General features: G+C 71.0%; 202 protein-coding genes, 5 tRNA genes, 3 pseudogenes and 2 riboswitches (1 of these 212 only partly in view). Of the genes and pseudogenes, 121 read left to right on the top strand and 89 right to left on the bottom strand.

The features are described 5' to 3' along the window. Positions 1-223 carry the 5' end (the start) of a S1C family serine protease gene (locus ACF1GV_RS14680; protein WP_391680305.1) on the bottom strand. The gene continues 1268 nt to the left of window position 1, outside the view, so the window shows 223 of its 1491 coding nt (coding positions 1-223); the start codon lies at positions 221-223; the stop codon falls past the left edge of the window. Between the two features lie 293 nt (positions 224-516). Between ACF1GV_RS14680 and ACF1GV_RS14675 the strand changes: the two genes are divergently transcribed. The 3 genes from ACF1GV_RS14675 (at position 517) to ACF1GV_RS14665 (ending at position 3355) form a co-directional block, all read left to right on the top strand. Further along, positions 517-1344 carry a glycerophosphodiester phosphodiesterase gene (locus ACF1GV_RS14675; protein ID WP_391680304.1) on the top strand — a complete coding sequence of 276 codons (828 nt, stop codon included), beginning with the start codon at positions 517-519 and terminating at the stop codon, positions 1342-1344. A gap of 189 nt (positions 1345-1533) precedes the next feature. Further along, the gene (locus tag ACF1GV_RS14670; protein ID WP_391680303.1) at positions 1534-2172 is read left to right on the top strand and encodes an ATP-binding protein; all 639 of its coding nucleotides are present in this window, start codon (positions 1534-1536) and stop codon (positions 2170-2172) included. Between the two features lie 217 nt (positions 2173-2389). Then, positions 2390-3355, top strand: a complete 966-nt coding sequence (locus tag ACF1GV_RS14665) for a DUF5926 family protein (protein ID WP_391680302.1) — start codon at positions 2390-2392, stop codon at positions 3353-3355. A gap of 245 nt (positions 3356-3600) precedes the next feature. Here ACF1GV_RS14665 and ACF1GV_RS14660 read toward each other — a convergent pair whose 3' ends face one another. Together ACF1GV_RS14660 and ACF1GV_RS14655 are read right to left on the bottom strand one after the other, a co-directional pair. Further along, entirely contained in the window at positions 3601-4239 is a 639-nt protein-coding gene (locus tag ACF1GV_RS14660) for a hypothetical protein (RefSeq protein ID WP_391680300.1), read from the bottom strand. A gap of 56 nt (positions 4240-4295) precedes the next feature. Continuing rightward, on the bottom strand, positions 4296-4961 hold the full coding sequence (locus ACF1GV_RS14655; RefSeq protein ID WP_391680299.1) for a bifunctional DNA primase/polymerase: 666 nt from the start codon (positions 4959-4961) through the stop codon (positions 4296-4298). Positions 4962-5597: 636 nt separating this feature from the next. Between ACF1GV_RS14655 and ACF1GV_RS14650 the strand changes: the two genes are divergently transcribed. Continuing rightward, positions 5598-6992: a PP2C family protein-serine/threonine phosphatase gene (locus ACF1GV_RS14650; protein ID WP_391680297.1), complete on the top strand. Its 1395-nt coding sequence runs from the start codon at positions 5598-5600 to the stop codon at positions 6990-6992. An 87-nt stretch (positions 6993-7079) separates the two neighbouring features. Beyond that, the gene (locus ACF1GV_RS14645; protein WP_391680296.1) at positions 7080-8537 is read left to right on the top strand and encodes an aminopeptidase P family protein; all 1458 of its coding nucleotides are present in this window, start codon (positions 7080-7082) and stop codon (positions 8535-8537) included. 331 nt (positions 8538-8868) lie between these two features. Here ACF1GV_RS14645 and ACF1GV_RS14640 read toward each other — a convergent pair whose 3' ends face one another. Then, a complete protein-coding gene (locus ACF1GV_RS14640; protein ID WP_391680294.1) occupies positions 8869-9315 on the bottom strand; it encodes an ATP-binding protein in 447 nt (148 codons plus the stop codon). A gap of 204 nt (positions 9316-9519) precedes the next feature. On the opposite strand from ACF1GV_RS14640, the gene ACF1GV_RS14635 reads away from it, so the two are divergent. From ACF1GV_RS14635 to ACF1GV_RS14595, 9 genes are all read left to right on the top strand, one after another. Further along, positions 9520-10320 carry a hypothetical protein gene (locus ACF1GV_RS14635; RefSeq protein ID WP_391680293.1) on the top strand — a complete coding sequence of 267 codons (801 nt, stop codon included), beginning with the start codon at positions 9520-9522 and terminating at the stop codon, positions 10318-10320. A 145-nt stretch (positions 10321-10465) separates the two neighbouring features. Further along, positions 10466-11206: a YcnI family protein gene (locus tag ACF1GV_RS14630; protein ID WP_391680292.1), complete on the top strand. Its 741-nt coding sequence runs from the start codon at positions 10466-10468 to the stop codon at positions 11204-11206. An 83-nt stretch (positions 11207-11289) separates the two neighbouring features. Next, positions 11290-11943, top strand: coding sequence for an SCO family protein (locus ACF1GV_RS14625; protein ID WP_391680290.1), 654 nt, complete (start codon positions 11290-11292; stop codon positions 11941-11943). Then, complete coding sequence (locus ACF1GV_RS14620) at positions 11940-12425, top strand: copper chaperone PCu(A)C (protein ID WP_391680289.1); 486 nt, start codon at positions 11940-11942, stop codon at positions 12423-12425. Before ACF1GV_RS14625 ends, ACF1GV_RS14620 begins: the two co-directional genes overlap by 4 nt. Positions 12426-12435: 10 nt before the next feature. Next, a complete protein-coding gene (locus ACF1GV_RS14615; RefSeq protein ID WP_391680288.1) occupies positions 12436-14301 on the top strand; it encodes a copper resistance CopC/CopD family protein in 1866 nt (621 codons plus the stop codon). A gap of 73 nt (positions 14302-14374) precedes the next feature. After that, entirely contained in the window at positions 14375-15637 is a 1263-nt protein-coding gene (gene efeB, locus ACF1GV_RS14610; protein WP_391680286.1) for an iron uptake transporter deferrochelatase/peroxidase subunit, read from the top strand. Positions 15638-15752: 115 nt separating this feature from the next. Beyond that, positions 15753-16688, top strand: a complete 936-nt coding sequence (gene pheA, locus ACF1GV_RS14605) for a prephenate dehydratase (RefSeq protein ID WP_391680285.1) — start codon at positions 15753-15755, stop codon at positions 16686-16688. A gap of 518 nt (positions 16689-17206) precedes the next feature. Continuing rightward, positions 17207-18484 carry a serine--tRNA ligase gene (gene serS / locus ACF1GV_RS14600; protein ID WP_391680284.1) on the top strand — a complete coding sequence of 426 codons (1278 nt, stop codon included), beginning with the start codon at positions 17207-17209 and terminating at the stop codon, positions 18482-18484. Next, positions 18481-19278, top strand: coding sequence for an HAD family hydrolase (locus ACF1GV_RS14595; RefSeq protein ID WP_391680283.1), 798 nt, complete (start codon positions 18481-18483; stop codon positions 19276-19278). The genes serS and ACF1GV_RS14595 overlap by 4 nt, the downstream gene beginning before the upstream one ends. A 252-nt stretch (positions 19279-19530) precedes the next feature. On the opposite strand, the gene ACF1GV_RS14590 is transcribed toward ACF1GV_RS14595, so the two are convergent. The 5 genes from ACF1GV_RS14590 to ACF1GV_RS14570 all read right to left on the bottom strand — a co-directional run bounded on the left by ACF1GV_RS14590 (position 19531) and on the right by ACF1GV_RS14570 (position 23416). Next, positions 19531-19617, bottom strand: a tRNA-Ser gene (locus ACF1GV_RS14590). A 282-nt stretch (positions 19618-19899) separates the two neighbouring features. Next, positions 19900-20619: an ABC transporter permease gene (locus ACF1GV_RS14585; RefSeq protein WP_363265380.1), complete on the bottom strand. Its 720-nt coding sequence runs from the start codon at positions 20617-20619 to the stop codon at positions 19900-19902. A gap of 10 nt (positions 20620-20629) precedes the next feature. Next, on the bottom strand, positions 20630-21541 hold the full coding sequence (locus tag ACF1GV_RS14580; protein WP_391680282.1) for an ABC transporter ATP-binding protein: 912 nt from the start codon (positions 21539-21541) through the stop codon (positions 20630-20632). After that, positions 21538-22446, bottom strand: coding sequence for an ABC transporter permease subunit (locus tag ACF1GV_RS14575; protein ID WP_391680281.1), 909 nt, complete (start codon positions 22444-22446; stop codon positions 21538-21540). Before ACF1GV_RS14575 ends, ACF1GV_RS14580 begins: the two co-directional genes overlap by 4 nt. Then, complete coding sequence (locus ACF1GV_RS14570; RefSeq protein WP_391680442.1) at positions 22436-23416, bottom strand: ABC transporter ATP-binding protein; 981 nt, start codon at positions 23414-23416, stop codon at positions 22436-22438. The genes ACF1GV_RS14575 and ACF1GV_RS14570 overlap by 11 nt, the downstream gene beginning before the upstream one ends. 273 nt (positions 23417-23689) lie before the next feature. Between ACF1GV_RS14570 and ACF1GV_RS14565 the strand changes: the two genes are divergently transcribed. The 5 genes and pseudogenes from ACF1GV_RS14565 (at position 23690) to ACF1GV_RS14545 (ending at position 29047) form a co-directional block, all read left to right on the top strand. Next, positions 23690-24532: a M24 family metallopeptidase gene (locus tag ACF1GV_RS14565; protein ID WP_391680280.1), complete on the top strand. Its 843-nt coding sequence runs from the start codon at positions 23690-23692 to the stop codon at positions 24530-24532. A gap of 5 nt (positions 24533-24537) precedes the next feature. Next, positions 24538-26285 (top strand): annotated as a pseudogene (locus tag ACF1GV_RS14560) (SDR family oxidoreductase). Positions 26286-26449: 164 nt separating this feature from the next. Beyond that, positions 26450-27013 (top strand): RNA 2'-phosphotransferase, encoded by a 564-nt coding sequence (locus ACF1GV_RS14555; RefSeq protein WP_391680278.1) that lies wholly within the window; start codon positions 26450-26452, stop codon positions 27011-27013. A 66-nt stretch (positions 27014-27079) separates the two neighbouring features. After that, the gene (locus ACF1GV_RS14550; protein ID WP_391680277.1) at positions 27080-27991 is read left to right on the top strand and encodes an LLM class flavin-dependent oxidoreductase; all 912 of its coding nucleotides are present in this window, start codon (positions 27080-27082) and stop codon (positions 27989-27991) included. A 168-nt stretch (positions 27992-28159) separates the two neighbouring features. Continuing rightward, positions 28160-29047, top strand: coding sequence for a Cof-type HAD-IIB family hydrolase (locus ACF1GV_RS14545; RefSeq protein WP_391680276.1), 888 nt, complete (start codon positions 28160-28162; stop codon positions 29045-29047). 26 nt (positions 29048-29073) lie between these two features. On the opposite strand, the gene ACF1GV_RS14540 is transcribed toward ACF1GV_RS14545, so the two are convergent. From ACF1GV_RS14540 to ACF1GV_RS14525, 4 genes are all read right to left on the bottom strand, one after another. After that, on the bottom strand, positions 29074-30129 hold the full coding sequence (locus ACF1GV_RS14540; protein WP_391680275.1) for a peptidoglycan DD-metalloendopeptidase family protein: 1056 nt from the start codon (positions 30127-30129) through the stop codon (positions 29074-29076). A gap of 150 nt (positions 30130-30279) precedes the next feature. Then, positions 30280-33834 (bottom strand): thiol reductant ABC exporter subunit CydD, encoded by a 3555-nt coding sequence (gene cydD / locus ACF1GV_RS14535; RefSeq protein WP_391680274.1) that lies wholly within the window; start codon positions 33832-33834, stop codon positions 30280-30282. A gap of 12 nt (positions 33835-33846) precedes the next feature. After that, on the bottom strand, positions 33847-34851 hold the full coding sequence (gene cydB, locus ACF1GV_RS14530) for a cytochrome d ubiquinol oxidase subunit II (RefSeq protein ID WP_391680272.1): 1005 nt from the start codon (positions 34849-34851) through the stop codon (positions 33847-33849). Positions 34852-34871: 20 nt separating this feature from the next. Beyond that, complete coding sequence (locus ACF1GV_RS14525) at positions 34872-36380, bottom strand: cytochrome ubiquinol oxidase subunit I (protein WP_391680270.1); 1509 nt, start codon at positions 36378-36380, stop codon at positions 34872-34874. Positions 36381-36590: 210 nt separating this feature from the next. On the opposite strand from ACF1GV_RS14525, the gene ACF1GV_RS14520 reads away from it, so the two are divergent. Continuing rightward, entirely contained in the window at positions 36591-36986 is a 396-nt protein-coding gene (locus tag ACF1GV_RS14520; RefSeq protein WP_391680268.1) for a cyclophilin-like fold protein, read from the top strand. Between the two features lie 204 nt (positions 36987-37190). On the opposite strand, the gene hisC is transcribed toward ACF1GV_RS14520, so the two are convergent. Then, positions 37191-38270: a histidinol-phosphate transaminase gene (gene hisC, locus ACF1GV_RS14515; protein WP_391680266.1), complete on the bottom strand. Its 1080-nt coding sequence runs from the start codon at positions 38268-38270 to the stop codon at positions 37191-37193. A gap of 469 nt (positions 38271-38739) precedes the next feature. Between hisC and ACF1GV_RS14510 the strand changes: the two genes are divergently transcribed. The 3 genes from ACF1GV_RS14510 to ACF1GV_RS14500 all read left to right on the top strand — a co-directional run bounded on the left by ACF1GV_RS14510 (position 38740) and on the right by ACF1GV_RS14500 (position 42399). After that, on the top strand, positions 38740-39855 hold the full coding sequence (locus ACF1GV_RS14510; protein WP_391680264.1) for a LacI family DNA-binding transcriptional regulator: 1116 nt from the start codon (positions 38740-38742) through the stop codon (positions 39853-39855). A 356-nt stretch (positions 39856-40211) separates the two neighbouring features. Next, on the top strand, positions 40212-41312 hold the full coding sequence (locus tag ACF1GV_RS14505) for a metallophosphoesterase (RefSeq protein WP_391680262.1): 1101 nt from the start codon (positions 40212-40214) through the stop codon (positions 41310-41312). Positions 41313-41529: 217 nt separating this feature from the next. After that, positions 41530-42399 carry a hypothetical protein gene (locus tag ACF1GV_RS14500; RefSeq protein ID WP_391680260.1) on the top strand — a complete coding sequence of 290 codons (870 nt, stop codon included), beginning with the start codon at positions 41530-41532 and terminating at the stop codon, positions 42397-42399. Between the two features lie 257 nt (positions 42400-42656). Here ACF1GV_RS14500 and thiC read toward each other — a convergent pair whose 3' ends face one another. Next, a complete protein-coding gene (gene thiC, locus ACF1GV_RS14495; protein WP_363265363.1) occupies positions 42657-44441 on the bottom strand; it encodes a phosphomethylpyrimidine synthase ThiC in 1785 nt (594 codons plus the stop codon). After that, positions 44434-44611, bottom strand: a riboswitch (TPP riboswitch). Its footprint overlaps the gene before it by 8 nt. A gap of 71 nt (positions 44612-44682) precedes the next feature. Between thiC and ACF1GV_RS14490 the strand changes: the two genes are divergently transcribed. Beyond that, entirely contained in the window at positions 44683-46221 is a 1539-nt protein-coding gene (locus tag ACF1GV_RS14490; RefSeq protein ID WP_391680258.1) for a YibE/F family protein, read from the top strand. A gap of 108 nt (positions 46222-46329) precedes the next feature. Here the strand turns inward: ACF1GV_RS14490 and ACF1GV_RS14485 are convergent, their stop codons facing one another. The 4 genes from ACF1GV_RS14485 to ACF1GV_RS14470 all read right to left on the bottom strand — a co-directional run bounded on the left by ACF1GV_RS14485 (position 46330) and on the right by ACF1GV_RS14470 (position 48625). Continuing rightward, entirely contained in the window at positions 46330-46776 is a 447-nt protein-coding gene (locus tag ACF1GV_RS14485) for an SsgA family sporulation/cell division regulator (protein WP_391680256.1), read from the bottom strand. 100 nt (positions 46777-46876) lie between these two features. Continuing rightward, positions 46877-47602: an IclR family transcriptional regulator gene (locus ACF1GV_RS14480; protein WP_391680441.1), complete on the bottom strand. Its 726-nt coding sequence runs from the start codon at positions 47600-47602 to the stop codon at positions 46877-46879. 332 nt (positions 47603-47934) lie between these two features. Further along, on the bottom strand, positions 47935-48147 hold the full coding sequence (locus tag ACF1GV_RS14475; RefSeq protein WP_391680255.1) for a DUF5326 family protein: 213 nt from the start codon (positions 48145-48147) through the stop codon (positions 47935-47937). A 160-nt stretch (positions 48148-48307) separates the two neighbouring features. Further along, positions 48308-48625: a cupin domain-containing protein gene (locus tag ACF1GV_RS14470; RefSeq protein ID WP_391680253.1), complete on the bottom strand. Its 318-nt coding sequence runs from the start codon at positions 48623-48625 to the stop codon at positions 48308-48310. Positions 48626-48682: 57 nt separating this feature from the next. On the opposite strand from ACF1GV_RS14470, the gene ACF1GV_RS14465 reads away from it, so the two are divergent. The 6 genes from ACF1GV_RS14465 to ACF1GV_RS14440 all read left to right on the top strand — a co-directional run bounded on the left by ACF1GV_RS14465 (position 48683) and on the right by ACF1GV_RS14440 (position 53429). Further along, positions 48683-49060: a phage holin family protein gene (locus tag ACF1GV_RS14465; RefSeq protein ID WP_363265359.1), complete on the top strand. Its 378-nt coding sequence runs from the start codon at positions 48683-48685 to the stop codon at positions 49058-49060. 6 nt (positions 49061-49066) lie between these two features. Then, on the top strand, positions 49067-49558 hold the full coding sequence (locus ACF1GV_RS14460) for a low molecular weight protein-tyrosine-phosphatase (RefSeq protein WP_391680251.1): 492 nt from the start codon (positions 49067-49069) through the stop codon (positions 49556-49558). After that, complete coding sequence (locus ACF1GV_RS14455) at positions 49555-50694, top strand: cystathionine gamma-lyase (protein ID WP_391680249.1); 1140 nt, start codon at positions 49555-49557, stop codon at positions 50692-50694. Before ACF1GV_RS14460 ends, ACF1GV_RS14455 begins: the two co-directional genes overlap by 4 nt. 233 nt (positions 50695-50927) lie before the next feature. After that, positions 50928-51833 carry a LysR family transcriptional regulator gene (locus tag ACF1GV_RS14450; protein WP_391680247.1) on the top strand — a complete coding sequence of 302 codons (906 nt, stop codon included), beginning with the start codon at positions 50928-50930 and terminating at the stop codon, positions 51831-51833. 106 nt (positions 51834-51939) lie between these two features. Beyond that, positions 51940-52422, top strand: coding sequence for an NUDIX domain-containing protein (locus tag ACF1GV_RS14445; RefSeq protein WP_391680245.1), 483 nt, complete (start codon positions 51940-51942; stop codon positions 52420-52422). Positions 52423-52562: 140 nt separating this feature from the next. Next, entirely contained in the window at positions 52563-53429 is an 867-nt protein-coding gene (locus ACF1GV_RS14440) for a GNAT family N-acetyltransferase (RefSeq protein WP_391680244.1), read from the top strand. Positions 53430-53523: 94 nt separating this feature from the next. Here the strand turns inward: ACF1GV_RS14440 and ACF1GV_RS14435 are convergent, their stop codons facing one another. Together ACF1GV_RS14435 and ACF1GV_RS14430 are read right to left on the bottom strand one after the other, a co-directional pair. Further along, the gene (locus ACF1GV_RS14435; RefSeq protein WP_391680243.1) at positions 53524-53946 is read right to left on the bottom strand and encodes a heme-binding protein; all 423 of its coding nucleotides are present in this window, start codon (positions 53944-53946) and stop codon (positions 53524-53526) included. 178 nt (positions 53947-54124) lie between these two features. Beyond that, positions 54125-55333: an MFS transporter gene (locus ACF1GV_RS14430; protein ID WP_391680241.1), complete on the bottom strand. Its 1209-nt coding sequence runs from the start codon at positions 55331-55333 to the stop codon at positions 54125-54127. Positions 55334-55477: 144 nt separating this feature from the next. Here ACF1GV_RS14430 and ACF1GV_RS14425 point away from each other — a divergent pair, with 144 nt between their 5' ends. Further along, positions 55478-55942, top strand: coding sequence for a MarR family winged helix-turn-helix transcriptional regulator (locus ACF1GV_RS14425; protein WP_391680239.1), 465 nt, complete (start codon positions 55478-55480; stop codon positions 55940-55942). Between the two features lie 9 nt (positions 55943-55951). After that, positions 55952-56404, top strand: coding sequence for a GNAT family N-acetyltransferase (locus ACF1GV_RS14420; RefSeq protein WP_391680238.1), 453 nt, complete (start codon positions 55952-55954; stop codon positions 56402-56404). 87 nt (positions 56405-56491) lie between these two features. Here the strand turns inward: ACF1GV_RS14420 and ACF1GV_RS14415 are convergent, their stop codons facing one another. After that, complete coding sequence (locus ACF1GV_RS14415) at positions 56492-57877, bottom strand: serine hydrolase domain-containing protein (protein WP_391680236.1); 1386 nt, start codon at positions 57875-57877, stop codon at positions 56492-56494. A 73-nt stretch (positions 57878-57950) separates the two neighbouring features. Then, complete coding sequence (gene dnaB / locus ACF1GV_RS14410; RefSeq protein WP_391680235.1) at positions 57951-59429, bottom strand: replicative DNA helicase; 1479 nt, start codon at positions 59427-59429, stop codon at positions 57951-57953. Positions 59430-59889: 460 nt separating this feature from the next. Between dnaB and ACF1GV_RS14405 the strand changes: the two genes are divergently transcribed. Continuing rightward, positions 59890-61227: an MATE family efflux transporter gene (locus ACF1GV_RS14405; RefSeq protein WP_391680233.1), complete on the top strand. Its 1338-nt coding sequence runs from the start codon at positions 59890-59892 to the stop codon at positions 61225-61227. Positions 61228-61419: 192 nt separating this feature from the next. Here ACF1GV_RS14405 and rplI read toward each other — a convergent pair whose 3' ends face one another. The 4 genes from rplI to rpsF form a co-directional block, all read right to left on the bottom strand. Further along, the gene (gene rplI, locus ACF1GV_RS14400) at positions 61420-61866 is read right to left on the bottom strand and encodes a 50S ribosomal protein L9 (protein ID WP_363265346.1); all 447 of its coding nucleotides are present in this window, start codon (positions 61864-61866) and stop codon (positions 61420-61422) included. A 17-nt stretch (positions 61867-61883) separates the two neighbouring features. Continuing rightward, positions 61884-62120 carry a 30S ribosomal protein S18 gene (gene rpsR / locus ACF1GV_RS14395; protein WP_003949403.1) on the bottom strand — a complete coding sequence of 79 codons (237 nt, stop codon included), beginning with the start codon at positions 62118-62120 and terminating at the stop codon, positions 61884-61886. Positions 62121-62201: 81 nt separating this feature from the next. Continuing rightward, a complete protein-coding gene (locus tag ACF1GV_RS14390) occupies positions 62202-62789 on the bottom strand; it encodes a single-stranded DNA-binding protein (RefSeq protein WP_391680231.1) in 588 nt (195 codons plus the stop codon). A 77-nt stretch (positions 62790-62866) separates the two neighbouring features. Continuing rightward, a complete protein-coding gene (gene rpsF, locus ACF1GV_RS14385; RefSeq protein ID WP_014673750.1) occupies positions 62867-63157 on the bottom strand; it encodes a 30S ribosomal protein S6 in 291 nt (96 codons plus the stop codon). Between the two features lie 271 nt (positions 63158-63428). On the opposite strand from rpsF, the gene ACF1GV_RS14380 reads away from it, so the two are divergent. The 3 genes from ACF1GV_RS14380 to ACF1GV_RS14370 all read left to right on the top strand — a co-directional run bounded on the left by ACF1GV_RS14380 (position 63429) and on the right by ACF1GV_RS14370 (position 66131). Next, entirely contained in the window at positions 63429-63743 is a 315-nt protein-coding gene (locus ACF1GV_RS14380; protein ID WP_391680230.1) for a hypothetical protein, read from the top strand. A gap of 169 nt (positions 63744-63912) precedes the next feature. After that, positions 63913-65034, top strand: a complete 1122-nt coding sequence (femX, locus tag ACF1GV_RS14375; protein WP_363265343.1) for a peptidoglycan bridge formation glycyltransferase FemX — start codon at positions 63913-63915, stop codon at positions 65032-65034. A 65-nt stretch (positions 65035-65099) separates the two neighbouring features. Further along, entirely contained in the window at positions 65100-66131 is a 1032-nt protein-coding gene (locus tag ACF1GV_RS14370; protein ID WP_391680228.1) for an alanine racemase, read from the top strand. Positions 66132-66212: 81 nt separating this feature from the next. Here ACF1GV_RS14370 and ACF1GV_RS14365 read toward each other — a convergent pair whose 3' ends face one another. Continuing rightward, entirely contained in the window at positions 66213-67715 is a 1503-nt protein-coding gene (locus tag ACF1GV_RS14365) for a glycosyltransferase family 87 protein (protein WP_391680226.1), read from the bottom strand. Positions 67716-67845: 130 nt separating this feature from the next. Further along, on the bottom strand, positions 67846-70545 hold the full coding sequence (locus ACF1GV_RS14360) for a transglycosylase domain-containing protein (RefSeq protein WP_391680224.1): 2700 nt from the start codon (positions 70543-70545) through the stop codon (positions 67846-67848). A gap of 384 nt (positions 70546-70929) precedes the next feature. Between ACF1GV_RS14360 and ACF1GV_RS14355 the strand changes: the two genes are divergently transcribed. The 4 genes from ACF1GV_RS14355 (at position 70930) to ACF1GV_RS14340 (ending at position 74726) form a co-directional block, all read left to right on the top strand. Further along, positions 70930-71607, top strand: coding sequence for a helix-turn-helix transcriptional regulator (locus tag ACF1GV_RS14355; RefSeq protein WP_391680223.1), 678 nt, complete (start codon positions 70930-70932; stop codon positions 71605-71607). Between the two features lie 44 nt (positions 71608-71651). After that, the gene (locus ACF1GV_RS14350; RefSeq protein WP_391680222.1) at positions 71652-72734 is read left to right on the top strand and encodes an inositol-3-phosphate synthase; all 1083 of its coding nucleotides are present in this window, start codon (positions 71652-71654) and stop codon (positions 72732-72734) included. 87 nt (positions 72735-72821) lie between these two features. Next, positions 72822-74084, top strand: a complete 1263-nt coding sequence (locus ACF1GV_RS14345; RefSeq protein WP_391680220.1) for an MFS transporter — start codon at positions 72822-72824, stop codon at positions 74082-74084. 117 nt (positions 74085-74201) lie between these two features. Further along, complete coding sequence (locus tag ACF1GV_RS14340) at positions 74202-74726, top strand: hypothetical protein (RefSeq protein WP_391680218.1); 525 nt, start codon at positions 74202-74204, stop codon at positions 74724-74726. Positions 74727-74836: 110 nt separating this feature from the next. Here the strand turns inward: ACF1GV_RS14340 and ACF1GV_RS14335 are convergent, their stop codons facing one another. Continuing rightward, on the bottom strand, positions 74837-76303 hold the full coding sequence (locus ACF1GV_RS14335) for a CCA tRNA nucleotidyltransferase (protein ID WP_391680216.1): 1467 nt from the start codon (positions 76301-76303) through the stop codon (positions 74837-74839). A 288-nt stretch (positions 76304-76591) separates the two neighbouring features. Between ACF1GV_RS14335 and ACF1GV_RS14330 the strand changes: the two genes are divergently transcribed. The 7 genes from ACF1GV_RS14330 (at position 76592) to trxA (ending at position 86353) form a co-directional block, all read left to right on the top strand. After that, positions 76592-78997 (top strand): DUF6049 family protein, encoded by a 2406-nt coding sequence (locus ACF1GV_RS14330; RefSeq protein WP_391680214.1) that lies wholly within the window; start codon positions 76592-76594, stop codon positions 78995-78997. A gap of 43 nt (positions 78998-79040) precedes the next feature. After that, on the top strand, positions 79041-81365 hold the full coding sequence (gene murJ, locus ACF1GV_RS14325) for a murein biosynthesis integral membrane protein MurJ (protein WP_391680212.1): 2325 nt from the start codon (positions 79041-79043) through the stop codon (positions 81363-81365). Between the two features lie 136 nt (positions 81366-81501). Then, on the top strand, positions 81502-83223 hold the full coding sequence (locus ACF1GV_RS14320) for a protein kinase family protein (protein ID WP_391680210.1): 1722 nt from the start codon (positions 81502-81504) through the stop codon (positions 83221-83223). A gap of 26 nt (positions 83224-83249) precedes the next feature. After that, positions 83250-83975 (top strand): RNA polymerase sigma factor SigM, encoded by a 726-nt coding sequence (sigM, locus tag ACF1GV_RS14315; RefSeq protein WP_363265332.1) that lies wholly within the window; start codon positions 83250-83252, stop codon positions 83973-83975. Further along, on the top strand, positions 83972-84883 hold the full coding sequence (locus ACF1GV_RS14310; protein ID WP_391680208.1) for an anti-sigma factor family protein: 912 nt from the start codon (positions 83972-83974) through the stop codon (positions 84881-84883). The genes sigM and ACF1GV_RS14310 overlap by 4 nt, the downstream gene beginning before the upstream one ends. 127 nt (positions 84884-85010) lie before the next feature. After that, the gene (gene trxB, locus ACF1GV_RS14305) at positions 85011-85982 is read left to right on the top strand and encodes a thioredoxin-disulfide reductase (RefSeq protein WP_391680207.1); all 972 of its coding nucleotides are present in this window, start codon (positions 85011-85013) and stop codon (positions 85980-85982) included. Positions 85983-86026: 44 nt separating this feature from the next. Continuing rightward, entirely contained in the window at positions 86027-86353 is a 327-nt protein-coding gene (gene trxA / locus ACF1GV_RS14300; protein WP_391680206.1) for a thioredoxin, read from the top strand. 63 nt (positions 86354-86416) lie between these two features. Here the strand turns inward: trxA and ACF1GV_RS14295 are convergent, their stop codons facing one another. From ACF1GV_RS14295 to rpmH, 9 genes are all read right to left on the bottom strand, one after another. Then, positions 86417-87034, bottom strand: coding sequence for a GNAT family N-acetyltransferase (locus tag ACF1GV_RS14295; RefSeq protein WP_391680204.1), 618 nt, complete (start codon positions 87032-87034; stop codon positions 86417-86419). 299 nt (positions 87035-87333) lie between these two features. Beyond that, positions 87334-88431: a ParB/RepB/Spo0J family partition protein gene (locus ACF1GV_RS14290; RefSeq protein ID WP_391680202.1), complete on the bottom strand. Its 1098-nt coding sequence runs from the start codon at positions 88429-88431 to the stop codon at positions 87334-87336. Further along, positions 88428-89501, bottom strand: a complete 1074-nt coding sequence (locus ACF1GV_RS14285) for a ParA family protein (protein WP_391680439.1) — start codon at positions 89499-89501, stop codon at positions 88428-88430. Before ACF1GV_RS14285 ends, ACF1GV_RS14290 begins: the two co-directional genes overlap by 4 nt. 297 nt (positions 89502-89798) lie before the next feature. Continuing rightward, positions 89799-90515: a 16S rRNA (guanine(527)-N(7))-methyltransferase RsmG gene (gene rsmG / locus ACF1GV_RS14280; RefSeq protein ID WP_363265326.1), complete on the bottom strand. Its 717-nt coding sequence runs from the start codon at positions 90513-90515 to the stop codon at positions 89799-89801. A 118-nt stretch (positions 90516-90633) separates the two neighbouring features. Next, positions 90634-91146, bottom strand: a complete 513-nt coding sequence (locus tag ACF1GV_RS14275; RefSeq protein WP_391680200.1) for a protein jag — start codon at positions 91144-91146, stop codon at positions 90634-90636. A 15-nt stretch (positions 91147-91161) separates the two neighbouring features. Then, the gene (gene yidC / locus ACF1GV_RS14270) at positions 91162-92442 is read right to left on the bottom strand and encodes a membrane protein insertase YidC (RefSeq protein ID WP_391680199.1); all 1281 of its coding nucleotides are present in this window, start codon (positions 92440-92442) and stop codon (positions 91162-91164) included. Between the two features lie 3 nt (positions 92443-92445). Beyond that, the gene (gene yidD / locus ACF1GV_RS14265) at positions 92446-92799 is read right to left on the bottom strand and encodes a membrane protein insertion efficiency factor YidD (RefSeq protein ID WP_391680198.1); all 354 of its coding nucleotides are present in this window, start codon (positions 92797-92799) and stop codon (positions 92446-92448) included. Continuing rightward, on the bottom strand, positions 92796-93167 hold the full coding sequence (gene rnpA / locus ACF1GV_RS14260; protein WP_363265322.1) for a ribonuclease P protein component: 372 nt from the start codon (positions 93165-93167) through the stop codon (positions 92796-92798). Before rnpA ends, yidD begins: the two co-directional genes overlap by 4 nt. Positions 93168-93188: 21 nt before the next feature. Beyond that, positions 93189-93326: a 50S ribosomal protein L34 gene (gene rpmH, locus ACF1GV_RS14255; RefSeq protein WP_003975051.1), complete on the bottom strand. Its 138-nt coding sequence runs from the start codon at positions 93324-93326 to the stop codon at positions 93189-93191. Positions 93327-93703: 377 nt separating this feature from the next. Between rpmH and dnaA the strand changes: the two genes are divergently transcribed. The 10 genes from dnaA to ACF1GV_RS14205 all read left to right on the top strand — a co-directional run bounded on the left by dnaA (position 93704) and on the right by ACF1GV_RS14205 (position 107060). After that, on the top strand, positions 93704-95689 hold the full coding sequence (gene dnaA, locus ACF1GV_RS14250; RefSeq protein WP_391680197.1) for a chromosomal replication initiator protein DnaA: 1986 nt from the start codon (positions 93704-93706) through the stop codon (positions 95687-95689). 966 nt (positions 95690-96655) lie between these two features. Next, entirely contained in the window at positions 96656-97786 is a 1131-nt protein-coding gene (dnaN, locus tag ACF1GV_RS14245; protein WP_363265319.1) for a DNA polymerase III subunit beta, read from the top strand. Positions 97787-97997: 211 nt separating this feature from the next. Then, complete coding sequence (gene gnd / locus ACF1GV_RS14240) at positions 97998-98873, top strand: phosphogluconate dehydrogenase (NAD(+)-dependent, decarboxylating) (RefSeq protein WP_391680196.1); 876 nt, start codon at positions 97998-98000, stop codon at positions 98871-98873. 95 nt (positions 98874-98968) lie between these two features. Further along, positions 98969-100090 carry a DNA replication/repair protein RecF gene (recF, locus tag ACF1GV_RS14235; RefSeq protein ID WP_391680195.1) on the top strand — a complete coding sequence of 374 codons (1122 nt, stop codon included), beginning with the start codon at positions 98969-98971 and terminating at the stop codon, positions 100088-100090. Positions 100091-100109: 19 nt separating this feature from the next. Then, positions 100110-100688, top strand: coding sequence for a DUF721 domain-containing protein (locus ACF1GV_RS14230; protein WP_391680193.1), 579 nt, complete (start codon positions 100110-100112; stop codon positions 100686-100688). A 476-nt stretch (positions 100689-101164) separates the two neighbouring features. After that, positions 101165-103249 carry a DNA topoisomerase (ATP-hydrolyzing) subunit B gene (gene gyrB, locus ACF1GV_RS14225; protein ID WP_391680191.1) on the top strand — a complete coding sequence of 695 codons (2085 nt, stop codon included), beginning with the start codon at positions 101165-101167 and terminating at the stop codon, positions 103247-103249. A 42-nt stretch (positions 103250-103291) separates the two neighbouring features. Beyond that, positions 103292-105886: a DNA gyrase subunit A gene (gene gyrA / locus ACF1GV_RS14220; RefSeq protein WP_391680190.1), complete on the top strand. Its 2595-nt coding sequence runs from the start codon at positions 103292-103294 to the stop codon at positions 105884-105886. A gap of 17 nt (positions 105887-105903) precedes the next feature. Beyond that, complete coding sequence (locus tag ACF1GV_RS14215; protein WP_391680188.1) at positions 105904-106599, top strand: DUF3566 domain-containing protein; 696 nt, start codon at positions 105904-105906, stop codon at positions 106597-106599. 90 nt (positions 106600-106689) lie between these two features. After that, a tRNA-Ile gene (locus ACF1GV_RS14210) sits at positions 106690-106766 on the top strand. Positions 106767-106844: 78 nt separating this feature from the next. Next, positions 106845-107060 (top strand): hypothetical protein, encoded by a 216-nt coding sequence (locus tag ACF1GV_RS14205; protein WP_391680187.1) that lies wholly within the window; start codon positions 106845-106847, stop codon positions 107058-107060. A 225-nt stretch (positions 107061-107285) separates the two neighbouring features. On the opposite strand, the gene ACF1GV_RS14200 is transcribed toward ACF1GV_RS14205, so the two are convergent. After that, a complete protein-coding gene (locus ACF1GV_RS14200; RefSeq protein ID WP_391680186.1) occupies positions 107286-107669 on the bottom strand; it encodes a DUF6344 domain-containing protein in 384 nt (127 codons plus the stop codon). Positions 107670-108028: 359 nt separating this feature from the next. Here ACF1GV_RS14200 and ACF1GV_RS14195 point away from each other — a divergent pair, with 359 nt between their 5' ends. Together ACF1GV_RS14195 and ACF1GV_RS14190 are read left to right on the top strand one after the other, a co-directional pair. Beyond that, complete coding sequence (locus ACF1GV_RS14195; RefSeq protein WP_003999697.1) at positions 108029-108157, top strand: DLW-39 family protein; 129 nt, start codon at positions 108029-108031, stop codon at positions 108155-108157. A gap of 157 nt (positions 108158-108314) precedes the next feature. After that, positions 108315-109610, top strand: a complete 1296-nt coding sequence (locus ACF1GV_RS14190; protein WP_391680185.1) for a hypothetical protein — start codon at positions 108315-108317, stop codon at positions 109608-109610. On the opposite strand, the gene ACF1GV_RS14185 is transcribed toward ACF1GV_RS14190, so the two are convergent. Further along, positions 109574-110950 (bottom strand): protein kinase, encoded by a 1377-nt coding sequence (locus ACF1GV_RS14185; RefSeq protein WP_391680183.1) that lies wholly within the window; start codon positions 110948-110950, stop codon positions 109574-109576. The genes ACF1GV_RS14190 and ACF1GV_RS14185 overlap by 37 nt on opposite strands. Positions 110951-111038: 88 nt before the next feature. Beyond that, entirely contained in the window at positions 111039-111587 is a 549-nt protein-coding gene (locus ACF1GV_RS14180) for a helix-turn-helix domain-containing protein (protein ID WP_391680181.1), read from the bottom strand. Between the two features lie 181 nt (positions 111588-111768). Between ACF1GV_RS14180 and ACF1GV_RS14175 the strand changes: the two genes are divergently transcribed. Then, positions 111769-111841, top strand: a tRNA-Ala gene (locus ACF1GV_RS14175). Between the two features lie 125 nt (positions 111842-111966). Here the strand turns inward: ACF1GV_RS14175 and ACF1GV_RS14170 are convergent. Beyond that, the gene (locus ACF1GV_RS14170) at positions 111967-112677 is read right to left on the bottom strand and encodes a DUF5324 family protein (RefSeq protein ID WP_391680180.1); all 711 of its coding nucleotides are present in this window, start codon (positions 112675-112677) and stop codon (positions 111967-111969) included. A gap of 326 nt (positions 112678-113003) precedes the next feature. On the opposite strand from ACF1GV_RS14170, the gene ACF1GV_RS14165 reads away from it, so the two are divergent. Beyond that, on the top strand, positions 113004-113537 hold the full coding sequence (locus ACF1GV_RS14165) for a peptidylprolyl isomerase (protein ID WP_363265306.1): 534 nt from the start codon (positions 113004-113006) through the stop codon (positions 113535-113537). Positions 113538-113680: 143 nt separating this feature from the next. After that, complete coding sequence (locus ACF1GV_RS14160) at positions 113681-114577, top strand: rhomboid family intramembrane serine protease (protein WP_391680178.1); 897 nt, start codon at positions 113681-113683, stop codon at positions 114575-114577. A 281-nt stretch (positions 114578-114858) separates the two neighbouring features. On the opposite strand, the gene crgA is transcribed toward ACF1GV_RS14160, so the two are convergent. Continuing rightward, a complete protein-coding gene (crgA, locus tag ACF1GV_RS14155; RefSeq protein ID WP_363265304.1) occupies positions 114859-115113 on the bottom strand; it encodes a cell division protein CrgA in 255 nt (84 codons plus the stop codon). A gap of 140 nt (positions 115114-115253) precedes the next feature. Between crgA and ACF1GV_RS14150 the strand changes: the two genes are divergently transcribed. The 5 genes from ACF1GV_RS14150 to ACF1GV_RS14130 all read left to right on the top strand — a co-directional run bounded on the left by ACF1GV_RS14150 (position 115254) and on the right by ACF1GV_RS14130 (position 118871). After that, positions 115254-116036: a DUF881 domain-containing protein gene (locus ACF1GV_RS14150; protein WP_391680177.1), complete on the top strand. Its 783-nt coding sequence runs from the start codon at positions 115254-115256 to the stop codon at positions 116034-116036. A 162-nt stretch (positions 116037-116198) separates the two neighbouring features. Next, complete coding sequence (locus ACF1GV_RS14145) at positions 116199-116360, top strand: hypothetical protein (RefSeq protein WP_363265302.1); 162 nt, start codon at positions 116199-116201, stop codon at positions 116358-116360. After that, positions 116357-116995 carry an aminodeoxychorismate/anthranilate synthase component II gene (locus ACF1GV_RS14140; RefSeq protein WP_391680175.1) on the top strand — a complete coding sequence of 213 codons (639 nt, stop codon included), beginning with the start codon at positions 116357-116359 and terminating at the stop codon, positions 116993-116995. Before ACF1GV_RS14145 ends, ACF1GV_RS14140 begins: the two co-directional genes overlap by 4 nt. Then, positions 116992-118119 carry a class E sortase gene (locus ACF1GV_RS14135; RefSeq protein ID WP_391680173.1) on the top strand — a complete coding sequence of 376 codons (1128 nt, stop codon included), beginning with the start codon at positions 116992-116994 and terminating at the stop codon, positions 118117-118119. Before ACF1GV_RS14140 ends, ACF1GV_RS14135 begins: the two co-directional genes overlap by 4 nt. A gap of 11 nt (positions 118120-118130) precedes the next feature. Then, on the top strand, positions 118131-118871 hold the full coding sequence (locus ACF1GV_RS14130) for a class E sortase (RefSeq protein ID WP_391680172.1): 741 nt from the start codon (positions 118131-118133) through the stop codon (positions 118869-118871). Between the two features lie 86 nt (positions 118872-118957). On the opposite strand, the gene pknB is transcribed toward ACF1GV_RS14130, so the two are convergent. The 6 genes from pknB to ACF1GV_RS14100 all read right to left on the bottom strand — a co-directional run bounded on the left by pknB (position 118958) and on the right by ACF1GV_RS14100 (position 127159). Beyond that, on the bottom strand, positions 118958-120946 hold the full coding sequence (gene pknB / locus ACF1GV_RS14125; RefSeq protein ID WP_391680170.1) for a Stk1 family PASTA domain-containing Ser/Thr kinase: 1989 nt from the start codon (positions 120944-120946) through the stop codon (positions 118958-118960). Between the two features lie 169 nt (positions 120947-121115). After that, positions 121116-122600, bottom strand: coding sequence for a peptidoglycan D,D-transpeptidase FtsI family protein (locus ACF1GV_RS14120; RefSeq protein WP_391680169.1), 1485 nt, complete (start codon positions 122598-122600; stop codon positions 121116-121118). Next, a complete protein-coding gene (locus ACF1GV_RS14115; protein ID WP_391680167.1) occupies positions 122597-124033 on the bottom strand; it encodes an FtsW/RodA/SpoVE family cell cycle protein in 1437 nt (478 codons plus the stop codon). The genes ACF1GV_RS14120 and ACF1GV_RS14115 overlap by 4 nt, the downstream gene beginning before the upstream one ends. A gap of 27 nt (positions 124034-124060) precedes the next feature. Further along, entirely contained in the window at positions 124061-125653 is a 1593-nt protein-coding gene (locus tag ACF1GV_RS14110) for a Stp1/IreP family PP2C-type Ser/Thr phosphatase (RefSeq protein ID WP_391680166.1), read from the bottom strand. Between the two features lie 92 nt (positions 125654-125745). Next, a complete protein-coding gene (locus ACF1GV_RS14105) occupies positions 125746-126255 on the bottom strand; it encodes an FHA domain-containing protein (RefSeq protein ID WP_363265294.1) in 510 nt (169 codons plus the stop codon). Positions 126256-126265: 10 nt separating this feature from the next. Beyond that, the gene (locus ACF1GV_RS14100) at positions 126266-127159 is read right to left on the bottom strand and encodes an FhaA domain-containing protein (protein WP_391680164.1); all 894 of its coding nucleotides are present in this window, start codon (positions 127157-127159) and stop codon (positions 126266-126268) included. A gap of 509 nt (positions 127160-127668) precedes the next feature. Between ACF1GV_RS14100 and ACF1GV_RS14095 the strand changes: the two genes are divergently transcribed. From ACF1GV_RS14095 to ACF1GV_RS14085, 3 genes are all read left to right on the top strand, one after another. Next, positions 127669-127752, top strand: a tRNA-Leu gene (locus tag ACF1GV_RS14095). Between the two features lie 184 nt (positions 127753-127936). After that, the gene (locus ACF1GV_RS14090) at positions 127937-128917 is read left to right on the top strand and encodes a DsbA family protein (protein ID WP_391680163.1); all 981 of its coding nucleotides are present in this window, start codon (positions 127937-127939) and stop codon (positions 128915-128917) included. 157 nt (positions 128918-129074) lie between these two features. Beyond that, entirely contained in the window at positions 129075-129710 is a 636-nt protein-coding gene (locus tag ACF1GV_RS14085; protein WP_391680162.1) for a TetR/AcrR family transcriptional regulator, read from the top strand. Positions 129711-129792: 82 nt separating this feature from the next. On the opposite strand, the gene ACF1GV_RS14080 is transcribed toward ACF1GV_RS14085, so the two are convergent. Beyond that, the gene (locus tag ACF1GV_RS14080; RefSeq protein ID WP_391680160.1) at positions 129793-130710 is read right to left on the bottom strand and encodes an aminoglycoside phosphotransferase family protein; all 918 of its coding nucleotides are present in this window, start codon (positions 130708-130710) and stop codon (positions 129793-129795) included. A gap of 229 nt (positions 130711-130939) precedes the next feature. On the opposite strand from ACF1GV_RS14080, the gene ACF1GV_RS14075 reads away from it, so the two are divergent. Beyond that, complete coding sequence (locus tag ACF1GV_RS14075; RefSeq protein ID WP_391680158.1) at positions 130940-131683, top strand: 2OG-Fe dioxygenase family protein; 744 nt, start codon at positions 130940-130942, stop codon at positions 131681-131683. 173 nt (positions 131684-131856) lie between these two features. Further along, on the top strand, positions 131857-132474 hold the full coding sequence (locus tag ACF1GV_RS14070; RefSeq protein WP_391680157.1) for a LysE family translocator: 618 nt from the start codon (positions 131857-131859) through the stop codon (positions 132472-132474). Positions 132475-132541: 67 nt separating this feature from the next. Here ACF1GV_RS14070 and ACF1GV_RS14065 read toward each other — a convergent pair whose 3' ends face one another. After that, entirely contained in the window at positions 132542-133039 is a 498-nt protein-coding gene (locus ACF1GV_RS14065) for a YbaK/EbsC family protein (protein ID WP_391680155.1), read from the bottom strand. Positions 133040-133294: 255 nt separating this feature from the next. Here ACF1GV_RS14065 and ACF1GV_RS14060 point away from each other — a divergent pair, with 255 nt between their 5' ends. The 3 genes from ACF1GV_RS14060 (at position 133295) to ACF1GV_RS14050 (ending at position 136080) form a co-directional block, all read left to right on the top strand. After that, a complete protein-coding gene (locus ACF1GV_RS14060) occupies positions 133295-134737 on the top strand; it encodes a DUF2252 domain-containing protein (protein ID WP_391680437.1) in 1443 nt (480 codons plus the stop codon). 156 nt (positions 134738-134893) lie between these two features. After that, the gene (locus ACF1GV_RS14055) at positions 134894-135700 is read left to right on the top strand and encodes a hypothetical protein (protein ID WP_391680154.1); all 807 of its coding nucleotides are present in this window, start codon (positions 134894-134896) and stop codon (positions 135698-135700) included. 32 nt (positions 135701-135732) lie between these two features. Beyond that, positions 135733-136080, top strand: a complete 348-nt coding sequence (locus ACF1GV_RS14050) for a rhodanese-like domain-containing protein (RefSeq protein WP_363265284.1) — start codon at positions 135733-135735, stop codon at positions 136078-136080. A gap of 75 nt (positions 136081-136155) precedes the next feature. Here ACF1GV_RS14050 and ACF1GV_RS14045 read toward each other — a convergent pair whose 3' ends face one another. From ACF1GV_RS14045 to paaA, 5 genes are read right to left on the bottom strand one after another with little or no spacing between them, the layout of a single operon-like run. After that, positions 136156-137217 carry a 2Fe-2S iron-sulfur cluster-binding protein gene (locus ACF1GV_RS14045; protein WP_391680152.1) on the bottom strand — a complete coding sequence of 354 codons (1062 nt, stop codon included), beginning with the start codon at positions 137215-137217 and terminating at the stop codon, positions 136156-136158. Further along, positions 137217-137747, bottom strand: a complete 531-nt coding sequence (gene paaD, locus ACF1GV_RS14040; protein WP_391680151.1) for a 1,2-phenylacetyl-CoA epoxidase subunit PaaD — start codon at positions 137745-137747, stop codon at positions 137217-137219. Before paaD ends, ACF1GV_RS14045 begins: the two co-directional genes overlap by 1 nt. Next, positions 137741-138463, bottom strand: a complete 723-nt coding sequence (paaC, locus tag ACF1GV_RS14035) for a 1,2-phenylacetyl-CoA epoxidase subunit PaaC (protein WP_391680149.1) — start codon at positions 138461-138463, stop codon at positions 137741-137743. Before paaC ends, paaD begins: the two co-directional genes overlap by 7 nt. Next, entirely contained in the window at positions 138460-138747 is a 288-nt protein-coding gene (gene paaB, locus ACF1GV_RS14030) for a 1,2-phenylacetyl-CoA epoxidase subunit PaaB (RefSeq protein ID WP_363265280.1), read from the bottom strand. Before paaB ends, paaC begins: the two co-directional genes overlap by 4 nt. Further along, on the bottom strand, positions 138744-139772 hold the full coding sequence (paaA, locus tag ACF1GV_RS14025) for a 1,2-phenylacetyl-CoA epoxidase subunit PaaA (protein WP_391680147.1): 1029 nt from the start codon (positions 139770-139772) through the stop codon (positions 138744-138746). Before paaA ends, paaB begins: the two co-directional genes overlap by 4 nt. 411 nt (positions 139773-140183) lie before the next feature. On the opposite strand from paaA, the gene ACF1GV_RS14020 reads away from it, so the two are divergent. The 3 genes from ACF1GV_RS14020 to ACF1GV_RS14010 are packed head-to-tail and all read left to right on the top strand — an operon-like array spanning position 140184 to position 143031. Then, entirely contained in the window at positions 140184-141074 is an 891-nt protein-coding gene (locus tag ACF1GV_RS14020) for a DUF5819 family protein (RefSeq protein ID WP_391680145.1), read from the top strand. After that, positions 141071-142285: an HTTM domain-containing protein gene (locus tag ACF1GV_RS14015; protein ID WP_391680144.1), complete on the top strand. Its 1215-nt coding sequence runs from the start codon at positions 141071-141073 to the stop codon at positions 142283-142285. Before ACF1GV_RS14020 ends, ACF1GV_RS14015 begins: the two co-directional genes overlap by 4 nt. Next, positions 142282-143031: a TrmH family RNA methyltransferase gene (locus ACF1GV_RS14010; protein WP_391680142.1), complete on the top strand. Its 750-nt coding sequence runs from the start codon at positions 142282-142284 to the stop codon at positions 143029-143031. Before ACF1GV_RS14015 ends, ACF1GV_RS14010 begins: the two co-directional genes overlap by 4 nt. 140 nt (positions 143032-143171) lie before the next feature. Here ACF1GV_RS14010 and paaN read toward each other — a convergent pair whose 3' ends face one another. Beyond that, positions 143172-144866 (bottom strand): phenylacetic acid degradation protein PaaN, encoded by a 1695-nt coding sequence (gene paaN / locus ACF1GV_RS14005; protein ID WP_391680141.1) that lies wholly within the window; start codon positions 144864-144866, stop codon positions 143172-143174. Between the two features lie 159 nt (positions 144867-145025). On the opposite strand from paaN, the gene ACF1GV_RS14000 reads away from it, so the two are divergent. The 3 genes from ACF1GV_RS14000 to ACF1GV_RS13990 all read left to right on the top strand — a co-directional run bounded on the left by ACF1GV_RS14000 (position 145026) and on the right by ACF1GV_RS13990 (position 147603). Then, positions 145026-146543, top strand: coding sequence for a 3-hydroxyacyl-CoA dehydrogenase (locus tag ACF1GV_RS14000; protein WP_391680140.1), 1518 nt, complete (start codon positions 145026-145028; stop codon positions 146541-146543). A 28-nt stretch (positions 146544-146571) separates the two neighbouring features. Then, positions 146572-147162, top strand: a complete 591-nt coding sequence (locus tag ACF1GV_RS13995; protein ID WP_391680139.1) for a TetR/AcrR family transcriptional regulator — start codon at positions 146572-146574, stop codon at positions 147160-147162. Between the two features lie 90 nt (positions 147163-147252). Then, complete coding sequence (locus ACF1GV_RS13990; RefSeq protein ID WP_391680137.1) at positions 147253-147603, top strand: hypothetical protein; 351 nt, start codon at positions 147253-147255, stop codon at positions 147601-147603. Between the two features lie 35 nt (positions 147604-147638). Here the strand turns inward: ACF1GV_RS13990 and ACF1GV_RS13985 are convergent, their stop codons facing one another. After that, complete coding sequence (locus ACF1GV_RS13985; protein WP_391680136.1) at positions 147639-148175, bottom strand: Lrp/AsnC family transcriptional regulator; 537 nt, start codon at positions 148173-148175, stop codon at positions 147639-147641. A 171-nt stretch (positions 148176-148346) separates the two neighbouring features. Here ACF1GV_RS13985 and pdhA (ACF1GV_RS13980) point away from each other — a divergent pair, with 171 nt between their 5' ends. From pdhA (ACF1GV_RS13980) to ACF1GV_RS13960, 5 genes are all read left to right on the top strand, one after another. Beyond that, positions 148347-149495: a pyruvate dehydrogenase (acetyl-transferring) E1 component subunit alpha gene (gene pdhA, locus ACF1GV_RS13980; RefSeq protein WP_391680134.1), complete on the top strand. Its 1149-nt coding sequence runs from the start codon at positions 148347-148349 to the stop codon at positions 149493-149495. Then, on the top strand, positions 149492-150499 hold the full coding sequence (locus ACF1GV_RS13975; protein WP_391680132.1) for an alpha-ketoacid dehydrogenase subunit beta: 1008 nt from the start codon (positions 149492-149494) through the stop codon (positions 150497-150499). Before pdhA (ACF1GV_RS13980) ends, ACF1GV_RS13975 begins: the two co-directional genes overlap by 4 nt. Continuing rightward, complete coding sequence (locus ACF1GV_RS13970) at positions 150499-152052, top strand: dihydrolipoamide acetyltransferase family protein (RefSeq protein WP_391680130.1); 1554 nt, start codon at positions 150499-150501, stop codon at positions 152050-152052. Before ACF1GV_RS13975 ends, ACF1GV_RS13970 begins: the two co-directional genes overlap by 1 nt. Positions 152053-152181: 129 nt before the next feature. Next, entirely contained in the window at positions 152182-153108 is a 927-nt protein-coding gene (locus ACF1GV_RS13965) for an NTP transferase domain-containing protein (RefSeq protein WP_391680129.1), read from the top strand. Continuing rightward, positions 153105-154517 (top strand): molybdopterin molybdotransferase MoeA, encoded by a 1413-nt coding sequence (locus ACF1GV_RS13960; protein ID WP_391680128.1) that lies wholly within the window; start codon positions 153105-153107, stop codon positions 154515-154517. Before ACF1GV_RS13965 ends, ACF1GV_RS13960 begins: the two co-directional genes overlap by 4 nt. A gap of 79 nt (positions 154518-154596) precedes the next feature. Here ACF1GV_RS13960 and ACF1GV_RS13955 read toward each other — a convergent pair whose 3' ends face one another. Next, the gene (locus ACF1GV_RS13955) at positions 154597-155706 is read right to left on the bottom strand and encodes a potassium channel family protein (RefSeq protein WP_391680126.1); all 1110 of its coding nucleotides are present in this window, start codon (positions 155704-155706) and stop codon (positions 154597-154599) included. A 114-nt stretch (positions 155707-155820) separates the two neighbouring features. Between ACF1GV_RS13955 and ACF1GV_RS13950 the strand changes: the two are divergent. Continuing rightward, a pseudogene (locus ACF1GV_RS13950) lies at positions 155821-156486 on the top strand (potassium channel family protein); the annotation flags it as partial. A gap of 86 nt (positions 156487-156572) precedes the next feature. Next, positions 156573-157553 (top strand): NAD(P)H-quinone oxidoreductase, encoded by a 981-nt coding sequence (locus tag ACF1GV_RS13945; protein WP_391680125.1) that lies wholly within the window; start codon positions 156573-156575, stop codon positions 157551-157553. Positions 157554-157581: 28 nt separating this feature from the next. On the opposite strand, the gene ACF1GV_RS13940 is transcribed toward ACF1GV_RS13945, so the two are convergent. Further along, entirely contained in the window at positions 157582-158139 is a 558-nt protein-coding gene (locus tag ACF1GV_RS13940; protein WP_391680123.1) for a hypothetical protein, read from the bottom strand. 76 nt (positions 158140-158215) lie between these two features. After that, positions 158216-158935, bottom strand: a complete 720-nt coding sequence (locus ACF1GV_RS13935; protein ID WP_391680122.1) for a hypothetical protein — start codon at positions 158933-158935, stop codon at positions 158216-158218. 309 nt (positions 158936-159244) lie between these two features. Between ACF1GV_RS13935 and ACF1GV_RS13930 the strand changes: the two genes are divergently transcribed. Continuing rightward, positions 159245-159790, top strand: coding sequence for a bacterial proteasome activator family protein (locus tag ACF1GV_RS13930; RefSeq protein WP_391680121.1), 546 nt, complete (start codon positions 159245-159247; stop codon positions 159788-159790). 133 nt (positions 159791-159923) lie between these two features. On the opposite strand, the gene ACF1GV_RS13925 is transcribed toward ACF1GV_RS13930, so the two are convergent. After that, on the bottom strand, positions 159924-161567 hold the full coding sequence (locus tag ACF1GV_RS13925) for a protein kinase (RefSeq protein WP_391680120.1): 1644 nt from the start codon (positions 161565-161567) through the stop codon (positions 159924-159926). 339 nt (positions 161568-161906) lie between these two features. Here ACF1GV_RS13925 and ACF1GV_RS13920 point away from each other — a divergent pair, with 339 nt between their 5' ends. After that, a complete protein-coding gene (locus ACF1GV_RS13920) occupies positions 161907-163583 on the top strand; it encodes a protein kinase (protein WP_391680118.1) in 1677 nt (558 codons plus the stop codon). A 121-nt stretch (positions 163584-163704) separates the two neighbouring features. Here the strand turns inward: ACF1GV_RS13920 and ACF1GV_RS13915 are convergent, their stop codons facing one another. Then, positions 163705-164748 (bottom strand): phosphotransferase, encoded by a 1044-nt coding sequence (locus ACF1GV_RS13915; protein WP_391680116.1) that lies wholly within the window; start codon positions 164746-164748, stop codon positions 163705-163707. A gap of 621 nt (positions 164749-165369) precedes the next feature. Here ACF1GV_RS13915 and pdhA (ACF1GV_RS13910) point away from each other — a divergent pair. Genes pdhA (ACF1GV_RS13910) through ACF1GV_RS13900 form a run of 3 tightly spaced genes read left to right on the top strand, consistent with a single transcriptional unit; the run spans position 165370 to position 169034 of the window. Continuing rightward, entirely contained in the window at positions 165370-166608 is a 1239-nt protein-coding gene (pdhA, locus tag ACF1GV_RS13910; RefSeq protein WP_391680115.1) for a pyruvate dehydrogenase (acetyl-transferring) E1 component subunit alpha, read from the top strand. A gap of 1 nt (position 166609) precedes the next feature. Further along, complete coding sequence (locus ACF1GV_RS13905; RefSeq protein WP_363265257.1) at positions 166610-167590, top strand: alpha-ketoacid dehydrogenase subunit beta; 981 nt, start codon at positions 166610-166612, stop codon at positions 167588-167590. A 10-nt stretch (positions 167591-167600) separates the two neighbouring features. Next, positions 167601-169034: a dihydrolipoamide acetyltransferase family protein gene (locus ACF1GV_RS13900; RefSeq protein WP_391680113.1), complete on the top strand. Its 1434-nt coding sequence runs from the start codon at positions 167601-167603 to the stop codon at positions 169032-169034. A gap of 96 nt (positions 169035-169130) precedes the next feature. Here ACF1GV_RS13900 and ACF1GV_RS13895 read toward each other — a convergent pair whose 3' ends face one another. From ACF1GV_RS13895 to ACF1GV_RS13875, 5 genes are all read right to left on the bottom strand, one after another. Then, positions 169131-171479: a hypothetical protein gene (locus ACF1GV_RS13895; RefSeq protein WP_391680112.1), complete on the bottom strand. Its 2349-nt coding sequence runs from the start codon at positions 171477-171479 to the stop codon at positions 169131-169133. A gap of 2 nt (positions 171480-171481) precedes the next feature. Then, positions 171482-171553 (bottom strand) — tRNA-Pro (locus ACF1GV_RS13890). A gap of 86 nt (positions 171554-171639) precedes the next feature. Continuing rightward, positions 171640-172632 carry a DUF1648 domain-containing protein gene (locus ACF1GV_RS13885; protein WP_391680111.1) on the bottom strand — a complete coding sequence of 331 codons (993 nt, stop codon included), beginning with the start codon at positions 172630-172632 and terminating at the stop codon, positions 171640-171642. Next, entirely contained in the window at positions 172629-172976 is a 348-nt protein-coding gene (locus tag ACF1GV_RS13880; protein ID WP_363265254.1) for a GntR family transcriptional regulator, read from the bottom strand. Before ACF1GV_RS13880 ends, ACF1GV_RS13885 begins: the two co-directional genes overlap by 4 nt. Positions 172977-173076: 100 nt before the next feature. Further along, positions 173077-173985 (bottom strand): D-alanyl-D-alanine carboxypeptidase family protein, encoded by a 909-nt coding sequence (locus ACF1GV_RS13875; protein ID WP_391680110.1) that lies wholly within the window; start codon positions 173983-173985, stop codon positions 173077-173079. A 224-nt stretch (positions 173986-174209) separates the two neighbouring features. Between ACF1GV_RS13875 and ACF1GV_RS13870 the strand changes: the two genes are divergently transcribed. Beyond that, positions 174210-174872, top strand: a complete 663-nt coding sequence (locus ACF1GV_RS13870) for a GntR family transcriptional regulator (protein WP_391680109.1) — start codon at positions 174210-174212, stop codon at positions 174870-174872. After that, positions 174869-176176, top strand: coding sequence for a nitrate/nitrite transporter (locus ACF1GV_RS13865; RefSeq protein ID WP_391680108.1), 1308 nt, complete (start codon positions 174869-174871; stop codon positions 176174-176176). The genes ACF1GV_RS13870 and ACF1GV_RS13865 overlap by 4 nt, the downstream gene beginning before the upstream one ends. A 101-nt stretch (positions 176177-176277) precedes the next feature. On the opposite strand, the gene ACF1GV_RS13860 is transcribed toward ACF1GV_RS13865, so the two are convergent. Beyond that, entirely contained in the window at positions 176278-177102 is an 825-nt protein-coding gene (locus ACF1GV_RS13860) for a maleylpyruvate isomerase family mycothiol-dependent enzyme (RefSeq protein ID WP_391680107.1), read from the bottom strand. Positions 177103-177296: 194 nt separating this feature from the next. Between ACF1GV_RS13860 and ACF1GV_RS13855 the strand changes: the two genes are divergently transcribed. After that, positions 177297-178094, top strand: coding sequence for a carbon-nitrogen family hydrolase (locus ACF1GV_RS13855; RefSeq protein ID WP_391680105.1), 798 nt, complete (start codon positions 177297-177299; stop codon positions 178092-178094). Between the two features lie 13 nt (positions 178095-178107). Here the strand turns inward: ACF1GV_RS13855 and ACF1GV_RS13850 are convergent, their stop codons facing one another. Both ACF1GV_RS13850 and ACF1GV_RS13845 read right to left on the bottom strand, forming a co-directional pair. After that, the gene (locus tag ACF1GV_RS13850; protein ID WP_391680104.1) at positions 178108-178602 is read right to left on the bottom strand and encodes an LURP-one-related/scramblase family protein; all 495 of its coding nucleotides are present in this window, start codon (positions 178600-178602) and stop codon (positions 178108-178110) included. Continuing rightward, positions 178599-179582 carry a GlxA family transcriptional regulator gene (locus tag ACF1GV_RS13845; RefSeq protein ID WP_391680103.1) on the bottom strand — a complete coding sequence of 328 codons (984 nt, stop codon included), beginning with the start codon at positions 179580-179582 and terminating at the stop codon, positions 178599-178601. The genes ACF1GV_RS13850 and ACF1GV_RS13845 overlap by 4 nt, the downstream gene beginning before the upstream one ends. Before the next feature lie 52 nt (positions 179583-179634). Between ACF1GV_RS13845 and ACF1GV_RS13840 the strand changes: the two genes are divergently transcribed. Both ACF1GV_RS13840 and ACF1GV_RS13835 read left to right on the top strand, forming a co-directional pair. Continuing rightward, complete coding sequence (locus ACF1GV_RS13840; RefSeq protein WP_391680101.1) at positions 179635-180039, top strand: cupin domain-containing protein; 405 nt, start codon at positions 179635-179637, stop codon at positions 180037-180039. Between the two features lie 171 nt (positions 180040-180210). Beyond that, positions 180211-180714, top strand: a pseudogene (locus ACF1GV_RS13835) (alkyl hydroperoxide reductase); the annotation flags it as partial. Between the two features lie 19 nt (positions 180715-180733). Here the strand turns inward: ACF1GV_RS13835 and ACF1GV_RS13830 are convergent. The 3 genes from ACF1GV_RS13830 to ACF1GV_RS13820 all read right to left on the bottom strand — a co-directional run bounded on the left by ACF1GV_RS13830 (position 180734) and on the right by ACF1GV_RS13820 (position 184349). After that, positions 180734-180988: a DUF6458 family protein gene (locus tag ACF1GV_RS13830; protein ID WP_363265244.1), complete on the bottom strand. Its 255-nt coding sequence runs from the start codon at positions 180986-180988 to the stop codon at positions 180734-180736. 100 nt (positions 180989-181088) lie between these two features. Further along, positions 181089-182402, bottom strand: coding sequence for a M18 family aminopeptidase (locus ACF1GV_RS13825; RefSeq protein ID WP_391680099.1), 1314 nt, complete (start codon positions 182400-182402; stop codon positions 181089-181091). Positions 182403-182522: 120 nt separating this feature from the next. Next, the gene (locus ACF1GV_RS13820; RefSeq protein ID WP_391680435.1) at positions 182523-184349 is read right to left on the bottom strand and encodes an acyl-CoA dehydrogenase; all 1827 of its coding nucleotides are present in this window, start codon (positions 184347-184349) and stop codon (positions 182523-182525) included. A 161-nt stretch (positions 184350-184510) separates the two neighbouring features. On the opposite strand from ACF1GV_RS13820, the gene ACF1GV_RS13815 reads away from it, so the two are divergent. The 4 genes from ACF1GV_RS13815 to ACF1GV_RS13800 all read left to right on the top strand — a co-directional run bounded on the left by ACF1GV_RS13815 (position 184511) and on the right by ACF1GV_RS13800 (position 189092). Continuing rightward, entirely contained in the window at positions 184511-184972 is a 462-nt protein-coding gene (locus tag ACF1GV_RS13815) for an SseB family protein (RefSeq protein WP_363265242.1), read from the top strand. A 231-nt stretch (positions 184973-185203) separates the two neighbouring features. Then, entirely contained in the window at positions 185204-186181 is a 978-nt protein-coding gene (locus ACF1GV_RS13810) for a pirin family protein (protein ID WP_363265241.1), read from the top strand. 96 nt (positions 186182-186277) lie between these two features. Next, complete coding sequence (locus ACF1GV_RS13805; RefSeq protein WP_391680097.1) at positions 186278-187321, top strand: AI-2E family transporter; 1044 nt, start codon at positions 186278-186280, stop codon at positions 187319-187321. Positions 187322-187526: 205 nt separating this feature from the next. After that, entirely contained in the window at positions 187527-189092 is a 1566-nt protein-coding gene (locus ACF1GV_RS13800; RefSeq protein WP_391680433.1) for an MFS transporter, read from the top strand. 79 nt (positions 189093-189171) lie between these two features. On the opposite strand, the gene ACF1GV_RS13795 is transcribed toward ACF1GV_RS13800, so the two are convergent. Next, entirely contained in the window at positions 189172-191382 is a 2211-nt protein-coding gene (locus ACF1GV_RS13795; protein ID WP_391680095.1) for a SpoIIE family protein phosphatase, read from the bottom strand. Between the two features lie 184 nt (positions 191383-191566). Here ACF1GV_RS13795 and aspS point away from each other — a divergent pair, with 184 nt between their 5' ends. Continuing rightward, entirely contained in the window at positions 191567-193330 is a 1764-nt protein-coding gene (gene aspS / locus ACF1GV_RS13790; RefSeq protein ID WP_391680093.1) for an aspartate--tRNA ligase, read from the top strand. Between the two features lie 57 nt (positions 193331-193387). Here aspS and ACF1GV_RS13785 read toward each other — a convergent pair whose 3' ends face one another. Then, entirely contained in the window at positions 193388-193753 is a 366-nt protein-coding gene (locus tag ACF1GV_RS13785) for a PH domain-containing protein (RefSeq protein ID WP_363265237.1), read from the bottom strand. Positions 193754-193800: 47 nt separating this feature from the next. Beyond that, positions 193801-194493 (bottom strand): hypothetical protein, encoded by a 693-nt coding sequence (locus ACF1GV_RS13780; protein WP_391680092.1) that lies wholly within the window; start codon positions 194491-194493, stop codon positions 193801-193803. A gap of 95 nt (positions 194494-194588) precedes the next feature. Here ACF1GV_RS13780 and ACF1GV_RS13775 point away from each other — a divergent pair, with 95 nt between their 5' ends. Then, complete coding sequence (locus ACF1GV_RS13775) at positions 194589-195128, top strand: HIT family protein (RefSeq protein ID WP_391680090.1); 540 nt, start codon at positions 194589-194591, stop codon at positions 195126-195128. Here ACF1GV_RS13775 and metG read toward each other — a convergent pair. Continuing rightward, entirely contained in the window at positions 195076-196692 is a 1617-nt protein-coding gene (gene metG / locus ACF1GV_RS13770) for a methionine--tRNA ligase (protein WP_391680088.1), read from the bottom strand. The genes ACF1GV_RS13775 and metG overlap by 53 nt on opposite strands. 86 nt (positions 196693-196778) lie before the next feature. After that, positions 196779-198575, bottom strand: a complete 1797-nt coding sequence (locus ACF1GV_RS13765) for a VWA domain-containing protein (RefSeq protein WP_391680087.1) — start codon at positions 198573-198575, stop codon at positions 196779-196781. 232 nt (positions 198576-198807) lie between these two features. On the opposite strand from ACF1GV_RS13765, the gene ACF1GV_RS13760 reads away from it, so the two are divergent. Further along, on the top strand, positions 198808-200874 hold the full coding sequence (locus ACF1GV_RS13760) for a PhoX family protein (RefSeq protein ID WP_391680085.1): 2067 nt from the start codon (positions 198808-198810) through the stop codon (positions 200872-200874). A gap of 76 nt (positions 200875-200950) precedes the next feature. On the opposite strand, the gene ACF1GV_RS13755 is transcribed toward ACF1GV_RS13760, so the two are convergent. Continuing rightward, positions 200951-201889 (bottom strand): LysR substrate-binding domain-containing protein, encoded by a 939-nt coding sequence (locus ACF1GV_RS13755; protein ID WP_391680083.1) that lies wholly within the window; start codon positions 201887-201889, stop codon positions 200951-200953. A 183-nt stretch (positions 201890-202072) separates the two neighbouring features. On the opposite strand from ACF1GV_RS13755, the gene snpA reads away from it, so the two are divergent. After that, positions 202073-202723: a snapalysin gene (snpA, locus tag ACF1GV_RS13750; protein WP_391680432.1), complete on the top strand. Its 651-nt coding sequence runs from the start codon at positions 202073-202075 to the stop codon at positions 202721-202723. Positions 202724-202807: 84 nt separating this feature from the next. On the opposite strand, the gene ACF1GV_RS13745 is transcribed toward snpA, so the two are convergent. Further along, positions 202808-203740, bottom strand: a complete 933-nt coding sequence (locus ACF1GV_RS13745) for an endonuclease/exonuclease/phosphatase family protein (RefSeq protein ID WP_391680082.1) — start codon at positions 203738-203740, stop codon at positions 202808-202810. Between the two features lie 244 nt (positions 203741-203984). Then, positions 203985-204776, bottom strand: coding sequence for an alpha/beta fold hydrolase (locus tag ACF1GV_RS13740; protein ID WP_391680081.1), 792 nt, complete (start codon positions 204774-204776; stop codon positions 203985-203987). A gap of 76 nt (positions 204777-204852) precedes the next feature. Here ACF1GV_RS13740 and ACF1GV_RS13735 point away from each other — a divergent pair, with 76 nt between their 5' ends. Then, positions 204853-206187, top strand: a complete 1335-nt coding sequence (locus ACF1GV_RS13735) for a PLP-dependent aminotransferase family protein (RefSeq protein ID WP_391680079.1) — start codon at positions 204853-204855, stop codon at positions 206185-206187. An 87-nt stretch (positions 206188-206274) separates the two neighbouring features. Here the strand turns inward: ACF1GV_RS13735 and ACF1GV_RS13730 are convergent, their stop codons facing one another. Next, on the bottom strand, positions 206275-207159 hold the full coding sequence (locus ACF1GV_RS13730; RefSeq protein ID WP_391680077.1) for a hypothetical protein: 885 nt from the start codon (positions 207157-207159) through the stop codon (positions 206275-206277). Between the two features lie 320 nt (positions 207160-207479). After that, on the bottom strand, positions 207480-207968 hold the full coding sequence (locus tag ACF1GV_RS13725; protein WP_391680075.1) for a hypothetical protein: 489 nt from the start codon (positions 207966-207968) through the stop codon (positions 207480-207482). A 210-nt stretch (positions 207969-208178) separates the two neighbouring features. Here ACF1GV_RS13725 and ACF1GV_RS13720 point away from each other — a divergent pair, with 210 nt between their 5' ends. The 5 genes from ACF1GV_RS13720 to ACF1GV_RS13700 all read left to right on the top strand — a co-directional run bounded on the left by ACF1GV_RS13720 (position 208179) and on the right by ACF1GV_RS13700 (position 215064). Then, complete coding sequence (locus ACF1GV_RS13720) at positions 208179-209360, top strand: PP2C family protein-serine/threonine phosphatase (protein ID WP_391680431.1); 1182 nt, start codon at positions 208179-208181, stop codon at positions 209358-209360. A 236-nt stretch (positions 209361-209596) separates the two neighbouring features. Then, a complete protein-coding gene (locus tag ACF1GV_RS13715; RefSeq protein WP_391680073.1) occupies positions 209597-210676 on the top strand; it encodes a hypothetical protein in 1080 nt (359 codons plus the stop codon). 77 nt (positions 210677-210753) lie between these two features. Next, the gene (locus ACF1GV_RS13710; RefSeq protein WP_391680071.1) at positions 210754-211110 is read left to right on the top strand and encodes a hypothetical protein; all 357 of its coding nucleotides are present in this window, start codon (positions 210754-210756) and stop codon (positions 211108-211110) included. 4 nt (positions 211111-211114) lie between these two features. Further along, positions 211115-213667 carry a substrate-binding domain-containing protein gene (locus ACF1GV_RS13705; RefSeq protein WP_391680070.1) on the top strand — a complete coding sequence of 851 codons (2553 nt, stop codon included), beginning with the start codon at positions 211115-211117 and terminating at the stop codon, positions 213665-213667. Then, the gene (locus ACF1GV_RS13700; RefSeq protein ID WP_391680068.1) at positions 213664-215064 is read left to right on the top strand and encodes an extracellular solute-binding protein; all 1401 of its coding nucleotides are present in this window, start codon (positions 213664-213666) and stop codon (positions 215062-215064) included. The genes ACF1GV_RS13705 and ACF1GV_RS13700 overlap by 4 nt, the downstream gene beginning before the upstream one ends. 22 nt (positions 215065-215086) lie before the next feature. Here ACF1GV_RS13700 and ACF1GV_RS13695 read toward each other — a convergent pair whose 3' ends face one another. Beyond that, positions 215087-215359 carry a hypothetical protein gene (locus ACF1GV_RS13695; protein WP_391680067.1) on the bottom strand — a complete coding sequence of 91 codons (273 nt, stop codon included), beginning with the start codon at positions 215357-215359 and terminating at the stop codon, positions 215087-215089. Between the two features lie 82 nt (positions 215360-215441). Between ACF1GV_RS13695 and ACF1GV_RS13690 the strand changes: the two genes are divergently transcribed. Then, positions 215442-216812: a helix-turn-helix domain-containing protein gene (locus tag ACF1GV_RS13690; protein WP_391680065.1), complete on the top strand. Its 1371-nt coding sequence runs from the start codon at positions 215442-215444 to the stop codon at positions 216810-216812. A gap of 67 nt (positions 216813-216879) precedes the next feature. On the opposite strand, the gene ACF1GV_RS13685 is transcribed toward ACF1GV_RS13690, so the two are convergent. Then, positions 216880-217659, bottom strand: a complete 780-nt coding sequence (locus ACF1GV_RS13685) for a hypothetical protein (RefSeq protein WP_391680063.1) — start codon at positions 217657-217659, stop codon at positions 216880-216882. A 236-nt stretch (positions 217660-217895) separates the two neighbouring features. Here ACF1GV_RS13685 and thrS point away from each other — a divergent pair, with 236 nt between their 5' ends. Next, entirely contained in the window at positions 217896-219137 is a 1242-nt protein-coding gene (gene thrS, locus ACF1GV_RS13680) for a threonine--tRNA ligase (protein WP_391680062.1), read from the top strand. Positions 219138-219182: 45 nt separating this feature from the next. Then, on the top strand, positions 219183-220148 hold the full coding sequence (locus tag ACF1GV_RS13675) for a nucleoside hydrolase (protein ID WP_391680060.1): 966 nt from the start codon (positions 219183-219185) through the stop codon (positions 220146-220148). On the opposite strand, the gene ACF1GV_RS13670 is transcribed toward ACF1GV_RS13675, so the two are convergent. After that, on the bottom strand, positions 220145-221248 hold the full coding sequence (locus ACF1GV_RS13670; protein ID WP_391680058.1) for a HoxN/HupN/NixA family nickel/cobalt transporter: 1104 nt from the start codon (positions 221246-221248) through the stop codon (positions 220145-220147). The two genes, ACF1GV_RS13675 and ACF1GV_RS13670, sit on opposite strands and share 4 nt — an antisense overlap. Positions 221249-221275: 27 nt before the next feature. Beyond that, positions 221276-221460: riboswitch (cobalamin riboswitch) on the bottom strand. Between the two features lie 77 nt (positions 221461-221537). Here ACF1GV_RS13670 and ACF1GV_RS13665 point away from each other — a divergent pair. Next, positions 221538-221897, top strand: a complete 360-nt coding sequence (locus ACF1GV_RS13665) for an ArsR/SmtB family transcription factor (RefSeq protein ID WP_391680056.1) — start codon at positions 221538-221540, stop codon at positions 221895-221897. 37 nt (positions 221898-221934) lie between these two features. Continuing rightward, positions 221935-223626: a glycoside hydrolase family 13 protein gene (locus tag ACF1GV_RS13660; RefSeq protein ID WP_391680055.1), complete on the top strand. Its 1692-nt coding sequence runs from the start codon at positions 221935-221937 to the stop codon at positions 223624-223626. Here ACF1GV_RS13660 and ACF1GV_RS13655 read toward each other — a convergent pair. Further along, positions 223623-224333 carry a DUF4142 domain-containing protein gene (locus ACF1GV_RS13655; RefSeq protein ID WP_391680429.1) on the bottom strand — a complete coding sequence of 237 codons (711 nt, stop codon included), beginning with the start codon at positions 224331-224333 and terminating at the stop codon, positions 223623-223625. The genes ACF1GV_RS13660 and ACF1GV_RS13655 overlap by 4 nt on opposite strands. 210 nt (positions 224334-224543) lie before the next feature. On the opposite strand from ACF1GV_RS13655, the gene dnaK reads away from it, so the two are divergent. The 4 genes from dnaK (at position 224544) to ACF1GV_RS13635 (ending at position 230357) form a co-directional block, all read left to right on the top strand. Next, the gene (dnaK, locus tag ACF1GV_RS13650; RefSeq protein ID WP_391680053.1) at positions 224544-226430 is read left to right on the top strand and encodes a molecular chaperone DnaK; all 1887 of its coding nucleotides are present in this window, start codon (positions 224544-224546) and stop codon (positions 226428-226430) included. Positions 226431-226513: 83 nt separating this feature from the next. Beyond that, complete coding sequence (locus ACF1GV_RS13645) at positions 226514-227089, top strand: carboxypeptidase regulatory-like domain-containing protein (protein ID WP_391680052.1); 576 nt, start codon at positions 226514-226516, stop codon at positions 227087-227089. 115 nt (positions 227090-227204) lie between these two features. Continuing rightward, positions 227205-227867 (top strand): DUF6445 family protein, encoded by a 663-nt coding sequence (locus ACF1GV_RS13640; protein WP_391680051.1) that lies wholly within the window; start codon positions 227205-227207, stop codon positions 227865-227867. A gap of 180 nt (positions 227868-228047) precedes the next feature. Then, the gene (locus tag ACF1GV_RS13635; protein ID WP_391680049.1) at positions 228048-230357 is read left to right on the top strand and encodes an ATP-binding protein; all 2310 of its coding nucleotides are present in this window, start codon (positions 228048-228050) and stop codon (positions 230355-230357) included. The last annotated feature ends 329 nt before the right edge of the window (positions 230358-230686 follow it).

The following is a 230686-nucleotide window of genomic DNA, read 5'->3' as shown; positions in this document are numbered from 1 at the left end:
GGTGCGGCGCGGCATCGGCGGGGGCCGCCACCTGTGCCGCCTGGGGGGCGTGCGCCGCGGGCTGGTCGGGCGACGCGACGGTGCCCGCCGGCGGCTGCTCCGGGCGCGCCGGGACCGGGTTCGCCGGGGCGGGCGGCTGGGCGGAGGCTGCGGGAGATTCCACCGGCACGGGAGGTGCAGACGGGGCCGGGGGTACCTCAGTGCCCTCGTTCTCGGTGCTCACAGCTCTTCTCCTCGATCCACGGCTGTCGTTGTCGGTCACGGGTCACAGGTCACGCGTCACAGGCTTCGGGCACACGCGGAGGGCTGTGCGTGTGCATGTGCATTTGTATGCCGTCAGCTTTTCCCACGAGCCGTCAGGGGGCCGTAAGCGGTGGCTGTGGGTTCCCGGTAACCCTTTGACCACCCTTTATATAGGACGTGTCGGACTAATGGCGTGTATCACCGATACGCTTACCGTGCTTTCATCGCGCCCGCGGTCCCCCGCCTACCCCGTCCCGGTGGCACCATGACGCGGTGACCCACGCACGACCGCACCCCATCCAAGTCGTCGCCCACCGCGGGGCTTCCGAGGACGCGCCGGAACACACGCTCGCCGCCTACCGCAAGGCCATCGAGGACGGCGCGGACGCCCTCGAGTGCGACGTCCGCCTGACCGCCGACGGGCACCTCGTCTGTGTGCACGACCGCCGCGTCAACCGTACGTCCAACGGCCGCGGCGCGGTCTCCGCCCTGGAGCTCGCCGACCTTGCCGCGCTGGACTTCGGCTCCTGGAAGACGCGCGACGCCTGGCGCGGGCGGGACGAGGAGCCGGACTGGGAGTTCCGGCCGGAAGACCGCGAGGCGACGTCCGTACTGACCCTCGAGCGGCTGCTGGAACTCGTCGCCGACGCCGGGCGGCGTGTGGAACTGGCCATCGAGACCAAGCACCCCACCCGCTGGGCCGGACAGGTCGAGGAGCGGCTGTTGCACCTGCTCAAGCGGTTCGGCCTGGACGGACCGGCCTCGCCCGAGGAGTCGCGGGTACGGGTGATGAGCTTCTCGGCGCGTTCGCTGCACCGCGTGCGTGCCGCGTCGCCGACGCTGCCGACGGTGTACCTGATGCAGTTCGTCTCACCGCGGTTGCGCGACGGGCGGCTGCCGGCGGGCGTGGGGATCGCCGGCCCCTCGATCCGGATCCTGCGTGCTCATCCCGGGTACGTGGAGCGGTGGAAGCAGGCCGGCCGGCAGGTGCACGTGTGGACGGTCAACGAGCCGGAGGATGTGGAGCTGTGCACCCGCCTCGGTGTGGACGCCATCATCACCAACCGCCCACGCGCGGTGCTGGACCAACTGGGACGTTGATCCCTCGCCCTGTTGGACGGCCTTATTCGACGGCGCTCCCCTATTTGACGGCTGTCACAGCGGCACACCTGCCTCTTGACCCTCATGCGTTTCCTGGCCCATCCTCACCTCTCGGCCACACCGAAGTAATCCAGCCACTTGACTACGGGGAGTGCTCCGGCGCGTTCGGTTCGTGTTCGACGGTGGTGAATGCGTCCATGGACGATGATTGGCCGGTTTCCGGTACAGGCCAATGGGGCAAACACACCGTGGCGTGGGGCGAAGGAGGTCTCGGGGGTGGCGTTGGTGGTGGCACAGGAGGTGCCCACGTCGTCGAGCATGGCCGTACCCCATGGCCCTGCGGGCGTGGGCAAGGCGCGGCACCGGATGCGTGACCAGTTGCGGAGCAGCGGTGTGGCGGAATCGGTCATCGACGATGCCGTACTGATCCTTTCGGAACTTTTGAGCAATGCGTGCAAACACGGCCGCCCCCTGGGTGACGCGCTCGCCGGCGACGGTGATGTGCGGGCCGCGTGGCGGGTGGACCCGAGCGGGCGGCTCCTGGTCGAGGTGACCGACGGCGGCGGGCCGACCCGTCCGGCCCCGGCCACGCCCTCGGTGACCGCGCACGGCGGCCGCGGCCTGAACATCATCACCGCGCTCGCCGACGACTGGGGCGTGCGTGACGGCGTACGCGGCGAGGTCACGGTGTGGGTCGTCGTCCACGACGACGTGTACGACCCGGACGCCGGGCGCCGCCGCGAGGACTTCGCCACGCGCGTGGCCGCCCCGCCGGTGGCGGCGATGGCCGATCTCAACTTCGCGGACGCCTTTGACGACCTCGGCTGAGAGCGGACGCCTTCGACGACCTCGGCTGAGATACGACGACTTTGGGTGCCTGCGTCGCCCGCGGAGTCGGAGTCATCCCCGACCGCGCGTCCCCGACCGCGCATCGCGTTGTCCACAGGTCCGCGCGCGCCGCGTTGTCCACAGGTCGGCGCCGGTCATGGTGTGAACGGCTAGGCTCGCGCCGTACCAGACGAGCCGTATCCGGGAGACACCCATCATGGCCAAGAAGCGACCCCAGACGAAGGCCGCGAGCCCTCAGCTGAGCGACGGAGAGATCCCGGTTGTCGGCGCCCGCGAGCCCTGCCCCTGCGGCAGCGGCCGGCGCTACAAGGCCTGCCACGGCCGGGCCGCCGCGCATGCGGTGACCGAGCTGGTGCAGCGCCCGTTCGAAGGGCTGCCCGGCGAGTGCGACTGGGTGGCGCTGCGTGAACTGGTCCCGGCGGCCACCGTCCGGCTGCCGCTGAAGGACGCCCTGCCCGAGGGTGTCCCGTCGGTCACGCTGGCCACCGTGCTGCCGATGGCCTGGCCCGCGCTGCGCCGCGACGACGGGTCGGTCCTGCTCGGCCTGCAGAACGAGACGGCGTCCGGTGACATCAGCCGCGATCTGGCCGACACGCTGCTGCGCGCCCTTCAGGCGGAGCCGGGCACGCCGGTGCAGGGCCGCCGCGCCCCGGCCGACGGACCGCGGCTGCAGGACGTGCTCGACGCGAACGGCACGTTCGAGCCGGTGGTGCACAGCGGCTTCGAGTTCTGGGTGCCGGACGCGGAGAACGCCACGCCGGAGGTCGCCGCCTCGCTGGAGCGGGCGAACGCCGCGGCGATCCCGACCGTGCGGCTGACCGGTGTGGACGCGGCGTACTGGTGCGAGACCCCGGACAAGAACCACCTGCGCTGGGTCATGCCGCACCCCGAGGAGCGGCTTCTGGACGCGCTGGCGCGGCTGCACGCGGAGGGCGGTTCCAGCCTCGGTGAGGGCACGCGTCTGGTCGGTTCCTTCCGCGCCCACGGTCTGACCGTGCCGGTGTGGGACCTGCCGTCGTCGGTCACCGCGGCGGACGTGGAGAAGCCGGCCGCCGAGTTCGCCGAGCGCCTGGCCGAGGCGCTGGCGGTGCAGGAGCCGCTGACCGCGCAGGAGCGCCGGGCCCGCGGCGGGCTCACCAACCGGCAGGTCACACTCAGTTGACGCCTTCACCCCGGCAGGGGTGACAGCCGTCACAGCGTGCGGGGGCGGCGGGGTCTTACGGATGTCCGATTGGCCCGGTCGCAGCCCATCGGCGCGTGTCCGAATACGCCAGGGAAACGCGAGATCGAATTTGCTTGGAGCCGATCTCTTGTTACGGTCTGAGTAGCCCGGTTGCTGGTGCATCCCCCGTCGCCAGCAACCGGGTCTTTTCATACGCGACGCCGTGCACCGTCCGGCGTCGGTCCTCAACTCCCCGTTTCCTGGGGTGAGTTGCTCCCGGTCCGCAGCAGCAGCGACCCGCCTCCCCCCGCGCGAGCGAATTCCGCGATCGCCGTGTAGGCGTCCGGGGCGGCGCGGGTCGGCTCCCGGGGCGTCTCGCAGGTTCCCGGCTCGTCCTCGGCGCCCACCGGGCAGCGCAGTTGCAGCGTGCGGCCGCCGGGCCCCATCAGGCTCAGCACCGACTCCAGCGCCCGGCCGGTGGTGTTGCGGTAGTAGGTGCGCGCCCAGGTCTGCGCACCCTGTGTCAGCACACAGGTCTGGGCCTCGATGCCGTCGGGAGAGGTGACCTCGGGGCCGCAGCGGGCGGCAGTCGCCAGCCCGAGGCCCAGCAGGAGCGGGGACCGGGCGGGCGTGGCGGGAGGCGACTGCCGCTCGGCGGCGCCGACGCCGCCGTGAGCGGAGGAGCCGGCCCGAGCGGAGGAGCCGGCACCGCCGACGGCACGGGCACCGGTCGCTTTCTCGTCGTCGTAGGTGGCACCGGCGTACGACGGAGACCGTACGACCGAGTGGTCCGCGTCGCCCACGCCGCCCGCGGACGCCACGGCCAGCGGCAGGGCGACCGCACACACCACGACGCCCGCGAGGGCTGCAAGGCGGAGGTTCATGAAAGGGACGATAACGACACCGGGCGGGCGCACGGATCCGGTCGCGTCCGACACCCCTACAACTCGGGCGCGCTCACACCCGTACGAGTGAGGGCGTCGACCACCGCGTCCACCACGGCCTCGACGTCCGGCACCCAGGGGGAAGCCGAGCCGGGCAGCGGGGCGCGCTCCCAGCGGACGGGGCCGCGGCCGGTCTCGGAGGGCGGCAGGGTGATGTAGCCGCCCTCACCGTGGAAGCGCAGCGAGCCGGGCACGAAGTCCTTGGCGTACAGCAGGTCGCCCAACTGTTCCATGGAGTAAGGGCGGACGAGGATCGACCAGCGGGTGTCGGAGGCGACCACCGGGCCCAGGCGCATGCCGTCGCGGTCGAGCGCGGCGAGCGCGCGGGCGGCCGGCAGGGCGGGCAGGCTCACCGCGCAGGGCGCGCTGCCGCCGGTGGCGAGGACGATCGGCGCGGTCGGCCGGTTGGTCCACCACCAGCGCACCATGCGCTCGTCGGTGGTGGCCGCGAGCAGGCCGGGGTCGAAGGGGTGGGCGCCGGGCACCGTGCACTCCGGGTCGGGGCAGGCGCAGCGGGAGCGCCCCTCGGGGTCGGCCGCCACACCGGGCAGCACGGGCCACCCCCACTGGGTGGCGAACGTCAGGGCCGCGCCGATCAACTCAGACCTCCCGCCCTTTTGCCGGGACAGGAGCCTGCGTCGCCTTCCGGGGATCTCGCGCATGAGCGCTCGTTCCTTTCCGTTGCACGCCTGGCAACACCGAGGACCTTGTCACACCATGTGTCGATCTCTGCACTGTGCGTATCGCGTATCTGCTGGCGCATCACACCCCGGCCTGACGCGCGGGGAACCCCTCTGGGCCGAGCTTCGGCGGCTTTCGTGCGGCCGCTGACGTCCATACCGCGTTCAGCACAAGCATGGGCGTGGCGTGGGGTGGCGAAGTATGGCGTTTGCCGTCTCGCGTCTTTCGCTTCGCCTCCGCCACGGGAGGATGGGGCTGGGTCGTCGGTGGCTAAGACGCCCGGTCCGGACACCAGGTTCCGGGTGGCCCCCACCACCCCGGCCCATACCGAGTACGTACCCATCGCGACCGCTGTGACGCTCCGTGGAGCAGGCCCAGTCGACCGCAATCAACCGATACCTAAGGCAGTTTTCAGCCAACTTCTCTATTACGCAAGGGGTTACCGACAGGAGCCCCGCAAAGCCCCTGAACACCAAGGACACCAGGAATCCCGGCAGGACAATGCTGGACATCCCCTCACGAGTGCGTGTACATGTGGAGACACTGCTAGCGGCGCAGAAGACATGGGGGTTTGCGATGCTTTTCAGCAGTACGCACCGGTCGGAAAGCCGGCTGCCATGAACGCCCCTCATCCTCAGAAAGTGGCTGGAATCGATGCAGCGGTTCCCGCCCCCGCGCACACTTCCGCATGCGCGCCCGCCGCCGCGGGCACCGCACCGGTGCCTGTGCCGCACCCCCCCGGCGCCCTGCTGCAGGACCGGCTCGCCGGCTGGGTCTCGGATCTCACGACCCTGCACGAACTCACCGAGCGCCTGGCCCGCACGGACAACCTGAACGACGCCCTGCAGGAACTGCTGCGCGCCGGAGCCGCTCTGGTCGGCGCCCGGCGCGGACTCGTCGTCCTCGAACCGGCCGACGAGCGGGGCCCCGACACCACCATCGGCCTGGGTCTCGGACGCGCCGATCTCGGCCACATCGAGACCGTGCCGCGCAGCGCCACCTCCTTCGGCCGCATCCTCGACGGACTGCCCGGCGGCGACCGCGAGATCACCGAGCCCGACCTGTTCGCCGGGGACGGTCTCGACCCCCGCCACCGCGAGGTCGCCGCCCGCCTCGGATACGCCGCCAGCTACGCCCTCCCCCTGTCCGCCGACACCGGCGGCCGCCTCGGTGCCGCCGTCTGGCTGTACGACGAGCCGACCGAGCCGGTCGAGCGCCAGCGCCATCTGATCGGTCTGTACGCCCGCTACGCCGCCGAACACCTCGCCCGGCTGCTGGAGGTGGAGCGCACGCGCGCGTGCATGGCGACCATCGCCGAGGAACTGCTGCCCTCCCGGCTCCCCCGCGTCGCCGGTGTCCAGCTCGCCGCCCGGCACCGCACCGGTCCGCGCGGCGGCGGCGACTGGTACGACGCGCTGCCGCTGCCGGACGCCGCCCTGGGTCTCGCGGTCGGCACGGTCACCGGCTCCGGACCGAGCGCCGTCGCCGCGATGGGCCGGCTGCGGGCGTCCCTGCGGGCGTACGCCGTGATGGAGGGCGAGGACCCGGTCGCCGTCCTGTCCGACCTTGAGCTGCTGCTGCGGCTCACCGAGCCCGCCCGCTCGGCCACCGCGCTGTTCGCGTACTGCGAGCCCGCCCTGCGCAAGATCACCCTCGCCGGGGCCGGGCACTGCCCGCCGCTGCTGGTCGGCCAGCGGCGCACCGAGTTCGCCGAGACGTCCGTCTCCGCGCCGCTCGGCATGCTCGCCTGCTGGGAGGCGCCCAGCGTGGAGCTGCAGACCGAGCCCGGAGAGACGGTGCTGCTCTACACCGACGGTCTGCTGCACCGTACCGGCGACCCGGTCGACCGTGCCTTCGCCCGGCTGCACGCGGCGGCCGCCGGGGTCCCGCGCTCGCTGCGGCACGATCCGGACGCGCTCGTGGACCACGTGCTGCGGACCGTCCTGCCGGACGGGCTGGACGCGGTCGATTCGGAGGAGGACGTGGTCCTGCTGGCGGCTCGTTTCGAGTAGGTCATCTCGTGTAATGGGTCATAGCACCCTGGGCCCCCTTCTTCTCGACCGTACGATGGTGGGGGTCCAGTGCCGTACCCAAGGAGGATGACCGTGGCGGAGGAGCTTCCGGAGACCCCGGAGACCGACGAGCCGATCAAGCAGCGGAAGAACGGCCTCTACCCGGGCGTCTCCGACGAGCTGGCCGAGAACATGAAGACCGGCTGGGCCGACACCGAGCTGCACGACCTGCGGCCGATCGCCCAGGCCGCCGAGACCGCCGCGCGCCGCGCGAAGCTGTCCGCCCGTTTCCCCGGCGAGCGCCTCGTCGTCCCCGCGGGCAACCTGAAGGTCCGCTCCAACGACACGGACTACCCCTTCCGCGCGTCCGTCGAGTACGCCTACCTCACCGGCAACCAGACCGAGGACGGCGTCCTGGTCCTGGAGCCCCGCGGTGAGGGCCACGAGGCGACGCTCTACCTGCTGCCCCGCTCCGACCGCGAGAACGGCGAGTTCTGGCTCTCCGGCCAGGGCGAGCTGTGGGTCGGCCGCCGCCACTCCCTGACCGAGTCCGAGAAGCTGTACGGCATCCCGGTCGCCGACGTCCGCGAGCTGGCCGACGCGCTGCGCGAGGCCACCGGCCCGGTCCGCGTCGTCCGCGGCCACGACGCCGGCATCGAGGAGGCGCTGACCGACAAGGTCACCGCCGAGCGCGACGAAGAACTGCGCGTCTTCCTCTCCGAGGCCCGCCTGATCAAGGACGACTTCGAGATCGGCGAGCTGCAGAAGGCCGTCGACTCGACGGTCCGCGGCTTCGAGGACGTCGTCAAGGTCCTCGACAAGGCGGAGGCCACCAGCGAGCGCTACATCGAGGGCACGTTCTTCCTGCGCGCCCGCGTCGAGGGCAACGACGTCGGCTACGGCACCATCGCCGCGGCCGGCCCGCACGCCTGCACCCTGCACTGGGTGCGCAACGACGGCCCGGTCCGCTCCGGTGACCTGCTCCTGCTGGACGCCGGTGTGGAGACGCACACGTACTACACCGCCGACGTCACCCGCACGCTGCCGGTCGACGGCCGCTTCTCGGAGCTTCAGAAGAAGATCTACGACGCCGTGTACGAGGCCCAGGAGGCCGGCATCGCGGCGGTCAAGCCGGGCGCCAAGTTCCGCGACTTCCATGACGCCGCGCAGCGCGTGCTCACCGAGAAGCTCGTCGAGTGGGGTCTGGTGGAAGGCCCGGTGGAGCGCGTGCTGGAGCTCGGCCTGCAGCGCCGCTGGACCCTGCACGGCACAGGTCACATGCTCGGCATGGACGTCCACGACTGCGCCGCCGCCCGCACCGAGGCCTATGTCGACGGCACGCTGGAGCCCGGCATGGTCCTCACCGTCGAGCCGGGTCTGTACTTCCAGGCCGACGACCTGACGGTGCCTCAGGAGTACCGCGGCATCGGCGTCCGTATCGAGGACGACATCCTGGTCACCGAGGACGGCAACCGGAACCTCTCCGCCGCGCTGCCGCGCCGCTCGGACGAGGTGGAGTCCTGGATGGCGCAGCTCAAGGGCTAGGGCCTCTCGTTTGGATCATGCCGGGGCCCGTGGTCGGTGCGGTACCGCCATGGGCCCCGGCGCGTGTTCGCGTCGGCGGGGCATCGCAATGGCTGGTTGGCGCGGGTCGCCAGCCGCTGGCCTGGGTGTCCGCACTGCCGCGGGGGCACGGGGGGCACCTCTCTGCCAAGGGCCTCTTTCGGCAGGTCCCCGCATCCATGAGGTGAGACATGCTTCGTCGCGAGGCGTCGCCCCGGCGGGCTCGTTCCGGCCGGGGCGGTCCTGGCGGCGCGGTCCCAGCCGGGGGGGCCTGGTCGGTGTCGTCTTGGCCGGGCTGTTCGGTCCGGGGCCGTCACACGGTGAGCAGTGCCGGGTCCCGGCGCCATTTCAGGATCTTGTCGAAGCTCACCACCGCGCCGCCGCGGCCGGGCTTGTTGCCGACGTGGACGTGGTCGGCGAGTTCGCGGATGAGGAACAGGCCGCGGCCGCTCTCGGCGTCGTCGTGCGCGGGGCGGGGCCGGTCGGCGGCGGTGAAGCCCGGCCCGGCGTCGGCGACCTCGATGCGGCACATCTCTCCGTCGAGGTAGGCGGTGACGCGGTAGGCCTCCGAGGAGGCGCCACGGCCTCGGTGCCCGCCGTGCTCGACGGCGTTGGCGCAGGCCTCGCTCAGGGCCACGGACAGGTCGTAGGAGATGTCGGGGTCGACGCCCGCCGTCTCCATCGCGCCGAGCAGCAGGCGCCGGGCCAGGGGGACGCTGGCAGCTTCGCGCCGCAGATGGAGTGACCACCAGATGCTCATGCTCCAGCCTCCTGGCCGCGGCTCGACATACCGTTACGTATTGCCGCCCCGGCCGGGAAGTACGCCAGGAATTGACGTGATGCCGCCCATATGGGCGATGCGCAGACGACGGCAATCGGTGTATGTGGGACCCGAGTGCGCATTCGGCATCTTGCGGACCTGCCGTATGGCGGCGGTAAGGGCAGTGCGATGATGGGGCCCGCCATGACTGCCCTCCACCCGCGCTCAGTGCGCGCCGGACGTGACGTCCGGCTTCTGCGGGCCGCGGTGTTCGCCGCGGTCTGCGTCGTGCTGGCCGCCGGTGGGCACGCGCTCGCGTCCTGCGCCACGGTCCCGCTGTGGACGCTGGGCGCGGGGTTCCTCGGGGTGTTCCTCGTCGCGGCGGCACTGGCCGGCCGGGAGCGTTCCCTGTGGGGCATCGCCGCGCTGCTCGCAGCCGGGCAGACCGTGCTGCACACGCTGTTCGGGCTGGGCCAGCACACGGCCACGACCACCCCGACGGCCTCGGACGCCTCCGTGGTGGCGCAGGCCGCGCGGCTGGTGTGCGGCGCCGGGGCGGCCCCGCTCAGCCCCCTCCAGGCCCAGCGGATCCTCGCGACCGCGCGCGTCCAGGGCACTCCGGCGCATCATCCGGCCGACGCCCTGTCCACCGCCGCGGACTCCCCCGCCGCCCTGCTGCCGTCGCTGCCGATGCTGCTCGGGCACGTCCTCGCGGCGCTCGCCGCGGGCTGGCTGCTGCGCCGCGGCGACACCGCCCTGCTGCGGATCATGGAACTGGCCGCGCTGTCGGCGCACGAGGTCGCGGAAGGGGCGCTCGTCCGGTCGCTGCGCGCGGCGCTCGCGCTGGTGCGCGCCCTGCTCGCCGGGCTGCCGACGGCGCCCGCCACAGGTCCGCGTCCGGCGCGCACCGCGCTGTTCGCGCCGCCGGCCCCGCACACCACGGCACTCCAGCACTCGGTGATCCGGCGTGGCCCGCCGGCCACCGGGTTCGCCCTCGCCGCCTAACGCGACGCGACCGCCACTCCACGAGACCACGAGAGGCCGGCGCCGTCGTGCGGCGCAACACGCACGCGTGCGCGTGCGTATCCCTCTTCATCACCGGTCGGTCCTTCGATCCACCGGACTCACTCGAAGTGGAGTGCATCCTTCCATGAAGGTTTCCCGTGCAGCCGTCCCCGTCGTTCTCGCCGTGGCCGGTCTGACCGCCCTGTCGACGCCGGCCTTCGCGCATGTCTCCGTGCAGCCCGAGGGCGCCGCCGCCAAGGGCGGCTACGCCGTCGTCGACTTCAAGGTGCCCAACGAGCGGGACAACGCCTCGACCACCAAGGTCGAGGTCAACCTGCCCGCCGACCACCCGCTGGCCTCGGTGGCGCCGCAGGCGATCCCGGGCTGGAAGATCGACGTCACCAAGGCGAAGCTGGCCAAGCCGCTCACGATGCACGGCGAGAAGATCAACGAGGCGGTCTCCAAGGTCACCTGGACCGCCGAGGGCGAGGGCATCAAGCCGGGCTACTTCCAGAAGTTCCCCCTCTCCGTCGGCCAACTGCCCGAGGACACCGACAAGCTCGTCTTCAAGGCGATCCAGACGTACTCCAACAAGGAGGTCGTGCGCTGGATCGAGGTACCGCAGGACGGCGGGGCCGAGCCCGAGAACCCCGCCCCGGTCCTCACGCTGTCCGCCGCTTCGGACGACCACCACGGCACGTCCGGTGCCTCCAACGCCTCTGACGACAGCGCCTCGAGCGCCGAGAAGACCGCCGCCGGGACACAGGCGTCCGACGGCCACGACACCGACACCACCGCCCGCGTGCTGGGCATCGTGGGCATCGTCGTCGGCGCGGCGGGTGTGGCGTACGGCGTGTTCGCCGGCCGCCGCCGCACCACCGCCTGACCTCCGCCCGTCCGTGGCGTGCGCGGGAGCCGTACCGCGGCTCCCGCGCGCGCCCGGTGATCGACCTTTTGGGATCCCTCTCCATGCGCACCAAGACCTTCGCGGCGGCCGCCCTCCTCGCCGCCGCCGCACTGACCCTGACCGCCTGCGGCGGCGGTGACGACAGCTCCGGTCCCGTCTCCGTCGTCTCCGAGGAGTCCGGCTCGGGCAAGGCAGGCACCGTCCTCGACCAGCCGTTCGAGAAGCCGGACCTGGTCCTGACCGACACCCACGGCAAGACGTACGACCTCCGCAAGGAGACCGCGGGCCGGCCGACGCTGATCTACTTCGGCTACACGCACTGCCCGGACGTGTGCCCGCTGACGATGAACAACATCGCCGTCGCCAAGAAGCAGCTGCCCAGGGCCGAGCAGGACAAGCTGCGGGTCGTGTTCGTCACCACGGACCCCGGCCGTGACACCCCGTCCGAGCTGGGCAAATGGCTGAACGGCATCGACAGCCAGTTCGTCGGCCTGAGCGGGAACTTCGCCACCGTCCAGGCGGGCGCCCGCACCCTCGGCATCTCCATCGAGCCGACGAAGAAGGACAAGAACGGCAAGCTCGTCTCGGTGCACGGCACCCAGGTCTTCGCCTTCTCCCCGAAGACCGACCGCGGCTATCTGTACTACGGCGAGGACACCACCGTCGACGACTACACCAAGGACCTGCCCAAGATCATCAAGGGAGAGAACCCGTGAGGGCCTGCGCCGCGGGTGCCGCCGCGCTGACCGGCGCCCTGCTCCTGACCGGCTGCGGCTCCTCCGGACCGGACTCCGCGTCAGCGGCGGAAGCCGGGTCCGGGTCCGGGAAGGCCGTGCTGTCCGTCAGCTCCGCCTACATGCCCCAGCCCGTCTCGGACATGGCGGCCGGCTTTCTGACCATCGCCAACGACGGCGGTACGAAGGACGAGCTGACCTCCGTCACCAGCGATATAGCCGGCAGCGTCACCGTCCACGAGACCGCGGGCGGGTCGATGCGTGAGGTGGCCGCCCTCCCGGTCCCGGCGCACGGCCGGGTGGTCTTCGCCAGCGGCGGCAACCACCTGATGTTCGACCGGCTGAAGCGCAAGCCGAAGCAGGGCGAGAACGTGACCGTCGCGCTGCACTTCGCCCGCTCCGGCACCGTCGAGGTGCGGATGCCGGTCAAGGCCGCGACGTACAACCCCGCGACCGGACACTGAGGGAGCCACCGTGACCCCGACCATCGCCCCCCGCGTCCGGACCCTGGTGCTGCTGTTCGTGGCCGCGCTCGGCGCGCTGCTCGCCGGTGCCGCGCCGGCCTCCGCGCATGCCGCGCTCACCGGCAGCGACCCCCAGCAGGGGGCGGTGGTCAAGCAGGCGCCCGCCCGGGTCTCCCTGACCTTCTCCGAGAAGGTCGCCCTGAACGACGACGCGCTGCGCGTCCTCGACCCCAAGGGCAAGCGCGTCGACGACGGCAAGCCGTCCGAGGTCAGCGGCACCACGTATGCCGTGGCCCTGCACAGCGGGCTGCCCGACGGCACCTACACCGTCACCTACCAGGTCGTCTCGGCGGACAGCCACCCCGTCTCCGGCGCCTACACCTTCTCCATCGGCGCCCCCTCCCAGACCTCCGTCTCCGTCGGCGGGCAGACGGCCGGGGGCGGTGTCGTCGGCGGGCTGTACGGGTTCGGCCGGTACGTGTCGTACGCCGGCTTCATCGTCATGACCGGCGGTGCCGCGTTCGTCCTGGCCTGCTGGCGGCGCGGCACGGGGGTACGGGCCGTGCAGCGGCTCGTGGTCTCCGGCTGGGTCGCCCTGACCGCGGCCACCCTCGCGCTGCTGCTCCTGCGCGGCGCCTACACCACCTCCGGCAAGGCGGCGGACATCGTCGACCTGGACCTGCTCGGCCAGGTCCTGCAGACCAAGTCCGGCGCGGCGCTGGTCTCCCGGCTGCTGCTGCTCGCGGCGGCGGCACTGTTCATCGCGGTCCTCTTCGGCGCCTATGACAAGCGGGACGAGGAGGAGGAGAAGCGGGACCTGACGTTCGGGCTGGCGATCGGCGGCACCGTCGTCGCCGCCGGTCTCGCGGCGAGCTGGGCGATGGCCGAACACGCCTCCGTCGGGCTCCAGGCGGGTCTCGCCATGCCGGTCGACGTGGTGCACCTGCTCGCCGTCGCCGCCTGGCTCGGCGGGCTGACCGCACTGCTCGTCGCCCTGTACTTCGCGCCCGCCGACACCCCGGTCGACGCCGCCGCCGTGCGGCGCTTCTCCGCCGTCGCCTTCGGCAGCGTCCTGGCCCTGGTCGCCACCGGCGTCTACCAGTCCTGGCGGCAGCTCGGCTCCTGGTCGGCCTTCACCGACACCCGCTACGGGCAGCTGCTGCTGATCAAGATCGGGCTTGTGGCGCTGCTCGTCGGCCTCGCGTCGATCTCCCGGCGGTGGACGGGCCGGCTGAGCGACCCGGTCGTCCAGCGGACGGCGAAGAAGGAACGCGTCACCGCCCCCGCCGCCGACTCCGCACGCGCCGCGCAGCTCGCCCGGCAGCAGGCCGCCATGGAGGCCGCCCGCCGCAAGCAGCAGCGTGACGCCGACCCGGACCGGTTCGGGCTGCGCCGCTCCGTCCTCGCCGAGGCCGCCGTCGCCGTGGTCCTGCTCGCGGTGACCACCGTGCTCACCTCCACCGAGCCGGGCCGTACCGAGGAGGCCGCGAAGGCCGCCACCGCCTCGTCCTCCTCCGCGTCCGTCGCAGGGTCGGGGGCCGTCACGCTGGACGTTCCGTTCGACACCGGCGGCAAGGACGGCAAGGGCGTGGTCAGCATCGACCTCGACCCCGCCCGCGTCGGTGCCAACGAGATGCACGTCTACGTCACGCGCCCCGACGGCCGCGCCTACGACGTGCCGGAGCTGAAGATCGCCTTCACGCTCACCACCAAGGACATCGGGCCGCTGCCCGTGGTCCCGGACCACATCACCACCGGACACTGGTCGGCGGACGGGGTGCAGATCCCCATGGCCGGCGACTGGAAGGTCGCCGTGACCGTGCGGACCTCCGACATCGACCAGGTGACCGTCTCCAAGAACGCGCAGATCGGCTGAGTGCACCATGCCCGACCAGTCCCCTTCGTCCGCCCGGTCCGCACACGGCGCCATGGGTTCCGCACGAGGTGCCATGGGCTCCGCGGAACGTGCCACGGGTTCCGCGGAGCGTTCCCCGGAACCACGGGGTGTCTCGCGCCGCCGGCTGCTCGGTACCGCCGGTGCCACCGGACTCGTGCTCGGCGCTGCCGGTGCGGCGGCGGGTTACGCGGCCGCCCCTGCGCAGGCCGCCCCGCTCACCTCGCTCGGGGCCGGGCGCGCGATGTTTCACGGGAAACATCAGCCCGGTATCACCGACGGTCTCCAGGCCCGCGGTCATCTCGCCGCCTTCGATCTCGCCCCGGGCGCGGGCCGCAAGGAAGCGGCCGCCCTGCTGCGCCGCTGGTCGGCGACCGCGGAGCAGCTCATGGCGGGCGAGCCGGCGGCCCATGACGACACCGGCGTGGCCCGGGACGCCGGACCGTCCTCGCTGACGATCACCTTCGGCTTCGGGCACAGCTTCTTCGGGCGGACCGGACTGGTCGGGCAGCGGCCGGTCGCGCTGGACCCGCTGCCCGCCTTCTCCTCCGACCAGCTCGACAAGGCCCGCAGCGACGGCGACCTGTGGGTGCAGATCGGCGCCGACGACGCCCTGGTCGCCTTCCACGCACTGCGCGCGATCCAGAAGGACGCGGGCTCGGCCGCCCGGCTGCGCTGGCAGATGAACGGCTTCAACCGCACCCCGGGCGCAACCGCCCACCCCATGACGGCCCGCAACCTCATGGGCCAGGTCGACGGCACCCGCAATCCGAAGCCGGCCGACCCCGACTTCGAGAAGCGCATCTTCGTACCGGCCGACGGCGAGCCCGCCTGGATGGCGAACGGCTCCTATGTCGTCGTACGCCGTATCCGCATGCTCCTCGACGACTGGGAGAAGCTAACGGTGCGCGACCAGGAGGCGGTGATCGGGCGGCGCAAGTCCGACGGGGCGCCGCTGTCGGGCGGCACCGAGACCACCGAGATGGACCTGGAGAAGACCGACGCGAACGGCGAGTATGTCGTCGCGGTCAACGCGCACGCCCGCATCACCCGGCCCGACCGCAACGGCGGCGCGGCGATGCTGCGGCGCCCGTTCTCGTACCACGACGGCTTCGACGCCGACGGGATGCCAGACGCGGGGCTGCTGTTCATCTGCTGGCAGGCCGATCCGCTGCGCGGCTTCGTACCGGTGCAGCGCAAGCTGGACCGCGGGGACGCACTGTCGCGGTTCATCCGGCACGAGACCAGCGGGCTCTTCGCGGTGCCGGGCGGGGCGGCGAAGGGGGAGTACGTGGGGCAGCGGTTGCTGGAGGGCTGAGCGGATACAACACGGGGTCACTCGGCACGCGCGTTTTGTGGGTTCAAACCACTCGGTCGAGTGGCGTGCCTGAGACGCCGGAGCCGGGGCCTCCTGCGGCCATTAGGGTGAGACCATGCCAGCGAGTTACGCGTACCTCGGCCCGGAGGGGACCTTCACCGAAGTCGCCCTGCGCACCCTCCCGGAGGCCGCCACCCGGGAGCTGATCCCGTACGTGTCGGTGCAGTCCGCGCTGGACGCGGTGCGGGCCGGTGAGGCCGAGGCGGCGTTCGTGCCGATCGAGAACTCGGTCGAGGGCGGCATCACGACCACCCTGGACGAGCTGGTCGCGGGCGCCCCGCTGATGATCTACCGCGAGGTGCTGCTGTCGATCACCTTCGCACTGCTGGTCCGGCCGGGCACCAAGCTCTCGGACATCAAGACGGTCTCCGCCCATCCGGCGGCCCAGTCGCAGGTGCGCAACTGGCTGCGGTCGCACCTCCCCGACGCCGACTGGGAGTCCGCCGCCTCGAACGCGGATGCCGCCCGCCTGGTCCAGGAGGGCCGCTACGACGCCGCCTTCGCCGGGGAGTTCGCCGCCGCACGCTACGGTCTCGAAGTACTGGAGACCGGTATCCACGATTTCCCGGAGACGGCCCAGACGCGGTTCGTGCTGGTCGGGCGCCCTGCCCGCCCGGCCGCTCCGAGCGGTGCCGACAAGACCTCCGTCGTGCTGTGGCAGCGCGACGACCACCCCGGGGGGCTGCGCGACCTGCTCGGCGAGTTCGCCACCCGGGGCATCAACCTGATGCTGCTCCAGTCCCGGCCGACCGGCGCCGGCATCGGCAACTACTGCTTCTGCGTCGACGCCGAGGGTCATATCTCCGACCGGCGGATGGCCGAGGCCCTGATGGGGCTGAAGCGGATCTGCCTGCAGGTGCGCTTCCTCGGCTCGTACCCGCGGGCGGAGGCCGGGCCCGAGGACGTACGGCCGCCGCTGCTCGGGACCTCGGACGAGGAGTTCGTCGCGGCGGCGGACTGGGTGGCGCGCTGCCAGGACGGGCGTTTCTGAAGCGTTCCAGCCAGTCCCGTTCCAGCCAGTCCTACCTGCATATCTTCGTTATCCACAGAAGTTATCCACAGGCGGGCTTCTCGACCTGGGGACAAGTCGACAGGGAAGCCCTAGTCGGTCGACAAATCGCCCTGCAGGACCCAAGTGCGCCCACAGGCGCATCGGTCACACTTCGTCCACCTGTTTCCTTTGAACAATCCTTTGGAGCGAACACTTTCCACTCGAAAGTGCGGCTGAATGGGCGTTACGCCGAGAATCCTGAGGTCCGGTTACGGCCGCGGGTGATCAATTCCGAAGTCCACAGATCTTTCTCACACCCTGTGGATAACTTTCCGGAGGCTGTGGATCGCCGTGGCTGGCACAGGCCCCAAGTCCCGCCGCCCACAAGCGATTCGAGCCAGGCGGCCTCCGAACAGACACACTGCGCAATTGACCCATAACGCACCGTAAGGGACCATTGCGGCGCGTCCCGAATAGTGAGTCGTGAGCCCTCACCCGGCACCGGTAGCCTTGACCGCGTGATTGACCTTCGCCTGCTTCGTGAGGACCCCGACCGTGTGCGCGCCTCTCAGCGCGCCCGTGGAGAGGACGTCGCGCTCGTCGACGCTCTCCTGTCTGCCGACGAGCGGCGCAGGTCCTCCGGCGTCCGCTTCGACGAACTGCGCAACGAGCAGAAGTCGCTCGGCAAGCTGATCCCCAAGGCCTCCGCCGAGGAGAAGGCCGACCTGCTCAAGCGGGCCGAGCAGCTGAAGTCCGACGTCAAGGCCGCCGAGGCCGAGCGCGACGCCGCCGACACCGAGACCCAGGAGCTGCTGCTCAGGCTCGGCAACCTCGTCCACCCCGACGTCCCCGTGGGTGGCGAGGAGGACTTCGTCACCCTCGAGACGCACGGTGTGATCCGCGACTTCGGCGCCGAGGGCTTCGAGCCCAAGGACCACCTGGAACTCGGCCAGCTGCTCGGCGCCATCGACACCGAGCGCGGCGCCAAGGTCTCCGGCTCCCGCTTCTACTTCCTCACCGGCGTCGGCGCCCTGCTGGAGCTGGCCCTGGTGAACGCCGCGCTGGCCCAGGCCACCGCCGCCGGATTCACGCCGATGCTCACCCCGGCGCTGGTGCGCCCGCAGTCCATGGCCGGCACCGGCTTCCTCGGCCAGGCCGCGCAGGACGTCTACCACCTCGACAAGGACGACCTGTACCTGGTCGGCACCTCCGAGGTGCCGCTGGCGGCGTACCACATGGACGAGATCATCGACGCCGACCAGCTGCCGCTGCGCTACGCCGGCTTCTCGCCGTGCTTCCGCCGCGAGGCCGGCTCGCACGGCAAGGACACCCGCGGCATCTTCCGCGTGCACCAGTTCGACAAGGTCGAGATGTTCTCCTACGTCACCCCCGAGGAGTCGCAGGAGGAGCACAAGCGGCTGCTGGAGTGGGAGAAGCAGTGGCTGACCTCGCTCGAGCTGCCCTTCCGTGTCATCGACGTCGCCTCCGCCGACCTCGGCGCCTCGGCCTCCCGCAAGTTCGACTGCGAGGCGTGGATCCCGACGCAGGGCAAGTACCGCGAGCTGACGTCCACTTCGGACTGCACCGAGTTCCAGTCCCGCCGGCTGTCCATCCGCGTCCGCGAGGACAAGAAGGTCCGCCCGCTGGCCACGCTCAACGGGACGCTGTGCGCCGTACCGCGCACGATCGTGGCGATCCTGGAGAACCACCAGCAGGCAGACGGCTCCGTCCGTGTGCCCGAGGTGCTGCGCCCCTACCTGGGCGGCCGGGAGGTCCTGGAGCCGGTGGCCAAGTGAGTTTCCCGTACGGGCTCGTCGCCACCGATCTCGACGGAACGCTGCTGCGCTCCGACGAGTCGATCTCGCAGCGCACCCGTGACGCGCTCGCCGCGGCCACCGCGGCGGGCGCGGCCCACATCGTCGTCACCGGCCGCGCGGTCCCCTGGACCCGGCACATCCTCGACGACCTCGGCTACCGGGGCCTCGCGGTGTGCGGTCAGGGCGCGCAGGTGTACGACGCCGGGGCGCACCGTCTGCTGACCACGGTCACCCTGGACCGGCAGCTGGCCGGGGTGGCGCTGGCGAAGATCGAGGCGGAGGTCGGCCCGCTGTACCTGGCGGCCAGCCGTGACGGCCTGGACGGCGAGGTGCTCGTCGGCCCCGGCTACGCGCTCACCGGCTCGCTGCCCGCGACGCCGTTCGCGGACGCGTCCGATCTGTGGAGCGCCCCGCTGAACAAGATCTACATTCAGCATCCCGAGCTGTCCGACGACGAGCTGGCCGAGGCGGCCCGGCGTGCCGCGGGTGGCTTCGTCAGCGTCGCCATGGCCGGCGCGGGCATCGTCGAACTGCTGCCGCTCGGCCTGTCGAAGGCCACGGGGCTGTCGCTGGCGGCGCGCCGGCTGAAGCTGAAGGCGGCCGACACGATTGCCTTCGGCGACATGCCCAACGATGTGCCGATGTTCGCGTGGGCGGCGCGGGGTGTGGCCATGGCCAACGCCCATGAGGAGCTCAAGGCGGTCGCCGACGAGGTGACGTCCTCCAACGAGGAGGACGGCATCGCGGTGGTACTGGAACGCTTGCTGGCGTAGCCGGATTCGCGCCGTCGGGGGAACGGTGCGTTGCCGAGTGCCTGGTAGTGGTGGGCTGGTCGCGCAGTTCCCCGCGCCCCTCAGGGGAACTGCAGCCCCCTCGGCAGCAACCGCTGCAACTCTCACCGGGCGGTGACTGCAACCCCCTGGGGGCGCGGGGAACTGCGCGACCAGCCACCGACCACCCGACACCCGAACAACGCACCGGACCCCAACGGACCGACCCACCCCAGCCCCAGTGGCAACGTCTCGCGGAGGATGCACGAATCGAACGTGCGCGGGCCTTTCGACCCGACCACGGTTCAGCAAACCGGTGCCTTACCACTCGGCCAATCCTCCGGGTGGGCGGCCCACGCGAGAGCGACATCGCGTGCTCGAAGCGGCCGCCCCGGGCAGCTCCCCGTGCGGCGGGGACTCGACGGTGGGTAACTACACCGTGGTCCGCCGCGGGCTGCCCTGTCGGGAGCTGGACGTACTGCCGTGCATGGACATCGTCCCGCTCCTCTCCCAGCCGGTGGCGCCGGACGAAGTGTCCGGCGATGTGGACACCGACCACTGTGCCGGTACGGCGACTTGGGCGCCACCGATTAACGGTGAGGCCCCCGTCGCGGCCGGCTGTGGCTACTCCTCCCCCGCCAGTGTCAGCGCCCGCAGCTTCTGACCGGCGTACCAGGTCGCCAGCACGGTGACCGCGATCAGCAGGACCGTCGCCGTCGTCAGCCCGACGTCGGACGTGACCAGGTCACCGCCGGCGACCTTGTGGGCGACGGCCAGGGACCACTGCTGAATGCTGAGCGTGCGGGCGCCGGGCACCAGGGAGCCGAACAGCGCCTCCCAGACCAGGGCGTAGACCAGGCCGAAGACCACCGCGTGCCGGGACACCGTGCCCAGCAGCAGGAACACGGCCGCATAGGCGATGGAGGAGACCAGCGCGGCCACCGTGTAGGCGACGGCGATCTGCTGGCCGTTGCCGTTGAGGATCAGGCCGGCGACGAGCGTCGGCACGGCGGAGAACACCATGGTCACCGCGATCGCCACGATCAGCTTGGTGATGATGATCGTGGGCCGCTTGACCGGCTTGGACAGCAGGTACACCACCGAGCCGTCGTCGATCTCCGGACCGATCGCGCCGGTGCCGGCGATGACGCCGATGATCGGCACCATGGTGGCGAGCGCGAAGCCGCCGAGGACGTCGGAGGCGGTCTGGTCGTCGGCGCCGGTGAGCGCGCGCACGGCGACGGAGATGACGATCAGCAGCAGCGGCAGCGCGCCGAGGATGAGGGCCCGGCGGCGGCCGAGCAGGGCCCGATAGGTGAGCCGGGCGACAGTGGGGTCGTACATCTTGGGCCTCCTACGCCGCGACCAGATACGAGAACACGGACTCGAGGGACTCGTCGGACGGCGAGACCGTGAGCAGCCGGATGCCGTTCGCCTTGGCGACGCGCGGCAGCAGGGCCGTGAAGCGGGCGAAGTCGACGGCCTGGATACGCAGCGCGCCCTCGGCGTGGTCGACCTCGATGCCGGAGGTGGACGGATCGGAGATCAGCGCCGCCGCGAGGGCGCGGTCGTCGCTGGAACGCACGAGGTAGCGGTGCGGCCGGTCGGTCATCAGGCGGCGGATCTTGCGGAAGTCACCGCTGGCCGCGTGGCGTCCGGCGACGATCACCTCGATGTGCCGGGCGAGCTGCTCGACCTCCTCGAGGATGTGCGAGGAGAACAGCACGGTGCGGCCCTCGTCGCCCATGCGCCTGAGCAACTCCATCAGCTGCATGCGCTGGCGCGGGTCCATGCCGTTGAACGGCTCGTCGAGCAGCAGCAGCGAGGGGTCGTGGACGAGCGCGCTGGCCATCTTCACCCGCTGCCGCATGCCCTTGGAGTACGTGTCGATCCTGCGGTCCTGGGCGTACTCCATCTCGACCGTCGCAAGGGCCCGCTGGGCCTCCTTGTCGCCGAGGCCGTGCAGTTCGGCGTTGGCGACGACGAATTCGCGGCCGGTGAGGAAGTCGTACATCGCCTCGCGCTCGGGGACGATGCCGATGTGCCGGTAGATCTGCTCGTTGCGCCACACGGCCTGTCCGTCGAGGGTGACGGTGCCGGTGGAGGGGGCGAGGAACCCGCCCATCATGTTGATCAGGGTGGACTTCCCGGCGCCGTTGGGGCCGAGCAGGCCGGTGACACCGGGCCCGATGGTCATGGTGACGTCGTTGACGGCCACGACGTTGCCGAACCAGCGGGAGACGTGGTCGAGGCTGAGAGTCGTCACAGTCCCACCTTCTTGTAGCGGCGGTTGAGCAGCCCGTAGGTCGCGGCGATCAGACCGAGGGTGACGAGGACGTAGACGGCTCCTTGGGCGTCGGACGGTCCGTCGCCGCCGGGGAAGGCGGACGACGCGCCGAGGAACGCGGACTGCACCCCGTCGATCAGCGTCGTCGGCGAGAACAGTCCCAGCCAGGCGATCGCTCCGGTGCTGTTCTGGGCGTAGGCGATGCCCTGGACGACGGAGACGGCGCCGTAGGAGATGGTCAGAACGGCGATCACGGCGGCGATGCCGAAGCCGCGGCGCGGGGTGACCGAGGCGATGACCAGGCCGATCCCGGCGAAGAGCAGCGACAGCAGTGCCACGGAGACGAGTCCTTGTCCGAATCCCTCGGTCTGGTCGGCGAAGTCCAGCTTGGCGAGCAGCGCGCCGACGTAGAGCACGAGCAGCGGGGTGGCCGTGAGCAGGAACAGCGCCGAGGCGAGCGCGGCGAACTTCGCGCGGACGTAGTCGGCGGTCTCGATGGGCCGTGAGAAGTACAGCGGGACGGTCTTGAAGCGCAGGTCGCGCGAGACCGACTGGGGTGCCTGCGAGGCGACGTACAGGCTGATGACGGCCTGCATGATGATCGCGTAGCGGGTGTAGTCGACGGGCAGGTCCTTGGCCTTGGTGGCGACGGCGACCGCGACCATGATGGCGGCCGGCACGCACATCACCACGAACAGCAGCATCGGCAGCACCTTGGACTTGGCCGACCGGCCCAGGCCGTAGGCGCCGCGCAGGGACTGCGTGTACAGCGAACGGCGGGCGTAGGCGCGGCCGAGACGGGGGCCGTCGTAGCTGCGGTAGCCGATGTCGTGGATGCGGGACTGGGCCCCGGTGGGCGCGGCGAGGGGGTGCTCAACGGCCATGGCTCACGGCCTCCTTCCGGTCGTCGTCGCTGCGGCGGTCGTCGCCGTGGGAGAAGACCTCCGAGATGTGGTGGCGGCGCTGTTCCATGCGGACCAGACCGAGGCCGAGGTCGGCCACCACGTCCCGGATCAGGTCGTAGGTCTCCTCGCCCTGCGCGGTCAGCAGCAGGGTGTGGCCGGCGCCGGGCAGGCCGCTTCCGTCGTCGTGCGTGGTCACTCCGCGCGTGTGCAGCGCCTCGCGGACCGCGTGGGTGCCGTCGGGGTGCTCGTCGCTGTCGGTGACCTCGATCGCGAGGGTGGTCGTGGTCTGCGTGAAGTCGGTGGTGGAGCTGGAACGCAGGAGCTTGCCGCCGTCGACGACGACGACGTGGTCGCAGGTGCGCTCCAGCTCGCCCAGCAGGTGGGAGGTGACCAGGACGGAGATCCCGAAGTCGGTGTGCACGCGTCGGATCAGGCCGAGCATCTCGTCGCGGCCGACCGGGTCGAGACCGTTGGTCGGCTCGTCGAGGAAGACCAGTTGCGGGTCGTGCACCAGGGCCTGGGCGAGCTTCACGCGCTGTTTCATGCCCGTGGAGTAGCCGCCGATGGGGCGGTAGCGCTCCTCGTACAGGCCGACGTGGCGCAGGGTGTCCGCGGTTCGCTCACGGGCCGCGGTGGGCGGCAGGCCGGACATGCGGGCCATGTGCACGACGAACTCGGTGGCCGAGACGTCGGGTGGCAGGCAGTCGTGCTCCGGCATGTAGCCCACGCGCTCGCGGATGGCGGCGCCCTTGGTGGCGACGTCGAGGCCGAGCACCTCGGCGCGGCCCTCCGTGGCGGGGGACAGACCCAACAGGATCTTGATCAGGGTGGACTTGCCGGCGCCGTTGGCTCCGACGAGTCCGGTCACACCGGGCCCGATGTCCACGGACAGCCGGTCGAGCGCGGTCACCCTCGGGAACCGCTTGCTCAGGCTTTCGGTCGCGATCACAGTCACATCGACGACACTAGTGACGCAGGCCACGGAAAACGTCAGACCGCAGAGCCGTCCTGGTATCAGACTCCAGTCGTACGGGCCCGTAGGGGATGTGGTGCCTGAGAGCTACGGACTCCCCTCTCCGCCCCCGGTCGCCGCACTCCCTGGGTGCAGGGCACCTCCGCCCCTCGGCCCACCTATTGACTCCGCGTCTAACAAGTGCCAGATTCCCTCAGGTCAAGTTACGGACACGTACCGCAGTCGACGAAGACCGCTGGAGGCGTTGGCATGACAACCGCAGGGACCCGCGAAACCTCCACTGAGCTGCGAGGTTTCCAGCGGGTGCAGCGCCTGGCCTACGAGTGCGCCGAGGCCGTGGCGGCCCGGTTGCAACCGGGAGTGACCGAGCGCGAGGCGGCGCGGATGCAGCGCGAGTGGCTGCGTGAGCGTGGGGTGCGCGACTGGTTCCACATGCCGTTCGCCTGGTTCGGCGACCGCACCGCGTTCGTGAACTTCCGGGTGCCGCTGCAGTTCTTCCCCACCGACCGGCGCCTGGAGCCGGGGATGCCGTTCATCCTGGACATGGCCCCGGTGTACGAGGGATACACCGCGGACATCGGCTACTCGGGATCGCTCGGGCCGAACCCGGTGCAGGACAGGCTGATGGCGGACCTTCAGGCGCACCGCGAGCTGATCCTGCGCGAGGTGCGCGAGCGGCGGTCGTTGCGCGAGATCTACGAGGACGTGGACCGGCTCATGGTCCGGCAGGGCTATGCCAACCGGCACCGCGCCTACCCGTTCGGTGTGATCGCGCACAAGGTGGACCGGGTGCGCGAACGCCGTTTCGCACCGCGCCTGTTCGGGTTCGGCACACAGTCGCTCAAGGGACTGCTCTCCGACGCGGTGCACGGTCACCGTGAGGGCTGGTCGCCGCTGTGGTCGCCATACCGTTTCTCCGACCATCCGCCGCAGCCGGGCCTGTGGGCGGTCGAACCCCATCTGGGCTTTCGGGGCACGGGCGCGAAGTTCGAGGAGATCCTGGTCGTCACCGACTCGAAGGATCCCGCTCAGAGCGCCTTCTGGCTGGACGACGATCTGCCGCACGTGCGGCGCTGGGCGGAGGACAAGTGACTGTCATGGGTGCTCGTGAGCGCCGGGTGCGCGCCGGCGACGTGGAGCTGTGCGTGGCCGAACTGGGCGATCCGGACCGGCCGACGGTGATCCTCGTGCACGGTTATCCGGACAGCAAGGAGGTCTGGTCCGAGGTGGCCGTCCGGCTCGCCGACCGCTTCCACGTCGTGCTGTACGACGTACGCGGCCACGGCGGGTCCACCGCGCCGAAGCCGCTGCGCGGCGGATTCACGCTGGAGAAGCTCACGGACGACTTCCTGGCGGTCGCGGACGCGGTCAGTCCGGGCCGGCCGGTGCACCTGGTGGGGCACGACTGGGGTTCGGTGCAGTCGTGGGAGTTCGTCACGGTCAAGCGCACCGAGGGGCGCATCGCCTCCTTCACCTCCATGTCGGGGCCGTCCCTGGACCACTTCGGCCACTGGATCGACAAGCGGCTGAAGCGGCCCACGCCCCGCCGGGTCGGTCAGCTCCTCGGCCAGGGCGCCAAGTCCTGGTACGTCTACCTGTTGCACACGCCGAAGGTGCCCGAACTGGCCTGGCGCGGACCGCTCGGCAAGGCCTGGCCCGGCATCCTGCGACGCGTCGAACGCACACCCGACGACGACTACCCCACCGCTTCTCTGCGCGGCGACGCGGCACACGGCGCCTGGCTGTACCGCGACAACGTCCGCGCCCGGCTGCGCAGGCCACGACAGGACGCGTATGCGCACGCGCCCGTGCAGCTCATCACGCCCGTGCAGGACGCGTTCCTGTCCGAGCGGCTCTACGACGATCTGGAGCTGTGGGTTCCGCATCTGACTCGTCGCAGGCTCCCGGCCAAGCACTGGATCCCGCGGACCCGGCCCGACCAACTGTCCTCCTGGTCACCGAGTTCGTCACATCCGTCGAGGACGGAAGGCAACAGGTACCGGCCACCGGTCGCCACGCCGACCGCTTCGGCGGACAGCTCGTGCTGATCACCGGTGCGGGCAGCGGCATCGGGCGGGCCACGGCGTTCGCGTTCGCCGAGGCCGGCGCGCGCGTGATCGCCGTCGACCGGGACGCCGAGGCGGCCGCGCGGACCGCCGAGATGTCCCGGCTGGTGGGCGCACCGAGCGCCTGGGCGGAGGCAGTTGACGTCTCCGACGAGCAGGCGATGGAGAAGCTCGCGCAGAAGGTCGCCGTCGAGTACGGCGTCGTCGACGTGCTCGTGAACAACGCCGGAATCGGGCTGTCCGGCAGCTTCTTCGACACCACACCGGACGACTGGCGCAGGGTCCTGGACGTCAACTTGTGGGGTGTCATTCATGGTTGCCGTCTCTTCGGGCGGCAGATGGCCGAGCGCGGCCAGGGCGGCCACATCGTCAACGTCGCGTCCGCCGCCGCGTACCAGCCGTCCCGCGCGCTGCCCGCTTACAGCACCTCCAAGGCGGCCGTGCTGATGCTCAGCGAGTGCCTGAGGGCCGAACTCGCCGAGCAGGCCATCGGGGTGAGTGCGATCTGCCCGGGCTTCGTCAACACCAGCATCACGTCCACGGCCCACTTCGCGGGTGTGGAGGCCGAGGAGGAGCGGCGACGGCAGAAGCGCACGGCACGGCTGTACGGGGCGCGAAACTACCCGCCGGAGAAGGTTGCTGACGCTGTGTTGGATGCGGTGGTGCGTAACGTTGCGGTGGTGCCGGTGACTCCGGAGGCGCGCTTGTTCCATGCCATGTCCCGTTTCACTCCTGGTGTTTTGCGCGCGCTCGCGCGGGTCGAGCCTCCTGTGTCATGACAAGTGAGCTGTTCGTCGAGGCGTGTTGACCAACAGGTCGTATATCTGGTCTGGTTGTCCACAGAACCGTCAAGTCGCCTGTGGACAACCGCACTTGGCTGTGGATCAAACCCGGGCCCGGAAAAAAAGTGCGTGATACAGGTCTCTCGCGTCATCATGACGGCATGAACAAAAACGACACGTACGACAGACGCGTCGTGCGGGTGTCGAAGTACCTGTCGAAACATCTGCGGCACCAGCCGGACCGCATCGGGCTGGTGCTGGACGAGGGCGGCTGGGTCGAGATCGACGTGCTCCTGGCCGCCGCGGCCGAGCATGGCTTTCCGATCACCCGCAAGGAACTGGAACACGTCGTCGCCGCCAACGACAAGCAGCGCTTCGCGATCGAGGGTGGACGGATCCGCGCCAGCCAGGGTCACAGCGTCGATGTGGACCTGGGCCTGTCCCCGGTGACTCCTCCGCCGTACCTCTACCACGGCACCGTCGTCCGCTACCTCGATGCCATCCGCGCCGAGGGGCTGCGACCCATGAACCGGCACGACGTGCACCTCTCGGCCGACCGGGAGACCGCCACGCGTGTGGGCGCACGCCGCGGCAGACCCGTCGTGCTGGCGGTCGACGCCGGCGCCATGCACCGCGACGGCCATGTCTTCCACGTCAGCGCCAACGGGGTGTGGCTGACCCGGGCCGTTCCCGCGCGCTACCTGCGCTTTCCCGAGAGGCACTGACATCCGGCGCTGCCTCGCAGCGACCGTTTCACGTGAAACACCGGTGTGCGCCTACCCTCGGGGGTTATGAGTCTGCGCCTGAGCACCGTGATCCTCCCCCACCGCCGCTGGCACGAAGGCGGCCGTTCGTCCTGGACGCGGGCCGAGCAGCTCGGCTTCCACACCGCGTACACCTACGATCACCTCTCCTGGCGCAGCTTCCGGGACGGGCCGTGGTTCGGTGCCGTGCCGACCCTGACGGCGGCCGCGTCGGTCACCGACCGGCTGCGGCTGGGAACGCTGGTGACCTCGCCGAACTTCCGGCACCCGGTGACCCTCGCCAAGGAGTTGATCTCCCTGGACGACATCTCCGGTGGCCGGGTCACCCTGGGTATTGGAGCGGGCGGCAACGGCTTCGACGCCACGACCCTGCTGCAGGAGGGCCAGGAGCCGTGGACGCCGCGGGAGCGCGCCGACCGGTTCGCCGAGTTCGTGCCGCTGCTGGACCGCCTCCTCACCGAGGAAGCGGTCACGTACGAGGGGACCTTCTACTCGGCGCGTGAGGCGCGCAACATCCCCGGTTGTGTGCAGCGCCCCCGGCTGCCTTTCGCGGTGGCCGCGACCGGGCCGCGCGGGCTGAAGCTCGCCGCACGCCACGGGCAGGCCTGGGTGACCACCGGCGACCCGAAGCTGTTTGAGAACGGCACCCCCGAGCAGTCGGTGCAGGCCCTGCGCGGTCAGCTGCAGAAGCTGTCCGAGGCCTGTGCGGCCATCGGGCGGGACGTGGCCGGGATGGACAAGGTCCTGCTGACCGGCTTCACGCCGGATCGCGGCCGTCCGCTGGAGTCGCTGGACGCCTTCGTGGACTTCGCCGGGCGCCACCGGGAGCTGGGGTTCACCGAGATCGTCCTCCACTGGCCGATCCCCGACTCGGACTTCGCGGCGGACGAGAAGGTCTTCGAGGACATCGCCATGGAGGGGCTCGCGCAGCTGGGGTGACGAGGCCGGGGACCCGGGCGGGGCACGCACGGCCGTGGGTGACGCGAGCGTGGGGCGACCCGGCTGTGGGTGACCCGGTCGCGGGTGACCCGGTCGCGGGTGACCCGGCATGGGGGAAACCCTCAGATGCCCTCAGATGTGCACAGTGCCGCACGGTCGTGCGGGCATATGCGGGACAATGGCCCGGTGACCTCAGCGACTCGACAGCCCGAGACCCCGGCCTCCGCTCTCCCGCCGCGGTTGATCGCCACCGATCTCGACGGAACCCTGCTGCGCGACGACAAGTCGGTGTCGCCGCGCACCATCGCCGCCCTCGCCGCCGCCGAGGCCGCGGGCATCGAGGTCTTCTTCGTCACCGGCCGCCCGGCCCGCTGGATGGACGTGGTCAGCGACCACGTCCACGGCCACGGCCTGGCGATCTGCGGCAACGGCGCCGCTGTGGTCGACCTGCACGGCGGCCCCGGCGCCCACCGCTTCGTGAAGGTGCGCGAGCTGGCCCGGGAGAACGCGCTGGACGCCGTACGCCTGCTGCGCGACGCGGCACCGGGCACCGTGTACGCCATCGAGCAGACCTACGGCTTCAACCAGGAGCCGGACTACCCGAAGCTGCACATGGAGGTCCCCGACGTCCTCCTGTCCGCCGAGGAGCTGCTCGGACCGGACGGCCCGCTGCCCGACGAACCGGTGCTGAAGATCCTGGCCTACCACCCCTCGATCGAGCCGGACGCCTTCCTCACCGTCGCCCGGCTGGCGATCGGCGAGCGTGCCAACGTCACCCGGTCCAGCCCCAGCGCCCTGCTGGAGATCAGCGGTCCGGACGTCTCCAAGGCCAGCACCCTCGCGCTGTGCTGCGCCGAGCGCGGCATCTCGCACGAGGAGGTCGTCGCCTTCGGGGACATGCCCAACGACGTCGAGATGCTCACCTGGGCCGGTCGGTCGTACGCCATGGGCAACGCCCACCCGGACGTGATAGCCGCGGCCTCGGGACGGACGGTCGCCAACAACGACGACGGGGTGGCCGTCGTGATAGAGCGGCTGCTGGCCGAGCAGGGCTGAGCGCCGCCGCTCGGCACCGCCGGCCGTCAGCCCACCCGCACTCCGCGCTCGGCCAGCCATGGCAGCGGGTCCAGCGCCGCACCGTAGTCGGGTGTGATCCGCACCTCGAAGTGCAGGTGGGGGCCGGTCGAGTTGCCGGACGTGCCGGACTGGCCGATCCACTGCCCAGCCAGCACCTGTTGCCCCGCGTCGACGCCGACGGCGGCCAGATGGCCGTACTGCGTGTAGTAGCCGCCGGGGTGCTGGAGCACGATCTCGATGCCGAAGGCGCCGCCGCAGGCCACCCGCACCACCCGTCCCGCGCCCACCGCCCGCACAGGTGTGCCGATCGGCACCGCGAAGTCCTGCCCGGTGTGCCGGTGCGCCCAGTGCGAGCCGTCGCTGCCGAAGCCCGCGGACAGCTGGTACGTCTCCACCGGCGCGACCCACGCGCGCGTGCCGTCGAGCGGCGGCTGATCGAGGCGGACGGCACCGCGGCAGCTGCCCGCCGCGACGGACGCATCGGCCTGTCCCTGCAGCCGGGTCCTGGCGTCCTCCAGCTTCGCCTCGATGCCCTTCTTCAGCACGGCGAGTTCGGCGGTGCGCTGCTCCAGCGCCTGCCAGCCGGCGGCCGACCTGGCCTCGTCGGCGCTCAGCCGGGCCTCGGCCCGGCGGTTCCGGTCGATCGCGCGGGTCACGGTCCCCTGGACCCGGGCGAAGGCGTGCTGTCCGCGCAACGCCTCCTCGGGGTGGTCGGCCAGGAGGAGCCGCGCAGTCATCGGCAGCCCGCCGCCGGAACGGTACTGGGCCCGCGCGATGCGGCCCAGGTCCTTGTGCAGCACACCCAGCTGCTGCCGCTGCCGCTCCAGCAGGCCCTCGGCGCGCAGGGCCCGCACGCGCTGGGCGTCGGCCTCCCGGCGGCCCTGCTCGTACCGCTGGGTCGCCGCGGCCGCGTCCTGATAGAGCCGCGCCACCTCGGCGCTGACGCCGGCAGCGGTGCCGTCGCCGGGATCGCCGTCGTCCGGTGCGGGGGCCGCCGCGAGCATCGCCAGCGTGCTGAGCAGGACCGCGACGAGCAGCGGGCGACGGCGAAGTGAGCGCATACCGGCGATCGTCGCGCGGGACGGCCCGCGCGGTCCTGTCCGTGTCGTACGACTGGGGGAGAGGTGTCCCGCGGACGGGTACGAAAGAGGGCCTGTCGGCGTGTCGCACCGCGGACCCCTGCCTGGCCGCTCGTGGTGCGGCCCGTGTCCTCAGCGCGTTCCCACCAGCAGTTCCGCCTCCGCCTCCCGGGCGGCCATGCGCTGCAGCGGCCCCTCCTCGGCGGCCAGCCGCGCGTAGGGGCCGCGCTGCACGATGCGCCCCTGGTCCAGCACGATCACCTCGTCGACGGCGTCCAGACCGGCGAGCCGGTGCGTGACGAGCAGCGTCGTACGGCCCTCGGTGACGGCCAGCAGGTCAGCGGTGAGGGCGTCGGCGGTCGGCAGGTCCAGGTGCTCGGCGGGCTCGTCCAGGACGAGGACGGGGAAGTCGGCGAGCAGGGCACGGGCCAGGGCCAGACGTTGCCGCTGCCCGCCGGACAACCTGGCGCCGTGCTCGCCGATCAGCGTGTCGAGACCGTCGGGCAGGCTCTCCGCCCAGGTCAGGAGCCGGGCCCGGGCCAGGGCACCGCGCAGGTCGGCCTCGGAGGCGTCCTTCTTCGCCAGCAGGAGGTTCTCGCGCACCGAGCTGTCGAAGAGGTGCGCGTCCTGGGCGCACAGCCCGACGAAACGGCGCACGTCGTCACCGTCGAAATCGCGGGCGTCCGCACCGGCCAGCGTGTACGACCCGGCCGCCGGGTCCAGGAAGCGCAGCAGGACCTGCGCGAGGGTCGTCTTGCCGGATCCGGACGGCCCGACCACGGCGATCCGGCGTCCGGGCTCCAGGGTGAGGTCGACACCGGCGAGCGCGTCCTGATGGCGGCCCGGGTAACGGGCGGTCAGGCCCTTCAGGACCACCGGGAACGGCGTGGTGGGAGTCGCGAGCGGCCGCTCCGGCTCCTGAACGGGCGCGGGGGAGTCCAGTACGTCGTACACGCGCTCGGCGCTCTGGCGCACCCGTTGCCGGTACCGCACGGCGAGCGGCAGGGACGTCACGGCCTCGAACGCGGCCAGCGGCGTCAGCACGACGACGGCCATGGCGACGCCGCTGAGCCGTCCGGCGGCGACGGCCTGGGCGCCGACCAGGGCGGAGGCGGCGACCGTCAGCCCGGACAGCAACGCGGTGAGCCCGTCACCGAGTGCGGTGGCGGCGGCGGCGCGGGCAGCGATCCCGGTGAGCGTCCGGTCGGCGCGGGCGGCCTCGGCGGTGCGGGCGGGCAGGGCACCGGCGACGGTGAGTTCCGCGGTGCCGGTGAGCACGTCGGTGACCCGGGTGGCCAGCTCCCCTCGGGCGGGCGCGAGCCGGCGTTCGGCGTGGCGGGCGACAGCGCCGGTGAGCGCCGGGACGCCCACGCCGGCCGCGAGGAGGCCTGCGGCGAGGACCGCACCGGCCTCCGGCAGCAGCCAGGCCGTGAAGCCGACGGCGGCGGCCGACACGAGCGCGGCGGCCCCGACGGGCAGCAGCCAGCGCAGCCAGTAGTCCTGCAGCGCGTCGACATCACCGACGAGCCGGGCCAGCAGATCGCCCCGGCGCCGGGCGCGCAGTCCCGCGGGCGCGAGCCGCTCCAGGCGCCGGTAGACCGCGACCCGGGTGTCGGCGAGCATGCGCAGCACCGCGTCGTGCGACACCAGGCGCTCCGCGTAGCGGAACACCGCGCGGCCGATTCCGAAGGCGCGGGTCGCCGTCACGGCGACCATCAGATACAGCACGGGCGGCTGCTGGGAGGCCCGGGAGATCAGCCAGCCGGAGGTGGCCATGAGACCGACGGCACTGCCCAGCGCAAGGCTGCCGAGCAGCAGCGCGAGCAGCAGCCGTCCGCGCCGGGCCCCGGACATCGAGCGGACGCGGGTGAGCACGCTCCCCCGGCTGGTCGTGGGCTCGGCACCGCGGTCGGCCGGGTGTGCCTCGGCCACCGCTTGCGGGATGTCCACCGGGGGCGAGGTGTCCACCGCGTGCGGGAGGTCCGCCGCGCCGATCTCCCCACCCTTCGCCGCGCATGCGGCCGGCTCGGCGGCGGCCTCCAGCCGCACCGCGCCATCCGTCTCCTCCAGCCGCACGACCCGGTCCGCGACCTCCAGGAGGGCCGGCCGGTGGACGACGAGCAGTACCGTGCGCCCCACGGCGAGGCGGCGCACGGCCGCGACGACCTCCGCCTCTGTCCGTCCGTCGAGTGCAGCCGTCGGCTCGTCGAGCAGCAGCACCGGGCGGTCGGCGAGGAACGCCCGGGCCAACGCGAGTCGCTGCCGCTGCCCGGCGGACAACCCGGCCCCGTCCTCGCCCAGCAGCGTGCCGAGCCCGTCGGGCAGCGCGTCCACGAAGTCCAGCGCCCCCGCGTCGGCGAGGGCCTGCCGCACGGCGGCGTCGTCGGCATCCGGGCGGGCCAGCCGGACGTTTTCGGCGACCGTCCCGGCGAACAGTTGCGGCCGCTGCGGCAACCAGGCGATCCGCGACCTCCACTGCTCCAGGTCGAGGTCGGCGAGGTCGGCTCCCCCGATCCGCACCCGCCCGCCGGCCGGCCTGACGAAGCCCAGCAGGAGGTGCAGCAGGGTCGACTTGCCCGCCCCGCTGGGCCCGACCAGGGCGACCGTCTCCCCCGATTCCACGGCGAAGGAGACGTCCGTCACCGCGTCCGCGGAGCGGCCGGGGTAGCGCACGGAGACCCCGTCGAAGGCAATGGGTCCGGCGGGTACGGCCCCGGTGCCCGCTTTCGGCAGCGGAGTCTCGAGTACGGCGAAGATCTCCTCCGCAGCCGCCAGCCCTTCAGCGGCCGCGTGGTACTGGGCGCCCACCTGCCGCAGGGGCAGATACGCCTCGGGCGCGAGCACCAGGACGACCAGACCGTCGTAGAGCGTCATCTCGCCGTGGACGAGCCGCATCCCGATCGTGACCGCGACCAGGGCGACGGACAGCGTGGACAGCAACTCCAGGGCGAAGGAGGACAGGAAGGCGATGCGCAGAGTGCGCAGGGTCGCCTGGCGGTACTCGCCGGTGATCCGCCGGATCGAGTCGGCCTGGGCCTTGGCCCGTCCGAACACCTTCAGTGTGGGCAGCCCGGCGACGACGTCGAGGAAGTGCCCGGACAGCCGGGACAGCAGCCGCCACTGCCGGTCCATCCGGGACTGGGTCGCCCAGCCGATCAGCATCATGAAGACGGGGATGAGCGGCAGGGTGGCGGCGATGATCGCCGCCGACACCCAGTCCTCGGTGACGATCCGCGCCAGCACGGCGACCGGGACCGCCACCGCGAGCCCCAGCTGCGGCAGATAGCGAGAGAAATAGTCGTCCAGCGCGTCGATACCGCGCGTGGCGAGGGTGACCAGCGATCCGGTCCGCCGGCCGCTCAGCCAGCCCGGCCCGAGCTGTGCGGCCCGCTCCAGCAGCCGGCCCCGCAGCTCGGACTTCACCGCCGCGTTCGCCCGGTGGGCGGCCAGTTCGGTGAGCCAGGAGACCAGGGCGCGGCCGCCGGCGACGGCCACCAACAGCAGCAGGGGAGTGCGCAGCGCGGACACCGGCATGCCGTGCTGGAACGCGCCGACGACCGTCTCGGCGATGAGCATCGCCTGGGCGATGACCAGCACCGCCCCCAGGGCGCCCAGGCCGACCACCGCCACAAGGAAGCGGCGGGTGGCCCGGGCGTACCGGAGCAGACGCGGATCGATTGGTTTCACGTGAAACACACCTCAGTGCGCGGGTTCGGCGATGTGCTGGGTGCCGATCCGCTTGCGGAAGACCCAGTAGGTCCAGGCCTGGTAGAGCAGCACGATCGGCGTGGCGATCGCCGCGCACCAGGTCATGATCTTCAGGGTGTACGGGCTCGACGAGGCGTTGGTGACCGTCAGGCTCCAGTCCGGGTTCAGCGTGGACGGCATGACGTTCGGGAACAGCGTCAGGAACAGCATGGCCACGGCGGCCACGATGGTCACCCCGGACAGAGCGAATGACCAGCCTTCCCGCCCGGCCTGGTTGGCCACCAGAGCCGCGACCAGCGCCGCTACGGCGACCACCAGCGCGACCAGGCTCTTGCCGTCACCGCCGTCGGCCTGCGTCCAGCCCAGGAAGGCCAGCGCTAGGACGGCGGTGACGAGGCCGACCTTGAGGGCCAGCTTGCGGGCGCGCTGCCGGATCTCGCCGACGGTCTTCAGCGCTGTGAACACCGCCCCGTGGAAGGTGAACAGCGTCAGCGTCACCAGGCCGCCGAGCAGGGCGTACGGGTTGAGCAGGTCGCCGAGGTTCCCGACGTACTCGAGATTCTTGTCGATCTTCACACCGTGCACGATGTTGCCGAAGGCCACGCCCCACAGGAACGCGGGGATGAGCGAGCACCAGAAGATCGCCGTCTCCCAGTTGCGCTGCCAGTTCTCCTCGGGCCGCTTCGCGCGGTACTCGAAGGCGACACCGCGGACGATCAGGCAGACCAGGATCACCAGCAGCGGCAGATAGAAGCCGGAGAAGAGGGTGGCGTACCACTCGGGGAAGGCGGCGAAGGTGGCGCCGCCGGCCGAGAGCAGCCACACCTCGTTGCCGTCCCAGACCGGGCCGATGGTGTTGATCAGCACCCGCTTCTCCGCACGGTTGCGGGCGAGCAGCTTGGTGAGGACGCCGACCCCGAAGTCGAAGCCCTCCAGGAAGAAGTAGCCGGTCCACAGGACGGCGATCAGGACGAACCAGACGTCGTGCAGTTCCATGTCTGTGCAGCTCCCTCGGCCTAGTACGAGAAGGCCATCGGCTTGTCGGCGTCCCGGGAGTCGCCGCCGATCGTCGTGGGCGGATTCAGGTCGTCCTCGGTCAGCTCGGGCGGGCCGGCCTTGACGTACTTGACGAGCAGCTTCACCTCGATGACGGCGAGGATCGCGTACAGGGCACCGAAGACGGACATCGAGGTGATGACCTCGCCCTGGGAGACGCCGGGGGAGACCGCATCACGGGTCTGCAGGACGCCGTAGACGACCCACGGCTGGCGGCCCATCTCGGTGAAGATCCAGCCCCAGGAGTTGGCGATCAGCGGGAAGGCCAGGGTCCAGATCGCGATGCGCCAGAACCAGGTGGTGAGCTTCGGGCTGAGTGCCTTGTTCTTGAACAGGACCAGGTGTGGCACCTCGTCCTCGCCGACCCTGAGGGCGTGCGGCAGCATGAACTTCTTGCGGGTCAGCCACAGTCCGGCGATGCCGAGCGCGAAGGACGTCATGCCGAAGCCGATCATCCAGCGGAAGCCCCAGAAGGTGACGGGGATGTTGGGCCGGTAGTCACCGGGTCCGAACTTCTGCTGCTCGGCCTTGTTGACGTCGTTGATGCCGGGGACGTACGAGGTGAAGTCGTCGTTGGCCAGGAAGGACAGCAGGCCGGGGATCTCGATGGCCACGCTGTTGTGGCCCTTCTCCACGTCGCCGTAGGCGAAGACGGAGAACGGGGCCGGCTTCTGTCCGTCCCACAGGGCCTCGGCGGCGGCCATCTTCATCGGCTGCTGCTTGAACATGACCTTGCCGAGGGTGTCGCCGCTGACCGCGGTGAGCAGGCCGGCGATGACCACGGTGATCAGGCCGAGCCGCAGCGAGGTCTTCATCTCGCGGATGTGCTTCTTGCGGGTCAGGTGGTAGGCGGCGATACCGACCATGAAGGCGCCGCCGGTCAGGAAGGCCGCGGAGAGGGTGTGGAAGGCCTGGCTGAGCGCGGTGTTCTGGGTCAGCACGGCCCAGAAGTCGGTCAGCTCGGCCCGGCCCTTCTCCTTGTTGATGCGGTAACCGACCGGGTGCTGCATCCAGGAGTTCGCGGCGAGGATGAAGTACGCCGACAGGATCGTGCCGATCGAGACCATCCAGATGCAGGCCAGGTGGATCTTCTTCGGCAGCTTGTCCCAGCCGAAGATCCACAGGCCGATGAAGGTCGACTCGAAGAAGAAGGCGATCAGGGCCTCGAAGGCGAGGGGCGCGCCGAAGATGTCACCGACGAAGCGGGAGTAGTCCGACCAGTTCATGCCGAACTGGAACTCCTGCACGATGCCGGTGACGACACCCATCGCGATGTTGATCAGGAAGAGCTTGCCCCAGAACTTGGTGGCCCTGAGGTACTTCTCCTTCTCCGTGCGCACCCAGGCGGTCTGCAACCCGGCCGTGAGCGCGGCGAGAGAGATCGTCAGCGGGACGAACAGGAAGTGGTAGACGGTGGTGATGCCGAACTGCCAGCGCGCCAGGGTCTCCGGCGCCAAAGCCAGGTCCACGTCGTCAGTCTCCTTACCTCGCCGTGGTACGGCAGCCGTTTACTCCTGTTTGTCACAGACAACGTGGGAGCAACGGGACATGCTTGTGAATGCATTCACATTCACAAGCCATTATGACGCACCGATTTTCGACTTTCGAAGGGGGGTCCCCCCTTGACCGCCGCGGCAGACTCTTGGCAGCGAGTTCAACATTGTGTTGAATTGCGCGCCATGCAGAAGCACAGCACCACGACTCGGATCCGGATCTCCTGGCCCGCGGGACACCTCACCGCGACCCTCGACGACACCGCCACCACACAGGCCCTCGCCAAGGCCCTGCCCCTCGCCTCCGTCGCCCGCACCTGGGGCGAGGAGGTCTACTTCGACACCGGGGTCTCCGTTTCACGTGAAACCACGGCCCAGCAGGTCGTCGAGCCAGGCACCGTGGCTTTCTGGACGGACGGCGACGCGCTCGCCCTCCCCTACGGGCCGACGCCGATCTCGCGGGGTGACGAGTGCCGCCTGGCCAGCCCATGCAATGTGGTGGGACGCCTGGACGGGGACGCCCGCGCACTCGCCACGGTGCGCGACGGCGACCCCATCCGCCTGGAACTGATCGAGGACTGACCCAGCCCATCGGCTGACTCAGTCCTCGACCACCCAGTCCTCGACAACGGACAGCTCACTCAAGCCGCGGCCGCACCCGCGGCGCCACCCGTGACCTGCCCACGAAGCCCTTCGGCACCTGCCCCTCGAGACCCCTTCGGTACCTGCCCCTCACGGCCCCGTCGGTACCAGCCCCCGAAGCCCTCCGGCTCCGCTGTCTGAGCTCTACAGCTCCTTGCGGAAGTTCTCCGCCACCTTCACGAAGATGTCGTTGGCCTCGGTCTCCCCGATCGTGACCCGCACCCCTTCACCCGCGAACGGCCGGACGACCACGCCGGCCTGCTCACACGCCTCCGCGAAGGCGACCGTGCGCTCGCCCAGCCGCAGCCACACGAAGTTGGCCTGGGTCTCGGGCACCGTCCAGCCCTGCGCCCGCAGCGCGTCGACCACCCTGGTGCGCTCGCACACCAGCGAGCCGACCCGGCCGAGGAGCTCGTCCTCCGCCTGCAGCGAGGCGATCGCCGCCTCCTGGGCCAGCTGGCTCACGCCGAACGGCACCGCCGTCTTGCGCAGCGCCGCCGCGACCGGCTCATGGGCGATCGCGAAACCGACCCGCAGCCCGGCGAGGCCGTATGCCTTGGAGAAAGTGCGCAGCACGCAGACGTTCGGCCGCTCCCGGTAGATCTCCACGCCGTCGGGCACCTCGGGGTCGCGGATGAACTCCCGGTACGCCTCGTCCAGCACCACCAGCACGTCGCTGGGCACCCGGTCCAGGAAGCGCTCCAGCTCGGCCCGCCGCACCACCGTGCCGGTGGGGTTGTTCGGGTTGCAGACGAAGATCAGCCGGGTCCGGTCGGTGATCGCGTCCGCCATGGCGTCCAGGTCGTGCACATCGCCCTCGGTCAGCGGCACCTGCACCGAACGCGCCCCGCTGATCTGAGTGATGATCGGGTACGCCTCGAAGGAGCGCCAGGCGTAGATCACCTCGTCGCCGGGGCCGGAGGTCGCCTGGATCAGCTGCTGGGCCACACCCACCGAGCCGGTGCCGGTCGCCACATGGGAGAGCGGGACACCGAAGCGCTCGGACAGCTCGCTCATCAGGCCCGTACAGGCCATGTCCGGGTAACGGTTGAAGTTGCAGGCGGCGGCGGTGACTCGCTCCATCACGCCGGGAAGCGGCGGATAGGGGTTCTCGTTGGAGGACAGCTTGTAGGCCACCGGGCCGTCCGCCGCGGCGGGCTTGCCCGGCTTGTAGGTGGGAATACCCTCCAGCTCGGCGCGCAGCTTCGGGCTCGTCTCGCTCACCGCAGTCCTCCTCGCGACAGCCGGCGGCCCGTCACCGCCGCCGGCTTCCAATACTGCTCACCTTATGAGGATTGGGCCGCGCTGCGTACCGGTCTGCAGGACCTCGTGCGCCACGGGTCACGGCAGCGACACCCCTCGCGCCCCAGGAGCATCATGGGCAACGTCGTACGAAGCTGTACGAAGGGTCCGGCGCGGGCGTACGAGGCGGGGGGCGCGCCGCACATATATCTATGCGCCGGTAGCTCACGCCGTGGCGCGCATCCCTCGTCAAGGTGAGTTGAGACCTCTTCGAAACATCAGGTGCTTGGCAGGCCTATCCGCGCCGATGCATCACGTCTTGCTGAAAAAACGCTCAACTCCCTTGTTTTCTTAGGCACTTGACCCTCTGCCGCCATGCAGAAACGTGCCTGTGAACGCGTGCATATGCGTCCGCACTACCCCACGTCATGAGCCCTACTATCACCTCGCCATGACAGCAGCAGGGAAGCACCAGGTGAGCCGCGCGGAAACCTCACGCCGAGGCAGCCGGCCGGGTCGGGCGGGCATCAGAGACGTGGCCGCCGCCGCCGGAGTCTCCATCACGACCGTCTCCGACGCTCTGAACGGCAAGGGCCGCCTCCCGGACGCCACCCGGCGCCACGTCCGCGAGGTCGCCGACCGGCTGGGCTACCGGCCTTCCGCCGCCGCCCGCACCCTCCGTACCGGCAAGTCGGGCCTCATCGGCCTGACCGTGACGACGTACGGGGATGAACCTTTCACCTTCACCGAGTTCGCCTATTTCGCCGAGATGGCCCGCGCCGCCACCTCCGCCGCGCTCGCCCGCGGTTACGCGCTGGTCATCCTGCCCGCGACCTCCCGCCACGACGTGTGGTCCAACGTGGCCCTGGACGGCACCGTCGTCATCGACCCCTCCGACCAGGACCCCGTGGTCACGGAACTGGTCCGGCAGGGTTTACCGGTGGTGTCCGACGGCCGCCCCGTCAGCTCCCTGCCCGTCACCGCCTGGGTCGACAACGATCACGAGGCCGCCGTCCTCAACATCCTCGACCATCTCGCCGACGCCGGCGCCCGCCGCATCGGCCTGCTGACGGGGACCACGACCGACACGTACACCCACCTGTCGACCACCGCCTACCTGCGCTGGTGTGAGCGGGTCGGACAGGATCCGGTCTACGAGGCCTACCCGGCGCACGACCCGTGCGCGGGCGCCGTCGCCGCCGACCGGCTCCTCGCCCGGCCCGACCGCCCCGACGCCGTCTACGGCCTGTTCGACCCCAATGGCACCGATCTGCTCGCCGCCGCCCGCCGTTACGGGCTGCGCGTGCCCGAGGACCTGCTGCTGGTGTGCTGCAGCGAGTCCACCGTGTACGCCAGTACCGAGCCGCCCATCACGACCCTGTCGCTCAAACCCCGCCGTATCGGCACGGCCGTGGTGCAGTTGCTCATCGACGCCATCGAGGGCGTGGAGTCCGACCAGCCGGTCGAGCAGGTGATACCGACCGAGCTGATCATCCGCACGTCCTCCCAGCGCCGCCAGCAGCGCACCACGGTCAGCCCGCCGCGCACCCCGGAGGGTGACGGGTAGCACCGGAGACCGGATGCGCCTCGTACGGGTGGTCCGCCGCGCCCCCGGACAGGAATGGTGGCGCGGCGCGTGCGCCGGAGGGGGAACCCGGTGGACGCAGGGGTGGCGACGCAGGCGTATCGCCCCCGCGGCGTCGTGACGTCCGGGGCGGCGTGCGCGTCCTCGGCGAGGTGGGTGGGAGGGGCTCAGGTGGGAAAGCCCTTCCCAAACGGGGCGAAAAGCCGCAGTGAACAGGAGTCTTGTTCCGATTCACCACCCCTGGGTCATCACACGGCACGATCCGCATTCCTATGATGGGCCCACGACACCGCGGGCCGCTGCGACCAGGCAGTCCGAAGCGGTGCAGATGCGGCGCGATGGTGGAGGGGTCGATGACTCAGGGGGCCGGTCAGGGACCCGAGGTGGAGCGGACGGCGACGTTGCGCGACTTCCGCGTGCCGGCGTACGTCCATGAGACCGGTCCGTTCGGCCACGGTGCCCACCCCGGCGAGGGCGTACCGCCCGTCGAGGACCCGCTGCAGGCGCCCGAGGGCTACACGCCCACCGAGCGCGATCTGCCCGTCATCAACCGCGGGGACACCGTGCAGGTGAGCGTCGACCCGGCCATCGCGCCCGCCCCGGCCGCGGCGCAGCCCGCCCCCGGCCCCCTCTTCGTCGTGGGCGACGTGCACGGCTATCTGGACGAGCTGATCGCCGCCCTGCAGGAGAAGGGGCTGATCGACGCGGCGGGCCAGTGGTGCGCGGGCACCGCCCGGCTGTGGTTCCTCGGCGACTTCACCGACCGCGGACCCGACGGCATCGGGGTCATCGACCTGGTCATGCGCCTGTCCGCGGAGGCCGCGGCAGCCGGCGGCTACTGCAAGGCCCTGATGGGCAACCACGAGCTGCTGCTGCTCGGCGCCAAGCGGTTCGGCGACACGCCCGTAAACTCCGGCGCGGGCACCGCCACCTTCCAGGCGGCCTGGCTGCTCAACGGCGGCCAGAAGACCGACATGGACCGCCTCCAGGACCACCACCTGCAGTGGATGGCCCGCCTGGACGCCGTGGAGGAGGTCGACGGCTATCTGCTCGTGCACTCCGACACCACCGCCTACCTCGACTACGGCGACTCGATCGAGGCGGTCAACGACACCGTCCGCGAGACGCTGACCCGCAACGACGCGGACGAGTGCTGGGACATGTTCCGCAAGTTCACCAAGCGCTTCTCCTTCCGCGACGAGGGCGGCGCCGACGCCGTGCGCTCGCTGCTCGATACGTACGGCGGCACCCGCATCGTTCACGGCCACAGCCCGATCCCGTATCTGCTGGGCGATGTCGGCTCCGAGGACGGCGAGGACAGCGCCGGCCCGCTCGTCGAGGGCCCGCACGTCTACGCCGACGGACTCGCCATCGCGATGGACGGCGGCGTGACGATGGCAGGAAAACTGCTGGTCCAGGAACTCCCGCTGGGCGGCTGAGCGTTCCCGCGCGCCACCCTGCGGACCGTTCTGACCCACCGGCCGGCACCCGGCCCGGATCAGCTCAACACACCGGGCCCCTCGGCAATTTGTCGAAACCCCCTGTCACCGCGAGCCGTCGCCGCTCTACCATCGCCTTATCCGTAGCAGGCTCCCCTCCGTTTCTGCCCGACGGCTCGTCGTCATGCGAGCCCCAAGCCCTACGGAGCATCGGGGGATGCACATGAACAGCGTTCCGCAGCACCTGTTGAGTGAGGACCGTCAGGACTACGAACGGATCCTCGATGAGGCGCTGCGCTCCGCAGCACACCGTCCGGAACTGTCCGCCGTCGGCCAACGGCTCACCCTCGAACAGCTGCGCGCCATGGCGCTCAGCGCCATCTCCCTCATCACCGCCTCCGCCGCCACCGAGTACCAGCACTACGTCAAGGTCCGCGAGGAGCTGCGCCATCCGGCCCCGGCCGCCGCCCCGACAGCCGAGCACCCCTCCGCATCCTCCGACGCCGGCAGCGCCCCGATGGGGCTCGCCGCCACCATGGGCGAGATGGCCGAGAGCACCGGCGCGGGCGCCGTCGCCGTCGTCGCCGTCCTCGCACCCGTCCTCGCCGGCACCGCCGCCGCGATATTCCTGCTCGTGGGCTACGTCCTGAAGATGCTCGACCCCGAGCCGGCCTTCGCCCGGACCATGCTGACCGCCGGATGGGTCTTCGGCGCGCTGACGGCGGCCGCGATCCTCGTCGCCACGGTCGGACTGCTGCTCACGGCCCTGCGCAACCGTCCCTCGCTCGACCCCGGCGCCCCCGGCGAACCTCCTCAGGAGCTGACCCAGGCGCGCGACGCCTGGCATGAAGCCCTGCTGGAACGCGGGATCGTGCCGTTCCTGCGCGACGCCCTGGCCGATCCCGGTACGACGCCGGCTCACCCCGTCTCCCCGTCGGTGCCGTCCAGCCGCATGCCGCGCCTGGGTTATGACCGGCCGGGATTCACCAGCCCCGACGACGGCCCCGCCGCCGGCCCGCGCCCGAGCTTCACGAGCCCCGACTTCAGCAGCCCGGACTTCGGCGGGCCGGAACACCAGCCGGAGTGAACCGCAGGTGCGCGCCCCGCACCGTCCATCAACAGGACGATCCGGGCGAGTGATCGGCGTCCTGGTCCTTCGGGACTTCTCGAGCCGACCCGGCGCAGGCACGTCCGGGATCCTGAAGTGCCCTACGCCCAGTGACTCTCGGCTCCGGTCATACGACTGATCACCTACGGCCACTGATCAGCACGTCGCCCAACGACTGGAGCCGGATGAGCGGTACTCCGTGCACGCCAGACACGGAGTACCGCCCGCGGCCCGCGTCAGTCCGCGATCGGCAGATACACGCGGTTGCCCGCCGCCGCGAACTCCCGCGACTTCTCGGCCATCCCGGCCTCGATCTCGGCCTTGCTGCCGCCGTGCTCACGGCGGATGTCCTGCGAGATCTTCATCGAGCAGAACTTCGGCCCGCACATCGAGCAGAAGTGTGCCGTCTTGGCCGGTTCGGCCGGCAGGGTCTCGTCGTGGAACTCCCGCGCCGTGTCCGGGTCCAGGGCGAGGTTGAACTGGTCCTCCCACCGGAACTCGAACCGGGCGTCGGACAGCGCGTCGTCCCACTCCTGCGCACCCGGGTGCCCCTTGGCGAGATCGGCCGCGTGAGCCGCGATCTTGTAGGTGATGACGCCGGTCTTGACGTCGTCCCGGTTGGGCAGGCCCAGGTGCTCCTTGGGCGTGACATAGCAGAGCATCGCCGTGCCCCACCAGGCGATCATCGCGGCGCCGATGCCGGAGGTGATGTGGTCGTACGCCGGCGCGACGTCCGTGGTCAGCGGGCCGAGCGTATAGAACGGAGCTTCATCGCAGATCTCCTGCTGAAGGTCGATGTTCTCCTTGATCTTGTGCATCGGGACGTGTCCCGGGCCCTCGATCATGGTCTGTACGTTGAAACGCTTGGCGATCGTGTTGAGTTCCCCGAGCGTGCGGAGCTCCGCGAACTGCGCCTCGTCGTTGGCGTCCGCGATGGAGCCGGGCCTGAGGCCGTCACCGAGGGAGTACGTCACGTCGTAGGCGGCGAGGATCTCGCACAGCTCCTCGAAGTGCTCGTACAGGAACGATTCCTTGTGGTGAGCGAGGCACCACGCGGCCATGATCGAGCCGCCGCGCGAGACGATGCCCGTCTTGCGGTTGGCGGTGAGCGGCACATACGCCAGGCGCACGCCCGCGTGGACCGTCATGTAGTCCACGCCCTGCTCGGCCTGCTCGATGACCGTGTCCTTGTAGATCTCCCAGGTCAGTTCCTCGGCCCTGCCGTCGACCTTCTCCAGTGCCTGGTAGAGCGGCACCGTGCCGATGGGGACGGGGGAGTTGCGCAGCACCCACTCACGGGTGGTGTGGATGTTGCGGCCCGTGGACAGGTCCATGACCGTGTCGGCGCCCCAACGGGTCGCCCACGTCATCTTCTCGACCTCCTCCTCGATGGAGGAAGTCACCGCGGAGTTGCCGATGTTGGCGTTGACCTTCACCAGGAACCGCTTGCCGATGATCATCGGCTCGATCTCCGGGTGGTTGACGTTGGCCGGCAGTACGGCGCGGCCCGCCGCGATCTCCTCGCGGACCACCTCGGGCGAGACGTTCTCCCGCAGGGCCACGAACTCCATCTCGGGCGTGATCTCGCCCCGGCGGGCGTACGCGAGCTGGGTGACCGCCTGGCCGTCACGGCCGCGACGGGGCTGGCGCGGACGTCCGGGGAAGACCGCGTCGAGGTTGCGCAGGCCTCCGCGCGGCGAGGTGTGCTTGACCCCGTCGTCCTCTGGACGGACGGGACGGCCCGCGTACTCCTCGGTGTCGCCGCGGGCGATGATCCAGTTCTCCCGGAGCGGTGACAGGCCCCTGCGCACGTCGGTGTCGACGAGCGGATCGGTATACGGGCCGGATGTGTCGTACAGCGTGACCGACTTCCCGTTGGTGAGGTGCACCTGACGGACCGGCACCCGCAGGTCGGGGCGCGAACCCTCGACGTATGCCTTGTGCCAGCCGATGGACTTTCCGGCCTCCTGAGCCGTTTCGCTCTGAACGGAGGCAGGCGTGCGTGCGTCCTTGTTGGTCATGAGACCTACTCCCTACGCCGGCATTACCCGGTAACAGGTTCGGCGGTCGACGCAGCGGTCACCGTCTGCCGACATTTCGTGTGGAACACCACATGTTCCACGTGAAACATCGCAAAGACGGAGGTCAGCGCCCTCTCAGCCCGGTGCTCCGAGCTCCCGCGTGTGCAAAGGTGCCTCCACGCTAGCGTCAATTCGGGCGCGGTGAACAGGGGGCCCCTGTCGTTCTTGCGATGATCGGTCGGTGACCACCACACACCAGCCCCCGTATCCGCCGTCCGAGCCGCCCCGCGGCCAGGGCCCGACAGGCCACGGCCAGGACGTCGAGGACGGGCATGAGCAGGGGCACGCATCAGGGTCCGGACACGGACACCGGCGCGCGTCCGGTGGCGGCCACGGGCACGGTGCCACCCATGCCGCGGGAGGCGGGCACGGTGCCCAGCACTCTGCGGGAGGCGGGCATGGGCACAGTCACAATCACGGGCCCGCTGCTCCTGTCTCCCGGCATCTGCGCAAGGTGATCGCGGCGATCCTCATCCCGTTCGCCGTGGCGGTGGTCGTCGGCCTTGGCGTGCTGTGGCCCGGGGGTGCCCCGTCCCACCAGCGCACCGGTGTCGGCTTCGACCGGCAGACCCAGCAGGCCACGGTCACCCAGGTGGTCGAGGTGAGCTGCAAGGCGGTCAACGCCTCCGGTGGCACGCCGACCGGCGACACATCCACCGCGGAGGGCTCCCCGGCCCAGCAACAGGCGTCGGGCGCCTGCAAGAAGGCCACCGTCCGGGTCGACTCGGGCAAGGACACGGGCCGGACGTTCACCGAGATCGTGCAGCCGGACCAGACGCGGCAGCTGCACCAGGGCGAGAAGGTCGTGGTCGCCTACGAGCCCTCGGCGCCGAGGGACCTGCAGTACTCGGTCACAGACGTCGACCGGCGCTTCCCGATGGCCCTGCTGGCCGGCATCTTCGCGCTCGCCGTCATCGTCGTCGGGCGGATGCGCGGGGTGATGGCGCTCGTCGCGCTGGCCATCAGCTTCATGGTGCTGAACTTCTTCATCCTGCCGGCGGTCCTGCAGGGCGAGAACCCGTTGGTCGTCGCCGTCGTGGGCTCCAGTGCGATCATGCTCATCGCCCTGTATCTGTGCCACGGGCTGTCGGCCCGGACGTCCGTGGCGGTGCTCGGCACCCTGATCTCCCTGCTGCTGATCGGCGTCCTCGGTTCGCTGTTCATCGGCTGGGCCGCGCTGACCGGCAACACGGACGACAACACCGGCCTGATCCACGGCCTGTACCCGTCCATCGACATGAGCGGTCTGCTGCTCGCCGGCGTCATCATCGGATCGCTGGGCGTGCTCGACGACGTGACGGTCACCCAGACCTCCGCCGTCTGGGAGCTGCACGAGGCCAACCCGTCGATGGGCTGGCGCGGGCTGTACCGGGCGGGCATCCGGATCGGCCGCGACCACATCGCATCAGTCGTCAACACCCTGGTCCTGGCCTACGCCGGTGCAGCGTTGCCGTTGCTGCTGCTCTTCTCCATCGCACAGAGCAGCGTGGGCACCGTCGCCAACAGTGAGCTGGTCGCGGAGGAGATCGTGCGCACGCTGGTGGGATCGATCGGCCTGGTCGCCTCGGTACCGGTCACCACGGCGCTCGCGGCCCTGGTGGTGGCCGCCGACCGTCCGGGTCCGGCACCGGCCGGCCATGACCTCGGCGGTGGCACCGGCACCGGCTCGATCCCGGTGCCCGCGGGGCGCGGCGGCCGGGGGCGGCGCCGCAAGCACTGAGGCACCGGCCGGCACCTTCGCCGTACCGGCCAAACGACTGCAGAAGCGTTCCTGCATATTTCCGCCCAGCACTGGTGAACCGTTACGCCACCTTGGTGACGTGACGTCTCAGCCCGCGCTCTGCTCCTCCGCGAGGATGCGGTCGAGCGCCTGCTCCAGATGAGCGTCGAAGTCGGCGAGCGCACCCTCCTGGCCGAGCGGCACCAGCTTGTCGGTGCGATCCAGGAACGCCACGATCGGTGGCGCCGACGAACGGAACAGTGCCTGGTCGCAACCGACCTGGAGCCGGATCAGCACCTCGCCCAGCGTGTCGGCTTCGACCGGTGCGATACGGACATCGCCCTCCCCGCACGGCCGCCCCACCCCGTCGAGCAGCAGCTCACGGCCGAACGCCCAGGTCACCGGCGCATCCCCGGGGAGGTGGAAAGTCAGCCGTACGGCGTAGGGATCACAGGTCTCGTAGCGCAGTTCCACCGGGATGCGGAACGAGAGCTCCTCGGAGACGAGAAAGCTCATCATGACCTCTGCCTGTACTGCCTGCACGGACTCGCGCATTCGCCTACCCCGTCACTTGCCGTCGACTGGCTGGGAATGAACCCCTTGACACTGGAGGCATCTTGCTGAACGTGCACGTGAGATCACAAGGAGTGAGTTTTCAGATACTGATAGACAAGGCCAGCGAGCCCAGCAGGCGCCCGATCTCGTCCTGCAGTCTCCGCGCCGCGGGCAGCAGCCGATCGGCCTGGTGCGCGGGCAGCGAGATGGCCATCGTCGCGGCCGTGGTGCCCACCGTGATCGGCACCGCCGCACACACCGTGCCCAGGGCGTACTCCTGCCGCTCGATCACCGGCTCCATCCGCCGCAGCCGCTCCAGCCGCCGCAGCAAGGCATGGTTGTCACACACCGTGTATGGGGTGATGGCCTGCGCCGGGTAGCGGGCGAGGTGGTCGCGGCGGGCGCCCTCGTCCAACTGGGAGAGCAGGCACTGCCCGATGGCGTGGGCGTGTCCCGTCTCACGGAAGTCGGCCCACTCCTCGACCGCCGGGTTGCCGGGCGTGTCCGAAACACACATGACCTCGATCTCACCCTCGCGGTACATGGCGTAATACACCGGCACACCGATCGAATCGCGCCACTGTGCGAGTGTGTCCACGATCGTGCTGCGACGTTTCTGCTCCGCTCCGCTACTGCCCAGCCGCTCGGCCGACTCACCGAGGAAGAACAGGCCCTTCTCGCGGCACAGATAGCCCTCGTGCACCAGAGTGCGCAGCAGGTGGTAGGCGGTGGGCAGGGCCAGGCCGGTCTCCCGGGCCAGTTGTTTGGCGGGGGCGCCATAGGGGTGTTCGGCGACGGCTTCCAGCAGACGCATGGCGCGCTGCACGGAACTGATGAGCGTCGTCGCGGCCGGAGGCTGCTCGGTACCGGGCGTGGGGGCGGGCCGCTGCAGCGGGGGCGCGGTCGAGCAGGGCCGGGCGGGGGACGGGTACGGCTCTGCGGATGCGGTGTCAACCGTGGCCAAGGGTCACTCCCGAAGCGCGAGGGGGAGCCCGTGCGGGAACACGGGTGCGGGGGTGTCCGCCATGCGCGGGGGATCGGCCCCACGTCGGATTTTGGACTCTAACCGTCCGCCGCCGTGGACAGAACGGCTGGCCGGAAAAGTTCCCTCCCCCGAGGGAACCGGCGATTCCCTCGGCGATCACCGGCCGCGGGCCCCTACCAGTCGCTGCGCGAGGACGATCCGGCGGTGAACTTCCGCACGATGTAGATGAGACCGCCGATCAGGGCGACGAAGACCAGCAGCTTGAAGAGCAGCCCGATCACGAACCCGACGACCGTGGCAATCACACCGCCGAACACGACGAGGGCGATGACCGGCACCGCGACCCACTTCACCCACCACGGCAGTCCCGCGAAAATCTCTCGCATCGTCTTCGCCCTTTCCTCACCGGCCCGTTGACGGGTGCCGGACTCTCCTGGATGTCCTGCACTCGATGCTAGGGCCGGGGAGGGCGCACGCGGGGGCCTCGCACCCCCGGTCCTCCCCTGACCCGTCCCCTAGGGAACCCGGAGGAAGAATGCGGTCCCCTCAGCTCTCCGGCGGGGAGAACACCACGAGAACGCGCAGGTCCTCGCTGATGTGATGGAACTTGTGGGCGACCCCGGCGGGCACGTACACCACGCTGCCGCGTGCCACCTCCGTCGTCTCCAGGCCGACGGTGATCGCGGCGCGGCCGCTGACGACGAAGTAGACCTCGTCCTGGTTGTGCGGCTTTTGCGGGTCGTGCTCGCCCGCGTTGAGCGCGTACAGGCCGACGGACATGTTCCGCTCGCGCAGGAACTGCAGGTAGGCGCCTTCGTTGGCGGCCCGTTCCGCCTCCAGATCGTCCAGCCGGAATGCCTTCATCTTCTTGTTCGCCCTCGCCTCTGCTCCTGGCCGTGTCCGTCTGCCACGATCAGACACATGAAGAATTTCGTAGTCAAGACGATCGCCAACGCGGGCGCCCTGCTGGTCGCCGTGTGGTTGCTTGACAAGATCACCCTGACCGGATCGAGCACCGGCAAGAAGGCCGGCACGCTGATCGTCGTCGCCCTGGTCTTCGGCTTGGTGAACTTCCTGGTCAAGCCGGTCGTGAAGGTGCTGACCTTCCCCCTGTTCATCCTCACGCTCGGGTTGTTCACCCTGGTCGTCAACGCGCTGATGCTGCTGCTGACCTCGTGGGTGTGCGGCAAGGCCGACCTGAGCTTCCATGTCGAGGGCTTCTGGACGGCCGTCCTGGGCGGCCTGATCATCTCGATCGTGTCCTGGGCCCTGCACGTCGTGCTGCCCGACGAGGACTGAGGCGCCGTGAGCTACCGCGTCTGCTTCGTCTGCACCGGCAACATCTGCCGCTCCCCGATGGCCGAGTCCGTCTTCCGCGCCCGCGTGGCGGAGGCCGGTCTCGGCGATCTCGTCGAGGTCGACAGTGCCGGCACGGGCGGCTGGCACGAGGGCGACGGCGCAGACCCGCGCACGGTCGCCGTCCTGCGGGAGTCCGGGTACGACAGCGACCACACGGCGCGGCAGTTCCAGCCGTCCTGGTTCACCCGGCTCGACCTGGTGATCGCCCTGGACGCCGGGCACCTGAAGGCGCTGCGCCGTCTCGCGCCCACCGAGCAGGACGCGGTGAAGGTACGGCTCCTGCGCTCCTACGACCCCGCCGCAGGCGACGACCTGGACGTACCCGACCCGTACTACGGGGGCATGGACGGCTTCGAGGAGTGCCTTGAGATGGTGGAGGCGGCGAGCGACGGACTGCTCGCCGCGGTACGTGAGCGGATGGAAGGACGGGCGGCATGAGCGACGCGGACGAGGGTCGGGGCGACGGCACCCGCGCGGTGCGGGCGGGACTGCCCGAACCGGTCAAGCACGAACCGACGCTGCCGGGCCCGGTTTTCGCGGCCCACTTCCATCTGCCGGGCGATCCCACGGGGCCGTACACCTATGGGCGTGACGAGAACCCCACGTGGACGCTGCTGGAGCGGGCCATCGGCGAGCTGGAGGCGCCGGGCGAGGACGGCGTGGAGACGCTGGTGTTCGCCTCCGGGATGGCGGCGATCTCCGCGGTGCTGTTCTCCCAGCTGCGCACCGGGGACGCGGTCGTGCTGCCCAGCGACGGCTACCAGGCGCTGCCCCTGGTCCGCGCCCAGCTGGAGGCGTTCGGCGTCGAGGTGCGCACCGCGCCGACCGGCGGCGACGCGCAGCTGGAGGTGCTCGACGGCGCGCGGCTGCTGTGGATCGAGTCGCCGTCCAACCCCGGTCTCGACGTGTGCGACATCCGGCGGCTGGTCGATGCGGCGCACGCGCGTGGTGCCCTCGTCGCCGTCGACAACACGCTCGCCACGCCGCTCGGGCAGCGCCCGCTGGAGCTGGGCGCCGACTTCGCGGTGGCCAGCGGGACGAAGCAGCTCACCGGGCACGGCGACATCCTGCTCGGGTACGTCGCCGGCCGCGATCGGGAGGCCATGACCGCCGTGCGGCGCTGGCGCAAGATCGTCGGGGCGATCCCCGGGCCCATGGAGGCCTGGCTGGCGCACCGCTCCCTGGCCACGCTCGGGCTGCGCGTCGACCGGCAGAACGCCACGGCACTGAAGGTGGCCGAGGCGCTGCGGGAGCACCCGGACGTCACCGGACTGCGCTATCCGGGACTGCCCGGCGATCCGTCGCACAAGGTCGCCTGCCGGCAGATGCGGCGCTTCGGATGCGTCGTCTCCTTCACGCTGCCCACGCGCGCGCGTGCCGACCGTTTCCTGGACGCGCTGCGGCTGGTGGACGACGCCACCAGCTTCGGCGGGGTGCGCTCCACCGCCGAGCGGCGTGGCCGGTGGGGTGGAGACGCGGTGCCGGAGGGCTTCATCCGGCTGTCGGTCGGGGCGGAGGACGCCGAGGACCTGGTGGCCGATCTGCTACGCGCCCTCAAGGAGTCGGCCGGCTGACCTGCTGGCCGACGCGGATAGGGTGCCCGGCTCTCCGCGACGGACGGACGGTCCGAGCCTCCCCCCTCGTGGCTCGGACCGTCCGCGGTTCCACAGGCCAAGAACCGCGCGCACCAGGCTAGTTGACTCCCTGTCAGTGTCCAATCACGGTAGCGACAGAGGCCTATCGACATATTTATAGTTGGGTGCGCGGCCGAGCACCCCGAACGGGCGGCGAGAGGGGAGGGCACGCCATGGATCTGGCCTTGCTGCGCACCTTCGTGACCGTGCACCGCGCCGGGTCCTTCACCCGGGCGGCTGCCCTGCTCGGTCTGTCCCAACCGGCCGTGACCTCACAGATCCGCACACTGGAGCGGCAACTCGGCCGCCCCTTGTTCCTGCGCCAGGCCCGCGGGGTGACCCCGACGGCCATCGGCGACGAGCTGGCCCACAAGGCGGCCCCGCATCTGGACGCTTTGGTGGAGATCGCCGAGACGGGGGTCGACGAGGAGTCGTCGTTACGGACCCTGCATCTGGCCGGGCCCCCGGAGTTCATCGCGGAGCGGGCCCTGCCGGCGCTGACGGAGCTGACCGGTGACGACGGACAGGGGCTCGCCCTGCGCGCGTCCTTCGGCACCGCCGAGAAGGCACTCGAAGGGCTGGCGGCCGGCCATCACGACCTGGCCATCAGCACCACCCGGCCCCGAGACGCGCTGCTCACCGCCACCGCACTGTGCGACGAGGAACACGTCCTGGTCGCCGCCCCGCACCGGGTCGAACAGGTCCGCCGCGACGAACTGCGCCGCGCGGGCGCCCCGGCCCTGGAAAGCCTCCCCGTCGTCGAGGTCCACGAGTCCCTCCCCTTCGTCTCCCGCTACTGGGCCTCCGTCTTCGACTCCCGTCCCGCGCCCTCCGGCGCGATCATCGTCCCCGACCTGCGCGCGGTCCTCACCTGTACGGCGGCAGGGGCGGGGCTCGCCGTCCTGCCCCGCTATCTGTGCGCGGCTGCCCTGGAACGCGGGGAGGTCGTGGAGCTGCATCATCCGCCGGTGCCTCCGCTACGGACCTACTTTTTGGCGGTGCGCACCGGGACACTGGCCATGCCGCACATCGCCCGGGCCCATGAGCGACTCCAGCGGGCGGCGGCCGACTGGACATGAACCACTTGCGGATCACCGAGCGAGTTCGGTTGATGACGGTTCGCGATGTTTCACGTGAAACCGGCGGGGATGTTTCATGCGGAACGCGCCGGGCCACATTTCTCCCATGACCGTCCGACCCGTGGTCAAGCGCACCGCCCGCGCCGTTCTCCTGGACGGTGACGACCTCATCCTGATCAAGCGTACGAAGCCTGGCGTGGACCCCTACTGGCTGACACCCGGCGGCGGGGTGGAGCCCGAGGACCCGACCGTCGTCGACGCTCTGCACCGCGAGGTGGACGAGGAGCTCGGCGCCAAGATCACCGACGTGGTGCCCTGCTTCGTGGACACCGTGGAGCACATCGGCGAGGACGGCGGTGCGACCGGAGTGAAGGTGCAGCACTTCTTCGTCTGCCGCCTGGAATCCATGGACCTCTCACAGCGCCACGGCCCCGAGGTGGATGAGCCAGCCGGCGAGTATGAGATCGTCCGGGTTCCGTTCACCCGCGTCGGCATCGCCTCCGTGCACCTCGTTCCGCTGTCACTGCGGCACTACCTGGACGGGAACATCGAGGGCGTACGCGCCATGCACGCACCCGACCTGGGGTGATGAGCCCCGCCGCCTGTTTCACGTGAAACGTCGCCCGTCTGTCCCCGAGCTGTCCGCCAGACCACGACATGGCCAAAAGCACGTACGTCTGCCGTGAAACAGGTGGACGCAGGGGCCTGCCGTCGGACAGCCTGACCTGCGTGCCGACTGTTTCCCTTGCCGCTGTGCCCATCCGCCGTCTGACGCTTCGCGATCTCACCGCCTGCGCGGACCTGTCCGAGAACCGTGGCTGGCCGCGGGAGGAACACAAGTGGGGATTCCTCCTCACCGCGGGGACGGCTTACGGCATCGACGATCCCGAGGGCGGCCTCGTCAGCGCGTGTGTCGTCACCGCGTACGGACCGCGTGAGCGTCCTGTTCTCGGTGCCGTCGGTATGGTCCTGGTCGCCGAGCGCCACGCCCGCCAGGGCGTCGGGCGCCGGATGATGCGGCATGTCCTCGCCGAGATGGGCACGACGCCGCTCACCCTGCACGCGACACCGAACGGCCGCCCGCTCTACGAGGAGCTGGGCTTCAAGACCACGGGCCAGGCGGAGATGGTGGTCGGGCGCCTGACTCCGGACGTCACGGTGGACACTGCGGCCACACGGGCGGCCACCGCCGAGGACCTGTCGGCCATCCTCCGTCTCGACGAGGAGGTGTTCGGTGCCGATCGCACGCCGATCGTGACGCGGCTGCCCGCCTTCGCCGACCAGTTGCGCGTCGCGGAGGATGGTGGCCGGATCACCGGCTACGCCGCCGCGTGGCCGAACATGGACACCCACGTCGTGGGCCCGCTCATCGCCCGGGACACCGCGACGGCCAAGGCGCTGATGACCTCCCTTGCCGCGGGCACCGACCGCCCGCTGCGCACCGACATCGACGCCCGCCACGAGGAACTGCTGTCCTGGGTCAAGGAGCACGGCATGGCGTCCGTCGCCTTCAACTCCGTCATGACCCACGGCATCACCGGCCTGCCGGGTGACTGGAACCGGCGGTTCGCCCCGGTGACGGTGGCAGCGGGCTGACCGCGCGGTAGACGCACGACGCACGACAGCGCCGGTTCTCACGGGAACCGGCGCTGTGCTGTGGTGGACTGGCTGTGTTGTGGTGGGCTGTGGGTCAGGCCAGCGCCTCGACGGCCGCGGAGGCGAAGGCGTGGTCCTGCTCCGGCGCACCGCCGCCGACCCCTATCGCGCCGATCAGTCGGCCGTCGCGGTGGACGGGCAGGCCACCGGCGATGAACAGCAGCGGCCGGTCGAGCGCGGTGGGCAGGGTGTGGAAGAGGCCGCCGGGCTGGACGGCGTCCACCAGGTCCGCTGTCGGCGCGTCCAACTGGAGCGCTGTGTAGGCCTTCCGGGTGCTGGTCTCCCCCGAGATCAGCACGGCCCGGTCGTCCCGCCGGAAGGCGAGGAGGTGCCCGCCGGCATCCAGCACGCTGATGCTGACGGTGACGCCGGCCGTCTCGGCTGCCCGCCGGACGGCGGCGACGAGGATCTCGGCGTCTTTGGTGGTCAGGGGGGTCACGGCGGTGGTGGTGCTCACGGGGGTCTCCTTGGTGAGGCGTTGTGCGGTGTTACGGAAGAGCGGTGCACGGGGGTGCCGCTCCGGCGATGCCCGAGGGCGTTGCTCGGGAGCATTGCTCCAGGACGTTGCTCAAGGGAGGTGGACCCTGTCGGCGCCGGGACGGCCCTGGCCCGGGCGCCGGCAGGCTCGAGGGGGGTCAGTGGTGGACGGCGGCGCGTGGCTCGACGGTCCCCGAGCCGGCCACCACGGTGTCGGGTCCACCGGCCCGGCGCTCCAGGGCGGCCGAGAGCACGGCGAGGACGAGGGCGCCCGCAGCGAGGACGGCTCCCACCCAGTTGGGGGCGGTGTAACCGAAGCCGGCCGAGATCACGAGCCCGCCGAGCCAGGCCGACAGGGCGTTGCCGAGGTTGAAGGCGCCGATGTTCACGGCCGAGGCCAGCGTGGGAGCGCCATGGGCCTGGTCGAGGACGCGCTTCTGCAACGGCGGGACGGTGGCGAAGCCGAGCGCCCCGATCAGGGCGATGGTGACGGCCGCGAGGATCTTGTTGTGCGCGGTGAGCGTGAAGAGCGCCAGAACGACGGCCAGGGCGCCCAGCGACACGTACAGCATGGGCATCAGGGCGCGGTCGGCGAACTTGCCGCCGACGAGGTTGCCGCCCACCATGCCGAGGCCGAACAGCACCAGCAGCCAGGTGACGGAGCCGTCGGCGAACCCGGTGACGTGCGTCATCATCGGCGCGATGTAGGTGATGGCCGCGAAGACACCGCCGAAGCCGAGGACGGTCATCGCCATCGCGAGCAGGACCTGGACGTTCTTGAACGCGGCCAGTTCGTGGCGCAGATGCACGCCTTCCGGCTTGGGCAGGTCGGGGACGAGCCTGGCGATGCCGAGCAGGCCGATGACGCCGAGGGCGGCGACGATGCCGAAGGTGACCCGCCAGCCGACGCTCTGGCCGACCAGGGTGCCGAGCGGTACGCCCACGACGTTGGCGACGGTCAGGCCGGTGAACATCATGGCGATGGCGCCGGCCTTCTTGTCGGGGGCGACCAGTTCGGCGGCGACCACTGAACCGATGCCGAAGAAGGCACCGTGGGCGAGTGAGGCCACCACCCGGCCGATGAGCATGATGCCGAAGGCGGGAGCGAGGGCGGACAGCAGGTTGCCGGCGATGAACAGGGCCATCAGCAGCATCAGCATCCGCTTGCGGGGGATCTTGGTGCCGAGGACCGTCATCAGCGGGGCGCCGAACATGACACCGAGTGCGTATCCGGTGACGAGGAAGCCCGCCGTCGGGATGGAGACCCCGAAGTCGCCCGCGACCTCGGGCAGCAAACCCATGATCACGAACTCGGTCGTTCCGATTCCGAAGGCCCCGATCGCGAGGGCCAGAAGCGCGAGAGGCATGGAGGGGTACACCTTCCCAAACGATTGCAGATGCGCTTTGCGTGCGTTCACAATAGTTGCAGACGCGGGATACTTGCAAACGCGCTCTATTGCGTGGCTGCCCTATCCTGGTAGCAGCCGCTCCGGGACGGAGGAAGAACGCCGATGACAGCGACGGACCCCGCGCTCACCGCCCTCGCTCAGGGCTGGTGCGCCCTCTCTCTGCTGCACGGGAGGATCGAGACGCACATCGAGCGCGCCCTGCAGGCTCGTCACGGGCTGAGCGTGCGCGAGTACTCCCTGCTCGACGTGCTCAGCCGGCAGCACGACGGCGACGGCGGACATCTGCAGATGAAGCAGGTCGCCGACGCGGTCGTCCTCAGCCAGAGCGCCACCACCCGCCTGGTCACACGGCTCGAGGACCGCGGTCTGCTCGAGCGCTACCTGTGCCCCACCGACCGTCGTGGCATCTACACCAACGTCACCGACGCCGGTCTGAAGCTCCTGGAGGAGGCCCGGCCCACCAACGACGCCGCACTGCGAGAGGCCCTCGACGAGGCGGCGAAGAACGCGGATCTTGCCCCTCTGGTCCACGTCGTGGAAACCCTGAAGGCACCGCTGCCCGCATAGGGTGCGGTCATGGGAGATCTTGAGATACGGGCCGCCGTCCCCGACGACGTCCCGGCCATCGTCGCCATGCTCGCGGACGACCCGTTGGGTGCCCAGCGCGAGTCCCCCGACGACCTCGCGCCGTACCTGAGTGCGTTCGAGAGCATCGCGGCGGACCTGAACCAGCGCCTGGTCGTCGCGGTGCGCGAGGGCCGCATCGTCGGCACCCTTCAACTGACTTTGATTCCCGGCCTGTCCCGGCGAGGGGCCACCCGGTCGATCATCGAAGCGGTGCGGATCCATGCCGACGAGCGCGGCAGCGGGCTGGGCACCCGGCTCATCGAGTGGGCGGTGGAGGAATCCCGGCGCCTGGGCTGCCAGTTGGTTCAGCTGACCTCGGACAAGAGCCGGACCGATGCCCACCGGTTCTACGAGCGACTCGGGTTCGAGAGCTCGCACCTCGGTTTCAAGCTGTCCCTGTGACCGACGCGGCGTGGGGGCCGTCTCGCGCCTGTTTCACGTGAAACAGCCCCCTCGCCCCCTCGCCCCGTCACGCGAAGCCACGATGCTTCAGCCGATACCCCGCCACCCCTGCGGGTCGACACCGCCCGGCACCGCGGCGCTGTCGTCGTACGGCTGCCGCGTGAAGGCGAATGAGCCAAGGTCCAGGTGGTCGACCGAGCCGTCGGCCCGCCGCACCGCCTGCAGAACCTCGCCGGCGTAGTAGCCCTCCAGCCCGGTCCACGTGCCGTCACCGTTCGGCCGGAAGCGCGAGCGCCGGCCGTTGCCCGTGAGCGGCTCCAGCGACGCCAGCCCGTCGGACGTCAGCCGCAGGGCGAACCCGTGCGTCCCCCAGTACCAGGGCCCGGCCAGCTCCAGAACCGCCGGATCGGCTTCCCGCAACGGGCGCCAGGGTTCGGGGATGCGCGGCTCCGCCTCGGCGACGATCCCCACGAGACCCGCGGCCACGGTCGCGACGGGCGGACCGGAAGTACAGTTGGCGAGCACCACGGCGGCCACGTCATCCTCCACGCTGAACTGGAGGCCGGCCAGGAACCCCGGAAGCGATCCGGAGTGCCCTGCCAGCAGCCGCCCGCCGTGGTGCCGGATCTCCAAACCGAGTCCGTAGGCGTAACCGTCGGCCACGCTCGCCGCCTCGGAAGGGGCCGTGGGCGTCCGCATCTCGCGCAGGGACTGCGCGCCGAGCACCCGGTCGTCTCCCTTGGCCAGGAAGGCGGCAAAGCGCGCCAGGTCGCCCGTGGTGGACCACAGCTGGCCCGCGGGGGCCATCCGGCCCAGATCTTCCGCCGGTTCGGGCAGCATCGCATCGGCCCATGGGTGCACGGCCCAGCCTCCGGCCTGTGGGGCACTGGGCCGCACATCCGTGCGTCGAAGGCCCAGAGGTTCGAGCACTTCGCGCCGCAGCACGTCCTCCCATGCCTCGCCCCGCACCTCCTCGACCACGGCCCCGAGCAGCGTGAAACCGGGGTTGGAGTAGTGGAACCGCTCACCGACCGGGTGCCGGAACGGCTGCTCCCCCAGAACGTCAGCGAGTTCGGGCCGCAGCGTCCCCGGCGTGCGCTCCCACCACGGGGCCGGCGACTCGGCCGCCAGCCCGCTGGTGTGTGCGAGCAGTTCCCGGATCGTCACCTCGCCCGCGCCGGTGCCGGGCAGATGCTTCTCCAGCGGGTCACCGAGGTCGAGCAGTCCCTCGTCCCGTAGCCGCAGGACCAGAACGGCCGTGAAGGTCTTGGTGATCGACCCGATCCTGTACTGCACGGTCTCGTCGGGCCCATGACCATCGACCGAGGTGCGCGCACCGTGCCAGACGGTGCGTCCGTCGCGGACGACGGCCGCGACGAGCGAGGGGGCCCTGCCGTCCGCCTGGGCCACGGCGATCCGGTGCAACAGCGCACGCCGGGTGGCGGGCAGCAGCTCTTCCTGAGATGTCGTCATGCACCCAGTCCACCCGCCGGGTCAGCCCACGTCGAGTCCATTTCGCCGGGCGCGGCGCCACCCGGCGGGCGCCTCAGGTCTGCGCCATGTCCACGAAGCGCGAGTAGTGGCCCTGGAAGGCGACCGTGATCGTCGCCGTCGGGCCGTTACGGTGCTTGGCCACGATCAGGTCGGCCTCGCCCGCGCGCGGCGACTCCTTCTCGTAGGCGTCCTCGCGGTGCAGCAGGATGACCATGTCGGCGTCCTGCTCGATGGAGCCGGACTCACGCAGGTCCGAGACCATCGGCTTCTTGTCGGTGCGCTGCTCGGGGCCACGGTTGAGCTGGGAGAGCGCGATCACGGGAACCTCCAGCTCCTTGGCGAGCAGCTTGAGGTTACGTGACATGTCCGACACCTCCTGCTGACGGCTCTCGGCACGCTTGGAGCCGCCGGACTGCATCAGCTGGAGATAGTCGATGACGACCAGCCTGAGGTCGTTGCGCTGCTTCAGACGGCGGCACTTGGCGCGGATCTCCATCATCGACAGGTTCGGGGAGTCGTCGATGTAGAGCGGCGCCGCGGACACGTCGGGCATCCGGCGGGCCAGGCGCGTCCAGTCGTCGTCGGTCATCGTGCCGGAGCGCATGTGGTGCAGGGCGACACGGGCCTCCGCGGACAGCAGGCGCATCGCGATCTCGTTGCGCCCCATCTCGAGGGAGAAGATCACGCTCGGTAGGTTGTGCCTGATCGCCGCGGCGCGCGCGAAGTCCAGCGCGAGGGTGGACTTACCCATGGCGGGACGGGCCGCGATGACGATCATCTGGCCGGGGTGCAGACCGTTGGTGAGCGAGTCGAAGTCGGTGAAGCCCGTGGGCACACCGGTCATCTCGCCGCTGCGCGAGCCGATTGCCTCGATCTCGTCGAGGGCGCCCTCCATGATGTCGCCGAGCGGCAGGTAGTCCTCGCTGGTGCGCTGCTCGGTGACCGCGTAGATCTCCGCCTGGGCACGGTTGACGATCTCGTCGACGTCGTCGTCGGCTGCGTATCCCATCTGCGTGATCCGCGTGCCGGCCTCGACCAGGCGACGCAGGACCGCGCGCTCGTGCACGATCTCCGCGTAGTACTCGGCGTTGGCCGCCGTCGGGACCGTCTGGACGAGGGTGTGCAGATACGACGCGCCGCCGACCTTGTTGATCTCACCCCGCTTGGTGAGTTCGGCGGCGATGGTGATGGGGTCGGCCGGCTCGCCCCGGGCGTAGACGTCGAGGATCGCCTGGTAGATCGTCTCGTGCGCGGGCTTGTAGAAGTCGTGGCCCTTGAGGATCTCGACGACGTCGGCGATCGCGTCCTTCGACAGCAGCATGCCGCCGAGGACCGACTGCTCGGCCTCCAGGTCCTGTGGCGGTACCCGCTCGAAGGCCGAACCGGCGCCGTCCCAGCCGCCGCTGTCCCGCCCCCGGTCGTGCTGCTCCTCACGCGTCCGGACCCCGTCACCGCGCCGGCGGGAAGCGGGCAGACGATCACTTGGACCGCTGTCGGCCCACGGATCGTCCAAGGGCTCGGAAATGCTCACCGAGCCACCTCCTCCCGTCCGCAGAGCGGACCTCGCCGTGCCCCTCTGTTCTAAGGGACGGCACTGACAAACCGAGAGGCCCGACTCCACTTGAGACGCGTTGGTTTTGTGGCGTTTTTTGCCACCGGCGGACGAGCGGGCGCCGGACAACGGTAGGCCCCACGGAGGCGTCAGCCAATCTGGTTATCCACAGGCCATGTGGACGACGGCCCCGATGCTGTGGAGAACCCCTCGAAACCTGTGCACGACCCGGTGGACAGCGCTGTGAACAAGCTCGCTCTGCCACTGAAGCAACGCCTCTGACCTGCGGTTTCGACATCCACTGGCTGTGCAGAAGAAAAACTTCCCCGGTCGGACCAAGATCACTTCGAACACTGCGCGAGAAGACGTCCACCCTTCCGGCAAGTAAGGGTCTCTATGGCATTGCATCTCTTACCTGTGGACGACTAGATTGCTGCTCATGACACAGGCTCCCGCGACCTCCAGGGTCACCCGCCGCCGCCACGACCGCGAGATCGTCACCCTGGCCGTTCCGGCCTTCGGCGCCCTCGTCGCCGAGCCTCTCTTCGTCATGGCCGACAGCGCCATCGTGGGTCATCTCGGTACCGCCCAGCTCGCGGGGCTCGGCGTCGCCTCCGCCCTGCTCACCACCGCGGTGAGCGTGTTCGTGTTCCTCGCCTACGCGACCACGGCCGCGGTGGCCCGCCGCGTGGGTGCCGGCGATCTCCCGGCCGCCATCCGCCAGGGCATGGACGGCATCTGGCTCGCGGTTCTGCTCGGAGCGGCCGTCATCGCCCTAGTCCTTCCGCTGGCTCCGGCGATCGTCGACCTCTTCGGCGCCTCGTCCACCGCGGCACCGTACGCCATCACCTATCTGCGGATCTCCGCGCTGGGCATCCCCGCCATGCTCGTCGTGCTCGCCGCGACCGGTGTTCTGCGCGGACTGCAGGACACGAAGACACCGCTCTACGTCGCCGTCGGCGGGTTCGTCGCCAACGGCACCCTGAACGCGGGCCTCGTCTACGGCGCCGGTCTCGGCATCGCGGGCTCGGCGTGGGGAACTGTCATCGCGCAATGCGGCATGGCTGCGGTCTATCTCACGGTGGTGATCCGCGGTGCCCGTCGGCACGGCGCCTCCCTGCGACCCGATGCCGCGGGCATCCGCGCCTCCGCCCAGGCAGGCGTTCCGCTCCTGGTGCGCACGCTGTCCCTGCGCGCCATCCTGATGATCGCCACCGCCGTGGCCGCACGCCTCGGTGACGCCGATATCGCCGCCCACCAGATCATCCTGTCGCTGTGGAGCCTGCTCGCCTTCGCCCTCGACGCCATCGCCATCGCCGGGCAGGCCATCATCGGTCGCTACCTCGGCGCGGGCGACCCCGACGGTGCCCGAGCCGCCTGCCGGCGGATGGTGGAGTGGGGCATCGCGGTCGGCATCGTCCTCGGTGTCCTGGTGGTGCTCACCCGCCCGCTCTTCCTGCCGCTGTTCACCAGCGACTCCTCGGTGACGGACACCGCATTGCCCGCACTGCTGATCGTGGCGCTCTCCCAGCCGGTCTCCGGCGTGGTGTTCGTCTTGGACGGCGTGCTGATGGGCGCCGGCGATGGACCGTATCTGGCCTGGGCGATGCTGGTCACGCTGGCGGTCTTCGCACCGGCCGCGCTGCTTGTCCCGGCGCTGGGCGGAGGACTGACCGCACTGTGGGGGGCGATGACGCTGATGATGACCGTACGGTTGGTGACCCTCGGGCTGCGCACCCGCTCGGGCCGGTGGCTGGTGACGGGCGCGACGCGCTGACCGTTTCACGTGAAACGGTGCCGCCTTCACCGGGCCCGCCGATCCTCCGGCACGACGATCCGCTGGCGTGTTTCACGTGAAACACGCTCCCCGTCCCCGCCCGGGGCAGTTCCCCGCACACGAGAGGGGCCGCACCCTTCACGGGTGCGGCCCCTCTCACTGGCTCGAGCGAGCGCAGCGATCACGCGGTGATCAGCCCGCGACGACCTCGATGTTGACCTTGGCGGCAACCTCGGGGTGCAGACGCACGGACGTCTCGTGGGCGCCCAGGGTCTTGATGGGCGAACCGAGCTCGATGCGGCGCTTGTCGACCTCGGGGCCACCCGACGCCTTGATCGCGGACGCGACGTCGGCCGGGGTGACGGAACCGAAGAGACGACCGGCGTCGCCGGAGCGGACGGCCAGACGGACCTTCACACCCTCGAGCTGGGCCTTGATCTGGTTGGCCTGCTCGATGGTCTGGATCTCGTGGATCTTGCGAGCACGACGGATCTGCTCGACGTCCTTCTCGCCACCCTTGGTCCAGCGGATCGCGAAGTTCCGCGGGATCAGGTAGTTGCGAGCGTAACCGTCCTTGACGTCGACGACGTCGCCCGCGGCACCGAGGCCGGAGACCTCGTGAGTGAGGATGATCTTCATGTTTCGGTCACCCTCCCTTAGCGCGCGGTGGACGTGTAGGGCAGCAGCGCCATCTCACGGCTGTTCTTGACGGCCGTGGCGACGTCACGCTGGTGCTGCGTGCAGTTGCCGGTCACGCGGCGGGCACGGATCTTGCCGCGGTCGGAAATGAACTTCCGCAGCATGTTCGTGTCCTTGTAGTCCACGTACGTGACCTTGTCCTTGCAGAAAGCGCAGACCTTCTTCTTCGGCTTGCGCACAGGCGGCTTCGCCATGGTGATTCTCCTGTGTGATCAAGAAGTTTGGGTACGACCCGCCCTCGACCGGGACCGGCCCCGAAGGACCGGACCGAAGGCCTAGAAGGGGGGCTCGTCCGAGTAGCCGCCACCGCCGCCGGAGCCGCCGCCCCAGCCGGCGCCACCCTGGTTGCCACCGGCGGGAGCGCCGGTCGCCCAGGGGTCGTCGGCAGGAGCGCCGCCGCCCTGCTGGCCGCCACCGGCGGGGCCGCCGCCCCAGCCGGCGCCGCCCTGCTGGCCGCCACCGCCGCCGCCCCCGTAACCACCCTGGCCGCCGCGACCTGCGGCGGTCTTGGTGATCTTGGCCGTGGCGTTGCGCAGGCTGGGGCCGACCTCGTCGACGTCCAGCTCGTAGACCGTGCGCTTGACACCCTCACGGTCTTCGTACGACCGCTGCTTCAGCCGGCCCTGCACGATGACGCGCATGCCTCGCTGGAGCGACTCGGCGACGTTCTCCGCCGCCTGACGCCAGACCGAGCAGGTCAGGAACAGGCTCTCGCCGTCCTTCCACTCGTTGGTCTGACGGTCGAAGGTGCGGGGGGTGGACGCGACACGGAACTTCGCGACCGCCGCACCGGAGGGGGTGAAGCGCAGCTCGGGGTCGTCGACAAGATTGCCGATGACCGTGATGACGGTCTCGCCTGCCATGGGGGAACCTCTCGGCGGGTTTGCTGCTGGCTGCTGGTGGTGCTGCTCGGAATCCCGAGATCAGCTGAGCGGAAGGCTCAGTGGGTCTCGGGGCGAAGGACCTTGGTCCGGAGGACCGACTCGTTCAGGTTCATCTGCCGGTCGAGCTCCTTGACGACCGCGGGCTCAGCCTGCAGGTCGATGACCGAGTAGATGCCCTCGGGCTTCTTCTTGATCTCGTACGCGAGACGACGACGGCCCCAGGTGTCGACCTTCTCGACCTTTCCGCCGCCATCACGGACGACAGAGAGGAAGTTCTCGATCAGCGGGGAGACAGCGCGCTCCTCGAGATCGGGGTCGAGGATGACCATCACCTCGTAGTGACGCATGTGGAACCCACCTCCTTTGGACTCAACGGCCACGGTCGTTCCGTGGCAGGAGGGTTGTGATGCGTACGCAACGGTATCGGCCGCCACTGACAATCGGGGTCAGTCGGCGGTATCGCCCTGGCCACGAAACGGCGTGGGCAGACACCGGTGCAGAGGGTACAGACTACCCGCACACCGGCTTCCGGTTGAAATCCGGCCGGGGAGGCCGTCAATCTGTACACATCGGGTGTGTATGGCGCTACGATGCGCCGTCTTCCGCAGGAGGTGCCCTATGGCACAGGCATTGCGACCCAAGACCGCCTCCGGCCTTTTCGCCACGGACGGAAAGTCCCATCCCCTCCAGGACTCGCTGCTCGTCCTGACGCTGGCCCTCGGCTTGCTGGCCTTCATCACGGCTCTGGTCTCCGACGACCTGCACCTGCTCAGCTCCTGGGCCGGTCTGGTGGGCATCCTCGTCGGTGCCTACGGCCAGTGGATCTCGGTGACCACCCGTGAGCGCTTCGGCATCATCGTGGGCCTGGGCGCGTCCGGCGTCGGATTCCTGCTCGGCATGGCGCACGGCGGTCTCTTCGGCGGCGTCTTCTGACGTCACCCGACATCTCCTTCTCCAGCACCACGCATCTCACCCGGCCGCCGCGCGGCCGGGCGAGATGTGCCGTGCGCCCAGCAGGCGCGCTCCGTGGGCGCAGTAGGCTTCGGCGCTAGAGCCGGAGCCCCTGACCCGTGGGGACAGACCAGCCCGAGGAGCGCCCCGAATGAGCCTGACCCTGAGGACCATCAGTCGCGAGCAGCATCTGGCCTTCATCCAGACCCTGCCGGCGGCGAGTCACATGCAGGTGCCGGCGTGGGCGGACGTGAAGGCGGAGTGGCGCTCCGAGAGCCTCGGCTGGTTCGACGAGCGCACCGGCGAGCTGGTCGGTGCGGGCCTGGTGCTCTACCGGCAGCTGCCCAAGATCAAGCGCTACCTCGCCTATCTGCCCGAGGGCCCGGTCATCAACTGGTTCGCACCGAATCTGCAGGACTGGATCGAGCCGATGCTCGCCCACCTGAAGCAGCAGGGCGCCTTCTCGGTGAAGATGGGTCCGCCGGTGGTCATCCGGCGCTGGAACGCCGACACCATCAAGAAGGGCATCCAGGACCAGGACGTGAAGCGCCTGCGCGACCTGGAGGCCGACTTCATCGAGCCGCGCGCCTTCGAGGTGGCCGACAAGCTGCGTCGTATGGGCTGGCAGCAGGGCGAGGACGGCGGAGCCGGTTTCGGTGACGTCCAGCCCCGCTACGTCTTCCAGGTGCCGTTGGCGAACCGCTCCCTGGAAGAGGTCCACAAGAACTTCAACCAGCTGTGGCGCCGCAACATCAAGAAGGCGGAGAAGGCCGGCGTCGAGGTCGTCCAGGGCGGCTACCACGACCTCGAGGAGTGGCAGCGGCTGTACGAGATCACGGCCGTGCGCGACCACTTCAGGCCGCGCCCGCTGTCGTACTTCCAGCGCATGTGGTCGGCTCTCAACAGTGAGGACCCCAACCGCATGCGGCTGTACTTCGCCCGCCACAACGGTGTGAACCTCGCGGCGGCCACGATGCTGATCGTCGGCGGGCACGTCTGGTACTCCTACGGCGCCTCCGACAACATCGGCCGCGAGGTCCGGCCCTCGAACGCGATGCAGTGGCGGATGCTGCGCGACGCCTACGCGCTCGGCGCGACCGTCTACGACCTGCGCGGCATCTCCGACTCGCTGGACGAGTCCGACCACCTCTTCGGCCTGATCCAGTTCAAGGTCGGCACGGGGGGCCAGGCCGCCGAGTACCTCGGCGAGTGGGACTTCCCGTTGAACAAGCTGCTCCACAAGGCGCTCGACATCTACATGTCGCGCCGCTGATGTCCCGTTCAGTGCTTCCATACCTCTGACACATCGCAACCACGAGAAAGGTTCCAGGTCCGGCCATGGCGCTCACGCTCTACGTCGACACCGCGCGCTGGCGGGCGCACCACAAGCACGTGCAGGAGCAGTTCCCGGGCCTCGTCCCGGTCTGCAAGGGCAACGGCTACGGCTTCGGTCACGAGCGGCTGGCCGAGGAGGCCACGCGCCTGGGTGCGGACCTGCTCGCGGTCGGTACGACGTACGAGGCCGCCCGGATCAAGGACTTCTTCGGCGGCGACCTGCTGGTGCTGACCCCGTACCGGCGCGGCGAGGAGCCGGTGCCGCTGCCTGACCGGGTGGTGCGCTCGGTCTCCTCCATCGACGGCGTGTACGGCCTGGTCGGCGCCCGGGTGGTCATCGAGGTGATGTCCTCGATGAAGCGGCACGGCATCAGCGAGCAGGACCTGCCGCAGTTGCACGCCGCCATAGAGAACGTCCGGCTGGAGGGCTTCGCCATCCATCTGCCGCTGGACCGCACCGACGGCTCCGACGCCGTCGAGGAGGTCATCGGCTGGATGGACCGGCTGCGCGCGGCCCGGCTGCCGCTGCACACGATGTTCGTCAGCCACCTCAAGGCCGACGAACTGCAGCGGCTGCAGCAGCAGTTCCCGCAGACCCGGTTCCGCGCCCGCATCGGCACGCGGCTGTGGCTGGGCGACCACGAGGCCACCGAGTACCGCGGTGCGGTCCTGGACGTCACGCGCGTGTCCAAGGGCGACCGCTTCGGCTACCGGCAGCAGAAGGCGGCTTCCGACGGTTTCCTGGTCGTCGTGGCGGGGGGCACCTCGCACGGGGTGGGGCTGGAGGCCCCGAAGGCCATGCACGGCGTCATGCCGCGCGCGAAGGGCGTCGCACGCGCCGGCCTCGCCACGGTGAACCGGAACCTTTCTCCGTTCGTCTGGGACGGAAAGCAGCGCTGGTTCGCCGAGCCCCCGCACATGCAGGTGTCCATCCTGTTCGTGCCCGCCGACGCGGCCGAGCCGAAGGTCGGTGACGAGCTGGTGGCCCATCTGCGACACACCACCACGCAGTTCGACCGGCTCATGGAGCGCTGAGCCGGCACGGCGAACGCCGAAGGCCGTACACGGGAGCGCCCGTGTACGGCCTTTGTCATACGGTCCCCAGGGGCCGTTCGCTCAGAGCGAACCCCCTGCCGCCTCACGGCCGTTGCCCCACTCCACCGCCGGGGTGTCGAAGTGGGCTGCGTGCCGTGGGGGATGGGCGGCGGGCCCGAGGACGAACACGTCCTCCGCACCGTCCAGGACCCCGCCGGACGGGTCGTCGTCGCCGGCGAGGCGCACCTCGTCCCGCTCCGGCATGAGGATGTCGCGCACCACGACGGCGCACAGGTACAGCGTCCCCAGCAGGTGCACGCCGATCGCCCAGTGGTAGCCGTCGGTCGGCAGACCCTTGTGGGCGTCTCCGCTGGTGGTGTACGCGAGGTACATCCAGATACCGAGGAAGTACCCCACCTCGCACGCCTGCCAGATCAGGAAGTCCCGCCATTTGGGCCGGGCCAGCGCGGCCAGCGGCACCAGCCACAGGACGTACTGCGGCGAGTAGACCTTGTTGGTGACGATGAAGGCGGCGACGATCAGGAACGCCAGCTGGGCGAACCGGGGGCGGCGCGGTGCGGTGAAGGTGAGCACGGCGATGCCCAGGCAGCACAGGAGCATCAGCGCTAGGGCGAGCACATTGACGGTCTCCGTGCGCAGCGGGTGGCTGGAGTTCTGCGCCAGGATCAGCCAGAACGATCCGAAGTCGACGCCCCGGTCCTGGCTGAACCGGTAGAACTTCGACCAGCCGTCGAACGCGAAGTACATGACGGGCAGGTTCACCACGAGCCAGGAGACGACCGCACCACCCAGGGCCTTGCCGAAGGCCCGCCAGGCGCCCGCGCGCCAGCACAGCACCAGCAGCGGGCCGAGCAGGAAGGCCGGGTAGAGCTTGGCGGCGGTGGCGAGCCCCAGCAGGACACCGAAGGCCACGGAGCGGCCCCGGGACCACATCAGCATCGCGGCGGCCGTCAGGGCGACGGCGAGCAGGTCCCAGTTGATGGTGGCCGTCAGGACGTAGGCGGGCGCCAGGGCGACGAGCAGGCCGTCCCAGGGCCGACGGGCGTGTGTGCGCGAAACGCAGACGGCGATGACGGCCGCACAGACCATCAGCATCCCGGCGTTGACCATCCAGTACCACTGTTCCTGGTGCTGGATGCTGCCGCTGCCGGGTGTCAGCCAGGCCGCCACCTCCATGAACACGCCGGTCAGCACCGGGTACTCGAGGTAGTCCATGTCGCCGGGCAGCTTGTCGAAGTACGGCACGAGCCCGTCGGCGAAGCCGCGGCCCTGATACAGGTGCGGGATGTCGGAGTAGCAGGCGTGTGTGTACTGCGAGCTGGCTCCGAAGAACCAGGCGCCGTTGTAGCAGGGCGCCTTCTGCACCAGCCCGAGGGCGAACATGCCGATCGCCACCAGGGCGACGATCCGGACGGGCGTCCACCACGAGGCCCCGGTCAGGGCACGCCGTCCGAGCGGGCCACCGATCAGCTCACTGCCGGCCGCGGCGATCTTGTCGTCCCGGGTCGGCCGTACCGTGTCCGGCTCGTGCACGCTCGTCGGCGTCGATTCTGCACTGGGCATGGGGCACATCCTGCCGTACAAGGCTGGGAAAACGCCGAGGGCCGCCGCACCTGAGTCGGTGCGGCGGCCCCTGTTTCACGTGAAACGTCGGGACGTTTCACGTGAAACACCCGTCTTGGGTGGTCGGTGACTATCCGGCCGGGCCCCCGAAGAGCCCGCCGCCACCATTTTGGTTACCCCTCGTGTTGCCGCCGGTGGTGTCCGAGGGCGACGGCGACGGCGACACACCGCCGTCCGTGCCGCCGGTATCGGTACCACCGCCGTTCGTCCCGCCGGCCGGGTCACAGGTCCAGTCCCAGGGCTTGCAGGATTCGCTCACCGACGGCGACGGGCTGGGAGAGCTGTGACTGGGCGACGGCGTCGGCGACGGGCTCTCCTTCTCCGTCTCCGTCACCGACGGTGTGGGCGTCGGCGAGGGCTGGGCGTTGATGATCTCGCCGATGGGCTCGGGCGCCGGGAACGGCTTGGCCGGCTCACCCTTCAGTGCCTCCGCCATGTAGTCGTGCCAGATCTGCGCCGGGAAGGAGGCACCGTGGATCTTCTTCTGGCCACCGGTGCCGAACATCTCCAGAAACGTCCGGTTCTTGTTCGACGCGTCGTCGTCGTACCGGAACATGGTGATCGCCGTGGACAGCTGCGGGGTGTAGCCCACGAACCAGGCGGACTTGTTGCCATCGGTCGTACCCGTCTTGCCGGCCACGTCACGGCCGGGGAGCTGGGCGGCGGTACCCGTGCCCTTGTCGACCACGGTCTTCAGCACGTCGGTGACGTTGTCGGCGACCTTCTCGCTGAAGGCCTGCTTGGTCTTGGCCCGGTGCTCGAAGGCCACACCGTCCTTGCTGACGACCTTCTCGACGGAGTACGGGTCGCGCTGCTTGCCGCTGGCAGCGAAAGTGCCGTACGCGCCGGCCATACGGATCGCGCTGGGGTCCGAGGTACCGATGGAGAAGGACGGGTAGCTGGTACCGGCCAGACTGCTCTCCAGCAGGCCCGCGTCCATGGCGGCCTGCTTGACCTTGTCGAGGCCGACGTCCATGCCGAGCTGGACGAAGGGGGAGTTCACGGACTCCCGCATGGCCTCGCGCAGGTCGATCAGGTACTTGGGCGGCTCACCGTACGACTTCTGGCCGTCGTTGGTCTGCAGCCACTCCTCGCCCTTCTCGTTCGTCCAGACGTTGCCCTGGTAGTCCTTGATCTTCAGCTTGTTCTTGGCGTTGTACAGGCTCTTCGGGGAGACGATGGTGCGCTCGTCCTGGGCCTGGTCCGGCCCGAGCTCCGGGTTGCGCTTGCCCCACTCCATGGCGGCGGCCAGAACGAACGGCTTGAAGGTCGAACCCACCTGGGCGCCGGTGGCGTCGGCGTTGTTGGTGAAGTGCTTGGTCGCGTCCTCACCGCCGTAGATCGCCTTGATGGCACCGGTACCCGGGTCCACGGACGCCCCGCCGAACTGGACGTGGGTGTCGGTCTCGGGGCGCAGCTTCGGCTTGATGTTGGCCTTCTGCACCTTCGTGACGGAGGCTTGGAGCTCCTGGATCTTCTTCTTGTCGAAGGTCGTGTAGATCGACAGGCCGCCCTCACGCAGCTTCTGCTGGTCGACGTGCGTCTCGTCGCTGTGGGTGACCAGATAGCTGTTCGCCAGGTCGACGAGGTAGCCGATCTGACCGCTGAGCCGGGTGTTGGAGCGCGGGTTCTGGACCGTGGGGAGGGTCCGGTACTTGTCGCGCTGTGCCGCGTCGAGATGGCCGTACTCGACCATCTTGTTCAGCGTGTCCTGCATCTGGCTCGTGGCGCGCTTCCGGTTGGCGTCCGGCGTGGCCGCGGGGTCGATCGAGGTCGCACCGGCCGGGTCGTAGTAGGTGGCGCCCTTGAGCATCGCGGCCAGGAACGCGCACTCGCCCGGGTTCAGGTCGACGGCGTCCTTGTTGAAATAGGCCCGCGCGGCCGCCTGGATGCCGTAGGCGTTGCGCCCGTAGTAGGCGGAGTTCAGGTAGCCGGCCATGATGTCGTCCTTCTTGACGGTGGCCCCTACCTTGATCGAGACGAAGATCTCCTTGAACTTGCGCGTCAGGGTCTGCGACTGGTCGTTGAGCATCGCGTTCTTGACGTACTGCTGGGTGATCGTGGAGCCACCCTGCGTCTCGCCGCCGCGCGCCATGTTCAGCAAGGCCCGGGCGATGCCCTTCGGGTCGATGCCGCTGTCGGTCTCGAAGGTCTTGTTCTCCTGCGAGATCACGGCGTACTGCATCGCCTTGGGGATCTGCTCCAGGTTGATGATCTGGCGGTTGGTCTCCCCGCCCGTCGCAACCATCTGGCTCTTGTCGGCCCAGTAGTAGACGTTGTTCTGCGAGGTCGCGGTCTTGGCCAGGTCGGGGACGCCCACCATGGCGTATCCGATGCCCGCCACGGCCACCAGGCTGCCGATGAAGCCGAGGAACAGACCGGAGACGAGCTTCCAGGACGGCATCCAGCGGCGCCAGCCGTACTTGCCCGCGCGCGGGTAGTCGATGATCCGCTTCTTGCCGGGGTCGGCCGCCCGCCCGCGGCCCCGCCCCGGACCGGCGGGCGCCGGGCGGCGCCCCCCATGACCCGGATCGGCCGCTCGGCGTCGGCTCCCGCCTCTCTGTGCCGCTCGGCGGGCCTCTGCGCGGCCGCCGTAGGGCCGCTCCTCAGCTTCCGGCCCGTAGGCGTCCGACCCGTATGCGTCGGACGGAGACCCGGTGGCGCCTCGCGGTGCCGCCCGGCGGCCGGAGGACGAACCGGACGTACCGCGTCGGCCCGCGGCACGTCCGCCTCCCTGCGGCTGTGGCGGTTTGCGACGGTGCTCGCTCATCGAACGATTACTCCTAGGGCAGGCGCACCCGTGCGCGCCTGGAAACGGCGGCTGGTTTCCGGTCCCCCCGAAGTACGGATGTGGTCGGTTTGGCATTCACCCGTACTGCACCGACGACGATGACGCCCTCAGGCGTCGCTCGGTTCCCGGTGGGATGCATGGCGCACAGACTACGCACCGTCAAAACGCGTCTAGTCCCAAAGTTCACCCCAAATCAGGCAACTTGGTTGTGACGAATCAGTGATGTGATCCCGTTCACCATCGCTCCTCTTGTCGCGCCCGGACGGCCGTTCTATCGTCATGATGTATCGAGTCGATACATCAGCTCGGCATAAAGACCGTCACGGGGCCCGTCACACGGGTCGCGGCAGAGAGGAGGCGACGATGAGCCGGCGTTCCGGGATCCTCGAGTTCGCCGTACTCGGCCTGCTCCGCGAATCTCCGATGCACGGCTATGAGCTGCGCAAACGACTCAATACGTCATTGGGTGTGTTCCGTGCGTTCAGCTACGGGACGCTCTACCCCTGCCTCAAGACGCTGGTCGCCAACGGCTGGTTGACCGAGGAGGCAGGGCCGGGCACCGAGGACGCCCTGGCCGCTCCGCTCACGGGGCGCCGCGCCAAGATCGTCTACCGGTTGACGGCGGAGGGCAAGGAGCACTTCGAGGAACTGCTGTCGCAGACGGGCCCCGACGCGTACGAGGACGAGCACTTCGCCGCTCGCTTCGCCTTCTTCGGGCAGACCTCGCGCGACGTCCGTATGCGCGTCCTCGAAGGTCGCCGCAGCCGGCTGGAGGAGCGGCTGGAGAAGATGCGCGCCTCACTCGCGCGCACCCGGGAGCGCCTCGACGACTACACCCTCGAGCTCCAGCGCCACGGGATGGAGTCCGTGGAGCGCGAAGTGCGCTGGCTGAACGAGCTCATCGAGAGCGAGCGGGCCGGAAGGGACATGCGTTCCCCCGGGGAGACCGCTCAGCAGGACACCACATCTGGAGCGTCGGGCGGCCTGCCCCGTCCCGGGGACACCCCCCGGACGGATACGCCCGACGACACCGCCACGTGAGCGCCCACCGCGGGCCTCACCAGTACACACAGGGAGCAACCGGAATGGGTTCGGTTCGCGTAGCCATCGTCGGCGTGGGTAACTGCGCCGCCTCGCTGGTGCAGGGAGTCGAGTACTACAAGGACGCCGACCCGGCGGCCAAGGTGCCGGGCCTGATGCACGTCCAGTTCGGCGACTACCACGTCAGGGACGTCGAGTTCGTCGCCGCCTTCGACGTGGACGCCAAGAAGGTCGGCCTCGACCTCGCGGACGCGATCGGCGCCTCCGAGAACAACACCATCAAGATCTGCGACGTGCCCACCACCGGTGTCACCGTCCAGCGCGGCCACACCCTCGACGGCCTCGGCAAGTACTACCGCCAGACCATCGAGGAGTCGGACGCCGAGCCGGTCGACGTCGTCCAGATCCTCAAGGACAAGCAGGTCGACGTCCTGGTCTGCTACCTGCCCGTCGGTTCCGAGGACGCGGCGAAGTTCTACGCCCAGTGCGCCATCGACGCCAAGGTCGCCTTCGTCAACGCCCTGCCGGTCTTCATCGCCGGTACCAAGGAGTGGGCGGACAAGTTCACCGAGGCCGGCGTGCCGATCGTCGGTGACGACATCAAGTCCCAGGTCGGCGCCACCATCACGCACCGCGTCATGGCGAAGCTGTTCGAGGACCGCGGTGTCATCCTGGACCGCACGATGCAGCTGAACGTCGGCGGCAACATGGACTTCAAGAACATGCTCGAGCGCGAGCGCCTGGAGTCCAAGAAGATCTCCAAGACGCAGGCCGTCACCTCCCAGATCCCCGACCGGGACCTCGGCGAGAAGAACGTCCACATCGGCCCGTCCGACTACGTCGCCTGGCTCGACGACCGCAAGTGGGCCTACGTCCGCCTCGAGGGCCGCGCCTTCGGTGACGTTCCGCTGAACCTGGAGTACAAGCTCGAGGTCTGGGACTCCCCGAACTCCGCCGGTGTCATCATCGACGCCCTGCGCGCCGCGAAGATCGCCAAGGACCGGGGCATCGGTGGCCCGATCCTGTCGGCTTCGTCCTACTTCATGAAGTCCCCGCCGGTGCAGTACTTCGACGACATCGCCCGCGAGAACGTCGAGAAGTTCATCCGCGGCGAGGTCGAGCGCTGACCTGAGCGCCGATAGCTCCTGCCAGGGCCGGAAGGGTCCCTGGGGCACTGTGCCCCGGGGACCCTTCCGTGTGTGAGGCTGTGCCGCATGGCCGTCGTCCGCGATCTTCGCGTCCTGCTCCGCTTCAGGGACTTCCGGCGGCTGCTCGCGGTACGGCTGCTCTCCCAGGGCGCGGACGGGATCTACCAGGTCGGCCTCGCCACCTACGTCGTCTTCTCCCCGGAGAAGCAGACCTCGCCCGCCGCGATCGCCTCCGCGATGGCGATCCTGCTGCTGCCCTACTCCGTGGTGGGCCCCTTCGCCGGCGTCCTGCTGGACCGCTGGCGCCGTCGGCAGGTTCTCGTCCACGGCAACCTGCTGCGCGCCCTGACGGCAGCGGTGACGGCCGCCCTGATGGTCGCTCACGTCCCCGACTGGCTCTTCTACCTCTCCGCGCTGTGCGTCACCGCCGTCAACCGGTTCGTTCTCGCGGGCCTGTCCGCCGCCCTGCCGCGCGTGGTCGACGCCGAGCGACTGGTGATGGCCAACTCCCTGGCCCCGACCGCCGGAACGCTCGCGGCGACCGCCGGCGGCACGCTCGCCTTCGTCGTACGCCTGGTGGCTGCGGGCTCCGACGCCGCGGTGGTCCTGCTGGGCGCGGTCCTGTATCTGTGCTCCGCGCTCGCCTCGCTGCGCCTGGCCGTGGGGCTGCTGGGCCCCGACCGGGCGCTGGTACGGCCGCGGCTGACGAGGGCGGTCCAGGGCACCACACGCGGACTCGCAGCCGGTGCGCGCCATCTCGCGGCGCCGCAACGTCGCGAGGCCGCCTGGGCGTTGGCCGCGGTGACGCTGATGCGGTTCTGCTACGGCGCCCTGATCGTCACCGTGCTGATGCTGTGCCGGTACGCGTGGTCCTCCGACCCGGACCGGGGGCTGGCGCTGCTGGGACTGGCCCTCGGCGTCTCGGGCGCGGGATTCTTCGCGGCGGCCGTCGTGTCCCCGTCCGCTGTGGGCCTGCTCGGGCCGGTGCGCTGGATCCAGGTCTGCTCGGCCTGCGCGGCGGTGCTGGTGCCCGCGCTGGGGCTGACGTTCGCCCAGGGGCCGGGCCTCGTCGCGACGTTCGTGCTGGGACTGGTGACCCAGGCCGCGAAGATCGCCACGGACACCGTGGTGCAGTCCACGGTCGACGACGCCTTCCGCGGCCGGATCTTCTCCCTCTACGACGTGCTCTTCAACGTCGCGTTCGTCGCGGCGGCGGGCGTTGCCGCGCTGATGCTGCCGCCGGACGGACGTTCCGCTCCGCTCGTGGTCACGGTGGCTTTGGTCTATGGGGTGGTTGCCCTGGCTATGGCCCGTTTTCGGCGTTCATAAGTGTCACATCCAAGCCACAGAGTGAACTCGGGAAAGCAAAGTGGCCACAAGGACCCAGTAATTTACGTGGGTCTTATCTCGCGCTCTGCGCACCCACGTTCGAGGGGGACCCCCAAAGTGACCACTCCGCCGCCCCACGGCCAGAACCCGTACGCCCAGACGCCTCCCCCGCCCGTGGGTCAGCAGCCTGGTCAGCCCGGCATCCCGCCGCAGGGCGCTCCCTACGCCCCGTTCCCGAACCAGGCCGCCCCGGGCGCTCCCGGCGCCCCGGTTCCGCCGCCGGTTCCGGCCGCTCCGGCGAAGAAGGGCGGGAAGAAGGTCCTGAAGGTGATCTCCGGCATTGTCGTCGCGATCATCATCGCCCTGGTGAAGTTCGGCGGCATCTTCGGCATCAGCTGGTTCATGAGCCGCAACGACGCGGAGTCGACGTCGGTCGGCGCCTGCATGCACAACAAGGGCACGGACACCGACGCGAAGCTCGAGGAAGTCGATTGCTCCTCGACCGACGCGCAGTACAAGGTCGTGAAGAAGTTCGAGTTCTCCAGCGACGAGAACAAGTGCGAGGGCGTGGCGCCGGTCTGGTACGTCCAGTCGGGCGGCGCGCACGACGTGGTCCTGTGCCTGGACGAGGTCAAGAAGTAACGCGTTTGTGGTTCAACGCAACGCAACGGGCGGTGTTTCACGTGAAACACCGCCCCTTGTGACGTTCCCGGGGTCGTGTTTCACGTGAAACACGACCCCGCTTCGTTGGTTCAGCTCTGCTCGGACCACCAGTCCTTGAGGGCGGCCACGGCCTGATCGTGCTCCATCGGGCCGTGCTCCAGACGGAGTTCCAGCATGTGCTTGTACGCCTTGCCGATCACCGGGCCGGGGCCGACGCCCAGGATCTCCATGATCTCGTTGCCGTCGAGGTCCGGGCGGATCGCGTCCAGCTCCTCCTGCTCCTGCAGCTCGGCGATGCGCTCCTCCAGGCCGTCGTAGGCGCGGGACAGGGCGGCCGCCTTGCGCTTGTTGCGGGTGGTGCAGTCGGAGCGCGTCAGCTTGTGGAGCCGACTCAGGAGGGGGCCTGCGTCACGGACGTAGCGCCGCACCGCGGAGTCGGTCCACTCACCGGTGCCGTAGCCGTGGAAACGCAGGTGGAGCTCCACCAGCCGGGAGATGTCCTTGACCAGCTCGTTGGAGTACTTCAGCGCCGTCAGCCGCTTCTTGGTCATCTTCGCGCCGACCACCTCGTGGTGGTGGAACGAGACCCGGCCGTCCTTCTCGAAGCGGCGCGTCCTCGGCTTGCCGATGTCGTGCAGCAGCGCGGCCAGCCGGAGCGTGAGGTCGGGGCCGTCCTCCTCGAGGGCGATCGCCTGCTCCAGAACGATCAGCGTGTGCTCGTAGACGTCCTTGTGCCGGTGGTGCTCGTCGCTCTCCAGCCGCAGCGCCGGCAGCTCGGGCAGGACACACTCGGCGATCCCGCTGTCCACGAGCAGGGCCAGGCCCTTGCGCGGGTGGGCGGAGAGGATGAGCTTGTTCAGCTCGTCCCGCACCCGCTCCGCGGAGACGATCTCGATCCGCTCGGCCATCTCCGACATCGCCGTCACGACCTCGGGCGCGACCTCGAAGTCGAGCTGGGCGGCGAAGCGCGCGGCCCGCATCATGCGCAGCGGATCGTCGGAGAACGACGACTCGGGGGTGCCGGGGGTGCGCAGCACGCGCGCCGCCAGGTCCACCAGACCACCGTGCGGGTCGATGAACTCCTTCTCCGGCAGCGCGACGGCCATCGCGTTCACCGTGAAATCACGGCGGACGAGGTCCTCCTCGATGGAGTCGCCGTAGGACACCTCCGGCTTGCGGGAGGTGCGGTCGTAGGCCTCGGAGCGGTAGGTGGTGATCTCGATCTGGAAGTCCCAGTCAGCGTCTGAGACCCGGGCCGACTTCTGCACACCCACCGTGCCGAAGGCGATCCCGACCTCCCAGACGGCGTCCGCCCAGGGCCGCACGATCTTCAGGACGTCCTCGGGCCGGGCGTCGGTCGTGAAGTCCAGGTCGTTGCCGAGTCGGCCGAGCAGCGCGTCCCGCACCGAGCCGCCGACCAGGGCGAGCGAGAAGCCCGCCTGCTGGAAACGGCGGGCGAGGTCGTCGGCGACGGGGGCCACCCGCAGCAGTTCGCTCACCGCGCGCTGCTGCGCCTGGCTCAGGGCAGTGGGAGTGTCTTCATTGGCGTTCGGCACAACAGAACAGGGTACGTGCACCGGCGGGCCGCGCAGAGAAGCGCTCCTCTTTATAAGGATCCATGCTTATAGGGATCCATGTCGGGATCTGTGCCGCGGCTACGCCGTCTCGTGATCCCTTGTGCAGACCCGCAGCTGATCCCCGGAGCGGACCGCGGCTGATCTTGTGGCGTGCTCCGCCGCTGATCTTGTGGGGCAGACCGCGGCACTTCCACTCGGCGCGCATCGTTACCATGCGTGGACGCACATTCCGACGACCACTGACGACGACGAGGGACGGGCGAGCGCGTGGCCGAGGCGGCAGACATCCAGGGGACCAGTCCCTCACCTGCCCGCCGCTGGTTGCGGCGCACCGCCGCCGTGCTCACGGGAGTGCCTCTGCTGGCCGGGCTGCTGCAGTTGCCCGCCGCACCGTCCGCCGCGGCCGCACCGCATGCGGCACCCGCCGCCTCGGGCTCGCGCACGGTGTCCGTGGCTGTGGACTCGCTCACCCCGAGTGCCCTCTCCGACGGTGACACCCTGACGGTCTCCGGCACCGTGACGAACAACGGCCGGCAGGCGGTCACCGACGCCCACGTGGGGCTGCGGGTCGGTCCGGAGCTGTCCACCCGCTCGGAGATCGACGCCGCCGCCGAGCGCACGGGCTACACACCCGGCGCCGACGGCTCGGAGATCGGCGGCACCTACATCGCGAAGTTCACCAAGCTCACCCCCGGCGTCGCCGAACACTTCAGCATCTCCGTACCGGTGGACAAGCTGGACCTCGGTGACGACGGCGTCTACCAGCTCGGGGTCTCGCTCTCCGGGAAGACGTCCACGCAGTCGTGGGAACAGGTCATGGGCATCCAGCGGACCTTCCTGCCGTGGCAGCCCGACGAGACGGACACCAAGACGAAGACGACCGTCCTGTGGCCCCTGATGTCGTCGGTGCGGATGACCGCCGAGACGAGCCCGGGCGAGCAGCAGACGCCGGTCTTCCTCAATGACGACCTGGCCAAGGAGCTCGCCCCGGGCGGTCGCCTGGAGCAGATGGTCGCGCTGGGCAAGAGCCTCAACGTGACCTGGGTGGTCGACCCCGACCTGCTGGCCTCCGTGGACGCGATGGCGGGCAGTTACAAGGTCCGGGGCGCCGACGGGACCGCGACCCCGGGCCGCAACCAGGTCGTGGCCAAGCAGTGGCTCGCCGAGCTGCAGCAGGCGGTGGCGGGCAAGGAGGTCGTCGCCCTGCCGTTCGGGGACCCGGACCTGGCCTCCCTCGCCCACAACGGCACCGGCGTGACCGGCTCGCTCAGCCAGTTGAAGGCGGCCACCGACGTCGCGGCGATCACGGTGCAGACCGTGCTGCACGTCACGCCGACCACCGACTTCGCCTGGCCCGTGGCCGGCGCTGTCGACCCGTCGATCGTGAAGGTCGCCACCTCGGCGGGCGCCGACAAGGTCATCGCGCGCAGCGACAGCCTGCGGGATACCGCCGGGCTGCCCTACACGCCGTCCGCCGCCCGCCCCGTCGGCGGCGGCACCACGGCGGTCGTGGCCGACGCCCGGCTGTCCACACAGTTCCAGGGCGACCTGACCACGGCCTCCGCCTCCTCGCTCGCGGTGCAGCAGTTCCTCGCGCAGAGCCTCGCGCTGAACCAGCAGTCCGACAAGGAGCGCAGCATCGTGGTCGCCCCGCAGCGGATGCCGACCGCGAGCCAGGCGCAGGCGATGGCGGAAGCCGTGGCGGCGCTCCAGGGCAGCACGTGGTCGCAGCCCCAGCAGCTGACGGCGGCCGCGAAGGCCAAGCCCGACCCGGACGCCACCACGACGATCCCCTCGGGGTCGGCGTACCCGTCGTCGCTGCGCCGCCAGGAACTGCCCCGGTCGGCCTTCGCGCAGATCGCGGCCACGCAGGACAAGCTCGACAACTTCCAGGTGATCCTCACCGACCCGTCCCGGGTCGTGACCCCCTTCGGCCGGGCCATGAACCGCGAGATGTCCACGTCGTGGCGCGGCCGGGCCGGGGAGGCACGGGCGTTCCGCCGGGGCGTGGAGGACTACCTGGACACGCTCGCCCACCAGGTGAAGCTGATCGACAAGTCCGACACCAAGCTGTCCGGGCGCAGCGCCACCATCCCGGTGTCCGTGCAGAACAACCTGCTGCAGGGCTCCGACCACCTGGTGCTGCGGCTGACCTCGACCAACCCCACCCGCCTCAAGATCCACGGCGGGGCCTTCGACGAACAGCCGGTCACGGTCTCCGGCGGCCACAGCCAGACGGTGAAGTTCACCACGTCCGCCAACGTCAACGGCCAGACCACGGTGATCGCCCAGCTGTTCACGGAGGACGGCCGCAAATACGGCTCCCCCGTCTACTTCGATGTGAAGGTCACCGAGATCACCGCCACGGTGATGCTGGTCATCGGCGGTGGCGTCCTGCTGCTCGTCCTGGCCGGCTTCCGGATGTACACCCAGCGCAAGCGGGCCGCGGCCCGCGCCGCCGAGAACGCCGAGTCGCCGCAGAACGGCGGCGCCGACGAGGAACCGGATGGGACGGCGGCCGCCGAGGAGAACCCGGACGGCCCCGGGGACCGTCTCACGCAAGAGTCCGCCGCCCACCCGGGGGCAGACGGTACGCAGCCGAGTGACCCGACACCGGACACCGCAGCGGAAAGCCCGGACCCGTCCGGGACGGGTGAGAGAGTGGACCGTTGAGGATGTCGTGGCCGTGGGCCCGGGACAATGAGGTGGGGTAACCATGAACGCGCCGTACGACGGTGATCGCGGCCAGGCCGTGGGCGGCTCGGACCACCCCGAGGGCCCTCCGCCCGAGAACGGCCCGGTACCGCCGCAGCACCCCGCGGACATGTACCTCCAGGACGCCTACGACCAGGACCCCTACCGCGGGCAGGACCTCTCCGCCCAGGACCCGGTCACCGAGGCGCTCTACGACCGTGCCGCGCACCCGCCGCCCCCGCCGGGCACCTTCCCGCCGGCGCAGCAGCTGTACGCGCAGCCGCAGCAGTCGCCGTACGCTCCGGACCCGCACGTGTGGGCGCAGACGCCCGCGCCGGAGCCGGACGGCCCGACCCAGTACCTGCCGTTCGGCGACGATCCCCGCACCACCCAGTACGTGGGGGTGGACGACCTCGTCAGCCAGGCCGGCGAGGGCCGCCACGAGCCGGATGCCTTCGCCCACCTCTTCCGCGACCAGCAGCAGAGCGCCGGCCACCCCTCGTACGAGCAGCAGCAGCCGTCGGTGCCGGGTCCGGCGACCGCACCCGGCACCGGGCACGGGCCCGCAGGCCCGCACCAGGCGCCGCCCGCGCACAGTGCCGAGCAGACGCTCCATCTGGGCGCCACCCCCGCCGCGCCCGTCGCCGCGGACGCCTCGGCCGACGTGGAGGCTCCGGCGGCCGTGTCCGCCGCGCCCGCCGCGCCGGCGAAGAAGGGCGGCCGCGCCGCGGGTCTGCTGAAGTCGAGCGCCGTGATGGCGGCGGGCACGATGGTCTCCCGACTGACCGGCTTCGTCCGCTCGGCGCTGATCGCGTCCGCTCTGGGCATCGGCGTCCTCGGTGACACCTTCCAGGTCGCCTACCAGCTGCCGACGATGATCTACATCCTGACCGTCGGCGGCGGTCTGAACTCCGTCTTCGTGCCGCAGCTGGTGCGCTCGATGAAGGAGGACGAGGACGGCGGCGAGTCCTACGCCAACCGGCTGCTGACCCTGGTCATGGTGGCGCTCGGCCTGCTCACGGTGGCGGCGGTCTTCGCGGCGCCCCTGCTGATCCGGCTGCTGTCCGACTCGGTCGCCAGCGACCCCGCCTCCAACGAGGTCGGGATCACCTTCGTGCGCTACTTCCTGCCCTCGATCTTCTTCATGGGCATCCACGTCGTGATGGGGCAGATCCTCAACGCGCGGGGCAAGTTCGGCGCGATGATGTGGACCCCGGTCCTGAACAACATCGTGATCATCGTGACGCTGGCCATGTTCATCTGGGTGTACGGCACCGCCGAGCACTCCGGCATGAAGGTCACCAACATCCCGCCGGAGGGCCAGCGGCTGCTCGGCGTGGGTGTTCTGCTCGGTCTGATCGTGCAGGCCCTGGCGATGATCCCCTACCTGCGGGAGACCGGGTTCCGGCTGCGGCTGCGCTTCGACTGGCGCGGCCACGGCCTGGGCAAGGCCGTCACCCTCGCCAAGTGGACCTTCCTCTTCGTCCTCGCCAACCAGGCCGGCGCGCTGGTCGTCTCCCAGCTGTCCACCTCGGCGGGCAAGGCGTCCCCCGTCGACGGCACCGGCTTCGCCGCCTACGCCAACGCGCAGCTGATCTGGGGTCTGCCGCAGGCCATCATCACGGTGTCGCTGATGGCCGCCCTGCTGCCGCGCATCTCCCGCTCGGCGGCCGAGGACGACACGGGCGCCGTCCGGGACGACATCTCGCAGGGGCTTCGCACCACGGCCGTCGCGATCGTGCCCATCGCCTTCGGGTTCCTCGCCCTCGGCATCCCGATGTGCACGCTGATCTTCGGCTCATCGGGCACGAGCGAGGCCACCAACATGGGCTACATGCTGATGGCCTTCGGCCTCGGCCTGATCCCGTACTCCGTGCAGTACGTCGTACTGCGCGCCTTCTACGCCTACGAGGACACCCGCACGCCCTTCTACAACACGGTCATCGTGGCCGCGGTCAACGCCGGCGCCTCGGCGCTGTGCTACTTCCTGCTCCCGGCCCGCTGGGCCGTGGTCGGCATGGCCGCCGCGTACGGCCTGGCCTACGCCATCGGTGTCGGTGTCGCCTGGTCCCGGCTCCGCAAGCGCCTCGGTGGTGATCTGGACGGGGCTCAGGTCCTGCGCACCTACGCACGGCTGTGCATCGCCTCGGTCCCGGCCGCCGCGCTCAGCGGCGCCGCCTGCTACGGCATCGGGCACGCGCTCGGCCAGGGTGTGGCCGGCTCCTTCGCGGCCCTGCTGGCCGGCGGGGTCGTCCTGCTCGGCGTCTTCTACGCCGCCGCCCGCCGTATGCGTATCGAGGAACTGAACTCGCTCGTGGGTATGGTGCGCGGACGACTGGGCCGCTGAGAGAGGGTAGGCGCACAACCAACGGACGCCACCGTGTGTCGTGCATAGCGGCGGACTGTGGGCACAATTGGTTTCGGCGTCGGACGGCGCGCTCGTCGTCGCACGGCGCGCAAAAGATGGGGAGGCAGGAACGACGGTGGCGGAACGGAGCACGGCTGCCGTCGACGTGGCAGACAACAGCGACGACGAGTCGCTGACCGCACAGGCGGACCAGTCCACGGCCGACGGGGTGGCCCAGAACCGGGAGCGGGACACGGACATCGACGAGGCACAGGGGAGTGGCGGGACGGCGGAGCGTCCCGGAAAGGCCTCACCGCCGGAGCTGCACAGCGGTCACAAACTGGCGAGACGCTACCGACTCGAGGAATGCGTCACCCGTCTGGACGGATTCAGCAGCTGGCGTGCGGTCGACGAGAAACTGCGCCGCGCCGTCGGTATCCATGTCCTGCCGGCCCACCACGCGCGGGCCCGCTCCGTGTTGGCGGCGGCCCGTTCCTCCGCACTGCTCGGCGACCCCCGCTTCGTGCAGGTCCTGGACGCCGTCGAGGAGAACGACCTCGTCTACGTCGTCCACGAGTGGCTGCCCGACGCCACCGAACTGACCACCCTGCTCGCCGGCGGCCCGCTGGAGCCGCACGACGCCTACCAGATGGTCAGTCAGATCGCCGCCGCCATGGCCGCCGCCCACCGCGAGGGTCTCGCCCATCTGCGCCTGAACCCCAACGCCGTGCTGCGCACCTCCACCGGTCAGTGGCGCATCCGCGGCCTGGCCGTCAACGCCGCGCTGCGCGGGGTCAGCTCCGACACCCCGCAGCGCACCGACACCGAGGCGATCGGCGCTCTGCTGTACGCGGCGCTCACCCAGCGCTGGCCGTACGAGAACGACGCCTACGGCCTGTCCGGCCTGCCCAAGGACCTCGGTCTGATCCCGCCCGACCAGGTACGGGCCGGTGTCCACCGCGGCCTGTCCGAGCTCGCCATGCGTGCCCTCGTCAACGACGGGGCGACCGCCTCCCGGCACGAGGCGCCGTGCACCACGCCGGAGGAACTGGTCAAGGCGATCGGCGAGATGCCCCGCATCCGCCCGCCGGAGCCGGCGTTCACCGCACCGCCCGAATACCAGCGCACGACGTACCAGCAGGGCTCCTACGGCCGCCCCTCGGCGCACCCGGGCAGCACGCAGCCGGTGCCCACCCCTCCGCCCCCGCTTCAGAGCCGTACCGGCAAGGCGCTGAAGTGGGCGGTGTCCGCCCTGCTGATCGCCGCGCTCGGGCTGGGCAGCTGGCAGCTCGCGGACGCCCTGATGGACCGGAGCGGCACAGCCGAGGACACCGACCAGACCCAGACCACGGACGGCAACGGCAAGGCCGGCGACCAGAACAGGCCGACCAAGCCGATCCAGATCGAGAAGGCCGAGGAGTACGTGGCGGAGGGGTCCCCCCAGGCTCCTCAGGACGTGGGCAACACCTACGACAGCGACAGCTCCACGTACTGGCGCACCAAGCGCTACAACGAGGGGCCCACGCTCGCCCCGTACAAGCCGGGCGTGGGCATCGTCTACAAGCTCGGATCGGCGCAGGAGGTCCAGTCCGCGTCGATAGCGCTCCGGTACCCCGGTGACCACACCACCGTCCACCTGTACGCCGCCGACTCCCTGACGCCGTCCACGACGATCGACGGCATGCAGGAGATCGGCACCGCCACCACGAGCGGCACCTCGCTCACCGTGAAGGCGTCGAAGACGGTGAAGACGCGGTACGTGCTGCTGTGGATCACGGCAGTGCCGAACGCGCCCTCGGACGGCTACAGCAGCGCGGGCTGGAAGCAGGCCGTCACCGACGTGACGTTCAAGGGCTGACATCTCACCGAGGGGGAGGGGGTCGGATGGCGGACGGCAGCGGATACGACGGTGTGAGCGATCAGGAGTTGCTCGCCCGTCATACGCAGGGGGACCCCGACGCCTTCGGTGAGCTCGTGCGGCGCCACCGGGACCGGCTGTGGGCGGTGGCCCTGCGTACGCTCGGGGACCGCGAGGAGGCCGCCGACGCGGTGCAGGACGCCCTGGTGTCCGCCTACCGGGCCGCCCACACCTTCCGCGGACAGTCGGCGGTCACGACATGGCTGCACCGGATCACGGTGAACGCCTGCCTCGACCGCGCCCGCAAGGCCGCCTCCCGCAAGACCTCGCCGGTCGACGACACCGAGCGGCTGGAGCAGCTGCTGGAGCCGCACGAGTCCGCCTCGGCGCCCGCGGAACGCAACGACCTCCACCGCCAGCTCCTGGAGGCGCTCGGCACCCTCCCGGCCGACCAGCGGGCCGCCCTGGTGCTGGTCGACATGCAGGGGTATCCCGTCGCTGAGGCCGCCCGCATCCTCGACGTCCCGACCGGGACCGTGAAGAGCCGCTGCGCCCGGGGCAGAGCCAGATTGGTTCCGCTGCTCACCCATCTGCGCTCCGAAAACGCCTCCGACAGCGGAAAACCGGACGCGGGACGGAACCGGGTGGACGGGACATCCGTCCCACCGGCAGCGGAACCCGGCGACCCGGGTTCCGGTGAGGCAGGACCGAGCGACTCAGCTGCTGTGAAGGGCGGAGGTGGGCGAGCGTGACATCCACGACGGACATGGCCGGGCACCCGGATGTCGCCGAGATCTCCGACCTCGCCGAGGGACTGCTCCCGCCGGCGCGGAGCACGGACGTCCGGCGGCATCTGGAGTCGTGTGAGCTGTGCGCGGACGTCTACGCGTCGCTGGAGGAGATCCGTGGGCTGCTCGGCACGCTGCCGGGCCCGCCCCGGATGCCGGCCGATGTCGCCGGCCGCATCGACGCCGCCCTTGCCGCCGAGGCCCTGCTGAGCGCGACCACTCCGGAGGAGCGCTCCGAGGAGGCGGCTACTTCCTCGGTCAGCGAGCACGACGCGCCTGTTTCACGTGAAACAGCGACCGTCTCCGACCGCCCCGCCGGACACGCCCGTACCGCCACCACGGGCCCTGGGCGCAAGCAGCGTCCGCGCCGCAGCCGCCGTACGGTCGGTCTCATCAGCGCCGCCTGCGCGGCTGCCGCTGTCGGGCTCGGTGCTCTCCTGGTGTCCACGCTGACCGGCGGCACCTCCGGCACGACGGCACAGCAGCACCAGTCCTCCGCTGCGGACACCTTCTCCGAGGCCAGGCTGTCGCAGCAGGTCGACCGGCTGCTCGCCCAGCAGCAGAGGTCCGGGGACGGCTCGCGCACGCCACACAGCTTCGGTGCCGACTCCAGGACCGGCACCGACCAGCCCAAGGTGTTCCGCTCCGGGCCCACCGTCCCCGAGTGCGTCCGCCGGGGCCTCGGCCGCGACGATGCCGCTCTGGGCACCGAGACCGGCACCTTCCAAGGCAAGGACGCGCTGCTCGTCGTGGTGCCCGACGCCTCCGACGTGAACCGGGTCGACGCCTACCTCATGGACGCCACCTGCGTCGCCCATCCCTCGGCCGGTACCGCCAAGGTGCTGCTCAAGAACTCGTACACGCGTCCCTGAGGACAGCCCGCCCGTGTGCACGGACACGGCGGGAATGCACGCCCCTTAGGATCCGTTGGGTGGGGTGAGAGTTCTGAACGGGGCTCCACCGGCCGTACGACGCAGTCCAGAGACGAGGAACCAAGCCGTGAGCGACGTCCGTAACGTGATCATCATCGGCTCCGGGCCCGCCGGTTACACGGCGGCGCTGTACACCGCGCGCGCGTCGCTGAAGCCCCTGGTGTTCGAGGGCGCCGTGACCGCAGGTGGCGCCTTGATGAACACGACCGAGGTGGAGAACTTCCCGGGCTTCCGCGACGGCATCATGGGCCCCGAGCTCATGGACAACATGCGCGCACAGGCCGAGCGCTTCGGTGCCGAGCTGATCCCGGACGACATCGTCTCCGTCGACCTCAGCGGTGAGATCAAGACCGTCACCGACACCGCCGGCACGGTGCACCAGGCCAAGGCCGTGATCGTCACCACCGGCTCCCAGCACCGCAAGCTGGGCCTGCCGAACGAGGACGCGCTGTCCGGCCGCGGTGTTTCCTGGTGTGCCACCTGTGACGGTTTCTTCTTCAGGGACCAGGACATCGCCGTGATCGGCGGCGGTGACACCGCGATGGAGGAGGCCACCTTCCTCTCGCGGTTCGCCAAGTCCGTGACCATCGTCCACCGCCGCGACACGCTGCGTGCCTCCAAGGCCATGCAGGAGCGCGCTTTCGCCGACCCGAAGATCAAGTTCGTCTGGGACAGCGAGGTGGCCGAGATCCAGGGCGAGCAGAAGCTGTCCGGCCTGAAGCTGCGCAACCTCAAGACCGGCGAGCTCTCGGATCTGCCGGTGACCGGTCTGTTCATCGCGATCGGTCACGACCCGCGCACCGAGCTGTTCAAGGGCCAGCTGGACCTGGACGAGGAGGGCTACCTCAAGGTCGCCGCGCCCTCCACCCGGACGAACCTCACCGGTGTCTTCGGCGCCGGTGACGTGGTCGACCACACCTACCGCCAGGCGATCACCGCAGCCGGCACCGGCTGCTCCGCCGCCCTGGACGCCGAGCGCTACCTCGCTGCCCTCGCCGACAACGAGCAGCAAGCAGAGCCCGAGAAGACCTCCGTCTGATCCCCCTTCCGCCCCACGCACCGACCGATTAAGGAGAGCCCACCGTGGCCGACCTGAAGAACGTGACCGACGACTCCTTCGATCAGGACGTCCTCAAGAGCGACAAGCCTGTCCTGGTGGACTTCTGGGCCGCCTGGTGCGGCCCGTGCCGCCAGATCGCTCCGTCCCTCGCGGCGATCGCGGCCGAGTACGGCGACAAGATCGAGGTCGTCAAGCTCAACATCGACGAGAACCCGGCGACGGCCGCCAAGTACGGCGTGATGTCCATCCCGACGCTGAACGTCTACCAGAACGGCGAGGTCGCCAAGACCATCGTCGGCGCCAAGCCGAAGGCCGCCATCGTGCGCGACCTCGAAGACTTCATCGGCTGACGTTTCACGTGAAACATCAAGGGGCCGGCCCTCAAGGGCCGGCCCCTTTCATGTCGTGGAGGATCACAGCGGTCGCAGCGCCGGCTCCTTCTGTACCGCGCCCAGCAGACGGTCCAACGCCAGCTCCACGTCTTCCTTCCACGACAACGTGGAACGCAGCTCCAGCCGCAGCCGCGGATGCGCCGGATGCTGGCGGACCGTCTTGAAGCCCACGGCCAGCAGATGGTCGGCGGGCAGCAGACAGGCCGGCTCCTTCCAGCGGGCGTCCCCGAACGCCTCGATGGCCTTGAACCCGCGACGCAGCAAGTCCTTGGCGACCGTCTGGACCATCACCCGGCCCAGCCCCTGCCCCTGGTATCCCGGCAGGATGAAGGCGGTGATCAGCTGCACGGCGTCCGGCGAGACCGGGCTGGTGGGAAAGGCAGTAGAGCGGGGCACGTAGGCGGGCGGCGCATAGAGCACATAGCCCACCGGCTTGTCGTCCACGTAGACGACCCGGCCGCAGGAGCCCCAGTCGAGCAGGACCGCGGAGATCCAGGCTTCCTTCTCCAGAGCCGGTGTGCCGGCCTTTATCGCGGCTTCGCCACTGACGGGATCGAGCTCCCAGAAGACACACGAGCGACAACGCTTGGGAAGGTCCTGAAGGTTGTCCAGCGTGAGCGGTACGAGCCGACGCCCCATGAAGGCTGTTCCTCGCTTTCTTCGCTCGCCGAACCACGGGCGGCTGACAGAGCACTCCGTTCCCTGAGCAGGCTGCCGACGAAGCCGCCGACCGCGCCCAGCCCCAGTCCCGCGCTCACCAGCCCGGTCCGGCTCATCGTTCGCACGGCTCCCCGCCTCCCACTCAAAGGTGCCTGCCAGGTGGATGCGCCATACCTCAACGCATCGTATCCACGATGCGATTGCATCGATACCGGCAGAAAGCAAAGAGCGGGCCGTGTTCCGGTACACACCGGACACGGCCCGCTCCTGCAATGTGATCAGGCGTCGGACTCCTCAGCGCCGTCGTCCTGGAGGCTCCTGGACAACACCGGGCCCTCGCCCGGGGCGAGCGTGCCGAGGATCCGCTCGAGGTCTTCCACGGAGGCGAACTCGACAGTGATCTTGCCCTTCTTCTGGCCCAGGTCGACCTTCACCCGCGTCTCGAAACGGTCCGAGAGCCGGCTCGCGAGATCGGACAACGCCGGGGAGAGCCGACCGCCGGCCCGCGGGCCCTTGGCACGCTGGGCCTTCTGCGGGCGCGACCCCATCAGGGTCACGATCTCCTCCACCGACCGCACCGAGAGCCCCTCGGCGACGATGCGGTGGGCCAGCCGGTCCTGGTCCTCGAGGTCGTCGACGCCGAGCAGCGCCCGCGCATGACCGGCCGACAGCACGCCCGCGGCCACCATGTTCTGCACCTTGGGCGACAGCTTCAGCAGACGCAGCGTGTTGGAGACCTGCGGGCGGGAACGACCGATGCGGTCCGCCAGCTGGTCGTGGGTGCAGTTGAAGTCCTTCAGCAGCTGATCGTAGGCGGCCGCCTCTTCGATCGGGTTCAGCTGCGCCCGGTGCAGGTTCTCCAGCAGCGCGTCCAGGAGGAGCTTCTCGTCCTCCGTGGCCCGCACGATCGCCGGGATGGCGTCCAGCCCCGCCTCACGGCAGGCCCGCCAGCGGCGCTCGCCCATGATGAGTTCGTACTGGACCGGGCCGACCTGCCGGACGACGACCGGCTGGAGGAGACCGACCTCCTTGATGGAGGTGATGAGCTCCGCCAGGGCCTCCTCGTCGAAGACCTTACGGGGCTGTTCCGGGTTCGGCCGGATGGCGTCGAGGGGGATCTCCGCGAAGTGGGCTCCGAGAGGAGGCGCAGGCATCTCCGGTGCGGATGCCGTCGGTTCCTCTGTTTCACGTGAAACAGAAGGGAGCGTGGCCAGCCTGGCGGCGGCCACTCCACGGTCGCTGGTCAACAGCGGGACCGACGCGGGGGATGCCGAGGCACCACCTCCCAGGGCCGTCGCGGCAGGTGTCTTCTCGGTCGGGGCAGCAGGAATCAGCGCGCCGAGTCCACGTCCCAGCCCCCTCCGTCGGTCGCTCACTGGATGCCCTCCACCATGTTCGGGTTGCTCTGGGCGCCGATGTGGGCGTGCGCCGCCTCATAACTGACGCCGACGCCCCTCAGCGCGATCTCTCGTGCTGCCTCAAGATAGGACAGCGCACCGCTCGACCCCGGATCGTAGGTCAGAACCGTCTGCCCATAGCTCGGTGCCTCGGAGATACGGACCGAGCGAGGGATGCTCGTCCGCAGCACCTCGTCACCGAAGTGGGTGCGCACCTCTTCGGCGACCTGGGACGCCAGGCGCGTCCGGCCGTCGTACATGGTGAGCAGGATGGTCGACACATGCAGCGTGGGGTTGAGGTGTCCCCGCACCAGATCGACGTTGCGCAGCAGTTGGCCCAGGCCTTCCAGTGCGTAGTACTCGCACTGGATCGGGATCAGGACCTCCTGGCCCGCGACGAGCGCGTTGACCGTCAGCAGGCCGAGCGAGGGCGGGCAGTCGATGAGGATGTAGTCCAGCGGCTGCTCGTAGGCCTGGATCGCCCGCTGCAGCCGGCTCTCGCGCGCCACGAGCGAGACCAACTCGATCTCCGCACCGGCGAGATCGATGGTGGCGGGGGCACAGAAAAGGCCCTCGACATCGGGGACCGGCTGCACGACTTCGGCGAGTGGCCGGCTGTCGACCAACACGTCATAGATGGAGGGAACTTCGGCGTGATGGTCGATGCCCAGAGCGGTGGACGCGTTGCCCTGCGGATCGAGGTCGACCACCAGTACCCGGCCGCCGTGCAGTGCCAGCGAGGCGGCGAGGTTGACGGTCGTCGTCGTCTTGCCGACGCCGCCCTTCTGGTTGGCGACCACGATCACACGGGTCTGCTCCGGTCGTGGCAGACCTTCGCCGGCGCGGCCCAGAGCCTCCACCGCCAGTTGGGCAGCACGACCGATCGGAGTGTCGTCCATGGGGGGCGGTGTTTCACGTGAAACATCGTCCCCCATCGACTCAGTACGGGGACCGGGGACCGGATCGGTCATCGGTCCCGCGATGTTGGCGTCGGACCGCAAGGATTCACTCTCCTCGACTTCAGGCTCGCAATGAACAGAGCCTCGCATGCCTTCGGGGTCATGAACCAGTGAGGTCTGGTCTTCTGTGGAGAAATCCACCTCTGTGGACAACTCTGTGCCCCTCAAGGGGGACCTGGTCTCCTCGACAGGCGTCTCATCGAGTGAACCGAGGGGCTTACGGTCGCGGGGTTCGGCCGCAGCGCGGCCCCGACTGATGATGCCGTGCAGCAGTGAGCGACGTTTCACGTGAAACACGATGCACAGCACCGCAGGCCGAACTGCCGCGACACTCCGTCACGCGTAGGCGGGCAGCTTGTGTGGAGTACGTCTCGGCGCGGGAGACGATCAACGCCGACGGCGTGTCCGGCCCGTCCGTGCCGCCTTCGCGCGCTTCGCCGCGAACCGCACGCCGCCGGGGCTCTCGCCGACCTCGACCCGCACCACGGTCGACAGGGGATCCACCACGCCCTCACCCACATGCAGGATCGACGTCTCCACCGCACCCAGCTTGCTCAGTGCCGTGGCCGCGCTCTTCAACTCCTCCTCAGCCGTGTCGCCCTTGAGCGCGAGCATCTCGCCGTAGGGACGCAGCAGCGGGATGCCCCAGGCGGCCAGCCGGTCCAGCGGGGCGACCGCGCGGGCCGTGACGACGTGGACGGGAGTCAGCTTGCCCATGACCTCCTCGGCGCGGCCGCGCACCACGGTGACGTGGTCGAGCCCGAGCAGCTCCACGACCTCCGTGAGGAAGGTCGTGCGCCGCAGCAGTGGCTCCAGCAGCGTGATCTTGATGTCCTCACGCACGAGCGCCAGTGGGATGCCGGGCAGGCCCGCACCGGAACCCACATCGCACACGGTCACCCCCTCGGGAACGACTTCCGAGAGCACCGCACAGTTCAGCAGGTGCCGCTCCCACAGGCGCGGCACCTCCCGCGGCCCGATGAGCCCACGCTGCACACCGGCCTCGGCCAGGAGCTCGGCGTATCGGACCGCATCCGTGAAGCGATCACCGAACACGTCGCGCGCCTGCTCGGGCGCAGGGGGAAGCTCCGCTGCCTCCGTCACGGGGACCGTCCTTCCGTACCGCATCAGCGCCAACGGCGCCGATCACCAGAACTACAGGCTGACAAAGTCCGGCCCCGCCTGCGCATCAGACGGGGCCGGAGTGACGTACGTACCGACGTCAGTTGGGCAGGACGACGACGAAGCGCTGCGGCTCCTCGCCCTCGGACTCGCTGCGCAGGCCGGCGGCCTTCACCGCGTCGTGGACGACCTTCCGCTCGAACGGGGTCATCGGCCTGAGCCGCTTGGCCTCACCGCTGCTCTTGACCTCGGCCGCGGCCTTGGCACCCAGCTCGGACAGCTCGGAGCGCTTCTTGGCCCGGTAGCCGGCGACGTCCAGCATCAGCCGGCTGCGGTCCCCGGTCTCCCGGTGCACGGCCAGTCGCGTCAGCTCCTGGAGCGCCTCGAGCACCTCGCCGTCACGGCCGACCAGCTTCTGCAGGTCGCGGCTGCCCGTGTCGCTGATGATCGACACGGCGGCCCGGTCGCCCTCGACGTCCATGTCGATGTCGCCGTCGAGGTCGGCGATGTCCAGCAGACCCTCGAGGTAGTCCGCCGCGATCTCGCCTTCCTGCTCCAGGCGGGTGAGGGTGTCTGCACCCTCGGCAGCGGCGGAGGTGGTGCCTTCCGTCACGGGATGGGCTCCTTCTTACTTCTTGGACGGGGACTTGGGCCGCTGCGGACCCTTGCGCTGTCCGGACTGGGCCTTGCTGCGGGTACCGGAGCCCTGCTTCGGGGCGGCCTTGGCGGAGGCGCCGGCGGGCTTGGTGTCCTCCGGCTCGTCGGACTTGCTCAGCGAGGGACCGGTGGACGACGGCTCATCGGCCTTCGCGGCGCCCGACTGGCGCTGGGACTTCGACTGGCGCTTGGGCTGCTGCCGCTTGGGCTGGCCACCGGTGGTGGTGGGCGTGCCGTCCTCGGCCACGGCGACCGCCTGGCTCTCGCCACGGATCACCGAGCCGTCGGTCTGGGCGGCAAGGCCGACCTTGTTCAGGCCGTTGATGAACTTGCGCTCGAACTCGTTGCGGTCGCGGCCCTTGGCGACGATGGCCTTGACGATGACCTTGTCCCGGCGCCGGGCGACCTTGCCGTGGTGCGTGACGTGCTTGTACAGGCGCTCCAGGTAGGCGGCCTGAGCCTTGGAACCCGGGGTGGGGTTGTTGTGGATGACGTACATCTGCTGGCCCATGGTCCACACGTTGGTGGTCAGCCAGTAGACGAGGACACCGACCGGGAAGTTGATACCGAAGACGGCGAACATGACCGGGAAGACGTACATCAGCATCTTCTGCTGCTGCATGAACGGCGTCTTCACCGTGGTGTCGACGTTCTTCGTCATCAGCTGTCGCTGCGTGTAGAACTGCGAGAACGACATCAGGACGATCATGATCGCGGTCACGACGCGGACGTCGGTCAGCGTGGCGCCGAGCGCCTCGACCTTGCTCGAGCTGTCCATGAACTTCGCCGCGAGCGGGGCGCCGAAGATGTGCGCCTGCCGGGCGCTGGCCAGCAGCGGGTCGTTGATGACGCCGATGGTCTTGCCCGTGGCGATGCCGTTGAGCACGTGGTACAGGGCGAAGAAGAACGGCGACTGGGCGAGGATGGGAAGGCACGAGGAGAGCGGGTTGGTACCCGTCTCCTTGTACAGCTTCATCATCTCTTCGGACTGGCGCTGCTTGTCGTTCTTGTAGCGCTCCTGGATCTTCTTCATCTCCGGCTGGAGCGTCTGCATCGCGCGCGTGGCCTTGATCTGCTTCACGAAGAGCGGGATCAGGCAGATGCGGATCAGGATCACCAGGGACACGATGGACAGGCCCCAGGCCCACCCGGTGTCAGGCCCGAAGATCGCCCCGTACACCTTGTGGAACTGGACGATGACCCAGGAGACGGGCCAGGTGATGAAACTGAAGAGGCTGGCAATCGTGTCCACTAATCATGCTCCTTGGGCATGGGGCGGGGTCTCTGCGGCCGGGCTCGAAGGGATTTCCCCGTCGGTGGCCGGTTCGGCGGCGGAGGGCCCGCCCCTGCGTGCACGCCAGGCGTCACGCAGCATTTCGTGCCACCGCGGGCGCTTGCGCGGCGGAACATGGTCCACACCGCCCGGCGACCACGGATTGCACCGCAGAATGCGCCAGGCTGTGAGCGCTGTTCCCTTGATCGCACCGTGCCGGTCGATCGCCGTGTAGCCGTAACGGGAGCACGACGGGTAGTACCTGCACACCGGCCCGAGCAGCGGACTGATCGTCCACTGGTAGAGCTTGATCAGGGCCAGCAGTGGGTACTTCATCGCGCGCCCCCTCCCAGCAGCCGCTGCAGGGCGGCGTCCAGGTCTCGGGCCAGCTGTGCATGGTCGGCGTCACCCGCACCGGGCAGCGCTCGTACGACTACCAGGCTACCGGGGGGCAGCCGGGTGACCCGGTCGCGCATCAGATGGCGAAGCCTGCGCTTCACCTTGTTGCGCACGACCGCGCCGCCGATGGCCTTGCTCACGACGAAACCCGCACGCGGCGGGGGAGCGCTCTCCCCTGGCGCGTGCGGGTCCGTGGCACCGCTGCGAAAATGGACGACGAGGGACGGGCGGGCTGCCCGACGACCTCGTCGTACCGCGGTCGCGAAGTCCTCGCGCCGCCTCAGCCGGTTGTCGGTGGGCAGCACGACGTCATGACCTGATCGGAATCAGGCGGACAGGCGGGCGCGACCCTTGCTACGGCGGGTTGCGAGAATCGCGCGGCCGGCACGGGTACGCATACGCAGCCGGAAGCCGTGGGTCTTCGCGCGACGACGGTTGTTCGGCTGGAAGGTGCGCTTGCTCACTCGGGGGCTCCAGAAAGATTCGGGGTTGGCGGGGTGCCGTCCTGGCTGTCACCGTGCGCCCACGAGTAGCTCGCGTTACGCCCGAGTGCACCGCTGTCCGATCACCGTGTTCGCGATCTGTGCCCATCGGAGGCAGGCGGCAGCAGCCATCGACAACTCGACCTGGTTACGGTACGCGGGACTACGCCATCCGGTCAAACCGACGGTCACCGGGAGACACTTGTCCACAGCCTGGGGACAACAACTTGAACCGTACCCGCCGCGCTGACTACCGTGGCTGGACTCCGATTCGTTCCCTTGTCCCTCAACCACCCGATTCACATCCCGACCCGTCCCCGGACCACACGTTCGAGGGACTCTCTGAGAGAGCGTGCCCTGTGGCTGACGTACCTGCCGATCTTGCCGCAGTGTGGCCACGAGTGCTGGAACAGCTCCTCGGCGAGGGACGCGGCCAGGGGGTCGAGGGCAAGGACGAGCACTGGATCCGGCGCACCCAGCCGCTGGCGCTGGTCGCCGACACGGCCCTGCTCGCCGTACCGAACGAGTTCGCGAAGAACGTCCTCGAGGGGCGTCTGGCGCCGATCGTCAGCGAGACGCTGAGCCGCGAGTGCGGCCGGCCGATCCGGATCGCGATCACCGTCGACGACTCCGCGGGCGAGCCCGCTGCCCCCGCCACGCCGTCCGCTCCGCCGCAGCCTCGCTATGAGGAGTCGCGGTACGAGGAGTCGCGCTACGAGGAGCCCGAGCCGCCCGCCGCCCCGCAGTACGACCAGTACGAGGGGTACGGCCGGCACCGCGGCGAGCCCGGTGACCAGCTCCCCACGGCCCGGCCGGCCTACCCGTCCGAGTACCAGCGCCCCGAGCCGGGCGCCTGGCCGCGTCCCTCCCAGGACGACTACGGCTGGCAGCAGCAGCGGCTCGGCTTCCCCGAACGTGACCTCTACGGCTCCGGCGGGCGCGGCGGCAAGGATCCGTACGGCTCCGGGCCGGGCGGGAATGACCCGTACGCGTCCGGCGGCCCGGCGAAGGATCCGTACGCCTCGCCGTCGTCGGCGGACTACCGGCCCCCCGCGGCGGAGCGGCCGTCCTACGACCAGCCCCGCGGCGACTACGACCGGCGGGATGCCCACGACACCCGTGACCCCCGCGCGTCGCGCGACTACGACCGCGACTACGACCAGCGCGACGGCGGCCGACGTGAGCTGCCCGAGCCGCCGGCCGGCTCCGGGCACGTGCACCGCGGCGGCCCCGTGGGCTCCAACCTGCCCACCACCGGGGCGCCCGGACCGCTGGCCGCGCAGCCCGCGCCGGCCTCCGGCCCCGGGGAGCCGACCGCGCGGCTGAACCCGAAGTACCTGTTCGACACGTTCGTCATCGGCGCTTCCAACCGGTTCGCGCACGCGGCCGCGGTGGCCGTCGCCGAAGCGCCCGCGAAGGCGTACAACCCGCTGTTCATCTACGGCGAGTCCGGGCTCGGCAAGACGCATCTGCTGCACGCCATCGGGCACTACGCGCGGAGCCTGTACCCCGGCACGCGCGTGCGGTACGTGAGCTCGGAGGAGTTCACGAACGAGTTCATCAACTCCATCCGCGACGGCAAGGGCGACAGCTTCCGCAAGCGGTACCGGGAGATGGACATCCTGCTCGTCGACGACATCCAGTTCCTGGCGGACAAGGAGTCGACGCAGGAGGAGTTCTTCCACACCTTCAACACGCTCCACAACGCCAACAAGCAGATCGTGCTCTCCTCCGACCGGCCGCCGAAGCAGCTGGTCACGCTGGAGGACCGGCTGCGGAACCGGTTCGAGTGGGGACTGATCACCGACGTCCAGCCGCCCGAGCTGGAGACGCGGATCGCGATCCTGCGCAAGAAGGCGGTGCAGGAGCAGCTGAACGCGCCGCCGGAGGTGCTGGAGTTCATCGCCTCCCGGATCTCGCGGAACATCCGTGAGCTGGAGGGCGCGCTGATCCGGGTGACGGCCTTCGCGTCGCTCAACCGGCAGCCGGTGGACCTGGGCCTGACGGAGATCGTCCTGAAGGACCTGATCCCGGGCGGCGAGGACTCGGCCCCGGAGATCACCTCTACGGCGATCATGAGCGCGACGGCGGACTACTTCGGGCTGACGGTCGAGGACCTGTGCGGCACGTCGCGCGGCCGCGCTCTGGTGACCGCCCGGCAGATCGCCATGTATCTGTGCCGTGAGCTGACGGATCTGTCGCTGCCGAAGATCGGTGCGCTGTTCGGCGGCCGGGACCACACGACGGTGATGCATGCGGACCGCAAGATCCGCAATCTGATGGCCGAGCGCCGCTCCATCTACAACCAGGTCACCGAGCTCACCAACCGCATCAAGAACGGCTGACGCCACCACGGCGAACCGTCTGAGGGCGTCTCCGGGTCTCCGGAGGCGCCCTCAGACGTATGCCGGCAGTGCCGCAACAACCCCTCGCTGACTGCGACGGCCTCCGGCGGGACGACCAAAACGGGATCCGACGGCATTCGACGGCCCCGTCGGCCCGCGATCGCCGTCGCACATCTGTCATCTCTTGTTCGATTACCTGTCGGGTTACGGCCTCTCTCCACAGATTCAGGGACTTTTTCGCGTCCACATCCTGGGGACTGCCGAGTTGTCCAGATCGCATCCACAGGCCAGCCTGGGGGAAGGCCATCGGCCCAGCTCATGTGCCTGTGGATCCGTGGACGAAGGAGATCCACAGGGTGTGGACAACTTGCCGGTCCACACCCTGTGCACAAAGTTGTCCACGGGTGACCCACAGGCTGCGGCCGGTTGTCCCCAGAGATCGCCCGCTTCTCCACATGTCTGTCCACTGTTCGGCAAGCCGACGCGCCTCCTCACCGCGTCGAGTGAAAGGCGTCACACGAAGCTGCCGGGTTGGCCTGTGGGCAACGTGGGTAAAACTGGGGACGCTTCTGGGGAGAACTCGCCCCGGCCTGTTGATGGCGTGTGCAGAACTTTCTGTTCTCCACAGACAGCCCCGGTTGTCCACCGCCTCCGCCCACAGGCCCGGTGGATAAAATTTGGGCTCTGACCTGCGCAAACGAGGTTATCCACGGTATCCACAGGCCCTACTACTACCAACGACTAGAGAGAGCCAGGAAACCGTTTCGAAGTGGGGCCTGTGCACAACTCGCTGTCGGTTGACCGACTGCCCCTCGTCGCGACTTGACCCCGACGGGCACCTACTGTCAGTGCGGTGCGTCAGACTGGTCCCGGTGTCCTTCCCCTCCTCGGGGCTCGTGACACCGCGACAGACGACGAAGGCGAAGCAGGGCGACAAGCGCCGGCAACAGCAGGAGGCGGCTTACCGTGAAGATCCGGGTGGAACGCGACGTACTCGCGGAGGCAGTGGCCTGGGCGGCCCGCAGCCTCCCGGCCCGTCCGCCGGCGCCTGTCCTCGCCGGCCTGCTGCTGAAGGCGGAGGACGGCCAGCTGAGCCTGTCCAGCTTCGACTACGAGGTCTCCGCCCGGGTGAGCGTCGAGGCCGAGGTCGAGGAGGAGGGCACGGTCCTGGTGTCCGGCCGCCTGCTCGCCGACATCTCCCGCGCGCTCCCCAACCGCCCCGTGGAGATTTCCACAGACGGTGTACGGGCGACCGTGGTCTGTGGGTCGTCCCGGTTCACCCTGCACACCCTGCCTGTGGAGGAGTACCCGGCGCTGCCGCAGATGCCGAACGCGACGGGCACGGTCCCCGGCGAGGTCTTCGCCGCGGCCGTCTCGCAGGTGGCCATCGCCGCCGGCCGTGACGACACGCTGCCCGTCCTCACCGGTGTGCGCATCGAGATCGAGGGCGACACGGTCACCCTGGCCTCCACCGACCGCTACCGCTTCGCGGTCCGCGAGTTCCTGTGGAAGCCGGAGAACCCGGACGTCTCCGCGGTCGCCCTGGTGCCCGCCAAGACCCTCCAGGACACCGCCAAGGCGCTCACCAGCGGCGACAGCGTGATCCTGGCGCTGTCCGGCTCGGGCGCCGGTGAGGGCCTGATCGGCTTCGAGGGCGCGGGCCGCCGCACCACGACCCGTCTGCTCGAGGGCGACCTGCCGAAGTACCGCACCCTGTTCCCGACGGAGTTCAACTCCGTCGCCGTGATCGAGACCGCCCCCTTCGTGGAGGCCGTCAAGCGTGTGGCCCTGGTCGCCGAGCGCAACACCCCGGTGCGGCTCAGCTTCGAGCAGGGCGTGCTGATCCTGGAGGCCGGCTCCAGCGACGACGCACAGGCTGTGGAAAGGGTCGACGCCCAGCTGGAGGGTGACGACATCTCCATCGCCTTCAACCCGACGTTCCTGCTGGACGGTCTGAGCGCGATCGACTCCCCGGTGGCGCAGCTGTCGTTCACCACGTCCACCAAGCCCGCGCTGCTCAGCGGCAAGCCGGCCGTGGACGCCGAGGCGGACGAGGCGTACAAGTACCTGATCATGCCGGTGCGGCTGAGCGGCTGATCCCGGTCCGACGCCGGAGCGAGGCTGCCGCGGTGGTCCACAGCCTGTGGACCACCGCCCATCGAAATCCCCAGGTGAGGGCCTACGTATGAGCGCGTATGCCCACAGCTGTGCGGGACCGTCCGGGATTAGGCTCGGACAGGGGTACGAGGTGCCCCAGGGGTGCGCTAGCGCCCCGCACGCCACACAGCGACCGTAAGGAACAGCACTGATGGAGCTCGGTCTCGTCGGCCTCGGCAAGATGGGCGGCAACATGCGCGAGCGGATCCGCCGCGCGGGCCACACCGTCATCGGATACGACCGCAACCCCGACGTCGCGGACGTCCACAGCCTGCAAGAGCTTGTGGAGAAGCTGTCCGGCCCCCGCGTGGTCTGGGTGATGGTCCCGGCCGGCGAGCCGACCCAGTCGACCATCGACCAGCTCGCCGAGCTGCTGCAGCCCGGTGACGTGGTGGTGGACGGCGGCAACTCCCGCTGGACCGACGACGAGAAGCACGCGCGGGAGCTGGCCGCCAAGAACATCGGCTTCGTCGACTGCGGTGTCTCGGGCGGTGTCTGGGGTCTGGAGAACGGCTACGCCCTGATGTACGGCGGCGATGCCGAGAACGTCGCCAAGGTGCAGCCGGTCTTCGACGCGCTCAAGCCGGAGGGCGACTTCGGCGCGGTCCACGCCGGCAAGGTCGGCGCGGGCCACTTCGCGAAGATGGTCCACAACGGCATCGAGTACGCGATGATGCAGGCCTACGCCGAGGGCTGGGAGCTGCTGGAGAAGGTCGACTCCGTGGAGAACGTCCGCGAGGTCTTCCGCTCCTGGCAGGAGGGCACCGTCATCCGCTCGTGGCTGCTGGACCTCGCGGTGAACGCCCTCGACGAGGACGAGCACCTTCAGGGCCTGCGCGGTTACGCACAGGACTCCGGTGAGGGACGCTGGACGGTGGAGGCCGCCATCGACAACGCGGTGCCGCTGCCGGCGATCACCGCGTCGCTGTTCGCGCGGTTCGCCTCCCGTCAGGAGGACTCGCCGCAGATGAAGATGATCGCGGCGCTGCGCAATCAGTTCGGCGGCCACGCGGTCGAGAAGAAGTGACGCGCCGGGCCACCTGACGCGTCACACGAAGAAGCAACGCGAAGAACAACGCGAAGCAAGCACTACCCGAAGGTTGGGGAGGTCGGCGAACGACCATGCACGTCACGCATCTGTCGCTGGCCGACTTCCGCTCCTATGACCGGGCCGAGGTCCCGCTGGAGGCGGGCGTCACCGCGTTCGTCGGCCCCAACGGGCAGGGCAAGACCAACCTGGTGGAGGCGGTCGGCTACCTCGCCACCCTCGGCAGCCACCGCGTCGCCTCCGACGCCCCGCTCGTGCGCATGGGCGCCGAGCGGGCCGTCGTACGCGCCCAGGTCCGGCAGGGCGAGCGGCAGCAGCTGATCGAGCTGGAGCTGAACCCCGGCAAGGCCAACCGCGCCCGCATCAACCGGTCCTCCCAGGTCAGGCCGCGGGACATCCTCGGCATCGTGCGGACCGTGCTGTTCGCGCCGGAGGACCTCGCCCTCGTCAAGGGCGATCCCGGGGAGCGGCGGCGGTTCCTGGACGAGCTGATCACCGCGCGCTCCCCGCGCATGGCGGGCGTGCGCTCCGACTACGAGCGGGTGCTGAAGCAGCGCAACACCCTGCTCAAGACGGCCGCGCTGGCCCGTCGGCACGGCGGCCGCTCCATGGACCTGTCCACGCTCGACGTGTGGGACCAGCACCTCGCACACGCCGGCGCCGAACTGCTCGCCCAGCGCCTGGACCTGATCGCCGCGCTCCAGCCGCTGGCCGACAAGGCGTACGAGCAGCTGGCCCCGGGCGGCGGTCCGATCGGTCTGGAGTACAAGCCGTCCGCGCCCGGCGAGGCGCACGCGCGTGAGGATCTCTACGCGCAGCTCATGGCGGCGCTCGCGGACGCCCGCAAGCAGGAGATCGAGCGGGGCGTCACCCTCGTCGGCCCGCACCGCGACGACCTGCTGCTCAAGCTCGGCCAGCTGCCCGCCAAGGGCTACGCCTCGCACGGCGAGTCCTGGTCCTACGCCCTCGCCCTGCGCCTTGCGTCCTACGACCTGCTGCGCGCCGAGGGCAACGAGCCGGTGCTCATTCTCGACGACGTCTTCGCCGAACTGGACGCCCGCCGCCGGGAACGGCTGGCGGAGCTGGTGGCGCCCGGCGAGCAGGTGCTCGTGACGGCCGCGGTCGACGACGACGTACCGCACGTGCTCAGCGGAGCGCGGTACGCGGTGGCGGACGGCGAGGTGGCACGCGTATGACCGAAGAGGTGGCACGCGTATGACCGAGGCGGAGCACACCCCGGCGGAGCCGCGCCCCGCCGCCACCCCGGCGCAGGCCGGTGGCCCGAAGAAGGCCCCCGAACCCTCCGGCGTCGACCTCGCGCGCGTGGCGCTCAGGGCGGCGAAGGAGGCCGCACGCGCGCGTGGCGACGCGGCGCAGCAGAAGAAGCAGGCGCGCCGCGGCGGACTGCGCTCGGGCGCGCGCGCCGACGGACGCGACCCGATGGCGCTCGGCGCGGCGATCAACCGGCTGATCACCGAGCGGGGCTGGGAGACGCCGGCCGCGGTGGGCGGTGTGATGGGCCGCTGGCCGCAGATCGTCGGCGAGGACGTGGCCAAGCACTGTGTGCCGGAGAAGTACGACGAGGACGAGCGCGTTCTGGTGGTCCGCTGCGACTCCACGGCCTGGGCGACCAACCTGCGTCTGCTCGCGCCGACGCTGGTCGCGCGGCTCAACGAGGACCTGGGGCACGGCGCGGTCCACATGATCAAGGTGCTGGGCCCTGGCGGCCCCGCGCGTCGCTACGGGCCCCTGCGTGCCCCCGGCAGCGCCGGGCCGGGCGACACTTACGGCTGAGCGCGGCCGCGGACCGCGCCGGCGTGCTGGAGTGAGGGACGTCACACCACATTCACTCCTCTACGCGCGTGCGTGCCGGGTCGCATGCGGTGCTGCCCGTGCACGCGTACGGAACGCACGCACGCGTGCACGGCAAGATACGCAAAATCACCCCATAAGCGTATGAAACGACTCCTGACTCCCGAGTAACGAAGGCTTGACAGTTCGAAGCGCTGAGTGCCGCTGTGAGCCTCTTGGAGCCCCCTTCCGTATATCGGGAGTCGGAAGAGGCCGGTTCAGGGCGCCACATCGGGACTCAGGTACCGGCAAACCCCCATCGATGTCAGTGCTGCCGGTAGACTGGAAGACAATCCCGCCCCAAACGTGGGGACCGTCCGGGAAACGCTGAGCAACGCTGATCAAGGCTTACCAACGCACCATGCCGCAGCCGCTCCGGCAACCCTCCTCCAGAGGGGGAACCCCCAGGAGCCTGGCTTGTGCTGTGCCAGAAAGGGCGCTTCGTGGCCGATTCCGGCAACCCCAACGAGAACATCCCGTCCACCGACGCCGGCGCGGACAACGCGGCGAGCACCTCACGCGGTGAGGTCACGGCCTCGTACGATGCCAGCGCCATCACCGTCCTCGAGGGTCTGGACGCGGTCCGCAAGCGACCCGGCATGTACATCGGCTCGACGGGCGAGCGCGGACTGCACCACCTCGTGTACGAGGTCGTCGACAACTCCGTCGACGAGGCGCTGGCCGGCCACGCGGACACGATCGACGTGACGATCCTCGCCGACGGCGGGGTGCGCGTCGTCGACAACGGCCGTGGCATCCCCGTCGGCATCGTGCCCTCCGAGGGCAAGCCGGCGCTCGAGGTCGTGCTGACGGTCCTGCACGCGGGCGGCAAGTTCGGCGGCGGCGGCTACGCGGTCTCCGGTGGTCTGCACGGCGTGGGCGTGTCCGTCGTGAACGCCCTGTCGAGCAAGGTCTCCGTCGAGGTCAGGACCGACGGCCACCGCTGGACGCAGGACTACAAGATGGGCGTCCCGACGGCACCGCTGGCCCAGCACGAGGCGACGCAGGAGACCGGCACCTCGGTCACCTTCTGGGCCGACGCGGACATCTTCGAGACCACGGAGTACTCCTTCGAGACGCTGTCGCGGCGTTTCCAGGAGATGGCGTTCCTCAACAAGGGCCTGACGATCAGGCTCACCGACGAGCGCGAGTCGGCGAAGGCCACCGCGGGGGCGGACGAGGCGGGCGCCGACGAGAAGGACGAGGCCAAGACCGTCACGTACCACTACGAGGGCGGCATCGTCGACTTCGTGAAGTACCTCAACTCCCGCAAGGGCGAGGCGGTCCACCCCACGGTCATCGACCTGGAGGCCGAGGACAAGGACAAGAGCCTGTCCCTCGAGGTCGCGATGCAGTGGAACAGCGGCTACAGCGAGGGCGTGTACTCCTTCGCGAACATCATCCACACCCACGAGGGCGGCACCCACGAAGAGGGCTTCCGCGCCGCGCTGACGTCCCTGATCAACAAGTACGCACGGGACAAGAAGCTGCTGCGGGAGAAGGACGACAACCTCACCGGCGACGACATCCGCGAGGGCCTGACCGCGATCATCTCGGTCAAGCTGAGCGAGCCTCAGTTCGAGGGCCAGACCAAGACCAAGCTGGGCAACACGGAGGCGAAGACCTTCGTGCAGAAGGCGGTCTACGAGCACCTCGCCGACTGGCTCGACCGCAACCCGAACGAGGCCGCGGACATCGTCCGCAAGGGCATCCAGGCCGCCACCGCGCGCGTGGCCGCGCGCAAGGCCCGTGATCTGACCCGCCGCAAGGGCCTGCTGGAGACGGCGTCCCTGCCGGGCAAGCTGTCGGACTGCCAGTCGAACGACCCCACCAAGTGCGAGATCTTCATCGTCGAGGGTGACTCCGCCGGCGGCTCGGCCAAGTCCGGCCGCAACCCGGAGTACCAGGCGATCCTCCCGATCCGCGGCAAGATCCTCAACGTCGAGAAGGCCCGGATCGACAAGATCCTGCAGAACCAGGAGATCCAGGCGCTGATCTCCGCGTTCGGCACGGGTGTGCACGAGGACTTCGACATCGAGAAGCTCCGGTACCACAAGATCATCCTGATGGCGGACGCCGACGTCGACGGCCAGCACATCAACACGCTGCTGCTGACCTTCCTGTTCCGCTTCATGCGGCCGCTGGTCGAGGCCAGGCACGTGTTCCTGTCCCGCCCCCCGCTGTACAAGATCAAGTGGGGCAAGGACGACGTCGAGTACGCCTACTCCGACCGTGAGCGCGACGCCCTGCTGGAGCTGGGCCGCCAGCGTGGCAAGCGGGTGCGCGAGGACTCCATCCAGCGCTTCAAGGGACTCGGCGAGATGAACGCCGAGGAGCTGCGCGTGACCACCATGGACCAGGAGCACCGCGTCCTCGGCCAGGTCACCATTGACGACGCCGCCCAGGCCGACGAGCTGTTCTCGGTCCTGATGGGCGAGGACGTCGAGGCCCGCCGCGCGTTCATCCAGCGCAATGCCAAGGACGTCCGTTTCCTCGACATCTGAGTCGGTCTCAGCTGACCGCACCAGGAAGGATCTTCACCAGCAATGGCCGACGAGAACACCCCAGTCACGCCTGAAGGCGACGGCGTCATCGCCCAGCGTCTCGAGCCCGTCGGGCTCGAGACGGAGATGCAGCGCTCCTACCTCGACTACGCGATGTCCGTCATCGTCTCGCGTGCGCTGCCCGACGTCCGGGACGGTCTCAAGCCCGTCCACCGCCGCGTGCTGTACGCGATGTACGACGGCGGCTACCGCCCCGAGCGCGGCTTCTACAAGTGCGCCCGTGTCGTCGGCGACGTCATGGGCAACTACCACCCGCACGGTGACTCCTCGATCTACGACGCCCTGGTCCGCCTGGCGCAGCCGTGGTCGATGCGGATGCCGCTGGTGGACTCCAACGGCAACTTCGGCTCCCCGGGCAACGACCCGGCCGCGGCGATGCGCTACACCGAGTGCAAGATGGCGCCGCTGTCGATGGAGATGGTCCGCGACATCGACGAGGACACCGTCGACTTCACGGACAACTACGACGGCCGCTCCCAGGAGCCGACCGTCCTGCCGTCCCGCTTCCCGAACCTGCTGATCAACGGCTCGGCCGGCATCGCGGTCGGCATGGCGACCAACATCCCGCCGCACAACCTGCGCGAGGTCGCCGCCGGCGCCCAGTGGTACCTGGAGAACCCCGAGGCCTCGCACGAGGAGCTCCTTGATGCGCTCATCGAGCGCATCAAGGGCCCAGACTTCCCGACCGGCGCGCTCGTCGTGGGCCGCAGGGGCATCGAGGAGGCCTACCGCACCGGCCGCGGCTCGATCACCATGCGCGCGGTGGTCGAGGTCGAGGAGATCCAGAACCGCCAGTGCCTGGTGGTCACCGAGCTGCCGTACCAGGTCAACCCGGACAACCTGGCGCAGAAGATCGCCGACCTGGTGAAGGACGGCAAGATCGGCGGCATCGCCGACGTCCGTGACGAGACGTCGTCGCGCACCGGCCAGCGCCTGGTCATCGTGCTGAAGCGGGACGCGGTCGCCAAGGTCGTCCTGAACAACCTGTACAAGCACACCGACCTGCAGACGAACTTCGGCGCGAACATGCTCGCGCTGGTCGACGGCGTGCCGCGCACGCTGTCGCTGGACGCGTTCATCCGCCACTGGGTGACGCACCAGATCGAGGTCATCGTCCGCCGGACGAAGTTCCGGCTGCGCAAGGCCGAGGAGCGGGCGCACATCCTGCGCGGTCTGCTCAAGGCGCTGGACGCCATCGACGAGGTCATCGCGCTGATCCGGCGCAGTGACACCGTCGACGTCGCGCGGCACGGCCTGATGGACCTCCTGGAGATCGACGAGATCCAGGCCAACGCCATCCTCGAGATGCAGCTGCGGCGACTGGCGGCCCTGGAGCGGCAGAAGATCGTCCAGGAGCACGACGAGCTCCAGGCGAAGATCCGCGAGTACAACGAGATCCTCGCCTCGCCGGTCCGTCAGCGCGGCATCGTCAGCGAGGAGCTGGCCGCGATCGTCGAGAAGTACGGCGACGACCGCAAGACGAAGCTGATCCCCTACGAGGGCGACATGTCCATCGAGGACCTGATCGCCGAAGAGGACATCGTCGTCACGGTCACCCGCGGCGGCTACATCAAGCGGACCAAGAGCGACGACTACCGGGCACAGAAGCGCGGCGGCAAGGGCGTGCGGGGCACGAAGCTGAAGGAAGACGACATCGTCGACCACTTCTTCGTCTCCACCACGCACCACTGGCTGCTGTTCTTCACGAACAAGGGCCGCGTCTACCGCATCAAGGGCTACGAGCTGCCCGAGGCCGGCCGGGACGCGCGCGGCCAGCACGTGGCGAACCTGCTGGCCTTCCAGCCGGACGAGGCGATCGCCGAGATCCTCGCCATCCGCGACTACGAGGCGGTGCCGTACCTGGTGCTGGCCACCAAGTCCGGCCTGGTGAAGAAGACGCCGCTGAAGGACTACGACTCCCCGCGCTCGGGCGGTGTCATCGCCATCAACCTCCGTGAGCGCGAGGAGGGCGGCGACGACGAGCTGATCGGCGCGGAGCTGGTCTCGGCCGACGACGACCTGCTGCTGATCAGCAGGAAGGCGCAGTCGATCAGGTTCACCGCCTCGGACGACACGCTGCGTCCGATGGGCCGTGCGACCTCGGGCGTCAAGGGCATGAGTTTCCGCGAGGGCGACGAACTGCTCTCGATGAATGTGGTGCGACCCGGTACGTTCGTGTTCACTGCCACTGACGGTGGGTACGCGAAGCGCACCCGCGTCGACGAGTACCGCGTCCAGGGCCGCGGCGGCCTCGGCATCAAGGCCGCCAAGATCGTGGAGGACCGCGGTTCGCTGGTCGGCGCGCTGGTGGTCGAGGAGAACGACGAGATCCTCGCCATCACACTCTCGGGCGGTGTGATTCGTACGCGAGTCAACGAGATCAGGGAGACGGGCCGTGACACCATGGGCGTCCAACTGATCAACCTGGGCAAGCGCGATGCCGTGGTCGGCATCGCCCGTAACGCCGAGGCGGGACGCGAGGCGGAGGAAGTCGACGGCGACGTGGCCGTGGACGAGACCGCCGAGGATGTCGCGACCACCGGCACGGACGAGGGTGAGGCGCCCTCGGCCGAGTAGCACGAGGAGTGAGCATCGTGAGCGGAGCCACGGGCGCCGGACCGACCGGTACCAGTACGGGAACGGACGGCGGCGGCCGTGGCTCCGCCGCGCATGCCACACCTGCGAACGACCCGCAGACCACCAACCTCCAGGCGATCAAGTCGCCCGCCAAGGGCGCGCCCTCTTCCGACACCCAGGGATCCCAGGGGGGAACCGTGACGGACACCCGTGGTCAGCAGCAGGCCTCACCGCTGCCCGACGAGCGGCAGGGGCAGCAGCCCGGCGGCCCCTACCACCCGCCGCAGGCCTACCAGCCGGACGCCGTGCGCCACCCGCGCACCGGAGCCCGCACGACGCCCCGGGTACGCAAGGCGCGGCTGCGGGTGGCCAAGGCCGACCCGTGGTCGGTGATGAAGGTCAGCTTCCTGCTGTCCATCGCGCTCGGCATCTGCACGGTCGTGGCCGCCGCGGTGCTGTGGATGGTGATGGACGCGATGGGGGTCTTCTCCACGGTCGGCGGCACGATCTCCGAGGCGACCGGCTCCAACGAGTCGAACGGCTTCGACCTGCAGTCCTTCCTGTCGCTCCCCCATGTGCTGATGTTCGCGACGATCATCGCGGTCATCGACGTGGTCCTCGCGACGGCGCTCGCGACCCTCGGCGCGTTCATTTACAACCTCTCCGCGGGCTTCGTCGGCGGCGTCGAGCTGACGCTCGCCGAGGACGAGTGAGCAGGTCGCGGTCGACCGATTTTGGGACTGCGCCCCTCGTGCGCTAATCTTCAGGAGTCAGCGCGCGGGACATACACCGCAGAGCGCGGCGGGGCTATAGCTCAGTTGGTTAGAGCGCATCCCTGATAAGGATGAGGCCACAGGTTCAAATCCTGTTAGCCCCACCAGACACGAAGACCCCCGGTCCGGGTAGGATCGGGGGTCTTCTGCATGGCAGGTCACATGGTGTGTCACCTGGGGGGCGTGTGGTCGCGACAGGTGTTCTCTTCGGGGTGCTCGCCGCTGTCGTCGGCGCCTTGATCGCCGTGTTGCTGCGGCGGCGCAACGGCGGTACGCAGAACGCCGACGGGTTGCGCATCGAGCAGGACCGCCGGCTCCAGGCCCGCAGGGACCGGGTTTCGTTCAACGCCATCACGCTGCACGGCCAGGCGCCGAACATGACCGACCAGTACCGGCGCTGACGCCCCGGAACCGGAACCGGAACCGGTACCGGCACCGATGTCGTGGATCCGACAGCTGCACCGACCTCCGTAGCGGCAGCGGCGTCTTGGATCCGTGGGCACACGCGGCGAGGCCCGGCGGCTCTTGCGAGCGGCCGGGCCGGGTTGCGCGTGCGGTTGTACGCGAATCGCCGTCACGTCAAAGGTGCTGGTAAGAGCACGGCGGGGGCGCCGTGCGCGGCGCTGTCAGCGCTGCAGGGGGATCATCGGGCGCTGCTGGGCGGGGATGGCGGCCCGTTCGGTGGCGTCGTCGCTGTCGCACTGTTCGTCGGTCGCCGTGTCGTCGAGCGGGCGGTGGCGGCAGCTGGGGGACTTGCCGTGGGCCTCGGCGCGGATGCGCTGCTTCATCGTCGGGGGAAGGGACCGGGCGTGGAGCCAGGACCAGGCGGGCAGTGGCGGTGCCGCCGCTTCGGGGGCGGTGGTCGCGTCGTCGCTGCTGCTGTTGCGCGGCGTCTCCGTCTGCGTTACCGCCGCGGCGGCGGTCGTGGTGACGAGTCCAAGCGCCGTGAACAGCGCGAGGAAGGCGGTCACGATGACCGTCCACAGCTGCTTGACCTGGTTCTGAGCCATGATCCCCTCACTTTCGGGTTGGGCGATTTGCGTACTTTCCTCATGATGTGTATGAGGATCGCGAAGTGGTGGACCGACGCCCGTGGCGCGTCGATGTTCCGATGAACACCACTCGGATGGACGTACGGACTGCGTGGGGCCCGCTGCGAGGGCCTCAGGATGCGCCGCACAGGACCGCGTGGTAGGCGTGATCGAAGAGACGGGACGCGGGGCCGCATCGCCAGGAGCGGGGATCCGCTTCCATCGCACCGCTTCATATGGCCAGTTGGCGCCCCGACGCAGGTCACCGATCGGTATCGGCCGGTGTGTATAGTCGGGCGCCAGAGGTCCCTTACGTCAATGAAAGACGAGGTTGCGCGGTGAAGAAGCTGCTCCTGGTCGCACTGGCCGCCATCGGCGGGCTCCTCGTGTACCGCCAGATTCAGGCGGATCGCGCTGAGCAGGACCTGTGGACGGAGGCGACCGACTCCGTGCCCACGGGTTCCTGACCACCCGACACCGAATTCAGCAGACCCCGGCCGCCCGAGCGGTCGGGGTTTTGTGCTGTCGGGGGGCGGGGCGTGAATTGCGCGATACCCCGGATGCCCACGGGGCCGGCGGGGCAGGATGGGCACGGTCCGGTTGCGGAACGGTGAGAGGGCGCGTATGGGAGGGCGTACGGGGGCGGCGCTGCTGGTCCTGGGTATATGGCTGGCGTCGGCTCCACCCGCACAGGCGGCGACCGGCACCCCCGGACCCGGCTCCTACGCCTACGACCCCGACGCCCGCACCGTCGCCGCCGCGCAGGGCACCGGGGAGGCCGCCGCCCTGGCACCGGCGCACAGCTACCGGTCCACGCTGACCGGCAAGGGCCCGGTCTACTTCCGCCTCGACCTGGACGGCACGTCGAACGCGTACGTTTCCGCCACGGCCGTCCCGCCGGCGAACGCCGAGGTCTCCGCCTCCGACGGTCTGAAGGTGTCCGTCCAGGACGCCGACGGGCGCTCCTGCTCCTACGACACCGAACTGTTCGGCGCATCCCGCAGCCCGCGTCCCCTGACGGCCTGGGGCGCGCGGGAGACCGGCCGCTCCGGCCGGTCGGCGTGCCGCAGCGCCGGGGTCTACTACGTCGTGGTGGAGCGTGCCGGCCGGTCCGCCGTCACGGCGTCCGCGCCGCAGCCGTGGGCGCTGGAGCTGACCGCCGCCACCGAGCCGCCGCTCGCAGGCCCCGGCCCCACCCGCGCCCCCGAGGCCTGGGACTCGGCGTCCGCCGCACCCCCGTCGGGCACCCCGGCGAGCCGCCCGGCCGGCGCCGGTTTCGCCACGGCGCCGCTCGTCGGCGACGGCGTCTGGCAGACCGCGGTACGCCCCGGGCAGACCCTCTACTACAAGGTGCCCGTGGACTGGGGGCAGCGGCTGTCCGCCACCGCGGAGCTGGGCAGCACCGCCGAGCGGGGTGATTACACCGCCGGCGCCCTGGAACTGGCGCTGTTCAACCCGGTGCGCGGGCCCGTCACCGACGTCGGCGTGGGCTACGACGGCACGCAGAAGTCGGCGGCCCTGCCGCCCGTGCCCCCGGTCGCCTACCGCAACCGGTACTCCGTGCGGGACGCGGTCGGCGCGATGCGGTTCGCCGGGTCGTACTACCTGGTGGTGCACCTGGCCGCGCGTGTGGCCGACCGGCTCGGTCCGGGAGCGTTGCCGCTGACGCTGCGGGTGCGCGTGGACGGGGAGCCGCAGGCCGGGCCGGACTACGCGGGCCGGTCGTCACCGGGGGACCTCTTCCGGGCCACCGGCGGGAACGGGGGAGGCGGCACGTCCGGTGACCCCCTGCTGAGGGGCGTCGCCGTGGGCGGCATCGGCACCGGGACCCTGCTGCTGGCGGTGCTCGGCGGCTGGACGGTGCTGGCGCGGCGCCGGGCCGGTCAGATGCGGGCCAGGGCCCAGAACCCGACGGCGTAGCAGACGAGGGCGAGCAGCAGTAGCGGCACGGCGACCCGCGCGGGCGGCCCGGGACGCGGGCGGCGCGGGGCCGCGGTGCCCACAGCCCTGTGGGAAACCCGCGGCTCCTGCGTGGCGTACGAGGCGGTCGTGTACGACGCGGTGGCGGGGTCCGGGCGATACCGGACGACGGGCAGGACGTGGGTGGGGGTGTCGACGTCCTGCACCGGGGAGACGGGCTGCTCCGGGGAGACGGACTGCTCCCGTGAGACGGGTTGCTCCCGGGACAGGGTCTGATCACTGGACAAGGCCTGCTGCTGGGAGACCGTCTGCTCCCTCGACACGGCCTGCTGCTGGGAAGCGGTCTGCTGCCAGGACACGGCCTGCACGGGTTGCGACGGAACGGCGGTGACATCCCGCGGATCGCCGAGTGGGCGGCCGTCGAGGGGGCCGCCGGGGGGACCGCCGAGGCGGCCGTCGCCGAGCGGGCCGTGCGGTCCGAACCCCGGTGGCAGGGGGCCGACTTGGTCGAAGATCTCGATCAGCTCGTCGTCGGGGCCCGGCTCCGGCAGGAGTTCGACGGCCGCCGCCAGCGCCTTGCGCGCCCCCGTCGCCGTGCGGAAACGTGCCTGCGGGTCGGGCTGCAGCAGCGCGGCCACGACCTGCCAGAGCGGCTCGGGGACGCCCTTGGGCGCGCCGGGAGTGCCGTGGTCGGCGAAGTACTCGACGAGGGCCTTGGCGTCCGGCTTGGCGCCCTCCAGCAGATACAGGGCCACCAGACCGACGGCGAACAGATCGGCCGGGAAGTCCGGTTCGGCGCCCAGCAGTTGCTCGGGCGCGAGGTAACCGGGCGTCCCCACCACGAGGTTCGTCTCCGTCAGCCGGGGCTCGCCCAGCCGCATCGCGATGCCGAAGTCCGACAGGCGCAGCCGGGGGCGGGCGGTGCCGGTGGCTTCCAGCAGGATGTTGGCCGGTTTGACGTCCCGGTGGACGACTCCCTCGGCGTGCACCGCGGCCAGGCCCGACAGCAACTGGTCGAGCAGCGTGCAGACGAAGGCCGGCGGGAGAGGGCCGTAGTCGCCGACGAGGTGGACCAGCGAACCGCCCGTGACCAGGTCCATGGTGAACAGGACCTGGTCGTCGTCTGCGGCCCAGCTGGTGGGTGCCAGCACATGCGGGTGGTCGATCCGCAGCGCCTGTTCCCGGACGAACCGCAGCAGCGCGTGCGCGTCGCGCTGCTGGAGCACCTTGGCGGCCGCGTAACGGCGACGACGGTGGTCCCAGACCCGCCATACGGCGCCGACGCCGCCGCGTCCGATCGGGTCGACCAGCTCGTACCGCCCGGCGAAGACCTCACCCATCGCTGCGCGCTGCTCCTCCCCCTCGGGTCACCCCCGTTGCATCCCCCGCCCTCGACCGCCGAACCCCCTCGGCGACCGGCCCTGCGGGTCAGTTCTGGTGGGACTGGTAGTGCGCGACCGCGTCGGAGGTGCGGCCGGCGCCGTAGACCCGGAGGAACTCGGCCAGCTCCGGATGGGTCGTGGCCAGGGAGTCCGCGGCCTCGATTATGTCCCCGGCGGCGGCCACGGAACGCAGCAGCGACTGGATCTCGCGGACCACCCGCTTGACCGTCGGCACGCCCGAAGTGCTGGTCGTCTGCGTGGTGTTGTTGAGCACCGAGCCCCCCTGAGACTTCTTGATCTCCTCCATGCGCTCGGTCGCCTCCGCGGCGCTGACGCTGCCGTCCGCCGCCTGCGCCGCCAGCTCCTGCAGCAACTGCACCCGCTGGACGACCGCCGGGTTGCCGATCTTCGCCCGCTGGCCGCTCATCAGCTGGGACAGCATCGGCGCCGACAGTCCCAGCACCCCCGCGAGCCGGGCCTGGTTCAGGCCCAGGTCGTCTATGAGCCTGCGGAAGAGTGCCCCCAACGGCTCCCCGTACCAGTTCCGCTGCAGTTCCCGCGCTCTGGCGGTGGCTTCCTGCTGTGCGGCGTCCATTGCGTCTCCCCATCGCTTCCCCAAAACGGCGGTTCGCTGCCGCGAACCACGCCGAGCATCTTACGGAGCGTGGTCGAGTACGGGGACCCCCAATCTTTTTGCGAGATCCCCGGGTGGACCCGGTACTCTTGTCTGCGGCGCCCACCGGATCGCGGTTCTTCCGGCCGGACGCTTCTCTTGCGGGGCCTTAGCTCAGTTGGTAGAGCGCCGTCTTTGCATGGCGGATGTCAGGGGTTCGACTCCCCTAGGCTCCACCTGAAGGACCCCTCCGACCTGCGGTGACGCGGTCGGAGGGGTCTTCTTTATGGTGTCGTACATGCCACCGCGGGACGGGCGACCATGTCGCGCGTCCCGCGGTGTCGTGGTGCTGGGGAGCGGTTCAGCCCTCGTCGTCGCGGCGGGACGCTTCCTCGGCTTCCTTCGCCTGGACCTCCGGGTCGAGGGCGGCGTCGCCGCTGCCGTCGACCGAGCTCAGACGGCCCGACTCGGGTACCTCGGTCGCGGCGGGCGGCTCGACCAGCCAGTCCGGGTTGGCCTGCTTGTCCCACCACTTCCACGCCGCGAACGCACCGCCCGCCACGGCGCCGGCCACGGCCAGCACCTTCGCGATCCGGCCGGCCCTGGCCCGGCGCCGGTGCTTGCGCGCCAGCTTCTGGATCTCCTTGGGCGAGACCTGGCCGCGCAGTGCGGCGAGTGCGGCGGCGCCCCGGGCGGCGGCCTCGTCACGGACGGGTCCGGCCGCGGCGACCGCCTGCTCGATCATCGGCCGGGAATAGTCGGCGGCCTGCCGTGCGGCCTTGCGGGTGCGTACGGCGGCCTCCTGGGCCGCCTGATCAACCCTCGGCGGCACATGGGTCATGGCCTGCACGCGGGCCTGTTCGATACGGGGCGCCACATGGACGCCGTATTGGGCGCGGGCCTGCTCGGCGGCCAGTGTCACCTTGGGCGCGAGCCGTACGCGTGCCTCGTGCGCGTAGTGCGCGGCCCTCTCCTTGGCCGTGTCGGCGTAGGGCGCCACCACTTCCGCGGCGTGCAGCACGCTGTCCTTCGCCGAACCGGTCGCGGCGCGCACGCTGTCGATGCGGGTCACGGGTTCCTCCTCCTCGGTGGCGTACGGTAAATCGACTTTCCACCCTTTTGCGGATCATGCCTGCCCGTGGGCTTTCCGGCATGCGGGGACGCGCATCCGGGTGCCGAAGAACGCGCTCGCGGGCGAATAACAGACGAAACGGGTCAACGGGAGCTTGTCGTCGACAATGCCACGGATCGGCCCGGCGCGCTCCCGTCGAGCAGCACTCGGTCGTTTCGCGCCACCGAACCGGGTGGCCGAGAGACGTGCCTGCCCTCAGGAAGGCGACGCGGGGGGCGGACCGTGCGAGGATCGGGGAGTCACAGAAAGACAACGGAAGGCACATCGTGGCTGAGCAGCTCTACGCCACCCTGAAGACCAACCACGGCGACATCGAGATCCGGCTTTTCAAGGACCAGGCGCCGGCCACGGTCAGGAACTTCGTCGAACTCGCCCAGGGCGAGCGTGAGTGGGTCCACCCGGAGACCGGCCAGAAGAGCAAGGCCAGGCTCTACGACGGGACGATTTTCCACCGGGTGATCAGCGGCTTCATGATCCAGGGCGGCGACCCGCTGGGCAACGGCACCGGTGGCCCGGGCTACCAGTTCGACGACGAGTTCCACCCGGACCTGCGTTTCGACCGGCCCTACCTGCTGGCCATGGCCAACGCCGGCCCGCGCACCAACGGCTCGCAGTTCTTCATCACCGTCGCCCCGACGGCGTGGCTGACCCGCAAGCACACCATCTTCGGTGAGGTCACGGGCCAGGCCGGCCAGAAGGTGGTCGACTCGATCGCCGCCGCGCAGACCAACCCGCGCACCGACCGTCCGCTGCAGGACGTCGTCATCGAGTCGGTCGTCGTGGAGTCCCGCGAGGGCTGAGCGAGGATCCGGCAGGAGGACGCGCCGGACGTCCGACAGCTCCCGAAGGGAACCAATCGCCCTGCTCGTCCGTAAGGATGAGCAGGGCGGTTCCTTTGAACCCGAGTTGCACCGGACGCGTACCCGACGATCGAGGGGATCTCATGGACCAGGCGCCGAGCAGCCCGCAGGACGCGCGCAGCAGCCTGCCCACCTGCTACCGCCATCCCGACCGGCAGACCGGCATCCGCTGCACCCGCTGCGAGCGGCCGATCTGCCCGGAGTGCATGGTCGATGCCTCGGTCGGCTTCCAGTGCCCCGACTGCGTCCGCGGCCCGTCCGGCCGCCAGGGCCGCGCGGCCACGGCCGCGGCCCGCCCGCGCACCCTCGCCGGCGGCACCGTCACCGCGGACCCCCGTCTGATCACCAAGATCCTGATCGGCCTCTGCCTGGCCGCCTTCCTCGTACAGAAGGCCGTGGGTGCCGACTTCGAGGAGCGCTTCTTCCTCCTCGGACAGGCCTATATTCCGTCGCTCGGCGCTGTGGAGGGCGTCGCCGAAGGGCAGGGGTACCGGCTGCTGACCGCGATGTTCCTGCACGGCAGCTATGTCCACATCCTGTTCAACATGCTGAGCCTGTGGTGGATCGGCTGCCCGCTGGAGGCCGCCCTCGGCCGGGTCCGCTATCTCGCCCTGTACTTCGTCTCGGGACTGGCCGGCAGTGCGCTCACCTATCTGCTCGCCGCACCGAACCAGCCGTCCCTCGGCGCCTCCGGAGCGATCTTCGGACTGTTCGGCGCGACGGCGGTGCTGATGCGCCGCCTCAACTACGACATGCGGCCGGTGATCGCGCTGCTCGCGATCAACCTGGTCATCACCTTCGGGGTCAGCGGCATCGCCTGGCAGGCCCACATCGGCGGTCTGGTCGCCGGTGTCCTCGTCGGTTACGCCATGGTGCACGCGCCCCGGGAGCGGCGGGCGCTGGTGCAGTACGGCAGCTGTGCGGTGGTGCTCGCGGCCGTCGTGGTGGTGACCCTGTTGAGAACGTCTCAGCTCACCTGAGCGACCGGTTGTCCACAACTGGTGCCCGATCTTGTGCACAGCGCGTCAGAACATCTGTGCCCCCTGTCACCGACCCGGATTTACGCAGGTCAGACAGGGGGCGAACAGATGTGCGGCAAGCAGTGTGTCAGTCGTACCGGCGTCAAGCCGCGAGGAGTTATCCACAGATCGTCGTTTCTTTTCCCCAGGCCGGGTGTGGATAAATGCACGACCTGTGGATAACTCAGCGGATAGCCGTGGGCAGAGCTGAGTTCACCAGCCCGTGGCCGGTACTTCCCCTGCTACTTCCACTGCGTGGAGACGCCGAATCCGGCGGCGATGAAGCCGAAACCGACCACGATGTTCCAGTTGTCCAGGCTGTCGATGGGCAGGGAGCCGTCGGTCACATAGAAGACGACGATCCAGGCCAGACCGATCAGGAACATCGCCAGCATGACCGGTGCTACCCAGCCCCGGGTGCCCAGCTTGATGGTCGCTGCCTGCTTCGCCGGGGGCGGCGTGAAGTCGGCCTTCTTGCGGATACGTGACTTCGGCACGAGGGTCTCTCCTGTCGATGCGCTGCGTGGCCGCGCAGGGAACTGGTCGGGCTCGGGGCAGCGGAACTGGGGACACTGAGTGCTCCCCCGGGCGTCCGTTAGCGTAGTGCTTCCGCGGCGCCGAAGGAGATAAGGGTACGTTGAGCAATTCTGCCGACTCTCCCCAGACGGGATCCAGCCCTGCTCGCGGACCCCGTTTCCGGCCCGCGCGGGTGCTCACGATCGCCGTCTTCGCCCTCGCCGGACTCCTTTTCATCACGAGTTTCAACACGGCCAAGGGCACCAATATCCGGACGGACACCTCCTTGCTGAAGCTGTCCGACCTCATCCAGGAACGCAGCCGCAAGAACAAGGAGCTGGACGACGCCAACGCGACGCTGCGCGGTGAGGTGGAGGCGCTGGCCGAACGCGACGACGGCAGCACCAAGGCGCAGGACGACAAGCTCGCGAGGCTGGAGAAGAGCGCGGGCACCCAGAAGGTCACCGGCAAGGCGATCACCGTCACGCTGAACGACGCCCCGCCGAACGCCACCGCCAAGCTGCCGGGCTATCCCGAGCCGCAGCCGGACTACCTGGTGATCCACCAGCAGGATCTGCAGGCGGTGGTGAACGCCCTGTGGCAGGGCGGCGCCAAGGGCATCAAGGTGATGGACCAGCGGCTGATCTCCACCAGTGCCGTGCGCTGCGTGGGCAACACCCTGATCCTCCAGGGCCGCGTCTACTCGCCGCCGTACAAGATCACCGCGGTCGGGGACCCCGAGAAGCTGCAGAAGGCGCTCGCCGAGTCGCCGGCGATTCAGAACTACATGGTCTACGTGAACGTCTACGGCCTCGGCTGGAAGGTCGCCGAGGACGGGACGGTGACGCTGCCGGGCTACTCGGGCACGGTGGACCTGCACTACGCCAAGCCCGTGGAGCCGTAGCCCACGTCTCGTGGCCCACGCCTCGGTTTCACGTGAAACCCGCCACCTCGGACACGCCTCGCGCAGGTACCTCGTGGACGCACGGGATCCGGGGCCGCCGCGCCGTTAGTCTGGTTCCGGTACGGCGTGAGTCTGGTGCCGTGGGGAAACGGAAGGGACGGCATGTACGGCTGGATCTGGCGGCATCTGCCGGGCAACGCGTTGGTGCGGGCGCTGATCTCGATCGTGCTCGTCGTGGCCGTCGTCTATCTGCTGTTCCAGTACGTCTTCCCGTGGGCCGAACCGCTGCTTCCCTTCAACGATGTGACGGTGGACAACCAGTGAGCGCGCGCATTCTCGTCGTCGACAACTACGACAGCTTCGTCTTCAACCTGGTCCAGTACCTCTACCAGCTGGGCGCCGAGTGCGAGGTGCTGCGCAACGACGAGGTGGCGACCTCCCACGCTCAGGACGGCTTCGACGGGGTGCTGCTGTCGCCGGGCCCGGGCAAGCCGGAGGAGGCCGGCGTCTGCATCGAGATGGTCCGGCACTGCGCCGCGACCGGCGTTCCCGTCTTCGGGGTCTGTCTGGGCATGCAGTCGATGCAGGTGGCGTACGGCGGAGTGGTGGACCGGGCGCCCGAGCTGCTGCACGGCAAGACCTCACTGGTCGAGCACGAGGGCAGGGGCGTCTTCGCCGGGCTGCCCTCCCCGTTCACCGCGACCCGCTACCACTCGCTGGCGGCCGAGCCGCCGACCGTGCCGGCCGAGCTGGAGGTCACGGCCCGTACCCAGGACGGGATCATCATGGGCCTGCGCCACCGCGAACTGCCCGTCGAGGGTGTGCAGTTCCACCCGGAGTCGGTGCTGACCGAGCACGGGCACCGCATGCTGGCCAACTGGCTGGTGGAGTGCGGCGACCCGGGCGCGGTCGCGAGGTCGGCGGGGCTCGCCCCGGTGGTGGGCAGGGCCACGGCGTGACCGCGCTGCGCCCCGAGCGCAAGGACTCGTACGGCGCCGTGCCGCACGAGCCCTACGGCACGGCGCCGTACGGGACGCAGGACGGGGCGTACGGGGACGGGGCGTACGTCAACGCGGAGTACGGACCGGAGACGTATGCGTCCGACGGCCATGGGTCCGAGGGGTACGAACCCTATGTGCAGCCCGCCGACGACGAGACCGTGGCGCTGCGGGTGGCGCAGCCACCGGCACGGGGGCGCGAGCGCGGCCCCACATCCGCCTCTGACGGCTCGTCCGCCTCTGGAGGCATCGGAGTCACACCCGGCGGGCGGGCGGCCCGCAGGAAGGCCGCCAAGCGGCGCCGCGGGGGCCGGCACGGCGCCGCCGCGACCGGGCAGGACGCTCCGCAGGACGAGCACAGCCCCGTTCCCCGCTCCCGGGTCGAGGCGCGCCGGCTCGCCCGGGCCCGCAAGCCGGGCCCGGGCGTCATCGCGAGCCGGGTGATCGGGGAGCTGTTCATCACGACCGGCGTGCTGATGCTGCTGTTCGTCACCTACCAGCTGTGGTGGACGAACGTGCGCGCCCATGCGCAGGCCGGCCGGGAGGCGAACAGCCTGCAGCAGGACTGGGCGAACGGCAAACGCAGCCCGGGCGCCTTCGAACCGGGACAGGGCTTCGCCATCCTGCACATCCCCAAGCTGGACGTGGTCGTCCCCATCGCCGAGGGCGTCAGCACCAAGAGGGTGCTCGACAAGGGCATGGTCGGCCACTACGGCGAGGAGCCGCTGAAGACGGCGATGCCGGGCGACAGGACCGGCAACTTCGGACTGGCGGGCCACCGCAACACGCACGGCGAGCCGTTCCGCTACATCAACCGGCTCCAGCCCGGCGACGAGGTCGTCGTCGAGACGCAGGACACCTACTTCGTGTACAAGATGACGTCGATGCTGCCGGTGACGTCGCCCAGCAACACCACGGTGCTCGAACCCGTACCGCCGGGCTCGGGCTTCACCACGCCGGGCCGCTACATCACCCTCACGACCTGCACGCCGGAGTTCACGAGCAAGTACCGGCTGATCGTCTGGGGCAAGATGGTCGAGGAACGGCCGCGCAGCAAGGGCAAGCCGGATGCGCTCGTCAGTTAGGGCTAGGGACAGTGGCAGCGACCGCAGAGGACACCGGGACGTCGTCCCCTCCACCGGCGCGGCGTCGCCGGGGCACCGGCCGGATCGCCATGGCGGTGAGCGTCTTCGGTGAACTCCTCATCACAGCGGGCCTGGTGCTCGGCCTGTTCGTCGTCTACTCGCTGTGGTGGACCAACGTCGTCGCCGACCGGGCGGCCGGACGGCAGGCGGACAAGGTCCGCGAGCACTGGGCGCAGAAGGACACCGGGCCCGGGGCGCTCGACACCAAGGACGGCATCGGCTTCCTGCACGTGCCCGCGATGAAGAACGGCGAGGTGCTGGTCGAGAAGGGCACCACCACGGACGTCCTCAACGACGGCGTCGCCGGCTACTACACCGACCCGGTCAAGGCGACCCTGCCGACGACCGGCAAGGACGGCAACTTCACCCTGGCCGCGCACCGCGACGGGCACGGCGCGAAGTTCCACAACATCGACAAGCTGAAGCAGGGCGACCCGATCGTCTTCGAGACGAAGGACAAGTGGTTCGTCTACAAGGTGTACGCCGTCCTTCCCGAGACGTCGAAGTACAACGTCGACGTCCTCGGACAGGTCCCCAAGGAGTCCGGCAAGGCCAAGCCGGGCCACTACATCACCCTGACGACCTGCACCCCCGTCTACACCTCCCGCTACCGCTATGTCGTCTGGGGCGAACTGGTCCGCGTGGACAAGGTCGACAGCGACCGCACCCCGCCGAAGGAACTGGCCGGCTGACCGTACGTGACAGAGCCCCGGTCCCCTCTCTCCGAGGGGGCCGGGGCTCTCGCCGTGGCAGCGGGCGGTCAGGGCTTCGCGACGGGCTAGCCCGTCACGCCTCCGAAGAACTGTGTGCCGCCACCGTTGTTGCCGCCGTTGCCTCCGCCGCCCATGGTGAACAGGTCGACCGTCTGGCCCTTGTTCACGGTGCTGCCCTGGGGCGGGTTGGAGCCGATGACGATGGCGTTGTCGTCGTTGGAGCCGTTGATGTTGCCGACCTGGAGACCGGCGTCCTTCAGGGCCTTCTTGGCGTCCTTCAGCTTCTGGCTCTGCACCGGCGGAACCTGCGTCTGCTGGTTCTCCGGGGCCTTGCCGACGACGATCTGGACCGTGGAGCCCTTGGTGACCTCCTGGCCCACCCCCGGTGTGGTCGAGATGGCCTTGCCGACCTGGTTCGGGTCCTGGGTCTCCTGCTCGGTGCAGGTGCCGGTCAGGTTGTTGGCCTGCATCTGCGCCTTCGCGTCGTCACAGCTCTTGCCGGTGACGTCAGGGACGGTCGCCTTCTCCTCGGCCTTCGCCACCGTGAGGGTGATCGTGGAGCCCTTCTCGACCTCGGCGCCGAGCTCGGGGTCCTGATTGAGGACCTTGCCCGGCTCCTCGGCCGAGATCTCGGTCTTCTTCTCGACCTTGAACTGGTACTGGTCGCCCTCCAGCAGCGCCTTGGCGTCCTCGTAGCTCTTGCCGAGCACGCTGGGCACGGCCACCTTCGGAGCGCCCGTCGACACCACGACGTTGACGGTGGTGTTCTTGTCCACCTCGGTCTTGTAGGCCGGGTCCTGCGAGCAGATGTTGCCCTTGGCCTGGTTCTCGCAGGGCTTCTCGGTGGTGGCCAGCTTCAGGTCCGAGTTCTCGGCGATCTTCTGCGCCTGTGCCTGCGAGATGCCGACGAACTGAGGCACCGGCACCTGGTCGTTGCCGACACCCTTGCCGGTGAAGATGTACTTGCCGATCAGGATCGCGCCGACCAGGACCAGGATCGCCGCGACGGCCAGCAGGATCGTGGACGTGTTGGACTTCTTCTGGCGGCGCCGGTCCGGGCGGTCGTCGTAGCCGTAGCCGCCGTCGTCCGGGCTCATCGGCGGCAGCATCGTCGTCGCCCCGCCCGGCCCGTCCGCGCGCAGGGCGGTCGTCGGCTGCTCGTCGGGATAGCCGCCGTAGGCCACCGAACCCATGGCGGCGGTGGCGGCGACCGGCTGGCCGTCGAGGCAGGCCTCGATGTCGGCGCGCATCTCGTCGGCCGACTGGTACCGGTAGTTCGGGTCCTTGACCAGCGCCTTCAGGACGATCGCGTCCATCTCCGGCGTGATCTCGGGGTCGAAGACCGAGGGGGCCTGCGGCTCTTCCCGTACGTGCTGGTACGCCACGGCCACGGGGGAGTCGCCGACGAACGGCGGCCGTACCGTGAGCAGCTCGTACAGCAGGCAGCCCGTGGAGTACAGGTCCGAGCGGGCGTCGACCTGCTCGCCCTTGGCCTGCTCCGGCGACAGGTACTGCGCGGTGCCGATGACCGCGGCGGTCTGCGTCATCGTCATGCCGGAGTCGCCCATGGCCCGGGCGATGCCGAAGTCCATGACCTTGACCTGGCCGGTGCGCGTCAGCATGACGTTGGCCGGCTTGATGTCGCGGTGCACGATGCCGGCCCGGTGCGAGTACTCCAGGGCCTGGAGGATGCCGATGGTCATCTCCAGGGTCCGCTCCGGCAGCAGCTTGCGGCCGGAGTGGAGCAGCTCACGCAGTGTGGAGCCGTCGACGTACTCCATGACGATGTACGGGATCGAGACCCCGTCGATGTAATCCTCGCCCGTGTCGTAGACCGCGACGATCGCGGGATGGTTGAGCGAGGCGGCCGACTGGGCCTCCCGGCGGAATCGGGCCTGGAAGGACGGGTCGCGCGCGAGGTCCGCGCGCAGCGTCTTCACCGCCACCGTGCGGCCGAGGCGGGTGTCCTGCGCGAGGTAGACCTCCGCCATGCCACCACGGCCGAGCACCTGGCCCAGCTCGTACCGGCCGCCGAGGCGACGCGGCTCTTCCATAGCTACCTACCAGCCCTCTCCATCGGTCCCGACCGGCACGCCCGTGCGGCCGGAGGCTGTCGTCCGGGCCTACCGTACCCGGATCGGTTTGTGTGACCTGGCCAAGCCCGTCACCCGATACAGGACCGGTATCGCAACGTGCGGCATTGTGCAGACGACGTGATCGGGTTCACTTCTTGCTCTTGATGACCGCCTCCATCACGCTCTTCGCGATGGGGGCGGCGAGACCGCCACCGGAGATGTCGTCCCGGTTGGCCGCCTCGTCCTCGACGACCACGGCGACCGCGACCGGTGAGCTGCCGTCGGCGAGCTTGGCGTAGGAGATGAACCAGGCGTAGGGGTTCTCGCTGTTCTCCACGCCGTGCTGGGCGGTGCCGGTCTTGCCGCCAACGGTGACGCCGTCGATCTGGGCGTTCTTGCCGGTGCCGTCCTTGACGACGGTCTCCATCATCGACTGAAGGATCTGCGCGTTCTTCGCCGACAGGGGCCGGCTCAGCTCCTTCGGGTCGGTCTGCTCGATCGGGTCGACGTTGGACGTCTGCAGCTGGTCGACCATGTACGGCTTCATCAGCTTGCCGTCGTTGGCGACCGCGGAGGCCACCATGGCCATCTGCAGCGGAGTGGCCGCGGTGTTGTACTGGCCGATGGAGGACAGCGCGGTCTGCGACTTGTTCATGTCGTCGGAGAAGACCGAGGCGCTGGAGCGCACCGGCGTGAACTGCTCCGCGTCGAAGCCGAACTTCTTCGCCTCCGCCAGCATCTTGTCGTTGCCGAGGTCGGCGCCGATCTTGCCGAAGACGCTGTTGCAGGAGACCCGCAGCGCCTCACGCATGGTGGCGTTCTCGCAGGGGATGTTGCCCTCGTTCTTCAGCGGAGTCGTGGTGCCCGGCATGATCCACGGCAGCGGCGAGTTCGTCTTGCTGTCCGCGTCCGGGTAGAGCCCGTTCTCCAGCGCGGCCGCGGCCGTGACCACCTTGAACGTGGAGCCCGGCGGGTAGGTCTCGCGCAGCGCCCGGTTCAGCATCGGGTCGTCGGGGTTGTTCTTCTTCTGGAGCTTGTCCCACGCCTTGGCGTCGTCGTTGGAGTTGCCGGCGAAGGCCGACGGGTCGTACGACGGGTAGGAGGCGAGCGCGAGGATCTTGCCGGTGGCCGGGTCCAGCGCGACGACTGCGCCCTTGGCGCCCCGCTTCTTCAGGCCGTTGAACGCGGCCTGCTGCGCGGCGGCGTTGAGGGTGGTGACGACGTTGCCGCCCTGCTTCTCCTTGCCGGTGACCATGTCGAGGGTGTTGCGGAAGAACAGCCGGTCGTCGGTGCCGGTGAGGATCCCGTCCTCGATGGACTCCAGCTGGTTGGCGCCGAAGGCCTGCGAGGCGTACCCGGTGACCGGCGCCCACATGGGGCCGTTCTTGTAGGTGCGCTTGTACTCCAGGTCGTTCAGCCCGGTCGTGCTCGTCTTCGCCGAGCCGGTGATCGGGTTGCCGCCGACGATGATGTCGCCGCGCGGGGTGGAGTAGCGGGCGATGGTGACGCGGCGGTTCTTGTCGTCGGTGGCCAGCGAGTCGGCCTTCACGTACTGCAGCCAGTTGTCCCGGATGAGCAGGGTGAGGACCAGCAGACCGCAGAAGATCGCGATGCGGCGCAGGGGCTTGTTCACGGACGGACCACCTGGGTCATCTCGGCGTCGGGGTTGCTGGCGGGCGCGGGTGCCGGGCGGCGCGCGGTGTCGCTGATCCGGATCAGGATCCCGATCAGGGCCCAGTTGGCGATGACGGAGGAACCGCCGTACGCCAGGAAGGGCATCGTCATACCGGTCAGCGGGATGAGGCCCATCACACCGCCGGCGACGACGAACACCTGCAGCGCGAACGCGCCGGACAGGCCGATGGCGAGCAGCTTGCCGAACGGGTCGCGGGCGGCGAGGGCGGTGCGCACGCCACGCTCCACGATCAGGCCGTAGATCAGCAGCAGCGCCATCAGGCCGGCCAGGCCCAGCTCCTCGCCGAAGGTGGCGAGGATGAAGTCGGAGTTGGCGGCGAACCGGATCAGGTCGCTGTGGCCCTGGCCGAGGCCGGAGCCGAGGGTGCCGCCGGAGCCGAACGCCCACAGCGCCTGCATCGCCTGCTCGGAGTGACCGCCGGCGCCCTGACGGGAGAGCGTGTACTCCTTCATCGGGTCGAGCCAGGCCTGGACACGCTGCTGGACGTGCGGCTCGAAGCTCGCGACGCCGACCGCGCCGGCGCCGGACATCAGCAGACCGAAGACGATCCAGCTGGTCCGCTCGGTGGCGACGTACAGCATGATCACGAACATGCCGAAGAACAGCAGGGAGGTACCGAGGTCGGTCTCGAAGACCAGGATGAGGATGGAGATGAACCAGACCACCAGGATCGGGCCGAGGTCACGGCCACGCGGCAGGTACAGGCCCATGAAGCGGCGGCTGGCGAGCGCGAGCGCGTCCCTCTTCACCATCAGATAGCCGGCGAAGAACACCGCCAGCACGATCTTGGCGAACTCACCGGGCTGGATGGAGAAGCCGGCCACGGAGATCCAGATCTTCGCGCCGTAGATGTTCTGGCCGAGGCCCGGCACCAGCGGCAGCAGCAGCAGGAACAGCGCGCCGACCATAGAGATGTAGGTGTAGCGCTGCAGGACGCGGTGGTCCTTGAGGAAGATCAGCACGACGATGAACAGCGCGATGCCCAATGCCGTGTACAACAGCTGCCGTGGCGCCGCGGTGCCGGCCTGCTTGATGGACTGCAGCAGTTTCGACTGGTCCAGCCGCCAGATGACCACCAGGCCGAGGCCGTTGAGCAGCGTGGCCAGCGGCAGCAGCAGCGGGTCCGCGTACGGCGCGAACTTGCGGACGACGAGATGGGCGACGCCGGCCAGCAGGCCGAGGCCCAGGCCGTAGCTCAGCAGACCGGCGGGCACCTCGTCGTTGATCGCGAGCCCGACGTTGGCGTAGGCGAACACCGGGATGACGACGGCGAACACCAGCAGCGCGAGCTCGGTGTTGCGCCGGCTCGGTGCGCCGATGGCGCCGATCGTGGACGTGTGGTGCGACGACGTGTTGGTAGTACTGCTCATCGTGTGACAGGGCCTCTCACGGCTTGCCTACTGCTTACCGCACAGCGAGACGACCTTCTGCTCTTCCTCCGAGAGGCTGGGGCCGGGGCTGGGATTGGCGGTGGGGGTCGGTGAGGTGGACGGGGCCTTCGTGCCCGGTTTTCCTGTGGCCGAAGGGCTGGGCGTGACCTTGGACGTGAAGGAGGCGGGAGTGGTTCCCCCCGTGGTGCCCCCGGCTTCGCCCTGGCCCGTCTTCGGGGTGTGTTCGTTCTCGGCGGCGTTGCGTTCGGCCTGCTTCTTGCAGGCGGAGGCCTGCAGGGCGAGCTCGTCGATCTTCTTCCGCGCGCTCGCCAGGTCGCTTTCCACGATCGTCTTCGTGACCAGCTTCTGCTGGTAGGGCGGCAGGTACTTGAGTTCGATCTCGGGGTGGTCCTTCTCGACCTTCGAGAGCGACACCCAGGCCAGGTCCTGGTTGATGCCGCGGTACAGGGCGACGTGCTCGTCGTTGCTGCCGACGTAGTACTGCGTCTGCGTCCAGCGCCAGCCGCCGTACAGGCCGCCGCCGATGACGGCCAGCGCCAGCACCGAGTACAGCGATCTCTTGATCCACTTACGGCTCTTGCGCGGCTTGGCGAAGTCGCCCTCGTCCCAGTCGCCGAAGCTGCCGGCCGGGATGAAGCCGGTGGTGTCGCCCGAGCCGGGCGGGCCGAACTCACCGCCGCCACCGGGCGCGGCGTGCCGGCCCAGACCGGAGGCGCGGCCGGCGGGCGTCTGCATGATGCCGTTGTCGTGCTGGTGGTGCTGGTTCTCGGCGACCGCGCCGACCACGACCGGGGTGTCGGACAGCTGCCCGGCGAGCGTGTCACCGGTGTCCAGGTCCAGGACGTCGGCGACGATCACGGTGATGTTGTCGGGGCCGCCGCCGCGCAGCGCCAGCTCGATCAGCTGCTGCACGGTCTCCTGCGGGCCCTGGTAGCTGGCGAGGGTGTCCTCCATCGTCTGGTGGGAGACGACTCCGGACAGCCCGTCGGAGCAGATCAGATAGCGGTCGCCGGCCCGCACCTCACGGATCGACAGGTCCGGCTCGACGTGGTCGCCGCTGCCGAGGGCGCGCATCAGCAGCGAGCGCTGCGGGTGGGTGGTGGCCTCTTCCTCGGTGATGCGGCCCTCGTCGACCAGGCGCTGCACCCAGGTGTGGTCCTGCGTGATCTGCGTGAGCACGCCGTCGCGCAGCAGGTAGGCACGGGAGTCGCCGACGTGCACCAGGCCCAGCCGCCGGCCCGTCCACAGCAGGGCGGTGAGCGTGGTGCCCATGCCCTCCAGCGACGGGTCCTCCTCGACCATCTGCCGCAGCTGGTCGTTGGCGCGCTGCACGGCCGTACCGAGCGCGGTGAGGATGTCGGAGCCGGGGATGTCGTCGTCGAGGGCGACGATGGTGGAGATCACCTCGGAGGAGGCGACCTCACCGGCCGCCTGGCCGCCCATGCCGTCGGCGATCGCGAGGAGCCGCGGACCCGCGTAGCCGGAGTCCTCGTTGCCCTCGCGGATCATGCCTTTGTGTGATCCGGCGGCGAAGCGCAGTGACAGACTCATGCCCACCTCGCCCGTCGGCTCCGCATGCAGCCGGTCGTGTCGAGCCACACTGCCCACCCTCCGGTCGGGAGCGCGCCGGGGTCCGGGGTGTGAACCGCCGCTGCGTGCTCGCTCCGCTCGCGCTCATTCATGACGTAGCACTACTTCCGCAGCTCGATGACGGTCTTGCCGATGCGGATCGGCGCACCCGGCGGGATCGGCGTCGGGGTCGTCAGCCGCGTCCGGTCGAGGTACGTGCCGTTGGTGGAGCCCAGGTCCTCGACGATCCACTGCCCGCCCTGGTCCGGGTAGATCCTGGCATGGCGGCTGGAGGCGTAGTCGTCGTCCAGCACGATCGTGGAGTCGTGCGCTCGGCCCAGGGTGATGGTCTGGCCCTGCAGCGCGACGGTGGTGCCGGTGAGGGTGCCCTCGGTCACGACGAGTTTGGTGGGGGCGTTACGGCGCTGGCGGCCGCCGCCCTGCTGCTGGCGCTGCTGCGGCGGCGCCTGCCGCTGGGCCTGCTGCGGCCGTCCGGCGTCCCGCCGGGCTGCGCGCTGAGTGACGCGCGTTCCGAACAGGTCGCTGCGGATGACCTGCACGGCCACGATCACGAACAGCCACAGGACGGCCAGGAAACCCAGCCGCATGACCGTGAGGGTCAGCTCTGACATTGCCCCCGCTTCACCCTTCGGCTTGCCTATAGATAACGGTGGTGCTGCCCACGACGATCCGCGAGCCGTCGCGGAGCGTAGCGCGGGTGGTGTGCTGTCCGTCCACCACGATGCCGTTGGTGGATCCGAGATCCTGGATCGTCGAGGGCGTTCCGGTCCGGATCTCGCAGTGCCGGCGGCTCACGCCGGGGTCGTCGATCCGCACGTCGGCATCGGTGCTGCGGCCCAGCACGAGCGTCGGGCGGGAGATCTGGTGGCGGGTGCCGTTGATCTCGATCCAGTAGCGGGTGCGTCCTCCGGACGCCGGTGCGGCGGCCGTCGGCCGCTGCGGGCTCGCCGGCTGCGGATAGCCGTACCCGCCGGGGCGGGCGCCGGGCGGCGGGGCGGACGGCATGGGGGGCGCCGCGGCGGGCGCACCGGGCGCTCCGTGCGCGGCCGGCCGGCCGGGCTGCGGGTAGCCGTAGCCGCCCTGCTGCTGCGCGCCGGCCTGTCCGGCGGCCGCGGGCGCGCCGGGCGCCTGCTGGCTGCTGGACGAGGCGAGTGTGCGGCTGCGGACCCGGTACAGACCGGTGTCGAGATCGTCGGCCTTCTCCAGGTGGACCTTGATCGGGCCCATGAAGGTGTAGCGCTGCTGCTTGGCGTAGTCGCGCACCATCCCGGCGAGTTCGTCGCCGAGCTGCCCGGAGTAGGGGCTCAGCCGCTCGTAGTCCGGCGTGCTGAGCTCGACGATGAAGTCGTTGGGGACCACGGTGCGGTCGCGGTTCCAGATCGTCGCGTTGTTGTCGCACTCACGCTGGAGCGCACCGGCGATCTCCACGGGCTGGACCTCGGACTTGAAGACCTTGGCGAAGGTGCCGTTGACCAGACCTTCGAGACGCTGCTCGAACTTCTTCAGGACTCCCATGGGGCACCTCCTCCGTCGTTCCTGCCGTCCTGCTGCCCGCGGTGCGGGTACTGCCCTACCTGGTACTGCTTACTGATCGTATCCACGCGCCGGTCGATCGGCTGGTTCCCCCTGTCGGCCCGGTCGACGGGTGTCGACGCCTCGGTGCGTTCCTGATGCCTCGTACCCCTTGCGGGGTACTTCTGCCCAGGATCGTAGAGGCGGCCGCAAACCAGTGTCCCGCACCCTGCTGTGCGCTCCCTCCCCTTGAAGGGGGACGGCCGGGACCGGTACGAGGTTGATACGTGCCGGGGGTGATGCCGAGACGTGCGGGGCACGGGGGGCGGTTTCGGGAGTGTGGGGAGCTCGGGGCGCTGCTCAGGGGGATGCGGGCACCGGCCGCTGTGCCCGCCGGGGAGTGGCTTGGGGGTGGCGGGAAGGGATGTGAATCCACCCCGGACGGCGTGCTAATGTTCTGGGTGTCGGAAGGCGCCGGGCCGAAAGGAACGGAACCCGAGGACACACCCAATGCGCGGGTGGCGGAATAGGCAGACGCGCTGGATTCAGGTTCCAGTGCCCGAAAGGGCGTGGGGGTTCAACTCCCCCCTCGCGCACAAAGAGATACCGGGAACGGGTCTCTGCGGTGACGGAAGTCACCGCAGGGGCCCGTTTCTCGTTTTGCTGTGCCTGCACGGTGGGTGAGCCATCTCACGCGGCTGTGTGCCGCCGCTTCGAGAGCGTGGCCGGATTTCAACGACATGTGTTGCTTAGACGACACGTGTTGAATACCGTCGGGCCATGAGAGTCGAAGTCTGGGCAGACGTCGTGTGCGCGTGGGCGTACATCGGCAAGCGCCGACTGGAGCGGGCGCTGGCCGGATGGCAGGGCGAGCCGGTCGAGGTGGTCTGGCGTCCCTTCCGGATCGACCCCATGGCCCCCGCTCAGGCGCTGCCGCTCGCCGACGAGCTGAGGGATCCCGTGGTGGACGAGGCGCTGCAGCAGTGCGCTCCGGGCACGACCCCCGCTCAGAACCGGGTGCGGGTCTCGCGCATCGCCGCGCAGGAGGGAATCGGCCCGCGCTGGGGTGCGGCGTGGCGGGCGAACAGCCATGACGCACACCGGCTGCTGGCGCTGGCCCACGAGCTCGGCGGCGCCCGCCTCCAGGACGCCGTGGCGGAGGGCGTCCTGCGGGCGCACTTCGTCGAGGAGCAGGACATCAGCTCCCGTGAGGTCCTCGCCGGCATCGCACGACGGGCCGGCCTGCCGCAGGGCGGGGACCTCCTGGCCGGTGACGCGGGCGAGCGGGCCGTCAAGGAGCTGCTGCTGTCCGGCAAGGCCATGGGCGTCAAGTCCTCCCCCACCCTGGTGATCGCCGGCCGGTCCCTGACCGGGGCCCAGCCCTCCGACGTCATCGCGGACTTCCTGCGCGACGGCGAGGGAAGGCCGGAGCGGACGCTGCCCGCGGAGGTGCTGCGGCTGCGGCAGGCCGACGCGCTGCTGGGCCTCGGTGACCCTCTGGGGTGCCTCACCCTGCTCGGGCCACTCCTCGACGAGCAGGGCCCCGACCGCGGAGTGCGCCTGCTGGCCGCACGCGCCTGCTTCCACTCCGCGCAGCTCGGCCGCGCCGTGCGGATGCTGGAGGAGCTGGTCGCCGAGGGGCCCGACGACTCGTACGCCAGGCTGCTGCTGGGGCGCGCGCTGGAGCGGCAGGGCCGGAGCGGCGAGGCCGCCGTCCACTTGCGGATCGCGGCGGCCATGACGCCTTCCTACGGCCACTGACCGGTCAGCCGGGCCGTTCGATGATGGCGCTCCAGGCGGCATGAGGGGCGGATGCCGGTCGCGCCGAGCGGGTGCAGGGGCGTGGAGAGGTGTACGACACCCATCGCTTGGACGACAGGTGCTGTTTTGACGTCGCGTGTCGTGGAAACTGGGTTCCATGCCGAACGCGTCAAACACCCGTGGTGCCTCCCGGGACCCGCGCGCCCGCAAGACGAGGGCGCAGCTGCGTGACGCCGTCCTTGCCCTGTCGGCCGAACGGGACCTCGACACGGTCACGATGGCCGACATCGCCGAGCGGGCCGAGGTCAACCGGGCGACCGTGTACCTGCACTACAAGGACCGGGACGACCTGCTCCTCGACGCCACGGACAGCACCATGAGCGGCATCGTGGACGCCGTGCGCGCCTGCCGGCCGGCCGCGGCAGCGGGCCTGGGCACGTCCGAGCAGGACCCCGTGCCCGGGCACCTGCGCAACCTCTTCGCCCACGTCGACCGGCACAGGCCGCTGTACGCCCGCATGCTGGGCGAGGACGGCAGCTCCCGGTTCTCCGTGCGTCTTCAGCGCCGGCTCGCCCAGGCCTGGTTCGAGCAGCTCACCGCCGACGCCGGTGCCGAGACCGGGCCGGGCGCACACGCTGATCTCCTGGTACGCGCTCATTACGTCAGCGGAGGCCTGGTCGCGCTCATCGCGCACTGGGCGCAGGGCGAGTTCGACGCCCCCGGGCAGGACGAGGAGGCCGCCGTCGACCAGCTCTCGCAGCTGGCCTGGGCCTTGATCCGGGGACAGTCGTGACGCCGCCCGCCCCTGACGCGCGCGTACTCGCCGATGCGCCGTACGGTGCCGGCTTTCGTACGGTCTCGTGCGCCGTACGGTCTCAGCGGCTGTCCAGGATCTGGTGCAGGGTGTAGCGGGCGTTGGCGGAGATGACCGGGTTGGTGTGCCGGTAGTACGGCAGTTGGATCACCGCCATGGACAGGGCCCAGCCGCGGCCCCGCGTCCAGGTGGCGTCGTCGATGCCGGCACCGTCGCGGAAGACGAGGCGGCTTGTGGGCGTGAGCAGGTTCCACGCCGGGATGAGGTCGACGGCCGGGTCGCCCACGCCGGCCGTACCGAAGTCGAGGACTCCGGTCAGCCGGCCGCCGGCGCCCAGCAGATTGCTCGGCATGAGGTCGGAGTGGGTCCAGCACGGCTCAGCCGTCCAGTCCGGCGCCTGAAGCGCGGTGTCCCAGGCGGCGAGAAGCGCGTCCGCGTCGAAGGGCTCGTCCGTGCGGCGCAGTTCCCCGATCGCCGCGCGGGTCTCGGCGTCGACCGTGCGCAGCGGGGCGCCCCGGTAGGCCGGGGGGCCGTCGTCGAGGCCGGACGCTTCGGACCGACCGGCCCGGCGCAGGGTGGTGACGAAGACCGCGAGGTCGTGGGCCAGGTCGTCGGACGCCTCGCCTTCGCGGAGGACCTCGCCGTCCAGCCAGCGGTGGATCGCCCAGCGATGGGGGTAGCCCTCGGCGGGCTCGCCCAGGGCGACGACCTCGGGGATCGGGGCGGGCAGCAGCGGGGCCAGCCGCGGCAGCCAGCGCGCCTCGTCGTCGAGACTCTCGGCGCCGCCCTCGAGGAGCGGCAACCGGACGGTCAGCTCACCGCCCAGGCGGTAGATCGCGTTGACCGTCCCGCCGGAGGCGAGGCGGGTGATCGGCAGGTCTGCCCATCCGGGGAACTGGGCGCGCAGGAGGCGGCGGACGAGGGCGGGGTCGGTGGCCGCTTCGCCGTCGTGCATCTTCGTCTTCTCCGGGGTCGTCATCACCCCTGTTCCTACACCGCCGGGGTGTTCCCCGTCACCGGAATTTCGCGGCCGTCGGGCGGGTGGAAAAGTGACTCGAGTATTTCGTCAAGCCGCAAAACTCGGCCAATGGCTGAAAAGAGCTGACGGGACGAACCGAGTGTAAACAGTTCCTTGATTTCGTTGACACGCGTGCGCGCCGCGCCTCATGATCTACGGCGGTATCGATCATGAAGGCCCAGGGGGAAAAATGTCTTCGCAATACCACGCCGCAATCGAGGAACTCTGCGATTCGCTCTCCGCGAAAAGCTACGACCTGCTTTCCGGAGCCAAGGTCGCGGATCTCCTGCGTGGGCGCTCCGAAAACGCGCTGGACGATCTGGAGGACTTCCGCGAGAGCTGGAACCGTATGCCGCTCGACGCCTACATGGCCGACGGCGGCCGTTACCGGCGTCGCCGGCACGCCACGCTGAGCGCCCCGAAGGGCGCCGCCGAGTACCGGGTCGAGGCGCACCAGCCGCACTACCAGACGCTGGACTTCAACAACCTCAACGGGGGCGTCGCCCGCCACTACGAGCCGTTCGAGGACGCCGTCCTGAAGGGCTCGACCATGGACAGCCTGGTCACCCTGGGCTGCGACATCTTCGGCCGGCTCGCGCCCTACTCCGCGTGGCACATCGAGGCGCACCAGTTCCGCATCGAGGTCGACGGGGAGGAGATCGGCAAGCCCACCCCGGAGGGCGTCCACCGGGACGGCGTCACCTTCGTGCTGATGGCCATGATCGACCGGTCCAACGCGGGCGGCGGCGAGAGCACCATCTTCAACCTGGAGCAGGAGCCGCTGGAGAAGTTCACCCTCACCGACCCGCTGGACCTCGCGCTGGTCAACGACGAGCGCGTCTTCCACGGGGTGTCGCCGATCCAGCAGCTCGATCCGGGCCGGCCCGCCTCCCGTGACGTGCTGGTGATCACCTACCGTCACAAGGCCGCCTGACGTCGGTGCTCGGGGCGCCCGCGGTTCGGCCGCGGGCGCCCTCGTGCAAGTCCTGCCGGTCCGGTGCGGGTCGACAGCCCGTGCCGGTCGAGAGTCGGTCCGGTGCGGGCCGAGAGCCGGTCCGGTGCCGGTCGAGAGCCGGTCCGGTGCCGGTCGAGTGAGAAAACGGGAACATGGGTCAGATCGTCGCCGTGGCAGTCATCACCGTGCTGGCTGTCATCAGCCCCGGCGCGGACTTCGCGATGACCGTACGCAACAGTTATCTCTACGGTCGCCGCGCGGGAATTCTCGCGGCGGCGGGAATTTCGCTCGGCGTCCTCGTCCACGTCACCTACACGATGGTCGGCGTGGGACTGCTCGTCTCGCGGACGCCGCTGCTTTTCACGGTGATGAAACTGGTCGGTGCGGCCTACTTGGTGTTCATCGGCTACAAGACGTTTGTCGCCAAGGCCCAGTTGCACATCGATCTGTCCGCCGACGGCACGCTGTCCCCGGCCGGGGCGCTGCGGACCGGATTCCTGACGAACGCGCTGAACCCCAAGACCATGCTGTTCGTGCTCAGCACCTACACGCAGGTCGTCAGCGCCGACACCCCGGTCGCCCAGCAGATCGGATACGGCTTGTTCATGTCGGTGGCGCACCTGGTGTGGTTCGCCCTGGTCGCGCTGCTCTTCTCACAGCAGGACCTGCGCGCCCGGCTGCTGCGACGGCAGGCCGTGCTGAACAAGGTGATCGGGAGCGTGCTGGTGGGACTTGGGGTGGTGCTGGCGCTGACGCCGGCGGTCCAGTGAGCGGTGACGCCGTCGGTCTCGTGAGGGAGCGTCCCCCTGCGCTGTGTGGCGTTGGTGACCGGGACCGTCAGTCCTGAGTGCCCTGGGAGATCGGCTCGAGGCGGGGCTCGGCGATCGAGCGGTAGTCCGTGGTCGACAGGGCCAGGGAGCGGTCGAGGCGGGCGGCGTTGAAGAAGAACTCCGGGTGGGCCAGCAGCGCCGTGTCGACGATCAGCTCCAGCCGCTCGTCGAAGGAGAACGGCAGGATGGTCCCGCTCTGCGACCCGGCCAGCTCCTCGGCGATCTCCGGGGAGGCGAAGGAGGCGTACGTGCCGCCGTACAGCGCCTTGATCGCGGCCAGGTCCACGCGCTTGTCGCCGGGGACGACGGCCAGGGCGAAGCGCTTCTCCTTCTTGCCGATCTTCACCATCACGATGATGCACTTGGCGGCCCGGTCCAGGTCGTGGCCGCGCAGCCGGCTGACCGCCTCGGTGGCGCCCTCGCTCTCGTGCTCGATCACCCGGTAGTCGGCCCCGTGCTCGTCGAGCAGGGCGATCAGCTTGTCGTAGGTGTCGTGCGAGGCCATGGGTTCCCCTCGGGCAAACGGAGGCTGTGTCGGGCGAGTTGACCCTAACGTCCGAGGGGTGACCGAGTTGTCCACAACCGCCGAGTGGTCCCCAGGGTCTGACCTGTTTCGGCCACCGGCTGTACGGTCGGCACGCGTTGATGTTCGCGCAGTCGATGTTCGTGCAGCTGTCGTTCGCGCAGTTGATGTCCGGGGGAGGCGGTCGCGGTGACCGAGACCGGTGCGGTGGCGTCCGAGGTGTCGGATGCATCGGGGGTGTCCGCCCAGACCGAGGGGGTGTCCGCCCAGACCGAGGGGGTGGCGACGGCCGCCGTTCGGCGGCTTCCCCGGGTGCGTGGTTTCGCCGAATGGCCCGCGCCGGGGTCGCCGAAGGAGGAGGGCAAGGTGCTGCGCCGCCGGGTGCCGCGCGGGGCACACGCCGAGCTGGATCTCGGCGCCGGCCGCCCGGACGCCGTGGGGGCGGTGGAGGAGTCCAACCGGGGCCGGCTGCCCGAGCTGACGCCGATCCGGGTCGGCCGGATGGCGGCCACGCCGTTCGCGTTCCTGCGCGGATCCGCAGGGCTGATGGCGTACGACCTCGCGCGGACGCCGCTGACCCGGATCACCGCGCAGATCTGCGGGGACGCGCACGCGGCGAACTTCGGTCTGTACGGTGACGCGCGCGGCGGACTGGTCATCGACCTGAACGACTTCGACGAGACCGTGCCGGGCCCCTGGGAGTGGGACCTGAAGCGGCTCGCCGCCTCACTGGTGCTGGCCGGGCGCGAAGCCGGCGCCGACGAGGACGCCTGCCGCCAGGCCGCGTTCGACGCGGTGGGCGCCTACCGGCGCACCATGCGGCTGCTGGCGAAGCTGCCGGTGCTGGACGCGTGGAACGCCATCGCCGACGAGGAACTGGTCTCCCACACCGACGCCCACGATCTGCTCGGCACGCTGGAGCGGGTCTCGGAGAAGGCGCGGGCCAACACCAGCGGCCGGTTCGCGGCGAAGTCGACGGAGCCGGCCGAGGACGGCGGGCGCCGTTTCGTACCCGCACCGCCCGTCCTGCGGCGGATACCGGACACCGAGGCGGCGGCGGTGGCCGCGTCCCTTGAGTCCTACCTCTCCACCCTCTCCGAGGACCGCCTGCCGCTGCTGGCCCGGCACGCGGTGCACGACGTCGCCTTCCGCGTGGTCGGCACGGGCAGTGTGGGCACGCGGTCGTATGTCGTGCTGCTCCTCGATCACCGGGGCGAGCCGCTCGTGCTGCAGGTCAAGGAGGCCCGGCCGTCCGCGCTGGTGCCGCACCTGGCCGCCGCCGGCTTCGAGGTGCCGGACGTGGACCACGAGGGCCGCCGGGTGGTGCTGGGACAGAAGCGGATGCAGGTCGTCAGCGACATCCTGCTGGGCTGGACGACGGTGGACGGCCGCCCCTTCCAGGTCCGGCAGTTCCGCAACCGCAAGGGCAGCGTCGACCCGGCCGCCCTCGCCGCCGACCAGGTCGACGACTACGGCCGGATGACCGGCGCGCTGCTGGCCCGTGCCCACTCGCACAGTGCCGACCCGCGTCTGATCGCCGGCTACTGCGGCAAGAACGAGGAACTGGACGAGGCGATCGCCACGTTCGCACTCGCCTACGCCGACCGCACCGAGGCGGACCACGCGGACCTGGTGGCGGCGGTCAGGGCGGGAAAGGTCGCTGCGGAGATGGGGGTGTGAGTCGCGGAGGAGGTCGCTGCGGAGATGGGGTGTGCGTCCCGGAGGCGGCTGGATGTGCCGCTGTGACGGTGACCACACGGTGGAGAAGCCGGTCATAAGCGGCACCGAAACCCCTCCTCATCGGCGCGCGCCCGGCGCAGCGCATACGCTGGCCGGGTGACGACCCCGGAAGCTGAGCAGCCGCGGCCCGAGGAGCGGCTGGAGCGGGCCGTGCGGGCCGCCGAGCAGGCGCTGATCGAGTACGAGATCGCGGTGGAGACGTTCCGCGTGGAGGTCGAGAACTTCTCCCGCCTCCACCACCAGCGGCTCGGCCCCATGTACGCCCGCATCGAGGAGCTGGACGCCCGGATCGCCGAGGCACGGGCCGCCCGCACCGGCGATCCCGAGGACCAGCGCCGGGCGCGGGAGCTGCGGGAGCGGCTGGAGCCGATCCCCGGCGTCGAGGACCTGATGCACGGCTGGATGGACGACTCCGGGCTGTTCCCGGAGGCGGCGGCGATGCTCACCGAGCAGCAGGTACGGTCGCCGCAGCGGGTGCGGCCCAGCGAGGAGGCTCGCCGGCTCTACCGGGAGCTGGCCCGCAAGGCCCACCCCGACCTGGCCCAGGAGGAGGGCGAGCGGGTCCGGCGCGAGGAGTTCATCACCCGGGTCAACGCCGCCTACGCCCGTGGCGACGAGGCCGAGCTGCGGGAGCTGGCGGCGGAGTGGGCGGCCGGCCCGGTGCCGCCGGAGCGCCGGCCCAGCCCCAGCGAGGAGCTGTACGCCCGCCTGGAGTGGCTCTCCCAGCGCAAGGAGCTGCTCACGGTGTTGCAGCGGGAGTTGGAGGAGAGCGCGATCGGCTCCATGCTGCGTCTCGCCCCGGACGACCCCGACCAGCTGCTCGTGGAGATCGCCGAGCAGCTGCGGACCGACATCACCGCCCGTGAGACGGAACTGGCGACGCTGGTCGGGCAGCAGCCGTAGGACCGTCGGCCGCGTCCGGTAGCGTCGGGTGCATGAGTTTCGGAGCTGGTGTTCCCACGGTCGAGGTCAAGGACGTCAAGGACGGCGACTTCCTGCTGGACGTCCGTGAGCACGACGAATGGCAGGCGGGCCACGCCGAGGGCGCCCTGCACATCCCGATCAGCGAGTTCGTGGCCCGCTACGGCGAGCTGACCGAGGCCGCGCCGCAGGACGGCCGCGTCCATGTGATCTGCCGCTCGGGCGGCCGGTCCGCCCAGGTCACGATGTACCTGGCCCAGCAGGGCATCGACGCGGTCAACGTCGACGGCGGCATGCAGGTGTGGGCCGCGGCGGGCCGCCCCGTGATCACCGACGAGGGCAAGCCCGGCCACGTCCTGTAGAGGTCGTCGCCCCGACAGGGCTCGCAGAGGGCGCCGTCCCGTTGGAGTCGCCGTCCTGCGGGAGCCGGTGCTGCCTCAGCGGTCGAAGTCCAGCTCCACCCGTTCCGTCACCGGATGCGACTGGCAGGCGAGGACGTAGCCGGCCTCCGTCTCCTCCGGCTCCAGAGCGAAGTTGTGGTCCATGCGCACCTCGCCGGAGACCAGGAAGGCCCGGCACGTCCCGCACACGCCGCCCTTGCAGGCGTAGGGCGCGTCGGGCCGGTTGCGCAGCACCGCCTCCAGCAGCGTCTCGCCCTCGCGCACCGGCCAGGTGCCGCCGCGTCCGTCGAGGCGGGCGGTGACCGCGCTGTGCGCCGGTGCGCCGGCGGCCGACGTGGGGGAGGCCGGATCCACGTGGAAGATCTCCTCGTGGATCCGGGCCCGGGCCACGCCCAGCTCGCGCAGCGCCCGCTCCGCCTGCTGCACCAGCCCGAACGGCCCGCACAGGAACCACCCCGCGACGTCACCGACCGGCAGCAGAGCCGGCAGCAGCCCGGTCAGCCGCTCCTGGTCGAGCCGTCCGGACGGCAGCCCCGCCTGCTGCTCCTCCCGGGACAGCACGGTCACCAGCTGCAGCCGGTCCGGGTAGCGGTCCTTCAGGTCGGCGACCTCCTCGAGGAACATCGTCGAGGCGGACGTCCGGTCGCTGCGCACCAGGCAGAAGCGGGCCTGCGGCTCGCGCGCCAGCACGGTGGCCGCGATCGACAGCACCGGGGTGATGCCGCTGCCGCCCACGATCGCCGCGTACAGCCCGGGCGCCGGGTCGAGGGTGAAGCGCCCCGCCGGGGTCATCACCTCCACCTCGTCCCCGATGTTGATCTCCTTCAGCGCGTACGTGGAGAACGCCCCGCCCTCCACCAGCCGCACCCCTATCCGCAGCGTGCGCGGGCCGGGCCCGTCCGGCGCGGGCGCCGGGGAGCAGATGGAGTACGTGCGGCGTATCTCGGCGCCGTCGGCCACCCGGCGCAGGGCGAGGTGCTGCCCCGCCGCGTGCCGGAACTCCTCGCGCAGCTCCTCGGGGACGGTGAAGGTCAGCGCGACGGAGTCGTCGGTGAGCCGGTCGACCTCGGCCACGGGGAGCCGGTGGAAGCGGGCCATCACAACTCCTTGAAGTGGTCGAAGGGTTCACGGCAGACGAGGCAGCGGCGCAGCGCCTTGCACGCGGTGGAGGAGAAGCGGCTGAGCAACTCGGTGTCGGCGGAACCGCAGTGGGGGCAGCGCACCGGGTCCGCTTCCTCGCCGTCATGGGTGCGCGTGGGGCCCAGCGTGACGGTGACCGCTCCCGCATCCCGCCGCACGCGCGGCGGCGCGATGCCGAACTCCCGCAGTTTGCGCCGTCCTTCGTCGCTGATGTCGTCCGTGGACCAGGCCGGCGAAAGCACCGTGCGGACGGTGACCTCGCGCACGCCGTGCGCGTGCAGCGCCCGCTCTATGTCGCTGCTCATGGCCTCCAGCGCCGGACAGCCCGTGTACGTCGGGGTCAGCTCGACCTCGACCGCGTCCGCGCCGTGAACCCGTACCGCCCGTACGACCCCCAGCTCCTCCAGGGTGAGCACGGGCAGCTCGGGGTCGGGCACCGCGCCGGCGATCTTGAACAGTTCCGCTTCGAGCGGGGTGGTCGTCACCATGACGCCCCCGGGTGGCTGCGGTGCAGATGCTGCATCTCGGCGAGCATCCGCCCGAACGACTCGGTGTGCAGTCCCTGCCGGCCCGCTCCGGCCGTCCACGCCCCGGACTGCGGGCCCTCGGGCAGGGTCAGGGTCGCGCGCGCGAGGACCTCTTCGACCGAGGCCAGCCAGCCTTCGCGCAGTGCCTCCCGGTCGACGCCGTCCAGGCCTTCGACCGGCTGGAACATCTCGCCGGTGAACCGCCACAGCGTCTCGCAGGCGCGCTGCATACGCGTGCGGCTCTCCTCGGTGCCGTCACCGAGGCGCAGCGTCCACTGCTCGGCGTGGTCACGGTGGTAGGCGGTCTCCTTCACCGCCTTGGCGGCGAGCGGGGCGAACGGGCCGTTGGAGGTGGCCAGTTGGCCGTACAGCAGGTGCTGGTAGGTGGAGAAGTACAGCTGCCGGGCGATGGTGTGCGCGAAGTCGCCGTTGGGCTGCTCCACCAGCTGCAGATTGGTGAAGGCGCGCTCCTCGCGCAGATAGGCCAGCTCGTCCTCGTCGCCGGCCATCGACAGCAGCACCCGGGCCTGGCCGAGCAGGTCGAGGGCGATGTTGGCGAGGGCGACCTCCTCCTCCAGGACGGGCGCGTGCCCCATCCACTCCCCGAGGCGGTGGGAGAGCACCAGCGCGTCGTCACCCAGCGCGAGAGCCGCCGTGGCGGGAACCGTGGTGGTCACAGGTGCTTCACCCCCTCCGGGATCTCGTAGAAGGTCGGATGCCGGTAGGGCTTGTCGGCGGACGGCTCGAAGAACGGGTCCTTCTCGTCGGGCGAGGACGCGGTGATCGACACCGAGGGCACCACCCAGATGGACACGCCCTCGCCACGCCGGGTGTACAGATCGCGGGCGTTGCGCAGGGCCAGTTCCGCGTCGGGTGCGTGCAGACTGCCGGCGTGGGTGTGGGCGAGGCCGCGGCGCGAGCGCACGAAAACCTCCCACAGTGGCCAGTCGGTGTTCGTCATGCCTGCTCCGCTCCCCTGATTCCGGTGTGCGTTCCGGCGCTGTTGCCGGTGTGCTTCGCCGCGTGGGCCGCGGCCGCCTCGCGCACCCACGCGCCCTCCTCATGGGCGCGTCGGCGCTGCGTGATGCGCTGTTCGTTGCACGGGCCGTTGCCCTTGAGGACGTTCCGGAACTCCGACCAGTCGATCGGTCCGAAGTCGTAGTGGCCCCGCTCCTCGTTCCACGTCAGCTCCGGGTCCGGGAGCGTCAGGCCGAGGCTCTCGGCCTGCGGGACGCAGATGTCGACGAAGCGCTGGCGCAGCTCGTCGTTGGAGTGGCGCTTGATCTTCCAGGCCATCGACTGGGCCGAGTGCGCCGACTCGTCGTCGGGCGGGCCGAACATCATCAGCGAAGGCCACCACCAGCGGTTCACCGCGTCCTGCGCCATCGTGTGCTGCTCCGGCGTGCCCTTGCTGAGGGTGAGCAGCAGCTCGTAGCCCTGGCGCTGGTGGAAGGACTCCTCCTTGCAGATGCGGACCATCGCCCGCGCGTACGGTCCGTAGGAGCAGCGGCACAGCGGAACCTGGTTGGTGATCGCGGCGCCGTCCACCAGCCAGCCGATCGCGCCGACGTCGGCCCAGGTCAGCGTCGGGTAGTTGAAGATCGACGAGTACTTCTGCCGACCGGTGTGCAGCTTGTCGAGCAGCTCGTCACGGCCGGTGCCGAGCGTCTCGGCCGCGCTGTAGAGATACAGCCCGTGGCCGGCTTCGTCCTGGACCTTGGCCATCAGGATCGCCTTGCGGCGCAGCGAGGGCGCGCGCGTGATCCAGTTGGCCTCCGGCTGCATGCCGATGATCTCGGAGTGCGCGTGTTGCGCGATCTGCCGGACCAGCGTCGCGCGGTAGGCGTCCGGCATCCAGTCGCGCGGTTCGATGCGCTCGTCGGCGGCCACGGCGGCGTCGAAGGCGCGCTCGTACGCGGCCTCGGCGCCGTCCTGGGCGCCGGACGCTGCGGTGCGGCTCGTCTCGTGCGCGGCTGCTGTCGCCATGCGGTCCCCCTCGACCTTGAGTGCTGACCCGGCTTGCTCCCGACCGATCGTTCGGTCCGTGCGATTCCATGGTGGGACGGGCGTCGTAAGGTGTCAACCGCTGTGGACAACCTCCGGCCCACCCTGTGGAAAACCCTCGGGCCCGCGGCGAGCCCGGCGCGGGTGGAGCGAGCCGGGCGCGCGTGGCACGGGTGGAGCGAGCTGACACCGCTGGAGCAGGCTGACCGCCGCGGGGACCTCCGTCTGCGCCCTGCGGGTGGGACCGCCGTGCGGGGTGGGGCTGTGCGGGGTCGGTGGGGCTGAGTACCGTTCCGTGCGGGCGTGGCGCGGCCGTCTCGCCGCAGGCGCCGGGGCAGGGGCCGTCGGGCGGGCACAGCAGGGCCGGACATCAGGACATCGAAACGGGGCGGAATGGACGCGTACGGCGGTAACGAGGCGTACGGCGGTGGCGCGAGCGCACCACCAGGATCGGACGACCGCCCGGTGGACCGGGAGCGGCCGCCCGTGCCGCAGGCGCCACGGACCGACGGCACGCAGACGCCCGCTGGCGGGACGGCCGATGCCGGGGTGACCGACGCCGGGACGGCCGACGCCGGGATGACCGACGCCGGGCCGGCCGACGCCGGGCCGGCCGACGCACCCCCCGCACTCGCGCGCACCGGTGTCGCCGCGCTCTCCCCCCGCTACCAGGTCGGGGCCGCGCTGGCGCTCGCCGTCGTCGCGGTGGCGGTGTGTGTGCAGATAGGCATGGTGTTCCTGCACGTCGCGCCCGCCAACACGGTCAGCCGCAAACACGGCACGGCGGTCGACGAGTGGATCTACCCGGAGTTCGAGCAGAACTGGAAGCTGTTCGCGCCGAACCCGCTGCAGCAGAACATCGCCGTCGAGGCCCGCGCCGAGATCCGCACCGCGGGCGGCGAGCTGCGCACCACCGGCTGGTACGGGCTGTCCGCGCAGGACGGCCGGGCCATCGAGCACAATCCGCTGCCCAGCCACACCCAGCAGAACGAGCTGCGCCGCGCCTGGGACTTCTTCACCGCCAGCCACACCGCCGACAACCGCCCCGTGGGGCTGCGCGGCACGCTTGCCGAGACGTATCTGCGCCGTATCGCGCTGCTGCGCCTGGAGCGGTCCGGCGCGGCCGGTGCGGGCGGCACGATCGAGCGGGTGCAGTTCCGCTCCCGTACCACCGCCGTGGCCCCGCCCCGGTGGAGCAGCGAGAAGGTCTCCCAGGAGCCGGCGTTCCGGGTGCTGCCCTGGTGGACGGTGGCGCAGGACGACACCCCCGGAGGTGCCCGGTGAACCGCCTCGCCCTGTCGGTCTCGCGCGCAATCGCCCGCGTCACCGAGGCCGCCCACGGCCCGTACCAGACCGCGCTCATCCGGATCGGCTTCGCCTCCACCTGGCTGCTGTTCCTGCTGCGGGAGTTCCCGCACCGCGCCGAGCTGTACGGCCCCGACGGCCCGTGGAGCTGGGACCTGGCCCACCAGCTGATCGGCACCAACGGCGCCTTCACCGTGCTGATGTGGTCCGACAGCCGGATCTGGTTCGAGATCGTCTACGTCCTGGCCGTGGTCGCCTCGGCGCTGCTGGCCCTCGGCTGGCGCACCCGGACCATGTCCCTGCTGTTCATGGTCGGCGTGCTGTCGCTGCAGAACCGCAGCGTCTTCATGGGCGACGGTGGCGACAACGTGCTGCACCTGATGTCGATCTACCTCGTGTTCACGCGCTGCGGCCAGGTGTGGTCGCTGGACGCACGCCGCGAGCGGCGGGCCGAGCGGGCACCCGCGCGTGGCGAGCGGGTGGCGGACAAGGTGGGGCCCGTGCTGTGGGCGGTGCTCGGTGTGGTGCTGGTCATGGCGACCGCGGGCGGCCGGTTCGGCTCCCAGGAATGGGAGATTCCGGCACTGTTGTGGGCGGCCTGGCTGGCACACGGCCTGCGGTGGCTCGTCGGGGTTCGCTCGCGCGGCGGCGAACCGCGCGTCCTGCTCGACGTGATCGCCAACCTGCTGCACAACGGCGCGGTGGTGGTGATCATGGCCGAGGCATGCCTGATCTATGCCACGGCCGGCTGGTACAAGATCCAGGGCTCGCGCTGGCAGGACGGCACCGCCGTCTACTACCCGCTGCACCTGGACTACTTCACGCCCTGGCCGTGGCTCGCCGATCTGATGTCCTCCAGCGGCCTGATCATGCTGATCGTGACCTATGGGACCGTGATCGTGCAGGTCGCCTTCCCGTTCACCCTGTTCAACCGGCGGGTGAAGAACGTGCTGCTGGCCGCCATGATGGCCGAGCACGCCGTGATCGCCGTCGTGCTCGGGCTGCCCTTCTTCTCGCTCGCGATGATCGTCGCGGACTCGGTCTTCCTGCCCACGTCGTTCCTGCGCCGGCTGGGCAAGACGGCGGCACACGCGCGTGGCCGTGTGTTCGGGCGCGGGGCAAGCGCGGAGCTGCCCGGGCCGCGCACCCCGGGGGCCACGGAGCAGACGCACGTAGGCTCTACGGCATGACCGACCCTGTGGCCGTCTGGCGGCGCCTCGCCGACTCGGCGGTGCTGCTCGACGGCTTCCACGCCCTCAAGCACGCCGTGCGCTTCGGCGCCGAGGTCCCGATCGCGGTCACCACCGACCGCGGCGCCGCGCTCGCCCTCTCCGACGAGCTCGCCCCGGACGTGCGGGAGGCGCTTCAGGAACTGCTGACCGAGGTGCCCGAGTCGACGTACGCCTCCCTGGTGCCGCGCCCGCACCCCACGGCCGTGGCCGCCCTGGCCGTACGGCCCGCGCGACAGGCGCAGCTGCGGACGCTGGCCCGCCTGCCGCGAGAGGCGCCGGTGGTCGTGCTGGACAACCCGCGCAACCTGGGCAACGCCGGGGCAGTGATCCGGCTGGCCGCCGGGTTCGGGGCGACCGGCGTGGTCACCACCGGCACCCTGGACCCCTGGCATCCCACGGTGGTGCGCGGCGGCGCGGGGCTGCACTTCGCGACCGCCGTGGAGCGGCTGGACGTCGAGGAACTGCCGCCCGGTCCGGTGTTCGCGCTGGACCCGGAGGGCGAGGACATCCGGGGCGTGAAGCTCCCCGACGACGCCGTCCTCGCCTTCGGCTCGGAGCGCAGCGGGCTGTCCGTCGCCCTGCGCGCGCGTGCGGACCATCTACTGGCGCTGCCGATGCGCCCCCAGGTCTCCAGTTACAACCTGGCCACGAGCGTGGCCATGACGCTGTACCACTGGAGCGCCACCGGGGGCGCACCCCGCTAGGGCTGCGAACCGCTTCCAGGGACGCACCCCGCTGGGCCTGCGCCCAGCATCCAGGGGCAACACGGCGCCAGGGCTGCGCCCGCATTCAGGGGCGCACCCCGGCCAGGGCTGCGCCCCGTCCCCGGGCCCACTCGCCGGGCCTACGCCTCCCGGCGCACCTCGACCACGCGGAAGCGGTTCGCGACGAACGCCCCGTCGGTCAGCGCGGCGTTGGCCGCCGGGTTGCCGCCCGAGCCGTGGAAGTCGGAGAAGGCCGCCGTCTGGTTCACGTACACCCCGCCGGTGAGGTTGAACGACAGCTGTGCGGCCTCCTCCAGGCAGACCTCCTCGATCTGCTGCGCGGCCTCGCTGTCCGTGGTGTACGCCCCGACGGTCATCGCGCCCTTTTCACGGACCGTGCGCCGCAGCAGTTCCACGGCGTCGGTGAGCGAGTCGACGGCGACGGCGAAGGAGACCGGTCCGAAGCACTCGCTCATGTAGGCGGCCTCGGCGTCCGGCTTGGCACCGTCCAGCTTGACGATCACCGGGGTGCGCACGACCGCGTCGGGGAAGTCCGGGTTGGTGATCTCACGCGAGGCGAGGGCGACCTCACCGAGGCCGGCCGCGGCCTCCAGCCGGGCCTTGACGTCGGGGTTGACGATCGCGCCGAGCAGGGCGTTCGCACGCGCGTCGTCGCCGAGCAGGCCGTCCACCGCCTGTGCGAGGTCGGCGACCACCTCGTCGTAGGACTTGGGGCCCGCGTCGGTGTGGATGCCGTCGCGCGGGATGAGCAGGTTCTGCGGGGTCGTGCACATCTGGCCGCTGTACAGGGACAGCGAGAACGCCAGGTTGGCGAGCATCCCCTTGTAGGTGTCCGTGGAGTGGACGATCACCGTGTTGACGCCGGCCTTCTCGGTGTAGACCTGCGCCTGGCGGGCGTGAGCCTCCAGCCAGTCGCCGAAGGACGTCGAGCCGGTGTAGTCGATGATCCGGATCTCCGGGCGCGTGGCGAGGGCCTTGGCGATGCCCTCGCCGGGCCGCTCGGCGGCCAGCGCCACCAGGTTGGCGTCGAAGCCGGCCTCGGTGAGCACCTGGCGCGCGATCTGCACGGTGAGCGCCAGCGGCAGCACCGCGCGCGGGTGAGGCTTGACCAGCACGGCGTTGCCGGTGGCCAGGGACGCGAACAGGCCCGGGTAGCCGTTCCACGTCGGGAAGGTGTTGCAACCGATGACCAGGCCGATGCCGCGCGGGATCGGAGTGAACTCCTTGGTGAGGGTCAGCGGGTCGCGCTTGCCCTGCGGCTTGGACCACTCGGCGGCCTCGGGCGTGCGCGTCTGCTCCGTGTACGCGTAGGCCACCGCCTCCAGGCCGCGGTCCTGGGCGTGCGGGCCGCCCGCCTGGAACGCCATCATGAACGCCTGGCCGGAGGTGTGCATGACCGCGTGCGCGAACTCGTGCGTCCGGTCGCTGATCCGCTTGAGGATCTCCACGCAGACCGCCGCGCGCAGCTGCGGGCCCGCGTCCCGCCAGGCGCGCTGCCCGGCCTTCATCGCGGGCAGCAGCACGTCGAGGTCCGCGTGCGGGTACGTCACGCCCAGCTCGATGCCGTACGGGGAGACCTCCCCGCCGACCCAGTCGTCGGTGCCGGGCTGGTCCAGGTCGAGGCGGCCGCCCAGGAGGGCGTCGAAGGCGGCCTTGCCCGCCGCCGCGTCCAGGCTGCCGTGCTCCTCGCCGTAGGCCTTGGGGTGCTCGGGGTGCGGGGACCAGTACGCGCGCGTGCGGATGGCCTCGAGCGCCTGGTCGAGGGTGGGCCGGTGCCTGGCGATCAGGTCGTGCGCGGTCAGTTCGGCGGCCATGCGGGACCAACTCCTGTCTCGAGAACTCTTCGTCGAGTTCATGACCTGGGCGAAACCATGGGCGGGAACAGCAGGACAGAGTTAGAGTAACCGAACGATCGGTCGGGACAAGGGGGCCTGCCGCATCTGTGGAAAACCCCGTGCGGGAGGATCGCGCACATGACAGCACTCGACCTCAGCAGCCCCGTGGCCGTCGTCGGCACCGGCACCATGGGCCAGGGCATCGCCCAGGTCGCGCTGGTCGCGGGCCACCCCGTGCGGCTGTACGACGCCGCGCCGGGACGCGCCCGTCACGCGGCCGAAGCGATCGGCGCCCGCCTCGACCGGCTCGTCGAGAAGGACCGCCTCACCGCCGCCGACCGCGACGCGGCCCGCGCCCGGCTCACGCCCGCCGACACCCTCGACGACCTCGCCGACTGCGCGCTCGTCGTCGAGGCGGTCCTGGAGCGGCTGGAGGTCAAACAGCAGCTCTTCGGGGACCTGGAGGACATCGTCGGCGAGGACTGTCTGCTCGCCACCAACACCTCCTCCCTGTCGGTCACCGCGATCGGCGGCGCCCTGCGCCAGCCCGGCCGCCTCGTCGGCCTGCACTTCTTCAACCCCGCGCCGCTGCTGCCGCTGGTCGAGGTCGTCTCCGGGCACGCCACCGACGTCACCTCCGCCACGCGCGCGTACGAGACCGCCCGGGCCTGGGGCAAGACGCCGGTCGCCTGCGCCGACACCCCCGGCTTCATCGTCAACCGCATCGCGCGGCCCTTCTACGCCGAGGCGTTCGCCGTCCTGGAGTACCAGGGCGCCGACCCGGCCACCATCGACGCCGTGCTGCGCGAGTCGGGCGGCTTCAAGATGGGGGCCTTCGAGCTGACCGACCTGATCGGGCAGGACGTCAACGAGTCGGTCACGCAGTCGGTGTGGCAGTCCTTCTTCCAGGACGTGCGCTTCACCCCCTCCCTCGCCCAGCGGCGCCTGGTGGAGTCCGGCCGGCTCGGCCGCAAGAGCGGCCAGGGCTGGTACGACTACCGGGAGGGCGCCGAGCGGCCCGAGCCGCACACCGCCGAGCCCCACAAGGCGCCCGCCTACGTCGTCGCCGAGGGCGACCTGGGACCGGCCTCCGAGCTGCTCGCACTGATCCGCGAGGCGGGCATCCAGGTCCGCGAGGAGGACGAGGACAACGGCACGCGCCTGGTGCTGCCCAGCGGCGGCCAGCTCGCCCTCGCCGACGGCCAGACCTCCGTGGAGTTCCGCGACGTCGTCTACTTCGACCTCGCCCTGGACTACCGCAGGGCGAGCCGCATCGCCCTGTCCGCCTCCCAGGACACCTCCGCCCAGACCCTCGCCGAGGCGACCGGGCTCTTCCAGGCGCTCGGCAAGAAGGTCAGCGTCATCGGCGACGTCCCCGGCATGATCGTCGCCCGCACGGTCGCCCGGATCGTCGACCTGGCGCACGACGCCGTCGCCAAGGGCGTCGCCACCGAGGAGGACATCGACACCGCGATGCGCCTCGGCGTCAACTACCCCCTCGGCCCCTTCGAATGGAGCCGCAGGCTGGGCCGCCACTGGGCCTACGCCCTCCTCGACGACCTGCACCTGCGCGACCCGTCGGGCCGCTACGCCCCGTCCCTCGCGCTCTACCGGCACGCGCACGCCTCCGACAAGCGCGAGGGGACCTCGTCATGACCGCCTGCCAGAAGCGGAAGGGCACCCCGTGACCACCGTCAAGCGCGACACGTACACCCCGGAGACGCTGCTGTCCGTGGCCGTGCGCGTCTTCAACGAACGCGGCTACGACGGCACCTCCATGGAGCATCTGTCCAAAGCGGCCGGCATCTCCAAGTCGTCGATCTACCACCACGTCACCAGCAAGGAGGAGTTGCTGCGGCGTGCGGTGAGCCGGGCGCTGGACGGGCTGTTCGCGATCCTGGACGAGGAGCACGCGTGCGTGGGGCGCGCCGCGGACCGGCTGGAGTACGTCGTCCGGCGCATGGTCGAGGTGCTCATCGCCGAACTGCCCTACGTGACCCTGCTGCTGCGCGTGCGCGGCAACACCGCCACCGAGCGGTGGGCGCTGGAGCGGCGCCGCGAGTTCGACCACCGGGTCGCCGAACTGCTCAAGGCGGCGGCCGCGGACGGGGACGTGCGCGGCGACGTGGAGGTACGGCTCGCGACCCGGCTGGTCTTCGGGATGATCAACTCCATCGTGGAGTGGTACCGGCCCGACGGTCGCGGCATGAGCGAACGGGAAGTCGCCGAGGCGGTCGTGGTGCTGGTCTTCGGGGGGCTGCGGCAGGCGGAGTGACCGCCGAGGGCGGCAGGTGAGTACGCGCGCGTGCGAGGCGGAGTGCGCAACCCGCTGCCCCAGCCCGACGACGGGTGATGGGATGCCCGCATGCTTCCCGACGACGCGCGAGCGGACGACATCCGGCCGGGCGAGGTGCGACCGGTCGCCCCGCGAGCGCACGCGGCCCATCCGACGTGGTGGAAGGCCCCTCTGCTGGCCTCTGTGGCCGGCCTGCCGTTCCTGGTGCTGGTGCACCGCTCGTTCTGGTCCGAGGACGGGGTGGACGCCTTCAAGGCGGCGTTCTACGTGTCGGCGGGACTGCTCGCGCTGTCCTGGGCGCTGCCGCACCGCCGGTCCCTGAGGACGCCGCGCCTGCTGGCCGCCGGCGCCGGGCTCGGGTGCGTGGGGCTTTTGATGCTGTTCACGCTGCTGGTGAGTGCGGCCATGGCCGGGATCTGACGGCCGTGTGACGGTATGCCGGTGACGCGGGGGCCTCAGCCCTGCGGCTCCAGATCCTCCTCCTCGAACACCAGCAGCGTGCGCGTGCTGAGCACCTCGGGGATCGCCTGGAGCCGGGTGAGCACCACCTCGCGCAGCGCCCGGTTGTCCGGGGTGTGGACGAGCAGCAGGACGTCGAAGTCGCCGCCCACCAGGGCGATGTGGGACGCGCCGGGCAGCTGCCGCAGCTGCTCGCGCACCGTCCGCCAGGAGTTCTGCACGATCTTCAGCGTGATGTACGCGGACGTGCCCTGCCCGGCCCGCTCGTGGTCGACGCGGGCGCCGAAGCCGCGGATGACGCCGTCCTCGACGAGACGGTTGATGCGCGCGTAGGCGTTGGCGCGCGAGACGTGGACCTGCTCGGCGACCGAGCGTATCGAGGCGCGGCCGTCGGCCTGGAGCATCTTCAGGATGTCGTGGTCGATGGCGTCCAGCGGCCGCGCGGGTGGCAGGGAGGCGCCGCCGGCCGGGCTTGCCGGGGCCGACGGGGTCGCCGCGGAGTCCGCGGGATCGGCCATTTGTTCAGATGCCATGTCCCCCCACCTTCCTGCCGTGGACGTACTGCGTTCATCCCAAGCTGTGGAGAACCGTTTGTCCACAGCCTGAGGTCACCCGTAGCCAAAATGTGCCGACGACCGAACAATCGGTAGGTGAGGCGCATCACAGAGGCTGCGCCTACAGCCGCCCCATGAGGAGGTGCCGTCATGACGGTCATGGAGCAGCGAGGCGCGTACAAGCCCTCGCCGCCGCCCGCCTGGCAGCCCCGCACGGACCCCGCGCCGCTGCTGCCCGACACCGAGCCCTACCGGGTCCTCGGCACCGAGGCCGCCGCCAAGGCCGACCCCGCCCTGCTGCGCCGCCTGTACGCACACCTGGTGCGCGGCCGCCGCTACAACGCCCAGGCCACCGCCCTCACCAAGCAGGGCCGGCTCGCCGTCTACCCCTCCAGCACCGGCCAGGAGGCCTGCGAGGTCGCCGCCGCACTCGTGCTGCAGGAGCAGGACTGGCTCTTCCCCAGCTACCGCGACACGCTCGCCGCCGTAGCCCGCGGTGTCGACCCGGTCGAGGCGCTCACCCTGCTGCGCGGCGACTGGCACACCGGCTACGACCCCTTCGAGCACCGCGTGGCCCCCCTGTGCACCCCTCTGGCCACCCAGCTTCCGCACGCCGTGGGTCTCGCGCACGCGGCCCGCCTCAAGGGCGACGACGTGGTCGCCCTCGCCCTGGTCGGCGACGGCGGCACCAGCGAGGGCGACTTCCACGAGGCGCTGAACTTCGCCGCCGTCTGGCAGGCCCCGGTCGTCTTCCTGGTGCAGAACAATGGCTTCGCCATCTCCGTCCCGCTCGCCAAGCAGACCGCCGCGCCCTCCCTGGCCCACAAGGCCGTCGGCTACGGCATGCCCGGCCGCCTCGTCGACGGCAACGACGCGGCCGCCCTGCACGAGGTGCTCTCCGACGCCGTGCGGCACGCGCGTGCCGGGGGCGGCCCCACCCTCGTCGAGGCGATCACCTACCGCATGGACGCCCACACCAACGCCGACGACGCGACCCGCTACCGCGGCGACGGCGAGGTCGAGGCCTGGCGCGCGCACGACCCGATCCAGCTGCTGGAGCACGAGCTGACCGAGCGCGGACTCCTCGACGAGGCCGGCATCGAGGCTGCCCGGCAGGACGCCGAGGCCATGGCCGCCGACCTGCGTGAGCGCATGAACCGCGACCCGCAGCTCGACCCCGCCGACCTGTTCGACCACGTCTTCGCCGAGCCCACACCGCAACTGCGCGAGCAGCGGGCACTGCTGGAGGCCGAGCTGGCGGCCGAGCAGGACGCCGGCCAGGAAGGGACGCACCGATGACGACGACCGTCGCCGTCAAGCCCGCCACCATGGCGCAGGCCCTCACGCGCGCACTGCGCGACGCGATGGCGGCCGATCCCGCCGTGCACGTCATGGGCGAGGACGTCGGCACACTCGGTGGCGTCTTCCGCGTCACCGACGGCCTGGCCAAGGAGTTCGGCGACGACCGCGTCACCGACACGCCGCTCGCCGAGGCCGGCATCCTCGGCACCGCCGTCGGCATGGCCATGTACGGGCTGCGCCCGGTCGTCGAGATGCAGTTCGACGCCTTCGCCTACCCCGCGTTCGAGCAGCTCATCAGCCACGTCGCCCGCACGCGCAACCGCACGCGCGGCAAGATGCCCCTGCCGATCACCATCCGTGTCCCCTACGGCGGCGGCATCGGCGGCGTCGAGCACCACAGCGACTCCTCCGAGGCGTACTACATGGCGACTCCGGGGCTCCATGTCGTCACGCCCGCGACCGTCGCCGACGCCTACGGGCTGCTGCGCGCGGCCATCGCCTCCGACGACCCGGTCGTCTTCCTCGAACCCAAGCGGCTGTACTGGTCGAAGGACTCCTGGAACCCCGAGGAGCCCACGCCCGTGGAGCCGATAGGGCGCGCGGTGGTGCGCCGCCCCGGCAGCAGCGCCACCCTGATCACCTACGGCCCGTCGGTGCCCGTCTGCCTGGAGGCCGCCGAGGCTGCCCGCGCCGAGGGCTGGGACCTCGAGGTCGTCGACCTGCGCTCCCTGGTGCCGTTCGACGACGAGACGGTGTGCGCGTCCGTACGGCGCACCGGGCGCGCGGTCGTCGTCCACGAGTCGGGCGGCTTCGGCGGCCCGGGCGGGGAGATCGCGGCCCGGGTCACCGAGCGTTGCTTCCACCATCTGGAGGCGCCGGTGCTGCGTGTGGCCGGTTTCGACATCCCCTACCCGCCGCCCATGCTGGAGCGGCACCATCTTCCCGGCGTCGACCGGATCCTGGATGCCGTGGCGCGTCTGCAGTGGGAGGCCGAGGGCTGATGGCACAGGTGCTGGAGTTCAAGCTTCCCGACCTCGGGGAGGGGCTCACCGAGGCGGAGATCGTGCGCTGGCTGGTCCAGGTCGGTGACGTCGTCGCCGTCGACCAGCCCGTCGTCGAGGTCGAGACCGCCAAGGCGATGGTCGAGGTGCCCTGCCCCTACGGCGGTGTGGTCACCGCCCGCTTCGGCGAGGAGGGAGAGGAACTGCCCGTCGGGGCGCCCCTGCTGACGGTGGCCGTGGGCGCCCCCGCCTCCGGGGGCGAGAGCGAAGACGTGCACGCCGGGGCCGCCCGGCCCGCCACCGCCGAGGGTTCGCGGGCGGGCACCGGAAACGCCGAGGGTTCGGGCAACGTCCTCGTCGGCTACGGCACCGGCGCGCCACCCGCCCGCCGTCGCCGGGTACGGCCGACCGGGCTCACCGTGCCGGGCACGCCGGGCGGCGCTTCCGCGCCGGGGCGCGGCACGCCGGGACCCGACCGGGCGTCCGGGGCGACGCGGCCGGAGCCGGGCTCGGCGGGCTTCCGGGAGCCGGGGATCGTCCAGCCCGACACCGCGCACACCGGGGGCGTCGCAGCCGGCTCCCACCCCAAGGGCCCCGTGCCCGTCATCTCCCCGCTGGTGCGACGGCTCGCCCGGGACAACGGCCTGGACCTGCGGGAACTGCACGGTTCCGGACCCGACGGGCTGATCCTGCGCGCGGACGTCGAGTACGCGCTGCGGGCCGCGGCAGCGCAGCCGAGCCGTTCGGTCGCCGAGCCGTCCGTGCGCAGGACGAGCGCGTCCGACGGTGCCCCGGCGCCGGCCACGCCCGCCTCATCCGGGGTCTCGTCCGCGCCCGCCTCCCGGGTCTCGTCCGCGCCCGTCGGCGGCATCCGTACGCCCCTCAAGGGCATCCGCGGGGCCGTCGCCGACAAGCTGTCCCGCAGCCGCCGGGAGATCCCCGACGCCACCTGCTGGGTGGACGCCGACGCGACCGAGCTGATGCGGGCGCGCGCCGCGATGAACGCCGCCGGCGGGCCGAAGATCTCCCTGATCGCCCTGCTGGCCCGTATCTGCACCGCAGCCCTCGCCCGCTTCCCCGAGCTGAACTCCACGGTCGACACCGAGGCCAGGGAGGTCGTCCAGCTCGACCAGGTGCACCTGGGGTTCGCCGCACAGACCGACCGCGGGCTGGTCGTGCCCGTCGTCCGGGACGCCCACGCCCGCGACGCCGAGTCGCTCACCGCGGAGTTCGCCCGGCTGACCGAGTCGGCCCGGACCGGGACGCTCACGCCCGCGGAACTGACCGGCGGCACCTTCACGCTGAACAACTACGGCGTGTTCGGCGTCGACGGATCCACGCCGATCATCAACCACCCCGAGGCGGCCATGCTCGGTGTCGGCCGCATCGTGCCCAAGCCGTGGGTCCACGAGGGCGAACTGGCGGTCCGCCAGGTCGTGCAGCTCTCGCTCACCTTCGATCACCGGGTGTGCGACGGTGGCACGGCGGGCGGCTTCCTGCGGCACGTCGCCGACTGCGTGGAACAACCGGCGGTGCTGCTGCGCACCCTGTGAGGACGACAGAGCGGCCGGGGCTCAGGGAACTCAGGGCTCCGGCCGAGGCGCGACGGCCACGGGCGTCCGCTGCGACCGCTGTGGTGCTCCCGCGTTCCCTGTGATCGCGGCGGCGCGCATACTCGGGGGGTGACCGCCTACGAGTCCTCCGGCCCCGGCGACGGCTTCGCCCCGGACAGCTACGACGCCGTCGTCCTGGCCGGTGGCGCCGCCCGGCGGCTCGGCGGCGCCGACAAACCCGGGGTACGGGTGGGCGGGCGCGCGCTGCTCGACCGCGTCCTCGCGGCCTGCGCCGACGCCCGCACCACCGTGGTGGTCGCCGACCCCCGGCCCACCGCCCGCCCGGTCACCTGGGCGCGTGAGGAACCGCCCGGCGGCGGACCGCTCGCCGCCCTCGGCGCCGGACTGCGGCACACCGCCGCCGACCGGGTCCTGCTCCTCTCCGCAGACCTTCCCTTCCTCGACCGGCACACCGTCGCCCGGCTGCTCGCCGCCCTGCGTGCGACCAGCGTCGACGGCGTACTGCTCAGCGACCCCGGTGGCCGGGACCAGCCGCTCGTCGCCGCCTACCGCACCGGCAGCCTGCGCCGCGCCCTCACGCTTGTCGGCACCGAGCACGGCGGCCTCACCGGCCTGCCCCTGCGGCGGCTCACCGCTCTTCTCGACCTCACCCGCATCACCGACCCGGTCGCGTCCTTCGACTGCGACACCTGGGACGACATCGCCACCGCCAGAGCACGCATCAGGGAGCATGGGCACGTGTTGGATGAATGGATCTCCACGGTCAAGGACGAGCTGGGCATCGACCTCGACGTCGACACCGGCGTCCTGCTCGACCTCGCCCGCGACGCGGCCCACGGTGTGGCCCGGCCCGCGGCCCCGCTGACCACCTTCCTCGTCGGCTACGCCGCCGCCCGCGCCGGAGGCGGCCCGCAGGCCGTAGCCGACGCCGCCCACAAGGCCGCGGCTCTCGCCCAGCGCTGGGCCGGCGAGGGCGGCGACAAGCCCGACGTGGCCCCCGACGCCACGCCCGACACCCGCCCGGACGCCGGATGACCGCCGGCCGCATCCGGGACGAGCAGGACGCCGACGAGCTCGACGTCGAGGAGGCGCTCGCCCTGGTCAAGGACCGGCCCCAGCCCGACCGGCCCCGCCCGGACCGGGCCGGCCACACGTGCGGCGCCGGCGACCACGTCCCCGCACCCGCCTCCGGGCCCGAGCCCCCCGACCGGCATGGCCACGCCGACCCGCACGCCCGTCACAAGGCCACCCCCTGGCCCGATGCCCGGGCGATCGCCGCCCGCGCCGGACGGCGGCGCGACCCCCGCGCGGCGAACGTCTCCGTGTCCCTGGCCGACGCCCTCGGCCTCAGCCTGGCCGCCCCGCTCACCGCACTCACCGACCTTCCGTCCTTCGACACCTCGGCGATGGACGGCTGGGCGGTCGCCGGGCCGGGCCCCTGGGACGTCCGCGAGACCGGTGTGCTCGCGGGGCACGGCGAACCCGCACCGCTCGTCGACGGCGAGGCCGTCGGCATCGCCACCGGCGCACGCGTCCCCGCGGGCACCACCGCTGTGCTGCGCAGCGAACACGGCCGCACCGATGACAAGGGCCGGCTGCACGCCACCCGGGAGATGGTCACCGGCCAGGACATCCGCCCACGCGGCCAGGAGTGCCGCAGCGGTGACCAGCTGCTGTCCGCCGGTGCCCTCGTGACCCCGGCGGTGCTCGGCCTGGCGGCCGCCGCCGGATACGACACCCTCACGGCCCTACGCCGGCCGCGCGTCGACCTGCTCGTCCTCGGGGACGAACTGCTCACCGAAGGGCTGCCGCACGACGGACTGATCCGCGACGCCCTCGGTCCGCTGCTGCCGCCGTGGCTGCGCGCGCTCGGCGCCGACGTCACCGCCGTCCGGCGGCTCGGGGACGACGCCGAGGCCCTGCACACCGCCGTCACCACGTCGGAGGCCGACGTGATCGTCACCACCGGTGGCACCGCCGCGGGCCCCGTCGACCACGTCCACCCCACGCTGAGCCGTATCGGCGCCGAGCTGCTGGTCGACGGCGTCAAGGTGCGTCCCGGACACCCGATGCTGCTCGCCCGTCTCCAGGACGGCCGGCATCTCGTCGGGCTGCCCGGCAACCCGCTCGCCGCGGTGTCCGGCCTGCTCACGCTCGCCGAGCCGTTGCTGCGCGCGCTCGCGGCCCATCCGGTGCCCGAGGGGTACACGCTGCCGCTGCGGGACGCGGTCCACGGACACCCGTACGACACGCGACTCGTCCCTGTCGTCCTGCGCGGCGACCAGGCCGTGCCGCTGCACTACAACGGCCCGGCCATGCTGCGCGGCATCGCGGCGGCGGACGCCCTCGCCGTCGTGCCACCGGGTGGCGCCCAGCAGGGCCAGGAGACCGAGATGCTCGACCTGCCGTGGGCGACGGCGGGAATCGGTGTCTGTTTCACGTGAAACGGTGCCAGACCGGCTGTTTCACGTGAAACGGCGGGCAGTGGTGTGACGTCTCACGTGCGGGCGGTGGTGTGAAGTCTCAACGCTCCTCCCGCACCGGCACCGCCCGGCTGACGGTGATCACCCGGTCGCCGACGTGCAGCTCGGTCAGCCGGGGGTCGGTGTAGTCCAGCAGCTGCTTGCCGCGGACGACCGCCACCACCAGGTCGGCACAGGCGCGCGGCGCCTTTCCTACCTCCTCCGCGGTCACCGCACGCTCGACGAGGTCCAGCCCGCTGCCCAGGGTCATCAGGTCCTCCAGGGTCCGGGCCACGGACGGGCTCACCATGGACACCCCGAGCAGCCGCCCGGCCGAACTTGACGTGGTGATCACCGTGTCGGCGCCCGACTGTTTGAGCAGCGGCGCGTTCTCGTCCTCCCGTACGGCGGCGACGATGGTGGCGCGCCGGTTGAGCTGGCGGGCGGTGAGCGTGACGAGGGTGGCGGTGTCGTCGCGCTGCGGGGCGACGATGACCCGGCCCGCCCGCTGCACCTCGGCCTTGAGCAGCGTCTCGGAGCGGGTGGCATCACCGATGACGGAGACCAGCCCGTCGTCGGAGGCGGTGTTCGCCATCTTGCGCTGGGCGTCCACGACGACGATCCGGTCCTTGGGGATGCCCTGCCCGACGAGCGTCTGCACGGCATGGCGGCCCTTGGTGCCGTATCCGATGACCACTACATGGTCCTCGGTGCGGGCGCGCCAGCGGTGGATGCGGACCTGCTGACGGGTGCGCTCGGTGAGGACCTCCAGGGTGGTGCCGACCAGGATGATCAGGAACAGCACGCGCAGGGGCGTGATGACCAGGATGTTCACGAGCCGGGCGGTATCGCCGATCGGGGTGATGTCGCCGTACCCGGTCGTGGAGAGGGTGACGGTGGCGTAGTAGGCCGCGTCCAGCAGGTCGACGGAGTCGTCCGCGCTGTCGCGGTAGCCGTCGTGATCGACGTAGACGATCAGCGTGGTGAGGACGAGGACCAGCAGGGCCATGGCGAGGCGGCGCAGGACCTGCTGCAGCGGGGGCGTGACGGTCTGGGTCGGCATGGTGATGGTCCGGCCGGCCTCGGCGTCGTCACGGGCCTCGGTACGTGTGCGGTACCAGACGGACCGCAGCAGCGAGGACGCCCGCGTCGGTCGGTGCTCGGCCTTCATCGTGTGCCCCCTGACATGGGTGTGCCCCCTGCCTCGTTGATCCGTTCGGACGGCACCATGGTTGCGGACGGGACCGTGCCCGTCAGGATCCAACACGAGCCGGGAGGGCCCATCGTGCGCGACCACACCGTTGTCGTCGGGTTCGGCACCAAGGGGCGGTCCGCGATCCGGACCGTGTGCGCGACGGGGCTGAAGAAGGAACGGGTCGTCGTGGTCGACCCGTCGGCGAGCGTGGTCGACGCCGCGACCGCCGAGGGCTACACGGGCGTGGTCGGCGACGGCACCCGTAGTGATGTGCTGCGCCGGGCGGAGGTGCAGCGGGCGGGGCGGATCGTCATCGCGACCCAGCGCGACGACACGGCTGTCCTGGTGGCGCTGACGGCCCGGCAGCTCAACGCGGAGGCGGTGATCGTGGCCGCGGTGCGCGAGGAGGAGAACGCGCCGCTGCTGAGGCAGTCGGGCGCCGACGAGGTCATCACCAGCGCGGGAGCGGCGGGCCGGCTGCTGGGGCTGTCCGTCCTCAGCCCCGCGGCGGGGCTGGTCATGGAGGACCTCATCCAGCAGGGCAGTGGACTCGACCTGGTGGAGCGGCCGGTCACCAGGGCGGAGGCGGGCCGCAGCCCGCGCGAGACGGCCGACCTGGTGGTGAGCGTCGTCCGCGGGCACCGGGTGCTCGGCTACGACGATCCGGCGGTCGGCGCACTCCAGTTGACGGACCGGGTCATCACCATCGTGCGCGCCCCGGAGCCGCAGAAGGGCCCCGGCCCGGCCCGCGCCTGAGGCTCACCCGCACACGGGAGGGCCCAGGTGCGCCCCGCGGCACCATCGCCCGCATGCGGGAAGGGTGCAGGGGTAGCGTCGCCCTCATGCATGCGATCACGATTCCCGAACCTGGTGGTCCCGAGGCGCTGGTGTGGGACGAGGTCCCCGACCCGGTGCCCGGCGAGGGCGAGGTCCTGGTCGAGGTGGTGGCCAGTGCCGTCAACCGGGCCGACATCCTGCAGCGGCAGGGCTTCTACGAACCGCCGCCGGGCGCTTCCTCGTACCCCGGCCTGGAGTGCTCCGGGCGCATCGCCGCCCTCGGCCCCGGCGTGTCCGGCTGGAGCGTCGGCGACGAGGTGTGCGCGCTGCTGTCGGGCGGTGGCTACGCCCAGAAGGTCGCCGTGCCGGCCGGGCAGCTGCTGCCGGTGCCGCAGGGCGTGGACCTCCGGCAGGCCGCCGCGCTGCCCGAGGTCGTCTGCACGGTCTGGTCGAACGTCTTCATGGTCGCCCATCTGCGCCCCGGCGAGACGCTGCTGGTGCACGGCGGCTCCAGCGGCATCGGCACGATGGCGATCCAGCTCGCCAAGGCGGCCGGCGCGAAGGTCGCGGTGACGGCGGGTACGAAGGAGAAGCTGGAGTACTGCGCCGGGCTGGGCGCGGACATCCTCATCAACTACCGCGAGCAGGACTTCGTGGAGGAGGTCCGGGAGGCCACCGACGGGGCCGGCGTGGACGTCATCCTCGACAACATGGGCGCCAAGTACCTCGACCGCAACGTCCGCGCGCTCGCCGTCAACGGCCGGCTCGCGATCATCGGTATGCAGGGCGGCGTCAAGGCCGAGCTGAACATCGGCGCCCTGCTGAGCAAGCGCGGCGCGATCAGCGCGACCTCGCTCCGGGCCCGGCCGCTGGACGAGAAGGCGGCCATCGTCGCGGCCGTACGCGAGCACGTGTGGCCGCTGGTGGACGCCGGGCATGTGCGTCCCGTCGTCGACCGGGAACTGCCGATGAGCGACGCGGCCGCCGCCCACCGGGTCGTGGAGGACAGCGGGCACATCGGCAAGGTGCTGCTGATCGCGCCCTGAGGGAGATCCGGGTGGCTCTGAGGCAGTTCTAGGTCCGCTTCCCGTCGCCGGGTCCGTCCGCGGGCTCGGCGTCAGGACCCTGGGCGCGGACGCGCTCGACGTGTTCCAGGGAGTCGCGCAGCTCGGACAGCCAGTCGTCGGTGTGCCGCCGCACCAGCCGTACGCACCAGGCGAGCGCGTCGCTGCGGCTGCGTGCCACGCCGCCGGCGACCAGGGTGTCGAGCACCTGCCGCTCCGGCTGTCGCAGCCGGGTCATCACCGGGGCGGCGACCTGGGTGAACATCACCCGCTCACCGCCGCACTCGACGCCCCACGAGACCTTCTTGCCGAAGCGGTGCTCGGCCTCGCGCGCCACGTCGATCCGCTCCTCGCGGGTCCGTTGCCGGAACTCCTGCACCCGGCCCTGCACCGCAGACTCCCGCTCCACGGCCGAGGCGGCGTCGGGCAGCCGGGGCTGCGGAATCTCACCGATGACGGTGATCTCCTCGCGATCCACCGTCACCTCCACCAGCCTGACGAAGAGATCGTCCGGCAGCCGGCCGGCGAACCAGCCGCGCAACCGCTCACGCTGATCCGGTGTAATCATGTAATTCACATTACTCGCGTACGCCGCGACGGCAAGGGGCGGAACCGAAGGATCAGCGGCTCCCCGTCCGAGGGGTCTAACGGCTCCCTGTCCGGTACAGCCGGGGTTCGCGGCGCAGCCGCAGTGCGAGCAGGCCGAGTGCCAGCCCCAGCCCGATGAGGACCAGGCCGCTGCCGAGCGGCAGGATCCGCAGCACCGGGTCGACGGGGCTCTCCGCCCGCACCGACTGCCGCGTGGGCACCGATGCGGACGCCGACGGCATGAGCCCGGCCTCCTGCTCCTGCGGTACGTACATGTCGTCGCCGTTGTCGATGCCCTGACCGGCGTCCTCGTTCTCCGTCGCCCCCTCGTCCCGTGCGCTCTCCCGCAGCGGGTCGTGGGCGCGCCCCGGACGCTCCCGACCCTCACCGGCCCGGCTCCCGGCCCGTCGGGTCTCGCCGGCGGAGGCCGAGGGGTCCGTGGACGCGGACGGGCCGGGCCGAGCGGAGAAGGGGACAGCAGAGGAGTGCGCGGGCCGCTCCGGGGGTGCGGAGGAATGCGGGCGCGCAGGGGAGTGGGAGTGGTGGGAGGGGCGCGAGGAGGCCTGCGGGGAGGCGGAGCCGTGGGCGTCGTCGTCCGAGGAGCCGGACGACGAGGTGGCAGACGCGGCGCCGGAGCCGTCCGAGCCGTCGGTATCGTCGATCTCCGCGGAGTCCTCGGAGTCGCCGGAGGCCGGGGAGGGATCCACCTCGCGCGACGGCTCACGCGCGGTCCGGCCGACGAGCGGCACCGGGGTCGCGAAGGATGGCCCGACCACGGAGAACACACCGGCGGACGCAGGCACGGCCGCGCAGGCCGGTGCGGCCGTCCCGCCCCCAAGTGCGCAGGCGGTGACCCCCGCGAGCACCGTGCACACCCTTGTCGCGCGTGTCGCGCGTGTCGCGCGCCGCCATGGAGTCACGTCGGTGACCCCCTCCCGGGAACAGGCCGCCAAGATCGATGGAACAAGCCTGGCACGGGCGGACAGACCCGGCATTCCGGATTGCCCCGTCGGGCGGAAAGGGTGGATCAACCTCCGCCGGGGGCACCACCGTGGTGAGGTACAAGGGTGCGAGAGAATGACGGTATGGAGATGCCGAGGAACGATAGGTCGCCGGAGAACGCCCAGAAGATCCTGGTCGTGGGCCAGGACGGCATGGCGCTCGGCGGTGTCGACTCAGACGGCGAGTCCCGCGAGACTCCGGTGACGGAGCAGGTCGAGCAGCCGGCGAAGGTCATGCGTATCGGAAGCATGATCAAGCAGCTGCTCGAAGAGGTGCGCGTGGCTCCGCTGGACGAGGCGAGCCGGGCCCGGCTGAAGGAGATCCACGCCAGCTCGGTGAAGGAGCTGGAGGACGGTCTGGCGCCTGAGCTCGTGGAGGAGCTGGAGCGGCTCTCCCTGCCCTTCGACGACGACGCGACCCCCACGGATGCGGAACTGCGCATCGCGCAGGCGCAGTTGGTCGGCTGGCTGGAGGGACTCTTCCACGGGATCCAGACGACCCTGTTCGCCCAGCAGATGGCGGCGCGGGCCCAGCTGGAGCAGATGCGCCGGGCTCTCCCGCCGGGCGCGCTCCTCGACGGCCAGGACGACGTACGCGCAGCCGGCCGCACGGGCGGCCCGTACCTGTAAGCGCCCGTCACGCAAGTCAAGGCAGTAACACCCGCCGACGCGACGAAAAACGCAGCCACGCCCGCCGATGTGACGAAGGGGGCCCGGCGATCACCGCCGGGCCCCCTTTCGTGTGTTCGCGCGCTCCGCGCCGTTACGACGCCGGGTTGCCCGTGGAGACGTTCAGCTGGATCTCGACGTCCTTCGGGTCGATGTCCGTGCCGGGCGCAGGGAACTGCAGCATGACCGCGCCGTCACCGTAGGTGTTCTCGTCGACCTTCTTGATGTCGAGCTTCCAGCCGGCGGCCTGCGCGCAGGCCCGCACCGAGTCGATGTTCTTGTACCGGAAGTCGGGGAGCTGGATCTTGGTCTCGTCGTTCCACGACTTCTGCGGTTCCGTGCACTCGTCCTTCTTGACCGTGCGCGTGAGGTCCGGGCCGCGGTAGCCGGCCGCCTTGGACGCTGATGCCGTGGGGCCGGTGGTGTCGCCGCCCTTGCCCTGGTCGTCGCTGCTGCCGTTGTTCGCCAGCAGGGCGACGAGGAGGCCGCCGACGGCGAGCAGGGCGACGACGACGGAGCCGATGATCACCGGCTTGTTGCTCTTGCCGCCTGAGCTCGCCGGGGCCGACGGCTGCGGCGTGATGTTGTACGGCGGCGGGGTGGAGGCGGCCGGCGGCTGCGTGCCGTACGGCGTCGGGTAGCCGCCCTGCTGCGGGTAGCCGTACGCCGGGGCCGGCGTGGACGGCGGCGGGGTGGTGCCGTACGGGTTCGGGACCGGCGTCGGGGTCGGGTGGTACGGCGTCTGGACGTTGCCGTGCGGGGCCGGGGCGCCCTGGTCGAGCGGCGGGAACACCGCGGAGCCGACGCCCGCGCCGCTCGGCGCATGGGTGCCGGGGACGATGCTCGGCGGGGCCGGCCGGCAGGAAGCGGCCACCCGCAGGCACTCGTCGCGCATGGACTCGGCCGTCGGGAACCGCTCGTTCGGGTTCTTCTTCAGCGCGCGCGTGATCAGTGCGTCCACGGCCGGCGGCAGCGCACGGTTGATCGAGGAGGCCAGCGGCGGCTCCTCCTGCACGTGCGCGTACGCGATCGCGAGCGGCGAATCCGCGTCGAACGGCAGCCGCCCGGTGACCAGCTGGAACAGCATGATGCCGACCGAGTACAGGTCACTGCGCGCGTCCACGCCGCGGCCGAGGGCCTGCTCGGGCGACAGGTACTGCGGGGTGCCGACGACCATGCCGGTCTGCGTCATCGAGGTGACGCCGGACTGCATCGCCCGCGCGATGCCGAAGTCCATCACCTTGACCACGCCGCGCTTGGTCATCATCACGTTGCCGGGCTTGATGTCGCGGTGGACCAGCCCCATCTCGTGGCTGATCTCCAGTGCCGCGAGCACATCCGCGGTGATCTTCAGCGCCTTGTCGGCGGGCATCGCGCCGTGCTGCCGGATGTCGTCGGCGAGCACCGAGCCGAGCGGGCGGCCCTCGACGTACTCCATGACGATGTACGGCATCGTGGCGCCGCCGAGATCGTCCTCGCCGGTGTCGAAGACCGAGACGATGTTGGTGTGCGTGAGCTTCGCCACGGCCTGGGCCTCACGGCGGAAGCGCTCACGGAAGGCCTGTTCGCGGCCCAGCTCGGTGTGCAGCGTCTTGATCGCGACCTGGCGGTCGAGCACGGCGTCGTAGGCCAGGTGCACCGAGGCCATGCCGCCCTCGCCGAGCAGATCGCGCAGCTGGTACCGGCCGTTCGCGAGTGCTTGCCCCGCATAGCGACCTTGTGCGCCGTCCTGGCTCATCTCGCGTCCCCCACAGCCCTTTCGGCGCCGACGTTCTCGGATGTTCGTTGATCCACTGTGCTATTCCCGGCCAAGTCTGCCCGAGGGCACTGACACGTCAAGCTCGGTGCCCGTTCCGTGACCGTACGCGAAAGAAGCGTCGCGGAAGCGTTACAGGCGCCGTAGGGCCGGTACACACAATTTGCACGAGCGGACGGATGCGGGGTTTGATGGCCGGTCCGTCTCGTACCGGTCAGCACGCCCATCCGGGACCGGCGCCTTGCGCCGAGGCTGTAGCGTGGCCGACGGAGACCGTAACAACACCGCGCGCACCGCGGGCAGAAACGACGGCGAGGACTGATGGCACAGCAGCAGCGCGCTCAGGGCCCGTCCGACCCCGAGGCGACTGGCGGCGGTATGTCAGATGCGCCGGAGAACTGGGGCAACGGCGGGCTTGTCGGCGACGGCCGGTACCGGCTGACGCACCGGCTCGGCCGGGGCGGTATGGCCGAGGTGTTCGCGGCCGAGGACGTACGGCTCGGGCGTACCGTCGCGGTCAAGCTGCTGCGCGCCGACCTGGCCGAGGACCCGGTGTCCAAGGCCCGCTTCACACGTGAGGCGCAGTCGGTGGCCGGCCTCAACCACCACGCCATCGTCGCCGTGTACGACTCCGGCGAGGACGCCGTCGGCGGCCAGAGCGTGCCGTACATCGTCATGGAGCTGGTCGAGGGCCGTACGATCCGCGACCTGCTGCTCAACGCCGAGGCGCCGGGCCCCGAGCAGGCGCTCATCATCGTCTCCGGGGTGCTGGAGGCGCTGGCCTACTCGCATCAGCACGGCATCGTGCACCGCGACATCAAGCCGGCCAACGTCATCATCACTGACAACGGTGCCGTGAAGGTGATGGACTTCGGCATCGCCCGCGCCCTGCACGGCGCGTCGACGACGATGACGCAGACCGGCATGGTGATGGGCACCCCGCAGTACCTGTCGCCGGAGCAGGCACTCGGCAAGGCGGTCGACCACCGCTCCGACCTGTACGCGGTGGGCTGCCTGCTGTACGAACTGCTGTCGCTGCGGCCGCCGTTCACCGGCGAGACCCCGCTGTCGGTGGTCTACCAGCACGTGCAGGACATTCCCACGCCGCCGTCCGAGGCCTCCGAGGGCTGCCCGCCGGAGCTGGACGGCCTGGTGATGCGGTCGCTGGCCAAGGAGCCCGACGACCGCTTCCAGACGGCCGAGGAGATGCGCGGGCTGGTCCAGTACGCGCTGCAGATGCTGTACGACCAGGGCGGCCACACCGGCACCTGGAACACCGGCCCGGTGGCCGCGCACGACGGCCGGCACACACCGGCGGGCGGTTTCGCGCACACGACCGTGATGGCGCACCCCGGCAACCACGGACCCGGTACCGCGCAGATCCCGCAGCCGATCCTGCCCAACGGGTACGGCAACGGCGACGAGGGCGGCTTCGAGGGGCACGGCAACAAGGGCAGTGGCCGCGGCAAGCTGTGGGTCCTGGCCGTGCTCGCGGTGATCGCGATCGCGGCGGGGGTGGCGCTGGCCGTCAAGGGCACCGGCACCAAGGGCGGCAAGCCGGAGACCACCCCGTCGCCGAGCATCTCCCAATCCCAGTCGCAGCAGAGCCCCAGCCCGTCGCCGAGCGACGAGACGACCGACGACGGCTCGGGCGGGACGAGCGACGACAACACCGGGTCGGGCTCCGGCACGTGGAACCGGCCGTCGTACACCCCGTCGTACACGCCGTCGCAGCAGAACTCCAACCCGCCCTCGGACGAGCCGACGGACCCGGGCACCCAGTCCTCGAACCCGACGGACGGCGGCACGACCAACGGCGGCACCACCGACGGCGGGACGACGGACGGCGGCACCACGGACGGCGGGAGCACCACGGACGGCGGGACGACGAACAACGGCGGCACCACCGACGGCGGCACGACGACCGGCAGCGGCACCACGACCGGCAGCGGCACCACGACCGGTGTCACCGCCGGGGCCGGCGGCACCACCCCCTGACGCCACGGCTGCTCTTCTTCCACTCTTCCACGCGCGCGTGATGCCCCCTCAAGGCGCCACGCGCGCGCTGTTTCCGCCGGGTGCCGCGCACGCGTGGTCACTTGGGACGAAGACGCGTCGCTCACTGCGTGAACGCGTCGCTGACGGCCTCGTAGCGCCGCGTCCACCACACGACGAGCGCGGACGCCGCCGGGAACTGCGGATCCGCGCGGGTGTCGTCGCGCTCGTAGTGCCAGCGCAGCATCCAGAAGTCGTTCAGCCGCTCCCACCACACCCGGTGCACGGCCGCCGCCAGCTCGCAGGACGTGGCCCCGGCGGCGCGCCGGTAGGCGCGTGCGTAGGCGCGCACCTTGGGCAGATCGAGGGTGCCCCCCGGCTGGACGAAGAAGATCACGGCGGCGCGTACGGCCTCCTCGGCACGCGGCTGTACGCCCAGACGGTCCCAGTCGACGATCGCGGCGGGCGCCTCGTCGCGGTAGAGCAGGTTGAACGGGTGGAAGTCGCCGTGCACCCAGCCCACCGGCCCGCCGCACGGAGGGCGCCGGCCGGCGTGCCGTCGCAGCAGCTCGCGGCGCTCCAGCAGGCGGTGGCGGGCCAGCTCGTCGAAGGAGTCGGCGGGGCGGTGGCGGCCCACGCGCGCGAGGAGTTCGTCGATGAGCGTGAAGGTGGCCGCCGGGTCGGCGCTCTCCACGGGATGGGGGCTCGCGGAGGGCCGGGTGCGCCCCTTGGGTGGCATCACGCGCTCCAGGCAGGCGTGCACGGCGCCCAGGAGGGCGCCCAGGCGCGCGGACTCACTCCTGGTGAGCTGGCCGCCGTGGCGGTGGCGGCCGTCGATCCAGGGGTGCAGGGCGTAGGCATGGCCGCCGATCACGGCGACCGTACGGCCGTCGCGGCCGGTCAGCGGCGGGACCACCGGGACGCCGAGCCCGGCCAGGCGCTGGGTGGCGCGGTGCCGGCGCTCGATCGCGGCCGGATCGGCGGTGTCGGGGTCGGAGTGGTGCTTGAGGAAGTAGCGCCCGCGGGTGGTGCACAGGTGGTAGCCGCGGTTCAGCAGGCCCTGGGCGACCGGCTCGCAGGAGAGCACGGAACCGGCGGCATAACGGCTCAACAAGGCGCGTAACGGGGGCGCCTGAGGCGCGGGGGGTGGTACACACGGGCGCGGCACGCCCCGATGCTAGGGCAGGAACCGAGCCTGTGAGCTGGGCGTTGTCACAGACAGTCATTTCCGGTCGCAGGGTGTACCGGAAATGGTCCAGTGGAGTGAGGGGGGCGGAGCCGAAAGGTGCCGCGCGCATCCAAAAGGGCGTATGGCATCACCGGTCCGGAATAAATTCCGTATAAACCGCCCGGGGTGAGGAGGTGCCGGCCTCCGTCAGAGGCGAATACGGCGATTCGTTCGGCTCCACGCGCCGGGGCGCCGTCACCCGCAAGCTCTTCCCGAGCCAGGGGTGACCGGGATAACGTGCCCCCTGTTCCGGCCCCCTGCACGGCCGTGACCAGCGGCATCCCCGAAAGACCGGCGAAGTACTCGGACCTCCTATCAAAAGTACTTGGAAATCCGAGTAAAAACGCAGGTCAGAAGGGGTTTCACAGAAATGTGGAGCACTGGGTAACGTGATTGTTGCAGGGCGCTCGCCGGGGCACCTGTCACGCCTGTTCCCGGCCGAGTGGCACCCACCCCGTGCCCGGTGGTCGGATCAGGTGAGCCTCCCCCAAGCTCTCGACGAGCAGGGGGGACCCCCAGGCCAACCGGCAACCCCGGGGCCGGACCGACGGAGGAGCACACGTGACCGTGGAGAGCACTGCCCCGCGCAAGCCGCGACGCAGCGCCGCAAGCAAGGCCGGGACCGACGGCAGCACGGCGACCGCAACCAGCGGTGGCAAGACGGCCGGAAACACCGGTACCAAGCGCGCCACCCGCACCACCCGCGCCGCGAAGAGCACCGAGCCGGAGCTCGTACAGCTGCTGACGCCCGAGGGCAAGCGGGTCAAGAACGCCGAGTACGACGCCTACGTCGCCGGCATCACCCCCGAGGAGCTGCGCGGCCTCTACCGCGACATGGTGCTCACCCGCCGCTTCGACGCCGAGGCCACCTCCCTGCAGCGCCAGGGTGAGCTGGGCCTGTGGGCCTCGCTGCTCGGCCAGGAGGCCGCCCAGATCGGCTCCGGCCGCGCCACCCGCGAGGACGACTACGTCTTCCCGACCTACCGCGAGCACGGCGTCGCCTGGTGCCGCGGCGTCGACCCGACCAACCTGCTCGGCATGTTCCGGGGTGTGAACAACGGCGGGTGGGACCCCAACGGCAACAACTTCCACCTCTACACGATCGTCATCGGCTCCCAGGCGCTGCACGCCACCGGCTACGCCATGGGCATCGCCAAGGACGGCGCCGACAGCGCGGTCATCGCCTACTTCGGCGACGGCGCCTCCAGCCAGGGCGACGTGAACGAGGCGTTCAACTTCGCCGCCGTCTACAACGCGCCGGTCGTGTTCTTCTGCCAGAACAACCAGTGGGCGATCTCCGAGTCCAACGAGAAGCAGACCCGCGTGCCCCTCTACCAGCGCGCCCAGGGTTTCGGCTTCCCGGGTGTGCGCGTCGACGGCAACGACGTGCTGGCCTCCCTCGCCGTGACCCGGTGGGCGCTGGAGCGCGCCCGGCGCGGTGAGGGCCCGGCACTGATCGAGGCGTGGACCTACCGCATGGGCGCCCACACCACCTCCGACGACCCCTCGCGCTACCGCGGTGACGAGGAGCGCCTCGCCTGGGAGGCCAAGGACCCGATCCTGCGCCTTCGCCGCTACCTGGAGGCCTCAAACCACGCGGACGAGGGATTCTTCGCGGAACTCGAGGCCGAGAGCGAAGCGTTGGGCAAACGAGTGCGCGAAGCGGTCCGCGCCATGCAGGACCCGGACCACTTCGCCATCTTCGAGAACGTGTACGCGGACGGGCACGCGCTCGTCGACGAGGAGCGCGCCCAGTTCGCCGCCTACCAGGCGTCGTTCACGGACGCAGAGGGGGTCTGACATGGCAGCGGAGAAGATGGCCCTGGCCAAGGCGATCAACGAGTCGCTGCGCCGCGCCCTGGAAACCGACCCCAAGGTCCTCATCATGGGTGAGGACGTCGGCAAGCTCGGCGGTGTCTTCCGGGTGACGGACGGCCTGCAGAAGGACTTCGGTGACGACCGCGTCATCGACACCCCGCTCGCCGAGTCCGGCATCGTCGGCACGGCCATCGGCCTGGCCCTGCGCGGCTACCGCCCGGTCGTGGAGATCCAGTTCGACGGATTCGTCTTCCCGGCCTACGACCAGATCGTCACCCAGCTGGCGAAGATGCACGCCCGCTCGCTGGGCAAGGTCAAGATGCCGGTCGTCATCCGCATCCCCTACGGCGGTGGCATCGGCGCGGTCGAGCACCACTCCGAGTCCCCCGAGGCGCTCTTCGCGCACGTGGCGGGCCTGAAGGTGGTCTCCCCGTCCAACGCCTCCGACGCGTACTGGATGATGCAGCAGGCCATCCAGAGCGACGATCCGGTGATCTTCTTCGAGCCGAAGCGGCGCTACTGGGACAAGGGCGAGGTCAACACCGAGGCGATCCCCGGCCCCCTGCACAAGGCCCAGGTGGTCCGCCCGGGCACCGACCTGACCCTCGCCGCGTACGGCCCGATGGTGAAGCTCTGCCAGGAGGTCGCGGACGCGGCCGCCGAGGAGGGCCGCAACCTGGAGGTCCTGGACCTGCGCTCGGTCTCCCCGCTGGACTTCGACACCATCCAGGCCTCGGTGGAGAAGACCCGTCGCCTGATCGTCGTCCATGAGGCACCGGTGTTCTTCGGCTCCGGCGCGGAGATCGCCGCCCGGATCACGGAGCGCTGCTTCTACCACCTGGAGGCGCCCGTGCTGCGCGTGGGCGGTTACCACGCCCCGTACCCGCCGGCCCGCCTGGAGGAGGAGTATCTGCCGGACCTGGACCGGGTGCTCGACGCCGTCGACCGTGCCCTGGCGTACTGAGGAGAGGGTCGTGACGACGATGACTGAAGGGTCCGTACGCGAGTTCAAGATGCCCGACGTGGGCGAGGGACTCACCGAGGCCGAGATCCTCAAGTGGTACGTCCAGCCGGGCGACACGGTCACCGACGGCCAGGTGGTGTGCGAGGTCGAGACCGCCAAGGCGGCCGTCGAACTGCCCATCCCCTACGACGGCGTGGTCCGCGAGCTGCGCTTCCCCGAGGGCACCACGGTCGACGTGGGCACGGCGATCATCGCCGTCGACGTGTCCGGCGGGGCACCGGCCGAGGAGGCACCGCAGCCGGAGGCCGAGAAGGCCGAGGCCCCGAAGGGCGAGGCTGTGAAGGCCGAGGAACCGAAGGAAGCCGCGTCCGTCGGCTCGGGCCGCCAGCCGGTCCTGGTCGGCTACGGCGTGGCGACCTCGTCCACCAAGCGCCGCCCGCGCAAGGCACCGGCCACCGCGCAGGAGCCCGCCGCGGCGGCGGTCCAGGCGGAGCTGAACGGCCACGGCCCCGCGGAGGTCATGGACCGGCCGCGCCCGCTGGCCAAGCCGCCGGTGCGCAAGCTGGCCAAGGACCTCGGCGTCGACCTCGCGACGGTCACCCCGTCCGGCCCGGACGGCGTCATCACTCGCGAGGACGTCCACGCGGCGGCGGCCCCGCAGCAGGTCACGGAACCGGCCACGGAGCCGGCGCCCCAGCCGAGGACGGTCGCCCCGGCGGCGGCCCCGGCGTCGTACGACACCGCCCGCGAGACCCGCATCCCCATCAAGGGCGTCCGCAAGGCGACGGCCGCGGCGATGGTCGGCTCCGCGTTCACCGCGCCGCACGTCACGGAGTTCGTGACGATCGACGTGACCCGCACGATGAAGCTGGTCGAGGAGCTGAAGCAGGACAAGGAGTTCGCCGGCCGCCGCGTGAACCCCCTGCTGCTGATCGCCAAGGCGCTGCTGATCGCCATCCGCCGCAACCCGGACATCAACGCGTCCTGGGACGAGGCGGCCCAGGAGATCGTGGTCAAGCACTACGTCAATCTCGGCATCGCCGCGGCCACTCCGCGCGGCCTGATCGTCCCCAACATCAAGGACGCCCACGCCAAGACGCTGCCGGAGCTGTCCGACGCGCTGTCCGACCTGGTGTCGACGGCCCGCGAGGGCAAGACGTCCCCGGCGGCGATGCAGGGCGGCACGGTGACGATCACGAACGTCGGCGTCTTCGGCGTCGACACCGGCACGCCGATCCTCAACCCCGGTGAGTCGGCGATCCTCGCGGTCGGCGCGATCAAGCTCCAGCCGTGGGTCCACAAGGGCAAGGTCAAGCCGCGCCAGGTCACCACGCTGGCGCTGAGCTTCGACCACCGCCTGGTGGACGGCGAGTTGGGCTCCAAGGTCCTGGCCGACGTGGCGGCGATCCTGGAACAGCCGAAGCGGTTGATCACCTGGGCGTGACCGTCGGACCTCCCGAGACAGTGACTCTCAGCCACTGTCTCGGGACAGTCCCGCTGCTGCTCGCACCTGCGAGCATGCTGAGGCCGCAACCACCGCTCACGGTCTCGCCCCTTCCCAACGCGGTACACCAGGGCCCGTCGGTTCCGGGTCCGCGCGCAGCCAGTGGTCACCGGTGGTCCACCCCAGCAGTCGCCGGCCTTCGCCTTCGTCCGCCGACCCGCCCCGCACCACCTGCCGCAGGCCCGTGAGGGCGGGGGCGAGGCGTGCGGCGACGTGCCAGGGCTGCCGCGCGAGCTCCTCCGTCAGACGGTCCACGGTCCGCCGCTGGTCGTCCGGCGCGCACAGTGTCACGAAGAACACCATCTGCCGCCAGCCGTAGGCGACGTCCTTGATGGTGCCGAGCGGACGCGGGTTGCGGTGCACGCGCCCGGTCAGCCGGCACACCGCCGCGAAACAGGACAGGGCCAGCTCGTCCCAGCCCGCGCCGGGCTCGATCCCGACCCGGTCGACGAGCGTCGCCAGGTTGTGCGTGGTGAGGATCTGTGCCTGCTCGATCACCGTGCCGTTCGCGGCGACCGAGGAGCCGAACGCGCCTGTGCCCGGTGCGAACTCGGCGGCCCGCTGCCGGCACAGTGTGGCGAACCCGGGGGACGTACGCGCCCCGCCCGACCGGCGGACGGCCTCGCCCGCTTCGACGACCGCCAGATTGCGCACCGCCCGGTAGTCGATGGCGTAGTAACGCTCGTACAGCGAGCCGCCGCCGAGGAGTTCGGCCGCCGCGCGCGCGGCGGTCAGGAACTTCGGGGTGAACGTGCCCATGAAGATGTCCGCGGCGAGTTCCTCCACGAAGGGCGCACTCAGCTCCGCCTGCCGGGCCAGTACGGACAGCTCGCGGACCAGCGGGTTCGGCAGGATGGTGCCGGGGAACGCCCGCACCGCGAGCCCACCCAGCTGCCGCAGCGTGGCGGCCGCCACCTCGTCCGCCCCGTCGCCGACACGGTGTGCGGCCACGGCCCGCACCCACGGCAGCTCTTCCACGCGTACCTGCCGCTGGAGGTTGAGCAGCAGCAGGGAGCGGCGGTTGCGGAATGCGCGGTAGTTGGCGGCGGCGAGCGACCGCAGCGCGGGATCACGGTGTGCCGCTGCGGTGGTGGCGGCGACGAGCTGGGGGACCAGTTCGGCCAGAACCTCCGCCGAGGGCACGACACCGCGCTCCACGAGCGTGCCGACGGGCGCGCTGAGCGCCGCCTCGACCGGTCGGCGCACGGCGTCCGGCACGGCCGTGCCCACGGGCACACCGGCCTCGTCGGACTCCTCGGCGCTCACCGGTGCGACGAGCGGCTCCACCTCGCCCGCCCCGCCGTCCTGCGGCAGGCCGGACAGCCGCCCCAGCACGACCCGGGCCAGCGCGTGGTGCGAGGGAAGCGAGGCCTGGGCCGCCTGCTCGCGGCGGAGCGCCGTGTGCTCGGCGGAGCCGGGGACCCCGCGCCGCCGCACCATGGAGGCGACGGCGTGCCGCAGCAGCCCGAGCCGTCGCGGCGGGAGTTCCCGCCCGGCCACGGTCTGCTCCAGCGCACCGCGCAGGATGCCCAGGTTCTCGCCGGGCTTGAGGTGCTTGGTGCAGTACGTGTGGCGCCGGGCCAGGTCGCAGTAGCGGCGCAGCAGCTCGGCGGAGCGGAGGTGCCAGGGGTCGCCGGGGCCGGGGAGGCAGATGTATCCCTCCTCGTTCGTCACCTCCAGCCAGTGCAGGAGCAGTTCGTCACCGAAGGGCTGCCAGACGGCCAGCGCCTCGCGCTGCGTCTCGACGGCCGTGCTGGGGCGCCGGCGTGCGAGGGTCTGGGCGGCCTCGCCGACAGTGGAGCGGTGGACCGCGTCCGGCCCGGGCGCGGGCCGGTCGGACGGTCGCGGGCTGAACCGCAGCCGGTCCGCGAACGGCACCAGCTCCTCGACCAGGTCCAGTGCGGCGTCGAGCTCTCCGGCCCGGACCAGCCAGGCCACGGTGAGCAGAGCGGCCTCCTCGGGGACGGCCACCTCGTAACGACCGCTGTCGAGCAGGCCGCCCAGGTGAGCGAGCCCGTCATCGGTCAGGAAATAGCGGAACAACTCCCGGCGCACCTCGGGCACACCGGCGCGACGCGCCGCGGTGATCTCGAAGTCGAGCAGCGGACCGCCCGCACTGGGCATGCCGGTCGCGAAGCCACCACGGACGACCTCGGGTGTGACCCACGCGGGCAGCCCGGCCACGGGCGTACGGGAACCGATCGTCAGCAGGCCGCTCGCCATCCCGTCCAGCACGGCACGCCACTTGCGTCCGCGTTCCTCGCCGCGCCGGCGGGTCTGCCGGTCAGGGTGGGTGGCGGCCGTACGGAGTGCGGCGGCCAGTCGGCCGGCCGCGTATCCGGGGTTCACCTGCGTGAGGTGCTGCTGCTCAGCGTCGTCGTTCATAGCCGACGTGGCGGGTTCCGCCCCCGCGCCCTCCGGGTCCCGAGCCCGGTGCTCTGCTGCTGAGCTACACGTCGATGCCCCGACGGTAGGCAGCGCACGACCGGTCCCACAAACGGATTTCGTGCCGGACCACCGCCTCATGCCTCCGCCTGGGCCGCCTTCACGGACGCTGCCGCGCGCGCAGCGCGTTGAGCAGTGCCGCCCCCCGTTCCGCGTCGTCCACGCTCACCGCGAAGTCCGTACGGCGGCCCCGTGGCCGTATGACCAGACAGTCGCCGGCGCGGAGCATGACCGTGGTGCCGAGGCTGCTGAGGCGGTAGCCCCAGCCGCCGACCTGGGACGGCAGGCGCTGTTCGGCACGGGCCGACTCGATGGCGGCCGGGGCCCACCGGCGGGTGGGCCTTCCGAATGGGCCGAAGGCGACGTCCAGGCCGGCTTCCGAGACCTTCGCCTGGACCGACGAGCAGAGGGCCGTGGCGACGGAGACGACCGCGCCGCCCAGGAGCACGGGCCACAGCGCGGCCGGGGCGGCGAGGCCCAGGGCGAGGGCCACGGCGGTGGCGACGGTGAGCAGGCCGGTCAGCGCCGCCAGCAACTGGAGCCAGGGGTTGGAGACACGGGAGAACCAGACCACTTGTTCGTCGTCGGCCAGGGGCAGTTCCGGGCCCGGCGCCGGGGGCGCGGTCGCCGCGGAGCGGACGGTGAGCCTCCAGGTCACCACCCCGGTGAGGGCGGCGAGGGCCAGGGTCACGGCGATGCCGGCAGTCGGCTGACGGGCGTCGTGCCAGTGGGTCCGGTCCAGGTTCGCCAGGACGACGGAGATCTGCGCGCCGACGAGGATCGTCGCCGTCGGCGCCAGCGCCACCGGTACCCAGGTGCGGCGCGTCGGCCATGAGCGGCGCCATCGCAGGCCCACCGCGAGGACGACCAGCAGCCATATCGCCGCCGGGAACAGGGACGCCGCCCGGAACGGCATCGAGCCGTCGGGGGCCGCGCCCCCGCTCCAGTGGGTGGCCAACCGGTCGGGGAGCCGGTCCCGCAACAGCCACGGCACCACCACGATCAGCGCCGCGACGGCGGCCGTACAACCCACAACGGCCCAGCGTGCCGCCGTACGCCCCCCGTCGCGCCCCGCGTCCTCACCAGTCGTCACGACACCCCCCGGATCATCTCGATGACGTCGGTCCGGCTGTAGCCCAGTCGGGACGCCTCCGCGAGCAGTTCCCGCACCCGGATCTGGAGGCCCGAGCGGCGGGTGGCGCCCTCGGCGACGGTGATGCCCCGGCCACGGCGAAACTCCAGCAGCCCTTCGTCCCGTAGTTCGCGCAGGCCGCGCAGGACGGTGTTGACGTTGATGTCCAGGGCCGCGGCGAGGTCGCGGGCCGACGGCAGACGGTCGCCCGCGCGGCACTCGCCCTCGGCTACGGCCCGCCGGATCGCGCCCGCGACCTGCTCGTGCAGGGGGCGCGTGTCGTTCAGGTCCAGACGCAGCAGCATGGTGCCAATGACGCTAGCACCATCAGTGTGCCGCCGACAGGGCGACGGGCCCGTCGCTGGAGTGCGGCGGGCCCGTCGGGCAAAGCGAGGTGAGTGGGTGTCAGGCCTTGGAGAAGCCGTAGTTCAGGAGCTTCGTGGCGTCCGACGCGCGGGTGGAGGCGTTCGTGGAGGACAGGACCGTGCCGATGACGGTCTTGCCGCCCCGGGTCGCGGCGAAGACCAGGCAGTAGCCGGCCTCCTTGCCGGAGCCGGTCTTGACGCCGATGGTGCCGCTGTAGCTGCTCAGCAGCGTGTTGGTGTTGGTCCACGCGCCCATCGTGCGGGTGCTGCCCGTCTTGGTGATGGTCTTCGCGGTGTAGGACTTCGTCTTCACGATCGCGCGGAAGTTGGCGTTCTTCATCGCGCTGGCGGCGATCTTCGTCAGGTCGCGCGGCGTCGAGTAGTTGCCGCCGTTGCCGATGCCGTCGAAGGAGTCGAAGTGGGTGTTCTTCAGGCCGAGGTTCTTGACGTCGGCGTTCATCTTGCCGATGAAGGACTTCACGCGCGCGTCGCGTGTGGTGCCGGTGCCGAACTTGTCGGCCAGCGCGTAGGCGGCGTCGCAGCCGGAGGGCAGCATCAGCCCGTAGAGCAGCTGACGGACGGTGACCTTGTCGCCGACGATCAGATGGGCCTGCGAGGCGTTCTTGGAGACGACATAGTCGCTGTACGCCTTCTGGATGGTGACCTTGGCGTCCAGGTTGAGGTTCCGCTGTGAGAGCACGACCTTCGCGGTCATGATCTTGGTGGTGGAGCCGGTGGAACGCCGGGTGTCCGCCGCCTTGTTGTACAGGTCCTTGCCGGTGCCGTTGTTCATCACGTAGCCGCCCTTGGCCACGATGGACGGCGTCGTGACGGCCTGCGCGGGGGCCGCGGTGAGGGCGCCGGTGGTGAGCAGGGCGCCGGCGGTGACGGTGACCGCGGCGGCACGGCGCAGCCGGTTGCCCTTGATGCCGGAAATGGCGGTAATCAACTGAGATACCCCGATTATTGGTGAATGCCCCTTAGGGAGCGGCCTGGTTGAGGGGAAAGCAGATGGGGCCGCACAGGTGTGACGCGTACCTGGTGCACATGGTTGTACGCATACCGGGGGCAGTTCGGTTCGTCACTCGGAAGAGGGACCGGGCGGCGGGGCGCCGCTGTCCGGATACTGGAACGGGCTGCTGATTGCGTACGTGATGTATCTATCCTGTGGGCATGCCAGCCGCCCCGTCCGCCCCTGTGAAGCAACCACCCGCCGCCGACCGCGTCTACGCCCACGTCAAGCAGGGCGTCCTGGACCGCCGCTACGAAGGCGGCATCCTCCTCACCGAGGGTGAACTCGCCGAGGCCGTCGGAGTCTCCCGCACGCCGGTGCGCGAGGCGCTGCTGCGGCTGGAGGTGGAGGGGCTGATCAGGCTCTACCCGAAGAAGGGGGCCCTCGTCCTGCCGGTCTCCGCCCAGGAGATCGCCGACGTCGTCGAGACGCGGCTGCTGGTCGAGGAGCACGCGGCCCGCAAGGCAGTGCCCGCCCCGCCGGGACTCATCGAGCGGCTCGAACAGCTGCTCGCGAAGCAGAAGGCACAGGCCGCCGCCGGTGATCTCGCCGCCGCCGCCGTCACCGACCGTTGCTTCCACGCCGAGATCGTACGCAGCGGCGGCAACGAGATCCTCTCGCGCCTGTACGACCAGTTGCGCGACCGGCAGCTGCGGATGGGCGTCGCCGTCATGCACTCCCACCCCGACCGGATCGCCAAGACCCTCGCCGAGCACGAGGAGATCCTCGCCGCGCTGCGCTCGGGGGACGCGGAGGGAGCCGTGGACATCGTCCACCGGCACGTGGGCTGGTTCTCCCACCTGGCCCGCGGGGAGGTCCGATGAGTGCCCCGTCCTCCTCCGCCACCCTGCCGGGCGACCCGCCGGGCGGACGGCGCGCGATCGCCGTCTGGTCCATCGGCGTCGCCGTCTACTTCGTCGCCGTCATCTTCCGTACGTCCCTGGGGGTGGCCGGCCTCGACGCCGTCGAGCGCTTCCACGTGGGCGCGTCCGCGCTGTCCACCTTCTCCATCCTCCAACTGCTCGTCTACGCCGGCATGCAGATACCCGTCGGCCTGCTCGTCGACCGGCTCGGCACCAAGAAGGTGCTGGGCCTCGGCGTGGTGCTGTTCACGATCGGACAGCTCGGCTTCGCCTTCCTGCCGTCGTACGGCATGGCGCTCGCCTCACGGGCCCTGCTGGGCTGCGGCGACGCGATGACCTTCATCAGCGTGCTGCGGCTCGGCGGGCGCTGGTTCCCCGCCCGGCGCGGGCCGCTCGTCGCCCAGCTCGCCGGGCTGGTGGGCATGGCCGGCAACCTCGTCTCCACGCTGGTGCTGGCGCGGCTGCTGCACGGCATCGGCTGGAGCGCCGCGTTCGGGGGCAGCGCGATCGCCGGTGTCGTCGTGTTCGCCCTGCTGCTGCTCTTCCTGAAGGACCACCCGGAGGGGTTCGAGCCGGAGCCGCCGACGCACCGGGGCGCGGCCTATGTGCGCCGGCAGATCGCCGCGTCCTGGCGGGAGCCGGGGACCCGGCTGGGACTGTGGGTGCACTTCACGACGCAGTTCCCGGCGATGGTGTTCCTGCTGCTGTGGGGGCTGCCGTTCCTCGTCGAGGACCAGGGGCTCAGCCGTGCCACGGCCGGCGAACTGCTCACCCTCGTCGTGCTGTCCAACATGGTCGTCGGCCTGGTCTACGGCCAGATCGTCGCCCGGCACCACGAGGCGCGGCTGCCGCTGGCGCTCGGCACCGTCGGGGCGACGGCGCTGCTGTGGGCGGCCACGCTCGCCTGCCCCGGCGCGCACGCCCCGATGTGGCTGCTGATCGTGCTGTGCGCGGTGCTCGGGGCGTGCGGACCGGCGTCGATGATCGGCTTCGACTTCGCGCGGCCCGCGAATCCTCCGGAGCGGCAGGGGACGGCGTCCGGGATCACGAACATGGGCGGGTTCGTCGCCTCCATGACGACGCTGCTCGCGGTGGGCGTGCTGCTGGACGCCACCGGAGACGACTACACCGTGGCGTTCTCGGCCGTGTTCGTGCTCCAGGCGCTGGGTGTCTCGCAGATCCTGCGGCTGCGCAGGCGCGCGGCGCGCAGGGAGCGGGAGCGGCTGGTGGCCAGCCGGGTGGAGACGGTGCACGTACCGGCGTGACGGGGTGTGTGGGCCCGCGTCGAGGGGCCCCGGCGTCGACGAGGTGACCGCCGTGGGGGCGCTGCCCGGCACGGGCGGGGCGCCCCGGCGTGCCCCACGTCCTACGGCGTCACCGGGAAGTGGCGCAGGATCGCCGCCGCCAGATCCAGGTCGCCCTCCGTCTTGATGCGGTCCGACGCCGACTCCGGGCTCACGCGGCCGCAGGCCAGGCGGACGTAGGTCTCCCAGTCGAGGGTGAGGGTGGCGGCGGGGCCGAGAGCGGGGGTGCTCTCCAGGGTGCCGCGGCCCTGGATGTCGACGCGGATCGTGCGCAGGAACTCGACCGGGCCGTGCACGTCGAAGACGACCGCCGAGCTGCGCGGAGCCCCGGCGCGCTCGGCGACGACCTGCGGCAGGGCGTCCAGCAGGACGTCACGGGCGACGTGCGCGCCCGGGGAGTCCAGGTTGCCGGGGCGGCCGAGGGCCGTGCGCAGGTCCTGTTCGTGCACCCACACGTCGAAGGCGTGCCGCCGCATCGACTCCTCCAGGGTGAGCTCGGCGCCGAGGGGGCCGCGCACCTTGGTGCCGGGGTCGCGGGAGTCGTTGCGCAGCTGGCGGTTGCGGCGGATGACCGTGTACTCCAGCTCGGACGTCATCTCCGGCGCCGTGTGGTGGCGGCGGACGTCGACCTGTATCTCCATGTAGCGCTGGTGGTCGTTGGTGACGTGGAACAGGTCGCGCGGCAGCGTGTGGATGGGGCGGGGGTCGCCGAGCATCTCGCAGTCCAGCCCGATGACGTGCGACACGATGTCGCGCACCGACCAGCCCGGGCACGGGGTACGACGGTTCCAGTCGGCGTCCGCCAGCGGCTGCACCAGCTCGGATATCGCCTCGATGGAGTGGGTCCAGGCATCGGCGTAGGGCTGGAGAGTGGGATGCAGACTCACGGAAACGGGACCCCTCGGCGGTCGTGTACACGGGCAGGTGGTGGCGGCGGTGCCAGTGGGAGGCGGCTGCACTCGGCGGTGTCTGGAATGGCTAAGTTACGCTGCTCCGAGGCACCCCGGCAGTGCTTTCTCGTGACGATCGTAGGCCGTGTGGCCACCCGCGTGGGCGGCCCGTTTGCCAGGACGGTGGTAGTGTGCGCGCCTCTTTGATCCAGATCGCCGTGAACGAGGGCGAATCGGTGGCGGACCGGCGGCTGCGGGCCGCCTCCCTGGTGCGTGAGCAGGCCGGCTCCGTGGACCTCGTCGTCCTGCCGGAGCTGTGGACGTGCGGGGCCTTCGCCTACGAGGAGTTCGGCACCGAGGCCGAGCCGCTCGAGGGACCGACCTTCGAGGCGATGGCCAAGGCCGCGAGCGACGTGGGTGTGTGGCTGCACGCCGGGTCCATCCCCGAGCGAGGCCCTGACGGTCACCTCTACAACACCTCCCTCGTCTTCTCCCCGTCCGGTGACCTCGCCGCCGCCTACCGCAAGATCCACCGCTTCGGCTTCGACAAGGGCGAGGCGGTGCTCATGGGCGCGGGGCATGAGCTGGTGACGGTGCGTCTGCCGTGGACCACGCTCGGCGTGGCGACCTGTTACGACCTCCGTTTCCCCGAACTCTTCCGCGGCCTCGTCGACGCCGGCGCCGAGACCCTGGTGATCCCGGCGGGCTGGCCGGAGCGCCGCCGGGCGCACTGGACGCTGCTGGCCCAGGCGCGGGCGGTGGAGAACCAGGCGTTCGTGCTCGCCTGTGGAACGGCCGGGACGCATGCGGGAGTTCCGCAGGCGGGTCACTCCATCGTGGTCGACCCGTGGGGTGAGGTCCTCGCCGAGGCGGGTGCCGGGGAGGAGGTCCTCCCGGTGGAGTTCGACCCGGCGAAGGTCGCCACGACCCGTGAGCAGTTCCCGGCGCTGAAGGACCGGGTGCTGGGCCTCGAGGCGCCCCGGCGCTGATCGCCGCCCCGGGTCAGTCCTCCTCCCGTTCCTTCTCCGCCAGGTGGATCACGCACACCGCGACCGCGATGAGCAGCGCCGGGTCCGCGTCGTCGCGGACGACGTCGAGGCCGTAGGTGTCGCGGACGGTGAGCCGGCGGCGGGAGATCACGGCCAGCAGTTCGCCGTCGTACTCGACGGCGAACTCCCGGTCCAGGATCTTGCCGCTGACGTCCAGCTCGGTGCCGTCGGCCAGGGTCACCCGGTAGTGGTTGCGCAGCAGTGAGAGCCGCCGGCGCTTGATCGTCGCCAGGGGTTCGCCGGCCCGCTCGATCACCATCGTGTCGCGCAGGGCGAACATCTTCTGGTGGATGTCGATCAGGACGCGTCCCTGGGTGTCCTTCAGCTCCCAGGTGTCCCGCAGGCGCATGGCCTTGCCGTCGACGAGGAAGACCTTGCTGCCGTGGTCGTCCTCGATCCAGTAGTCGTCGCCGATGCCGAGGAGCCGGTCGTACACGAGGAATCTCATGCGGTGAGCGCTTCCCCGGTGGCCCCCGAGAAACGCCGCCGGTAGGCCGACGGGCTGAGTCCGGTCTCGCGCCGCAGCCGCGCCCGCAGGTTGGCCGCGGTGCCCAGACCGCTGCGCGCCGCGACGACGTCCAGCCGCTCCTCACCCCGTTCGATGAGCCGTCGCGCGAGCGTCACCCGCTCCGCCGTCAGCCACGCCAGCGGTGTCGTGCCGAGCTGTGCGCGGAAGCGCCGGTGCAGCGTGGCCGGGCTGACACGCGCGCGTGCCGCGAGATCGGCGACCGTGAGCGGCTGGTCGAGACGTTCCTGCGCCCAGGCCAGGACCGGACCGAGGGACTCGTCCGGGACGGCCGCCACCGGGCGTTCCACGAACTGGCGCTGCCCGCCGTCGCGGTGGGCGGCGAAGACCAGGCGCCGGGCGACGTGGTTCGCGATCTCCGCGCCGTGATCGCGGCGGACGACGTGCAGGCCGAGATCGAGGGCCGACGCGCTGCCTGACGCGGTGAGGATGTCGCCGTCGTCCACGAACAGCACGTCCGGTTCGAGCCGCACCTCGGGGAACCGTGCGCGGAACGACTGCGCCCACATCCAGTGGCAGGCCGCGCGGCGGCCGTCGAGCAGTCCGGCCTCCGCGATCGTGAACGCGCCGGAGCAGAAGCCGATGAGCCGGGCGCCCCGCGCGTGCGCCCGGCGCACCGCGTCCAGCATGCGCGGGGCGCGCGGGGTGTCGGTGTCTGGACGGTTCGGCACGATCAGCGTGTCCGCCTCCTCGGCGGCCTCCAGCCCCGCGACACCGGTGAGGGTGAAGAACCCCTCCCGCATCCGGGTCTCCGGCCCGGCCGCGCACAGCCGGAAGTCGTACAGCTCGCGGCCCAGTTCCGGGCGGCGCAGGCCGAAGACCTCGATGGCACAGCTCATCTCGAAGGGGTTGGAGTTCTCGTCGACGATCAGGACGACACGGTGCGAGGATCCTTGCGGCATGTGCGATTCCTAGCACTCGCGCATGCCACCGGGCCAGACGCAGGATGACGCCATGAGCAGCGAAACGAGCAGCGAACCGATCTCCCTGGCCACCGCCCTCGCCTCCTTCACCGAGCGGTGGAGCCCGCGGATCGTCACCACCGTCAACGACTACGACGTCCGAGTCGCGAAGGTGGAGGGTGAGCACGTCTGGCACGTCCACGACCACACCGACGAGTTCTTCCTGGTCCTCTCCGGCGAACTGCACATCGCCCTGCGCGAACTGTCCGGGGAACGCACGGTAATCCTCCCGCAGGGCTCCCTCTTCACGGTCCCGCGCGGCACGGAGCACAAGCCGTACGCCCCCGCCCCGACGGAGATCCTTCTCCTCGAACCCACCGGCACCCTCACCGTCGGCGACCGCCACGACGAGGTCCCGGCCCATGTGGACGCGACGACCGGCCACGCGCTGAGCTGACTGTCACACAGGCGGGTGGCACCCTCGATCCATGAGCCCCTCCGCATCCCGTCGCGCCCGAGTCCGCGCCCCCGGGCCGGCCGACGAGGGTGGCTGGCTGAACCCCGGTGGGCAGCGGTACCGCCTCGCCGACCTGCGCGGACGGATCGTCGTTCTCGACTTCTGGGACCACCCGTCGGCACCGGTCTGTTCGACTTCGGGCACCGCGACGGCGCCGCCGGCCAGGCGCTGTCGCAGCACCCGCTCGGGGTCACCGCCCTGCCCGACGGTTCGGTCTCCGTCTGCGACACCTACAACCACGCCCCGCGCCGCTACGACCCCGCGAGCGGTGAGGTCACGACGCCGGCAACGGATCTGCGCGAGCCCAGCGACGCCGTGCTCGTCGGCGACGACATCGTGGTCGTGGAGTCCGCGCGGCACCGGCTGGCCCGGCTGCGGCTGCCCGAGGGGGCGGTCCGGGTGGACGCCGTGGCCCACCGCACCCAGCGGCAGGCCACCGAGGTGGCGCCGGGCGCGCTCCGGCCGGACGTCGTCTTCCAGGCGCCGCCCGGTCAGAAGCTGGACACCGGATACGGCACCTCGACCCGTCTGCTGGTCTCCGCCACCCCGCCCGAACTGCTGCTTCAGGGCGAGGGCGCGGGCACCGACCTGTCCCGCACCCTCGCCCAGGTGCCGTAGAAGCCGCGGGGGCCGCTCAGACGCCGAAGCCGTCGCTGTAGCCGTCGCGGGTGTGGTGGTGCCGTTCCTCCTCGACGACCGTGGTCGTCGTCGGCGGGACCATGACACGTCGGCGACGCGCGATACTGCTGAAGGTCGAGACGCCGATCAGTCCGACGATCATCAGGATGATGCCGACCAGGTCGAGGTTGACCCCCTGCATGTCCCAGTCGGTCGCGAACGTGAGGATGGCTCCCACGGCGATGAGGATGATGCATCCGCCGAGGCCCATGAGTGTCGCCTCCCTGTCCGGTCCGGTCTCTCCGGTCCGGACAGTCGGGTACCCCGGTTGTCAACCCCCATGCGGCTGATGGGCGTTCCGGCGCGGCCGGCTAGTTCTCCAGGAACGCCACCAGCGCGTTGGCCAGCAGATACGGGTCGTCGGCGCCGCACAACTCCCGTGCGCTGTGCATGGAGAGGATCGCCACGCCGATGTCGACGGTCCGGATGCCGTGCCGGGCTGCGGTGATGGGTCCGATGGTGGTGCCGCACGGCATGGAGTTGTTGGACACGAACGACTGGAAGGGAACGTCGGCCTTCTCGCAGGCGGCGGCGAACACCGCGCGGCCCGAACCGTCCGTGGCGTAGCGGTTGTTGACGTTGACCTTGAGGAGGGGACCGCCGTTGACCCGCGGGTGGTGCGTGGGGTCGTGGCGCTCGGCGTAGTTGGGGTGCACCGCGTGGCCCGTGTCGGAGGAGAGGCAGACGGTTCCGGCGAAGGCGCGCGCCCGGTCCTCGTAGGTCCCGCCGCGTGCGAACACCGAGCGCTCCATCACCGATCCGAGCAGCGGACCGTCGGCCCCGGTGTCGGACTGGGAGCCGTTCTCCTCGTGGTCGAAGGCGGCCAGGACGGGGATGTAGGGCAGGTCGCGTCCGGCGACGGCGGTGAGCGCCGCGACGGCCGCGTGCACCGACAGCAGGTTGTCCATGCGCGGGCCGGCCACCAGCTCCCGGTCGCGGCCCAGGTAGGCGGGCGGTTCCACGGAGTGGGTCATCAGGTCCCAGCCGGTGACCGAGCCGGCCGCCAGTCCGGCCTCCTGCTCCAGGAAGGAGATCAGGTCGCCCTCGCGGACGTCGTCGCCCAGGCCCCAGATCGGCTGGGAGTGCCGCTGCTTGTCGAGCTTGAGGCCCTCGGTGCCCACCGAGCGGTCGAGGTGGATCGCGAGCTGCGGGACGCGCAGCAGCGGGCGGTCGACGTTCACCAGGCGGGTGGTGCCGTCGCGCAGGGTGAGCCGGCCGGCCAGGCCCAGGTCGCGGTCGAGCCAGGAGTTCAGCAGGGGACCGCCGTAGATCTCCACCGCGACCTGCCGCCAGCCGTGCGCGCCGGCGTCGGGCAACGGCTTCACGCGCAGGTTGGGGGAGTCGGTGTGCGCGCCGACGATGCGGAACGGCGTGTGGGGTGCGGCGCCCTCGGGGACGTACCAGGCGACGATGGCACCGCCGCGCGTCACGTACTTGCCGCCGCTCGTCCCGTCCCAGGCGTCCGTCTCGTCGACCTGCCGGAAACCGGCCTTCTCCAGCCGCTCGGCGGCGTTCGCCACGGCGTGGTACGGCGACGGGCTCACCGCGAGGAAGGTCATCAGGTCGTCGGTGTGGCCGCGGTCGAAAGGTGTGGAGGCGGCGGCCGGGCGTGAGGGTTCGCTCATGGGTTCACCTTAACGACGGACGAGGGCCCGCTCCCGGTCAAGCGGGAGCAGGCCCTCGTGAGGACTGTGTGGAGGGGAGCCCGCTGGGAGAGCGGGCCTCCGCCGGGTCTCGGCCGGTTCCTAGAACGCGGCCTCGTCCAGCTCCATCAGGTCCAGGTCGACGCCCTCGGCGACCTTGCGGGCGCAGGTGACGCCGGGCAGGACGTTGGCGGCGAAGAACTTCGCCGCGGCGATCTTGCCGGTGTAGAACGCCTTGTCCTTCGCGGAGGCCGTGGCCAGCTTCTCGGCGGCGATCGCGGCGCCCTTGAGCAGCAGGTAGCCGACGACGACGTCACCGGAGGCCATGAGCAGGCGGGTGGTGTTCAGGCCCACCTTGTAGATGTTCTTGGTGTCCTGCTCGGTGGCGGCGAGGTCGGTCAGCATCAGGCCGACGATCGCCTCCAGCTCCACGGCGGCCTTGGCCAGGTGCTCGCGGGCGCCGGCCAGCTCCTCGCCGCCGGTGCCGAGCGCCAGGAACTTCTTGATGTCCTCGGCGAGGGAGTTCAGCGCGGCGCCCTGGTTGCGGACGATCTTCCGGAAGAAGAAGTCCTGGCCCTGGATCGCGGTGGTGCCCTCGTAGAGGGTGTCGATCTTGGAGTCCCGGATGTACTGCTCGATCGGGTACTCCTGCAGGAAGCCGGAGCCGCCGAAGGTCTGCAGCGACTGGGCGAGCTGCTCGTAGCCCTTCTCGGAGCCGTAGCCCTTGACGATCGGCAGGAGCAGGTCGTTCAGCGCGATCTCCGCGGAGGCGTCCTCGCCGTTCGCCTCCTTGATCTGGATCGCGTCCTGGATCGAGGCGGTGTACAGCACCAGGGCGCGCATGCCCTCCGCGTACGCCTTCTGCGTGATCAGCGAGCGGCGCACGTCGGGGTGGTGGGTGACGGTGACCTTGGGCGCGGTCTTGTCCATGAAGTTGGCCAGGTCCGGACCCTGGACGCGCTCCTTGGCGTACTCCAGCGCGTTGAGGTAGCCGGTGGACAGCGTGGAGATCGCCTTCGTGCCGACCATCATGCGGGCGAACTCGATGATGCGGAACATCTGGCGGATGCCGTCGTGCTTGTCGCCGATCAGCCAGCCCTTGGCGGGATGCTGGTCGCCGAAGGTCATCTCGCACGTGTTGGAGGCCTTCAGGCCCATCTTGTGCTCGACGTTGGTGGCGTAGACGCCGTTGCGCTCGCCCAGCTCGCCGGTCTCGAAGTCGAAGAGGTACTTCGGGACGAGGAAGAGGGACAGGCCCTTGGTGCCGGGGCCAGCACCCTCGGGACGCGCGAGCACGTAGTGGAGGATGTTCTCCGACATGTCGTGCTCACCGGAGGTGATGAAGCGCTTCACGCCCTCGATGTGCCAGGAGCCGTCCTCCTGCTGCACGGCCTTGGTGCGGCCGGCGCCCACGTCCGAGCCGGCGTCCGGCTCGGTGAGGACCATGGTGGAGCCCCACTGCTTCTCGACCGCGATCTTGGCGATGTGCTTCTGGACCTCGTTGCCCTCCTCGAAGAGGATGCCGGCGAATGCGGGGCCCGAGGAGTACATCCACACGGCCGGGTTGGCGCCCAGGATCAGCTCGGCGTAGGCCCAGATCAGGGAGCGCGGCGAGGTGGTGCCGCCGATCTCCTCGGGCAGGCCGAGCCGCCAGTACTCGGAGTCCATGAACGCCTGGTAGCTGTTCTTGAAGGACTCGGGGACGGGCGCGGTGTTGGTCTCCGGGTCGAAGACCGGCGGGTTGCGGTCGGCGTCGGAGAAGGACGCGGCCAGCTCGTTCTCGGAGAGGCGGGTCAGCTCCTCCAGGACGCTCTTGGCGGTGTCGAGGTCCATCTCCTCGAACGGGCCGGTGCCGTACACCTTGTCGCGCCCCAGTACTTCGAAGAGGTTGAACTCGATGTCTCGGAGATTCGACTTGTAGTGCCCCATGGCGACGGCTCCGTTGAGGATTCGGCGAGGCACTGGACTCCTCGCGCCTTTACACGTACCAGCAAGTAGCTCCGATGATGCTACCCGTCGGTAATATCTCGCAACCCCGATCCAGGTATCTGTGACCCACCCCTCGCCGTGGTGTCAGTACGCTTACGGTCATGTACGGCTACGACCAGAACGGCGCCCAGCAGCAGTACGCCCCGCCGCAGCAGCCGATGGCGGGCGGATACGGCCAGCAGCCGCCGCTGTACCCCGAGCCGTCGCCGCCGTCCCTCGCCGACGCCGTGCGCGCCTTCACCACGGGGCAGATGTCTCCGGAGGACTTCCAGCAGATCTTCGCCACGTCGAAGGTGTACTGCCCACGCGGTGACACCCCGGGCTTCCTGGCGCTGCACAACACCCAGCAGCCGGTGATCCCGATGTTCACCTCGCTCAAGGAACTGCGCCGCTACGCCGGCAAGGAGTCCAAGTACTTCGTGATCACCGGCGCCGAGGTGATCGACCTGCTGCCGACCGGCTACGGCTTCGTCCTGGACATGGAGGGCGAGCACCGCATGGTCTTCGACGCGAAGGCAGTCGAACAGATGGTCGATTTCGCGATGCGCCGCATGTACGGCTGACGGCGCCGCCGGCGGGTGGTCGCCGAACCGTACCCGCGTGACCTCGAACAACACCGCGCCGACGCTTCCGGGCGATCGGCGCCGCCGTGCTGCCCGGCTTCGGGGGAAGGCCGGGACGAGCCGTACCTAGCGTGGAGGCGAAGTCCGGGAATGATGCCCGGACTTTTTTGGTTCCGGGTGGCAGGAAGTTCAACGCTCAACTAAACTGGGCGTACCAAGGAGGTACCGACCATGCCTGCAGTGACCGTCGAGAACCCGCTGATGCTCCCCCGCGTGACCGCCGACGCCGACGCCGTGGCGCGGCCCGTGCTCGCGGTCACCACCGCGCCGAGCGGCTTCGAGGGCGAGGGCTTCCCGGTGCGCCGTGCGTTCGCCGGGATCAACTACCGCCACCTCGACCCGTTCATCATGATGGACCAGATGGGCGAGGTGGAGTACGCGCCGGGCGAGCCGAAGGGCACCCCCTGGCACCCCCACCGTGGCTTCGAGACCGTCACCTACATCATCGACGGCATCTTCGACCACCAGGACTCCCAAGGCGGCGGAGGCACCATCACCAACGGCGACACGCAGTGGATGACGGCCGGCTCCGGCCTGCTGCACATCGAGGCGCCGCCGGAGCAGCTGGTCGTCTCGGGCGGCCTCTTCCACGGCCTGCAGCTGTGGGTGAACCTTCCGGCCAAGGACAAGATGATGGCGCCGCGCTATCAGGACATCCGCGCGGGCTCCGTCCAGCTGCTCACCTCACCCGACGGCGGCGCGCTGCTGCGTGTCATCGCCGGTGAGCTGGACGGGCACGCCGGTCCCGGCATCACGCACACGCCGATCACGATGGTCCACGCCACGCTCGCGCCGGGCGCCGAGGTCACCCTGCCGTGGCGGCAGGACTTCAACGGCCTGGCCTACGTGCTGGCCGGACGCGGCAGCGTGGGCGCCGAGCGGCGGCCGATCCACATGGGGCAGACCGCCGTCTTCGGCGCCGGGTCCTCGCTGACCGTCCGCGCGGACGAGAAGCAGGACGGGCACACGCCGGACCTGGAGGTCGTGCTGCTCGGCGGGCAGCCGATCCGCGAGCCCATGGCGCACTACGGACCGTTCGTGATGAACACCAAGGACGAACTCATGCAGGCCTTCGAGGACTTCCAGAAGGGCCGCCTGGGCACCGTCCCGGCCGTGCACGGCATGACGGAGGAAGGCCCGCAGGCCTGACGCCCCGTAAGCCGGTGCCCTGAGTCTCTGACGCCCCCTCACCCGGGCGGGCCGTCCCGACGGGACAGCCCGCCCGTCGCGTGGTGCGCTGTAGGCGTGCACCTGCTCCCCGACTCCGCCCGCCGCCTCGCCGCGTGGTGCGCGCTCGCCCTGCTCGTCGCGGGCGTCGGCTGGGTCGGCGTACGGCTGTGCTCCGAGCTGCGGACGGCGGTGACGCCGGTGCTGCTGGCGCTGCTGGGCACCGCGCTGCTCGGGCCCCTGCACCGGCGGCTGGTACAGGCGCGCGTCAACCGGTCGCTGGCCGCCGGGCTGACCTGTGTCGCCGTCGTCGCCGTGGTCGGCGGCGCGGTGTACATCGTGGTGGCCGCGCTGATCGACACCGGCGACCAGATCGTTTCCTCCCTCAAGGAGGCCGCCCAGGGCGTCGCCGACCACTTCGGGGCGGCCGGCACCTCGCTGGACGACCTCGCCTCCAACGGCCGTCAGCTGCTGGGCAAGTTCGGCGGGACCGCCGCGCACAACGTCATCAGCGGGGTCAGCGTGGTCGGCGAGAGCATCGCCATGTCCGTCCTCGCTCTGCTGCTCGTCTTCTTCTTCCTGCGCGACTCCGACAAGGCCGCCGACACCGTGCGGGCACTGGCCCCGCGCGGGAGCGCCGACACCCTGGAGGCGGTGGCCCGGCGGGCCTACCACGCCGTCGAGGGCTTCATGCGCGGCACCACCTTCATCGCCCTGATCGACGCCCTGTGCATCACCGTCGGCCTGCTGATCCTGCGCGTGCCCGGCGCCGTCGGCCTCGGTGCGCTGGTGTTCGTCGGTGCGTACATCCCCTACCTCGGCGCGTTCATCTCCGGCGCCGTCGCCGTGCTGGTCGCGCTCGCCGACCGCGGGTTCGTCATCGCGCTGTGGACGTTCGGGGTGGTGCTCGCCGTGCAGGTGCTGGAGGGGCATGTGCTGCAACCGGCGATCCAGAGCAGGACCGTGCAGATGCACCCCGCGATCGTCATGCTCGCGATCACCGCGGGCGCCTCCGTGGCCGGCATCCTCGGCATGCTGCTCGCCGTACCGCTCACCGCGGCCGCCTTCGGCGTCCTGCAGGAACTGCGGGAACGCGGCGCCGAGGCGTCGGAGGTGCCGTGAGGCCGGACGTGAGCCGAGGGAGTCATGCGTGCCCGTGCGGCCGATGGGGGCCGAGGTGCTTGTGCGGCCCCGCGGGCGCCGATGTGCGGATGCGACCGGTGGTGCCGCGACGCAGACTGATGGGGTGAGCGGAACGCACACGAGACGACGTGAGGGCACGGTCGGCGCCGCACGTGCCACCTCTCAGCCGCTGGCGCTCGCGGCCATGATGTGCGCCGTGGCGATGACCTTCATCGATCAGACGATCGTGTCGATCGCCGCCCCCGAGATCATCTCCGAACTCCATCTGACCAGCTCCGGCATGCAGTGGGTGGTCAACGCCTATCTGCTGGCCCTCGCGGCGTTCTTCGCCCTCGGCGGCCGCCTCGCCGACCTGTTCGGGCCGCGCCGCGTCGTCGTCGCCGGCTCGCTGATCTTCGTCGTCTCCTCGGTGCTGTGCGGCTGTGTGCCCACCGGCGGCTCCCCCCTGACCTGGCTCATTGCCTTCCGGGCCACCCAGGGGTTCGGCGCCGCTCTGCTGTTCCCGGCCGCGCTCGCGGTGGTGGTGGCGGTGTTCCCCGTGGAGCGAAGGGGCCGCGCCCTCGCCCTGTTCTTCGGCCTCACCGGCGCCCTGACCGCCCTCGGCCCGCTGCTGGGCGGCTGGCTGACCGCCTGGACCTGGCGGGCGATCTTCTGGATCAACGTACCCGTGGCGATCGCGGCCCTCGTCCTCGTCTGGCTCGCCCGCATCCCCGCCCACCGCCGCGACGAACCGCTCGACGTGCCCGGCGCGGTGCTGATCGCCGTCGGCATGGGCCTGAGCGTGCTCGGCTTCCAGCAGGCGGCGACCTGGGGCTGGGACTCCGCGGCGACCTGGGGCTGCATCGCCGGCGGCCTCGCGGTGCTCGGTGTCTTCTGCCGCTACGAGCTCGGCGTGCGGCACCCGCTGGTCAACCTCGTGGTGTTCCGCGACCGTGCCTTCACCGTCGACGTGCTGGTGCTGTTCTTCGCGATGCTGGCGTTCGTCCCGCTGTTCTTCTTCGCCTCGGTCTACGCCCAGATCTCGCTCAGCGCCTCCCCGGACCAGGCCGCGCTGTACCTGCTGTACTTCTTCGCCGGGTTCGCCCTCGCCTCCCAGTGGGGCGGACGGATCCTGGACAGGCGAGGGGCGCGCCCCGCGATGAAGGCGGGCTGCGTGATCGGCGCCGTCGGGTTCGCGCTGTGGGCCGGGAAGCTGACCGACCTGTCCATGCACGACCAGTGGCCCTACGCAGCGCTCGCGGGCGCCGGTATCGGCCTCATCCTCGCGCCGGCCTCGACGGATGCCGTCAACCGCGCGATCGGCGCGTCCTACGGCGAGGTCACCGGCGTCACCCAGACCGTGCGCAACTTCGCCGCGAGCATCGGCCTGGCCCTCTACGGCACCCTGCTGACCCACACGATGACCGATCACGTCACCGACACCCTGCGCGGGCGCGGACTGCCACCGGACGCGGCGCGCTCGGCCGCCGGAAACGTGGCCGAGGCGGTCACCGGCAACCCGGACGCCACCACCCCCACCGGCGACGGGCCGCTCGCCACGACCATGCGCACCGCGATGTCCGCGATCCGCCGGGACTTCGCCGAGGCCAACCAGTGGGTGTTCTACGGCATGGCGATCGCCCTCGGCGTCGGCTACCTGTGCGCCCTGCGCCACCCGGGCGGCCGCGCCGGCCGCGAGACGGACCCGGAGCAGCGGCGGAGCGAGACCGGCACCGGGCAGCGGCCGCCGTCGGGGCAGCGCGCCCAGTAGGCACGTCAAGGTAGGTACGTCCAGCTTCCAGCGCAGGTACGTCCGGTTCACCAGGCCGTCGAGGTGGCCGTCGAGGCGGTCAGCTCTCCAGGTCCTCGAGGTGTTCGTCGAAGCTCAGCTCGCCGTCCCCGCTTCCCTCGGCCCGCCCGAAGCCGTCGCCGCTTCTCTCGCCCCGCCCGAAGCCGTTCCCGCTCTTCTCGCCCAGCTCGCACCAGATGCTCTTGCCCTCCCCGCGCGGTGCCACGCCCCAGTTGTCGGCGAGCAGCTCCATCAGGACCAGGCCGCGTCCGGAGGACGCCAGCTCGCCGGGCCGGCGTCGGTGGGGCAGGTCGTCGCTGGTGTCGGTGACCTCCACCCGGATGCGACGTTCACCCGGTGCGCCGCCGACCTCGGCGACGAGCAGCGCGTCGGCGTCGGTGTGCACGAGGACGTTGGTCAGCATCTCGGAGACCAGCAGGACAGCGGAGTCGACCTGGTCCGGGGAGGGCCAGTCGTGCAGCAGCTCGCGCAGCTGCTGCCGGGCCGTGGCGACCCGCTCCGGTTCGGCCTGCGCGACGGTGAGCACCGAGCGCCGCACCGGCGCGCGCACGGCGCCGGAGTCGTCTTCACCGGCCGGATGCCGGCTGAGCAGCACGAGGGCGATGTCATCCTCGCGGCGGTCGGTGAGCGGGCCGGTGGTGTGGTGCGAGGAAGGGCCGTGCACGGCCTGGACCAGGGCGTCGGCGAGGGCGTCGAGGTTGCCCTCGTGGGATTCCATGATCGTGCGGACCCGGGCCCAGCCGGAGTCCAGGTCGTGGCCGCCGGTCTCGATCAGGCCGTCGGTGCACAGCAGCAGCGTCTCGCCGGGCATCAGGGTGAGCCGGGTGGTCGGGTAGTCGCTGTCCGGGTCGATGCCGAGAGGGAGGCCGCCGGCCGTGGGCCGGTGCAGCACCGTGCCGTCGGGCATGCGGACCGCCGGGTCCAGATGCCCGGCCCGCGCGGAGAGCACGACCCCGGACGCCGGATCGACCTCGATGTACAGACAGGTCGCGAAGCGCAGCTCGCCGGGGTCGTCGGTGTGGGTGATGCCGTGGAAGAAGCGGGAGGCGCGGGAGAGGACCGCGTCGGGCCGGTGGCCCTCGGCGGCGTAGGCGCGCAGGGCCGTGCGCAGCTGGCCCATCAGCCCGGCCGCGCGCACGTCGTGGCCCTGGACGTCGCCGATGACCAGGGCGAACCGGTCGCCCGGCAGCGGGATCATGTCGTACCAGTCGCCGCCGACCTGGAGACCGCCGCCGGTCGGCACGTACCGGGCGGCGATGCTCATGCCGGGGATCTTCGGGCCCAGCACCGGCAGCATCGAGCGCTGCAGCCCGTCGGTCAGCTCCCGTTCGGTCTCGGCCGCGCCGGCCCGGGACAGGGCTTGGGCGAGCATCCGCGCCACCGTCGTCAGCACGGACCGCTCGTCGGGCGTGAAGGCGACCGGGTAGGTGAACGCGGCCATCCAGGTGCCCATGGTGCGTCCGCCGACCGTCAGCGGCAGGAACGCCCACGACCGGCGGTTGAAGCGCTGGGCGAGCGGCCAGGTCAGCGGGTAGCGGGCCTTGTACTCCTCCGGTGTGGACAGGTAGACCGCGCGGCCGGTGCGCACCACCTCGGCGGCCGGATAGTCCGTCCCGAGCGCCATCTGGGCGAAGGGTCCCTCGTCACCGGGCTGCTGCCCGTGGTGGCCGATGATGGTCAGCCGGTCGCCCTCCGCGCCGAACACCGCGAGCCCGTCCGGCGAGAATCCGGGCATCGACAGGCCCGCCGCCACCCGCAGCACCTCCGCCGTGGAGCGGGCCTCGGCCAGCGCGCGGCCCGCGTCCAGCAGGAACGCCTCCCTCGAGCGCCGCCAGTCGCCGGTCACCGCGCTGCGGCCCGCCGGGGTGCCCGGCGCCGGCTCGGTGACCTCCTGGAGGGTGCCGATCAGCTCGTACGCCTTCTTCTGCGGGTCGAAGGCCGGTTTGGAGCGGGAGCGCACCACGCGCAGGACGCGGCCGGTCTCGTCCATGATCCGGATGCGTACCTCGGCGAGGGTGCCCTCGGCAACCGCCAGCTGGATCACGCCGGTGATCTCGTTCCAGTCGACCGGGTGCAGCCGGGCGCGTACCTGGGCCTCGGTGAGCACGGCCGGCTCGTCGGGCAGCCCGAGCAGCCGCGCCGCCTCCGCGTCCACGATGACCTGCCCGGCTGCGGTGTCCCAGTGCCACAGGCCGGTCGCGAGGGCGGCGAGGACCTCCTCCACGGCGGGCAAGGGCTCACCAGTGCGCATTGCCCCACTTTAAGAAGGTCTGTTCGGATGCTGCCACCGAAGGGCGGCCCTGCGGCGCCCAGGAGCCCCCGCGGCGGCCCGCTCGGTCATGGTGGGGAGGCGATCGCGGGGCGGCCGGTACCCTTGAAAAGTCCGGGCACCGGGCCCCGGAGATACCCGATCCGCGAAGACTGGATGAACGACGATGCATCGGTACAGGTCCCACACCTGCGGCGAGCTCCGCGCCACTGACGTCGGCACCGACGTCCGGCTGAGTGGCTGGCTGCACAATCGGCGCGACCTGGGCGGCATCCTCTTCATCGATCTGCGCGACCACTACGGCATCACGCAGCTGGTCGCCCGCCCCGGCACCCCCGCCTACGAGGCCCTGGACTCCATCTCCAAGGAGTCCACGGTCCGCGTCGACGGCCGCGTTGTTTCACGTGGAACCGAGAACGTGAACCCCGACCTGCCCACCGGTGAGGTCGAGGTGGAGGTCGCCGAGGTCGAGCTGCTGGGCGCGGCCCAGCCCCTGCCCTTCACCATCAACGCCGAGGACGGGGTCAACGAGGAGCGGCGCCTGGAGTACCGCTTCCTCGACCTGCGCCGCGAGCGCATGCACCGCAACATCATGCTGCGTACGGCCGTGATCTCCGCGATCCGCCACAAGATGGCGGCGATGGGCTTCAACGAGATGGCCACCCCGATCCTCACGGCCACCTCCCCCGAGGGCGCCCGTGACTTCGTGGTCCCCTCCCGTCTGCACCCCGGCAAGTTCTACGCCCTGCCGCAGGCCCCGCAGCAGTTCAAGCAGCTGCTGATGATCTCCGGCTTCGACCGCTACTTCCAGATCGCGCCCTGCTTCCGCGACGAGGACGCCCGCGCCGACCGCTCGCCGGGCGAGTTCTACCAGCTCGACGTCGAGATGAGCTTCGTCGAGCAGGAGGACGTCTTCCAGCCGATCGAGAAGCTGATGACCGACCTCTTCGAGGAGTTCGGCGGCGGCCGCCACGTCACCTCGCCGTTCCCGCGGATCCCGTTCCGCGAGGCGATGCTGAAGTACGGCTCCGACAAGCCCGACCTGCGCGCCAAGCTGGAGCTGGTCGACCTCACGGACGTCTTCGAGAACAGCGAGTTCAAGGCGTTCGCCGGCAAGCACGTGCGCGCGCTGCCCGTCCCGGCGGTCCAGGACCAGCCGCGCAAGTTCTTCGACCAGCTCGGCGACTACGCGGTGTCCCAGGGCGCCAAGGGCCTGGCCTGGGTCCGCGTCGGCGAGGACGGCCAGCTGTCCGGGCCGATCGCGAAGTTCCTCACCGAGGAGAACGTCAAGGTCCTCACCGAGCGCCTCGGCCTGGAGGCCGGTCACGCCGTCTTCTTCGGTGCGGGCGAGTTCGACGAGGTCTCCAAGATCATGGGCGCGGTCCGCGTCGAGGCCGCCAAGCGTGCCGGCCAGTTCGAGGAGAACGTCTTCCGCTTCTGCTGGATCGTCGACTTCCCGATGTTCGAGAAGGACGAGGACACCGGCAAGATCGACTTCTCGCACAACCCGTTCTCGATGCCGCAGGGCGGCATGGACGCCCTGGAGAACCAGGACCCCCTGGACATCCTGGCCTGGCAGTACGACATCGTGTGCAACGGTGTCGAGCTGTCCTCCGGCGCGATCCGCAACCACGAGCCCGAGATCATGCTCAAGGCGTTCGAGATCGCCGGCTACGACCGTGAGGTCACCGAGCGCGAGTTCGCGGGCATGCTCCGCGCGTTCCGCTTCGGCGCCCCGCCGCACGGCGGCATCGCCCCCGGCGTCGACCGCATCGTCATGCTGCTCGCGGACGAGCCGAACATCCGCGAGACCATCGCCTTCCCGCTCAACGGCAACGCCCAGGACCTGATGATGGGCGCCCCGACCGAGCTGGAGGCGGCCCGCCTGAAGGAGCTGCACCTGACGGTGAACAAGCCGAAGCCGAAGTAAGCGGCCCACGCACGAACGAAGGCGCCCGGGACCTCGAGGTCCCGGGCGCCTTCGCTGTCACCTGGCGACGAACTGCGTCAGGATCGCCTGGACCTCGTAGATGTCGACGCCCTTGGTGAACGTCTTCTCGATCGGGGCGGCCGTGCCGGAGACCCAGATCTTCAGCTCGGCGTCCAGGTCCAGGTGGCCGGCGGTCTCCACCGAGAAGTGCGTGATGCTGCGGTAGGGGACGGAGTGGTACTCCACCTTCTTGCCGGTGATGCCCTGCTTGTCGACCAGGATCAGCCGCCGGTCGGTGAACAGGATGGTGTCGCGGATCAGCAGATACGCGGCGTGCACCTGCTCGCCCTGGCCCAGCAGCCGGGCGTAGTCCCGCTGGGCGTCGCCCGAGTCGATGGTGTGCGCGTTGCCGAACAGTGCCATGTGGTCCCCCCATACGTAGGTGATCGCCGTCGGTGATCTCCCGCAATCTAGCCGTCCGCGCCCTCGGCGTCATCGGGTGAGGCGCCGTCCTCCAGGAGGCGTTCGGCGATGTCGTCGGACCAGTGCTGGGCCCAGGCGCGCAGCGCGGCGATCTCCTCCACCGGCAGGCCGTACGCCGTGAAGGCGCCGTCCGGATACCAGTCGGTGCCGGTCAGGCGGGACTGCAGGGTGGGCAGGTCGAAGGGGTCGTGGGCATGGCGGCGGCCCAGTTCCTCCAGGTCGGGGAAGCCGAAGCGGGCGGCGGCGGCCCGGGCGTCGATCAGGTCGACCGCGGCGCCCCGGTCGTACAGGGCCCGGATCTTGGTGCCGACCGAGTCCTCCAGGGACAGGGCGGGACCGGCGTCGGTGAGGACGGGCGGATGCCGGAACGCCTCTTTGTGCAGGGCCAGGGCGCACTCCTCGCCCGTCGCCGGGTCGGTGACGGTGAGCTGCGCCGACAGCGGCGTCACGGACACGGCGCGCACCTGGCGGCCGCGGGCCTGAAGGGCCGTGCGGACGTCGCCCGCGATCCGGTCCATCGGATCGGGGCTGTCCGTCGCGAGGTCGACGTTGGCGTGCGGGCGGGTCAGCAGACCGTGTGCCTGAAGGGCGTACCCGCCGGCCAGGACCAGCCCGTGCGGGGTGCCGGTGGTGACGACATCCGCGAGGAGGCGCTGGTGGGGGTGGTAGGGGAGGCTCACAAGGCAGAGTGTCACAGATCTTGAGGCTTGCTTCGCGCTGCGCCGGGCTGCCCCGCCCCCGCCGTACCGGGGCGGGCTGTGGGAGCGTTGCACGCATGGACTGCGTCTTCTGCCGGCTCATCGCCGACGGCACCGCCCACTGGATGGCCCGTGAGGAGGAGGCCTGCGCCTTCACCCCGCTGAACCCGCTGGCGCCGGGACACACGCTGGTGGTCCCCACCCGCCACTGCGCCGGTGTGTTCGACACCCCGCCCGAGGTGCTGTCCGCGTCGATGCTGTTGGTCCAGCGGGTGGCTGCGGCCATGAGGACCGCGCTGGACGCGTCGGGCGTCAACATTCTGAGCGCCAGCGGACCCGGATCGGAGCAGTCGGTGCCGCACCTGCACTTCCACGTGGTTCCCCGGTGGACGGACGACGGGATCTCCACGTGGCCGACCGGACAGTCCCGCCACCGGGGATCCGGGCGCACGGCTGGCCGCCGCCCTCGGTCGTGGCGCCTGAGGGCCATACGCCGCTCCGACGGCATGACGACGCCCCCTCGAGCCGTGTGCTCTCGGGGGCGTCGGGTGTGGACCCGGGGGGTCAGGCGGTGGGCTTCTCCTCCAGGCGCGGGAAGAGGACCGCGCCCTTGGTGACCGTGACGCCGGCGGGCAGGCGGCCCCAGTCGCCGGCCTCCTGCACCCGCTGCTCGGCCAGGGTGCCCAGGACGGGCTCAGCGCCGAGGGAGTCCCACAGCTTCTGGGAGGTTTCCGGCATGACCGGGTTCAGCAGGACGGCGACGGCGCGCAGCGCCTCGGCGGCCGTGTAGAGGATGGTCGCGAGGCGGGCCTTGCCCGCCTCGGAGTCGTCCTTGGCGACCTTCCAGGGCTCCTGCTCGGTGATGTAGCCGTTGACCTGCTTGACGAAGTCGAAGACCGCCAGGATGCCGCCCTGGAAGTCCAGCTCCTCGCCGATCTTGCGGTCGGCCTCGGCCACCGCCTTGGCCAGCCCGTCGTGGATCGCCTTCTCGGCGTCCGCGTCGGCCGTGGACTCGGGCAGCGTGCCGCCGAAGTACTTGCCGACCATGGCCGCCACACGGGAGGCGAGGTTGCCGTAGTCGTTGGCCAGCTCGGAGGTGTACCGGGCGGAGAAGTCCTCCCAGGAGAACGAGCCGTCCTGGCCGAAGGCGATCGCGCGCAGGAAGTACCAGCGGTAGGCGTCCACGCCGAAGTGCGAGGTGAGGTCCTGGGGCTTGATGCCGGTCAGGTTCGACTTCGACATCTTCTCGCCGCCGACCATCAGCCAGCCGTTCGCGGCGACCTTCTTCGGCAGCGGCAGGCCCTGTGCCATCAGCATGGCCGGCCAGATCACCGCGTGGAAGCGGAGGATGTCCTTGCCGACGAGGTGCACGTCGGCCGGGAAGGTCGCCTCGAACTTCTCCGGATTCTCGTTGTAGCCGACCGCCGTCGCGTAGTTCAGCAGCGCGTCGACCCACACGTAGATGACGTGCTTGGCGTCCCACGGGATCGGGATGCCCCAGTCGAACGTCGAGCGGGAGATCGACAGGTCCTGCAGGCCCTGGCGGACGAAGTTCAGCACCTCGTTGCGCGCGGACTCCGGCTGGATGAAGCCGGGGTTCGCCTCGTAGTGGGCGAGGAGCTTGTCGGTGTACTCGCTCAGCTTGAAGAAGTAGTTCTCCTCGCTGAGGATCTCCACCGGCTTCTTGTGGATCGGACAGAGCTTCTGACCGGCGTACTCGCCCTCGCCGTCGAGCAGCTCACCGGGGAGCTTGTACTCCTCGCAGCCGACGCAGTACGGGCCCTCGTAGCCGCCCTTGTAGATCTCGCCCTTGTCGTACAGGTCCTGCACGAACTCCTGGACGCGGTCGGTGTGCCGCTTCTGCGTGGTGCGGATGAAGTCGTCGTTCGCGATCTCCAGGTGCTCCCAGAGAGGCTCCCAGGCCTCGGTGACGAGCTTGTCCGCCCACTGCTGGGGCGTCACCCCGTTCGCCTCGGCCGTACGCATGATCTTCTGACCGTGCTCGTCCGTGCCGGTGAGGTACCACACCTTCTCGCCGCGCTGACGGTGCCAGCGCGTGAGCACGTCCCCTGCAACGGTCGTGTAGGCGTGGCCCAGGTGAGGAGCGTCGTTGACGTAGTAGATGGGCGTGGAGACGTAGTACGCCTTCCCCGCCTGCTTCTCGGATCCAGTGGCCGCCATGGTCGAAATCCTACTGGTCGCGTGAAGATCGACTCACATGCGTTTCGGGGGGTGGACGGGGCCGGTTCCGTCCACCCCCGGCCGCGTCAGGGGCGCCAGGCGGCCAGTACGCCCTCGTAGAGCTCCTTGTCGGTGAGCTCGCGGGGGGTGGGGCCGGCGTGGAAGAAGGACGTGTTGTCCGTCTTCAGCTTGCGGAGGTAGTCGAACGCCTTGTTGTCGGGCTCACCGAAGGCGACGAAGGAGAAGAAGAGGGCGGGGTGCTTCTGTGCGGCGTCCGTGAGGGACTGGGTGGCGGGAGTCTTCGCGTCCGGGGCGCCGTCGGTCTGGAAGACGACGAGGGCGGGGGCGGTGGGGTCCTGCGACTTCCGGTGCAGGTCGATCACCTGCTGGACCGCGGCGTGGTAGCTGGTGCGGCCCATGCGGCCGAGGGCGGCGTGCAGCTCGTCGATCTTGTTCTCGTGGTCGGTGAGGGTGAGCTCGCCGGTGCCGTCCACCTCCGTGGAGAAGAAGACGACCGGGAGCGTTGCCTCGGGGTCGAGGTGCGCGGCGAGGGCGAGGGTCTGCTCGGCGAGGGCCTGGGCGGAGCCGTCCTTGTAGTACGGGCGCATGCTCGCGGAGCGGTCGAGGACGAGGTAGACCTTGGCGCGGGTGCCGGTGAGGTCGTGCTTCTTGAGGGCGGCGGTGGCCGCCTTGTAGGCGGTGGTCAGGGCGGGGGCGGTGGCCTTGACGCGGGTGAGGGGGGTGGCGGGGGTGGCGGGTTCCTGCGGGGCGTGTCCCTGCGGGGCGGGTTCCTGCGGGGCGTGTCCCTGCGGGGCGGGTTCCTGCGGGGCGTGTCCCTGCGGGGCGGGTTCCTGCGGGGCCTCGGTCGGCTTGTCGGCCTCGGCTTCGCCTTCGGCCCTCTCGTTCCCACCCGCACCACCCGTGCGGGATTCGTTGTCGGGTGCGGGTGGCCCCTGTGGGGCGTCCTCGCCGTCGGCGGCCGCGGGTTCCGGTGCGGCAGCCGACTCCGTCGGCTTGCCCTCGGTTGACGTCTCCTCGGGAGCGGCGACCGGTGCGGGATCGTCCTCCGCGGAGGCGGGCTCCTCCGCCGTCGGCTCCGCCTCCGGCTCGGGCTTCTCTCCCGCCGTCGGCTCAGCGGCCGCCTCGGGCTTCTGCTCTTCCGTCGGCTCTGCCGTGGTCGCTTCCGGCTCCGCCGTCTCCGGCTCCGCCGTGTCCGCCGTCGGCTCCGGCGTGACCGTCTCCGGCTCCGCCGTCACGGCTTCCGCCGTCGGCTCCGGGGCCGCCTCGGGCTTCTTCTCCGCCGTCGGCTCTGCCGTGACCGCTTCCGGCTCCGCCGTCTCCGGCTTCGGCTTCTCTTCCGTCGGCTCCGCCGTGGCCGCCGTCGGCTCCGGCGTGACCGTCTCCGGCTCCGCCGTCTCCGGCTTCGGCTTCTCTTCCGTCGGCTCCGCCGTGGCCGCCGTCGGCTCCGCCGTGGCCGTCTCCGGCTCCGCCGTCACCGGGTCGGGGTTCTGTTCCTCCGTCTTCGGCGTGGTCGCTTCCGGTTCTGTCGGGCGGGTGGGCTTGGGGACCGCGACGTTGTCGAAGGCTGCTGCCACCAGGTCGTGGATGCGGCGGGGTTCCGGGATGCGGGGGGTGGCGTCCGGGGTTGCCGTGGCCGCCGGGGGCGTCGGCTCCGTGGGGGTCGGCGGCTGTGCGGGCACCGCCGCCGGGGTCGGCTCGGCCGCCGCCGGGGTCTCTTCGGTCGCCGTCGGCTCCACCGGCTCCGACGGCTTCTGCGCCGTCGTCACCTCGTGCTCCGCCGTCGGTTCCGCACCCTCTGCCTCGGCCGTGTGTCCCTTGCGTGATCGGCCGAACGCGTTCCGCAGGAGAGTGAGAATGCCCATGTGCGCAACCCTTCGCGTGAGTTGATGCCCGTAGATCCCTGGCCAGGACGGACACGTAAGGTTAGCGGCCCCGAAGGGTGATCTTGGGGAGGGGTGAGCAGGGCGGAAGCCCCGGTGTCAACACCCCCAAGGGCCCGGCGCGTTCACCCTCCGTTCATCCGGTCGCAGCGCTTCCGCATGCGCACACCCCTACCGTCACGATCACATCAAGGGCACGCAAGGGGAGAGTAAAGTGCGCAAGCTGCTGCCGCTCATAGGGACACCGTCCGTTTCGCACCCGGGTGGGCGGTCCGCTCTGACCTGCCGGTTCCGGTGCGGTGACGCCTGTTTCCACGAGGTGCCCAACACCAGCGCCAACGCGTACGTCGGTGACGTGATCGCCGGTGCCCTCAGCCGCCGCAGCGCTCTGCGTGCCGCCGCCGTCGTCACCGTGGCCGCCGCGGCCGGGAGCGCCGGTGTCGCCGCCGCCGCCGGGCCGGCCGCCGCCACCGCGTCGTCGGCGCACCACGGCCGCGCCGCCCGCGGGCTGCGCTTCACGCCGGTCGCGCCCAACACCGCCGACCAGGTCACCGTCCCCGACGGCTACGGGCAGAACGTCGTCATCCGCTGGGGCGAGCCCATTTTGCGTGGTGCGCCCGCTTTCGACCCGGAGCGGCAGACCGCGGCCGCGCAGGCCGGGCAGTTCGGGTACAACAACGACTTCCTCGCCCTGCTGCCGCTGCCCGGTGAGCGGCACCGGCAGCTCCTCGTCGCCAACCACGAGTACACCGACGAAGTGCTCATGTTCCGCGGCTACGACCCCGAGAACCCGACCCGGCAGCAGGTCGAGGTCGCCTGGGCCGCCCACGGTCTGTCGGCCGTCGTCGTGGAGGAGGACCGCCGGAGCGGGAAGCTGACCGCCGTCCCGCGGCACCCGCTCAACCGGCGCGTCACCGCCACGACCTCCTTCCGGCTCACCGGGCCCGCCGCGGGCTCCGACCTGCTCAAGACCTCCGCCGACCCCACCGGCGCGAGGGTCCTCGGCACGCTCAACAACTGCTCCGGCGGGACCACACCGTGGGGGACGACCCTGCACGGCGAGGAGAACTTCAACCAGTACTTCGCGCACGGCGGCCGCGCCACCGACAAGCGGTACGGGATCGGCACCGGGGCCACCGAACGCAAGTGGGAACGCTTCGACAAGCGTTTCGACCTCGCGCAGGAGCCCAACGAGGTGCACCGGTTCGGGTATGTGGTCGAGTTCGATCCGTACGACCCCTCCTCCACGCCCCGCAAGCACACCGCGCTCGGGCGGTTCAAGCACGAGGCCGCCACCGTGCGGCTCACCGAGGACGGACGGCCCGTCGTGTACTCCGGTGACGACGAGCGGTTCGACTACTTCTACAAGTTCGTCGGCAGCAAGCGGATGCGGCACGGCAGCTCGCGGGCCGTGCGCGAGCACAACCTGTCGCTGCTCGACGAGGGCACGCTGTACGTCGCCAAGCTGACCGGCGACTCACCGGCCGCGGAGTTCGACGGCACCGGGAAGCTCCCCGAGGACGGGGAGTTCGACGGCGGCGGGCAGTGGATCCCGCTGGCCACCGCCACCGCCACCGCCGACGGTGCCGTCTCGCACGTGGAGGGGATGAGGGCCGAGGAGGTGTTCGTCTTCACCCGGCTCGCCGGCGACAAGGTGGGCGCGACGAAGATGGACCGCCCCGAGGACATCCAGCCCTCCCCGCACACCGGCAAGGTGTACGTCGTTCTCACCAACAACTCCAACCGCGGCAAGGCCGGCTACGCGCCCGCCGACGAGGCCAACCCCCGCAACGGCAACAAGCACGGGCACATCCTGGAGCTGACCGAGCGGCGCGGCCGGGCCGACGCCACCACCTTCGCCTGGTCCCTGTTCCTGGTCGCCGGTGACCCGGACGACGCATCCACCTACTTCGCCGGGTTCCCCAAGGACAGGGTCAGCCCCATCTCCTGCCCGGACAACGTGGCCTTCGACCCGCACGGCAACCTGTGGATCTCCACCGACGGCAACCAGCTCGGCGGGCACGACGGCCTGTTCGGCGTGGCGACGCGGGGTGAGCGGCGCGGTGAGCTGAAGCAGTTCCTGACCGTGCCCACTGGCGCCGAGACCTGCGGTCCGCTCGTGCAGGACCGGCGGGTGCTGGTCGCCGTACAGCATCCCGGTGAGGTCGACGGGGCGTCGGTGGAGCAGCCGGCCAGCACCTGGCCGGACGGTCCCGGGAAGATCGTCCGCCCGGCCGTCGTCGCGGTGTGGCGGGCCGACGGCGAGGACATCGGCGTCTGAGGCGTCTGAGGCGTCCGAGGCGTCCGAGGCGTCCGACAGGCCCACGGACGACGGCACCGTCGTCCGGCGCCGTGCCTCATGCCTGGGAGAACGCGAGCGCGGCGGCGCTGCTTTCCAGCCACTCCCGGTACGCCGGGGACTGGCGCGCCGCCTCCCAGTACGCCTCCCGCAGCGCCGGGCACACACCGTCCAGTTCCGTCTCCGTCCGGGCCGCGAGCAGCAGCCGTACGCCGAGCGGGTCGCCCCGCAGCCGGCGGACGGCCGATTCCGGGCGGGACAGGGACGTGGGCTGGCAGACGGTGACGACCTCGCCGGTCGCCACCAGGGAGGCGGCCGTGTGGTAGTCGCCGTGCAGGACGCGGGGGCTCAGCCCGGCCAGCTGCAGCATGCGGCGGACGGCGTCCCACTCGCCGTCCACCGTCGGGTCGACCATCCAGCGGTCCTCGGCCAGGTCGGCGAGGTCGACGACCGGTTTCGCGGCGGCCGGGTGGTCGGCCGGCAGCGACACGAACTGCGGTTCGCGCTCGACCAGGACGCGGGTGCGCAGCCCTTCGGGGACGCGCAGCGGACAGCCCTCGACCTCATGCACGAACGCCACGTCGAGCTGGCCGTCGGCGACCATGCGCAGCAGGGCGTTGGGGGAGACGTCCATGTGCAGGCTGGTCTCCTGACAGCGTTGCCGCAGCCGGCGCAGCCAGCCGGGCAGGGCGCGGCTGGCGGTGGAGCCGATGCGCAAGTGGGGTCCGCCGACGGCGGCGGCGCGGGCCTCGGCGACCAGGGAGCGCAGGTCGGCGACCAGGGGGCGGGCCCGGCTGAGCACCAGCCGGCCGAGCGGGGTGGGGCGGCAGCCGGTGCGGGCGCGCAGGAACAGTGCGCCGCCCAGCTCCTGTTCGATGCGGCGCAGCTGGCCGCTCAACGAGGGCTGGGACACGCCGAGATGGCGGGCGGCCCGGTGCAGGCTGCCGGTGTCCGCGATGGCGCACAGCGCGCGGAGGTGCCTCACCTCGAGCTCCATGCCCCCGGAGAGTAAAGCGGAAGCCAGGGTTACACCAGGGGTTCAACTACCGGCGTAAAAGGGCTGGTTGAGCGGCGATAGGGCCGGGCTATCGCCGGTTGCCATCATCACAGGCGCCGCAGTGGCGCAGAAACTCACGGATGGCAAGTGACTCGACCCCCACCCCAGGAGTCATCGATGCGCATGCGTATGCCCCTGTCCGCTGTCACGGCGGCCACCGCGATCGCTCTCGGCCTCGCCACGCCCGGCCTGGCCACGGCCTCCCCGGCGCCGGCGCCGCAGCAGCACCAGGGCTACACCGGCTCGGCGGCCGAGGCCAGGGCGAACCAGGCCTTCTTCGACGCGGTGGTGAAGTCCGTCGCCGCCAAGCGGGCCGCCGACCCGAGCAGCACGGCCGCCGTCACGGTGGTCTACGACCCGTCCGGCGCGCCGTCGTTCAGCGCGCAGATATCCCGGGCCGCCCAGATATGGAACAGCTCGGTGTCCAACGTCAGACTCGCGGCGGGCTCGAACGCCGACTTCGCCTACTACGAGGGCAACGACTCCCGTGGCTCGTACGCCTCCACCGACGGCCACGGCAGCGGCTACATCTTCCTCGACTACCGGCAGAACCAGCAGTACGACTCCACGCGGGTGACCGCGCACGAGACCGGGCACGTCCTCGGGCTGCCGGACCACTACTCCGGCCCGTGCAGTGAGCTGATGTCGGGCGGCGGCCCCGGCCCGTCCTGCACGAACCCCTACCCGAACGCGACCGAGCGCTCGCGCGTGAACCAGCTGTGGGCGTACGGCTTCGCCGCCGCCCTCGACAAGGCCCTGCACAAGGCCCGTTAGTCCGCTGCCGCTCTCCCCACACCCCCCACCGGGACGCGGGTCGCCCTCCTGCACAGGGCGGCCCGCGTCGCCGTTGTCCGGGGGTCACCGGCGGTGCAGGGTGACGTCGGTGACGAGTGCGCGGTGGTCGCTGCCGGTCAGTGTCAGGAAGCGGGCCCGGGTGACGGAGAAGTCGCCGGTCAGCAGCACATGGTCGATCTGCACGCCGAAGACGGGCGTGGTCCGGGATGGCCAGCTCGGGGCGCGGTCGTGCCCGGCCAGCCGGGCGGCGTCGTACAGGCCGGTGTCGAGGATGCGGCGGAAGGCGGCGTGGTCCTGGGAGGCGTTGAAGTCGCCGGCGATGATCGTCGGCGTGCCCCGGCCGGCCGCGGCGAAGTCGCGCAGCCGCTCCAGCTCGCGGCGCCACGGCCCGAGGCCACCGGGCACCGGCGGCATGGGGTGAGCGAGCTGCAGCCGTACGGCGTGACCGTGTACGTCGGCGACCGCGCCGGGCATGCCCATGGCGGCGGGCACGCCGGGGGCGGGCTCGAGCGGGAAGCGGCTGAGGATCACGGAGCCCTGCGAGCCGGCGCCGTCCACGGACTGCCGGTAGGGGTAGGCGACGGCGAGTTCCCGGCGCAGCGCGATGTCGCACCGCCGGTTGTCGCACTCCTGCACGAACACCACGTCCGGCCGCTGCTGCCGTACGGCCGCGAGCAGGGCGCCGGTGGCCCGGCCGAACTGCGTGTTCGAGGTCAGGACGCGGAAGGAGGCGACGGCCGGCCCCGAGGGCTCGCTGTCCTTGCCGTACGGCTCGATGAACCAGGCGAGCCCCGCCAGCACGACCACGCCCCACACCACACCCACCCACCACCGGCCCAGCAGCGCCAGCAGCAGCCCGGTGCCGGTCGGCACCAGCAGCCACGGCAGAAAGGCCAGCAGCTGGGGCACGGGCGTGACGGCGTCGGTGTCGGCGATCCGGCACCCGACCAGGACACTCACTGCGGCCAGCAGCAGCCCCGCGAACCAGGCGCTCATCGGCCGCCCCGAACCGCCGGCGCGAAGACGCCTGGCGGCGCCGGTGTCCACGTCACTGGAAGACGCGCACGACCTCGATGCGCCCCACGATGTGCGCGTTGAACTCGTCCAGCTCCTCGGCAGGCACCCACAGCTCCAGGATCGTCTCTCCACCGGCCTGACGCACGGGGTGGCGCGCGAGAAACGCGCTGTCCGGGGTGACGGCAGTGGCCGGTCCCGGGAGCCTGCCGGCGGTTTCCCGTCCTCAGACGGCGGCCGGGGCGTCCACCTTCGCCAGGAACGCGGCCAGCGCCGCGTTGAACTCCTCCGGGCGTTCCAGGTTGGGCAGGTGGGCCGCGTGGTCGATCACCACCAAGGTGGAGTCGGGGAGGGCGGCGTGCATCGCCTCGGCGTCGGCGACCGGCGTGTACGTGTCGTCGGCGCCGACCACCACCAGCGCCGGCACGGCCACCCGGGTCAGCAGGGCCCGGTAGTCGGGGCGTTCGGCACGGCCGCGCAGGGCAGCGGCGGCGCCCTCGGGCGGTGCGGACGTCATCATGCGGTGCACGTGCGCCTTGACGGCCTCGTCCGCGTACGGGGCGACCATCTTCTCCAGCACCTCGTCGGCGTATCCGCGCATGCCTTCGCTCAGCAGACGGTCGGCCATCGCGTTGCGTGCCACCTTGCCCGCCGCGCTCTCCGCCGCCGGGAAGGTGTCGGCGAGGACCAGGCCGCGCACCCGGTCGCCGAAGCGGTCGTAGCACTCCATGGCGATCTGGCCGCCCATGGACAGCCCCGCCAGGACGAAGCCGTCCACCGCCAGCTCGTCCAGCAGCGCCTCGATGTCCCGCGCGAAGACGGACAGCGGTGTGCTGCCGGGCACGACCGGGGAGGCGCCGTAACCGCGCAGGTCGGGGACGATCACCCGGCGGTCGGACGCGAAGGCGGCGGCCTGCGGGGCCCACATCGTGCGGTCGAAGGGATGACCGTGGACGAGGACCAGGGGCGGCCGCGAGGAGTGCGCGCCGTGGTCCTCGTGGGCGAGGAAGGGAGACATGGCAGCGACCCTAGGAGCGGCCGGCTTCTCGGGGCAATAAAATCTTTGCCCTCGGTGCAATGACGGGGGAGGCGGCATGCAGGACTACCGGCGGATCGCCGACCGTGTGGCCGCCGACATCACCGCGGGACGGCTGAGCCCGGGCCGGCGGCTTCCGCCCCAGCGGGCGTTCGCCCGCCGCCACGGGATCGCCGCGTCCACCGCGGAACGGGTGTACGGCGAACTGGTCCGGCGTGGACTGGTGGTGGGCGAGGTCGGCCGGGGCACGTTCGTCCGGGCCGCCCCCGAGGCGCCCGGCGGCCGCGCGCTCGCCGAGGAGGCCACCGCCGCGCCGGTCAACCTGGAACTCAACTACCCGGTCGCCGACGGCCAGGCAGACCTGCTCGCCCCCGCCCTCACCGCCCTGATGCACCCCGGCGCGCTCACCGAGGCGCTGCGCCCGGCCGCCGCCGACGGCACCGCCGAGGCCCGCGCGGCCGCCGCCGACCTGCTCGCCGTGCCCGGCTGGCGGCCCGACCCCGGGCAGGTGCTCTTCACCGGCAACGCCCGCCAGGCCATCGCCGCCGCGCTGGTCTCCCTGGTCCCGCCGGGCGGCCGCGCGGGCGTCGAGGAACTGACGTACCCGCTGGTCAAGGACATCGCGGCGGGCTTGGGCCGCACCCTCGTCCCCTTGTCCACCGACACGCTGGGCGTGCGCCCGGACGCGATCGCCGCCGCGCACCGCTCCACTCCCCTGGCCGCGCTCTATCTCCAGCCGACGCTGCACAACCCGACGTCCGTCAGCATGAGCGGCGAACGCCGCGAGCAGGTGGCCGGCGTGATCACCGAGCTGCGCATTCCGGTGATCGAGGACCGGATCTGGTCCTTCCTCCGTCCCGCCCTGCCGCTGGCGGCGCACGCGCCCGAGCTGGTGCACCTCGTCGACGGGCTGTCCAAGCGGGTCGCCCCCGGACTGACCGCCGGCTTCCTCGTCGTCCCGCCCGGCCGGGTCGCAGGCGTGGCCGACGCGGTGCGCGCGGGCGGCTGGAGCGCGGGGCGCTTCGCGCTTCAGGCGGCGGTGCGGTGGGCCGGGGACGGGACGGTGACCCGCCTCGTCGCGGCCAAGCGGGCGGAGGCGGCGCGGCGGCAGCAACTGGTGCGGCGGGAACTGGCGGGGTTCACGGTACGGGCGGATCCGCGGGCGTGTTACGCCTGGTGGGAGCTGCCGGCACCGTGGCGCGCGGACACCTTCACGGCGGCGGCCGCGGCGCACGGCATCGCGGTCACCCCGGGCACGGCCTTCGCGGTGGCGTCCCGCACGACCCCGAACACGGTCCGCCTGGGCCTGGCGTCATCCCGGGAACCCGATTTGCTGAGGGCACTGAGGGTCTTGGCGGAGGTGGCCCGAGGGGGCCCGAAGGACAGAGGCTGAGCACCCGGCGTTCCAAGGCACCTGTATTCGACATGCGGCTCCGCCGCGTGGGCGCGACCAGCCACAACGCACCCGCAGACGAACCGCTCACACTGGCGGAGCCACCGGCTCCGCCACCGCCGCCACCCCCCGCCGCCTCCGCCCCGCCCGGGCCAGCAGCCACGTCAGCCCCGCCACCGTCAGCCCCAGTGTCAGCAGCATCCACGACGCCGTACGCAACGTCTCCGTCAGCGCGTCGTACACCGCCCCCGCCGCCTGAGCGGAGACCTCCGCCGGCAACCCCCGCAACGTCATCCGCCGCACCACCGCCACCGCACCCCCGAGCAGCGCCCCGCCCATCGCCGTGCCCAGGGCCGTCGCGGTCAGCGCCCGCCGCCGGCAGGCGGCGAGGCCGATCCCGGCGGCGGCCAGAGCGACGGCCGCGACGGGCAGCCAGAACCCCGCGACTTCCAGCACGTCATAACCCTTCCGCAGCCGCGACAGATCCTCCGCCGACAACAGGGCGACCTCCGTGTGCCGCACGGGGATCCGCGCGGCCAGCGGCACGTGGTCCTCGGCGAGCTGCCGCTTGACCTGCGCGGTGACCGGCGCGAGGTCGACGGTCACCGCCCGGTCGTCGTCCGCCCGCAGCGCCCGCAGCACGGCGTCGTGGGCGGACCGGTTCGCCGTGACCCAGGCGGCACGGAACGCCTCGGTATGCGTGAACGACCGCACCGCGTCGTGCACGAACGGCCCCATCGCGCCCTGTGCCGTCCCGGTGTCGACCTGCCGCAGGATGCCCTCGCCGACGGTGTCGGCGATCTGCCCCTGCACGGCGGGATCACCGGCCAGCGGCGCCATCGTGGTGACGTACCGCCCGGTGTCGGTCAGGCCGTACGCCGCCCATGCCGCCAGCGCGCCGAGCGGCACCAGCAGGCAGGACAGGACTATGAGGACGGCCGACAGAGCGGTCCGCAGACGTCGGGACGACACGCTTCAAGGCAACGCGCCCGGCGTGCGCGCCGCCAGCGGGCGTGGGCCGTACGGGTGGCCCGCGGCAACCCGGGCCGGCGCCTGGAGCTGGGCATTCCGCTCTCCGGTGGAGGGTTCATCCGAACGGGTGTTTCCTGGTGCTTGCGGACGTTTCCGTTACGGAGGAGAAGGAAGCGCCGCATGCGGTTCTTCCGAGTCCTCTCCGGACGCCCGGCACGGGGTTCCGGCGCCCGGTGAGTGGAGGGATGAGGGAAACGTGGGCCCCGGTGCAACACACCGGGGCCCACGTGTGCGCGCAGACCGCCGAGCCCGCGGCGGCCTCACCGGATGCGGTGGCCCTCGGCGTCCTCCCGTGTGTAGTAGCGGTAGAAGAACACGAGGTAGATGGCCGCACCGGTGATCAGCCCCAGGGTCACGGACCGCATGATGCTGTCGCCGGTCTGGCTGTACAGGAAACCGATGGCGATGCCGGCGAAGGCCGATTTCACGCCCGAGTGCAGTTCGCGCATGAGCCGCGGGGCGAAGAGGGCGACGCCGATGCACAGCACGATGAACACGACGGCGGTGACGAAGCCGAACAGCAGGTTCCAGCCCGTGATGGGCCCGCCGTCGCGCCGGTTGGCCGCGGCCCAGTAGCCGTAGACGAGCCCGAGGACGACGGGGATGCCGTACCTCGCCAGGGTGTGCGTCCGTTCGCTGAGGACGTCGGGCAGTCCGTTGGGCGCCCGGCGGGCGCCGAGCGCACCGAGGCGGGTGCCGATCGCGCCGCGTGTACGGCCGCTCCCGGGCGCGGGTGCCGCATGAGCCATGAGAGCGCTCCTCTCTCTCCTCGCCCCCACCTTCCAGAGCACACCTGGCGGGGACCACCGGCAAGTCGACGTGTGCCCCTGTGGCGGACGCTGATGCGAGCCGCGCGGGCCCATGTTTCGCTGGGGTGCGTGAGCGGCGGCACGGACAGCGAGCACCCGGACGGCGCAGGCCTGTACGGCGGCGCCACGGACAGCGAGCACCCGGCAGGCATGTACAGCGGCGCCACGGACAGCCCCGGCCCGGACCGGCATGCCCGTCCCCCCCGCACCGGGCGCCGCCGGGACGTCGTGCACCGCCACCAGCTCCTGCAGATCCGCGGCCGCAGCGTGGCCTGGCTGCCGCCGCTGCTGCTGCTCGCGGCGATCGCCGTCGTCGACATCAACACACCCGGCGAGTTCCGCATCGTCTCCTGGATCGTGCTGGTGCCCGGCATCGCTGCGGCGATCTGCGGGGTGTGGGGCACGGCCGCCTTCGCGGTGCTCGCGGTCATCACCTACGTCGTCGTGGACGGCGCCTGGCCGAACCGGTACCAGTCCGGTCTGGCGGACTTCGTCCTCGTCACCGTCGGCGGTGTCCTCGCCACGCTGGCCTGCGCGGTCCGGGTGCGCGACGAACGGCGGATGCTGCACATGATGCAGATCGCCGATACCACCCGCCGTACCGTGCTGCGCCCGCTGCCCCCGCACTGGGGCGGCCTCGACCACGCCGCCGTCTACCTCGCCGCGGACACCGACGCCCGGATGGGCGGCGACTTCTACGACATCCAGCCCGGCCCGCACGGCACCCGGGTGCTGCTCGGCGACGTACAGGGCAAGGGGCTCGGGGCGGTGGAGGCGGCGGCCGCGCTGCTGGGCACGTTCCGGGAGGCGGCGTACCACGAGCCGGACCTGCTGACGGTCGCCCGGCATCTGGAGACCCGCATGGTGCGCCACCGCGGGCACACGGCCGCCCTCGGCCGCACCGACGCCGACCGCTTCGCCACGGCCGTCCTGCTGGACTTCCCGCCCGACGCGCCCGACGCCGTCGACCTGGTCCTCTTCGGCCATGAGCCGCCGCTCGCGGTGGGCCCCGGGGGCGTACGGCCGCTGCCGGAGGGCGACGGGCTCCCGCTCGGCCTCGGCGACCTCACCGGCGCCCCGCCCCGCGCGCGCCGTGTGCTGCTGTCCCCCGACGAGACGCTGCTGCTGGTCACCGACGGGGTGACCGAGGCCCGGGACGACACCGGCTGCTTCTACCCGCTGGCCGAGGACGTGGCCCGCGCCGTCCGGGCCGACCCCCGCGCAGCCGAGCCGGACCGCCTGGTCACCCATGTCCGCGACGCGACCCTGCACCACTGCGGGGGCCGCCTCGACGACGACACGACGGTCTTCGCCGTGTACCGCCGACGCTGACCGCACCCCGGACGGGTGACGGGGACACGGGTGGCTGACCGCCTCCCGAATCCGGGCCTCCACCCCGGTACAGACCGGCGTTGACGCGGCCGGAGTCCGGCCGCCGCACGCCCTTCCCGGTCGCCTCGCCCGGCGCCGTCCCGGTCCTCGCTGCCGCCCCCGGTCCCCCTTTGCACCCGCAGCCGTTACGGTGCTGCCGTACGTGATCCACCACAGTCGTCAGGGGGGAGTGGCCGATGGCCGGAACCGCGCTGCTGCTCGCGGCCTCGCCGGTGGGGCGGGGATGTCTGGTGGACGCGGCCTCCGTGCTCCCCGTCCTGGCCGCCGTGCCGCCCGCCGTGCTCGCCGGGACGGACACCGCGAACGTCGTCGAACTCGCCGACCCGCTGGAGCCGCAGGCCGTGCTGACCCGGCTGCGGGCCGCCGCGGCCGCGCCCGGGCCGCTGACGGTGTTCGTCACCGGGCAGCTCCAGCTGGACCGGCGTCAGCGCCTGCCCCATCTGGCGCTGGCCCGCACCACCGCGGCCAGCGTGCGCTACACCGCCTTCCCCTGGCACTGGTTCCGTGAGGAGCTGCGGCTGCGGGCCGGTGGCAGTACCACCCTCGTGGTCGATCTGCACGCCGACGCCGAGTGCTGGCAGTGGCTGCGCAGCTCGCCGCTCGACTCGGGCCGCGGCACCGCCGTTTACGGTCGCATCGCACCGCCGCCCGGCCGGCGCAGCGTGGCGGCACCCGCGTACATGAAGGCGGTCGCGACGATCTTGCGCAGCGGGCGGCGGCCGCCGCTGCCGCAGCTGCACGAGCAGGCGCTGGCCCGGATCGCCGCGGACGGCTGCCTGCACGACCTGGTGCTGAGCGCGCCCGGACCGGCCCCCACCGACCCGCACGTGGCGCTCAGCACCGCCGTGCGCGAAGGACGGCACGCCGACGCCGACGCGCTCGCCGCCCAGTGGGAACAGGCCGCCCGGCGGGCTCACGGCCCCGGCTCCGACGAGGCGCTGCACTGGACGGAGGTCCGCGCCGACCTCGCGATGTTCGCCGGGGACCCGGTGCGCAGCTGCCGGACCTGGCTCGCCGTCGCCGTGGCGCGGCTCGCCGCCGGGCAGGCACCCGACGCGCCCGCGGTGGAGGCCGCGGTGGACCGGGCGCACCACCAGTGGGCGTCGATCCGCGACGCGGACCGGGCGCGGGACCTGGGAGCGGCGCTCGCCGAGGTGCGGGGCCGGGTGCCGGGACGGCGGGAGGGCGCACTGGATCATGTTCTGGGCCAGCTGCGGCAGTTGGACGACCGCCCCCAGTCGCCTACCCGGGTGTGAGCGGCCGCGCACACCGGGTGCGCGAGGTCCGTCCAAGGTCTCCCTTCACCACCTGAGCCGGTGTCATGATGAGGCACATGGCTGAGGGGGACGCAGTGGCCGGGGCGGGCGTACGGGTCAGTTTGGACGCGAGCGCGAGCAGAACCGACGCGGGAGCGCTTCAGGCGTGGCTGGAACAGGAACAGCCGCTCCAGGACCTGGTGCGCCGGGGAACGCTGCACATCGAGGTGCGGCCCAGCACGGACGCGGCCGAGGAGCACATGGGCTCCGTGTGGGAGATCGCGCTCCGCATCGCCGGGGACGTCACCACGGTCGCCGCGCTGGCCGAGTACACCGCGCGTGCGGTCAGGGCCTGGCAGGCCAACCGCCGGCGCGTCGAGGACGGCGAACCGCCGAGGACACGGGTCGAGCCACTGGACTCCGACGAGGACTAGACCGGTGAGCTTCGACCCACGGGGGATGGCCAACCGGGCGCTCATCGTCGGCGTGTCCGAGTACGACCACACCAGGGCCGACGCCCCGGACGGCGTGCCCGGACAGCTGCCCGCCGTCCGCTACAACCGCACCACCCTCACCGAGGCCCTCTACCGTGGCGGGCTCTTCCGCGAGGGGGAGGTCGTGCCGTGCGTCTCGCCGGCCCACGACGAGTTCGCGGCCGCCCTGCACCGGGTCGCGCGGGACGCGCGCGGGCTGCTGCTGCTCTACTTCGCCGGGCACGGCATCGTCACCGCCGCCGGTGACGAACTCTTCCTGCAGATGCGCAACGCACGCGTGGCACGGGGCCGGCACGACGTGTTCCCCGGCGCCGTCCCGCTGACCGAGGTGCTCGCGGTGCTGGCCGCCAGCAGCGCCGAGCGGATCGTGGTGATCCTCGACTGCTGCTACGCCGGCAACGCCGCCGGCGTGTGGCACCGCTTCGAGCCGCGCGAACGGCAGAAGATCCTGCTGCTGATGAGCGTGCAGGCCAACCGGCTCATCCACCCCGGCGGCGGCAACCGGGCCACCCCCTTCACCCGGCACCTGGTCCGCGTCCTGGAGAAGAGCGGGACGGGGGGTGCCGGCAGCGGTGGTGAACTGTGGCTGACCGAGCTGTACGCCGCGCTGAAGGAGCGGATGGGCGAGGCGCGGATCCCCACCGGGGCCGGCGACCACCAGGACCCGCAGGCGGCGTGGGAACCCGGGCACGACGTGCTGGTGCGGGCGGTCGCACGCGAACCGGTACCCCGTCCCGAGCCGGAGCCGTTCCGGCGGCGCGCGTTACAGGCGCTCGCGGCCCTCTGGCGTGAAACGGTCGCCCGGCTGCGGCGTCGGCTGCGCCTCTGGCTGATCCTGCTGCTCGCCCTCGCCGCCACGGCCGCCGGGGGCTACGCCGTCGCCGTACTGGTCGACGACGGCGCCCCCTGTGCCCCACCGCTGGAACTGCGCGTGCTGACCGACCCCGACCTGGAGCCGGCCCTGACCGCGGCCGCCGACGCCTACCTCGCCTCCGACACCGGCGACGGCTGCCGCCGCACCGGCATCACCGTCGACAGCGCGGGCGCCGCCGACGCGGTCGCAGCCCTGCGGGACCGCACCGACGCCTGGCAGCAGCCGCGCGACGACGACGATCCGCAGCGCGACGTCGGCCCGCAGCCGGACGTGTGGATCCCGGCCTCCCCCGCCGACGTCACCCGGGTGACCGCGGGACAGGAGGGACGGGTCTTCGCCCATGTGGAGCAGCTGGGAGAGCCGTTGGCCTACTCACCGGTGGTGCTCGCGGTGCCGGGCGGTTCGGCGGAACAGCAGGGAGAAGCGCCCGGCGGCGGGCTGGCCGCTCTGGTCGCCCGCTTCGAGGCACGCGGCGGCCGGGCCCAGGTCCTGCGGCCCGACCCCGAGTTCACCGACACCGCGCTCCTGGCCACGATGGGGCTGTACGCGCGCGGGGGCGACACCCGGGCCGTCGAACGGACCGTGCGGCAGAGCGGGTCGCCCGCGCCGACCGCCGGTGAGCTGCTGTGCTCGCTGCCCTACGACCCCGCCCAGGACCGGCGCACCGCCGTGCTCGCCCCCGAGTTCCTGCTCAAGAGCGGCGTCGGCTGCGCCTCGGAGATGGTGCGCGCCCAGCGCGTCGCGCAGTACCCCGACGACGTGCCCGCCCTGCAGCCGACGTTCGTACGGGTGCGCTGGGAGGACGGCGACCGGGACGCCAAGGCCCGGGACGAGGCCGTACAGCGGTTCCACGCCTGGCTCGGCGGCGAGGGCGGCCGCAAGGTCCTCGGCGACTACGGCTTCCGGTCCGCCGGTGCCCCGCACCGCCTGCTCGGCCCGGGCAAGGCCGCACCCGGCGTGCTGACCGACCCCGGCGCCCCGCGCGAGGCCGCCGAACCGACGGCGATGAACGCGGCGCTGGAGCGCTACCGCAGCGCGGGCGGCCCCGGACAGGTGCTGTTCCTGCTCGACAGCTCCGGCTCCATGGCCGGGCTGTGGGAGGGGCCCAGCGGCGGGCCCGGCCTGCTCAAGCAGTCCCTGGGCGGGCTCGGCGACCGGGACGAGTACGGCGTGTGGGGGGTGGCCGGCACCTCGGGGCCCACCCACAGCGAGCTGCTGCCGTTCGGCACCCACCGGCGCGCCGACGGCGTCCGCGCCCTCGACCCGGGCGGGCGGGCCCGGGTGCGCGACGCCGAGGCCGACCCGCACGCGGCGCTGCTGGACGCGCTGGAGTTCCTGCACGGGCGCGGCACCGACGACCAACGGCCGCAGCTGATCGTCTATCTCACCGACGACGAGGACGACAACCGGCTGACCGGACGCAACCTCGACGACGTCCTGAAGCGGGCGCGCACGGCGCGGGTACCGGTCGTCATGGTGTCGCTGGCCAACGGCGGCTGCGACGGCGGCCGGCCCGACGCGCGGATCGCCGCGGCGAGTTCGGGGCGCTGCCTTGACCCGGGGGACGACCTGGGGGCGGCGCTGCACGACGAAGTCGCGCGGACCGGGACGGGGGAGGAATGAGACTGCGACGGATCGCCGCCGTGCTGACGCTGCTCGCCGTGGCGGCCTGCACCGGCACAGCCGGCCCGGACGACAGCGCGACGCCCGGGTCCTCGTCGTCGTCCCGCTGGATCGTGGTCGCCAGCGGGCGGGACGTCACCGGCAAGGGCGGCATACGGCAGCAGCTGATCGACGCGTGGAACCGCACCCAGCCCGCCGACGGCTACCGGGCCCGGCTGGTGGAACTGCCCGGCTCCGCCGACGCGCAGCGCAGCCAGCTGCTCGGCGCGTTGCAGTCGGGCAGTGCGTCGTACGACGTGGTCAACCTGGACGTGACCTGGGTGCCGGAGTTCGCCGCGGCCCGGCTGATCCAGCCGCTGCCGGACAGCGCCGTGGAGCGCACGTCCGACCTGGTGCCGTCCGTGGACGACACCTCCCGGTGGGACGACGAGCGCTACGCGGTGCCGTTCAACAGCGACGTCGGGCTGCTGTACTACCGGCGGGACCATCTGGCGGCGGTCAGCGGGCGCAGTGATCTGGGCACCGGCGTCAGCTGGGACGAACTGCGGGAGCTGATCGAGGCGCTCAACCGCAAGCGCCCGACGGGGTACGAGGCCGGGTGGACCACCCAGCTCGACGGCTACGAGGGGCGGACCGTCAACGCCGTCGAGGCGTTCGCGTCCGCGTGGGGCGACGACGTCCGGCTCACCGACTCCAAGGGGCGCTACCTGGGGGACGAGGAGCAGCTCGCGGCCGGGATCGGCGAACTGCGCCGGCGCACCGGCACGGCGTACACGCTGCGGAACGCCTACGACTCCGACGAGGCGCGCTCGCTCGACGACTTCGCGCAGGGCCGTACGACGTTCCTGCGGCACTGGCCGTACGTGTACCCGACGCTGTACGGGACGTTCAAGGACGACCTCGGGGTGACGCGGCTGCCGGGCAAGGCGGTGCTGGGCGGGCAGGACCTGGCGGTCACGTCGACGACGTCCGGCGAGCGGGCGGCGCACGCGTACGACCTGATCCGATTCCTCACCGGCCCCGACAGCGAGCGCTGCCTGCTGCGCGCCGGGTTCGCGGCGACACGGACGTCCGCCTACGAGGACGGCGCGACGTGCACGCACGCGCCGGTGTACGCGGAGACGCCGTCGGCGTCCCCGACCGGCGAGAGCCCCGGCCGGACGCCACCGGACCGGCTCGGCGGCCTCAGCTACCGCCGGCAGATCCTGCTGCCGGCCCTGCGGGAGGCCGTGCAGCGTCCGCGCACACCGCTGTACGGCGCGGTGTCCCGCACGCTGATCACCACCCTGGGTCCGCTGTACGACGTGGGGCCGCGGGGCGGGGGCGCGCAGACGCCGAGCGACCAGGAACTGGCGGAGTCGCTGAACCGGGCGCTGAAGCGGGAGCTGCCCCACTGAGGTGGGGGTCTGCGAGGGGTGTCTAGGGGTGGCCCGGCCAGCGGGGCTGCACCGTGGTGGTGGGATGGGGCGCCGCCTTCGCCGGGCAGGCGTTGGCCGCCGTGACCAGGGCCGCGACGGCGAGGACGGCCGCGACGACGCCCCGGGTGACGGGCGTCGTGCCGGGCGGCCGCAGGCGGGCGTGGGTGAGGTGGGTGGGGAGCGGGGAGGACTGGTCGTGGCGTGCGGAGGGGCGGACGTGCACGGCAACCTCGCAGCGGCGGGCGGTGACAGCGGCGGGCGATGACAGTCGCATGTTAAGTGGGTTTAATACGCCGTTTAACCTAGGGGGTGCCGGAAGCCAACGGCAAGAGGGGCCGGGGGAGTTGGGGGTCGGGATGGGTGTCTTGGGTGGCGGGTCCGGTGGTGGTGGCGGGGCGCGGGAGCGGGATGCGCCCGAGGTCATCGGGCGGCGCGTGCAGCGGTTGCGGAGCAGGCGGGGGCTGACGCAGCGGCAGCTGGCCGAGCCCACGTACACCCCGGCGTACATCTCCACGCTGGAGGCCGGACGGGTGCGGCCGTCCGACGCGGCCCTGCGGTATCTCGCCGAGCGGCTCGGCGTCGGTTTCGAGGAGCTGGCGACCGGGCGGTCCGCCCGGCTCGTCACCGATCTGCGGCTGCGGCTCACCGAGGCGCAGCGCACTCTGGCCGGCGGGGACGCGGAGGGGGCGGCGGCACAGTACGCGGCGCTGCTGGCTCAGGCGGAGGAGCACGGGATCGCCGAGGTGGAGGCCGGGGCGCTGCTCGGGCTCGGGGAGTGCGGGATCGACACCGGGGAGCTCGCGACGGCCCGCGGATGCTTCGAGCGGGCCGAGGCGCGGCTCGCGGACGCGCCGCTGCCGGCGCGGGTGCCCGCCGTGCGGGGGCGGGCGGTGACGCACTACCTCGCCGGGGAGCTGCGGTACGCCGTGTACCTGCTGGAGTCGGCGATCGACGAGCTGAACCGCGGCGGGTTGCACGACCCGGACGCGCTGATGCTGCTGTACGCGTCGGCCATCGGGCCGTACATGGACCTCGGGGCGCAGGTGCGGGCCGCGCAGGCCGCGGAGTTCGCGCTGGCGCTGGCGCCGCGGGTGGACGATCCGGCGCTCGTGGCGCGGATGCACCGGTCCGTGGCGCGGACGATGCTCGCGGAGGGGCGGCTTGCCGAGGCGGACGCCTCGCTGGCCAAGGCGGCCGAACTGTACCGGCAGCTGCAGATCCGGACCGAGCTGGCCCACTGCCACTGGATGCGGGGGTACGTCTGCGCGCAGAACGGGCAACTGGAGCGCGCCGAGGCCGAGTTGCGCGAGGCGCGGGCCATGCTGACGGCGGGGCGGGCCGGGCTGTACAGCAGCCAGGTCGCCGTGGAACTGGCGGACGTGCTGCACCGGCGGGGACGGTCGGAGGAGGCGGCGGCGCTGTTGCGAGGGGTGCTGGGGGAACTGTCCAGCGAGCGGGGGGCCGTGCATGCCGCTGCCGCGCATCGGTTGCTGGGGATCATCGCGGAGGACGCGCGGGACAGTGAGGCGGCGGAGGAGCACTATGTGCGGGCGCTGAGTCTGCTGGAGCGGGCGGGGGCGGCGGGGGATCTTGCGGATCTGTGCCGGTTGCTGGGGGATCTGCTGCGGCGTACGGGGCGGGTGGAGGCGGCGTTGGACGCGTATCGGACGGGGCTGGGGCACCGGGCCGCGCTGGGCACGACGACGTGGGTGGCTCCGGCGGGGTGAGGTGGTGTTTTCGTCTGCGGGTGCGTTGTGGACTGCGACAACGCCGTGGCGCGTGACGCCGGGTCGATCACACCTGCGCTCGGCCCTGTTTGCGGACCTCCGCGAGGCGCAGTGCTCCCAGTTGGACCGCTGCCTGGGTCGCGTCGGAGGGGACGCCCGAGAGGCCGCCGTTGGTCAGGGTGAACGCGTCGGTGCCCTGGCGGACCGCCGCTACGTCGAGGGTGAGGACCGTCGGTTCCTCCGTGTCCTGGGCCGGCGGGGCCGTCACTGTGACGCGCAGGCTTTCTCTGGCGTCCCCGACCGGGGGCAGGGAGGCGGTGGAGATCTGGACGTCCTGGGCCACGCCCCGTGCCGTCGTCGCCGTGAAGTGCGCGCACCTCTGCGGCACCGTCGCGAGCCACGCCAGCGTCCGGTCGACGTCGGCGCGCGGCTGGGCCGAGACCTGGTAGCGCAGTTGGGCTCCGGTGTCGGTGTTGTCGAGGCCGACGAGCGCGCGGGCCGGGGAGCCGAGGAGGGCGTCGGAGTACAGGGCGTCGAGGAAGCGGGCGCAGTCGCCGGGGGCGCCCGTCGTCTTCAGCATGCCGTCCCGCCAGGTCGCCGCGCCCTGCGTGGGCGTCCACCCCGGGCCGAGGTCGGTGTAGGTGATCAGGACCGCCTGGGCCTGCGCGGCGGTGAGCGCGGGGGCGGTGGTGGGGGAGGCCGGCGAGGAGCGGGCGGCGGACGACGCGGTGGTGGGGGTGGAGGTGGGGCCCTCCTCCATGTCGAGGTAGCGGCCCGAGCAGGCGGTGGCGGTCAGGAGGGTGGCGGCGGCGAGCGTCAGGGCTGCGGGAAGCGGGGGTCGGGGCATCGGGGCTCCTGGGCGGGGCGGGGTGCGTAGGTCCAGGTCAGCACCGTGATCGCCGGCCGACCAGCGCACAGGACCGTCCGGGCGACAAAAACGCTCGCGGGGCAAAGTGCGCTTGGGTACCGTCGTCGTATGCAGCGCGTACAGGCCGTGTCCACGACGACGCCGGAGAGTGTCCCGGCGCGCTGACAGCTGACCGATGTCGCGAAACCCCGGGGCGGGCGCCCCGGGGTTTTCGCGTGCGGGGGCTCGCTCCGTTCCACGAGAAGGAGCCTGCCATGCACGACCACCGCCGTCTCGGCCGCGAACTGGACCTGTTCGGCACCGACCCGCTGATCGGGGCGGGACTGCCGTACTGGCTGCCCGACGGGGCCGTCGTGCGGCACACCCTGGAGAGTTACGTCCGGGACGTGGAGCGCGCCGCCGGCTACCGGCACGTGTACTCGCCCGTTCTCGGCAAACGGGAGCTGTATGAGATCTCCGGGCACTGGGAGCTGTACCGCGACGACATGTTCCCGCCCATGCGGCTGGGGGCGGAGGAGGTCGTGCTGCGGCCCAGTCTGTGTCCGCATCATGCGCTCGTCTACCGGTCACGGTCCCGCAGCTACCGGGAACTGCCGTACCGGCTGGCCGAGCTGGGCGGCATGTACCGCTCCGAACCGTCCGGGGTGCTGGGGGGTCTCACCCGGGTGCGGGCCATTCAGCTGAACGACGCGCACATCTTCTGCACCCTCGACCAGGCCGTCGGTGAGGCCCGCGCCGCTCTGGAGCTGATCGCCCGCGCCCATGCCGACCTCGGCATCCGGGGCGCCCGGTACCGGCTGTCGCTGCCGGGGGAGGGCGGCAAGTACGTCGCCGACCCCGAGTTGTGGCGGCGCGCCACCGGCATGCTCCGGGAGGTGCTGGACGGGATCGACCACGAGGAGGCCGTCGGCGAGGCCGCGTTCTACGGGCCGAAGATCGATGTGCAGGTGGCCGATGCGGCGGGGCGGGAGTCGACCCTGTCGACCGTGCAGATCGACCTCCATCAGCCCGAGCGGTTCGGCCTGTCGTACGTCGGCGCGGACGGGGCCAGGCACCGGCCCGTGATGGTGCACCGCAGTGTCATCGGCAGTGTCGAGCGGGTGGTCGCGCACCTGCTCGAACAGCACGGCGGTGCCTTTCCCGCCTGGCTGGCGCCCGTGCAGTTGGTCGTGCTGCCGGTGTCGGCGGAGCAGGAGGGGCGGGCCCGTGAGGTCGTGGAGCGGGCGGAGGCCGCCGGGCTGCGGGCCGAGGTCGCGGTCGAGGGGAGCCTGGGGGCGCGGATCCGGGCGGCGCGGCTGGTGCCGTACCAGGCGGTGATCGGTGCCCGGGAGGACGCGGCCGGGGAGGTGTCGCTGCGGCTGCGGGACGGGCGGCGGGCGGGGCAGGTGCCCGTGGCGGAGCTGGTGCGGCGGGTGGCGGAGGTGGTCGGGGCGCGCGGGATGGAGCTGTGGGGCTGAGCCGCCGGGGCGCTTATCGTCGGGGGACGACGGAAGGAGCTCCTGGTGGCCGGTCAACCCATCCCCGTGATCATCGACTGCGATACCGGTGTCGACGACGCCCTCGCCCTGCTGTTCGCGGTACGTCATCCCGGTCTGGATCTGCGCGCGGTGACGTGTGTCGCCGGGAACACGGACGTCGACGGGGTCGTACGCAACACACTGACCGTGCTGGAGCAGGCGGGGGCGCCGCAGATCCCGGTGGGGCGGGGTGCCGAGCGGCCGTTGATCGAGCCGGCGCGTTCGGCCCGGCATGTGCACGGCCACGACGGCATGGGCGATCTGGGGCTGCCCGCGCCGGGGCGCCGGCCCGCCGACGTCGACGCGGTGACGCTGCTGCGCCGGGAGATCCTCGCCAGCGAGCGGCCGGTGACCCTGATCCCGACGGCGCCGCTGACGAACATCGCGCTGCTGCTGCGCACCCATCCGGAGGTGACCCGCAACATCGAGCGGATCGTCTTCATGGGCGGCGCGGTCACCACCGGCAACGCCACGCCGGTCGCGGAGTTCAACGTCTGGCACGACCCGGAGGCCGCGGCGATCCTGCTGACCGCGGGGGTGCCGATCACCATGTACGGCCTGGACGTGTTCATGCGGGTCGTGGTGCCGGGCAGCGATGTGCACCGGATGCGGGCGAGCAGTGAGCCCGGGACCCGGCTGGCCGGTGACCTGCTGGCCCACCGGCCGACCACGCAGGGCGGTGAGCCCGAGGCGGAGGAGGCCGGCGGCCTCGGCGACGCGGGCGCGGTGTGCGCGGTCGCCGATCCGGCGGGGATCACGACGCGGCTGCTGCCGGTGGAGGTGTCGCTGGCCCCGGGTCCTGGCCGGGGGCAGACGGTCGTCGACCGGCGCCCGCGCCCCGGCGAGTCCGAGATCCACGAGGGCGCCCGCGAACAGCCCCTGGTGGACGTGGCGCTGGAGGTCGACGTCGACCGGTACGTGAGGCTGTACCTGGAGACCGTCGAGCGCTAGTCGGCGGCGGAGGCCGTCCAGCGTTCCTCCACCCTGGCCAGCCTCCAGTACGCCAGCGCCACCGCCCACACCAGGACGAACAGGCCGACGATGAGGTAGCCGACGCTGTCCAGGTCGATCCCGGCGATCCAGCCGGTGACGCCGTCGCTCAGGCCGAACTTGTCGTGCAGCACGCCGACCAGCTCGATGGTGCCGATCACGAACGCGACGGCGATGGACAGGCCGGTGATGGCGAGGTTGTAGAACACCTTGCGGACCGGGTGGGAGAACGCCCACTGGTAGGCGAAGTTCATGAACGTGCCGTCCAGGGTGTCGAACAGGCACATGCCGGCCGTGAACAGCAGCGGCAGGCACAGGATGGCGTACCAGGGCAGTCCGGCGGCCGCGCCCGAGCCGGCCATCACCATCAGGGTGACCTCGGTGGCGGTCTCGAAGCCGAGGCCGAAGAGGAAGCCGAGCGGATACATCTGGCCCGGCCGGGAGATCGAGCGGGTGAGGCGGCCGAGGAAGCGGTTCATGAACCCGCGCGAGTCCAGGTGCCGCTCCAGCTCGGACTCGTCGTACGTGCCCGCCCGCATCGACCGGAACACCTTCAGGATGCCGAACAGGGCGACCAGGTTGAGGGCGGCGATGAGGTACAGGAAGGCACCGGCGACGGTCGTGCCGAGGAAGCCGAGCACCTGGTGGGTGGTGGACCCCTCGTTGGTGACCCGGTCGGCGAGCTGGGTGCCGGCCGCGATCATCACCGCGAGGACGATCACGACGCTGGAGTGGCCGAGCGCGAACCAGAAGCCCACGGACACCGGGCGTTTGCCGTCGGCCATGAGCTTGCGGGTGGTGTTGTCGATGGCGGCGATGTGATCGGCGTCGAAGGCGTGCCGCACGCCCAGGGTGTAGGCGGTGACGCCGAGGCCGATGCCGAAGGCCTTGCTGCCGACCTCGTAGTGGCCAGGTACGACGAGGAGGAAGAGGATCCCGAAGGCGACGACGTGCAGGGCGGCGATGGCGGCCATCAGCCCGGCGGTCTTCACGGTGTCCTCGCGGCGCCATGTGAAGGTGGCCTTCGCGGTCGTCGTCGGGGCAGGGTCGGGCAAGGTCATCCGGTCACGCTCCAGCACCTCGTGGATCTCTTCGTGAGCTGCCGTGGCCGGTCTCCTGGCTGCCGGGTCATGCGTCCGCCGTCCCTGCCTTCCCGGTCGTACGACCAGTGGCCCGGCGTGAGCCGGACGGGACGAGAACTCCCCGATCACAGTGGCGAGGGCCGCGCCGGTTTCCCACCGGCTTCCCGAACACCACGGCCCGCCCACGGTAGGGGGGCCGAGGGTCTTCTGCATACCTGCACAGCTGTGCAGGTATGCAAGATCACAATCGGGGCGGGAGAATGCGGGCATGCACCTCGTGCCCCCCGACCGCGCCGACCGCCGCACCATCGACGGTCACCGTGTCTGTGACGCCATCGCGGCCATCGGCGACGCCGCCCACGTGCGTGCCTGGGCCGACCGCTTCTCGCTGCTCGCCGACCCCAACCGGCTCGCCCTCCTGCTCGCCCTGCACCGCACCGGCCCGCTCGCGGTGTCCGACCTGGCGATCGCGACGGGCATGAACGACCCCGCGGTGTCGCAGGCCCTGCGGCTGCTGCGGGCGTCCGGGACGGTGGCGGGGGAGAAGCAGGGCCGGGTGGTCCGTTACCGGGTGGTCGACCCGGACGTGCAGACCCTGCTCGCGCGGTGCACCGCCGACGGCGCCTGACCCGCGCCCACACGGGCACGTTCCCTTTCGGGGTGAAGTGGACAGTCATCTCCCTGTCGTGCCCGAACCGGCGAACGGAGACCGCGTGCCCGATCTCTCCTCCCGCGACCCCGACTGGTGGCGGCAGGCCGTCGTCTACCAGGTCTACCCCCGCAGCTTCGCCGACGCCGACGGTGACGGTCTCGGCGACCTGCGCGGGATCACCGACCGCCTGACCCACCTGGCCGCGCTCGGCGTCGACGCGCTGTGGCTGAGCCCGTTCTACCCCTCCGAACTCGCCGACGGCGGCTACGACGTCGCCGACCACCGTGCCGTCGACCCGCGCCTGGGCAGCCTGGACCACTTCGACGCGCTCGTCGCCGAGGCGCACCGGCTGGGCCTGAAGCTCGTCGTCGACATCGTCCCCAACCACACCTCGCACCAGCACGCCTGGTTCCAGGAGGCCCTGCGCGCCGGGCCGGGTTCGCGCGCCCGCGAGCGGTACGTCTTCCGGGACGGCCGCGGTGTCCACGGGGAGCTGCCGCCCTCGGACTGGCAGTCGGTGTTCGGCGGCAGCGCCTGGGAGCGGGTGCCGGACGGGCAGTGGTACCTGCATCTGTTCGCCCGCGAGCAGCCCGACCTGAACTGGGCCGACGAGGAGGTGCGCGCCGACCTGCTCGCCACGCTGCGCTTCTGGGCCGACCGGGGCGTGGACGGCTTCCGCGTGGACGTCGCCCACGCCCTGGCCAAGGACCTGAGCGAGCCGCTGCGCGACCTCGGCGCACCCGAGCTGAGCGACGAGGCGGCCCTGACGGTGCTGCCCCCGGGCAGCCATCCCTTCTACGACCGCGACGAGGTGCACGAGATCTACCGGGACTGGCGCCGCCTGCTCGACGCCTACTCCCCGCCCCGCGCGGCCATCGCCGAGGCATGGGTGCCGGGGGAGCGCCGCGCGCTGTACGCCCGGCCGGACGAGCTCGGGCAGGCGTTCAACTTCGAGTTTCTGCAGGCTCCCTGGCACGCGGACGCGCTGCGCGAGGTCATCACCGCGTCGCTGGCCGGCGCCCGTGCCGTCGGCGCCACCGCCACCTGGGTGCTGTCCAACCACGACGTCGTGCGGCACGCCTCCCGGCTGATGCTGCCACCGGGCACCGACGACAACGCCTGGCTGCTGTCCGGCGGGCACGCGCCCCGGATCGACCCGGCGGCCGGGCTGCGCCGGGCCCGCGCCGCGACGCTGCTGATGCTGGCGCTGCCCGGCTCGTCGTACCTCTACCAGGGCGAGGAGCTGGGGCTGCCCGAGGTCGCCGACCTGTCGGCCGAGGTGCTCCAGGACCCGATCTGGGAGCAGACGGGCCATGTCCGCAAGGGCCGCGACGGCTGCCGGGTGCCGCTGCCGTGGACGGTGAGCGGCCCGTCGTACGGCTTCGGGGCGGGCGGCGCCTGGCTGTCGCAGCCGCCGTCCTTCGCGTCGTACGCCGTGCAGGCGCAGGACGGCGTGGAGGGCTCGACGCTGGAGCTGTACCGGGCCGCGCTGAAGCTGCGCCGCAAGCTGGCGCAGGGCGAGGAGCTGCGGTGGGCCGAGGACGTCCCGGACGGTGTGCTCGCCTTCACCCGGTCGGAGGGCTGGCGGTGCGTCGCCAACCTGTCGGAGCGCACGGTTGCGCTGCCGGCCGGCGAGGTGCTGCTGACCAGCGCACCCCTGGAGGACGGCCGGCTCGGCCCGGACACCACCGTGTGGCTCGGCTAGCGCACCGTCGGCGACGGGTCGCCGGGCAGGGGGACCGGGACGGACGTCGGGCTCGGCGGCGGGGGGAGGACCACCTGGGGCTGGCCCCCGGCCGGGGGCGGCGGGGTGACGTCGTTCGAGGGCAGCTTGGGCGGGGCGGTCTGCTGGAAGAGGGCCTGGTCGAAGTTGACCAGGCCGGTCTTCTCCATGACCGTGATGTGGTCGAGCACGGTGTCGTTGGCCTGGTCGGCGAGCGCGCGCACCAGCGTGTTCTTCGTCGTGGACCGGATCTTCGCGATCGTGTTGAAGATCGAGCCGTGCGTGATCCGCAGGATGTTCGCGAAGTCTGAGTCGAACTGCCTGCCGCTGTCCGCGGTGAGGGTGGCGACGAATCCCTGCTGCTGGGGGCTGGGCAGGTTGGGCAGCGTGATGTTCAGCATCGGTGCGACCCTGCGGCAGGTGATGTCCAGGGCCGCGTGCCCGTCGATGAGGTGGCGGCCCGCCGTGAGGACCGCTTTGTCGGTGCTCTTCTTCAGGGCCAACTGACCCACGGGGTACTCCCACAGGCCGGCCGCGCGCACCTTCACCACGAAGTCGCGGTCGCCCTCCGTGAGCGGTCCCCACTGGGTGTTGGCGATCACCCGCGAGGTGTCGCTGGACACCGTCTGCACGCCCAGCATGGCCGGATAGGCGAGCGCAACGAGGGTCAGGCCGAGGGCTCCGCCCACAAAGAGGGTTCCCGTCGCGTTCCGCGAGAGTCGCACCGTGCCTCCTGTCACCGTCCGGTCGAACGCACAGGAGTACGCGGGAAGAGGCGGTTGTGTTCGGGCGGTGCGGCAAAAAAATCTTCCTTGACGGCGGTCGGCTCACGTTTTATGCAGGAATGTGAGTGATGCCCGCAGCCCCGGCAGCTACGGCACCCGAGAAGGGAGAGCCCGATGGCGCGTTCGGTCGGAATCGATCTCGGCACCACGAACTCGGTGGTCGCGGTCCTGGAGGGCGGCGAGCCCACCGTCATCGCCAACACGGAGGGGGCCCGCACCACCCCGTCCGTCGTCGCCTTCGCCAAGAACGGCGAGGTGCTCGTCGGGGAGGTCGCGAAACGGCAGGCCGTGACGAACGTGGAGCGCACGGCCCGGTCCGTCAAGCGGCATGTGGGCGACCACGCCTGGCGGTTCCCGGACAGCGGCGACATCGACGGCAGGCGGTACACCGCGCAGGAGGTCTCCGCGCGCGTGCTGCAGAAACTCAAGCGGGACGCGGAGGCGTACCTGGGCGAGGACGTCACGGACGCCGTGATCACCGTGCCGGCGTACTTCGACGACGCCCAGCGGCAGGCCACGAAGGAGGCCGGAGAGATCGCCGGCCTGAACGTCCCTCGGATCGTCAACGAGCCGACGGCGGCGGCGCTGGCGTACGGGCTGGACAAGGGCAACGACCAGACGGTGCTCGTCTTCGACCTCGGCGGCGGCACGTTCGACGTGTCGCTGCTGGAGATGGGCGACGGTGTCATCGAGGTCAAGGCGACCAACGGCGACACACACCTCGGCGGCGACGACTGGGACCAGCGGATCGTCGACCACCTCGTCACCGGCTTCAAGAACAACTACGGCGTCGATCTGTCGAAGGACAAGATGGCCGTGCAGAGGCTTCGGGAGGCCGCGGAGAAGGCGAAGATCGAGCTGTCCTCGTCGACGGAGACGAGCATCAACCTGCCCTACGTCACCGCCTCCGCCCAGGGTCCGCTGCATCTGGAGGAGAAGCTCACGCGGGCGCAGTTCGAACAGCTGACGGCGGATCTGCTGCAGCGCTGCAAGGGGCCGTTCCAGAACGCGGTGCGCGACGCGGGGATCTCGGTCAAGGACATCGACCACGTGGTGCTGGTCGGCGGTTCGACGCGGATGCCGGCCGTGACGGAGCTGGTGAAGGAACTGACGGGCAAGGAGCCGCACAAGGGCGTCAACCCCGACGAGGTCGTGGCGGTGGGGGCGGCGCTGCAGGCCGGTGTGCTCAAGGGTGAGGTCAAGGACGTCCTGCTGCTGGACGTCACGCCGCTGTCGCTCGGTATCGAGACCAAGGGCGGCATCATGACCAAGCTGATCGAGCGCAACACCACGATCCCGACCAAGCGCTCGGAGATCTTCACGACGGCCGAGGACAACCAGCCGTCGGTGACGATCCAGGTCTACCAGGGCGAGCGCGAGATCGCGGTGTACAACAAGAAGCTCGGCATGTTCGAGCTGACCGGTCTCCCGCCCGCGCCGCGCGGGGTGCCGCAGATCGAGGTGGCGTTCGACATCGACGCCAACGGGATCATGCACGTCTCCGCCAAGGATCTCGGCACCGGCAAGGAACAGAAGATGACCGTCACCGGTGGCTCCGCACTGCCGCGGGACGACATCGACCGCATGGTGCGGGAGGCCGAGCAGCACGCGGAGGAGGACCGGCGCCGGCGCGAGGCGGCGGAGACCCGCAACCAGGGGGAGCAGCTCGTCTACCGGACGGAGCAGCTGATCCGGGACAACCCGGAGAACATCCCCGCGGACGCCAAGAGGGAGACGGAGGAGGCGCTGGCCGAGCTGAAGGAGGCGCTGAAGGGCGAGGACACGGGGGTGATCCGCTCCGCGGTCGACAAGGCGGCCCAGGCGGCGCAGAAGATCGGTACGGCGATGTACGAGCGGGGGCGGGAGGCCTCCGGCGGGCAGGGTGAGAGCGCGGGTGCCTCCGGCGGGCAGGGTGAGAGCGCGGGTGCTTCCGGCGGGAAAGCCGACGACGACGTGGTGGACGCGGAGATCGTGGACGACGACAAGCGGGAGGCGGGCTGAGGACGGCGGCTGTCCGCGGGTGGGTGGGGGTGCACGCGCAGCTCCCCGTGCCCCTTGGGTGGGCTGTCGTCGCCGTCACTCTCATGGGTGCACCGGCGCGGCATGTGGTCTTTTCCCGGCTGACGCTGACCGTGTCGGCGCCCGCCGCGGTCACCGGTACGCCGCTGGCCGACGGCGGCTACCGCGGGGCCGTCGCCGCAGACGGCGGCTCCGGCACCTACACGTTCTCCGGCACCGCGACGGGCGGCCCGTGGTCCGGCCGGACGTTCCCGTTCGTGCTCTCCGTTCCCGCGAACGCCGTGCCGGGGACCCGGCTGAGCGGGTGCGCGATGGTCGTCACCGACGCCGGCGGCAGCTCCCGCGACGAAGGGGCGTGCACCGTGACGGTGGGGCTGCCCGAGCCGACGCTGTCGCAGCCGCCGGCCGGGGTCCCGCTCGGTTCGCGGCCGCGGACCGCCGGGACCGCCTACCCGGGCGCCCAGGTCAGCGTCCGCGACCAGGACGAGAACGAGGTGTGCTCCACGACCGCCGCCGCCGATGGCACCTGGTGGTGCGTGCCCGGGACCGATCTGCCGGCCGGCGCCGGGCGGCTGCAGGCCACGGCGACCTTCAACGGGGTGAGCGCGGAGAGCGAGCAGATCCGTATCACCGTGACGTAGGGGGCCGTAACGGCACAGCGGGGCCGATGTGTTGGCCAAACATTGACCTTTCATCCGGGAGTGTTGACTCTTCCCCGGGAGAGTCAATAGCCGGGCCGCGCTTACATTCGGCCGCATGTCCGTGCCGCTCCCCGTCCTGCCGTATCGCAAGCCCACCAAGGGCCGCGACTACTGGGTCTTCGACGACGTCCTGCCCGATCCCGACGCCGTGCGGGAGCGCGTGCTGCGCAGGGACGACTGGGTCAAGGGGTACCCGTACACCTCCGAGAGCTGGCCCGGGCTGCGCACCATGCCCGGTCTGGAACCCGGTGAGCTGGCGGTGGTCGAGAACCTCGTGCGGCGGGCGACCGGTGCCAAGGAGCTGTGGGTGCAGCGGGCGCCGGGCGGCGGCACCCTGAACCACAACTGTGTGCAGGTCGTCGGGGAGGGCGAGAGCGAGTCACGGCCGCACACCGACTCCCGGGCGCTGTGCCGGTACGCCGCCGTGCTGTACCTCAATCCGGTGGTGCCGAAGGGCTGCGGTACCGCCTTCTACCGGCAGTCCCTGCCCGGCGGGCGGCTCGGCGGCAACGTCGTGCAGGCGCCGCACACCAACCTGGTCGAGGCACTCGGGACGCGCTTCGTCGCGCCGGACGCCTTCGAGGAGGACGTGACGGTCGCGCACCGGTACAACCGGCTGCTGGTCTATCACGCCAACCTCGTCCACAGCGCGACCGGTTACCACGGCCTCTCGCTGGAGGACAAACGCATGACCGCGGTCTTCTTCTGGATGGCCTGACGTCCACATCGGACGCCGCCTCACCCCTCGGACCGCTGTACGGACGGCATGACCGCTGCGGGTGATACCTAGGGGCCTGTGTCCTCCGTCCGGGCGGTGTGCGGACGTGCGGCATTCACGCTGCCCATCCGTGTCCCTACCCTGTGACGAGTTCCGGGAGCAGGACCGCACGGGGGTCGTATGGGATTCGGATTCGGTCAGCGCCGCGGTGGGCAACTCCCGGCCGAGATCACCGGTTTCGTGGGACGGGCGCGAGAACTCGCCGCGCTGCGCGACGCATTGGGACAGGCCCGCCTGGTCACACTGGTCGGTCCCGGCGGCGTCGGCAAGAGCCGTACGGCGCTGCGGGCGGCCCGGGAGGCGGCCGCGCGGTACGCGGACGGGGTGCGGCTCGTCGAGTTGTCGGCGCTGCACGACGCCGAGCTGGTCCCGGCGACCCTCGCCGGGGTGCTGGAGCTGCCCGAGCAGTCCGGCATGAGCGCGCTGGACGCGGTCGTGGAGCATCTGCGCGGCCGGCGGATGCTGGTCGTCCTGGACACCTGCGAGCATCTGCTCGACGCGTGCGCCACGCTCTGCGACATCCTGCTGCGCGAGGCGCCCGGGCTGACCGTGCTCGCCACCAGCCGGCAGCCGCTGGACGTGCCCGGTGAGCACTGTCTGACCCTGGCGCCGCTGCCCCGCGAGGACGCGGTGGAGCTGTTCCTGCAGCGGGCCGCCGCCGTGACCGCCGGACAGGGCGTCACCGACGCGGACCGGGAGCGCACGTTCGCCCTGGTCGACCGGCTGGACGGCATTCCGCTCGCCCTGGAGCTGGCGGCGGTCAGGCTGCGCGCCCTGCCGCTGGCGGAGCTGGTCGCCCGGCTCGACCGCCGCTTCGAGATCCTCACCGGGGGCCGCCGCACCGCGCTCACCCGGCACCAGACCCTGCGCACCGCCATCGACTGGTCCCACGAGCTGTGCACCCCGCGGGAACGCCTGCTGTGGGCCCGGCTCTCCGTCTTCGCCGGGCCCTTCGACCTGGCGGCGGCCGAGCAGGTCTGCGCCGGGGGCGGTCTGCCCGCCGAGCGGGTCGTCGAGGCCCTGGTGGGGCTGGTCGACAAGTCGGTCGTGCAGCGGATCGACGAGGGCGGCGCGGGGCGCTACCGGCTGCTCGACACGATCCGTGAGTACGGGCGCGGCCGGCTGTCCCTCACCGACGACCACGAGGCGGTCCTGGAGCGGCACTTCGGGCGATACGAGCGGCTCGCGGGGCGCTTCTGGGACGAGTTCGTCGGGCCCTCCCAGGTCGCCCTGCACCGTGCGGTGCGGCGCGAGGCCGCCGATGTTCGGGCCGCCCTGGAGCACGGCTGCGCGAGCACGGCGAGGGCGCCGCGGGCGCTGTGGCTGGCGGCCCGGCTCGGGCCGTACTGGCGGGCCGCGGGCACCCTGTCGGAGGGGCGGTACTGGATCGACAAGGCGCTGGAGCTGACCCCGCAGGACTGTCCCGAGCGGGCCTGGGGGCTGTTCATGACCGGCGTGTTCGGGGTGTGGACGGCCGACCTGGACACCGCGCTGGAGCGGTTCCCCGAGGCCCACGCGGTGGCGCGGCGGGCCGGGCAGCGGCGGGTGGAGCTGTTCTCCGAGGCGTATCTGGGCGCGATGACGGCGCTCGGCGGCAAGGTCGAGGAGGGGCTGGCGGAGCTGGAGCGGGCCCGGCAGCGGATCGTCGCCGCCGGTGACGCGCTCGGCATCGGGGTCGTGCACTACGAGGGCGCCCTGCTGCGGGCGGTGCTCGGCGACACGATGGGGGCGCTGGAACTGTGCGCGACGGGTCTCGCGTATCTGGAGGGCACCGGTGAGCGGCAGATCTACGCCTCCACGCTGGCGGTGCAGGGGATGATCCTGTCGCTCGCCGGGGACCACGACGAGAGCGCGGTGTGCTTCGAGCGGTCCCTGGAGGCGGCCGCGGAGATGGGTGAGGTGCTGGTGGCGGCCCTGGCCTGTCTGGGGCTCGCCTGGTACGAGGCCCGGCGCGGGCGGCACGCGCGCGCGTGCTGGCTGCTCGGATACGCCGAGCACGCCCGCCGCCTGGGCGGTGACCCGGTGGCGATGCTGCCGCGGCTGCTGCAGGAGCAGGACGCGGTGCAGCGCGCGGTGCGGGCCGCGCTGGGGGCGGAGGACTTCGGCCGGCTGCGGGACGCGGGGGCGCGGATGTCGGGCCGGCAGGTGCTCGAGGCGGTACGCGCGGGCGCCGACGAGCCGGGGCCCGCGGACGGCGTACCGCGTCCGCCGCGGCCCCGCGAGCCGGTGGAGGGGCGCGCCGCGGACGCCCTCACACGGCGCGAGCGGGAGGTCGCCGCGCTGGTCACACGGGGGCTGTCCAACCGGGAGATCGCCGAGCGGCTGGTCATCTCCAAGCGCACGGTCGACGCCCATGTCGAGCACATCCTCGCCAAGCTGCGCATCACCTCGCGCACGGAGATCCCGGCGGTGACCGCTTCGGGTACGTAGGTACGGGGCGGGGTCGCGTCGGGCGGGGCAGGGCGGGAGTACGTATACGGATCTTCCCCGGTGGTGGTGCGCGGTGCCCGTCCGGCGCGGCAGCCTGGGGGGAGCCGCCGGGGGGACGGAGCGCCCGGGTGCCGACAGTGTCGGATCCCCCGCGGCTGTCATGGCAGGCATCCGGCGCGGTACCTCCCCCCGGCGACTGTGGCGGGGGGGGCCCCGGGGGGGGGGGGGGCCCCCCCCCGGGGGGGGTGTGGGCACATATGAACCATTGAACTAAGTTTCAACAGCCATTTTAACACGGGGCGAACCCGACAGGGGTGCCGCAGCCCGGA

The organism is Streptomyces sp. NPDC014006 (genome assembly GCF_043088925.1).
Lineage (GTDB): Bacteria > Actinomycetota > Actinomycetes > Streptomycetales > Streptomycetaceae > Streptomyces.
This window is presented reverse-complemented; position numbering and strand designations above follow the sequence as displayed.

Bases quoted from the DNA above. Each gene is read 5' to 3' on its own strand.
- ACF1GV_RS14670 (WP_391680303.1), top strand. From the start codon at position 1,534: ATGCGTCCATGGACGATGATTGGCCGGTTTCCGGTACAGGCCAATGGG.
- ACF1GV_RS14665 (WP_391680302.1), top strand. From the start codon at position 2,390: ATGGCCAAGAAGCGACCCCAGACGAAGGCCGCGAGCCCTCAGCTGAGC.
- ACF1GV_RS14660 (WP_391680300.1), bottom strand. From the start codon at position 4,239: ATGAACCTCCGCCTTGCAGCCCTCGCGGGCGTCGTGGTGTGTGCGGTC.
- ACF1GV_RS14655 (WP_391680299.1), bottom strand. From the start codon at position 4,961: ATGCGCGAGATCCCCGGAAGGCGACGCAGGCTCCTGTCCCGGCAAAAG.
- ACF1GV_RS14650 (WP_391680297.1), top strand. From the start codon at position 5,598: ATGAACGCCCCTCATCCTCAGAAAGTGGCTGGAATCGATGCAGCGGTT.
- ACF1GV_RS14645 (WP_391680296.1), top strand. From the start codon at position 7,080: ATGACCGTGGCGGAGGAGCTTCCGGAGACCCCGGAGACCGACGAGCCG.
- ACF1GV_RS14640 (WP_391680294.1), bottom strand. From the start codon at position 9,315: ATGAGCATCTGGTGGTCACTCCATCTGCGGCGCGAAGCTGCCAGCGTC.
- ACF1GV_RS14635 (WP_391680293.1), top strand. From the start codon at position 9,520: ATGACTGCCCTCCACCCGCGCTCAGTGCGCGCCGGACGTGACGTCCGG.
- ACF1GV_RS14630 (WP_391680292.1), top strand. From the start codon at position 10,466: ATGAAGGTTTCCCGTGCAGCCGTCCCCGTCGTTCTCGCCGTGGCCGGT.
- ACF1GV_RS14625 (WP_391680290.1), top strand. From the start codon at position 11,290: ATGCGCACCAAGACCTTCGCGGCGGCCGCCCTCCTCGCCGCCGCCGCA.
- efeB (WP_391680286.1), top strand. From the start codon at position 14,375: ATGGGCTCCGCGGAACGTGCCACGGGTTCCGCGGAGCGTTCCCCGGAA.
- pheA (WP_391680285.1), top strand. From the start codon at position 15,753: ATGCCAGCGAGTTACGCGTACCTCGGCCCGGAGGGGACCTTCACCGAA.
- ACF1GV_RS14585 (WP_363265380.1), bottom strand. From the start codon at position 20,619: ATGTACGACCCCACTGTCGCCCGGCTCACCTATCGGGCCCTGCTCGGC.
- ACF1GV_RS14575 (WP_391680281.1), bottom strand. From the start codon at position 22,446: ATGGCCGTTGAGCACCCCCTCGCCGCGCCCACCGGGGCCCAGTCCCGC.
- ACF1GV_RS14565 (WP_391680280.1), top strand. From the start codon at position 23,690: ATGACAACCGCAGGGACCCGCGAAACCTCCACTGAGCTGCGAGGTTTC.
- ACF1GV_RS14555 (WP_391680278.1), top strand. From the start codon at position 26,450: ATGAACAAAAACGACACGTACGACAGACGCGTCGTGCGGGTGTCGAAG.
- ACF1GV_RS14550 (WP_391680277.1), top strand. From the start codon at position 27,080: ATGAGTCTGCGCCTGAGCACCGTGATCCTCCCCCACCGCCGCTGGCAC.
- ACF1GV_RS14545 (WP_391680276.1), top strand. From the start codon at position 28,160: ATGCGGGACAATGGCCCGGTGACCTCAGCGACTCGACAGCCCGAGACC.
- ACF1GV_RS14540 (WP_391680275.1), bottom strand. From the start codon at position 30,129: ATGCGCTCACTTCGCCGTCGCCCGCTGCTCGTCGCGGTCCTGCTCAGC.
- cydB (WP_391680272.1), bottom strand. From the start codon at position 34,851: ATGGAACTGCACGACGTCTGGTTCGTCCTGATCGCCGTCCTGTGGACC.
- ACF1GV_RS14520 (WP_391680268.1), top strand. From the start codon at position 36,591: ATGCAGAAGCACAGCACCACGACTCGGATCCGGATCTCCTGGCCCGCG.
- ACF1GV_RS14510 (WP_391680264.1), top strand. From the start codon at position 38,740: ATGACAGCAGCAGGGAAGCACCAGGTGAGCCGCGCGGAAACCTCACGC.
- ACF1GV_RS14505 (WP_391680262.1), top strand. From the start codon at position 40,212: ATGGTGGAGGGGTCGATGACTCAGGGGGCCGGTCAGGGACCCGAGGTG.
- ACF1GV_RS14500 (WP_391680260.1), top strand. From the start codon at position 41,530: ATGCACATGAACAGCGTTCCGCAGCACCTGTTGAGTGAGGACCGTCAG.
- thiC (WP_363265363.1), bottom strand. From the start codon at position 44,441: ATGACCAACAAGGACGCACGCACGCCTGCCTCCGTTCAGAGCGAAACG.
- ACF1GV_RS14485 (WP_391680256.1), bottom strand. From the start codon at position 46,776: ATGCGCGAGTCCGTGCAGGCAGTACAGGCAGAGGTCATGATGAGCTTT.
- ACF1GV_RS14475 (WP_391680255.1), bottom strand. From the start codon at position 48,147: ATGCGAGAGATTTTCGCGGGACTGCCGTGGTGGGTGAAGTGGGTCGCG.
- ACF1GV_RS14470 (WP_391680253.1), bottom strand. From the start codon at position 48,625: ATGAAGGCATTCCGGCTGGACGATCTGGAGGCGGAACGGGCCGCCAAC.
- ACF1GV_RS14465 (WP_363265359.1), top strand. From the start codon at position 48,683: ATGAAGAATTTCGTAGTCAAGACGATCGCCAACGCGGGCGCCCTGCTG.
- ACF1GV_RS14455 (WP_391680249.1), top strand. From the start codon at position 49,555: ATGAGCGACGCGGACGAGGGTCGGGGCGACGGCACCCGCGCGGTGCGG.
- ACF1GV_RS14450 (WP_391680247.1), top strand. From the start codon at position 50,928: ATGGATCTGGCCTTGCTGCGCACCTTCGTGACCGTGCACCGCGCCGGG.
- ACF1GV_RS14445 (WP_391680245.1), top strand. From the start codon at position 51,940: ATGACCGTCCGACCCGTGGTCAAGCGCACCGCCCGCGCCGTTCTCCTG.
- ACF1GV_RS14430 (WP_391680241.1), bottom strand. From the start codon at position 55,333: ATGCCTCTCGCGCTTCTGGCCCTCGCGATCGGGGCCTTCGGAATCGGA.
- ACF1GV_RS14425 (WP_391680239.1), top strand. From the start codon at position 55,478: ATGACAGCGACGGACCCCGCGCTCACCGCCCTCGCTCAGGGCTGGTGC.
- ACF1GV_RS14420 (WP_391680238.1), top strand. From the start codon at position 55,952: ATGGGAGATCTTGAGATACGGGCCGCCGTCCCCGACGACGTCCCGGCC.
- ACF1GV_RS14415 (WP_391680236.1), bottom strand. From the start codon at position 57,877: ATGACGACATCTCAGGAAGAGCTGCTGCCCGCCACCCGGCGTGCGCTG.
- ACF1GV_RS14405 (WP_391680233.1), top strand. From the start codon at position 59,890: ATGACACAGGCTCCCGCGACCTCCAGGGTCACCCGCCGCCGCCACGAC.
- rplI (WP_363265346.1), bottom strand. From the start codon at position 61,866: ATGAAGATCATCCTCACTCACGAGGTCTCCGGCCTCGGTGCCGCGGGC.
- rpsR (WP_003949403.1), bottom strand. From the start codon at position 62,120: ATGGCGAAGCCGCCTGTGCGCAAGCCGAAGAAGAAGGTCTGCGCTTTC.
- ACF1GV_RS14390 (WP_391680231.1), bottom strand. From the start codon at position 62,789: ATGGCAGGCGAGACCGTCATCACGGTCATCGGCAATCTTGTCGACGAC.
- rpsF (WP_014673750.1), bottom strand. From the start codon at position 63,157: ATGCGTCACTACGAGGTGATGGTCATCCTCGACCCCGATCTCGAGGAG.
- ACF1GV_RS14380 (WP_391680230.1), top strand. From the start codon at position 63,429: ATGGCACAGGCATTGCGACCCAAGACCGCCTCCGGCCTTTTCGCCACG.
- femX (WP_363265343.1), top strand. From the start codon at position 63,913: ATGAGCCTGACCCTGAGGACCATCAGTCGCGAGCAGCATCTGGCCTTC.
- ACF1GV_RS14370 (WP_391680228.1), top strand. From the start codon at position 65,100: ATGGCGCTCACGCTCTACGTCGACACCGCGCGCTGGCGGGCGCACCAC.
- ACF1GV_RS14365 (WP_391680226.1), bottom strand. From the start codon at position 67,715: ATGCCCAGTGCAGAATCGACGCCGACGAGCGTGCACGAGCCGGACACG.
- ACF1GV_RS14360 (WP_391680224.1), bottom strand. From the start codon at position 70,545: ATGAGCGAGCACCGTCGCAAACCGCCACAGCCGCAGGGAGGCGGACGT.
- ACF1GV_RS14355 (WP_391680223.1), top strand. From the start codon at position 70,930: ATGAGCCGGCGTTCCGGGATCCTCGAGTTCGCCGTACTCGGCCTGCTC.
- ACF1GV_RS14350 (WP_391680222.1), top strand. From the start codon at position 71,652: ATGGGTTCGGTTCGCGTAGCCATCGTCGGCGTGGGTAACTGCGCCGCC.
- ACF1GV_RS14345 (WP_391680220.1), top strand. From the start codon at position 72,822: ATGGCCGTCGTCCGCGATCTTCGCGTCCTGCTCCGCTTCAGGGACTTC.
- murJ (WP_391680212.1), top strand. From the start codon at position 79,041: ATGAACGCGCCGTACGACGGTGATCGCGGCCAGGCCGTGGGCGGCTCG.
- sigM (WP_363265332.1), top strand. From the start codon at position 83,250: ATGGCGGACGGCAGCGGATACGACGGTGTGAGCGATCAGGAGTTGCTC.
- ACF1GV_RS14295 (WP_391680204.1), bottom strand. From the start codon at position 87,034: ATGGGGCGTCGGCTCGTACCGCTCACGCTGGACAACCTTCAGGACCTT.
- ACF1GV_RS14285 (WP_391680439.1), bottom strand. From the start codon at position 89,501: ATGCGAGGCTCTGTTCATTGCGAGCCTGAAGTCGAGGAGAGTGAATCC.
- yidD (WP_391680198.1), bottom strand. From the start codon at position 92,799: ATGAAGTACCCACTGCTGGCCCTGATCAAGCTCTACCAGTGGACGATC.
- gnd (WP_391680196.1), top strand. From the start codon at position 97,998: ATGGAGCTCGGTCTCGTCGGCCTCGGCAAGATGGGCGGCAACATGCGC.
- recF (WP_391680195.1), top strand. From the start codon at position 98,969: ATGCACGTCACGCATCTGTCGCTGGCCGACTTCCGCTCCTATGACCGG.
- ACF1GV_RS14230 (WP_391680193.1), top strand. From the start codon at position 100,110: ATGACCGAGGCGGAGCACACCCCGGCGGAGCCGCGCCCCGCCGCCACC.
- gyrA (WP_391680190.1), top strand. From the start codon at position 103,292: ATGGCCGACGAGAACACCCCAGTCACGCCTGAAGGCGACGGCGTCATC.
- ACF1GV_RS14200 (WP_391680186.1), bottom strand. From the start codon at position 107,669: ATGGCTCAGAACCAGGTCAAGCAGCTGTGGACGGTCATCGTGACCGCC.
- ACF1GV_RS14190 (WP_391680185.1), top strand. From the start codon at position 108,315: ATGGGAGGGCGTACGGGGGCGGCGCTGCTGGTCCTGGGTATATGGCTG.
- ACF1GV_RS14185 (WP_391680183.1), bottom strand. From the start codon at position 110,950: ATGGGTGAGGTCTTCGCCGGGCGGTACGAGCTGGTCGACCCGATCGGA.
- ACF1GV_RS14180 (WP_391680181.1), bottom strand. From the start codon at position 111,587: ATGGACGCCGCACAGCAGGAAGCCACCGCCAGAGCGCGGGAACTGCAG.
- ACF1GV_RS14160 (WP_391680178.1), top strand. From the start codon at position 113,681: ATGGACCAGGCGCCGAGCAGCCCGCAGGACGCGCGCAGCAGCCTGCCC.
- ACF1GV_RS14145 (WP_363265302.1), top strand. From the start codon at position 116,199: ATGTACGGCTGGATCTGGCGGCATCTGCCGGGCAACGCGTTGGTGCGG.
- pknB (WP_391680170.1), bottom strand. From the start codon at position 120,946: ATGGAAGAGCCGCGTCGCCTCGGCGGCCGGTACGAGCTGGGCCAGGTG.
- ACF1GV_RS14115 (WP_391680167.1), bottom strand. From the start codon at position 124,033: ATGAGCAGTACTACCAACACGTCGTCGCACCACACGTCCACGATCGGC.
- ACF1GV_RS14105 (WP_363265294.1), bottom strand. From the start codon at position 126,255: ATGTCAGAGCTGACCCTCACGGTCATGCGGCTGGGTTTCCTGGCCGTC.
- ACF1GV_RS14100 (WP_391680164.1), bottom strand. From the start codon at position 127,159: ATGGGAGTCCTGAAGAAGTTCGAGCAGCGTCTCGAAGGTCTGGTCAAC.
- ACF1GV_RS14090 (WP_391680163.1), top strand. From the start codon at position 127,937: ATGAGAGTCGAAGTCTGGGCAGACGTCGTGTGCGCGTGGGCGTACATC.
- ACF1GV_RS14085 (WP_391680162.1), top strand. From the start codon at position 129,075: ATGCCGAACGCGTCAAACACCCGTGGTGCCTCCCGGGACCCGCGCGCC.
- ACF1GV_RS14080 (WP_391680160.1), bottom strand. From the start codon at position 130,710: ATGACGACCCCGGAGAAGACGAAGATGCACGACGGCGAAGCGGCCACC.
- ACF1GV_RS14075 (WP_391680158.1), top strand. From the start codon at position 130,940: ATGTCTTCGCAATACCACGCCGCAATCGAGGAACTCTGCGATTCGCTC.
- ACF1GV_RS14070 (WP_391680157.1), top strand. From the start codon at position 131,857: ATGGGTCAGATCGTCGCCGTGGCAGTCATCACCGTGCTGGCTGTCATC.
- ACF1GV_RS14065 (WP_391680155.1), bottom strand. From the start codon at position 133,039: ATGGCCTCGCACGACACCTACGACAAGCTGATCGCCCTGCTCGACGAG.
- ACF1GV_RS14050 (WP_363265284.1), top strand. From the start codon at position 135,733: ATGAGTTTCGGAGCTGGTGTTCCCACGGTCGAGGTCAAGGACGTCAAG.
- ACF1GV_RS14045 (WP_391680152.1), bottom strand. From the start codon at position 137,217: ATGGCCCGCTTCCACCGGCTCCCCGTGGCCGAGGTCGACCGGCTCACC.
- paaD (WP_391680151.1), bottom strand. From the start codon at position 137,747: ATGGTGACGACCACCCCGCTCGAAGCGGAACTGTTCAAGATCGCCGGC.
- paaB (WP_363265280.1), bottom strand. From the start codon at position 138,747: ATGACGAACACCGACTGGCCACTGTGGGAGGTTTTCGTGCGCTCGCGC.
- paaA (WP_391680147.1), bottom strand. From the start codon at position 139,772: ATGGCGACAGCAGCCGCGCACGAGACGAGCCGCACCGCAGCGTCCGGC.
- ACF1GV_RS14020 (WP_391680145.1), top strand. From the start codon at position 140,184: ATGGACGCGTACGGCGGTAACGAGGCGTACGGCGGTGGCGCGAGCGCA.
- ACF1GV_RS14010 (WP_391680142.1), top strand. From the start codon at position 142,282: ATGACCGACCCTGTGGCCGTCTGGCGGCGCCTCGCCGACTCGGCGGTG.
- paaN (WP_391680141.1), bottom strand. From the start codon at position 144,866: ATGGCCGCCGAACTGACCGCGCACGACCTGATCGCCAGGCACCGGCCC.
- ACF1GV_RS14000 (WP_391680140.1), top strand. From the start codon at position 145,026: ATGACAGCACTCGACCTCAGCAGCCCCGTGGCCGTCGTCGGCACCGGC.
- ACF1GV_RS13990 (WP_391680137.1), top strand. From the start codon at position 147,253: ATGCTTCCCGACGACGCGCGAGCGGACGACATCCGGCCGGGCGAGGTG.
- ACF1GV_RS13985 (WP_391680136.1), bottom strand. From the start codon at position 148,175: ATGGCATCTGAACAAATGGCCGATCCCGCGGACTCCGCGGCGACCCCG.
- pdhA (WP_391680134.1), top strand. From the start codon at position 148,347: ATGACGGTCATGGAGCAGCGAGGCGCGTACAAGCCCTCGCCGCCGCCC.
- ACF1GV_RS13975 (WP_391680132.1), top strand. From the start codon at position 149,492: ATGACGACGACCGTCGCCGTCAAGCCCGCCACCATGGCGCAGGCCCTC.
- ACF1GV_RS13970 (WP_391680130.1), top strand. From the start codon at position 150,499: ATGGCACAGGTGCTGGAGTTCAAGCTTCCCGACCTCGGGGAGGGGCTC.
- ACF1GV_RS13960 (WP_391680128.1), top strand. From the start codon at position 153,105: ATGACCGCCGGCCGCATCCGGGACGAGCAGGACGCCGACGAGCTCGAC.
- ACF1GV_RS13955 (WP_391680126.1), bottom strand. From the start codon at position 155,706: ATGAAGGCCGAGCACCGACCGACGCGGGCGTCCTCGCTGCTGCGGTCC.
- ACF1GV_RS13945 (WP_391680125.1), top strand. From the start codon at position 156,573: ATGCATGCGATCACGATTCCCGAACCTGGTGGTCCCGAGGCGCTGGTG.
- ACF1GV_RS13940 (WP_391680123.1), bottom strand. From the start codon at position 158,139: ATGATTACACCGGATCAGCGTGAGCGGTTGCGCGGCTGGTTCGCCGGC.
- ACF1GV_RS13930 (WP_391680121.1), top strand. From the start codon at position 159,245: ATGGAGATGCCGAGGAACGATAGGTCGCCGGAGAACGCCCAGAAGATC.
- ACF1GV_RS13925 (WP_391680120.1), bottom strand. From the start codon at position 161,567: ATGAGCCAGGACGGCGCACAAGGTCGCTATGCGGGGCAAGCACTCGCG.
- ACF1GV_RS13920 (WP_391680118.1), top strand. From the start codon at position 161,907: ATGGCACAGCAGCAGCGCGCTCAGGGCCCGTCCGACCCCGAGGCGACT.
- ACF1GV_RS13905 (WP_363265257.1), top strand. From the start codon at position 166,610: ATGGCAGCGGAGAAGATGGCCCTGGCCAAGGCGATCAACGAGTCGCTG.
- ACF1GV_RS13895 (WP_391680112.1), bottom strand. From the start codon at position 171,479: ATGAACGACGACGCTGAGCAGCAGCACCTCACGCAGGTGAACCCCGGA.
- ACF1GV_RS13880 (WP_363265254.1), bottom strand. From the start codon at position 172,976: ATGCTGCTGCGTCTGGACCTGAACGACACGCGCCCCCTGCACGAGCAG.
- ACF1GV_RS13870 (WP_391680109.1), top strand. From the start codon at position 174,210: ATGCCAGCCGCCCCGTCCGCCCCTGTGAAGCAACCACCCGCCGCCGAC.
- ACF1GV_RS13865 (WP_391680108.1), top strand. From the start codon at position 174,869: ATGAGTGCCCCGTCCTCCTCCGCCACCCTGCCGGGCGACCCGCCGGGC.
- ACF1GV_RS13850 (WP_391680104.1), bottom strand. From the start codon at position 178,602: ATGAGATTCCTCGTGTACGACCGGCTCCTCGGCATCGGCGACGACTAC.
- ACF1GV_RS13845 (WP_391680103.1), bottom strand. From the start codon at position 179,582: ATGCCGCAAGGATCCTCGCACCGTGTCGTCCTGATCGTCGACGAGAAC.
- ACF1GV_RS13840 (WP_391680101.1), top strand. From the start codon at position 179,635: ATGAGCAGCGAAACGAGCAGCGAACCGATCTCCCTGGCCACCGCCCTC.
- ACF1GV_RS13830 (WP_363265244.1), bottom strand. From the start codon at position 180,988: ATGGGCCTCGGCGGATGCATCATCCTCATCGCCGTGGGAGCCATCCTC.
- ACF1GV_RS13825 (WP_391680099.1), bottom strand. From the start codon at position 182,402: ATGAGCGAACCCTCACGCCCGGCCGCCGCCTCCACACCTTTCGACCGC.
- ACF1GV_RS13820 (WP_391680435.1), bottom strand. From the start codon at position 184,349: ATGGGGCACTACAAGTCGAATCTCCGAGACATCGAGTTCAACCTCTTC.
- ACF1GV_RS13815 (WP_363265242.1), top strand. From the start codon at position 184,511: ATGTACGGCTACGACCAGAACGGCGCCCAGCAGCAGTACGCCCCGCCG.
- ACF1GV_RS13810 (WP_363265241.1), top strand. From the start codon at position 185,204: ATGCCTGCAGTGACCGTCGAGAACCCGCTGATGCTCCCCCGCGTGACC.
- ACF1GV_RS13800 (WP_391680433.1), top strand. From the start codon at position 187,527: ATGATGTGCGCCGTGGCGATGACCTTCATCGATCAGACGATCGTGTCG.
- ACF1GV_RS13795 (WP_391680095.1), bottom strand. From the start codon at position 191,382: ATGCGCACTGGTGAGCCCTTGCCCGCCGTGGAGGAGGTCCTCGCCGCC.
- aspS (WP_391680093.1), top strand. From the start codon at position 191,567: ATGCATCGGTACAGGTCCCACACCTGCGGCGAGCTCCGCGCCACTGAC.
- ACF1GV_RS13785 (WP_363265237.1), bottom strand. From the start codon at position 193,753: ATGGCACTGTTCGGCAACGCGCACACCATCGACTCGGGCGACGCCCAG.
- ACF1GV_RS13775 (WP_391680090.1), top strand. From the start codon at position 194,589: ATGGACTGCGTCTTCTGCCGGCTCATCGCCGACGGCACCGCCCACTGG.
- metG (WP_391680088.1), bottom strand. From the start codon at position 196,692: ATGGCGGCCACTGGATCCGAGAAGCAGGCGGGGAAGGCGTACTACGTC.
- ACF1GV_RS13765 (WP_391680087.1), bottom strand. From the start codon at position 198,575: ATGGGCATTCTCACTCTCCTGCGGAACGCGTTCGGCCGATCACGCAAG.
- ACF1GV_RS13755 (WP_391680083.1), bottom strand. From the start codon at position 201,889: ATGGAGCTCGAGGTGAGGCACCTCCGCGCGCTGTGCGCCATCGCGGAC.
- snpA (WP_391680432.1), top strand. From the start codon at position 202,073: ATGCGTATGCCCCTGTCCGCTGTCACGGCGGCCACCGCGATCGCTCTC.
- ACF1GV_RS13745 (WP_391680082.1), bottom strand. From the start codon at position 203,740: ATGAGCGCCTGGTTCGCGGGGCTGCTGCTGGCCGCAGTGAGTGTCCTG.
- ACF1GV_RS13740 (WP_391680081.1), bottom strand. From the start codon at position 204,776: ATGTCTCCCTTCCTCGCCCACGAGGACCACGGCGCGCACTCCTCGCGG.
- ACF1GV_RS13735 (WP_391680079.1), top strand. From the start codon at position 204,853: ATGCAGGACTACCGGCGGATCGCCGACCGTGTGGCCGCCGACATCACC.
- ACF1GV_RS13725 (WP_391680075.1), bottom strand. From the start codon at position 207,968: ATGGCTCATGCGGCACCCGCGCCCGGGAGCGGCCGTACACGCGGCGCG.
- ACF1GV_RS13720 (WP_391680431.1), top strand. From the start codon at position 208,179: ATGTACAGCGGCGCCACGGACAGCCCCGGCCCGGACCGGCATGCCCGT.
- ACF1GV_RS13715 (WP_391680073.1), top strand. From the start codon at position 209,597: ATGGCCGGAACCGCGCTGCTGCTCGCGGCCTCGCCGGTGGGGCGGGGA.
- ACF1GV_RS13710 (WP_391680071.1), top strand. From the start codon at position 210,754: ATGGCTGAGGGGGACGCAGTGGCCGGGGCGGGCGTACGGGTCAGTTTG.
- ACF1GV_RS13700 (WP_391680068.1), top strand. From the start codon at position 213,664: ATGAGACTGCGACGGATCGCCGCCGTGCTGACGCTGCTCGCCGTGGCG.
- ACF1GV_RS13695 (WP_391680067.1), bottom strand. From the start codon at position 215,359: ATGCGACTGTCATCGCCCGCCGCTGTCACCGCCCGCCGCTGCGAGGTT.
- ACF1GV_RS13690 (WP_391680065.1), top strand. From the start codon at position 215,442: ATGGGTGTCTTGGGTGGCGGGTCCGGTGGTGGTGGCGGGGCGCGGGAG.
- ACF1GV_RS13685 (WP_391680063.1), bottom strand. From the start codon at position 217,659: ATGCCCCGACCCCCGCTTCCCGCAGCCCTGACGCTCGCCGCCGCCACC.
- ACF1GV_RS13670 (WP_391680058.1), bottom strand. From the start codon at position 221,248: ATGACCTTGCCCGACCCTGCCCCGACGACGACCGCGAAGGCCACCTTC.
- ACF1GV_RS13665 (WP_391680056.1), top strand. From the start codon at position 221,538: ATGCACCTCGTGCCCCCCGACCGCGCCGACCGCCGCACCATCGACGGT.
- dnaK (WP_391680053.1), top strand. From the start codon at position 224,544: ATGGCGCGTTCGGTCGGAATCGATCTCGGCACCACGAACTCGGTGGTC.
- ACF1GV_RS13645 (WP_391680052.1), top strand. From the start codon at position 226,514: ATGGGTGCACCGGCGCGGCATGTGGTCTTTTCCCGGCTGACGCTGACC.
- ACF1GV_RS13640 (WP_391680051.1), top strand. From the start codon at position 227,205: ATGTCCGTGCCGCTCCCCGTCCTGCCGTATCGCAAGCCCACCAAGGGC.
- ACF1GV_RS13635 (WP_391680049.1), top strand. From the start codon at position 228,048: ATGGGATTCGGATTCGGTCAGCGCCGCGGTGGGCAACTCCCGGCCGAG.